A 223347-nucleotide genomic window follows, 5' to 3' on the forward strand; every position below is an offset into this window, starting at 1 on the left:
GGGGCGGCCGCAGGCCGCCCCGAACCTAAAAGATACAGCGGAAAGCCCGACGGCGGCGACGACCTGCTAATCTAACAGTAATTTTGAGCCGCCGGCACGCCCAATTGTTAATTATTATTTATTAGTTCTCAATAATCCCGCTGTTTGCTTAAATTTGCACCCACAATTGGGGTCGACTGGTTTTGACAGCAAGGCCAATTGATCGGTAAGCACGTCGTGAAGGCAGCAATTCACGTTAATCCCGAGCTGCAACACTTTTACACGGCGAGAATAACTACGCTTTGGCTGCTTAATCTGAATAAAGTAAGATTAATCCACGTCCCTACAAGGTAGGGAGGCTGAATTCTCCTGGAAAGCCCTGGTTTGTGGCGTTCCGTCAAGGAGAACCGTAAAAATAAACCTAGAGGATCTTTCGCTCCGCGGGATTCTCGAAACTTAAGGAGCTAAGTGTTTCGTGGCTGTTTCCTGGCCAAGCGCAACATCGAAAATCCAATCGGGAAATAAGCGTGTAGAAAGCCCGTTGATTGCTTGTTTGGACCCGGGTTCGATTCCCGGCGATTCCACTAAAAGGCGGAAGAGACAAATGTTTCTTCCGCTTTTTGTTTTCTAATCTTGTCCATCCGCTCCTAAAACTGGTAGGCTGTGAGGTTTTCTCAATCGCGTATTGTCTAATTTGCCTGCGTTCCTACAAATTGATGTTCAAAATCCCTGATTTAGATGATACACGCTACGTTGAAGAAGTTGCACGATATTAAATTCGGATGTTGCCTGGCTGTCGCGGCTTTGTTGACCTCGGCTTGTTCCGGATTGAAAAATGAATCGGTTTCTCCGAGACAGACAACCGTACTTGCCGAAGACTGGAAGTTCGCGCGGGAGGCGCCGAACGACTTTTATGCTCCCAATTTCGACGATTCCGGCTGGCAATCGGTCTCGGTTCCCCACGATTGGGCCATTACCGGGCCATTCGACAAAAAATGGGATTTGCAAACCGTTGCCATCGAACAAAACGGGGAAAAAGCAGCGAGTGAAAAAACAGGGAGAACAGGATCATTGCCTCACATCGGATCCGGTTGGTATCGCAAGGAGTTTTCGCTTCCTGAATTCGCTGAGGGAAAAAAGGCGTTGCTTCTCTTTGAAGGCGCCATGAGTGAGCCGCAAGTCTATCTCAACGGTAAGAAAATAGGGGAGTGGGGCTACGGTTACGGTTATTTTTATCTCGATATTTCCAAAGATATCGTCATAGGAGGGACAAATACGCTGGCCGTCAAATTGACAAACCAACCGTTCTCGTCGCGGTGGTATCCCGGAGCAGGACTTTATCGGAACGTAAGTGTCGTCGTGAAAAATGCTGAAAGTTTTGAGCAATGGGGCACGTTCATCACCACGCCTTCGATTACCGAAACTTCCGCGACGGTCAATGTCAAAGCAAGGGTGAGCGGCGTGAATACCAGGATGATTACCACAATCAAAGACGCAGACGGCACTATCGTTTCCGAAAGCATAAGCGATTCTAAGACGAACGGCCAGCACGAGCAGGACATCGCGGTTTCGAATCCCCGACTTTGGAGTCCGGAAACGCCTTATCTCTATACCGCGATAACCCAACTTTACGTTGGAGATGAACTCAAGGATCAGGAATCGACAAGGTTCGGCATACGCGAAATTAAATTCGAGCCGCACAAAGGCTTCAGCCTCAACGGCAAGATCACGAAATTCAAAGGCGTTTGCCTGCACCACGATCTCGGGCCGTTGGGAGCCGCGGTCAACAAATCCGCTTTGCGTCGCCAGTTGACGATTCTAAAAGACATGGGATGCAACGCGATCCGGAGTTCGCACAACATGCCATCGTTGGAGCAGCTCGAACTCGCCGATGAGATGGGTTTCATGTTCCTCGCTGAGAGTTTCGACGAATGGGCTAAGCCGAAGGTCGAAAACGGTTACCATCGCTTCTTTGCAGAATATGCCGAAAAAGACATCGTCAACCTGGTGCGTGCCACGCGAAACCATCCAAGCATCGTCATGTGGAGTTCGGGAAATGAAGTTCCGGATCAATACGGTGCCGATGGACTGAAGCACGCAAAATTCTTACAAGATGTGTTTCACCGCGAAGATCCGACGCGCCCCGTCACTGTCGGGATGGACCAGGTCAAGCAGACGATGGAGTCGGGATTCGGGTCGCTCTTGGACGTTCCCGGTTTGAACTACCGCGTACATTTGTACGAAGAAGCATACAAAAAATTTCCTCAGGGATTTATCCTGGGATCGGAAACGGCTTCTACGGTAAGCTCTCGCGGCATTTACAAGTTCCCGGTTGTACAAGCCAAGGAAAAGCAATACGACGATTTTCAAAGTTCTTCATACGATCTCGAAGCTTGCAGTTGGTCGAACGTTCCCGATGAAGATTTCGTGCTCCAGGACGACAAGCCCTGGGTAATCGGGGAATTCGTCTGGACGGGATTCGATTATTTGGGCGAGCCGACGCCTTATGACGAAAAATGGCCATCGCGCAGTTCGTATTTTGGGATTTCCGACCTTGCTGGCCTTCCGAAAGATCGCTTTTACCTTTACCGAAGCCGATGGAACACGTCCGATGAAACGCTTCACATCCTGCCGCACTGGAACTGGGAAGGGCGCGAAGGCCAAACCACGCCGGTTTTCGTCTACACGAATTACGACAGTGCCGAACTTTTCGTAAACGGAAAAAGTATGGGCGTCCAAAAAAAGCACGACGCTACGCCCCAAAACCGTTACCGCCTGATGTGGATGGACGTCAAATACGAACCGGGAATCGTAAAAGTGGTTGCGTTTGACAAGTCCGGAAAGGCCGTAGCCGAAAAAGAAATCAAGACTTCCGGCAAACCGAACCGCATCGTGCTTGATCCGGACGTTAGAACCATTCGGGCCAACGGAGAAGATTTGTCGTTTGTGACGGTGTCTGTCGTGGATGAAAAAGGCGTTCCTTGTCCAACGGCGACGAACCAGCTACAATTCAATGTCTCAGGCCAGGGAACGTTCAAAGCCGCTTGTAACGGCGATGCTACTTCGCTTGAAGTATTCCACGAAAAAACGATGAAATTGTTCAGCGGAAAACTTGTCGTGTTGGTTCAGTCCACAAAAAACGCAGGTGAGATTACCCTTGAGGTTTCAGGGGCCGGGCTTCAAACCGGGCGCGTCAACCTGGCATCCGAAACGCGATAATTAAATACCTAAATAAGAAAGGCACCTCGATGGGTGCCTTTTTTGTTTATCTGATGTCGAAACGGTCGGCGTTCATGACCTTGGCCCAAGCCAGCGCAAAATCGTCGGCGAATTTTTGACCGGCATCCGAACTGGCGTAGACTTCTGCGATCGCCCGTAGCTCGGAATTCGATCCAAAGACGAGATCAGCCCTCGTGGCAGTCCATCTTGACTGTCCTGATGAACGGTCGCGGCCTTCGTAAAGTTCCTTGTCCGAAGAAACCGCCTTCCACTGCGTGCGCATATCCAAAAGGTTCACGAAAAAATCGTTTGTCAACTGCCCGGGACGATCGGTAAAAATACCGTGTTCAGATGCGTCGTAATTGGCGTCGAGGGCGCGCATTCCGCCAATCAAAACGGTCAGTTCCGGTGCGGTCAATGTCAGCAGGTGCGCTTTATCGATGAGCAACGCCTCGGTCGACACCTCGACTCCGGATTTCCTGTAATTTCGGAAGCCGTCGGCAGCCGGCTCGAGAAACTGGAACGATTCCACATCGGTCTGTTCCTGTGAGGCATCCATTCGACCAGCCGTGAACGCAACTGAAATCTTGTATCCGGCATCTGACGCCGCCTTTTCCACTGCGGCATTTCCGCCAAGGACAATTAAATCGGCAAGCGAAACTTTTTTGCCGTTTTGCGAACCATTGAAGTCCTGTTGTATGCGTTCAAGCTGCGATAGCACTTTCTGCAAACGCTCCGGATTGTTGACCTTCCAATCCTTCTGAGGAGCGAGTCGTATGCGGGCGCCATTTGCACCGCCACGCTTGTCCGATCCACGAAATGTCGAGGCCGAAGCCCAGGCCGTCGTCACCAAATCTGAAACGCCCAGGCCAGATTCGAGGATCGTATTTTTTAACTTGCGGACATCATCCGCATCGATGATAACGTGGTTCGCCAACGGTATCGGATCCTGCCAAAGCAATTCTTCCTGAGGAATCTCAGGACCGAGATAACGCGAACGCGGACCCATGTCGCGATGGGTAAGTTTGAACCACGCACGGGCGAAAGCTGCTGCGAATTGGTCTGGATTTTCGAGAAAGCGACGCGAAATTTTTTCGTAATCCGGATCCATCCGAAGCGAAAGGTCGGTCGTGAGCATCGTCGGAAGGTGTTTTTTGTTCGCGTCGAACGCGTCCGGGATGATTGCTTCGGCATTTTTGGCAACCCATTGGTGAGCGCCGCCCGGGCTCTTTGTCAGTTCCCATTCAAACCCGAACAGAATTTCGAAAAAATCGTTGCTCCACCGTGTCGGCGTCTTGGTCCAGGTCACTTCAAGTCCGCTCGTTATGGTATCCGGGCCTTTTCCCGAGCGAAAATTGTTGTTCCATCCGAATCCCTGCAATTCCATATCTTCCGCCTCGGGTTCTTTTCCGACATGGTCCGACGAAGCCGCTCCGTGGGTTTTTCCGAACGTGTGCCCGCCGGCTATGAGTGCGACGGTCTCTTCGTCGTCCATCGCCATGCGCCCGAAGGTATCGCGAATGTCCTGCGCTGCCTTGACAGGATCGGGATTGCCGTCCGGACCTTCGGGATTTACGTAAATCAGGCCCATGTGTGCCGCGGCAAGCGGTTTTTCGAGGTCGCGTGAATGGGTTTTTCCGTCGGCGTCTTCATCTGAGGACAACACGCCTCGTTCGGGAACGCCTTTTACGCCACGACTATAACGTTCATCGTTGCCGAGCCAGGTCGTTTCCGATCCCCAATAAACGGATTCGTCGGCTTCCCAAACGTCCGCCCGTCCGCCCGCAAACCCGAACGTCTTGAAACCCATCGACTCAAGGGCCACGTTTCCGGCGAGGATCAGGAGGTCCGCCCACGAAATTTTACTGCCGTATTTTTGTTTGATCGGCCACAATAAACGCCTCGCCTTATCGAGACTTACATTGTCCGGCCAGCTATTCAGGGGCGCGAAACGCTGCAATCCCGCTCCGCCGCCGCCTCGTCCGTCGCCCACGCGATAGGTTCCGGCGCTGTGCCAGGCCATGCGTACGAAAAGGCCACCGTAATGACCGAAGTCGGCGGGCCACCAATCCTGGGAATCGGTCATCAGGTTAGTCAAATCGTTCTTTAAACCTTCATAATCGAGGCTGTTGAAAGCCGTCGCATAATCGAAAGCAGGTCCCATCGGATCTGATGCTTCCGAATTCTGCCTCAGGATGTTCAATTTCAGATGGTTCGGCCACCAATCGTGGTTTTTTGTACCGCCACCGCCTACGTTCTGCCGGTTGCTGTGGAACGGGCATTTGCTGATGTCGTTCGATTCGTTTTCCATATTAAATCGGATTTGTGGTTAAAAACTCCTTTGCTGGATTCTAAATTTAGGAGGTTTCATCCGAAAATCACAATCTTAAGATTCTATATCGAAATAGGCGCTCGCAATGTGCCAAAAAAAAACGACGTCTAAATAGAACGTCGCTTGTTTCATGTATTTATGAGTTGTCAACTCCAGGGATCGAGTACTACCTTCGTACAATTGTCCGTGCGTTTTTTGAAAATATCGTAACCGTGCGCAATTTCTGAAAGCGGAAGGCGGTGGGAAATGATGTCGTCGAGCTGCACGCGTCCTTCTAAGACGTATTGCATCAGTTCGTCAATATATTTCTGAGCCGGCGCCTGCCCGCCTTTGAGGATGATTCCTTTGTCGAAAAACTGGCCCACGGGGAAATTGTCATATGTCGCCGGATATACGCCGAGTACGGAAACCGTTCCGCCGCGACGCACCGCGCTCATACACGCCTCGAGCACTTTTACAGAGCCTTTTTCAAAGTTGATGACGGCTTTGGCACGATCGATCAGGTCGCGTTCGGGTTCGAATCCTACTGCGTCGACCACGACATCGGCTCCACGGCCATTTGTCATCGAGCGGATTTGTTCCACGACATCTTTCGGGCCGTCCGTCCATTGGATGGTCTCGGCTTGCGTCGTACGCCTGGCGGTCTCTAGGCGATATTCCAACGTATCCACTACAATTACACGTTTGGCCCCGCGCAGCCAGGCCGATTTCGCTGCCATCAATCCGACGGGTCCGGATCCGAAAATCGCGACCGTTTCGCCTCCGCTTACATTTCCCCAGTCGATGCCGGTGTAGCCCGTCGGGAAGATGTCGGTAAGGAAGAGCGCCTGCTCGTCGGTTAGGCTGTCTGGGACGACACGGGGCCCGAAGTTCGCATACGGAACCCGGACGTATTGCGCCTGTCCGCCGTCATAGCCTCCGTAAAGATCGGTATATCCGAAAAGAGCGCCACCTTTTTCGGTCAGGATGCCGCCTTCCGGCCCGTAATTGTCTGGATTGCTATGCTCGCAATGACCGGGCAGTTCGTGATTGCAGAAATAACAACTTCCGCACGCGATCGGAAACGGTACCACGACGCGGTCGCCGACTTTTAATTTGGTCACGCCTTTCCCGACTTCTTCGACGATCCCCATGAATTCGTGCCCAAGCACCATCGGTCGCGGTTGGGGAAATCCTCCAGAATAAATGTGAAGATCGGATCCGCAAATGGCGGTCGAGGTGACTTTCAGGATAATATCATCCTGCTCTTTGAGTTGAGGGTCGTCTACGGTATCGTACGATATGGAACCCGGCGCGTGAATTACTGCTGCTTTCATAAGTTTTGTATTTGTTGATCCCTAAGTTCGGACGAACATCAAACTAACGCGTTGCAGCATTTGTGTCAGAATGTGATACGATTATCGGGAAGCCTCGTCCTGGGAATCTTGATACGAAGTTTGCTTGCCTAATTTGCTGTTCTTTTTTCCGTAAAGGAAATAGATCGCAAAACCGATGGCCAACCAGACGAAGAGACGCAGCCATGTGTCCAGCGGAAGCGAGAACATCATCACGAGGCAGGTCAGGATTCCCAAAATCGGGACGAGCGGCACCCAAGGCGTCCTGAACGGTCGCTCGACATTGGGTTGTGTCTTGCGCAAGATCAGGATGCCGAGGCAAACCATCACAAAAGCCAAAAGGGTTCCGATGCTCGTCATTTCGCCCACGACGCTTATCGGGATGAATCCCGCAAATAAGCTGATGAACACGCAAAGCACGAGATTGGATTTGGACGGCGTCTGGAATTTAGGGTGAAGCCTCGAGAAAACCTGCGGCAACAAGCCGTCTTTGCTCATGGCGTAAAACACGCGGGATTGCCCCAAAAGATCTACGAGTATCACCGAAGTGTATCCGATAAGGATCGCCAGGATCACGGCGGTGGCCAACCAAGTGTAAGGCGTTTTGGCAATCGCGATCGCCACCGGGGCCGCACTGTCCTTGAATTCGGTGTAATTGGCAAGCCCGGTCATCACGTATCCGAAAAGGATGAACAAAACCGTACAAACCGCCAGCGACCCTAAAATCCCGATTGGCATGTTGCGCTGCGGATTCTTGGTTTCCTGGGCCATCGTCGCCACGATATCGAATCCGATGAAGACGAAGAAAACCACGCCGGCTCCCCTCAAGACGCCGCTCCAGCCGAATTCTCCGAAAGTTCCCGTGTTTTGCGGCATATACGGTTGATAATTCGCGGGATCGATATATTGCCATCCCAGGCCGATGAAGACCAACACCACGCCAACTTTGAGGGCCACGACGATCACATTGAAAAACGCGGAACTCTTGGTGCCCTTGATGATGACCGATGTAATCAGCGCAATGATCAACACCGCCGGAAGGTTAACGATCCCGTTTACGACCGATCCGTTCGCCATTACGACGGATTCGAACGGAGAGTGGACGATTTGGGGCGGAAGGTGAATGCCGAAGCCATCGAGGAATTTCACGAGATATTGCGACCAACTGATCCCGACGGTCGCAGCCCCGACGGAGTATTCGAGCACCAGATCCCAACCGATGATCCAGGCGAAAAGTTCGCCCAACGTAGCGTATGCGTAGGTGTAGGCGCTACCGGAAACGGGCACCATCGAGGCAAATTCGGCATAACAAAGTGCGCTGAAGGCACAACCGACGGCTGCAATGATGAATGACAACGTTACGGCCGGCCCGGCATTTTCTGCGGCGGCGATTCCGGTTAGCGAGAAGAGACCGGCCCCGATTATCACACCAACTCCGATAGCAATCAGATTTACAGGGCCAAGCGTGCGTTTAAGGGTATTGCTGCCGGTTTGGGCAGCTTCGGCTTTGAGAGCGTCTAGGGATTTTTTTAGCATGGAAGCAGTATTTTCGGAAAACAAAAAAGCCTTTCGTGAACGGAAAGGCGCTATACAATCAGGATTCGATAGTTTTTACAGTGCCAATACGGTATCGGTTTGCATACAAGTGCAACAAGCGTTCGATTTGGTGTGATGGCGATGGATAAACATGCGGCAAAGCTAGTGACTAATTCGCAAAAATGGCACGCAAGCCGCGGAAAGTGACGATAACGATTTCGAAAAATGAGTCGGCTTGTTGGTGTTTTCCTAAGAATGCGTTTCGCGCCATTCTCGGCGGGAACGTATGAATTTTTGGGACGCGTTTGATATTGGCGCGTTTTTTATTTGCGGAAAATAGTATCTTCGCGCCGCCAAAGGTTGCTGCACGAGTGCACGCATTAAAAGGGAATTTGGTGCAATACCAAAGCTGTTCCCGCAACTGTAAGCTATAAAGACCGTCGTTATTTCGCGCCACTGTTCTCACCGAATGGGAAGGCCAACGGCGGGACGCGAGCCAGGAGACCTGCCTTTACGCACAATCGATCGAAATCCTCGGGTAAAGGATTGGTTCGTATGCCCGGTCTTCTCGGACGTTCCGAAAGCCATGGCGATGCGTTTCCTTCTGAACCCGTTTTTATAAACGTCAAAATTTTTCAGAATGAACAACAACTACTTTTTCAAGGGCGTACTGATTCTTTCCGCACTTATCTTTCAAAATTTCACGGCCATTTCCCAAACATTCGAGAACGGTGTTTTTGTGCTCAACGAAGGCGGGGCAGGCAGCACGAATGCATCGGTATCGTTTATTCCGGATGGCGCGGCCGTGGTCAATGACATTTATTCGACTATCAATCCGAACCAAGGCCCACTTGGGGATACAGCCCAAAGCATGACCTTTGCCGGTAACAATGCGTATATCATTCTTAACATATCCAATACGATCAAGATCGTGAACCGCTATACCTTCGAGTATGTGGCGACGGTCAGCACCGGTCTCGAAAATCCTCGCTACATGGCCGTTGTCGGAAACAAAGCGTATGTAACCAATTGGGGCAGCGGAGGCGATCCTGACGACGACTACATCGCTGTCCTGAACGTCGAAACCAACGCGATAGAAGCGACAATCGAACTGGCGGAAGGCGTCGAACGCATCTTCAACATCAACGATATGCTTTACGTGCTCCACCAAGGCGGCTATAGCTTTGGCAAAACGGTGTCGGTGGTAAATCCGGTAACGCAAACCCTTGTCAATACGATAGAGGTGGGCGACGTTCCCAATTCGGCTTATGTGGAACAAGGATTTCTCTATGTGCTTTGCGGCGGGAAGCCGTCGTGGTCCGGAAGTGCGACACCCGGAGGCATGTACAGGATCGATCTTTCGAATAATCAGGTCGTGGAAAGTCACATCATGACCGGAATGAGTCCGGCGAATTTGCAGAGCTCCGGCAACGGAATGATCTATTTTACGTCAGATTTCGATGTGTACAGCGCGTCTTTGTCCACGCTGGGCGCCAATCCGCAACTCCTTTTTTCGACGGGCGACCAAGGCGTTTACGGCATTTACGGCATGAACCTTATAAACGATAAGTTGTACGTGGGCGATGCTGCGGGTTATATCGCACCGGGATCGGTTTTGGTGTACGACCTGTCCGGAAACGTACTCGGCACGCATGCGGTAGGATGGTTGCCGAACTCTTTCTACAAAGCGGAGCCCCAAATGGCGGTTCCGGACACCCAGATTTCTGCTATCGGCTTGTATCCGAATCCGGCCACGAGACACTTTTATTTATCGAATGTTTCCGATGCAAAGGTTTGCCTCTATGATTTTGCGGGCCGCCTCATCAAATTCCAGGACTACACGGCTTCCGGGATCAGCGTCAGCGATTTGCCGCGCGGCCTCTACGTCGTCCAGATTGCAAGCGATAACCAGTTGTCCACACAAAAACTGATCGTCAAATAATGAGGGCGACAGCTTTGGCGCTACTTATCTGTTCGGGAATCGGGCACGCACAATCGTATGCGCCGGCGGAAGGTCTTCCCGGGTCGACCGCCATTTCCCGGCAAAGCCCGTCGTTCACAGCATGGGCTTCCGGCATCGAGGTCACGAGAGGTTACGTCAATGCTTCAGATCCGGACCAAAGCGCTTCAGGAAGTAATCTCGTCACAGCCGGGCAACCCGAACATGCGATTGGTTTCCCAGACGGTAACACGGTAAGTCTTGGCGACGGCGGATTTGCGGTTTGCACGTTCGAGTCGCCTATCGCCGACGGAAGCGGCTATGATTTCGCCGTTTTCGAGAACGGTTCGACGGCTTATCTCGAGTTGGCGTTTGTTGAAGCAAGTTCGGACGGCGTGCATTTTTTTCGCTTCCCGAATCACAGCGAAACGCAAACGGCGACGCAATTGGGGACGTTCGGGACGCCGGTTGCGGGATTCTTGAACAACCTCGCCGGAAAATACGGTGCGCTGTACGGAACGCCTTTCGATCTTTCCGAACTTCCCGATGACGATTTGCTCGACAAGCATTCCGTTACCCATATCAAGGTAATCGACGTCATCGGATCGGTCGACCCTCAATTCGGGCAGGCGGACAGCTTCGGCAATCTCGTCAACGATTCGTTTCCCACGCCTTTTAATTCAGGCGGCTTCGATTTGCAGGCGGTAGGCGTTATCCATAGCCAATTGGGTTTGAATGAACCGGATTTGGATTCCGCCCGGTTGTACCCGAATCCCACCACGGGAATGTCCACGGTGGAAATTCACGGTGCTTTCGAGCTTGAAGTCGCCGACGCATCCGGGAAAGTAATTGCGCGCAAAAAAAGCGAAAACTTCGATCAAATCGATGCTTCGGCTTTTGCCGACGGGATGTATCTCGTCAGGATCCGTCAGGAAAATGCCGAAAAGATCATAAAATTGATAAAAATGTAAGGGCTAGAAACGCCCTTCGTCCTTGATAAGCTTGATCAACGACTGTAAATTTTCGTACTTTTCCTTGAACGCCACGGTGGTTTTGATCTGTCCCAAAGTGAATTCGACGATTTCCTGGCCTTCGAGTTTTTTCTCGAGTTCGGGCGTGATCAGGATGTTGGCGGAAACGTTGGGGCGACCCGGAGCTGACGCGGCATATTCGACCGGAATGTTGTCGTAAATGATGTTTTCGCCATTCGACAATCGAATGCGGACGCCTTTCCCACTAACCGAATTGAGGGTTGAGGTTTTGAGTACAAGGTGTTTGTCCTGTTCGGAATTGGATTTGTAAGTCGAGATAGCGATGGCGCTTCCGGGCTTGGTAAGGGCCATTTCGTAGTCGATTTGATTGACGGGATCGCGTTTTTCAGAAGTTTGGGCGAGCGCGGCCGTTCCGAGGAAAAGAAGGCTCAAAAGGAGAAGTTTTTTCATTGAAAAGGATATTGGTTAGGTAGTTATAACAACCGGAGCGAAATTTTATTGCTCATTCCAACGCGCCGGTTTCGAATTCCAGTTTCCGACCATTTATTTTTTCACTGCTCAAATTGCTATTCCACTTCAGTATGGTCGGTGATCTCAAGGTCCATTCCCATCGAGATCCTTAGCTTCGGAAAAACGGGCGAGATTGTTTTGATAGGTCCGAATAGTCCGCCTGACGGTAGATATGGTCCGGTTGCTATCGGATACTGATCGGCCGGAATCTTCGAACCAGAAATACGAATCATTGTTTGCGGCGGCTTTTGCGGTCGCTTTTAAAAGTTAGTCCAATTCGTCCTCTTTCTCTTTTTTAAACGGATAATCCCCGAACAGAGGCGCCAGTTTGCGCACCATGTACGGTTTTCGTGAAAACTTGTTCGAAAGCGCCACGATCATCACTTTTTCGTTTTTGAGATTGACATAAGAGGAAGTATTGCCGTGCCACCAGCCGTTGTGGAAATAAAAATGCTGGCCGGTGACCCATTCGATCATCCGGATCCCGAGGCCGTAATTCTTCTCGCCTTTGTGTTCGTAACTGTAACCGACGTACACCTGTTTGATGAGGTCCGGATTAAGGTAATCCGGGGCGTAGCGCGCCATGTCGAACTTCATGAGGTCGCGCGGTGTCGAGTAAATGTTTTTGTCGCCATAAACCGAATCAAGAAAATCCATGCCGATTTCAACACCATTTCCTTTGTAAGACGGAATGATGCGCTTGCGATCCTTTTCGTAATCCATCACAAACGTGTCTTTCATGCCCAACGGATCGAAAATCATCCGTTTCATCGCTTTCGGATAAGACAAACCCGTAATCTTTTCAATAATGAGCGCCAACATGGCATAGTTCGTATTGCAATAGGCAAAACTCCTGTCCGCCGGACGGTCGAGAGGCGTGTCGAATTTGATGAAAAGATCGAGAATGTCCCGGTTGGTCAACACTTGTTTCTTATCCCATATTTCCTTGCGGTCGGCGTAATACGCATAATTGGTAAGCCCGCTGCGGTGGTTGAGCAACATGCGCACGGTCACGTCGGGATAGGGGAAATCCTTGAGAATCGTATTGACTTTCTGGTCGAGCTCGATCTTCCCGGAATCGATGAGCAGCAAAACAGCGGTTGCGGTAATGACTTTGGAAACCGAGGCAATGTGGAGAGGCGTGTGCTCGTCCATGGTGATCTTGCGGTTTTTGTCGGCGACGCCCATGTAATTTTCGTACACGATCTGTCCGTTCTTGACCACGATCATGCTGAGGTTGTCCCGTTCCTCGTTCCAGTTTTTATCGACGAAGCGTTCTATCGCCTCGCGTTTTTTTCCTTTGTAGTCCAGGCCGAGCTTTGGTCCGGTAATCTTGAACGGCTCCATGTGAGCGAGCGTATCGACGGATTTTTCGGTTTCGGTCTTTCCTTCCACCGGAATCTCGTTTTTGCATCCGGACAACAGGAAAACCAACGTAACAGCGTATATGGAGTAGCGTTTTATCGCAAAAATCATTTCAGGAAAGTGTATAAAAGCAAATATAGAGAAACGCCAAACATTGAAACGACCGCATTTGTTAATGATTTTTTAAACTTATCGGATGAATGGCGATAATCAGTTGTGATTCAGCAAATAAAACCAATGTTTTTTGTGGATAAAAAAAGTTTTGACATCGTTTTCGTAAACCTTACTTTTGGCGGCATAATTAGCTGACACATGAAATTTGCCATTATAAGAGAGCGCAAAAACCCGCCGGACAGACGCGTCGTTTTTAGCCCCGATGCGCTCGTGGAGCTGCGTGAGACGTTTCCGCAAGCCGAAATAAAAGTCGAAAGTTCGCCCATTCGCGTCTTCACGGACGAGGAATATCGCGAAAAAGGTTTCGAGGTGACCGACGATGTTTCGGATTGCGACGTGTTCATCGGCGTGAAAGAAGTGCCTGTCGAAGCATTGGTAGCCAAAAAAACGTATTTCTTCTTTTCGCATACGATCAAAAAACAACCGCACAACCAAAAACTGATGCAGGCCATTCTCGAAAAGAAAATCGAGTTATACGACCACGAAACGATCGTCAATGAGAACCACGTCCGCCTTATCGGATTCGGGCGCTATGCCGGAATTGTCGGGGCTTACAACGGATTGCGCGCATTCGGCGTCAAATATGAATTGTTCGACCTCCCGAAAGCGGAAACCCTAAAAGGGCAGTCTGAAATGGAAGCTCGCGTGAAGCGCGTGATGTTGCCGCCAATCAAGATCGTGCTTACGGGATTCGGCAAAGTTGGCAAAGGAGCCAAGGACTTTTTGGACGCAATAAAGATCAAGGAGGTTCCGGTCGATGATTTCCTCAACAAACGCTTCTCTGACCCGGTTTACACCCATATCGACGTTTTGGATTACAACAAACGCAAGGACGGAAAGAAACTGGATAAACACGATTTTTACTCCAATCCCGACCAATATGAATCGGATTTTGAACGGTTTACCAAAGTTGCCGATGTCTTCATGGCCGGGCATTTTTACGGAAACGGCGCGCCTGTGATCCTTTCGCGCGAAATGCTGCGCAAGCCGGACAATAAGATTAAGGTCGTGGCCGACATTTCGTGCGATGTAGACGGTCCTGTCGCGACCACGATCCGCTCGTCTACGATTGCCGACCCGCTTTACGGATACCTGCCGTCTGAACATAAGGAAGCTGACGTGTTCCATCCGTCCGCGATCGTGGTGATGGCGGTAGACAATTTGCCGTGCGAACTTCCAAAAGACGCCAGCGAAGGCTTCGGGCGCATGTTCCTCGACCACGTGATCCCAGCGTTTTTCAATGAGGATAAAGACGGCGTGCTCGATCGGGCGCTGATCGCCAAAGATGGCCAACTGACGGAAAAGTTCCGCTACCTCGAAGATTATGCGCATCCCGTCGTCCACGGGAAATAGAATCGATACAAAGTGCTTCCCTGACCGGAAGCATTTTTTTTGATATTCCTATATTTGGACAAACGCATTTCAAGTGAGATTCCCGAGATTACTATTTGCCGTCGTGTACTGTTCCATGTTTGCCGTTTGTGCCCAGGACATTCCGGGCGCGAACCTGTTGCCTTTCGTGGAGAATTTTACGAAATCCGAATACAAAGGCGACAACCAGGTTTGGGACCTCGCCCAGGGAAAAGACAAAGCCATGTACTTTGCCAACAACCATTACTTTTTGCGCTACAACGGCGTGAAATGGGAGCGGTATTCGCTGCCGAACCGGAGTATCATCAGGTCATTGATGGCTGACGGCGACAGGATTTACACCGGTTCGTACAACGATTTCGGCTATTGGCAAAGGCGGGACGGGAAAATGATCTACACGTCTATCGCCCAAACAAAAAATTGCTTCGGACACGACGACAATGAAGAAATCTGGAAAATCTTTAAGTCAGGCGGCAAGATCTACTTCCAAAGTTTCAACGAAATTTTTATCCTGTCGAAAAACGGAACGGTGGAAAAAATTAAATTTCCCCATCAAATTTCCTACTGTTACCTCGTTGAGGGCACGATATACGCGGCAACCGTCCGCCAGGGCGTTTATGTGATGCAAGGCAATAAGTTCGTCAAAAAAGAAAAATGGACGCCGCTTTCGGGAGCCGTTATCCATCACATCGAGAAATACGACGGCCACATGTATGTCTTTACGAAGAATCACGGCGTATTTGTAGAGCTCGATGGTCAATTGGCCCCGTGGTCACATCCGTTCAACGCCCAACTCAAACAACACGTCATCCTTTCGGCCAAGTTCGTCAATGGCGGGAGATTGGTCATTGGTACCGGACTTCAGGGTTTATACCTCATGGATATTAAAAAAGGCAGCATCCGCCACCTTAGCCGCGAAAATTCCATAAAGAATAACGCCGTGTTAAGCCTGGCGGTCGACAGCGAAAACGACTTGTGGCTCGGGCTCGACAATGGTATTGCGCATATCGAAATCAATTCGCCGGTCGACGTGTTTTCGGACAGTTCCGGCGTGATGGGCTCCGTATACGCACTGAATCCGATGCCTGACGGATACGTATTGCTTACCAACAACGGCGTTTTTACCTACCGCAATTCGACGCTTGAGTCCGTTCCGGGATCACAGGGCCAGGTTTGGGACATTTACCGCAACGGAGATAAGTTCATAATCGGCCACAACGACGGCACCTTCGTATTCGACGGCAACCACTTGACCAAAGCCAATTCGGTAAACGGCGGTTGGGAATTCGTCCGGAGCCGGTTCGACGGCGTTTTTTTCCAGGCCACCTACGCCGGTGTGGTGCTTTATAGAAATGCGGATAACCTGTCCGATCCCGTTTTTTTAAAGGGTTTCGTAAAACCGATACGCAACATCGAGCAAAACAAACCGGGAGAAATCTGGGCGGCCGACAACTACAAAAGTCTTTACCGGGTCACGTTCGATCGGGATTTCAGGACAACGAAAGTGGAAAACATCAGCCAAATAAGCGGTCTCAACAACGATTTCGGCGTCAAGATATTCAGTTATAAAAACGAGTTGTTTTTTCTGGTGGACAAGTCATGGTTTACGTACAACGCCATTTCGGGCAAGCTTGAGAAGGATGTGTTGTTCAACAAGGCTTTTAAGGGAATTTCCGATATCATTCCGGTAGACGACGAGAGCTTCATCGTTGAAAAATCGGGGCTTTTGTACGTCATCCGCCAGAATCAAGGTCAATTCGATTGGGAACTTATCCCTGAAAAATATTATCAGGGCAAGGTGATTTTCGAAAATACCAAAGCGTATAAGATAGGCGAGCGCATTTTCATCAATCTCGACGATGGCTTTATTTCGTATCATCCGAAGGGAAAAACGACCGATCCCGGCAGCGTCAGGGTAGAAGGTTTTTACGAAGGCAACCTGATAGGGAAAGCGACTTCCATCAAGAACAGCCATCCGGTGGAATTGCACGTCATATCTCCGTATTTCGGTTATCATCGCCCGAATCTTTACTACAGGACTGGAGATTCGGGTGATTATTTTCCGATAAGCCAGGGACAAGTCGTACTTAACAATTTATCGGGTGGAAATCACGATATCGGCATTTATTCATTTGACGGCAATTCGTACAAAAAGCTCACGGCATATAGTTTTTATGTCAGGTTTCCGTGGTACATCTCGTTTTGGATGATTATCGTGTATGTATTGGTCATCGCGCTTATTTTCTTTGTCTATTATCGGTGGAATCATCTTCGCACGAAACAGAAATTGGAACTGCAGGAGGAAGAACTGCGTCACCAACGCAAGATAATGGAAATGGAGCTCAAGCGCGAAAACGAACTCAACATCCAGGAGTACGAAAAGCACATTCTCGAACTGGAAGTCCAGTCCAAATCGTCCCAAGTCGCGGGCAAGTCACTATCAATTGCAAAGCAATCCGAAATGATGGAAAACATCGCGAAAATCCTCGAATCGGAAAGCAATATTTCGCGCCTAAAGGCTGAAATCAAAAAAGTGATCAAGCATAACGCCGTCAACAGACATGAATGGGAATCGTTCGAATCCAATTTGAGCCAGGTGCACAACGACTTCGTAAAAAATCTCACGAAGCAGTATCCGACACTTACCTCCAAGGATATTCGCCTGAGCATTTACCTAAGGATGAATCTCTCTTCAAAAGAGATCGCGCCACTGATGAACATTTCGTTTCGCGGAGTGGAATTGCACCGCTATCGCTTGCGAAAAAAGTTAGGGCTTTCCAATGACGAGAACCTTTCCAAGTTTATGCTTGGGCTCTGACTATTTTTTTAACAATTGAGGCCAACTGGGTACTTATCGCAACTACATCATCGCTACATCATCGCAATTCGATTTTAGTAAAATATTATGATTATCAAGTAACTGGTTTCGAGATTATTAATGTCGTAAAAACGGTGTTTGATGTAGTTTTGTTGTATTGTTTAAAGTCGCAACTATAACGTTTGAAATACGTACATTGGTGTTGCTAACTTTTAACAAATAGATATGAGAAATTTTATTTTCTGCCTTTTGGCAATTCTCTCCCTGCCTTCCTGGGTGGCCGCACAAGGCATAACGGGAAAGGTGGTGGACGAGCAGCAGCTTCCGCTACCGGGAGTCAACGTCAATGTGGTGGGCAGTACCAATGCGACGGCAACTGACCTCGACGGTAACTTTACAATCAACGCCAATCCCGGCCAGCAACTTGAATTTACAATGATTGGTTTCGCCAATCAACGAGCGGTTGCAGCAAATGGGATGTCGATCGTTCTCAAGGTTTCCTCGACAGAACTCACCGAAGTCGTGGTCATAGGATACGGAACCGCGAGAAAACGAGACCTGACCGGCTCGATAGTAAAGGTGTCCGGCAGAGAGGTCGCAGACAAACCGAATGCCAATGCGGTAGCGTCGCTCCAGGGCAAGGTTGCAGGTCTCAACGTAGTCAACAGCGGCACGCCGGGGCAACAGCCGGACATCCGTATCCGAGGTACGATAAGTCGCTACAAAACGCAACCACTGTTTGTAATCGATGGAATTTTTAACGACAATATGGACTATGTCAATCCCAACGACATTGAGTCCATGGAAGTACTGAAAGACCCTTCATCATTGGCAATATTTGGTGTAAGAGGAGCCAACGGCGTGATCATCGTAACAACCAAGAAAGGTGTGTTGGGAAAAACGACCGTCAACTTTAACGTCTCAACCGGCGTCAAGACGATTACCGACCGGCCAAGCATGACTAATGGAACACAATTTCGACAACTCTATGATCAACAACGTCAAAATGAGGGATTGGCACCTTACGCTTACTATAACCTTTACAATGCCAATACCGATTGGGTAGACGAGATAAAGGCCGATTCACCGATGATCACGATTTATAACCTTTCGATCTCGAACGCCACGGAAAAAAATAAAATTTATTTTGGAGCGGGCTTCCACGAAGAAGATGGGCTTATCAAATACGAGAAATTCAAGAAATTCACGTTTAATATCAACGACGAGCTCACGATAAGCGACCGCTTTAAGGTCGGTGCCGGCATAAACGGATCCGACATGAGACTTCCGCAGATGCACAACTTCGTGTCTTCGTTGAACGCGACACCAATCGTCCAGCCTTTCAACGCGGCTCAAAACCTTTACAACCAGCTGCCGACCGATATGGGCGCTGCACAAATTGGTAATCCCGTGGGTAACCTCGAGGAAACGCGTTACACACAAATCGGTCGCAACACGCGGTTCGTCGGTAACGCTTTCGCGGAAGTGAAACTGCTCGACGGTCTTAAATTCAGGGCAGGATACCTGGCTGATCTGAGTTTCAACCAGTCTAGAGGATACACTCCGATTTTTGACGTTTACGCCGCCGAAACCGATGAAGTTACACCGTATGCGGGACGTCTGCTGACATCGGTCACCCAAGCTAAGAGTGACTATCAGCAACTTCAGCAGGAACTGTTGCTTACTTACGCAAAATCCTTTGGCAAACACGATTTCACGCTCCTTGGCGGATACACCAGGAACGAACTTCGCTTCAGCAGCGTTAATGGCTCGGTCAATCAGTTCGTGGGTGGGATCCCCATTCCTAATAACCCTCGCTTTTGGTATCTCGGAGTCTATCCATTCGGTGACCCTGATTCGCGAATCTCTAATTCAGAGGAGTACGACAGCGGAACCGCAAGTTACCTGGCGCGCGTTCTATACAACTACGACGGGAAGTATTTGCTGAATGCCTCGTTTAGAAGGGACGGTTCTTCCGATTTGCGAAAGTGGCAGAATTTCTGGTCGGTAGGTGCCGGTTGGGAAATCACGAAAGAAAGTTTCATGAGCAACCAAAAGGTATTCGATTATTTGAAGCTAAAAGGATCGGTCGGCGTTCTTGGAAATGCGTTTACACCAATAAGATATCCGACTTATCCTGGATACACCGAAGGAGCGACGGCTGTGGTAGGAAACGGCCCGGGCGATGAAAATCAGGCACTCGTTCCTTCCTTTGTTGCGGCATTCGAGAATAATCCGAACCTAAAATGGGAAACGGTCACGTCCTATGAGGCAGGCCTCGAGTTCGCGACCCTCAACAACCGATTGACGTTCGAAGGAGCCTACTATCACAAAAAAACAGAGGATCTTTTGAGTTATGTCAATCTCGGCGCTTTACCCTTCTTTGTGAATGCCGGTGAAGTGGAGAATAAAGGCTGGGAATTAGCGGCTACCTGGAAAGACAACATAGGTGATTTTACGTACTCGATTTCGGGCAATTTCACCACGATCAGCAACCGGGTGAATTCCGTGGTAGAAGATGGCTTCGAAATTTTTGAAAATCCTGCGATCCTTAAGGCGGGATACCCGATTGGAGCATTTTACGGATATCAAGTGGAAGGCATTTACCAATCTTATGCTGACATTCTATCTTCACCGCCAAGTTCGTTGGGATCGTACGACGTAGGGGATCTTAAATTCAGAGACAGAAACGGGGACGGCGTGTTGAATGCGGATGACAGGACGGTAATCGGAAACCCTACACCGGATTTTACCTATGGCGTCAACGTCAATCTTGGATACAAAGGCTTTTCGTTCAGCGCGGATCTGCAAGGCGTTTACGGAAACGAAATCTTCCGCGACTGGGGCAATGGATCTACTTTTACACAATTCAACTATCGTACTGACCGCCTCAACGCATGGAACGGCGCCGGAACTTCAAACTGGGAACCACGCCTCAACAGCGCATCAGGCTACAATACGAACAACGTATCTACTTATATGATAGAGGACGGAAGCTACGCCCGTCTGCGCAATCTGCAACTTGGCTACCAGTTCGAGACCAGAGTACTGCAAAAAGCATATATACAGGACTTAAGGATTTTCGTCAATGCACAAAATGCGGTGACCTGGAGCAAAACCTCGGGATTCACGCCAGACCTCGGTGGTACGCCAACGCGCTTTGGCGTTGATACGGGTGGATATCCGGTTCCGGCCGTTTACTCGCTTGGACTTAATGTGACATTCTAAAAAGAAAATTATGAAAAGAATAAAATATTTGAAATTGCCGGCCTTCGCATTGGCCTCCGTGGCCATAATGACCGGATGTAACGATGACGAATTCCTGGACAAGAAGCCGCAGGGATATGCCACTGTCGGCGAATACCCTGCCGGAGGATTGGAAGCACAGGCGTTCGGCCTTTACGGACGCCTTAGAACCGAAGCCGGCTTAACGGACTGGACACGATACTGGTTCCAGAGCATTCGTTCGGATGATGCCGCCAAAGGGAGCACGCAAACCGATGCCGCCAATTTTGGGACGATCTTCGATTCCTATCAGTATTCCGCAGCCGAGAATTTTGCCGCGGGCAACTGGAATTCCCATTATCGCCTTATTTATGATTGCAACGATATTATTGTTACGGTAGATGAAATGGAAGATCCGGATGACAACACCCTGGCAAATAAAGCGGAAGCGACCTGCATGCGGGCGTTTTCCTACTTTGACCTGAGGCGCGATTACGGGGAAGTTCCAATTGTTCTGAACCGGGTAACGACGCCGTCAGAAGGTATCGCGCCCAAAAGTACCGTGGCCGAGGTAGACGCTCAGATAATTGCCGACCTTCAGTTTGCGATCGAATACCTTCCGGTAAGCTGGCCCAACCAATTGGGGCGCGCAACAAAAGGATTCGCCCATACGCTTTTGGGAAAATTGTATCTCTATCAGCAAAATTACGCCCAGTCGCTGGAGCAATTACAGATCGTTATGGGGATGGGCTATAGTTTGTACCCAAGCTATGCGGATTTGTTCCTGGGTGCAGGCGATAATTCTGCCGAGTCGATTTTTGAAATCCAGTTCTACAGAAGCCCGACCAACCAGAACTATTCCAATAACTATTGGGAATCACAAGGTGTGCGCGGAGCGGGAAGCTGGGATTTGGGCTGGGGATTCAATGTTCCTACTCAAGTTCTAGTGGACGCTTACGAAGCAGGCGATCCGCGCCGGGCAGCGACTATTTTGTTCTCAGGACAGAGTGATAACATGGTGCCGGCTCTCGTCGTTCCGGAGTCTCCACCGTTGGCGCAACCTTACTGGAATCGCAAAGCCTATACAAAAGCCATCGAACGGTCGCAATTCGGTGAAAATAAAAACCATTGGGCCAATATCAAGCTTTTCCGATATGCGGATGTCTTGCTAATGGCCGCCGAGGCCGCAAACGAGCAGGGCCAGACGGGTGTGGCCGTGGGCTATATCAATGAAGTTCGCGCAAGGGCGAGAGGCGGAAACAACGCTGTATTGCCGGATATTATGTCATCAGACCAGTCGGTGGTTAGAACCGCAATCAAGCACGAACGCAGGATTGAATTCGCCATGGAGGGCGAACGTTTTTACGACCTGGTTCGTTGGGGAGATGCGCCTTCGGTTCTTGGAGGCTTGGGTTATCAGCCTAAAAACCGTTATTATCCGATCCCTCAAACGGCAATCGACCAATTTGGCGGCGTACTGGTACAAAATCCTGACTATTGATAACAATAAAATTCGCAATTATGAAAAATATGAGAATGTCAATCGCCCGTATGGGATTGATGATGGGAGCCTTCGCGGCTTTGGTGGGCTGTCAGGATATGGACAGGCCCGAACTCGGGAATTACCCTGTGGATGAAAATCCGGTGGGCGGCCCGTTAAAATTTTACGTGCCTTTTGATATGGATAGTGAAGATCCGCTGATGATTGCAGTAGATCAAATTCGCGCAAAATTCCCGACTGAGAACAATTTCACGACGACAGCAGGCGTGACCGAAAACGGCGTTCAGGGTGTCGCGGACGCCATGATCAATTATTCCAAACCCAATGATTGGGCTGCAACGGCAGATAGCTTTACCGTCGCATTTTGGGAAAAACACGACGGACAAACCAGAAACGGAGCCAATCCGGGAGCCGAGCACATCTTCAGTATTCCTTCCTCGAACGGCCACTGGTCCGGAGGGACGATGATGTTATTGTTCGACGCGTATGGCGGTTCGGCAACGGCCGCAGCGGTAAAGTTCGTGATGGTAGATGCCGATATGGCCGACACCTGGATGACGTGGGAAAATGCAGATTCTATCGAAGGGCTTTTGGATAATCAATGGCATCACTTTGCTTTTTCGTATGACGCGTCTACTTCGACGATGACGCTATATATCGACGGAGCTGTCCATGGAACCAAGACATGGGGAACTCACGGAGGCGTCAACCTCGACGATTCGAAAGTGACAGGCTTCCGCATCGGTCACGGCCCTCAGGCGCAAAATGGAGCGGGAGACAACTGGCTCTCTTCCAGTTGGAAAGGCTCGCTTGACCAATTCCGACTTTACAGCACGGCGCTCACCGCCGCCGAAGTTCAGGACTTGTTCGCCAACCAGCAATAATTCAGAGTAAATGCCTGTCACGACATTCGACGGTCGCGACAGGCATATTTTTAAAATCATGCCCATGAAACCCTACAAGAGCCTACTATTTTTATTGCCGCTGCTGTTCCTTTTGAATTGCAGCAACGAAAGTGATCCTGCCGAAGACCCAGGTTCTGGACTCACTGATGCCCAGTTGCTTGATAAAGTACAAAAAGACGCCATGTTCTATTTTTGGGACCTGGCACATCCGAACGCTAAATTGGCTCGCGAGCGCTATCACATAGACGATCCGTCGAATGACCAGCATATCGTCACTACGGGAGGTTCCGGATTTGGCCTTATGACACTTTTAGTAGGGATTGAAAGGGGATTTGTCCCGAGGACGGAAGCTGTAAATAGACTGTCCACTGCGTTAAACTTTCTCGAAAACGCCGATCGTTTCCACGGCGCCTGGCCACATTGGCTAAATGGAAACAGCGGGAATGTGATCCCATTTGGAACCGTCGACAATGGCGGTGATCTGGTCGAGACCGCATTTTTATGTCAAGGATTGATATGTATACGCGAATATTTTAAAGACGGCTCACAACAGGAACAGGCACTCGCCCAAAAAGCGGACGCGCTCTGGAAAGGTGTCGACTGGAATTGGTACACCAAAGGTGAAGACGCCCTTTATTGGCATTGGTCGCCAACTTACGGATGGCAGCTTAACTTTAAGCTCGAAGGCTACAATGAATGCCTGATAACCTACGTGATGGCAGCGGCGTCGCCAACGCATCCGATACCGTCGACGGCTTATCATACCGCATGGGCGCGAAACGGAAACATCGTTCATGGAGGAAGTCAATTCGGCATTCCGGTCATATTCAACCACAACGGCGCGACAGGCAATGTAGGCCCCTTGTTTTGGGCGCAATACTCCCATTTGGGACTGGATCCGGACGGGCTTACCGATCAATACGCCAACTATTGGGATCTGAACAAAAACCACGCGAAAATCGTGTATGAGCATTGCAGGCAGAACCCGAATAACTTCAATGGGTATTCCGATAAATGTTGGGGACTTACCGCAAGCTATTCGCGAAACAACGATGGCACGACCGGTTACTCCGCACACATGCCTACTAACGACAGAGGCGTGATATCGCCAACCGCCGCACTTTCATCATTTCCGTACACACCGGTTGAGTCGATGAAATTCCTGCGCTATCTCTACCAGGAAAAAGCCAGTACGCTCGTGGGACTTTGCGGGCCTTACGACGCTTTTTCCCCTCACCATAATTGGGTTACGCAACGGTATCTCGCCATAGACCAGGGAACCATTGTCCCAATGATCGAAAACCACCGCACCGGATTGCTGTGGAATCTTTTCATGAATGCACCTGAAATCAGACAGGGACTTCAAAACCTTGGGTTTCACTCCACCAAATACGGAATTTGATCATGAAATATCTCAGCCTGTTTCTTGTAGCGTTGTTGAGTTGTTGCTCGGGAAAATCCCAGACGGCGCAAATTGAGGAGTCGGACGGCAAAAGTGAAAAGCTTACCGATGCCCAGCTCGTCGACCTCGTTGAAAAGCAAACGTTCAACTACTTTTGGGAGTTTGCCGAACCCAATTCGGGACTTGCGCGCGAACGCTATTTTTCAGACGGTTATTATCCGGAAGATGACGCCCACGTAATCGCAACCGGCGGCTCCGGTTTTGGATTGATGGCTATCCTTGCCGGAATCAACCAAAACTATGTGACCCGTGAGGAAGCCGTAACCCGATTGGAGAAAATTGCCGATTTTCTCGCCAAAGCCGAACGTTTTCACGGTGCCTGGCCGCATTGGATCAACGGGAAAAACGGCAAGGTCGTTCCGTTTGGGCTCAAGGATAACGGAGGCGACCTCGTCGAAACGGCGTTTTTGTGTGAAGGCATCATTTGCGTCCGGGAATTTTTCAAATCAGGGACCGAGCGCGAAAAGGCGTTGGCGTCGAAATACGACGCGCTTTGGAAAGGCGTCGAGTGGAACTGGTACACGAACAACGAACAGAAACTCTATTGGCATTGGTCGCCCCAGTACAATTGGGAAATGAACTTTCCGCTGGAAGGCTATAACGAGACAATGATCACCTACGTCATGGCGGCCTCATCTCCCGACCACGCGATCGATCCGTCGGTTTATCACGACTGCTGGGCGCGCAAAGGTAAAATCACAAGCAAAAAAGAGAAATATGGATTGCCGTTGTTGTTGAAGCACAACGGAGCCGAGGCGTTTGGAGGGCCCTTGTTCTGGGCGCATTATTCCTTCGTCGGTCTCGATCCGAACCAACTTTCGGACAAATACGCCAACTATTGGGATCTCAATTACAACCAGACGAAGATCAATTACGAGTATTGTGTCCGGAATCCTAAAAAATACAAATGTTACGGCCCGGATTATTGGGGACTGACCGCTTCCTATTCGATCAATGCCGAGGGAACCATCGGATACGATTCCCAAAAACGCGTCGGCTACAACGCCCATATGCCAAGCAACGATCACGGCATCGTTTCGCCTACGGCTGCTGTGAGTTCGATCGTGTACATGCCGAAGGAATCGATTGCCGCCATGCGTAATTTCTATGAAAACCACAATGCGACCGCATGGGGCGATGCCGGCTTCTACGATGCGATCAGCTGCCAGTACAAAGCCTCATCCAGGCAATACCTGGCAATCGACCAAGGCCCGATGGTCGCCATGATAGAAAATTACCGTTCCGGCTTGCTTTGGAAGCTTTTTATGAATGCACCCGAAGTTCAAACGGGACTCAAAAAGCTCGGATTCCATTCGGGCAAATACAAATTTTAAAAGCCGACCCGAGCGAATCAACGACTGTTCGTGTAAAATGAATTTTCCATGAGCGAACGGATCGTCGCGCAGCAGAGGTAATGGCTTGGGTTAGTTACATTGATTTTACTGTTTCCCGGTTCTTCCCATTCGCGGGAGGAACCTCGGAAACGGTTTGCAATAACCCGGCTTTCCACATACTTTTACGCTTAAATCAAAAAAAGACAAACATGAAGAAACAACTGATCGCATTATCGCTTTTGGTCGCACTCGGCGGATATGCCCAGAAGAAGAAAGCGACGAAAACGACGTTGAAGCCCAAATCCGAATTCGTAACTGACCTCATGTCAAAAATGACGCTTGATGAAAAGATCGGACAACTGAATTTACCGACTTCCGGCGACATCACAACCGGCCAGTCCAGCAGTTGGGACATTGCGAAAAAAATCGAGGAAGGAAAGGTCGGCGGCCTGTTCAACATCAAGACCGTCGCCAAGATACGCGACGTCCAAAAGATCGCAGTCGAAAAAAGCCGCCTCAAAATTCCGATGATTTTCGGGATGGACGTCATCCACGGGTACGAAACCGTCTTTCCGATCCCGCTCGGGCTTTCGTGCAGCTGGGATTTGAAGGCCATCGAACAAAGCGCGAGAATTGCGGCTCAGGAAGCAACGGCCGACGGCATCAACTGGACGTTCTCGCCAATGGTCGACATCAGCCGCGATGCGCGTTGGGGCCGTTTTTCGGAAGGCTCTGGAGAGGATCCGTTTCTCGGAAGCCGCATAGCCGAAGCCATGGTGCGCGGTTACCAGGGCAAGGATTATTCGGGCAACAATAGCCTGATGGCCTGTGTAAAACATTTCGCTTTGTACGGAGCTGCCGAAGCCGGTCGCGACTACAACACGACCGATATGAGCCGCATCAGGATGTATAACGAATATTTTCCTCCGTATAAAGCCGCGGTTGACGCCGGCGCCGGTTCGGTAATGGTTTCGTTCAATGAAATCGACGGGATTCCCGCCACAGGGAACAAATGGTTGCTGACCGACGTATTGCGCAAACAATGGGGCTTCAAAGGTTTCGTCGTAACCGACTTTACCGGAATCCCCGAAATGATCGAACACGGAATGGGCGATTTGCAGACGGTTTCCGCATTGGCGCTCAAAGCCGGAGTCGAAATGGACATGGTGGGCGAAGGTTTCCTGGGAACATTGAAAAAGTCGCTGGACGAAGGAAAAGTCACAATGGCCGAGATCGACAACGCCTGCCGATTGATCCTCGAGGCAAAATACGATTTGGGACTGTTCCACGACCCATACAAATATTGCGACGTGAACCGCGCCAAAACCGAGATATTCACCAAAACCAACCGCGACATCGCACGCAGGATCGCCTCGGAATCTATGGTGTTGCTCAAAAACGACAAACAAACCTTGCCGTTGAAGAAATCGGGTACGATTGCCCTTATCGGTCCGTTGGCCGACGCCAAAGAAAACATGGGCGGCACCTGGAGTGTTGCGGGTCGTCTCGCCGACAATATTTCACTGCTCGCCGGAATGAAATCCGTGGCAGGCAATGGTGCTAAGATCGTGTACGCCAAAGGAAGCAACCTTGACTATGACGCAAAATTCGAGGAGAACGCGACGATGTTCGGCAAAACCTTGCACCGCGACAACCGTTCGCACGAGGAATTGCTCAAAGAAGCCCTTGCGGTCGCCAACCAGGCCGACGTCATCGTGGCGGCGATTGGGGAATCGGCTGAGTTGAGCGGTGAAAGTTCAAGCCGCACGAGCATCGAAATTCCGCAGGCGCAGAAAGACTTGCTCGAGGCGTTGGTAAAGACCGGCAAACCCGTAGTGGTCGTTTTGTTCAATGGCCGCCCGTTGGCGTTGGTCGATGAGGAAAAATCGGCGACGGCCATACTCGACGTATGGTTTTCAGGTTCGGAATCAGGTTACGCGATCGCCGACGTTTTGTTCGGAGCCGTGAATCCGTCAGGCAAACTGACTTCGACGTTCCCAAGGAGCATTGGTCAGATACCGATTTTCTACAACGCGAAAAACACAGGTCGTCCGATTGCCAACAAAGAAGGCAAGTTCGAGAAATTCCGGTCCAATTACATCGACGAACGCAACGAGCCGTTATTCCCATTCGGATTCGGTTTGAGCTACACGAAATTCGCTTACTCGAACCTGAAAATTTCATCTGCGAAAGCGGGGATGAACGACAAATTCAGCATTTCGGTCGAAGTTGCCAATACCGGCAGTTTCGACGGAGCCGAAGTCGTGCAGTTGTATATGCGTGACCTCGTCGGATCGGTGACGCGCCCGGTGCGCGAACTCAAAGGTTTCGAGAAAATTTTCCTCAAAAAAGGGGAGAAGAAGACTGTGACATTCAATCTGTCGGCCGAAGACCTGAAGTTTTATAATTCCGATTTGAACTTCGTGGCCGAGCCCGGAGCGTTCGAATTCTACGTCGGGACCAATTCCAATGCCGACATGAAAGTAAATTTCGAGCTGACGAAATAACATACACAAAAATTTAAATCCTAAGGGAGTTAAGAACGTCAAGAATTCTCGCGAACGGCTTGACTGGCTTAACTCCCTTATCTTTTAAAATTGCCATATGAAAATTTTGATTTTGCCAAAATGCCTTTGCTTTCTAGGTTTTTCTGGTAACCTGACCTGCCGTCATTTTCGTCGGAGGAAGTTTCACGGCCGATCTCAAAGCCGGTTTTGAAATGAGAAAGTGTTTCCCGTAGATTGCCCAGCCCCGATGGCAGCGGACAGCCTTTTGATAAAAAAGACCTGGTTTGCGGTTGAGGCGAGGCGACCACAGGAAGCCCGCGCCTCAGCCGTAGCAAACCGGGATTTTTTGAGGAAGCTGTGAGCGAACAGCGGGAAATAGCTGCAAACAACAAGCGAAATCGTTGTAAAACGCTTCCTGAAATCGATTTCGTTGATAACTTGACCTATCGTATATTGTGGGATAAGCATTTATAAAAGATATTTATAAAATTTTCGGCGCCAAATTGGGAAACCGTTAAAAAAGCGCCGGGAAATTTGCCAACAACAAACCATTAACCCTTAATCCAAATTGAATGGATACATCTACAAAAACCAACAATTCGGCGTTGTACACGCTGATTACCGTTTTCTTTTTTTGGGGATTCATCGGAGCTTCGAACGGCGTTTTCATCCCGTTTTGCAAAGCGAAGTTCGGCCTCGACCAATTCCAGAGCCAGTTGATCGATTTTGCGTTCTACGGAGCGTACTACATCGGGGCTTTGCTGCTGTTTATCTTCAGTAGCGTTGCCAAGCGCGACATCCTGAATTCGTGGGGATTCAAGAAAGGCATCATCAACGGTTTGTTGTTGAGCACTTTTGGTGCGGCTTTCATGATTTTTGCCGTGATCCAGGGAAGTTATGCCCTGATTCTCGCGGCTTTGTTCGTCGTGGCTTTGGGCTTTTCGCTTCAGCAGACGTCCGCACAGCCGTTCGCCGCCTCTCTGGGAGCGCCCCAGACCGCATCTAGCCGGTTGAATCTAGCCGGTGGCGTGAATTCGTTTGGGACGACCATCGGGCCGATCGTGGTTTCGATTGCGCTATTTGGCGTCATTTCGGGCGTCAACATTGACGAATTTGCCAAAAGGGCCGATTCACTTGACAAAATGGAAATCCTTTACGCTTGTGTAGGCGGACTTTTTCTTTTAGCGGCCGGGCTTTTTACGGTTTCAAAGAAATTGCCGTCGGGCAAAAGCGACGACTCGTTCGAGCCTGCAAACAAGGCCATGAAGACACTTATCGGGATCACATTGGCACTTGTGGCTATTTTCGCTTACATTTTTTCGCGATATGAGGATCCGGAATTTATTACCAGATTCGTTGAAAACAAAGAACAGGATTTCCTTGGATTGGGTCTTACCGTCGCATCGCTGTTAGTCGTCGTATTCGGTCTTTTGTTCGCCAATTCGACGGCAAAACGCAATCCTGCGGGTTGGGGCGCGATGAAATATCCTCAGCTTGTTTTGGGGATGTTGGGCATCTTTACCTACGTAGGCGTAGAGGTCACAATTCAGAGTAACCTTGGGGAATTGCTGAGTACGCCTGTCTTTGGAGGCATCGAAGGCGCGGCTTTGGCACCTTATATCTCGATGTATTGGGGAAGTTTGATGATCGGACGCTGGGCCGGAGCGATAACGGTATTCAACCCGTCCAACTCGATGCGAAAAATTCTTTTGATCGTCGTGCCGTATGTTGCGTTCGGCGTCGTGCTTTTCGTCAACCACGTATCAGGCCAGGACGTTGGCCCGCTTTACGCGTACGCGGCGGTTGTAGCCATACAGATTGCCGGATTCTTCATGGGTCAGGACAAACCTGCGCGCACGCTTATGATCTTCGGACTACTTGGCATGGCCGGTATGATCATCGGATTGATGAGCACGGGAACTATCGCGATTTACGCATTCATGAGCGGCGGTTTGTTCTGCAGCATCATGTGGCCGGCGATTTTTGCATTGGCCATCACGGGTCTTGGAAAATATACGTCTCAAGGATCGGCTTTCCTGGTCATGATGATTTTGGGTGGTGGTATCATTCCGCCGCTTCACGGTAAGATATCCGACGTAATCGGAATACACGAGTCGTATTTTATCCCGGTGATTTGTTTCGCTTATTTGGCGTTCTACGGATACGCGGTAAAAAATATTCTCAGGAAGCAGAATATCGACATCGACAATATCGAACTTGCCGGCGGACACTAAGTCTGTGACGTTTTAAAAAGCCAAAGGGTTTGCGCGTAATGTGCAAACCCTTTATTTTTAAACCCTACTAAAAGTTTATTGAATGGCCTTACTAAAATAGGGAAGCGGGCCGAGCCCGAAAAAGCCATTTGCGGATTTTCGATGAAGTACACGTTAAATTAACACTTTGTAAGGATTTACATAAGCGGGATTGCACTTTATCGGTTGATTTTCAACCAGATTATTTTTTGTTTTCTTTATAGCGGCGATCCGGTGTTCCGTCTTTTTTGACATGCACTTTTTGCTTGTAGCGTTTATCTGGCGTACCGTCTTTCTTGAGTACGACGCCTTCTTTTGTAACCGTCTTACTGTCGTTGGTATTGACGGTTGTCTTTTTCTCGACCGTGGTAGTGGTCGTTTTTTGGGCTTCTTTTGCCTTTTGGGGCGTCGTTTGGGCCTGGGCGCCAAATCCGAGGGCCAAAGCGATCATCAGGCTGAACAGTAGTTTTTTCATGATATGATAGTTTTGTTCCCAACAATTTACAATTATTTAAACCGAGGTGGCTTTTTCTTAACGTAATCTTTTGGATAATAGTTCGAGGTGGCGTATTTTGGACACAACTAAAAAATCCCCAATGAACACTGTAAGAACCAATATCCAGAACCTCGCGATGATGTCCGCCGTGATTGCTTTCGCGTCTTGCGAGTCGCATAAGAAAGTCGAAATAAAAGAGGACGGAACCGAAGTAGTCGAAGTGCGTACGCCTCACCAGGATACGGTAGATAAAGTTGCCGAACCGGCGATGGAAGAACGATCCGTACAAGGTTCCGTGAAGGAAATCAACCGTGGGAAAGACGGTTATACGGCCAAGATCGAAACGGCGAGCAACGAGATTTATTTCGTTACGGTAAGCCATTCCAACCTGAAAGACCACACTCAATATAAGGATGCCAAGATTGGCGACAACCTAAGTGTTACCGGCGATTTCTGGAAGAACGGTGAAGGCCAAAATCAGATAACCGTTCGGGTACTCAATTAAAAAAGACGTCCTGCCTGACGCCTGACGCTATAACCTGAAAATACCTCCGACTACAAGTGTTTTTTCCAGAAATCGAAAATGTTGGGATGCGCGGTCGGAGCCGTTGTACGTGGTTCGTATGTCCGGCATGTCGATATAACCTGCCTTTACTTCAGACTGTATAAAGAAGTATTTGAGAAACGTCAGGTTCAGGCCTGCTTTCAAATCAGCGCCCCATCCCGAAACGTGGAAATTGTCGTGTCGCTGCATGCCCATGAGCGTCGTATTGGTTTTCGGATACAGCACACCGCCTCCGACGCCTACCAAAGTATTGAGCTGGACAATATCGGTATTGACATGGAAGTGTTTGGTAATGTCGTCAACGCGCGTCAGCTCGGCGCTGATGAAATTTAGGCCGTCGGTATGCTCAAATTTTAAGAACTCTTCGGTAAGATACCTCGGCGTGTCGGTAAACGTTCCGTCGAACGGCACATGGCCTTCGATATGGCCATCCATGTTCACGAGCTGGTTTTGGGTCATCACGTATTTCATGTGATCGACGCCGAGTGAGACGTTCCACTTGTCGTGAACGTAATAGCCCAACCTAAAATTCGTTTGCGGGATCGTCATGCGCGTCGGGTTGATATAGTCGACGTGTATGCCTTTGGGCTTGTCGTGAGCCGTTACGTTCTCGAGCGTAAAATCGTAATTCCTGCCGTGAAAGCGAATATCGGACTTCGAATATTGATCGCGGTTTCCTCCCCAATAAACGAAAAATTTCCCTTTGTTGTGAGCTGTGTAATAATTTGACGCGCTGTCGTGCGATTGCGCGAAGTCGAACCCTGGGCACAGCAGAATCGCCAGCATCAGGAGAGATAATATCCTCAAAAAATGTTTGTTTGTTGCGTGTTCGCTTAGAAAGCGTTGACGGTTTGGCGAATGGCGACCAGTTTCCTCATCAGGTCTTCGAAATAGTTGAGATGCAGCATGTTCGCACCATCGCTTTTGGCGTTGGCCGGATCAAAATGCGTCTCAATGAAAATACCATCGACTCCTACCGCTATACCGGCTTTGGCGACTGTCTCTATCATGTCGGGGCGACCGCCTGTAACGCCCGCGGTCTGGTTGGGCTGCTGGAGTGAATGCGTCACGTCGAGCACCGTCGTGGCGAACTGCTGCATCGTAGGAATGCCGCGATAGTCGACGATCATGTCCTGATAGCCGAACATCGTGCCGCGATCTGTCGCCATCACGTTCGGGTTGTTGCAGTCCAAAACCTTCTGGACGGCGTGCTTCATGCTCTCCGGGCTCATGAACTGGCCCTTTTTCAAATTTATCGTTTTTCCGGTATTTGCGGCCGCCACAACCAAATCGGTTTGGCGAACCAGAAAGGCCGGGATTTGGAGCACGTCGACATATTCGGCAGCCATTGCAGCATCTTCATTGGTATGGATATCCGTAACGGTGGGAACGTTGAAAGTCTCGCTCACTTTCCTGAGAATCTTGAGCGCTTTTTCGTCACCTATGCCGGAAAAACTGTCGATGCGCGAACGGTTGGCTTTTTTGAACGATCCCTTGAAAACGTAAGGGATTTGAAGCTTATCGGTGATTCCTACAAGGGTTTCGGCAATCCTCAGCGCCATTTCCTCTCCTTCTATGGCGCAAGGTCCCGCGAGCACAAAGAAATTTCCGCTTTCCAAGTGCTTGATATTGGGTATATTCTGTAAGTTCATGCTGATTTTTAAAAAGTTGCACAAAGATAAGCACAAATAAGGCGCTCAACTTGGAGCGCCCGACTTTTTTTAACATTACTGTAACGAATGATAGTTACGATTTCACGCCGAATCCGACGGGTGCTTTTATCACGCCTTTCGCGTAAATATTGATGTACAGTAACACCTTTTTTTTCTGTCCGACCCATTTTACTTCATAGATGTCCACGAACCCGGCGCCCATGTCGCTCCTCGTCGAGGGAAACGGGCAACAGCTGTCGACTTTCCTGAAGAACAATTTTTCCCCGTTCGGACCCGTCAAGGCCCTGAGATAACGCTCTGCGTTGAGCGTTTCGTTATTGGACGTCTTGTAAAACACGTTGACCGGATAATCGGCATCGTACCCATATTTTGGGTCGGTGCTGATTTCGGTAACCACAAACCGATCGCCGAAAACCTTGGGATCGGGAGCGCTGTCGTCTATGTTTTTGATCGTATTTCTGGTGCTGATGCAACTTGTGAACAACAGCAACAGCAAGGGTAAAAAAGCCAGTTTTTTCATGTTTACGGATTGGTTTTGGTTCGGAAGACCATCGACAGAGCAGCCGAGGCGACGATGCCCGCGGACAGCACAAGTTGTATGCCATTGTATATTGCCGATGTGAGGTTCATGACTTCCTGTGCTTCCTCGCGCGAGCGTTTCCCGCCAGCGGTCATTTGAGCGATGGTATTCTCGAAAAGTTCAGGCGCAACGACCTGGTGGATGATGTTTTTTTGGATAGGAACCAGTAAAGCCACCACGGCAGTCATCATGATTCCCGCGAAAAAACCTTGTTTCCAGGTCATTCGGCCATTGAAAAAGTGTTGTCGTTTTTCGCGATAGAAAAGTATGTAGAACAGCAATCCGATAGGGGCGAAACACAACGTGGAAAGTAAATAATAGGAAAAATCCGGACTTTCGTAAAGCCCCATTTCCTTTTCGACGATGGCCGAAGCTACCAGCGCAAGGGTCAACAGGAATCCCCATTTTATCTCCAAAGCGAATTTCTTCATCAAAACTGTTTTCGCCAAAGTTAGGATTTATTTTAGATAGCGCCCGAATGTTTACCTTTGCCGCAAATCATTTTTATGGAAGCATTATATGAAACCTGGCCGTGGTACGTAAGCGGATTTTTGATAGCCGCCGTCATGCTGTGCCTGATCTGGTTCGGGAAAACCTTTGGAATGTCGTCTAACCTGCGATCGTTGTGCTCGATTGCGGGAGCCGGAAAGCTTGTGCCGTTCTTCGATTTCGACTGGAAATCACAGCGTTGGAATCTTGTCGTGATAGCCGGTGCGATGCTTGGAGGGTTCGTGGCCACGCATTATCTATCGTCCCCGACCAATGTCGATTTGAATCCGAGGACAATCGAGCAACTCGCCCAAATGGGAATTGACGCGCCTCAAGGCAAATTGTTGCCCGACGCCGTTTTTGGCGCCCAGGCCATGACCTCGCCCAAGATGATCGCCATTTTGGTCGTCGGCGGAATTTTGATCGGATTCGGGACGCGATACGCAGGCGGATGCACCTCAGGTCACGCCATCACAGGGTTGAGCAACCTTCAATTGCCGTCGCTCAAAGCCGTCATCGGGTTTTTCATCGGCGGGCTCATTATGGCGCATTTTCTACTTCCATTGATTTTCTAAAACCAACATCATGCTAAAAGCTTTAAAATATTTGATTGTCGGATTCGTGTTCGGGATCGTGCTCACGAAATCCGAAGCGGTTTCCTGGTACCGCATTTACGAAATGTTCCAGTTCCAGTCGTTCCACATGTATGGCATTATAGGTGTTGCCGTCGTCGTTGGCCTCATCGGCGTCCAGATCATAAAACGCACTAACGCCAAGGATATCAAAGGCGAACCCATCGTCATCGCCGACAAAGAGCCGGGTTCCGCACGCTATTGGATAGGCGGACTCATTTTCGGATTGGGATGGGCGCTTGCCGGTTCGTGTCCCGGCCCGATCTTCATCCTTATCGGAGCTGGTTTCTGGCCGCTGCTGTTGACGCTTGCCGGCGCGTTGATCGGAACTTTTTTGTACGGTGTAATCAAGGACAAATTGCCCCATTGACGCGTTGCGCTTTAGGCTTTAGGCTTTAGGCAGTAAACTTTAGGCCATTTCAGTTAATCAAAAATCCCGTTGACCAACGGGATTCTATATTTTCGCCAATCGCGTCATTCGTTAATTGCCTCATTCGCTAATTATCTAATTATCTCATTCGCTAATTGCCTAATTCGCTAATTCGCTAATTGTCCCATTCGCTAATTGTCTCTTTCGCTAATTATCTAATTATCTCATTCGCTAATTGCCTCATTCGCTAATTACCTCATTCGCTAATTCGCTAATTGTCCCATTCGCTAATTATCTAATTATCCAATTATCTAATCATCTCATTGATAAACCCTTACATAATCCACCACATATTCCTGGGGAAAAATTTTCTCGTCGACCTCCGGCCCGCCAAAGTTTCCGCCGACTGCGCAATTGATGATGAAGAAGAACGGTTGGTCGAACGGCCAGTTGTTCTCGGTTTTGTTCTCGGGTGAATAGGTGTAGACCGCTTTATCGTCTACAAAAAAGATGATGCGCTCCTTGGTCCAATCACAGGCAAAAGTGTGGTAGCCTTTTTCGATGTTCTTGAATTCGGTCTTCTTGGAACTTGCGTTCGCCCCATGCGTGTCCTGCGTATGTATCGTGGTATAGGCGATGTGCGGTTCGCGCCCGATGTATTCCATGATGTCGATTTCGCCACTTTTGGGCCAACCGGCTTCGGAAATATTAGAGCCCAACATCCAGAATGCCGGCCAGATTCCGTGTCCCGTCGGTAATTTGACACGCGTTTCCATGTAGCCATACTTGAACTCTTTTTTGCCTTTGGTGGTAATGCGCGTAGAAGTGTAGCCCTTGTCGTCTTTTTTTACGGTAATGGTAAGCTTGCCATTGGCCACGCTGTGGTTCTTATCGCCATAGTCCTGCCGTTCGTTGTTGCCCCAGCCGTTGGCGCCGTACTCGAAATTCCAGACATTGGTGTTGAGGGCTTTTCCATCAAAATTGTCTTCCCAAACCAATTTTTTTCCAGTCTTCTGGGCTATCAATCCTGAGGAGGCCAGCAATACGATCAGTAGTTTTTTCATGTATCCGAAGTTGATTTTTAGAGTGTCATCCAAAAATAAGAAAACCTTTGCGACAATAACCCTTAAATTCTGCGTTAATACTTATGCAAACTTCTTGTGCCGGATTGCCGATTTTCTATATTTTTGGCGCATTAAATGGATATACTATGAACAACTTAAAACTGAAATTCGCCTTGGCGATGGTTGCTTTGGCCGCTTTTACAACGTCCTGCGGAGATGACGATGGAGCCCGCGCCTCTATCGTAGGAAAATGGGATTACACGAGAACGATCACCGAAGTAGAAGGCCAGAACCCGGTTTCACAAAATTACGCGGGGCATGAGCCAGGATGCGAAAAAGATTACCAGGAATTCCTTGCGGACGGCAGCTACCGCGATGTGGCGTTGTTTCAGGACCAGAACGATCAATGTAATGAGTTCGCCGACGAGGGCAATTACGCGCAAAGCGGCGACCAGATCACGATCCAGGAAGACGGAGGAATCGCCCAGACCTATACGATTACCAAACTCACCGGAGGGGAATTGCGTTATTCATCCACAGCCCAAACGGGAGGTGTCGAAATTACGGTCACGCAAGTGTTCAGAAAAAAGTAAATAAAAAAAATCCTTAACGCGAGTTAAGGATTTTTCTTTTAGAATATTTCGGCGCTCAGGCCAGCTTCGAGCAATTGGATGCACTGAGGCTTGAGTTCGTCATAGGAACCCGTTTTTACGGTGCATTTCCCGTTGTAATGCACGATAAGCGAACATTGTTCAGCTTGTTCGGCGGTGTGGTTGCAAACGCGTATGAGCGTGTCGATCACGTGGTCGAAAGTGTTTACGTCATCATTGTACATCACGATCTCATTTTGGTTGTAAATCGCTTCCTCGACGGCGACCTCTTCCAATATCTTTTCCTTCGTACTCATTTTCGGTAATTTGGGTGGACTTGTTGACTATCTGTTAAACGAAAAACTAATTTACATATTTTAGGGAAACCCAATTGTTGCGCGAGAACTTTTTAACGTAGCTGAGGCCTCTTGCGGTGCAGCTTTCGTCGATGGCTTCAATGTCCTGCTCGTAAAATCCGCTGAGCAGCAAAATGGCACCTTTGTTTAGGCAATCCACATATTGTTGCATATCTGCCAGTAGAATATTGCGGTTGATGTTGGCGATGATCAAATCGTACGACTTCCCTTTGAGCAGTTCCGCGTCTCCCTCGTAAACCGAAATGTGTCGGCAACCGTTGCGTTGCGCATTCTCTATCGAATTGAGGTAACACCAGTTGTCGATGTCGATCGCGTCGATGGGTTTCGCGCCCTTCATTTCGGCCAGGATCGCCAGTATCGCCGTCCCGCAACCCATATCGAGCGCTTTCATCCCGGCCACGTCGGTTTCGAGCAAATGCTGGATCATCATGTGCGTCGTCTCGTGATGGCCCGTCCCGAAACTCATCTTTGGCTCGATGACGATGTCGAATTCAGCCGACGTCTTCTCGTGGAAAGGCGCGCGCACGTAGCAACGGCCGTCAACCTCAATGGGCTCGAAGTGTTTTTCCCATTCCTCGTTCCAGTTCACCTGGTCGATCTCCTCGATGTGGTATTCGATCTTAAATTCCGGGGATTGTAAAATGAACAGACCTTCGAGAATATCTTCTGACCACAAATCTTTCTTGACATAAGCGGTCAGGCCGTCTTCGTTTTCGACAAAACTCTCGAAAGGTGTTTCGCCCAGTTCGGCGAGAAGGATTTCAGTCCCGGGCTGGGCAGGCGCTACCGTGAAATGGTAACCGAGGTATACATTGGCCATTTTTTATTTTTTGCAAAGATAGTCGATGTTGTCGAATCGATGGCTGCGAATTGTTTATTTGGGCACATGTCTTTCGATGGAAATCTACCGGATTGTCGGAATTTCGCTGGAATTCAATCTTCAGGCATTTGTCCTATATTCGACTTTTGACGTTCGACATTTTACTTTCGACTAATTGAATTAGATTTGCACCAAATTCACAACTGGCCAATGAAGAAAATCGCACTGCTGTCCGCGCTTTTGATCGGATGGAACGCTTCCTCCCAAATTGTGGTCGGTCGCACCGACAACGACAACGACCTCAAACTGACCACGCTACCGTATTACAATTTTGGAAAAGGCGTCGGATTGACTTCACCCGACAGTCTCTTCCAGCTCAATATCCGCTTTCGCATCCAAAACCGCGTGACGTATTACAATAATGAAGACGAAGATCCGGCCTACGATGGGCAAATCCGTCGTTTGCGTCTGAGATTTGACGGATACGTCGGCAACCCGAAGTTTCTTTACGCCATCCAGTTGTCGTTCGCTCCTGGAGATACAGGCGAAATCCGCGAAGGCGAAAACCTCAATATCATCCGCGATGCGGTAATTTACTACCGTCCGAATTCAAGTTGGAATTTCAGTTTCGGACAGACCAAACTACCCGGAAACCGCCAGCGCGTAAATTCGTCCGGTGGTTTGCAATTGACCGACCGCACGATCAACAACGCCCGTTTCACGATCGATCGCGACTTTGGATTCCAGGTGCACCAGCTCAATGAATTCAAGGACAAATTTTCTTATAATTTCAAAGGAGCGGTTTCTACCGGGGAAGGCCGGAATGTGACGGGAAATGCCGACGACGGCGTGGCTTTGACAGGAAAAGCCGAGATTTTCCCTTTTGGCGCGTTCACTAAAGACGGTACTTATTTCGAGGGCGACCTCATGCGTGAGAAAACACCAAAGCTCATGTTGTCAGGCGGTTTCCAGCAGAACAATCTCGCAAGGCGCACCGGTGGCCAGTTAGGGGAGGAGCTGTTCAATCCGATGACGATGAAAAACGTGTTTGTCGATGCGATGCTCAAATACCAAGGCTGGTCGGCCATGGCGGCTTTTATGTCGAGAGCTACGGGCGAGGATCCTGTCACGGTAAATCCCGACGATCCTACGGACCTGCGCTATGTATACACCGGTCACGGTTTCGATTACCAGTTGAGCTACCTTTTCCCGACAAATTACGAACTCATCGGGCGCTATTCGATCCAGCAGCCAAATTTCGAGATCTTTTCGTTGACTCCAAAGCAAAAGCAGTTTTCGCTCGGCCTTACCAAATACATCTGGGAACATACGTTCAAACTCCAGGGCGAGGTTACGTACGACATGCTCGACTACATCGACGGCAGCCAGCGCAATAACTGGTATGTTCGCTTCCAGGTCGAGATGGGAATCTGATTATTCGGGAAAGTCAAGCTTAAAGACGAAAATTTTCATATAACGCTCATTGTTCGCTTCATACGAATACGTGAGCGTTCTCTTTTCGGCGTTGAGCACGATGCGGCTCTTGAGTATCTTGGATCGCAGCGACCAGATGCTTTCCCCGTTCTCAGACTGGTAAGCGGTGATATTGCCGTGAAACATTCGGGTTTTTCCGTCGTCGGTCATCGAAAGGACGGCATAACCGCTGGCTTTGTTGACTTGCTCGCGGATGTCGATCATCGAATGTTCTTCCTCGTTGTCCTTTAATTCATACGATTGTGTTTTGTCGTTCCACATAAAAAACTGTCGGGAACTCGAGGTGTAGCGCAATTGCGAATCGGTTTGGGCAAACGCGATTTGGCCGACTAAGAGTAGGATAAGGGCAATTAAGTGTTTCATTTTCAGGTTTTAGGGCGGCACTTAAACGCCAGAACTCGTGCAAAAGTATAAAAGAAAAAGTTAAACTTATTTATCCTTGCAATTTTTGAGCTCGTGCTCCAACACATAGATGCGTGACTTCAGGCTTTTGAAGTTATGAATCGCCGGCTGGGTATTTTTAAAGCTGATCTCAGCCGCTTTGCAATCTCCTTGTTTGATGAGCGCCTTTGTCATATTGTAATACGACATATAATACGATTTTTCATCGTCGGTTTGCGTCAGGGTGTATTTGGAAATGATGATGCATTTGTCGTATTCCCCGTTGAGGTAATAACTTCTGCCCAAATGGACGCCGGCATTGAGTTGGGTCGGATCAAAAATAATATGGGAACGGTTGTAATAATCGACGGCTTCGGCAAAATTGCCCGTCTCGTAGGCGACATGACCGAGGTTCGTAAGCACCACGGCATTCACCGGTTCGCGTTCGAGGGCACGCAACAAGTATTGCCTGGCATCGGCAAAATTTCCCTTTTCGAACAAGGCCAACCCTTTTTCACAAAGATTTTTGGCGTCCATGTCGGAAAATTTCATGCGTTGCTGGTAGTGATGAAGGCCGCTTCGTTTATCTTCTGCCGAAACCAAATGTTGCGTATCGTCCGCCTCGGCTCTGTTGCCGCCGCAGTCTAGATTTACGATCGCAAATAGCAGTAACGGGATAAATGAAACGACCTTCCTCATAAACTGCTAGATTAGATGGCAGATGCGATGGCGGCAAAATCATCGGCTTTGAGTGCTGCTCCACCGATAAGACCTCCGTCGACGTCTGGTTTTGAAAAAATTTCTTTTGCATTATCCGGCTTGACGCTCCCTCCGTAAAGAATGGACACATTTTCGGCAATTTCGCTTCCGAACTTTTTTTCAACGGTCTCTCGAATGAACGCGTGCATTTCCTGGGCTTGATCTGGAGAGGCCGTTTCACCGGTTCCTATCGCCCAAACCGGCTCATACGCCAGGATGATGCGCTCCCAGTTTTTGTCCTCGATATGAAAAAGCCCGTCCCTGAGCTGGGTTTCGACCACGTTGAAATGATTGTTGTCCTTGCGATCCTGGAGCTCTTCCCCGAAACAAAAAATCACGGTCATGTCGTGCTTTAGCGCCGCGTCGGTTTTTTTGGCGATGATGTCGTCGGTTTCGCCGAAATAGCTGCGTCTTTCGGAATGGCCAAGGATCACGGTTTCCACACCGATGCTTTTGAGCATGTCAGCCGAAATCTCGCCCGTGAAAGCGCCGTTCTCCGCCTGGTGCATGTTTTGGGCCGCCACTGCTATGTTGGTAAATTCAAGATGCTGCACCGCCGATGCGAGGTTCACGAAAGTAGGAGCCACCACGAACTGGGCTTCGACGTCAGCCGGAAGCTTGTCGATGAGTTCGTTGAGCAGGTCTTCGGTTTCTTCGGCGTTCTTGTTCATTTTCCAGTTGCCGGCCACTATTTTTTGTCTCATTATTTTTTTAGTTGGTTAAGGGTTTTGTCTATTTTGTCGAAGTCCGTCTCGATGGCGCGATAGGTTGCGATCTTGCCGGTTTTGTCCACGATGATATAACGTGGGATCCAATCGAGGTCGATCGCTTTGCCGAATTTGCCTTTCATACCGTCGGTGGCCCAATAATGGTCGCCTTTAAGTTCGTGTTTTGCAATTCCGGACTCCCATTTGTCTTTGGCCTTGTCCATCGAAATGAACACGTAATCGGCTTCCGGATGAGCCGCCTGGAGTGATTTAAGCTTCGGCATAGCCTTGACGCAATCGCCACACCAAGACGCCCAGACTTCTATCACAAGCGTTTTGCCTTTGTGCTTTTGCAGGATTTCCGACAGCGTGGCCGAACCGTCTTCGAGCGTGGTCAGCGGTTCGGAGAGCGCCTCTTTGGCGAATTCCGACTTTTGCGCTTGGGAACAAGAAAAGATACCGGCCAAAAGGACCGCTAAAGCTATTTTTTTCATGTCTGGTGCATTTTTGCGTTGAACACGCAAAGGTAACTTCGCTAAAGTAGAAAGTTTCCCAAATAAAACGTAATATTTTTTAAGGGAAAAACGGCCCGTATTATCCTACCGTGAAGCTATCGTTATCTTATCGATCAGCGAAGTGAATGCGGCAAAGTCAATGGTTGGATGCTTGCCGATGCGTCTGTTTTTGCTTTTCGTCGTCGAGGAAAACAACGGGCGAACCTGATTTTCTGCGTTTCTGTTTCTTGCGAAGTCGGTACAATTTCCGCAAAATTAGCCCGATACCGACCAACGCTGCGGCCATAAACAAATAGCCTGCGACGATGTGAAACGTATTGCCTAAAATCGGGTCTTCCTTGACCGAAACCCATTCCAAGAGGACGTATCCCAATACAAATAACGCCACACATAGTGCGATACCCTTATATAACCTGGCTCTTTCCTCTCTGAACATTAACTGGTTGGTTTGGTAGTTGCGAATTTAGTCGAGTTTTAGGTTGGCGCTGTCTCTCCAATGCAATTTTTGCCCTATCACGCCTTTTTTTACCACGACAAGGCTGGGATTGGCGCGCTCGATGGTCTTCAGTGTCGTGGCGTCGCAAAAATAGTAATCGAAACTGTGGGCATACTTTTTCTTCGCGGCGTCCACTTCTTCGGCCAGGCCGGCCGTCATCAGGATCACTTTATAACCTTTGGCACGGGCGCCTTTTGCAATCGATTCGAGTTTAGACATGCCTTCTTCGTTCGATTGTTTTAAGTCGTAGGCGACGAACATAAGCAGCTTCGGCTCTTTGAGCAAATCGTCTTTATAGTCGGATCCGTCAAGTTCCATCGTAAAATCGTGTATAGGCGGGACGTAACCCTGGGAAATAACCTTGTCGATGCGCTCGACGAACTTCGCATCTGCCGGAAGGTTCATCAAATCGTTCTCGCCGAATTCCTTTTTCACGCCTCCGACCTCGTATATGAAGACCATTTCGATCTTGGCGCGTTCGGCTCCTTCGGGAAACTCCATTCCTTTCTGGATGTCGGTTCCCACTTTATAGGCGCGAAAATCTTTTATAGGCAAGTGATTGAGCACCCAATAGGCCATGAATCCGCAAAGTAAAAAACTGGCCACGACGACTCCGTTCGTGAGATTTTTGGATAGGAACGGCCGGATCAGTTTCTGGTTGAAGAACAGGATCAGGATGAAAAACAACAGCACGATGTCTTTCGTGAACGACTCCCAAGGCGTAAGTTTCAAGGCATCGCCGAAGCATCCGCAGTCGGTAACCTTATTGAAATAAGCCGAGTAGAAGGTGAGAAACGTAAAGAAAACGATCATCAGCAACAAACTCCAAATCGTGAATTTAATCTTGAATCCGAACAGCAGCATAACGCCGAGCACGACCTCGAAGATCACGACGAATACCGCGATGGCCAATGCCAACGGCGTCAGGAAAGGCAGGTTGAGCACCGGTTCACTGAAGTATTCCTCGAGTTTGTATCCGAAGCCGACCGGGTCGTTCAACTTGATCAATCCCGAAATAATAAATAGAATTCCTACAAATATGCGTGAAAACTGGGTAATGACATTTCTCATCCTGATGGTGGCAAAAGCCTTTAATGTTCGTTTTTGTTAAGCGGTCTCGCCCATATGGATCAAGGCGAAAACGGAATAATTGATCATGTCCTGGTAATTCGCATCAATCCCTTCGGACACGAGCGTCTTTCCTTTGTTGTCCTCGATTTGCTTGACGCGCAGCACCTTTTGCAAAATCAGGTCGGTAAGCGAACTGATCCTCATATCGCGCCATGCTTCTCCATAATCGTGGTTCTTGGCTTCCATGAGTTGCTTGGTTTCCGATATTTTTGCGTCGTACAATCGCGTGGCTTTTGCCGTGTCGAGGTCGGGTTGTTCGGCCACACCAAGCTCGAGTTGGATCAGGGCCATTATCGAATAATTGATGATGCCCACAAATTCAGAAGCTTCGCCTTCGTTGACTTTGCGCACCTCGTTTTCCTGCAAGCTCCTGATTCGCTGGGCTTTGATGAAAATCTGGTCGGTAAGCGAAGGCAATCTCAGTATTCGCCATGCGCTTCCGTAATCGGTCATCTTGTTCACGAAAAGGGAGCGGCAGGCGGCGATCACGCCATCGTATTGCTGCGAGGTGTTGCGCATTAACTGTATATTTGTGTGCATGGTTCCAAAAATAGAAAAATATTTGAACGTAGGCCTGAAATCGCGTATAAACCCGATATCGATTTATCCTAAAAATTTCTAACTGAATGACAATCAATTGCAAAGGCACCCTTGTCGATCTGTCACATCCGAAAGTGATGGGAATCCTGAACATCACGCCCGATTCGTTTTTTGACGGCGGACAATACAAAAGCGACGGCCAGGTGCTTCGCCGTGCCGAAAAAATACTGTCGGACGGCGCTTCGTTTATCGACATAGGCGGCTATTCTTCAAGGCCCGGTGCCGATTTCGTGAGCGAAGAAGAAGAGATCGCACGTCTGTTGCCCGCCATCGAAATCGTCCTCAAGGAATTCCCCGAAGCATTGCTATCCATCGACACGTTCAGGTCTGCCGTTGCAACAGCCTGCATCAACCGTGGCGCGGCGATCGTAAATGACATTTCGGGCGGATGGCTCGACGATCGCATGCTCGAGACCGTCGCGGGTCTTCAGGTTCCGTATATCGCGATGCACATGAGAGGAACGCCGGCTACCATGCAGCAGTTCACGCAGTATGAGGATTTGGTCAGGGAAGTGATGCATTATTTTTCAGAACGCGTCTTCCAGGCGCGCCAACTGGGACTCAACGATATCATCATCGATCCTGGTTTCGGATTTTCCAAAACGCTTTCGCAGAATTACGAACTCCTGCACAAACTCGAAGCTTTCCAGTTTTTGGAATTGCCGGTTCTCGTTGGGATTTCCAGAAAGTCGATGATATACAAATTGCTGGAAACCAAAGCGGAAGAAGCGCTCAACGGAACGACCGTCTTAAATACGATCGCGCTTTCGAAAGGCGCCAGTATCCTAAGGGTACACGATGTAAAGGAAGCCGTGGAATGCGTGCGCATCGTGTCGCAATTCTCATGAGCAGCCGCTTAAGGATCGCATCGGGAGCCAAAAATACATGTGGCAAAACGCTTTGTCGTTACTGATGATGATACGGTTCGCCTTTGAGGATCGTAAAGGCGCGGTAGAGTTGTTCGATTATGAAAAGCCGCACCATCTGGTGGGAAAACGTCATCGCGGAAAGTGAAATCTTGCCGTTGGCCTTGGCGTAGACGGCGTCCGAAAAGCCGTAAGGCCCGCCGATGACAAAAACCAATGTCTTGATCCCGGAATTCATTTTCTTTTGCAATTCTTGGGAAAAACCGACGCTTGAGAACGATTTCCCGTTTTCGTCCAACAGGATCAGCTGGTCGGTGGGCGAAAGTTTGGACAGGATGAGATCGCCTTCTTTTTCCTTTTGCTGGCTTTCCGAAAAATTTTTCACGTTTTTGATATCGGGAATGATCTCGAGCTCAAATTTTATGTAGAACGACAGCCGCCTGGTATAGTCGTCCATGAGGTGCTGAAGCTCTTTATTGTCGGTTTTGCCGATGGCGAGAAGGCGGATGTTCATGCAACAAAAGTATGTTTTTTTGTATTTCCGATGGTTGTTTTTGCGAAATCGGCGCGCGGCATCTTATCGGAAAAAGCAAATAAAACCCTATTTTAGCGGCACAAAATCCGTATATGATTTCCGAATCCCAATTCCAGGCCGAACTCCAGATCATCATCAAAAATGCGTTGCGCGAAGACATAGGCGACGGCGACCACAGTTCGCTGGCCTGCATTCCGCCGGACGTCGTCGGGAAAGCGAAATTATTGGTAAAGGACAACGGCATCATCGCGGGCGTCGAGTTCGCCAAAATGATTTTCAACGAAGTCGATCCCGAAATGGTAGTGGAGACGTTGATCGCGGATGGGGCCCAAGTGAAATTCGGCGACGTCGTTTTTCGCGTAAAAGGACGTTCCCAATCGATACTGAAAGCCGAGCGTTTCGTCTTGAATTCGATGCAACGCATGTCGGCAATCGCTACGAAAACCAAACATTTCGTCGAGCTGCTCGAAGGCACTTCCACAAAAATCCTCGACACGCGCAAGACGACGCCAGGAATACGCGCCATTGAAAAATGGGCCGTCAAGATAGGAGGAGGGGAAAACCATCGCTTTGCGCTTTACGATATGGTGATGCTCAAGGACAACCACATCGATTTTGCCGGCGGTATCGGTTTGGCGATTGCAAAAACCAAACGCTATCTCTCCGAAAATAACCTGAATCTTAAAATTATCGTGGAAGCCCGTGACCTTCATGAAGTTTCCCAAATCCTCGAGGCCGGAGGCGTTTACCGAATTTTGCTTGACAATTTCGACTACGACATGACGCGTGAGGCCGTGAAGCTTATCGGGAACCAATCGCTGACCGAATCATCGGGCAACATCAACGAGAAAATGATACGGCATTATGCGGAATGCGGCGTAAATTATATTTCGTCCGGGGCGTTGACGCATTCGGTGTACAATATGGATTTGAGTTTGAAGGCGGAGTCAATTGGATAATTAGTCGATTAGATAATTAGATGATTAGTCGATTAGATAATTTGAAGAACGGATAATGGGAGAGGCGACGTATTATTCATTATCCATTATTAATTAAAAATGTCCCAGGAAATAGAGGCACGCATCGAAAAAATCCCTGTATTGCGCAATATTGCGCGGGCTTCCAAACGCGTAAAACTGCGTTGGCTCGAGGGTTTGACGCTTTACGACCTGATCGAGATCTATTTCGTCGGGATCGCCGAAGGGGCGCTTACGTATCGCGCGGCCGCGATTTCGTTCAGTTTTTTCATGGCGTTGTTCCCCTTTTCGCTGTTTATCCTCAATTGCATTCCGTACATTCCAATCGAGAATTTCCAGCAGGATTTTATGAACTTCGTGTCCGATAACGTTCCACCGAACACCTTCGAGGCCGTCTCCAAAATTCTCAACGACATCCTCAACAATTCCCACTCCGGATTGCTTTCCACGGGAGTCATCCTCTCGATCTTTCTCGCCGCCAACGGGCTCAACTCGATTTTGGGCGGTTTTGAAACATCGCATCACGTCATCGTCAAACGCGGGTTTTTGCGGCAATATATGGTCGCTTTGGGCATGTCGATCATCATGGTGGTCACGCTTTTGTTTACCGTGGCGACCATCGTGACCCTCGAAGTTTTTCTTCAGAAGATCAAGATCACCGACATTTTTAGCGACACCATCCCGATTCTCGTTGTTACGCGCTACGTGTTTTTACTGATGATGATTCTCTTCACCGTATCGCTTCTGTTCAAGTTCGGGACAAAGCGCACGGGCAAACGCGCCTTTATTTCGATAGGGTCGATTTTTACTACGATATTGGTAATCATCGCATCCTATTTCTTTGGAATATGGGTAGTTAAATTCTCGCGTTACAACGAATTGTACGGGTCCATAGGTACATTATTGGTACTAATGTTTTATATTTGGATCAACTGCATCGTGCTCCTGCTAGGTTTCGAGCTCAACGCAGCGGTCAACCGCGCCAAGCGCAAACATCTTTTTGAATCGTAACTTTTAGTAGCCATTTCCGGCTGTGCGCTATTAGTTTTGCGGGCCGCGCGCTTTTTTGCAACTCGTTTTTCGGGCTCCCTTCGGTCGCCCTCAAACTTCGGCAAAAAATGCACGCGGCCCCACAAAAGCTAGCCGCTTCCATCCGGGCTAAAAACAGTGCCATGAAAAAATTTTTCTCTTTTGCAGCTACCCTGTTGCTGATGTCGTTCGTCAACGTCCCGAACCACTCCGTCATAGGTAAATGGAAAACCATAGACGACGAATCCGGGAAACCGATCTCCATCGTCGAGATCTACGAACACTCCGGAAAGGTGTACGGCAAAGTAGTCGAAATCCTCGACCCAAAAGGCAAGGGGCGCGCCTGCGTAAACTGCTCGGGCCCGGACAAGAACAAGCCCATTCTCGGTCTTACGGTAATTAAAGGCCTCACAAAAGAAGGGAACGAATATACCAACGGAAAAATCCTCGACCCGAAAAGCGGCAAATTGTACAAATGCTACATTACCTGCGAATCTGCCGATAAACTCAAAGTGAGAGGTTATATTGGCGTATCGATGATCGGGCGGACGCAGTATTGGTATCGGGTTAAGTAATTAGATGATTAGATAATTAGATAATTAGATAATTAGATAATTGGGATAATTAGATAATTTTTAGTTTTGTCAAGTAAGGGATTTCCATAATGATGAAATAAAATGGTCAACATACATCACAGGATCGGGATTCAGGCGCCAATCGAAAAGGTGTACGAGGCGATTGCGACAACAAACGGGATTTCCGGTTGGTGGACAAAAGACACGGACGGAACTTCTGAAGTTGGCGGGACGATCATCACACGATTCGACACTTCCGATGGAAAAGAAGTCGGAAGCATGCAGTTTGAAATCGCAGCGCTTACGCCAAATAAACTCGTGCAATGGAAATTCCGTGAAGGCCCGCCTGAATGGATAGGCACCGAAGTGACGTTCGATTTAAAGCAAGAGGGCGATTTTGCGATTGTATTGTTCAGTCATCTCAACTGGGCTGAGGAAGTTGAATTCAAATCACATTGCAGCATGAAATGGGCAACGTTTTTACTGAGCTTAAGGCTTTTCGTCGAAACCGGCCGCGGAAATCCTTCTCCCGACGATTTCAAAATCGACAATTGGAATTAATTAGCGAATTAGCGAATTTCGCACTTATGCGACTTCCGATTTCCAAATTTCCAAATTTCCAAATTTCCAAATCTCCAAATTTCCAAATTGCCAAATTTCCAAATCTCCAAATCTCCAAATCTTCAAATTTCCAAATTTCCTTCGGCTGGTTCGGCTGCGCCCCGGGTCGCTAATTTCCACATTCGCTAATTTCCACATTCGCTAATTTCCAAATTTCCAAATTTCCAAATTCGCTAATTCGCTAATTTCCAAATTCGCTAATTAACTATCTTTACGCTTCAAATCTCCAAGCCGTAAATGCCATTTTTCGTCGAAGTCATTCTGCCGTTACCTCTTGTCAAGACCTTTACGTATAGCGTTTCCGAAATGGAATTCCATGCGATTCGTCCGGGAATGCGCATCGCTGTCCCGTTTGGCAAGAACAGGATCTACACGGGTTTGTCGGTAGAGCTGCACGAGAATCCGCCGCAGCTTTACGAAGCGCGCCCGATCCAGCAAATACTCGACGACCAACCGATTGTCACTCCACAACAACTGGCGCACTGGAACTGGATCGCATCGTATTATATGTGCGCGATCGGCGATGTTTACCGGAGCGCCATGCCGTCGGCGTTACTTCTTGAAAGCGAGACGGTCATACAGCAAAACACCTCGTTTTCAGTAGATGCCAGTGAATTGTCAGACGAAGAATTTCTTGTCTATCAGGCGCTTCAGCAGCAATCGTCTTTAACGGTCCAGGATATCATCGCGATCCTCGGCAAGAAAAATATCTTTCCGGTGCTGCGCAAAATGATGGTTCGCAACGTTATTTCGCTACAGGAGGAAATCTCAGAAAGTTACAAGCCTAAGTTGGTGCGTTATATCCGGCTTCACGAAGAGTTTGAGCGGGATGCAAAACTTCAGGATTTGCTGGAATTGCTTCGGAATGCGCGAAAACAGAAAGAATTGGTGTTACAGTATTTTCAACTGAAAGCGATCGACAAAAAGCCAGTTACCTTGAAAAAACTCGTTGAAACGGCCGATGTGTCGGCTGCCGCGGTCAAGGCGCTCGTCGATAAGGGCATTTTCGAGGAATACCAGCTGCAACACGATCGCATTGATTTTGAAGATCGGCTCGAGGAAAGGGAATTGACTTTGAGCTCGGCTCAACAAAAGGCATTCGACGAAATTCGTAATTCGTTCAAGGACAAGGATGTTACCTTGCTTCATGGCGTCACCTCAAGTGGTAAAACCGAGATTTACATCAAATTGATCGAAGATTTTCTCGCAATGGGAAAACAAGTGTTGTACTTGTTGCCCGAAATTGCGTTGACTACCCAGCTTGTCTCGCGTCTGACGGCTCATTTCGGGAATACAGTGGCAGTTTACCATTCCAAATATTCCAATAACGAACGCGTTGAAACCTGGAACCAGGTTCTCGACAATTCAGATAAGGCCCAGGTCATTATCGGGGCGCGTTCCGCTATGTTTTTGCCTTTTTTCGAACTCGGGTTGATCATCGTGGATGAAGAGCACGAACAAACGTTCAAGCAGGCCGATCCGGCGCCACGTTATCACGCCCGGGACGCGGCCATCGTACTGGCACACCAGTTCGGGGCGAAGGCGCTGTTGGGTTCGGCCACGCCTTCGATAGAGACGTTTTTCAACGCCCAAAGCCAGAAGTACGGCCACGTCGAACTCAGCGAGCGCTACGGCAACGTGATGCTTCCGGACATCGAGATCGTCGATTTGAAAGACAAGTATTTCCGAAAGAAAATGTCCGGCCATTTCAGCGATACGTTATGCGACTATATTGCCGAAGCGCTTTCACTTAGCGAACAAGTCATCCTGTTCCAGAACCGACGCGGATTCTCGCCCGTAGTGGAATGCCTGACGTGCGGCCACGTTCCCCAATGTTCCCAATGCGACGTGAGCATGACCTATCACAAAGGGAAGGAACAGTTGCGCTGCCATTATTGCGGCTCTTCGATGGCGTTTCCGCGCAATTGCCACGCCTGCCAGTCTACCGATCTGACTACGAAAGGCTTCGGTACGGAACAGATCCAGCATGAACTCCTCGACATTTTTCCCAATGCCAAGGTCGGACGCATGGATCAGGACACTACGCGCGGCAAATTCGGGTTCGAGAAAATCATCGACAGTTTCAGGGAAGGCGAGATCGACATTCTCGTCGGGACGCAAATGCTTGCAAAAGGGTTGGATTTTAACAACGTCAGTCTCGTCGGTATCATGAACGCCGACAATATGTTGTATCATCCTGACTTTCGCGCGTTCGAACGCAGCTACCAAATGATGACGCAGGTCGCCGGTAGGGCAGGTCGCTCGCAGAAAAGAGGAAAGGTGATCATCCAGACGTACAATCCGTATCATAATATCATACGACAGGTAACCGATGGCGACTATTTGGGAATGTTTTCTGAACAATTGTACGAACGCAAAATCTACAAATATCCGCCTTACTTTAAACTGATACGCCTTACGCTGAAACACCGCGATTTCGAAAAACTAAAGCAAGGTTCCCAATGGCTCGCGTCTGTTTTGCAGCAGCACCTCGACATGCCGGTTTTAGGTCCTGAAGAACCTCCGGTTTCCCGTATCCGAAATGAATACATCCGAACGATAATGGTCAAAATCCCGCAGGGCAGGCCGCTTTCGCGCACGAAAAAGACAATCCGAAAAATTCTGGACAGCTTTGAGTCCGTGTCTCAGTTTCGGCCGATCAAGGTTGTGGTGAATGTGGACTTTGTTAATTAGATAATTAGGCAATTAGATAATTAGGCAATTGGATAAGTTGTGACCCGGGCTCGACCGAACTGGCTGAGGGCAATTAACGATAGGAGGTGGAATCGTGAATTCGCGGCTAAAGATTGGAAGTTAACACAAACATCCATGAACTACAATTTGTGGTTTTGGAATTCGGCACAACGGCCTTTTTTAGGCTGTCTATACGCTGATTTACTAGAGACGCCGGGACGATGCTTCTGTTTGCAAATGTAGCCTCGATCTTAATTTTCAGCTTTTTTACATTTTTTCTGTATCCAGGGTTGCGGAGTTTCAGCGTATTTTTGATAGACCTAACAAATCTTGGAGATTTGTTAGGTCTGGGAAGACGCGGGTTCTCCAAGACCGGCCCACCGTTTTCCACGTCTCATTCTTGCGCCACAACTTAACCGCCAACTCCAGCAAGGCTTACAATCATCCACGCACAAAAAAAAGCCACAAATCGAAATCCGTGGCTTTGAAATTGTCATCCGACGCTTACGCGATCGCCAGCGCCCGGATCAAATCATCTTTCTTGTTTCGGCTCAACGGGATTTTTTAGGCTGTCTATACGCTGATTTACTAGAGACGCCCGGACGATTCTTCTGTTTGCAAATGTAGCCTCGATCTAAATTTTCAGCTTTTTTATATTTTTTCTGTATCCAGGGTTGCGGAGTTTCAGCGTATTTTTGATAGACCTAACAAATCTTGGAGATTTGTTAGGTCTGGGAAAACCGCGGGTTCTCCAAGACCGGCCCACCGTTTTCCACGTCTCATTCTTGCGCCACAACTTAACCGCCAACTCCAGCAAGGCTTACAATCATCCACGCACAAAAAAAAGCCACAAATCGAAATCCGTGGCTTTGAAATTGTCATCCGATGCTTACGCGATCGCCAGCGCCCGGATCAAATCATCTTTCTTATTTCGGCTCAACGGGATTTTTGTTACGCCGATTTCAGCGAACTTGCTGTTGAAGCGCTCTACTTTATCAATGTTGATGATATACGATTTGTGTACGCGGATGAACTTATCTTTCGACAAATCTTTCTCAAATGACTTCATCGTAGACAAAACGAGGTTGCTGTCTTCTTCGGTAACCACCTTTACGTAGTCGCCAAAAGCCTCGATCCACTTGATTTTGTTGGTGTACACTTTTAGTTTCTTAAGATTACTCTTAATAAAAATGTGTTCTCCTTCTTCTTCCTGGTTTTCGCGCTTGAGCATATGGAAATCCATGGCGCGCTTCACAGAGGCATTGAAACGGTCGACGGCTATCGGTTTCTGTAGGTAGTCCGTAGCATCGTAATCGAACGCTTTCATGGCATACTCGGCCTTTGACGTGATGAAAATGATTTGAGGTTTCACTTTCAATCCGTCCAAAAAGTCGAAGCCCGAAATAACCGGCATTTCGATATCAAGGAAGATCAGGTCGACCGTGTGTACCGACATGCAGTTTTTCGCCTCAATTGCATTGGAAAAATCACCTACCAAATGTAAATTCGGGTGATTATTCACTAACTTTGCGATGATCATTCTTTGGATCGAACTGTCATCTACAACGACACAATTTAGTTTCATAACTTTATTTATTATAGATTTGGTAAGGCGAAAATATATAGTTTTTTCGTATCAACCTAACACTTATCGGATTTTTTTGCATTTTACCGAATAAAGTCAAATTTCGCTTGCATATTAAAATCTAATCCTTACTTTTGCACTCATTTTTAATAAATCAAACTTTTTATTTATGAATCATTACGAAACTGTTTTCATTTTGAATCCCGTTTTATCTGATGTACAGGTAAAGGAAACAGTGAGCAAGTTCAAAGATTTCCTTACTACCAGAGGAGCTGAATTTGTTGCTGAAGAGGATTGGGGCCTTAAGAAATTGGCTTATGAAATCCAACACAAGAAAAGTGGCTTTTACCACTTGTTCGAATTCAAAGCTCCGGGAGAAGTCCTTTTGGCTTTCGAAACTGAGTTCCGTCGCGACGAGCGCGTTATGCGTTTCCTTACGGTCTCTCTTGACAAGCACGCGATTTCTTGGGCAGAAAGAAGAAGAGCAAAACAAAAAAATTCAGCAACTACAAACGCTTAATTAAATGGCTAATCTAGAGCAATCAGCAAAAGGAAAAAAAGACGGGGATATCAGATATCTTACGCCTTTGAACATCGAAACGAACAAGCAAAAGAAATATTGCCGTTTCAAAAAATCAGGTATTAAATATGTGGATTACAAAGACCCGGATTTCCTGTTGAAATTCGTGAACGAGCAAGGAAAGATCCTTCCGCGTCGTCTTACTGGAACTTCATTGAAATACCAAAGAAAAGTGTCGGTTGCCGTTAAGCGCGCACGTCACCTTGCTTTGATGCCATACGTGGCGGATTTGCTTAAGTAAAATGGCTTTAAGCTATAAGCTGTAAGCGAAAGTCGTAAACAACGGGCCTTAAGCCTAAAGTATAATATTAATCAGTTGTTGGTTTTCCATATCGGAACCTAACTTCTTTAACAAGGACATCAACATGGAATTGATCTTAAAACAAGACGTTCAAAATCTAGGATTCAAAGACGATATCGTAACGGTTAAACCCGGTTACGGACGCAACTTTTTGATCCCGCAAGGATTCGCTTCATTGGCAACTCCGTCAGCTAAAAAAGTTTTGGCTGAGAACTTGAAACAAAAAGCGCACAAAGAAGCTAAAGTGGTTGCAGATGCAAAATCGTTGGCAGAAACTTTGAAGGCACTCGAAATCAAGATCACTGCAAAAGCAGGTGGAGAAAAATTGTTTGGTTCGGTTACGAATTCAGACATCGTCGAGGCGCTTGAGAAGCAAGGTCAGCATATCGACCGCAAATACATCACTTCAGGTATTGTGAAAAGAACTGGTAAATATTCTGCCAGCATCCGTTTGCACCGCGATGTGATCGTAGATCTTCCTTACGAGATCGTTGCCGAAGCACAAGCTTGATCGCAATCCGATTGAAATAGGAACCTTCCCGGAAACGGGGAGGTTTTTTTTTGGAACAAAGTATCCGGTTGCGCAATTTTTTGTAAGTAGCTATTTCCGGCTTTCCATTTCAAGTCCTCGCAAAAAAAGTTATTTTTGTAATGGCCTCGCTGGCTTCCGCTGGTCGCCGCGAGCCCAGGACAAAAAGCGAAACTTTTTTGGCTGCGGGCTTTTCATTTCAATCCGGGCTATTCCGTTTAAAGAAGAAGGTTTTTTTCCAGTCGCCAAGCAGTTCAAAAAATTAAATGTCCCTCGCCAGGGCGATCTCCAAATCAATGCATCAACATCAGTAATGAAATACACCCGCCTCACTAAAGAACAGCTGGAAGAACTTCATCCGGAATTTGCGAATTTTCTCGCGACCCAATCTATCGATAAAAAAGAGTGGGACAAGATCAAAATCGAGCAGCCGCACATAGCCGAACAGGAGCTCGACGTATTTTCCGACCTGATCTGGGAAGGCGTGCTCACGCGGGCGGAATATCTCGAGAATTTTTCAAAATCCCATGGCTTCCTGTTCCAGTGCGGGGAAACCCATATTCATTCGATTGTGCTTCATGTCAAAGACGAATCGGTAGACTTGCTCTCCAATGAAGGGATGAAGTTTTTGGCAGAAAACATGTTCACCGACGCGATTGAGATTCGAACCGGAAAAAAGGAATATGCCCAAGACCGCAACCCGTCCATTTTTGCGTTGATACAACAAGGCGCTTTTTTGAGCGACGGCAGATTCTATAACGAGCTCGAGCGTATCATTAGTGGTTAATCGCCGCCGTTAACGTGGGTTGAGGCGTAGCTATTCTTCCGTCAGTTAGCTAGTAAACAAACACGTATTCCACTTTCGATCCGTGCTGTCGCACTTTTCCATTGCGAAATTATTGTTTTTAAAAATTGATCTGATACAGATATACTGTAGAAAATCTTAATTTTTTAGTGTGCTGTTGCACCCTCCCGTCGCAAATTTATGATTCTCCAATTTCCGTCAGGTACAGATTTACTGTAGAAAATCTAAATTTTTTTAGTGTGCTGTTGCACCCTCCCGTCGCAAATTTACGATTCTCCAATTTCGGGCAGGTACAGATTTACTATAAAAATCTAAATTTTTCCGCGTGCTGTTGCACCCTCCCGTCGCAAATTTATGATTCTCCAATTTCGGTCAGGTACAGATTTACTATAAAAAACTAAATTTTTTCCGCGTGCTGTTGCACCCTCCCGTCGCAAATCTACGCTTTCCCAATCTCCGCCAAATCCAGTTTTCCTGTAAAAAACCCTAAATCATCCAAACGATACCACCCGTTCCACTTTCGGCCTTCGACGTTCGACTTTCAACCCTCGACTTTCGACTAAATTAATTACTTTAGTCCTTTGATTGAACATCCCATTTATGACCGTCGCCGAACAAATCAAGACGTTGAGAGACGAGCTTGAGCATCACAACTATAACTATTACGTACTCGACAATCCTACGATCTCCGACTTTGAATTCGACCAAAAACTCAAGGAATTGCAGCAACTCGAGGAAAAACACCCGGAATTCTTCGACGAGAATTCGCCTACGCATCGCGTCGGTGGCGGATTGACGAAAAATTTTGAAACCGTCGTGCACGAACGGCGCATGTATTCCCTCGACAATTCCTACTCCAAAGAAGACGTTCTCGATTGGGAGGCACGAATCCGACGTGCACTTGGCGATATTCCGGTAGAGTATACGTGCGAGCTAAAGTTTGACGGCGCCTCGATAAGCATCACTTACCAAGACGGAAAGCTGAAGCAAGCCATTACGCGTGGAGACGGTTTCCAGGGCGACAACGTCACGACCAATATCAAAACGATACGGTCGGTGCCGTTGAAGCTCAAAGGCGATTATCCGGACAAGTTCGAAATTCGCGGGGAAATCATACTTCCGTTAGCCGGATTCGAGAAAATGAACAACGAGCTCGTCGAGCTCGGCATGGCACCTTACGCAAATCCGAGAAATACCGCTTCGGGAAGCCTGAAGTTACAGGACAGTTCCGAGGTTGCGAAACGTCCGCTCGACTGTCTTTTGTATTTTGTAGTCGCCGATCGAATGCCGTTCAAGACCCATTTCGAAAGCTTGGAAGCCGCGCGTCGATGGGGATTCAAGGTTCCCAAAGAAGCGATCCTGGCCAAAAACGTCGACGAGGTCTTTGAATTCCTCGACTATTGGGATACGCACCGCCACAACCTTCCGTACGAAACTGATGGCGTCGTGATCAAAGTCAATGACTTACATTTTCAGGAAGAACTCGGTTATACGGCGAAGGCGCCACGGTGGGCGATCGCTTATAAATTCAAGTCGGAACAGGTTTCCACCCGCCTCAATTCAATATCGTACCAAGTCGGGCGAACGGGTGCCATCACGCCCGTCGCGAACCTTCAGCCCGTACAGCTCGCCGGAACGGTCGTAAAGCGCGCCTCGCTGCACAATGCGGACCAGATTGAAAAACTCGATATCCGGATCGGGGACGAAGTATTTGTGGAAAAAGGAGGGGAGATCATTCCTAAAATCATTGCCGTGGATGTAAGCAAGCGTCCGTTGGATGCACAAAAAGTCGAATACCTGACGCATTGTCCGGAATGCAACTCGCCTTTGGTGCGCCTGGCTGGTGAAGCCCAACATTATTGCCCGAACTTTTACGGATGCCCGCCCCAAATCATCGGACGCATCCAGCACTATATTTCGCGCAAAGCGATGGATATCGAAGGCCTCGGAGGGGAGACCGTCGCGCTTTTGTTCCACAACGGCCTGGTCCGGAATTACGCCGATCTCTATGATTTGACCGTAGAACAGGTCATTCCGCTCGAGCGAATGGCAAAAAAATCGGCGGAAAACCTCGTCAATGGTATCGAAAAATCGAAGGAAATCCCATTTGAACGCGTGTTGTATGCGTTGGGAATCCGGTACGTAGGGGAAACCGTTGCGAAAAAGCTGGCCAAACACTACAAGTCGATCACCGCGTTGCGTCAGGCGTCCGTACTCGATTTGGTGCTTGTGGACGAAATCGGCGAACGGATTGCCCAAAGCGTAGTGTCGTTCTTTGAAAATGAAGATAACCTGGCCATCGTCGACCGGCTTCAAAATTATGGCGTGCAACTCGAAGTCGTGGAACGCGTGAATCCGAACGCCACCAATAAACTAGAAGGCAAGACCTTTGTCGTTTCCGGCGTTTTTGAGCATTTTTCGCGTGATGGTATCAAGATCGCCATCGAAGACAACGGAGGTAAGATCGGGAGTTCCATATCTGCCAAAACCCACTACGTCGTGGCGGGCGACAACATGGGGCCGGCAAAATTGGAAAAGGCCAACAAACTGGGCGTTGCGATATTGTCGGAAGCGGAATTCAGGAGCATGCTCGAATGAAAACGGAACGGCCAGCAATACTTTTGTACTTTGCCGCCTGCATTCTTGCGGTTCTTGCTACGGTCATTTCAAGCGAGACGTTGCTTATTTTTTCGAAGCCGATCGTCATTCCGGCGATTTTCTTCTACTATCTTTCGATAAAAACCGTAAAATTCAACATCTGGTATGCGGTTTTCCTGGCCCTGACCTTTATAGGCGATACGATCGTGCTGCTCGAATTGCGCAACGGCACGATGTACATTATGGTGCCGTATGTGTTGTCCTACGTTCTTTTGTTGCGTTTTATTTTGGCCGATACCGTTGCCTTGCGATTCAGCAGGAGCGGTTTTGCTGTGGGTATCTTCGTCTTCGCGATGATCGTGGGAACCGCTTTTACGCTTATCGGATTTTTTGACGAAAGCCAGAAGTCGCTCGAAATACCCATCCTGATCTACGGACTGATCCTAGCCCTACAGGCCGGACTTTCTGCCTATCACATCAACGTAAGCAATTCCAATGCTTCGTTCTTTATGGCAATGACGGCTTTGTTTAATTGCGTCTCCGATATTTTTTATGTGATTTTCATGCTCATTGTCCCAACGCCGGAGTTTCTTCCGCTGGACATCGCACTCCAATTGTTCTCCTATTATTTCGTCATAAAATATTTTGTTTATCGTAAAAATTAACATAATCTTTTATTTACATTTGAGTCAATCCCTGCTACCGTTTGAAATCCTGTAATGTCTGTGTTTAACTAAAGACATATGGAAAAGATAACCCGCTCAGCCGTGGTCAATTTTTTTGTCGTGGCATATGCGGTCGTATCCTCAATCGAGATTGCGGGAGAATATTTTTACGACCAACCGCTCATTTGGGCGAGCAAACCGTTTATGAACCCATTGCTGGCAATCATGTATTGGCTTTCTTCTAAAAAGGCGAATTTCGTTTTCCTGCTGGCGCTGGCCTTCAGCTGGATCGCCAACTTGTTTTTTATCAGCCGGTCGCTCGACAGCATCGCTTTGGGCGCCTATGTATTTCTGGCGTATCGCGTTTTGATCATATACGTCGTATTGCGGCTGATCGCGTTCCCGGGCTGGATTCCTGTCGTGTTGGGCAGCCTTCCGTTCGTGTTTATCTACATGTACGTGATCAACGTATCTCACGAAGAAATCGGGGACGGCCTTTATATGTTCATCATGCAGGGCTTGTTCATTTCGTTCCTCGGCGGGCTTTCGGTAGGGAATTACATTTTAAGATCGGACGGCGCCAGTACATTGCTGCTGATAAGCACCATGATGTTCGCCTTCACGCAATTCCTTTTCGTGATCAGGCTGTATTACCTGAACCTTAGCGTCTTCCAGTCGCTTGCCATGGCGCTTTTTGCACTCGGGCAATTCATACTTTGTAAATTTGTGGTAATGGCGGAAAGTGATAACAGCCATTCCCGTTCGATCGTTGTTGATTAATGCGTACGACTATGGTTTTCAGGCACGAGAATATTCGGGTTACGGCGCTGGCCACGGTTTACTTTGCGGTTGCGATCGCGGAGGTAATCTGCGAGCTGTATGCTTATAAACCACTGATCTATATTCTCAAGCCGATGATGCCGCTGATGCTGATGCTGCTGTATTACGCCTCGTCCTCGGTAAGAAGCCCGATGTTTTTTGTGATCATGAGCCTATCGCTTATTACCAACATCCTGTTCATCCCGGACTCCCAATCGTATTTGTTCTACGGTCTCGTCGTTTTCCTGGCGCATCGCATTTTGCTGCTATATTTCATCATCCGCCTTCTAAAAATTACCGATTTTATCCCCGCGGTAATCGCCACAGTTCCGTTTTTGCTGGTCTTTTTTTATTTGTTTATGATAACCAACGGCATCCCGGAAAACAGCTTCTTCGTGCTGATCATCCAAAACATCCTGATTTCGGTGATTTGCGGGATTTCCTTTTCGCATTATATGATGCAGGACAGCAAACGCAATTCCTGGCTGCTGCAATGTGGGATATTATTCGGATCGCTTCACTTTATCGTATTCATAGAAAAGTTCTACCTTACGGGATTCTCACCTGTGATTTTCCGTCCGATGGCAATGGGATTGAACGCCTTTGCCTTCTACGCCTTTTATGAATTCGTGATGTCTACAGAAAAATTAAACCGAAATGACGCGGGAAGTGTGGGTTGAGACACCACTTTCGAGGTAAAAATCAATGCGCCCCAAATTGATGCCGTAACAACCCGTTTGGTTGACCAGGACATCTTTACCGACCCGATTTTTTACGACTGTCGGCTTGTCCAGGAAAGTGTGGGTGTGGCCGCCTATGATCAGGTCGATGTCTTGGGTTTGGGAAGCCAGTTTGAGGTCGGAAATCTTGCCCGGGTCATTCTTGTAGTCGTATCCGATATGCGAAAGGCAAATTACCAGATCGCATTTTTCTTCCCGTTTGAGCCTGTCGACGATACCCTGTGTGATTTCCGTCGGATGCGTCCATTTCGTCTCTTTGTAGTTCCTGGGATCCACAAGCCCTGAGAGTTCGATACCGAGCCCGAAAACGCCGATCTTAATCCCATCTTTCACGAAAATTTTATATGGTTTGACCAATCCGTCAAGTATCGTATTCGAAAAATCGTAATTCGCCGAAACAAAACCGAACGTGGCGTGTGGTAATTGTTTGTAAAAACCGTCGATGCCGTTGTCGAAATCGTGGTTGCCGAGCGTCGCCAGGTCGTATCCCATCATGCTCATGAGTTTGATCTCGAGTTCGCCTCCGTAATAATTGAAATAAGGTGTCCCCTGGAAAATGTCGCCGGCATCGAGCAGCAACACATTCGGATTTTCCCTGCGGATGCTTTCGATGATTGCCGCTCGCCTTGCCACACCGCCTTTGTTCGGGTTCTTGGGATGCGTGGCTGAAAACGGATCGATGTAACTGTGTACATCATTGGTGTGCAAAACGGTCAGGTGTTTTTTTGCCGACGCAAAACTCTGCAGTGACAATCCGCCTAAAGCAGCGAAAGCGGTTCCGGCGACGCCTTTTTGTAAAAAATCCCTTCTTTCCATGTTATTCGACCGTTATGCGTGGATTCGTCGGCGCCACTACAGTATCGACCTGCTTGAAATAATCGATAAGGACGTTGCGCAATTTATAGTCAAGCGGATACGATTTCGGGCCCTTCGCAAAGAAAACCATGCTGTCGCCTCCGAGATAAAGATAATCGTTCGTGACGCAGTAATAGGTGCGGTTCGCTTCCAATGGCTTTCCGGCTATGACGATGTCGCTGGCGCGTCCGTCCTTTCCTATAGAAAATGAAATTCCCGAAAGCGGATGCGGCTTCTTTTCGCCGATGATGTAGGTAACCATCTCCTGGATTTGTTCGGGCTTCATTTCGGCGACGATGCACGAATTCTCGAACGGCATGATTTCATAGGCCGTGCGCATCGTGACGTCTCCCGCGGGAATTATCGACCGGACACCGCCCGAATTCAACATACAAAAATCGAGATGCCTGCCTTGGCGTTTCAAGAAGATTGAGTCGGTTTTTTGGAGTGTGGCATCCGCGAAAAGATTGCCGATAGGTGTTTGCCACTGTCCGGTCTTGTCGATGGCAACCGGCGCCACGGCCAGGACAGTGCTCATATCTGCTTCAATATGGTCGTGGTACGGCTTGATGAAGGCAGCGATTTTTGCGTCTTCGCCTTTTTCGGCCCCGACCGCGATCTCACGTCCTTCGATGCGCGTCACCGCCAGTTTTTTGGGCGCACAATTAACCGCGCCCGCAAATGTTAAGAATAAAACAAAACCCTTTAGGGCAACGTTATAGTTTTTTAGTTTTACCGACACCGGTTGGAACATTATTGACTAAATTTACAAGCGTGGTAAAAGTACTATGTTTTTGAGCTCGCTGAAGAACCTTTTCACGAAAAAAATCGTTAAAAATAGCCTGTCGAATGTTAAGCCGGATGAAGCCGGCCAGCGTGTCGCAACAGTCGGGATCATATTTGACGAAACCTATTTCTACGAAAAGGACGCGATAGTAAACGCTTTGGAATCCGAAGGTATCGACACCCAAAATATCGACGTTCTGGTATTCAAGAACCGCATCCGGAAACAGGAAGTTTTTGATTATCCCGTATTCAGCCACAAGGATCTGAGCTGGCAGGCCACGTTCCGCAGTTCTCACGTCAAAGATTTTATAGAAAAGCCGTTTGATCTGTTGATCAACTATTACGACATCGAGAAATCGGCGTTGATGGTCGTCACGAATTTGTCGAAAGCCAGGTTCAAGGTCGGGTTCGCATCCGTCAACAAAAAACTCAACCATTTCATGATAGACACCCAGGCCGAAAATCACGAGGTCTTCTTGTCTGAACTATTCAAATACCTCAAAATACTTAACAAGCTGTAACCATGCAATCACTTATCGGTACAGGCGTCGCGCTTGTCACTCCATTCAAGAAGGATTTTTCTGTTGACGTCGAGGCTCTCAAGCGCATCGTGTCGCATCAAATAGAAAACGGCATCGACTACCTCGTCGTGCTCGGAACTACAGGCGAAAGTGCCACGCTCACCAAGAAGGAAAAGGAACTCGTCATCACGACCGTGATCGAGGCAAATGCGTCGCGACTGCCGTTGGTTTTGGGCGTTGGCGGCTACAATACCGCGGAAGTTGTCGAAGAACTCAAAACGCGAGACTTGTCGAAATTCGAGGCCGTGCTTTCTGTTTCCCCATTCTACAACAAGCCTACCCAAGAAGGGATTTACCAGCATTTCAAGACGGTTGCCGAAGCTTCTCCGATTCCTGTGATCCTGTATAATGTTCCGGGGCGGACGGCGAGCAATATGTTGCCCGCGACGGTGCTGCGTCTCGCAAAGGATTTCGACAATGTCGTGGCCATTAAAGAGGCGGCCGGCGATATCGTACAGGCGATGCGCCTTATCCAGCACAAACCCGAGGGTTTCCTCGTAATTTCAGGCGACGATGCAATTACCCTTCCGATGGTTTTGGCTGGCGGAAGCGGCGTGATTTCGGTCATAGCCGAAGGTTTTCCAAGGCAATTTTCAGACATGGTGCGATTGGGGCTTGAACGCCGTGCGGACGAAGCCTACAAAATCCATTACGGACTTCTCGATGCGATCGACATGATCTTCGAGCAGGGCAATCCCGCAGGGATCAAAGCGGTGCTCAAAACGCTCGGCCTGTCTGAAAATACGGTGCGTTTACCGCTTGTAACGGCGACGGACGATCTGGCGTCCCGTTTGGAATCGTTTACGAAAAATGCGGGAATCCGCTCTGAAGCGAACGTCTGAAGCATGCAAAAATTAAATTTTGCCGTACTGATATATTGACTACATTTGCGGTTGGTTTTTAAATGGCGCCAACCGCCCTGAAATAAGAGTAAAACCTAGATTTTGATGAAGAGATTTTTCATTTTGATGCTGTCCGCCTCGCTTTTGGTTTCCTGCAGCGAATACCAAAAAGCGTTGAAAAGCGAAGACAGCGGATTGAAATACGCCCAGGCCGAAAAAAAATACAACGACGGAAAGTACAATAAAGCAATTCGTCTTTTTGAACAAATGGCCCCGAATTACAAAGGGAAACCACAGGCCGAAAAGATGTTTTACATGTTCGCCCAATCGTATTATAAAACGGAACAATACATTCTTGCGGGTTACCAGTTTGAGACATTCGCAGCAAGTTATCCCAGAAGTGAAAAGGCGGAAGAAGCGTTATATCTTTCGGCCAAGAGCTACGCTAATACATCGGCTCGTTACACACTTGACCAGGTCGATACCGACAAGGCCATCGACAAGCTCCAGGCATTCATCGATAAATATCCGGATTCCGAATATCTGAAGGAAGCCAATGAAACGATGAAGGTGTTGCGCGAAAAACTGGAGAAGAAAGCGTATGAAATTGCGTATGGTTACAACAAGATTTCCGATTATAAATCGGCTATCGTAGCCTTCGATAACTTCATTGCCGATTATCCGGGCACGCCGTTTCGCGAAAAAGCGCTTTATTACCGATTTGATTCCTCTTACCGATTGGCGGTAAACAGCGTCCCTTCGAAGATGGAGGAGCGTCTGAACCAGGCAAAGGGAGCATACAACAACCTGCTCAAGTTCTACCCGAACTCCGAATACAAAAAAGAAGCCGACGAAATGTTGGCCAAAATCGATACAGACTTAAAACAATTTGCTAAATAAGAAACCATGGATTTAAAGAAGACGAATGCTCCGGTAAATACGGTTACCTATAACAAGACTCAAATCGAGGAGGCTACCGGAAACATCTATGAAGCGATCACCATCATGGCCAAAAGGGCGAATCAGATCAATTCCGAAATCAAAAAAGAATTGACCGACAAACTCGAAGAATTCGCCACATATAATGACAGCCTTGAGGAAATCTTTGAAAACAAGGAGCAAATCGAGGTTTCCAAATTCTACGAAAAACTTCCGAAGCCGCATGCTTTGGCTGTTCAGGAGTGGATGGACGAGAAAATCTACTATCGCGACACTACAAAATAAGACCATGTCGGTATTAAGCGGTAAAAAAATCGTCCTGGGCATCTCCGGTGGGATTGCCGCTTACAAGACAGCCTCGCTTGTGCGACTCTTGGTCAAGGCTGGGGCCGAAGTCAGGGTAGTCATGACGCCATCCGCAAAGGATTTCGTCACGCCGTTGACGCTTTCGACGTTGTCCAAAAACCCGGTTTTTTCCTCGTTTTACAACGACGATGAAAAAGAGGCGGACTCGAGCCGCAATGGCGAACAGGCGCTTGCGCAATGGAACAATCATGTCGAACTTGGCCTTTGGGCCGACTTGATGCTTATCGCTCCGGCTACGGCTAATACCTTATCAAAAATGGCAACCGGGAATTCCGATAATTTCCTGGTTGCCGTTTATCTTTCCGCCAAATGCCCGGTTTACTTCGCACCGGCTATGGATCTCGACATGTATACACATCCGTCTACGCTCGGCAGTTTCCAAAGGTTGCAACAGTTCGGCAATGTCATGATCCCCGCCGAATCCGGAGAGCTCGCCAGCGGATTGATAGGGCAGGGCAGGATGGCCGAACCTGAAAATATAGTATCGTTCCTCGAATCGGATATCGCCTCCAAACTTCCGCTAAAGGGAAAAAAAATACTCGTTACCGCCGGTCCTACATACGAAGCGATCGATCCTGTGCGTTTCATAGGAAACCATTCGTCAGGAAAAATGGGTTACGACATCGCCAAAGAGGCTGCATCTGCCGGAGCTGAGGTCATTTTAGTTTCGGGTCCGACGCATCTCACGCTTCAAAAATCGGGTGTGGAAGTCATTCGTGTCACGTCTGCCCAACAAATGTACGAGGCTTGCCACGCGCATTTTGCCGATGTCGATGTAGCCGTTGCCGCGGCAGCCGTAGCCGATTATCGTCCGAAGAAAGCCGCCGACCAGAAAATCAAGAAGACAGCAGCCGAATTCGCTATCGAACTGGAAAAGACCCAAGACATCCTGGCGTCGCTTGGCCAGATCAAGCAGTCACAGTATCTCATTGGTTTTGCGCTTGAAACCGAAAATGAAATCGCAAATGCGGAGCAAAAAATCCGCAAAAAAAACTTAGATTTGATCGTGCTCAATTCGCTGCGCGACCAAGGCGCAGGTTTTGGTCACGAGACGAATAAAGTGACGTTCATCGATAAGGATTTCAATCGGGAAAGCCACGATCTCAAGAGCAAAGAAGCCGTCGCATCCGACATCATACACAAAATCATCGCCCATTATGCGTAAGATATTTTTTATAGTTTCCGTATTATCGACTATCGCCATGAGCGCCCAGGAACTCAATTGCCGCGTCACGGTCAACGCCGAGAAAGTGGGATCGACGAACAACCAGGTATTCAAAACCCTGGAAACGGCCCTTAACGATTTCGTGAACCGCACCGATTGGACGGGTCAGGGCTATCAGGCCAACGAGCGCATCAATTGTTCGATGTTCATCAACGTGACGGGATACAATTCGGGTGCGTTTGCCGCGAGCATCCAGGTGCAGTCGGCCCGTCCGATCTTCAATTCGAGTTATTCGTCTCCCGTCCTGAATTTCAACGACAGGGATTTTAATTTCGAATATGTCGAATTCCAGAATCTTACGTTCAATCCGAACAGCTACGATTCCAACCTGATTTCGACGATTGCATTTTATTGCTACATGATGATCGGAATGGATGCCGATACGTTCGCTCCAAGCGGAGGCACGTCTTATTTCGAGATTGCCCAGGATGTCGCGAGCATCGCCCAACAAGGAGGAGCCAAGGGTTGGAGCCAATCCGATGGTATGCAAAATCGCTTTTTTCTCATCAACGATATGATGTCGTCTACGTTTGAACCGTTCCGTCAGGCAATGTACGAATACCATTTTTTGGGCTTGGATAAGATGGCCACTGATACCAAGTCGGGAAAAGAAGGTGTGAAACAGGCGTTGGCGACGCTGAACGAAGTCTCCAAGGTGCGTCCGAATGCGTTTTTGACGCGCATCTTTTTCGACGCCAAGTCCGATGAATTGGTCGGGATATTTTCCGGCGGTCCCAACATTCCGATTTCCGATGTCGTGGAAAACCTGAACCGCCTCTCGCCGTTGAATGCGAGTAAGTGGGCGAATATTAAATTTTAATTTGAAAATTTAAAAATTAGCGAATTAGCGAATTAGCGAATTTGACGTTACCTTTAACACTCTTGTAATTATTTACAATCGCTAATTCATAAGTTCGCTAAATACGTAAATACGTAAATTTGCTATTACACATTCGCTAATTCGCTAATTCGCTAATTCAAATATTCGCTAATTCGCTAATTTACACATTTGCTAATTCGCTAATTCACACATTCGCTAATTCAAAGTTCGCTAAATACGTAAATTCGCTATTACATATTCGCTAATTCATAAGTTCGCTAAATACGTAACTTTGATATTACACATTCGCTAATTCGCTAATTTATACATTCGCTAATTCGCTAATTCGCTAATTTACACATTCGCTAATTCACTAATTCACACATTCGCTAATTCGCTAATTCACACATTCGCTAATTATCTAATTATCTAATTATCTAATTATCTAATTATCTAATTGCCCAATTACCAATTACCCAATTTTCAAATTAACCCTCTACGCCAAAATGATCCGTCACCTTACCATCGAAAACTTCGCCCTGATCGAAAAATTGTCCATTGATTTTTCAAGTGGATTTACGATAATTACCGGAGAAACCGGAGCGGGTAAGTCCATACTTCTAGGTGCTTTGGGATTAGTTTTGGGTAAGCGCGCCGATTTGTCCTCATTGAAAAACAAAGACGAAAAGTGCATTGTGGAAGCCCACTTTGAACTTCCGGCTTATGGGTTACGGCCGTTTTTTGAATCCAAGGATTTCGATTACGACGACCAGACGATCATACGACGAGAGATTCTCCCATCGGGAAAGTCGCGCGCATTTGTAAACGACAGCCCGGTAAACATCCAGGATTTACAGGAATTGGGCGCGTTTCTCATCGACATACATTCCCAACACCAAACGTTGTCGTTGTCTGAGGAAGAATTCCAGTTCAGGATTATCGACGCCATTGCCGCCAACGGACAAAACCTTTCGGATTACCAACACCATCTTAAGGTATACCGTCAGCACAGGTCGGAACTTACCGCTTTCCAGGAGAAATTACAGCAGTCGCTCAAAGAGCACGATTACAATGCGTTTCTTTTCGAGGAGTTGAGTGCCGCCAACCTCAAAGCCGGAGAGCAGGAGGAACTTGAAACCGCTTACGAGCAACTCAACAACGTCGAGTTCATACGCGAGACGCTGGAAAAGTCGATTGGCTTGGCTACAGACGAAACCTACGGAATTTTGTCCAATTTAAGGGAGATGCGGGCGGCGGTTCAAAAATTGTCAGGTTTTTCGGAAGATTTCCGCCTGTTGTCCGAACGTCTTGACAGCGCTTCGATTGAATTGGACGACATCGCCTCGGAACTCGACCGGGCATCCGAAAACCTCAATCAGGATCCCGAACAGCTAGAAATCGTCAACCAAAAATTACAGGCGATTTACAACCTCCAGAAAAAACACGGAGTATCAACCGTAACGGAATTGCTTGCGATACAGTCCGAACTCGAGAGCAAGACGGCATCGGCAGAGGAAATCGAAAACCGGATAGGGGAACTCCAACTGCTGATATCCGATTCCGAAAAACGACTCGATGTGATTGCCGAAGGCCTCAGTGCCAACCGTCAAAAGGCGATCCCGGAACTCAATTCGCAACTCGTGGCAATCCTGGCCCAGCTCGGCATGCCGGACGCCCGTTTCAAAATTGAGGTTACCAACGGACAGAATTATCTTTCAAACGGAAAAGACGAATTGCTGTTTCATTTCGCCGCAAACAAAGGCTCGAGTTTCGGGTCGCTTAAAAAAGTCGCATCCGGAGGTGAAATGTCGCGAATTATGCTCGCAGTGAAATCGGTGCTGGCGCAATATTCAAAGCTTCCGTCGATTATTTTTGACGAGATCGATACCGGTGTTTCGGGTGAGATTGCTCACAAAATGGCCGAGATCATGTTTTCGATGAGCCGCAATATGCAGGTTTTCTCGATTACGCATCTTCCGCAGATCGCTGCCAAAGGCGACCGTCATTTCAAAGTGTTCAAAAGATCGGACGCGCAAACCACCACATCCGAAATCAAATTGCTTGACAAAGAGGAAAGAGTGGTCGAAATTGCCCAAATGCTGTCCGGTTCGGTGGTTTCCGACTCGGCTATTAATCACGCGAAAGCTTTGTTGAACTAAAAAAACAAGCCTATATTTGTTATGGTAAAATTCTATTTTTTATGATCATACAACCCAGAATGCGGGGCTTTATTTGCCTGACCGCACATCCGGAAGGAGCTGAGAAGAACGTCAGGGAACAAATCGAATATATAAAAGGGAAAGGCGAAGTTGCCGGAGGTCCTAAAAAGGCGCTCATCATCGGCGCTTCTACAGGTTTCGGATTGGCCTCCCGCATTTCCGCAGCTTACGGCTCGGGCGCTTCGACGATAGGCGTCTTCTTTGAAAAAGAGCCGTCGGAAGGAAAGACTGCCTCGCCGGGCTGGTACAATTCCGCAGCGTTCGAAAAATTGGCGCAAGCCGACGGTTTGTATGCTAAAAGTATCAATGGAGACGCGTTTTCCGATGAAATCAAGCAGCAAACCATCGACCTGATCAAGAAAGATTTGGGACAGGTGGACCTCGTAATTTACAGTTTGGCGTCTCCGGTGCGCACCAATCCGAGAACAGGCGTTACGCATCGTTCGGTTTTGAAGCCGATCGGACAAACCTATACCAACAAAACCGTCGATTTCCATACAGGGAAAGTTTCAGAGGTTTCGATAACGCCCGCAAACGATGAGGACATTGCCAATACGGTGGCCGTCATGGGCGGGGAGGATTGGAAATGGTGGATTGAGGATTTGAAAAAAGCAGGCGTCTTGGCCGAAAACGTCTTGACGTTGGCTTATTCATATATTGGCCCGGAACTGACGGAAGCCGTTTATCGCAAAGGTACGATCGGACGCGCAAAGGACGATCTCGAAGCGACGGCATTCACGATTTCGGACCATCTTAAAGATCTCAACGGGAAAGCGTTTGTTTCTGTCAACAAAGCACTCGTGACACAGGCCAGTTCCGCTATTCCCGTAATTCCACTTTATATTTCGCTGTTGTTCCGTACGATGAAGGAAGCCGGCACGCACGAAGGAACGATCGAACAGATCGACCGTTTGTTCCGCGAACGATTGTATACGGAATCTGATGTTCCTGTCGATGAAAAAGGCAGGATACGCATAGACGATTGGGAAATGGACAAAGACATACAGGAAAAGGTGGCCGAACTCTGGAAGACCGCCGATACCGATACGCTGCCGGAGTTAGGCGATTTGAAAGGCTACAGCCATGAATTCCATAAACTTTTCGGGTTCGAGATGGACGGTGTCGACTATGATACCGATGCCGATGAGATGGTTTGGGTACAAAGTCTCAGATAATTTGTAACAATCGATATTTAAAAAAAAGCGCTTCCAGGTTTGGGAGCGTTTTTTTATTTCCTAAATTTAACGCTCACTAATTCACATAACCCATTATTTTATGAAAAAAATTACTTTTTTGTTTTCAATGCTGTTATTATTTGCATTGGAAGGGCGTGCGCAGTTCCCGGCTCCGTACTGCGGCCCCATCACATTTACCAACAATGAGGAGCCGATCACTTTGGTCCAGTTTGCTGGCATCAACAATTCTTCGCCTGCAGCCACAGGAGGAGAGGCGCACCAGAATTTTACCGCGATTTCCGGAACGGTCGCCCAGGGAATTTCCTATCCGATCGTGCTGAAAGGAAACACCGACGGTACGACCTTTACCACTTACCTCAGGGTATTTATCGATTGGAATCAGAACAACGTTTTCACGGACGCCGGGGAATCCTATGACATTGGGACGATTACCGGTTCTACAGGTGCCGATGCCGTCGTCCTCAACGGAACCATTGCCGTTCCGCCCGGAGCGACACTCGGAACGACGCGCATGCGGGTAATCAAGAAATTCGCCGGCTATTCCGATTCGTGCAATACGGTAGGATCGGGTTGGGGCGAAGCCGAAGATTACAGCCTGAACGTAGTGGTGCCTACATGCACACCTCCAACGGTAACATTCGCGGCAGCCAGTTTGTGCCCGGCGGCGTCCTTCAACGTGACGGTAAACGTTACCACGATGGGATCGGCGGCCTCTTATTCGGTTACGGACAACCAACAAAGTCCGACCCAAACGATTTCCGCTGCGGGAACGTTGACGTTCGGGCCTTATGCCAGCGGCACGGATGTGCAGATAACCGTTACGGATCAGAACGCCTCGATCTGCAACGTGACAAGTACTACTTTGACGGACATTTGTTTGCCAGGTTGCGCGGCAAATCCGAGCCCCGCCAATGGCGCTGTCGACGTGCCGTCGGGACCTATCACACTTGAATGGGACGTTCCTACCACAGGCGGAACACCGGTAGAATACGATGTGTATTCCGGCAACGCTCCCGGAGTGCTTGGCTACACAGGAACTTACACGACCAATACGACAGCAGATGATTTAACGATCAATGCCTATGGCGTCACGATTTACTGGCAGGTTATCGCTATCAATGCCGCAGGTGAAGCCGTCGGTTGTGCCGAATGGAGTTTTACCGTCGAGGATTCTCCTGGCTACTGCCTCACTGCGCCTGCCGGTTTGTATCCTGGAGCTACCTTTACGCCCGAAACCTGTGATGGCGTAACCGAGAACATCATCGCCAACAATGCCTATGCCGGTGAATATTCCAACGTGAACGTCACCAACGGACAAACCTATACGTTCAAAAGCGGCACGACCGATTTCATCACGATCGCCAACACAGATGGATCAGTCCCGGTCGTTTACGGTACGACTCCGCTTACATGGGTTTCCAACCAGACCGGTGTCGTGCGTTTTTACAGCCATGTCGATAGCCAGTGCGGCGCCCAGAACACGAACCGCACGCGCTCGATTATTTGTGGCGTTCCTGCCGCAGATGCTCCTGACTATGCGAACTTGCAATGGCCTCCAACACAAACCATCACTGAAGGAGGATCGTTTGACGTCTTCGGACAGGTCTATGAGCCAAACGTGACGGAACCGGCCGGACAAGGCGTGGGAATTACCGCCTGGATAGGGATCAGTGCCACAAACACCAATCCGAACACCTGGGACAACTGGACGGAAATGACATTCAATGCCGCGGCTACCAACGTAGGCAATAATGACGAATACACGGCCAACATCGGGGAAGACCTTGACCCGGGCACGTATTATTACGCTACGCGTTACCGCCTCAACCAAGGTGGATACGTATACGGCGGAATCGACGGGGAAAATGGAGGGAACTTCTGGAACGGAACACAATACGTCAGCGGCGTTTTGACCGTTACGCCTCCGCCGGCTCCAGCAAACGACGACTGCGCAGCTGCGACAGTACTTACGGTCGATGCCGCATTCTGTAATGGAAACACTACAAACGGAACTACATTTGGCGCTACCGATTCAGGTGTTGTGGCTCCCGAATGCTTTAACTACGGCGAAAATGACGTATGGTATTCGTTCGTCGCTCCTGATGATACGGCTACTGTAGATGTGTCAACCGACTTTTTGGGAGGAACTTTGTATGACACTGAAATCGCCTTGTACTCCGGAGTTTGCGGAACACTGGTCGAAATCGCCTGTAGCCAGGATGATGGAACCACAACGCTTCCTAACGGATCTTCCTGGAATTCCCTGATCACAGATGCAGAAGTAACGGCCGGAGCTACATATTACGTGCGCGTTTCGGGATATAGCGAAGATGCTGTTGGAACATTCTGCGTTGAAGTGTCGAGAAACCAGCTTTCGGTTTCGGATGCTTCACGGAACAAGTTTGCCGTCTCTCCAAACCCGGTAAGCGACGTATTGACGATTTCCGGCAGTCAGGAAACAACTTCGGCTACGGTACGCAATCTTTTGGGCCAACAGGTCATGTTCCAGAAATTGAACGGGGAACGACAAATCAACATGAGTGGTTTGCCGAGCGGCACCTATATGGTCGAACTCGCTTCCGAAAATGGAAACCAAACGGTAAAGGTCATCAAACAATAACCTTGCTGCCATAAATTCAAAAGCCACTCTTAACCGGGTGGCTTTTTTATTGTCGGACAAATCGTTACGCCCGAAAGCCGAATTGTTAAAAATGCAGCGGCCGGCGCAAGGCGATTTTCCTTTGAAAGGTTATCTTTGTCTCTATGAAGCCGATGTATTTCTCGATAATAGTTCCGGTCTACAACAGGCCCGAGGAAATGAGGGAATTTCTCGAAAGTCTCTCCCGATCTGACTACCAAACTCCTTTTGAAGTCGTCGTGGTCGAAGACGGTTCGGGCATCCCGTGCAGGGAAGTGGTCGAGCATTATTCCGCCAAACTGAATCTTTCGTATTATTTCAAGCCCAATTCCGGGCCCGGTGATTCGAGGAATTTCGGTATGGAAAAAGCCATAGGCGACTATTTCCTGATTTTTGATTCGGATTGCCTGATCCCGCCACATTACCTTTCGGTCGTCGATTCGGAATTGAAAAAAGATTATGTCGATTGCTTCGGCGGACCCGATGCGGCCCACGATTCGTTTTCGGACGTGCAAAAAGCGATCAATTTCGCCATGACGTCGATTATCACCACCGGAGGAATCCGGGGAGGATCGGAAACGGTCGACAAATTCCAACCGCGTAGCTTCAACATGGGACTTTCGAGAAAAGCGTTCGAGGCCTCGAAGGGCTTCGGCGACATTCATCCCGGAGAAGATCCCGATCTTTCGATCCGATTGTGGGAAATGGGATTTCGCACGCGTCTCTTCGCTAAAGCATTCGTATTCCACAAGCGGCGCATCGACTGGGGCAAATTCTACAAACAAGTCAATAAATTCGGCAAGGCGCGCCCGATACTCGACAGTTGGTACCCTAAATACGCCAAGCTGGCTTTTTTCGCACCTACCGTGTTTATCCTGGGAATTCCCATATCGTTGCTGCTGGCCGGTGTCGGCATATGGCATTTCGCCTTCGTTTATTTGCTGTATTTCGCATTTGCATTTCTCTTGTCGGCTTCCCAAAACAGTTTTAGGATCGGCCTTTATTCCGTCGTGGCCATCGCCATACAATTTTACGGATATGGAACCGGTTTCCTGAAATCATTTTACAACGTTCGATTGCTGAAACGCAGGCCAGAGTTGGTCTTTCCTGAATTATTCTTCAAAAGATGACACACGTAATCGGGCTTACCGGAGGAATCGGCAGCGGAAAGTCGACGATAGCGCGCATGTTTGCGGAATTGGGCGTCCCTGTCTATTATGCCGATGATGCCGGCAGGGAAGTGATGGCGTCTGCGGCCATGCTTGCTGAATTAAAAGCTGCGTTCGGCTCGGAAATCGTCGAAAATGAAACAGTCAATCGAAAAAAGCTAGCCGACATCGTTTTCTCTGACAAACGCAAATTGCAAATGTTAAACGACCTGGTGCATCCTCGCGTTAAAATTCATTTTCAGGAGTGGCTTTCACAACACGCTTTGGCTGATTTTGTGCTGCGCGAAGCAGCGATTCTGTTCGAAAGTGGAAGCTATAAGGATTGTAAGAAAATCATTACCGTGACCGCTCCCGTAGCGACTCGGATACAAAGGGTTATGGAAAGAGACGGCGTCGCCAAAGAACACGTCACTGCCCGTATGGAGAACCAGTGGACGGACGAGCGGAAGATGGCCTTAAGTGACTATGTGATAGTCAACGACGACCTCGGATCGACCCGCGAACAAGTAGTTAAAATCTTCAAAACTCTGAAAAAACTGTAATTTTTTGGGCGGATGTTAATGTTTGGTTAATCTATCAAACGTCTAAATGTTAAAATGTTAATTTTGTGAATGATGAATAAGTTGTTTTTCCGATTGCTCGTCGTTCTCATGAGTTTGTCCCTGATCGGAATAATCCTCGTTCAGGTTTATTGGTTTGATACGTCATTCAAAAACAATGACGAACAGTTTCGTTTTCACGTCAAGCAAATCATGAGCAACGTGGCCGAACAGCTGCAAAAAGAGGAGATGTACAGCTTCATAAGCCGGTACAACCGACTCAAGGACAGCACCGGGAAGGCGCCCGCGAAGAGCGATTTTCTCGAATTCGGTTACTATCAGCGCGACAAGCGGACCAATGAGACCATCGTATACTCGAACAGCATTTTCTCGGAAGATTACAATCTGTCCTCGTTCTTTGATAAATTGCCAGACAGCACGAAGATCAAAAGTTTTACGGCCAAACGAACCACTGAAATATACAGTCGCAACGGCCTTGACGTATCGGGAATGCCAGCCAAAACGACTCCCGACATCAAAATCGAGAGATCCGGCAGCGACGACATCCTGAACCAGGCGCAATTCGACATGTATTTCAAGGATATTGCCGCAGTACAACCGTTGCAGCAACGCGTCAGCAAAGAAAAGCTCCAGAAATTGCTCACCCGCGAACTGGATCAATTTGGCGTGAAGACCTCTTATGAATATGCGGTTTACAGCAACGGGTTGGCCACGAAAGTAAAGTCGGACCGGTTCGCGTATGATAAATATGCGACGTATTCCATCCCGATATTTACCAACGACGAGAGTTCGAACAGTTATCAGTTGCTCGTGAGCTTCCCTCAGAAAAAGAAATTTCTTTTCTCTGAATTGGTCGGGATCACGGTACTTTCGATCGTATTTACGCTCATTATTATCATTACCTATTCAAGTGCCTTGAACCAGTTGATCAAGCAGCGCCAGATTTCGGAAATCAAAACCGATTTCATCAACAACATGACGCACGAGTTCAAAACGCCGATCGCGACGATAAACTTGGCGCTTGATGCGATAAAGAATCCGAAAATCATCGACAACCAAGACGCGGTAAAACGCTATTTGCAGATGATACGCGACGAGAACAAACGCATGCACGCCCAGGTCGAGAACGTACTCAGGATATCGAAGCTCGAAAAGAAAGAGCTCGAAATCACCAAGGAATCCAATGACGTACACGAAATCCTCGAGGAAGCCATCGAACACGTAAGCCTGATTTTGGAAGATCGCCAGGGAACGATCACGACGCATTTCAATGCCAAGCGATCTACCGTTCTTTTGAACGACGTGCATTTCACCAACGTTCTGGTGAACATTCTGGACAATGCAATCAAATATACACCCGGAATCCCCGAGGTAGACGTGACGACAGAAAACGTAAAGGACTTTGTCATCATTCGCGTCAAAGACAACGGGATCGGGATGAGCAAAGCGGCACAAAAACGAATTTTTGAGAAATTCTACCGCGAGCACACGGGCGATATCCACAACGTTAAAGGCCACGGTTTAGGTCTTGCTTACGTGAAGCGGATCGTCGACGACCACAACGGTCAGGTTTTTGTCGAAAGTGAAAAAGGGAAGGGTAGCACCTTCATTATCAAGATACCACTAATTAACTAAGCGAACAGCTATGGAAACGGAAAATAAGAAGATCCTATTAGTAGAAGACGACCAGAATTTCGGGGCGATCCTAAAAGACTACCTCACCCTGAACGATTTTGACGTTACCCTCGCCAAAAACGGCATGGAAGGCTTCGAAAAATTCAAAAAAGATACATACGATCTCTGCATACTTGACGTCATGATGCCCTACAAGGACGGCTACACCCTGGCAAAGGAAATCAGGGAAAAGAACAAGGACGTCCCGATTATCTTCCTCACGGCGAAATCCATGAAAGAAGACGTGCTCAAAGGCTATAAAGTCGGTGCGGACGATTACCTGAACAAACCATTTGATTCCGAGGTGTTGCTGATGAAAATCAAAGCCATCATGCAGCGCAAGGCCGCCGATACCAAGAACGACAACGTTAAGTTTGAATTCAACATCGGCAATTTCCACCTCAATTCAAAATTGCGCTTTTTGACCTACAAAGACGAAGAGCCTATCAAATTGTCGCCAAAGGAGAATGAGTTGCTCAAGCTTCTCGTGTTGCATGAAAACGACCTTATGCCGCGCGAGTTGGCGCTGACCAAAATCTGGAGGGACGACAATTACTTTACCTCGCGAAGCATGGATGTCTACATCGCCAAGCTTAGAAAATACCTCAAGCGCGACGAGGACGTCGAAATCCTCAACATTCACGGAGAAGGTTTCAGGCTTGTCGTAAAGAATGGAGCTGAAAAATAAGAAGATCCTCGGTTAGCGCCGGGGATTTTTTGTTTAATGTTTGAAGTTTAAAGTTTGGAGCTGATCCCGCTGTACGCTATAGTTTTACAGTTGAAGCCGCTTTTTTGAACTCGTTTTTCGGGCTCCCTCCGGTCGCCCTCAAACATCGTCAAAAAAGGCGTCCCCAACTGCAAAAGCTGCCGCTTCCATCGGGGCTAGGCTTCGATCGTCAACAAGAAATCTTCAATCCGAAACACGCCTTGTCATCCTTGAGAATGCCAAATGTGCGCTGCTGCACATCAGCCTTTATTTCGACGACATCATCCAAGACCAACTCCTTCATAAAATTCATGTCGATCGATTGTATTCGGTTTGCCATCAGTACTTCCGGGTCAAATTGGTCGAGGCACCACTCGAGATATTTTACGTTATTGGCATGATTGACGATGTCGAGATCGGAAATCAGTACTTTGTGATCGGCCAGTTTGATATCCAAATCGTAAAGATCCACTTTTGAAGTGCGCTCGTTTGTCGAGAAGTCATCGGCAAATTTTTCGAAATGTTCGTGGGGCAACGCGAGTGCTTCAGGTCTTCGCGAGGCCGTGTTGAAAACAGCCCAAAACGTTTCGCATCCTACGATTTTCCTGTCGCCGGCATACATCTCCAGCGCACGGACAGATCGGGAATTCTCAAGGCTCACGATCCAAGTCTTTATAGTCACCTTGTCCTTCCACTTTGGCAATTCCAGGATTTCGACGCGCATCCGGCTCAACACCCATGCTTGTTGGTAAGCCTGCATATCGCTGAAGCTGATACCACCCATTTCGGCGTGGTCGCCAGCGGCCAATTGCAGCAAATTGCACAGATCGGTAAGCCGCAAATGCCCGTTTGGCAAGCATTGCGTAAAATCTATCGTTCGCTTGTGGGAATAAAAGGATGTGAAGTTTTCGGCTATCGGCATGCTATCGGCTTTTTTGTGACATCGTGTTTGCTATGTAAGCGTGTATGGAGAGGCGATCATCAAATGCAAACCAGGTCGTATCGTTATTTCTTCGGAACCACGTCAATTGCCGTTTGGCGAAACGTCTTGTATTCGTCTTGATCGCCTCGACAGCGGTTTCCAAATTGGTCTTGCCGTCAAAATAGTCGAACAATTCCCGATATCCTACGGTTTGCAAGGCGTTCAATTGTCGATACGGATATACGGCTTGTGCCTCCTCTACAAGCCCTTTTTCGAGCATGATGTCGACCCGTTTGTCAATGCGGTCGTAAATGATCCCGCGAGGCGCGTCAAGGCCAATCACGATGGGAGTGAATCGGCGTACCTTGGTTTCCCGTTTGCGGAAAGAGGAGTAAGGCTGGCCCGTCCCGATGCAAACTTCGAGCGCGCGCATCATCCGTTGCGGATTCTGTATATCAGCCTCGGCAAAATAGTACGGATCGTATTTTCGCACCTCCGATTGTAAGTGCGTCAACCCGTACTTGGCATAGTCAGCCGAGACCGCGGCACGCACTGCCGAATCAATCTCGGGAAATTCGTCAAATCCGTTGAGTACGGCATCGACATAGAGCCCAGAGCCGCCAACCATTACGGCAACGTCGCGGGTCTCGAACAACTCATCGAGTTTTGCAATGGCGTCGGTTTCAAAATCGCCTACGGTGTAGCGCTCAAAAATGGATTTATTGTGGATGAAGTGATGTGTTGCCGCCGCGAGCTCGTCTGCCTCGGGAACCGCGGTGCCAATAGCCATCTCCCGGTAAAACTGGCGCGAATCGCACGAAATGATCTCGCAATCGAACGCCTGCGCAAGTTCAATGCCCAGCGCGGTTTTTCCAATTGCCGTTGGCCCGACTATCGTGATGAGAAATTTGCTCATGAGTTCAGGATGTGCCCGCAGTTATAGCAGAATCTGGCGTCATCCCTGTGGTGATCGGCGTTGCAGCTCGGGCATTTTTGAGTGTTGAGATGGACTGCTTGCCCTCTCATGAGCTGAGCGCCCACCAATCCGGTAGGGACGGCGATGATACCATAACCCAGTATCATGATCAGGGACGAAATCAGTTGTCCGAGAGGCGTGGCCGGCGTAATGTCTCCAAAACCTACGGTCGTTAGGGTGACGATTGTCCAATAAACGCTCATCGGGATACTTGAAAAGCCGTGTTCCGGCCCTTCGACGATATACATGACCGTGCCTAACATCACGCAAAGCACGACAACCGTGAAAAGGAAAACGGCGATTTTGGTACGGCTTCGTTTGAGAGCGTCGGCCAATTGGTTGGCAGCGCCCACGAAGTGAACGAGTTTCAATATGCGGAATATGCGCAGCAGACGGAATGCGCGCAACGAGACCAAAAAGTGCAATCCGGGGAAAATCAGGTCGATGTAGGACGGCAGCAGCGAGAGCAGGTCGATCATCCCGTAAAGGCTGACGATGTACGCATATGGTTTTTTTACCGAAACGATCCGGCCTATATATTCGATAGTGAAAAATATCGTTATGACCCACTCCACGATGGCGAGTTCGCGACCGTAGACGATCTGCACCGATGCCACGCTTTCGAGCATAACGGCAGCGATACTTAAAATTATCAGGCCTAATAATATGAGGTCGAATACTTTACCTGCCGGAGTGTCCGCTTCATAAATGACGGTATGCAGTCTACTCCGGAACCTGTTTTTGGCGCTTTCTATCATCCCATCAAGTTACGCATTCGCGTTAAAGTGGACAACTTTGAGTTTAGGGTTTCTGCGCAAGTGCATCCGGATGATAGCCGTCGTGTCGCGATTGTGGCTCATGGGCACTAGAATTTTGTACAGTACCGACGGATTTCTCATCTGGTAGTTCAGGTCGAAAAATGCATAGCCCTTATAAATTCCGTTTTCTATCAGCACGGCGCTGCGTTCACTTACATTGCGGCCGCGATCCATGATGATCATATTTTCGGAAGTAAACGTATAATCGGACAGGAAAGCCTCGACCCGGGCGTTGTATTCTTCCAAACTGACTTTTCCGGCGCACGCCCCGTCGCAAATCTTGATCTCAAAAGAGCGACAGGCATTTTTGGCATCGTCGATTCCGGTAAGCTTTGGGCAGAGATTGTATTTCTGCGTGAGGCGGTGCATCGTGGTCTTAGCCTCGATGATCGAATGAAAGGCAGTGATTTCCTTGCGGTTCGCATCGAATTTTTCCAACACGAGATTCATGTAACCGCCTTCGTCCGTTTGCGTATAGAGCGCCCACTGTAAATTCGTCTTGGATTGCGACCGATTGTATTTCGGCTTGTTGATCTTTACCTCGTGGCTTTCCTTGAGCAGGGCGATAAGCTCGCTTCCGGTTTCCTCATAGGTCACGTCAAAAACGTCGAGCTGTATTTTTTTGGACTTGTTCGAAGTTCCCGTAAAATGCTGGTTGACGCGCTTTTTAATATTTTGGCTTTTCCCGATGTAGATGATTTTCCCATCTTCCCGATGAATATAGTAAACGCCGCATCGCGACGGCAATTTGTCGATGATATCGAGCAATTTCGGCGCAATCCCTTTCTCGACTTCGGTTTTGATGAAGGTTGAGATGATGGTTTTTTCGGCGTCTTTGTCGAGCAACATCTTGAACAGTTTTACAGTCGCCATCGCATCTCCGGAGGCGCGGTGCCGGTCGGCAACCGGGATACCGAGCGAGCGCGAGAGCTTCCCGAGGCTGTAAGATGGCATGTCAGGGATGAGTTTTTGTGCAAGTTCCACCGTATCGAGGGTCTGGGCCTTGAAATCATAACCCAAGCGCCGAAATTCCAGCCTCAGCACGCGGTAGTCGAAAACAGTATTATGCGCCACGATGATACAGCCTTCGGTAATTTCAATGATGCGCTTGGCAACCTCGAAGAATTTAGGCGCAGATTCCAGCATGGCGTTGCTGATCCCTGTGAGTTTCACTACAAACGGCTGAATTGGTATTTCCGGGTTCACCAGGCTGATGAACTGGTCGACGATCTCGTGCCCGTCGTAACGGTAAATCGCGATTTCGGTAATGCCTTCTTCGTTGAACTGGCCTCCGGTGGTTTCTATGTCGAGGATTGCGTACAAGATAATTAGCGAATTAGCAAATTTGAAAATTAGCGAATGAGGTTCGTGCTTGAAAAAACCGATATTCCGGCGAACGCGAACGTACCATTCGCTAATTCGCTAATTTATCGCATTCGCTAATTAACGCGTCCCAAATATACTGCTTCCAATCCGAACCATCGTACTTCCGCAGGCAATAGCTATCGAATAATCGCCGCTCATTCCCATCGAGAGGATTTCCGGGTTGAAGTTGTGTGTTTTCGGGAGTCGTTGCAGGTCGTCGAAAAGCGATTTGAGCTGTGAGAATTCGTTCTGGATTTGGCGCTTATCATCTGTAAAGGAAGCCATCCCCATCAAGCCTTTGATTTCGACGTTGGTCATTTTACGGAAGGTTTCCGAGCCGAGAAGCTCGTTCACTTCGCCTGCATCCAAACCGAATTTTGTCTCTTCATTGGCTATGTGAACCTGCAACAGGCAAGCAATGACGCGTTGGTGCTTAGCGGCCTGTTTGTCGATCTCCTGTAAAAGCTTGAGGGAGTCGACGCCGTGGACCAGCGCTACGTAAGGCGCCATGAATTTTATCTTGTTGGTCTGGACGTGGCCGATCATATGCCACTCGATATCCTGAGGCAGCGCTTGTTGTTTGGCGCTCATTTCCTGGATCTTGTTTTCTCCAAAAATACGCTGGCCGGCCTCATAAGCTTCCAAAATGTCTTCGTTCGGTTTCGTCTTTGAAACTGCCACAAGCGACACATTTTCAGGGATCGCCTCACGGATCTCCAGTAAATTATTGCGTATGGACATGATTGTCAAAAGCTTTGTCGATTTGCGCCAGGCAATCCTTCACAAGTTTTTCCAGTTCCGGCGAGGAGCCTGGGATGGGTGAAGTTTGGATCCCGTCCGTAAAGATGAACTCTTTCTTTTTCGTCGATACCGATGGTGTCGGATTCTGGATCACTAACGTCTCATTGTATTGCACGCCTGAAACCACGCCGTTCGCATAATGGAAGTCGGTAGCGATCGTCCTGATACCTTCGCCTGTCTGTGGGATTTCGTTTTTAGCGCACGCTTTCGCGATGTGTTTCCCTGGCGAACCGTCCGCTTTCACTGACGAAATTGTCCAGATCGAAATTTTGGTGCCGTCCGGAAGTCCGGTTTCGATTGTGGGCTTTGCGTCGCGCAACCTGCCTTCGAGAACTGCGGTTTTGTCTGACGAGGCTTCCTTCATGTCCTGCGCCAATAACGGGCAGCCGACCAATGCGAGCCAAATGAGCAATAGGTTTTTCATATTTCGTATATAACGAGTCCGCTTCTGATTTTAGGCTCAATATACGTACTTTTTGGCGGAAGGATCTCGCCTTTATCGGCCAATTCGCGTATTTGGCTGAACGCGATAGGAAACAAGGTAAACCCAACTTCGAATGCTTCGGTATCGACAAGTTCTACCATTTTGGTCAGCGGCTGGTTTCCAGGAATGTAATCGATGCGGCCGTCATTCCGCAAATCTCCAATCCCTAATATAGGATTAAGCAGCTCGTCATAAAGAAGTTGGGCGTCGATATCGGAAGTTTCGCTCAATGGTTCGAGCGCATAGAAATCGCCGTCGAAATACATGCCGAACTGTCCTTTCCTGATTGGTTTCCACAGTTCGTTTCCTCGATTGACAACCGTGAAAACCTTCTCGACCCGACTCAGGAATTCTGCTTTGGACAAATCGTTCAAATCGCTGATGACGCGGTTGTATTCGTTAATTTTTACTTCGTTCTCCGAAACGAGAAACGCCATAAAATGTCCAAGGTTGGAATTTCCCGAAGCGTTGTGGCGCTCATATAGCATGGCCGCCGAAGCAGATCGGTGATGGCCGTCGGCAATGTAAAGTGACGGGATTTTTTCAAACTCGGTGACAAGCCAGTCGATCTGTTGTTTATCGCGAATACGCCAAAGCGTGTGTTTATCGCGGTTCGGAGATGAAAAAAGGTAAAGCGGGCGCTTGCGTCTGGTGGTGTCGATCCAGTTTTGAAGCGACGGGTTTTCCGGATAGGCCACAAGAACCGGTTCCGTGTTGAAGCCCGTAATATGGAGGTATTCCTCGAATTGCTCCACGCGATATTCAAGGGTGTCTTCGTGTTTCTTGAGTTTGCCGTCCAAATAATCCTGAACCGAAATTGACGCGATTATCCCCGTGTAGCTGCGGCTTTTGGACTGGAGCTCGTAGAGATAGAAAATAGGTTCGGTTTCCTTTTTGAGTACGCCTTCATCCTTGAAATCCTGGTATTTCGCCTTGACCTGCCCGAATCGTTTGTTCGGATCGTTCTTTTGTACGTTCACGTAACCGGGATGCAGCACGTGTAAAAACGAGAACGGATTGAAGTCGAGCTGGGCGGCAAGTTCCGAAGCGGTATAATCGTCATAGGAACGCGAGGTCACCAACGGCGCCTTGTCGCGTGTCGGACGCACAGCAGGGAAAGGAGTGATTTTGGGCATTGTTAATTAGTCGATTAAATAATTAGTCAATTAGCGAATTAGTCAATTAGCGAATTAGCGAATTGTAGGTTGGGGTGGTAGCGAGATAGCAATTAATAAGTCGGAATAAGTGATTTACTGAGTTAGCAAACCGGTTCCGTCCATTCGCTAATTATCACCTCGCTAATTCGCTAATTCTCACATTCGCTAATTAAACTGTTTCGCAACTCTCTCCGCTTTTTTGCTCTCGCTGTAGTCGTAAAATCCTTCTCCTGATTTTACGCCGAGTTTTCCGGCCCTGACCATATTGACCAGCAGTGGGCAAGGCGCATATTTCGGGTTTTTGAACCCGTCGTACATTACATTGAGTATGGCAAGACAAACGTCCAGGCCGATAAAATCCGCGAGTTGCAAAGGTCCCATCGGATGCGCCATCCCGAGTTTCATGACCGTGTCGATTTCGTAAACGCCGGCCACGCCGTTGTAAAGCGTTTCTATCGATTCGTTGATCATCGGCATCAAAATGCGGTTGGCCACGAATCCCGGATAATCGTTGACCTCTACAGGAACTTTTCCGAGTTTTTCGGACATCTCCATGATGCTTTCGGTTACGTTGTCGGACGTGTTGTAACCGCGTATGATCTCCACCAATTTCATGATAGGCACAGGATTCATGAAGTGCATACCGATCACGCGCTCCGGATGCGTCACCACGGCGGCTATCTGGGTTATCGAAATCGAAGAAGTGTTCGTGGAAAGAATGGTTCCGTGCGAACAGTATTCGTTTAATTGGCGGAATATATTGAGCTTGAGATCAACGTTTTCGGTTGCGGCCTCAACCACGAGATCAACACCTGTCACGCCGTCTTTGAGATCAGTATAGGTAATGATGTTCCCGATGGTTTTCGCGCGGTCTTCTTCGGTTATCGACCCTTTTGCAACCATGCGGTCGAGGTTCGAGGCGATCGTGGTCATTCCTCTTTCGATATTCGCTTCGGAAACATCCACGAGTTTTACGGTAAATCCGCTTTGGGCGAACGTATGCGCGATTCCGTTACCCATGGTTCCGGCACCGATTACGGCAATATTTTTCATTCTGTAGTTGGTTTGGTTTGTATTTTAAATTAGGGTGAAGCGTTGCGCATCCAAAGATCTGACCGACGAATAGACGAGCCCGACAGATGCTAGCAAATAACCACTTAAGACGAGTAGTATTATCATCGAGGAAAGCAATTGGTCTTTTCCCCACGAAAAGCCTTGAAAGATGAACGCAGTAGTCAGTACAAGTGAAGCCATGAACGCGAATATTCCGTAAATCAACCGGAACACGCTAAAGGGCAACGCGACCGGCAATATCGTGGCGCCAAACAGGACAAGCCCGACGAGGATTGCCGAGCGCTGCGAACTGTACACCATCGTGAGGAATACGAGTCCGGAAAGGGCAAAGTAAGTTGATGAAAAAAACGTTATATTTTTGACAGACAGCCGTTTCATAGCACTCGCTTAAAGTTTTCGATTATGCGATAGGCGACCTTCAGGGCCTCGGTTCCGTCCTCAAGTGTCACGATAGGCGTGGCGTCATTCGTTATTGCGTCGGCAAAAGTTTCCAGTTCATCAAGGATGGCATTGTTGGCCAAAATTTCGGGATTTTTGAAGTAAATCTGTTTTTTTACGCCTTCCGCATTTTGAAGGATCATATCAAAATCTCCAGGATTTTCAGGTGCGTCTTTCATTTTGACGACCTCACACTTTTTCTCGAGGAAATCGACCGAAATGTAAGCGTCCTTTTGAAAGAAGCGCGACTTTCTCATGTTTTTTAGGGAAATGCGGCTCGCCGTGAGGTTCGCCACGCAACCATTTTCGAATTCGAGCCGGGCGTTCACGATGTCCGCCGTATCGGAAATCACAGAGACGCCACTCGCATGTACGTGTTTCACAGGCGATTTCACTACCGACAAAATCACGTCGATATCGTGTATCATCAAATCCAGGACAACGGGAACGTCCGTGCCCCGTGGATTGAATTCCGCAAGGCGATGCGTCTCGATGAACATAGGGTTTTCGATCATTTCGCGCGTTGCAATAAATGCGGGATTGTACCGTTCGACATGGCCAACCTGACCTTTTACGTCATATTCGTTTGCTAGAGCGATGATCTCCTCGGCTTCCTCTATCGTGTTTGCAATCGGTTTTTCGATAAAGACGTGCTTGCCTGATTTGATCGCCACACGCGCGCATTTGTAGTGCGAAAGCGTAGGCGTGACGATATCGATTACGTCCACGGCATGGATCAGCGTAGCGATGGTGTGGAAGCGCTTGTAGCCAAATTCGGACTCTATCTTATCGGCATAATCAGGATTTTCGTCATAAAACCCGACAAGCTCGTATTTTTCGGATTGCTGCAAAAGACGCAAGTGGATTTTTCCAAGATGGCCTGCGCCCAAAACTCCAACTTTAAGCATTTGGTTTGTGTTTTGAGCAAATGTAAGGATTAGTGCCGAAAGTCCCATCAACTTCAAAATTCCGTTGCTCGTTATTCGCCTGTCCGACATGCGCAAAATCTTTATCGCAAACGCGGCGGTGGCGGCAAACGGAAAATGCCATCAAAGGAATGTCGGTTGGCGGACGATGAATATTGAAGTTTTGAGTATTTTTACAATCCAAACCAACTTCCGAATTGAAAGACACAAATAAACATCAAGGCCTTAGAAATCAATTGGTTAATCAGCTTCGCGACAAAGGCATCACGGATGAGGCCGTGCTTGCGGCAATCGCAAAAATCCCGCGCCATCTGTTCCTGGATTCCTCGTTCGAAGATTTTGCCTACCAGGACAAGGCTTTTCCAATTGCCGCGGGCCAGACGATTTCACAGCCGTATACGGTGGCGTTCCAGTCACAACTGCTTAATGTAAAAAAAGACGATAAGATACTCGAGATCGGTACGGGATCGGGTTACCAAACGGCCGTTCTTTGCACTATGGGCGCCAAAGTCTACAGTGTGGAGCGACAAAACGAACTGTTCAAAATTACCTCGGTGTTGCTTCCGAAACTTGGCATAAGGCCCAAACACCTTTCGTTTGGCGACGGCTACAAAGGCTTGCCCAACTATGCGCCTTTCGATAGCATTATCGTGACCGCCGGAGCGCCCGTCATTCCGCCGGCGTTGATGTCGCAGCTTAAGATAGGAGGCAGGCTCGTGATCCCTTTCGGTGACAAGAATCAAATCATGACGATGCTGGTCCGCAAAGACGAGACGAAGTTCGAGAAACACGAATTCGGTGAGTTCCGTTTCGTGCCATTATTGGAAAACAAAAATTGATGTTCTGGGCTTAACTTTTCTTGTGATTACGCAATGGAGGAGCTACTCATCCTTATGTGCTTGAAAAGGTCACCAATGCGGAAATGATCTGGTTAGCCGGGGGCGATCAATCGAAATTTGCCGAAGGGCGTCTATTTCGTGAAAATGCGATTGGCGGAGGAAGGACCGCAACCCGAAAAATGATCAAACGTTAGTCTTTTTTTCCCAACATTCCCTTCAACGCATCCATCTCGCGGAGTAATTTCTGGAACTGGTCGTCCACTTCTTTATTCGGCTTCTCGCCAAGTGCGGTTTCGGCCGCTTTGAGCGCTTTGAGGCCAAGCGGCTCGTTTTGTATCTCTGCCAATATTTTTTCGGTAAGCCAACACAGCAGTATCTCGTCCTGATCGATTTCGAAAAGTTCGGAAAAAAGGACAACCTGGGTTCGCGTCGGACGTCTCAACCCGTTCTCGAATTTGCTGACGAGCGCCTGGTCGATTTTGAGCGCTTCCGAAACCTGCCTGGTTGTAAATCGCTTCGCAACGCGTCCGTTTTTGAGTAGATACTTGAGTTGCTGCATAGTCGAACCGTGTTACCTGTAGGCCTTTTTTATACGGTCGATGTCGCGTTTGGTATCTGATTCCTTGAGTGATTCGCGTTTGTCGTATGTCTTTTTACCGCGGCAAAGGGCGATGTCGAGTTTGGCGAGCCCTTTTTCGTTCGTGAACAATTTGAGCGGAATGATCGTCAATCCTTTTTGCTGCACGCTTTTTTCGAGACTTTTGAGTTCGCGCCGGTTGAGCAGTAATTTGCGTTCGCTTTTCGATTTGTGGTTGAAGGTATTTCCGAACGAATATTCTTCGATCGAAGTGTTGATAGCGAACAGTTCGTGCCTTTCGTTGAACTCGCAGAAACCTTCGGTGATCTGGGCCTTGCCGAGCCGGATCGATTTGATCTCGGTTCCTGTAAGTACGATCCCGGCAGTATAGGTTTCGATGATCTCGTAATCGAAACGCGCGCGCTTATTGAGTATGTTGACGGTTTTTTGCATCAGGGAAGCAAATGTACGCCAAAATGGTTGTCAGACAAAATGCAGGCTGTTCATAACTTTTGGGTTTTCAGCCGGACCCGCCCAGGATTTTTGTTATACATTGGTGATAACCAACAAAATAAGCAAAATCATGATGAAGAATTACGTGAAATTACTCTCGGTGTTTGCGGCATTTTCAATCGTTTCCTGCTCTCCGGAAGAGGCTGGAACTGAAGCGATAAGCCCGACAGAGCAAAAACAATTGGCTCCGCTTTCGACAGAGCAGATCAACGGCCAGATCGAAAACTCGCTAAGAGCTACGGGCGATTTCAACTGGAATCAATCCGATAATCACTTTGTATGGAGCGCGTTGCACCACAGCGAATTCATCGTTTCCATAGGTTTCGGATCTGCACCTCAGGACATCCAGCGTGCCAAATCGCCAAATGGTAAGAGGATGGAGATGCAATTGCTGGATATGATATCCGATCTCGAAGGCGTCAGTAAAAGGGAATTCCTGGTATTCAGCGATCCGGTGCTCAACACTATGGATGTCATAGTGAAAAAACAGTCGACACTTGCCGCATTGCGAAAGTCAAAAAATGTAAGATATGCCGAGCCTGGGAACTACCGCTTTTTAGGAACGCGCAACGGTGTGGAGCGACCGCGCGACCTTACCGAGACAAGTTCCGGCGTCAGTTCGGGATCGGGCTGCGGTTACGACGCTACGGCGTTGAGCCCTGCAGATTTCACGACGGTATCGCCAAACGCCAGAGTAGCCTGGACGCTCACGCACCACAATGTTCCCCAAGCCTGGAACCATGCCACTGGGGCAGGTGTGGGCATTGGTATTGTCGATACCGGCATTTCGCCTCAGCAAACGTTGCTCGGAGCGAGCTTCAACACGGGCGCCTCATCCGGGAGAAGCATTCAGAAATTTGGTGTTTATGTCGATTCAGCCTGGCCTTGGTCTACGGCAACAGACGGTTTCAACGACCTTTGCGGACACGGGACGAGTATGGCTTCGGCGGCCGCAGCCCCGCGCAACAACAGCGGATTGCCCGTCGGCGTCGCCTATAACGCCAATCTCATAAGCTATCGCGCAGCTTCGAATGTGGTACTCGAAGGGTATCACGAGCAGGAAGGCGTGAAAAAAGCGTTTACGGCCCTAGGCAACAATTCCGGTGTAAAAATCATCTCGATGTCGATGGGGCATGTATTTTCCGTAGGTAAAATCTCCGACGCGATCAAATTCGCCCACAGCAAAGGCAAATTGATCTTCTGCGCCGCCGGAACTTCCACAAGTTTTACGACTTTCGTGGGCGTCATTTTTCCTGCCAGCATGAATGAGGTCGTGGCCGTTACGGGAGTCAAAGAAGGCAGCTATGCCAAATGCGATGTTTGCCACACGGGCGGGAAAGTTGAATTTACCGTCGCCATGCAACGCGCTTCTTCAGGCAATACGGTTCCGGTGGCGAGCTATTACAACGACCAGTCCGATTACGTTGGTGGCTCGTCGGTCGCCACGGCCACGACAGCAGGAATGGCCGCGTTGGTTTGGTCGAAATATCCCACATGGACGCGCGACCAGGTACTAAACCGGCTACGGCAATCGGCACATTTTTATCCCAACAAAAATAGCCAGTTCGGTTATGGGAACATCAACGCGATGCTGGCGGTCCAGTAAGCGGCAATATTGTTTTAGGACTGTCCAATGGGCGGTTTTTTTTGATCGTCAATAATTTGGTAACAATTGAGGCAGTCTTTCGACCAATTCGCTAAATTCGACACCTAACAAAAATACTGACAATGAGATTATCCCTTGTTTTAGGGCTGTTCGCAGCGACATTTTTACATGCCCAGGAAAAAAGTACTACGTCGTCCTACGATTACAATGCGGCATTTGCGCCTGGATTTTACAATGTTACCGGAAATGAATACCGCAGCGCCAGCGGCCAGCCAGGCCCGAAATATTGGCAAAACAGAGCGGACTACAAATTGACCGCGTCGCTCAACGACCAGACCGGCGAAATCATCGGATCGGAAATTTTGACGTACTCCAACAACAGCCCAGACGCGCTTCCGTTTCTTTGGCTGCATATCGATCAAAACCTATTTGCAAAAGAGTCGCGCGGAAATGCCGTAATCCCTACGTCCGGCAGCCGGAATGGTGCGAGAGGCGAGGTGTTCGACGGAGGGCACAACATCAAGTCGGTAAAATTGATCGCGACCGCAAAAGGAGGGAAGACGACCGAAACGCCGCTTGCCTTCACGATTACCGACACCCGCATGCAAATCAAACTTCCGAGCCATCTCAAAACGGGAGGGAAAGTGTCGCTCAAAATCGATTTCTCATTTGTTTCTCCTGTTTACGGATCGGATCGGATGGGAATCCAACCGACCAAAAACGGCAAAATTTTCGAGGTTGCCCAGTGGTTTCCCAGAGTATGCGTTTACGACGACATCCGCGGCTGGAACACGACGCCTTATCTCGGCGCAGGTGAATTCTATCTTGAGTATGGCGATTTCGACATGAAAATAACCGCGCCTTCCAATCACATCGTAGTAGCTTCGGGTGAATTGCTCAATCCGTCGGAAGTATATACGGCAGAGCAATTACAGCGTTGGAAGCAAGCCGGCCAAAGCGACAAGACGGTAATGATACGTTCGGCTGCAGAGGTGACCGCTGCTGCTTCGCGTCCGTCGGGAAAACCGAGCCTGACCTGGCATTTCTCAATCAAGAATTCGCGAGACGTGGCTTGGGCGTCGTCGGCCTCTTTTATAGTTGACGCCGCACGCATCAATCTGCCAAGCGGGAAAAAATCGCTTGCTATTTCGGCATATCCTCAAGAAAGCGACGGCCAAAAAGCATGGGGACGTTCGACGGAGTATACCAAGGCCTGCATCGAGCACTATTCCCAAAAATGGTTTGAATATCCGTATCCGGCGGCGACGAACGTTGCGGGTGTCGTAGGCGGAATGGAATATCCGGGCATTGTTTTTTGCGAATACACTGCCAGGGAAGGCGGACTTTGGGGCGTCACCGACCACGAATTCGGACATACCTGGTTTCCTATGATCGTCGGTTCTAACGAGCGTGTTTTTGGCTGGATGGACGAAGGCTTCAACACCTTTATCAATGAGTTGAGCACCGATGCCTTCAACAATGGCGAGTACAAGCAACCCGCTGCGCCTATGTCGCAAATTGCTATGACGACGCAAAATATGGAGCCGGTGATGAGTGCTCCCGATAATATGAAAGAAGCCCATGTCGGTTGGCTCGTGTACGAAAAACCGGCAGCCGGGCTTAGAATGTTAAGAAATGAAGTGTTGGGACCGGAGCGATTCGATTACGCCTTCAAGACGTACATTGAGCGGTGGGCGTTCAAACATCCGCAACCTGAAGATTTTTTCCATACGATGGAAAACGTCGCCGGGGAAGACCTGGCCTGGTTCTGGCGTTCGTGGTATGTCAACAAATGGCCGATGGATCAGGCCATCACAAAAATCATGTACAAAAAGAACGATCCGTCGAAGGGAGTCTACATCACACTTGAGAATTTAGGAAAGATGCCGGCGCCTGTCGTTATGGATATCAAATACAAGGCAGGCAGCTCCGAACGCCTGAAACTCCCCGTGGAGATTTGGCAACGCAATGCCTCGTGGACCATCAGGCATGCGTCGACATCAGAAATCGAAAGCATCACGCTCAACCCTGCGGGTACGCTGCCGGACATCAATGCGGCGAACAACGTTTGGACCAGCGGTAAGGGCACACTCGAAACAGACATCGACTTGTCGCCTTATACCGGAACTTTCGGCAACAAACAGGTTCCGATCAAACTCGTATTTTCCGAAAAGGAAGACGGGCTCTACATCGGAATCGACAGCCAGGAATACAGGCTGGAGTACAAAGGAGGCAACACATTCGCCGTGCCTGGCGGACAAGGAACCCAATTCACTTTTGACGAATCCAGGAAAAGTCTGGAGTTGCTAGAAAGCGGTCAAAAAATCATCTTCAACCGGGAAAAATAAAAAAAACGAAAGCCGCTCTGATTGGGCGGCTTTTTTATTTGTTGACTATCGAGTAATGGACGGAGTCGATGAACTTGCCGTCGTAAAACTCGTTTTCCTTGAAGTGGCCTTCTTTTACGAAACCGTTTTTTTGCAGGACTTTTTCTGAAGCGACATTGTCAGGATCGATTACCGCTACGATGGAATGCAATCCCATTGTTGAAAACGCGTATTCCACAAGTTTTTTTATGGCTTCGCTGACGATTCCCTGTCCGTGGTAATCGGGATGGATCATGTATCCGATTTCAGAGCGGAAGTGTTCGAATTCCGTGCGGTAAAATCCCATTATGCCGACAAGTTTGTCGTTCCCTTTGAGTGTCACGGCCCAATTGATGCCTTGATTGGCCTCGATCTGGTCGTTTATCTTGGCGATGTGAGCCAATGCCTCGGTGTGATCTTGTATTAACGGACGCGGAATGAATTTCATGTTTGCGGGATCGGAACGCATCTCAAAAACCTCCACAACGTCGGATTCCGAAAGTTTCCTTAGGTAAAGTCGTTCGGTCTCGAGTATCGGGAAAAGGGAAAAGTCGTACGTTAGCATGTCGCTAATTTAAGAATTTTACCACTTCCTTGTTTACGATTTCCGGTTGGTCGGTGTTCATGAAATGCCCGGTATCGGGAACGCGGATTATCGATACGCCCGCTATGTTCTCCTTTGCCTTTTCGCATGATTTGTCGCCGTTCATGCAGTCGTTGTCGCCCGAGAGGAAAAGTACGGGCATCTTGAGTTTTTTGAGGTCGTCGTCCGAAAAAGGAATCATCTTGGTTACCTGGGGCCTGCTGTCGCCGTATTTGCTGGCAATGTAGAATTGTTCCCTGAAGTATGGATGTATTTTTTCAGGATGGTTCGCGAAAGCCGCCATTGTCTTGGCGAGACTTTTGCGCGACGGAAACATTTTGAACCACATGGCCGGGAAAATCTTGAAATCGACCCAACCGAAAACCTGGGCTGGGCTCAATAACACCAGGCGTCGGATGCGATTTTCGGGCTGTATCGCCAGGTGAGCGGCGATCCATCCGCCTCTTGAGGTGCCGATGAGGTCGACCGAGTTCAATTTGAGCTGGTCGAACACATCGTTGTAAAAGAGCACGATGTCCTGATTGTTCAACGGATCGGTCTTGAGTACTGACTTCCCGGCGTCCATAATATAATCGACGGCATAGACCCGATGCGTTTTGCTAAGGGCTTTTATATTCGGATACCACATCGTCGAGCTCGCATCCATGCCGTGGAGCAGTACAAGCGGTTGTCCGTTTTTGGGTCCCGATACGATGATGTGCGTAGGGCCGAACCGCGTCGGCACATCGATTTCCTCGTATTTGACGTCGAACAGCGAAAGCGTCCTGTCGTAAGCCTTGTAGTATTTTGCTTTTTGTTTTTTTGATTTGAACAGATATTCCGGTAGAAAATCGGGTCGGTTTTTTTGATGAGGCAAGATGATCGAACTGCAACCCGAGAGCGTGAAACTAACGATAACAGCAACGATCAAACCTTTTATCAGGGAAGATTTGTTGCGCATTGAGTGTGGTGTTTACTCAAATATACGCAATGGATTTGCGGCTCAGAATACCTCTATCGTGAAATTCGTGTTAAAAACAGCCTCGGATTCGAGCACCATCATGCTTTCCTTTTCACTGATATTGCCGCTAGCACCGGTCGTATCGGAATATCCGAACCATGGCTCTATGCACAAAAATGGTGCGCCGGGTTTCGTCCAAAGCCCCAAATGAGGAAAATCGTCATATCCGACGGTAACCACCCGTTTGTCGAGACGCAGTATCGAAACGGATTTGGCCGCAATATTTTTCAGGACGAGGGCGTCTTTTTCGAAAAGGGAATAGTCGAGCGCCAGGCGCCGGTTTTCGAGCGGAAGCGTCTCGATGGTGTCCGAAAGTAGATCGTTCTCAAGCAGATTGGCCCTCAGCGAAGCTCCTTTCTCAAACTTCAGCGAATAGTCGGTAAAGTTGCCGGCCAAGGCGAATGCAGGATGCGCCCCGAGTGAAAACGGCATTTTGCCCGTCCCTTCGTTGATTACGCTATAGCCGATCAGCAACTTGTTGTCCATCAATCGGTAATTGATTTGGAGCCAGAAGCGGAACGGGTACTTTTCGAGTGTTTCTGCCGAGAATTGCAACGAGAAAACCGCCTGGTTGTCAGAATGGTGGGTCAGGGAGAATTCCATATCGCGCGCAAAGCCATGTCTTCCCAATTGAAAGTGCGCTCCTTTGTATGTGAACCCGTTATTTTTCAACGTACCTACGATAGGGAACAGCACAGGGGAATGTTTGCCCCAAAACTGAGGGTCACCGTTCCAGATGTATTCCGTTCCGTCAGGAGATTTAAAGGAAACCAGCTCTGCTCCATGATAATCTATCGTTGCTGAGAATCCATTATGTGAAAGTGTCTTTTTCAAAGTATAATAAACTTTTTTAACAAAATTATTGTCTGCGAAATATATTTTTATATTTTTACCCTCACCTCAAACCTTACAAACTTAAACTTGACCTTATGATCCCTAGTTTTGAAACTATAGAAAAGGAGTCGATAGCTGAATTGAAATTCCCGCATTCAGACGTGCTGAAAGACAGGGAAGCCCAAAGTCTCAGGCAGTCCGAACTGCACCGGGCACTGTTGCTCGGCAATCTCGAACACTCAAAGATACGCATCTATTTCGAGGATATCGATTCTAAAAAAGTTGTTGAAACCACGGTCTGGGGATTGACCGATAATAGCGTCATTCTCAAGAAAGGCGTCGGGATCCCGATCAATAGAATCTACAAATCATTTTAAATCCGCCCTAAAGCGGATTTTTTTTTACAACGAAAAATTGATCGGATAATTGAACAGGCAACGCACCGGTTTTCCGTCCTTCAACGCCGGTTTCCACGTTTCTTTGAATTGGGACAGCACGCGCACCGATTCAACTTTCATCGTTTCCAGCTGCGCGAGTTCGTACTTTTTCTGATCCTCGGATACGGTTTTGGCTTTGGCTTCGTCAATATCCTTGGCGCTCATGTAAATGAACTTTACGTCAGAGATGCTTCCGTCGATCTCCACTACGAATCCAACAAAGATTTTCACCTTTTTATTGCGGACGTCGGGCATCCTGAGATTTTGGCTCGTGAACAGGGCCAATGTGTACATTCCATTCTTGAGTTCGGGTCTCACGTCGACCTCGGGCGTTCGGTAAATCTTCGCATCATCCGGCAGTGGCAAGCCGATTCCCGCCTCTACACTGGTCTGGGCAATTACCGGTGCGCTAAGCAGGAGAAAAAGTAGTGTTCTTCTCATTCAGGGTTAAGTTTGGTGTTTTAGTTTACCGCAATATAAGTTAAAAACGTACTATGTATGGAAACTTCCGGTTAAATAGTTTTTAAGATTTCGGTATTCCGGACAAACCGTTTTTCAAATTGAAAAAATGTTAAAAACTGTCGATGAACGACGTCCCAAAATGAAAAACCCGGCATTCTGAATACCGGGTTTTCGATGCATTAAGCGTTGGAATGTACGCCTTCCTTGATCTCTTCGATCATCTTTCGGTTAAAGGCGGGCAAATCTTCCGGAGTACGGCTCGTTACCAAACCATTGTCGACCACGACCTCCTGGTCGCTCCAGATGGCCCCGGCGTTGATAAGGTCTTTTGAAATTGCCTTTACGGATGTCATTTCTCGACCGTCCACGACCTCGGCGTTGATCAACACCTGAGGCCCGTGGCATATTGCGGCAACAGGTTTTTTATCGTTGAAAAAACCGTGGATAAAATTCAGTACGCCTTCTTTGGTGCGCAGCTTGTCCGGGTTGATGACGCCTCCGGGCAGGACCAAAGCATCATAGTCGCCGGAGTTGATTTCGTCAAGCGTGTAGTCCACTTGGTATTCGCTTCCCCAGTTTCCGTCGGCCCACGCCTTGATCGCGCCTTTTTCGAGACTGACGATATCGGCTTGCCAACCTTCGTTTTCCAATGCTTGTTTCGGAGATTTCAGTTCGCTTTCTTCAAATCCGTGCGTGGCCAGAATAGCTATTCTCTTTTTCATGGTAGTGTGTTTTAAAGTAGTTGCTTAAAGATAGCACGCCCGGTAAAGAATTTTTGCCAACGGAATCGTAAAATTGTGGTTAAATCGGGAAGTGGGACGCGTTACAGATCGAGAGGGAGGATTTGTGGTCACATTTAACATTTTTTGCGGATTTTCTGTAGTGGGTTTAAGCGATTATGGGTTAGTTTGCGCCTGGGTGGGTGCGGGCTGCGCGCTTATCCTAAACCGGCGGACAAAAAAAAACGCCGACCGTTTCCAGCCAGCGTTTTGATACTTAATTCCATCAATCAATTATTCGCCAATTCGGACTGGTTCCTGAAAACCAGCTCCCCGTCAAAACTGTCGAGTAAGATAATACTGTCGGTCTTGATTTGTCCGGAAAGGATTTCCTTCGATAATTTGTTGAGTACCTCCCGTTGGATCACCCGTTTAACAGGGCGTGCCCCAAACGTAGGATCATACCCTTTTTGCGACAGGTATCCAATTGCTTCAGGCGTCGCATCCAGCGTGATTTGCTGATGGGCGAGCATCCTGGTGACGCTTTTCAGCTGGAGGCCCACGATTTGCCTGATGTCGTCGCTCGTCAATGGCGTGAACATCACAATTTCATCGATGCGGTTGATGAATTCCGGCCGCACCGTTTGCTTGAGCAACCCGAGAACCTCTTCTTTGGCTGCAGCGGTGGCCGCTTCAACCGAACCTTTGAGGTTTTCGAATTTTTCCTGGATGATGCCGCTTCCCATATTCGAGGTCATGATGATGATCGTATTCTTGAAATCGGCAAGTCGGCCTTTATTGTCGGTCAAACGCCCTTCGTCGAGCACCTGGAGCAAGATGTTGAACGTGTCCGGATGCGCTTTTTCGATCTCGTCGAGCAGCACTACCGAATACGGTTTTCTCCTGACGGCCTCGGTCAATTGTCCGCCTTCGTCATAACCGACGTATCCCGGAGGCGCGCCCACCAAACGGCTCACGCTGTGACGTTCCTGATATTCGCTCATATCAATCCGGGTCAACGCATTTTCGTCATCAAATAGATATTCCGCAAGCGCCTTGGCCAATTCGGTCTTTCCGACGCCCGTCGTTCCAAGGAATAGAAACGAACCGATCGGCTTCTTGACGTCCTGCAATCCCGCCCGGCTTCTCCTTACCGCATCCGAAATGGCCTCGATCGCCTCGACCTGTCCGACGACGCGACGGTGTAGTTCCTCTTCGAGATGCAGCAGTTTCTCTCGTTCGCCCTGCATCATTTTCATGACCGGAACGCCCGTCCATTTGGCCACGACTTCGGCAATGTCTTCCCTGGTCACTTCCTCTTTTATCAGGGAAGTGCCGCGTTGGTTCTCGGCCAGCTGCAATTGCAACTGCTCCAATTGCGCCTGTGCATCTTTTATTTTTCCGTATCGCAGCTCGGCGACTTTTCCGTAATCTCCATCGCGTTCGGCACGTTCCGCTTCCGACTTGAAATTCTCGATATCGGTTTTGACGTTCTGTATGTTGTCCACGACGTCTTTTTCAGACTTCCATTTGGCAAAAATCTCATTGCGTTCTTCCTTGAGATTGGCCAGGTCCATTCCCAAAATCTTGAGTTTGTTCTCGTCCTGTTCCCGTTTGATCGCCTCGATTTCGATTTCCAACTGCATGATTTTGCGATCAAGCACATCGAGCTCCTCGGGTTTGGAGTTGATTTCCATTCTCAGCTTCGACGCGGCTTCGTCCATTAAGTCAATGGCTTTGTCCGGTAAAAATCGGTTGGTGATGTAACGCTGGGACAATTCGACGGCGCCTATGATCGCGTCGTCCTTAATGCGAACTTTGTGATGGGTTTCGTATTTTTCCTTGATACCGCGCAGTATCGAGATCGCGCTTTCGGTATCGGGTTCGTCCACCAAAACCTTTTGGAAACGTCTTTCGAGGGCTTTGTCCTTTTCGAAATACTTTTGGTATTCGTCAAGCGTAGTGGCTCCGATGGCCCGCAATTCCCCGCGAGCCAATGCGGGCTTGAGAATGTTTGCCGCATCCATCGCGCCTTCGCCACCGCCGGCTCCAACCAACGTATGGATCTCGTCGATGAACAACACGATGTCGCCTTCTGAAGTCGTGACTTCCTTTACTACCGATTTTAGTCGTTCCTCAAACTCCCCTTTGTACTTGGCTCCGGCAATCAGCGCGCCCATATCGAGAGAGTAAATGACCTTGTCTTTGAGGTTTTCGGGTACGTCTCCGTCGACGATGCGGTGCGCCAATCCTTCCGCAATCGCGGTTTTCCCGACGCCGGGTTCGCCCACGAGCATTGGGTTGTTCTTCGTGCGACGCGTCAGGATCTGCAAAACGCGCCGAATTTCCTCATCGCGCCCAATGACAGGGTCGAGTTTGCCGTTGCGCGCCAGTTCGTTGAGATTCTTGGCGTACTTGTTCAGCGAATTATACGTTTCTTCGGCAGACGCGGAAGTCACGCGTTCTCCTTTGCGAAGTTCGTCGATTGCGGCTTTCAGGCCTTTCTCGGTCACGCCCTGGTCTTTGAGGATCTGGGCGACTTTGCTCGACGATTTGAAGATGGCCAGGATCAAATGCTCGATCGATACGAACTCATCGCTATTGTTCCTGGCAATGATTTCCGCTTCGTTCAATGTCTTGGACGCTTCGCGGGAAAATTGAAGGTCACCTCCGGAGACTTTCGGGAAATTGTTTAGTGTGGAATCGAGTATTTGCCGGAACAACGGCACGTTCACGTTGAGTTTCTTCAGGAGAAAAGGCGCGACGTTCTCGTCCACTTCAAAAATTCCCTTAAGGATGTGTTCGTTCTCGATCTGTTGTTGTCCGAGGCTTTGTGCAATCTGTTGGGATTGCTGTAGCGCCTCTTGTGATTTGATTGTAAATTTATTGATGTTCATATTCTATTTTCCTTAACGGGTTGTCGTGTTGAAAATGGTTATTTTTACTTCGGACGTCGGATAGTCAAAACACATTCCGATGCAAATTTTCTGACAAAAATTCAGTAGAGTGTGCATTTTAAATGCCATTCTGACCTAAATCAAGACAAAATGAGCCTTTTCAATTCTCTTTTCGGAGGTGATTCTCCCAATAAAGATAACAACCAATCCACATTCGGTTGGAACGATTTAACAGATTTAAAGCAGTTGGACGAGATCGTTTCGGAATCTGCCGAGCGCCCCGTGATCATCTTCAAGCACAGCACCCGTTGCGGCATTTCGCGTATGGCGATAAAAGGATTTGAAAAGGAATACGACATCGCGCCGGACCGAGCCAAACCTTATTATCTCGACCTGCTCAATCATCGGGAGATATCGAGCGCGATAGCAGATAAGTTCGGCGTCTATCACGAATCACCGCAACTGCTGCTGATCAAGGACGGAAAGGCAGTTTACCACGAATCCCATGGCAGTATTTCCGCGGCTGCGTTGACCGGCAAGATCTAGATCACAAAATTAGATCGAGAGGCCGTCCCAGGCGCAGACGCGATGGATGTCGCTCCGCTTTAGGATCGGATCTTATTGCGAACGATAACGTTTTTCAACTTTCCTTTGAGATCTTCCCCTGTATCAAAGACCATTTGTTCGTTCGTCGGGAACGGCAACGGCCGCTGATTGAACATCGGCAGGTAATCATTCCCGATGGCCCGCTTGTCGCCACGGTAAGTCGCGTAAACATTCTGGAAGATGAATTCGCTTGAAATAGGGAAGGTCTGCAAAAGTTGGTTGTTCCCAAAATCGATGTAATCGACCTTGGCCGAAACCTGGGCCGCCTTATACTGCGTAAATTCGCGCACCCGGCATTTGACGATCTTGAAAACGTCTTCATAAACCTGGCGGCCTAAGCTATCGAGCACGGGATAACGGCCGCGCATCTTCTTTTTGCGCCCCACCTTGATTTCCTTTTCCTTCACGAATTCGCGCTCGCGCACCTGCTCGGGCGATATGTTGATTTGGCGGAAATGCAGCACGACTCCAAAATCATACTTGAAATTAGGCTGTTTGTTGCTGTGGTAAACCGTCCATTGATCGTTGAGCCCGTAAGTGCTGAAATCGAGCAGGTCGGTTTCCAGGCGTTTCGGGATGATCACATTCGACTCGTTTTTAGCCAACACGTTCACATAGTCCGAACCTTTTTCCTTGGCCGACCGCATCAAATCCGGGACGTCCTTAAAATTGGGCGCGATCTGGTTGAGGTAGTTCAGGTCGTCATAAGCGCGCCGGTAGCTCATTTTGTCTTTGGTAGCCAACAATGCCTTCGTGTTGTCATACAGGTATTTGGCCAATGCGTTCTTGCTGCTCACGATCTCGTCGGAATAATCGCGAAACTCAAATTTTGCTTCCGATTTTTCCGTCATTTTGCGCAACGGCAGCAACGGCCGCACTTTCTCCTGCCGGTTGTTGAGTTGCACGTAAGTATTGAAGATGCTTTCGAGATTTCTCGGGCTCGCATCTTTCATCATCGCGTCGATTTCGCGCAGGTCGCGTTCCACAGCTTTTGCATACGCTTCCTCAAGCATGTAGACAAAATCCTGGTTGCCCTTTTTCTCTTTGTTGTTGCGCAAGGCGTAAACCGCATTGTCTATGGCGCTGTCGTAATCGCCCGATGCGACCATTTCCCGTGTCTGTTTCATCGCGCAAGACGAAATCAGGATGAAAGCCAATAAAAGTGTAAAGTTCCTCATGAGTTTGGTTTGGAGCCGTAAAAGTAAAAAAACCGTCTTACCCAAGACGAATCGATGCGCAAATTGGTTGCATGATAAGGCGCCTTTTCCGGCTGTCCGCTTCCAGCTTTTTCCAGGTCCGCTATTTCGCAGCTTTTGCGAAGCGCTTCCTCTGGTCGCGTCCGCCAAAGCGCAAAATCACGCGGCCTTGTTCAAAAGGCTGACCGCTTCCATCCGGGGCGGGGCCGCCTGGTAAAACTACCTGGAATTGCAAGTTCGATCAGGATTCGCCACAACAATCTACTGATTCCAAAAGTGTCACGGTTGAGATTCGGTATTGTCGCCACGCGTCTCTCACGAAACCGTCGAATCGGACGGCTAAAAGATTTTTGATTTAGCTCGTGAGCCCGCAAATAAAGCCGATCGGTCTAAGGCTTCCGAACTATCGTAGCATCTGTGATATCCGCACAATTTTAAGAGAATGTATTGCGTTTCAACAAAAATACATCCCTATGCAAACGAACCCTCTTTTTCGGCTTACTACGCAGCACGACCTGACCAAAGTAATCGGTTCCTGTTATTTCATTGTGTTGGCCTTGGCGAATGCGCTTGGCATGTTGCTCAACGGAAGATTTGGCCTGTTCGATTTTTTGCTGCTCGTTGCCGTGGCCATGCCGTTGGCGATCAACCGTCATTGGTTTTACCAGTTTTTCGGTTTTACGAACGTTTTGCTGTGGCTCGTCATCTTGTTGGTGATCGTCGCAAACATACGCGTCATGGAAACGGTAGATTTTCTCATCGGTTCCGGCCTTGCGCTGTCGGCAATCGCGTTCGGGTTGTTGCTTATCTACGCAGGGCTATATCCCAAATCCCAAAACGGATAAGCTTCGGCAACGTCCGAAAACAAAAAACCGCCCCGGGAATTCGGGACGGTTTGTATTTTGAAGGATTTTGGAATCAACCTTTGGTCATATTCTTCATTTCCTTTTCGATCATATCGTAGAACTGGTCGATCTTAGGCATGATCACAATCCTGGTACGGCGATTTGTCGCGCGGTTATCCGCAGAGTTGTTGTCTACAAGCGGAATGTATTCGCTACGTCCGGCGGCGATCAATTGTTTTGCAGGAACGCCAAGATCTTTCGTCAACACGCGAATGATCGAAGTCGAACGCTTCACGCTGAGATCCCAGTTGTCGAGCAGGACACCGTTCGAAATGTAAGGAACATTGTCCGTGTGGCCTTCCACCATGCACTCGAAATCCGGCTTGCTGTTGATTACCTTGGCCACTTTAGCCAATACGGCTTTGGCTCCATCGCTCACGTTATAACTGCCTGACTTGAAGAGCAATTTATCCGAAATCGAAATGAAAACGACTCCTTTTTCCACATTCACCTGAATGTCCGGATCGTTGATGCCCACTTCGCGCTTAAGGCTCGTAACCAATGCCAGGGTGACACTGTCTTTACGAGTCAACGCATCTTGCAAACGCGTGATCTTCAAATCCTTTTCTTTCATGCTCTCAAGCGATTTCTCGAGATTCTCGGCACCTTTGGACGAAAGCGTGGTGATGTTGCCCATGTTGTTGATGAGATCAGAGTTGTTCTTTTTAAGGAACTCGATCTGGGAACTCATCGACTCTTTCTCAGAAAGGCATGTGTTGAGTTTTACGGTTGCCGTGTTGAGCAAATCCTGAATCTCTTTATTCTTGGCTTCGCACTCAGCCAGTTTTTTCTTGGTACCGCAAGAAGTCATCAGGACACCGACGACGGATAATGCGAGGAGGGCTTTTTTCATAAGATTTCTATTTTTTGACTTTTTACAAATTTAGCCCTTTAACATTTTTGCCCGCTTCCAATCGGGCATAAACTATTGTTAAAATAACTCGGAATAGCGCTTTTTGCCCTCGATGAAATACGCGTAAATGACGTTTTTTAACTTAAAATAATTAGCTTTCGGCAGTGATTGTCGCTTCAGGTAATTTATCCTCAACATTTTATAAAATCCGAAATGCGCTTTCGCAACCGCCCAGCAATGTGCGGGCTTACCCTGTAAAAGGAAACGTATCCCGGCAACACCGTCGAGGCAAAGCCGGATAAAAATCGTGGTTGCCAGTTTGTGCTGCGGTAGGTTTTTGAGTAACATCGCCAACGAATTCCTGAAGTTGAGCTCGGTCTTTCTCGGGCTTCCTTCGTTGAGCGTGGCGCCTCCGACATGGAACACCGTCGAGGCCGCGACATATTTGGTTACGTGTCCGGCGTTAAATGCCCGCCAGCACAAATCGATTTCTTCCTGATGGGCGAAAAAATCGGCATCGAAGCCGCCAAGTTCGTCAAACACCGCCTTGCGGATGAAAAAACAGGCGCCCGAAGCCCACAATATCGTGCAATCGTCGTCGTATTGTCCCTGGTCTTGCTCCAAGGTATCGAACAAACGCCCACGACAAAACGGATACCCGTAACTATCGATAAACCCGCCGGCCGCTCCCGCATATTCAAAATATCCTTTCCGTTTGAAATCCCGTATCTTAGGCTGCAGGATTGCCGTTTGCGGTTCGTTCCTGAAAACGGAAAGGATAGGGGAAAGCCAGTTTTCGGTTACTTCTATATCCGAATTCACCAAAGCGTAGACATCGGCGTCGACGCTTTTCAGCGCCTCGTTGTAGCCGCCCGCGTAGCCAAGGTTCACTTTATTTGTTACGATCTTGACATTTGGAAAGGCAGATTGCACGAACGCTATCGAATCGTCGGTAGAGGCGTTGTCGGCGAGCCAGATTTCGGCTCCCTCGGAATGTCGGACCACCGACGGCAGAAATTGTTCGAGCAACGCTTTCCCGTTCCAGTTGAGGATGACGATCGCGATTTTCATGGTTTGTACAGGTGTAATTCGGTTTTGGCCTTTTTCGCGTCGGACATATGGCGTGTGAGCGAATCCTTTAGCGATGCATAAACCCTTTCTTGTGGATAAATCATTATTTTTTTCGCGTGCCCCGCCCATTCCGAAAGTTGTATATAATGTCTGCCTTCGAAGTGGCGAACGAATGGCCTGGCCGCTTCGGGCACGGTTTGGGAAGTTGCTTCGTCAGGAAAATAGACGGTGGCATATTCCGGTTTTCCGGACATGATGCTGAAAGACGGAAAATGATCGTAATATCCGAATAAATTCAGCACCGGAAGCAGCCAGACCACTAAGGTAAGAAATGCTGCTTTTTTATCGAACGAGGCCACGACATGGGTGTCCGATGCAAAAATCACCAATAGGAGCGTCAGGATCATCACCAAATTGAGCGGGATTACGTTGACGCCTCCGTGTTCGCGAACCAGTGTCGCAATGATCAGCAAATGCATCAGCACCAGCGTTGCCGCACCGATTTTCCTCAGGCGCAAATGCAACAGCATCAGCCCGGCGAGCGCTTCGATGGCGGGAACGGCATACGTAAAGGCGACACGGGCAAAAGCGGGCGCGAACGGAATGCGTTTGTCCATACCGAGCAGCCACTTTTCAAGGAAATAAGAATTGAATTTATGGACGCCGCTCCAAAAATAAATCCCGGAAAACAAGAGGATAAGCAACAAAGCACGTCGTTTTGGGAACGCGTGGCAACACAAGATCAGCACGAAAATGTAGTACGTGGGCTGCAGGCGATTGATGTCCGCCTGGACCAATATCGCAAAAGCGGCAAGCATCGGCAGCAAAACCCATCGATTGGCGGTAATCCCGAATACGAACGCACAGGCCAGCATCATATAGACACAAGCGTTCCCAACGTCATCTGAAACAACTCCGAATTTCTCGAAAGCCGGTATCATCGGGAAGCTGGAATTGGCGAACCATAACGCACGCGAGATAAAAATGGTAGACAACAGGCTCAGGACGGCTATCCATCTGCCAAGGTCGCATCGTAGTTTTTCGGTCATCTCGCTGGGATTTCTTTGAGAAAAATATACTTTTTTGCGTCGTAGTCCATTTTGCAAAAATAATGTGCCAGGCCGTTGGTCACCATCAGGTATTGCGCCTTCATCTCAAGGTTGTAACGCGCGATCTGGTCGAAGACGTTTTGGGTAATGGGGACTTCCGGAGCTTTGCATTCCACGAGCAGGAAAATGGAGCCGTCGGGATTGAATACCACGGCGTCGTATCGTTTGGAAAGCCCGTTGACTTTGAGCACCTTTTCTACATTGACGAGCGATCCCGGATATTTTTTGTCGCGCAACAAATATTGTACGACATGTTGGCGTACCCATTCCTCGGGCGTAAGGACAACGAACTTTTTACGCGTGTCGCAAAAGATGTGCACCCGTTCCTGAGTGTTCCTGAAGCGGAAGGCGTAAGCATTGAAGTTGAGGGCAAGCATCGCACAAAGAAACGAAATTGACGCGATATCGCGAAACCGGTCGTGTCGCTAAAAATACCTATCGCTGGTTATTGTGGCATTGAAGCCATACCGTTATTTTTCCGCCGCGTCAGTAATTGTGTGGTATCTTTTGCCGTCGCGAACAGCTCCCTGGTTCGCCGGGGAGTTTTGGTTTGTTCCCCATTGGATTGCCCGAAACCGCAATTGGTATATTTAATTCGTATTTTTAAGCGGAACAGTATTAGGTTTACGGCTCTCGGAATTCCCATGAACGGTCCAGTCACAAAGTATTTTATAAAGGCGGTTATGCTGGTTTGGCTCTGGTCTGCAGATGCCCAACGGGTTTGGCACGACGAGTCGGTGCGTTCCTATCAGGGACTTCCTTCGGACATCGTGCTCCGCACCCAAACCGATTCCAAAGGATTTTTGTACGTGGCCACTTCCAACGGGCTTTCGCGTTATGACGGTTACCGCTTTGTGAAAAATCCGAAGATCAAAGGCGGCATTACCGAACTATATGCAAAAGAGGACGCGGTATATTTTCACAATTCGGCATTCGGGTTGGCGCGTACCGTTGATATCTACGCGTCTCCGGTAAGCATCCGAAAGAACAATTACCAGGACGAAAGCCCGGACAACGATCATTTCGACAATCTTTTCATCGACAGCCGCGGCCGGATCTGGTGCAGCGATTTCTCCAACATCAAATACTTCGACAGCCAAAGCAGACGCTTCTTCCACTTTCCGCTTGACGGCGGTAAGCGAACAGAGGGGCGAAGCATACAGTTTTTCGAACCCGAAAAAGGAACGGTTTGGGCATTGACTTCGTCCGGGATTTTCATTTGGCGGGAGCAATCGGGAAAGTTGCAACGGCATCCTGATCCGAAACTGGGGCGTTTGAGCTGCCGGGCGGTACTGCCGATTTCAAAATCGCGCATACTTGTCTCCGGTCCGGATCGGGCGGTTCGCGAGATCGATCCCCAAACCAATTCGCTGAAAACCGTTTGTGCGACCGAGGAAGCCATTGTCGGAATCGTCAAACTTCCGGGGCGCGACCCAATCCTTTATTCGCGCGACAAGGTGTACAGTTTGATTTCGCGCCAGCCGGTCGTCATTTACACCGCCCAAAAAAGCCAGATCAACCACGTCCTGGCCGATCAGGTCTCGGGAATTTTGTGGTTGTCCACCAACAAAGGTTTGGTCAAATTGACGCCCGTCGATGCCGTTTCAAATTTCAAGCTTCCGACATCGGACATGGCCAACCGCGTCATCACCTCGATTGCGCGCGACCATCAAAAAACCTTGTGGCTTACCGACAACAGAGGTGTTTTGTGGTCACACGACACTTCCGGTAACTGGGATTCGCACAACCTTGGTCAGGCAAGCGCCACCGCGGTTTTTGCATATGGCAATACAACATTTTGCTGCTCGGACAAAGGCGTCTTTAGGATCAATCGTGGAAGAATCGAAAAGCTTTCATTGGGAATCGACGCTGTTCCGGCAAAAAAGATCTTGCTTACGTCAAAGTCGGAATTGTGGCTGTTGAACGCCTCGGGCCCCGTGATGCGATTTCGTTACCCATCGCTCGAGCCCATGCCTTCGCTTGCCAACGCAGCGGAGTTTTGGTCAGAAAATACATGGAATGACATTTTTGAGGACGACAAAGGAGGAATATGGCTCGGCGGATGGGCGCCCAAGGCTTACGGGATAGACATTTTCCAACCTGAAAAGAATTGTTTTACCGAAGTTTCCACGATGGCTTTCAACCGAAACTGGGACAAGTTCTTCGGGGATTATGTCAACCGCATTTCCCAAAATTCGGACGGTAATCTATTGTTTTCCGGCTATGGCGGATTTTGCATCGTGGGCCGGGACGGCAATGTGTTACAAAAAATCGACGTCAATTCGTATCCTATTTCGGACGGCCACATTGAAGGGATCGCCCCCGACGGAAACGGCAACATCGTCTTCGCAACCGGCGACGGGCTGCACCTTTACAACCAGAAGCGCGACGAGGTCCTGCGGCTCTCCCAGCTCAACGGTTTGCCGTCAGACGATCTCATCTATGGGTTTCTCAAAAGCCCCGACGGGAAGTTTGTGCTCGGCACTGAAAATGGATATACCGTCCTCGACCTCAAAAAAATGCTCGAGCCTGCAAATGGGCGCGTTTTGCGGCTAAGCGGCGTGATCGTCGACGGGAAAATGCGCGAGAAGATTTCCGGCGCCATCGAATTATCCAAAGACGAAAGTGACGTGACGATCGCGTTTTCAGACCTGTCGTATTCCGACCGCAACAAAGTGTTTTACCGCTACCGTTTCGCCGACGAAAAACGCTGGAACGATCTTGGGAATTCTCCCGAAATCATCCTCAATCACATCTCGCCCGGGACCTACGAACTGGAAATCGAGAGGCGAAACGCCTGGGGAAAATGGGAAAGCGACGGTTTGGAAATCGTGTTGATCGCCCATCCGCCGTTTTATCGTTCCCCGGTGTTTTACGTGTTTTGCTTTTTGCTCGTGCTGTTGTCGATCACGGCGATTTATTCTTACCTGTTGCGCCGACAGCGCCGGGAAGCGGCCTACCGCCAAAAAATCAGGGAAGCTGAAATGACGACGCTGCGCACCCAAATGAACCCGCATTTCATGTTCAACACGCTCAATTCGATCAACAGTTATATCATACAAAACCAGACCGAAGCCGCCAGCGATTACCTCACGACGTTCTCCAAGTTGATGCGCAACATTCTCGAATATTCCAAAGAGGAGCTGATCCCGCTGGAGAACGAGCTACAGGCGCTCAAATTTTATATGGAGCTGGAATCGATGCGGCTCGAGCAGTCTTTCGATTATACGATCAAAGTCGACAAGCGGCTCAAGAACGACCCTTTGGTCAAGATTCCGCCGTTGGTCATCCAGCCGTTTGTCGAAAACGCGATTTGGCACGGATTGCTGCACAAAGCCGAGGCAGGAAGCTTGTTGGTAGCAGCCGAAATCGTGGACGAAGATTTTTACCGCATCCGGATCGAGGACGACGGCATCGGACGCGAAATGGCCGGAAAACTAAAAAAACAACAGACGAACCACAAATCGTATGGGATGGACATTACCAAACAGCGACTGTTGATGCTGCATCCTGAAAATTCCATAGAAATAATCGATCTCAAAGACACATCGGGCAATCCGAAAGGAACCGCCGTTTTACTAACGATAAAAATGTAAGCCATGATAAAAGTAATCTTGATTGACGACGAGAAGCACGCCATTGTGACGCTTCAGCACATGATAGAAAAATTTGCCGACGTCGAGGTCCTGGCCACGACCCAAAAAAGTACCGAAGCGAAGGAACTCATCGAAAAACACAAGCCCGACCTGGTTTTCCTCGATATCGAAATGCCGTTCCTGAACGGTTTCGAAGTGCTGGAACAGTTTGCCGAAATTCCCTGTAAAGTGGTTTTCACGACGGCTTACAACCAATATGCGATAAAGGCCCTGCGCATGAACGCCTTGGACTACCTGATGAAGCCTATCGACAAGGACGAATTGCGGGAGGCGCTCGACAAATATGTCAATAACGAATTGATCACGACGTCCGAACAAGTCCAGCAGGTAAGCCAGTTCTCGTCCGGAAAGATTCCGGATACGTTGGCGCTTTCGACCCAGGAAGGGTTGCACTTCGTCAAGGTGGACGACATCATGTACCTCGAAGCCAGCGGATGCTACACGTATATTTTCATGCACGACAATACCAAACACCTCGTGAGTAAGAACCTTGCGATTTTCGAGGACGTGTTAAAGGAAAATCCGTTGTTTTTCAGGCCGCACAAATCGCATGTGGCCAATTTGAAATTCATCCGCAATTATATTCGAGGGGAAGGAGGAGAGCTCATCATGGCCAACGGGTCGAGCATTACCTTGAGCCGCAACAAGAAGCAGGAGTTCCTGGGGCTTTTCCACAAGGTTTGATTTTGGGTTTTTTTACAGATTTTCGACAACCGGACTTCTGCCCCGACCGCTATCTTTCGATGGGAGAGGGTGAGGGCCTATCATTTCGAGCCCGAAGAAAAAAGCCGTAAAAATTAGGTATCGCGACGGGAAAACCCGGTCCAAATATAATCCGATCGCATTTCGTTTAGCAAATAAGACCGTTCGTATAAAGTGATGCGACCGGTCTTTTTTTTGCCTTTAATATTGCTTCAACAAAACCGAAAACCATGAAAAAAATACTTCTTTGTCTTGCGGCCGCTTTGAGCCTGATCTCGTGTTCGGGAGACGACGCTGCCGGATGTGACGCTGCGAATGCCTCCGAAAAAGCAGCGACGCCATTCGCCAACGGCTGTGGAATGGCCGTTTCCAGAACGGGCCGTATCGCCATTACTGTCTATAACGGTGGCTACGGTCAGGCAGGTACGGTGCAGGTTTTCAAGAATCTCGCGGCCTTGAAAGCGAACGATCCGCAGACCACATTGATGGTGACGGCCCCCGAAGCCGTTGCATTCGATTCCGATGAGAATCTTTATGTAGCCGAAACCGAAGCGGTAGCCGGAGTCAAGGTGTACCAATCGAACGACTATTATTTCATCCTGAACCGGACCATACAGGTCGGATTCGTAAATCCTCGCGGATTGGCCGTCGACAGCCAGGATCGATTGTATGTATGCGACGACGGGAACGGTCGCGTGGTGCGGTTCAACAATCCGCTGGAAAGCAACGATTTCGTAGAACTCGACGGAATGGGCGCGGGCGTAAAAGGAATTGCGATAAACAAGGACAAGCTCTACGTGACCAATTATAACCTGAACCGCGTCACCCAGCTTGAGATTGGCCCGGGAGCGGAAATGGCCGCAGTCGTGACAGGCGAGGCCGAGATAGAGAAAGCGACCGACGTGACCACAAAAGGAAACAAGGTCGTCGTGACTTCGTTCGATTCCGGTAAAATGACGGTGCTTTCCAACTGCGATTTCTCGGATGAAATAAAAAAAGAATTCTCCTTCGGCGGATGCTTCGGAACGGCTTTTCTCAGCGGCGGAAAACTGCTCGGGGCGTTTTATGCGGAAGACGCCGTCAAGGAAATCTCGGTAAACTGATTGGAAAGGCTCCATTCAACTCGAAAATCATCCGCAACAGAAAAATGACAACACGATCCATAAACTACAACACATGAAAAAAATCCTTATCGTAGCATTGGCCCTTCTTGCGATGCCGGCCATTGCCCAAAAGAAAAAAGACCAGAAAGCCAAAGCTGCCAAGACCGACGCGTCAAACTTTTACGGAACGCCTTATGCTTCGCGCAACATTGGCAGTTTCGACAAATCGACGCATCTCGTGAGCCTGACGTATGGTTTTCCGAATACGCTCGATTACGACGGCTATGTTCTCAATGACGACAACAAAATGGGGATCGGGCCGGTAAACCTTCGATACGAATTTGCCGTGCGGGACGAAGTCAGCGTCGGGATTGCCGTTGGAGGCGCGACCAAAAAGTGGGATTACGCCGATGAAACCGCGAGAATCACGGGAGTTTCGGTATCTCCGTTAGGGTTCTACCACTTCAACAAACTCATTCCGGTAAAGCAACTTGACGTCTTCGCGGGAGTAGGTGCGAATGTCAATTACATCATGTACCGCTACACGGACGATCTTATCGAGGACGACAATGAAGTTGAAGTATATCCAACGGCACTCGTCGGGGCGCGCTACTACTTTACCGACAATTTCAGCGGGATTCTCGAGGTAGGTGGCAGTTCCTTTTCGATCGTGAAGATTGGCGCGAGTTTCAGGTTGTAATTCAATTCGGGAATCATGAAAAACATAATTGGACTACTCGCATTGATATTGCTGTTCTCTTGCTCGGACGAAAAATCGGGAGACTCGGCAAAATTTCGCCCTGTTTCCGTAGATTTAGACGAAGGCCAAGGTCAGATACTGATCACCTACGACGACGAAGATCGCGTCAAATCGATAGAAGAACCAGGAAGCACAAAGTATATTTTCAGCTATGAGGCAAACAAGGTGAGCAGGATCGTCAAGGTCGGAGGCGACCGCCCCGGTTATTACAACTTTTACTATGAAGGCAATAAGATTACGCATTACACATTTGAAGGCGACACATTTCCGACGATCTATGACGAACCTCAAAATATTCTCAGCAACGGCGTGAATCTCTATCCGAACGGCGAAATCAAAAACTGCGTGAGCCCACAGGGTCAAATCATTACCTTGACGTATGATACGTCGAATAAAGGAGCAATGTATCGCGCCAATCACGTTATTTTGCCTATGTTGCTCATCGAACGCGACGCCAGTTTTTTCGCCTTTCACCTTACCAAACACCAGTTGGCCGGTTATGGACTCGACGGCGACACGTTTGACGTCGGGCATGACCTGGATCAGTACGATTTTCCGCAACAGTCCCATTTTCAATATGATGGCGGCACTTTTTCTACGTTTTACCAATATGAACCTTTTTGATGATGAAAACGATACTTACCTCCATTTTGTTTGTCGGAAGCCTGGCTTTTGCCCAGCAAACCACGCTTGAAGTCAACGGCAAAATCCTCACGACGGTTTCGGGACAGGAACTTACCCTTCGCGGACTCAATTACCCTATCATCGACGACGGCACCATCTCTCTTGCCAACGCCACACAATACCAGCACAAGATCGATCAGGCGGCGCTCACAGGGGCGAACGCAATCCGGATCCCGTGGTATACGAACGGCACGCATTGGCGCGATGTCCAGACGGCCGGCACGATCTCCGGTTATGTGAACAACGGGCATCTGAGCAACGTCTTGGCGTATTGCCACACCAAAGGCATGATTCCGATATTGGAAATACACAATGCGACCTGCTCGAACGACTGGAACTATTTCAACAATACGGTCATGCCGTTCTGGACCAATCCGACGATATTGAGCCTGATCGAGACGCATAAGCAATACCTGGTCATCAACCTCGCCAACGAGTTCGGCTACGTCAGGTGGGCCGGAAACCAAGCCGCAGCGATGACGACGTTCACGACGAATTACAACGCCGCGATAGCGAACCTGCGCAATTTGGGTGTTGCCGTGCCAATCATGGTCGACGCTCCCGATTGCGGACAATCTTCAACGGAATTGTTGGCCGTTGCCGAAGCCATGGTCAACGCCGACCCTGGCCACAACCTGATCTTTTCGTCCCACGCCTATTGGTTCGGCTATGCGAATTCCGCGGCCCTGGTCGAACAGAAACTCAACGAAGCTGACAATACGGAGGTGTGTTTTATTTTGGGTGAAGTTGCCAACACACAGGACGGTGATGCTTGCGGAAGCATTTCGCTGGCCACTTTGTATCCGACGATCCTGACCGAGGCCTGCGAGCGCAACATAGGATGGCTTGCCTGGACGTTCGACCAGGATTGTTCGGCTCCTCGCGAGATGACCACGAACGGGGAATTCAACACGCTTACGGCTTGGGGAAATGATCTGGTGTACAACACCGGATACGGTTTGCTTTCGGATTCGCCTTGCGCGGCTGCCCAGTTGTCGGTCGACAAAGCGGTAAAAAATCGCCTGGCGCTATTTCCCAATCCCGCAACGTCAAGTTTCGGGTTTTCGGATGCGGAAAACATCGTGTCGGCTGAAATTTTCGATTTGTCGGGACGTTTGGTACGCGAGGTTACGTCGGGTTTTGAATCCATTGCGATATCCGATATGCAATCGGGGAATTACATCGTTAAAATTGCAACAGGCAATAGCACACGGACGTTCCGTCTGATAAAAATCTGAGGCACACTTCATTTACCGTTTCCTGCAGTTGGTTTGACCGCGCTTCTCCATGACAGACACAGGGCGTATCATTGTACGACAATCCAAATGAAACGTCATGAAACGATTTGCATTTTTACTTATAGCGTGTATCGCTGCCTCTTCGTGTTCCGGAGATGACTCGGGAAGCACGGCCAAAAAGCCGTCGGCGATTGAAATTTTCAGGGACGGGAATTCCGTAAACCGCAGCTTCACGTACGATTCAAAAAACCGGCTCAAGACGCTCACATTGAACAATGTGGGGAGCACGTTGGAATACGACAGCAAAAATCGCGTCACGAGGATAAGGAACAGCGACAATACCGGCTTTGACTTTTTTTACGAGTCCGGAAAGCTGCATCACGTCATCCCGACGCACGAGCCCGAAACTTCGTTGCCCGTTGCGTACCAGGACAACGAAAGGTTCGTGTTCGATGAGCGTACGTTCGAGACAACTGATGCGGGCGATCTCGCATTTTTCAACGGGCTGGTTTTCGAATATTCCAACGACAAAGGCCCGTTTGCCGGAGTCCGTCACCTGGATCGCGTGGCGCTTTATCTCATTGACTACGACGCTCATTTCTACGCGAGCCGATATAAGATAAACGAAGTGGCCCTCGGCGGATCGACCTACCCGTTCACACACGTTTTCTCCAATCAGGGACTGTTCCAGTCTACGACGTTCCAGATGGTTTCCATAGGTTATTATTGGTAAGGCGAATCCGTATACCGCAATTGGTATATCGTTTCCCGCAGTTGGCTTAACGCGGTTCGTAATCGTGCCAAAACCAGCGTATTCTTGTACGTGCAACCAACAATTCCGTTTACAATGAAAAAACTTGCTTTTTTATTTTTGGCCTGCCTTGCCCTTGTTTCCTGCGGGGACGATGATTCCGGATCCGGAAGCGGCCCAAAACCCACGTTGCTTACCCTGACTGATGGCGGCGCTACCGAAACGCGCACCTTTACCTACGACTCCAAAAACCGGATTTCGACTATGGCCAAGCCAGGAGTGACCTACACGTTCACCTATGACGAAAACGGAAAACTCCATCGCATGGCCAACGCGAACGGCCACTACGAATTTCATTATGCGGCCAATAATCTCGTGAGTGTTTCAAATTCCGAGGGACAGGACTGGGATGTGAACCAAAATGGCGACAATTATGAGCTTGACGGCTTTACATATTCGCTTAACGATGCCGGCGATTTCACTGCGCTATCTGACGTTGCGATTACCTATGGATCAGGACGCGGCATTTTCGCCAATGTGAGAGCCATGAACCCGCTGGCGATGTTTCTCGCCGACCAGATCAGTTTTCTCTACATGTCCAAAGTGCGGCCACAGGAGATTTTAAATCCGGACAGTCATCCGTATATGGTTGGATCCGAGGAAAACGGAATGCCGACACTTGTAAACGCGCTCGATATCGAAATAGCCGTGCAATACGATTGATTATTAAATACCAGAATACCATGAAAAAAATCATCTGTTTTGCAGCGATTGCGTTAACTTTTTTCGGATGCGCCGACGACGACACGGCAGCAACCGCTTCGGAACCCAAACCTATTTCGGTGACGACCCATATCGAGAATGGCCTGAGCCAGACGCGAAGCTTCACTTATGATGCAAAAGGCAGGCTGGCGACGCTTTCCAAGTCCGGAGAGACCGTGACGTTTTCTTATGATGAAAATAATTTGGTCAGGCGCGTCAAATCGTCGTCAAAAAATTATTACCTGAACTATGACGCCAACGGCAAATTCACGGAGTTCTTCAACGCCACCGATAATGAGGTCGTGGAATTCTACCATCAGGGTGACAATAATTATCTCACCGATGGTATTTTTCTCGCCTTCCATACAAACGGCGACTGGCGCGTATTCGACTATCGCGATTTTACCTATTCGGAAGGCAAAGGCCCGTTTGCCAACGTAAAACATCTCAACATGCTGGCTGTGACATTGGCCGATGAAGGCGCCCTGCGATATTGCGCGATAAAACGCAGGCAAACCTTTGCGATGGACGGCGTTTCGATCGCCTACGAATGCGCAGAGGCTCCTGCTGATTTGCCGACGTCGGAAAGGCTGGGCGAAACCAGGTATTCTTACCAATACGAATAGCGGCCAATACTGTCAGCCTAATTTAATTCCACGAAACCCAAACATCCAATGAAAAAACTAATTCTGATTTTTACTTTCGCCACACTCCTCGCTTCGTGTGCAGATGATGATTCCAAAGCTGGATCGAAGGCCAAGCCCATCACCGTGATTATCGGCGGCAACACTCCGGTCACATTTGCCTATGACGACAAGGATCGGCTGCAATCGATCACGCAGGACGGTACGGTCACGACCATTACCTATAACGCCAAAAACCTTGCGGAACGCATTACCACCGGTGACAATTACTATGAGTTCACCTATAACAACAGCGGAAAATTCCTGAGTTATAAGGATCAGGCAGGCAACGTCTCTCAGATGCTGTACATTTCCGATAATCAATACACCATTAACGGGATCCCTCTAAATCTCGACCCTGACAACGAAGTCTTGAAATATTCCTACGCCAGCTTCGAATACAACAACTTAAAAGGCGCTTTTGCGAACGTAAAACACCTGAACGGGTTTGTCCTGGCCATCGCCAATTCATCCGCTATGTATTACGGTTCCAGAAAACGGCGCAACAGTCTTTCCAATGTAGGAGGAACGTCGGCCTATACGTATGTCGAAGGCGACAACGGGCTTCCGGCTTCGCAAACTTTACAAGGCACTACCACAGTATTCCAGTATTCGGAATGATCTACGTTTCATTTAAAAAATGAAAAATCAAATGAAAAAACTATTTCTTATCGCAACTTTCGGGCTGCTTGCCGCTTCTTGTGGCGATGACGATTCAGGAGCATCCGGAAAAGTCCCGACGCAAATCGTGATGACGGGAGACGATCCCCAATTCAACAATGTCTACACCTTCGCCTACGAAAACCGGCGTCTGAAGCAAATCACGCGCACCGGCGCCCAGGATGTGACCTATGTGTTGAACTACGGCAACTCCAAAAAGCCGCAATCCGTTGCGGTCACGGGAGATCTGGAAGCAACCGTGCTGTTTACCTATGACGACCGGAACCGTTTGATCCGATCGGTAGTTGGCGGCAATTCTATCGACATACTGTATCTCGAAGGCAATGCGTTTGTGATAAGCAATGTTACTGAGGGAAGCCTGACCGACGATGGCGACCTGGGCACGCTCGGCGTTACGCAATTTACGTACGAAAACTCTAAAAAAGGTGCGTTTGCCAACGTAAAAGGAGCCGATGCGCTGATGTTGGCCGTCATCGAAACCAACATGCCGTATTACGCATCCAAAAAGCCGGTAACGGGCGTGATCAATACGGAAGACGAGGACCTCTCGAGACATGTGGCCCAAACTTATGACGACGACGGTTATCCCATTGTGTCCGAAATTTCCGGCAACGCCGAATTCACGATGTCCTTCACTTACGACTAAAGCGCATTGGGTTGGTTCCTATTGTGGCTCCGGCATCCCGAACGGTTTCGAAGCCCGCATTTCGATCAGTCGCCTCCGCAGTTCGTTTATTGGCGTATCGAATCAAACAGCGGCTTATTTAGCTTTGAAAAAACAAACGGCATGCGCAGCCTTCGACTGATTTACATTTCCGATTATCGCGCCCATTGGGCACAAACAGCCAAGAATTATAGCCTACGCGATCATTGATGGCGCAGGCAAAGCCCTGATAGCGTGGTGGCAAGTCAGGGCTTTTTTACAACAAAATCAGGGACGATGGCGTCGTTCGTATAGTAATTCCGTCGTTCGTATATTGTTCCTCCATCACGAGCATCATTCAATTAAATTTGCAAACCATTAATCAAAAGGGTTACGCCCTTTAAAACAATTCAACATGAAAAAACTGGTATTTTTACTTATGACGAGCCTCGCACTGATCTCTTGTGGGGACGATGATTCCAATTCGGGCTCCGGCCTTAAACCTGCTACGGTTACAATTTCCGGAGGCGGAACTCCTACGATCTATACGTTGTCTTACGATTCCAAAAACCGCATCCAGAGCGTGAATGAAGGCGGAAACAATTCGGTATTTTCTTATACTGAAGACAACAAAGTTGACAGGATTACCACAGGAGCTGATTATATCCAATTCACTTATGCCGCTAACGGAAATCTTGTTTCCGTCATAACCGATGACGGACAGGATTACAATGTGAGCCAAACCGGAGACGACACTTTTGATTTCGGCGGAACTCCGATAACTCTCAACAACGCCGGTGACTGGGCGTCAGTTGGCACGGTGAGTCTCACGTACTCGTCTGCAAAAGGATCGTTCGCAAACGTAAAGCACCTTGACAACATCGCGCTTCAATTTGTCATGTCGTCCTCTTATTTCTATGCGCACAAAAAACGCGTTACGTCCGTGGCATCAGGCGGAACGGATATTCCAATCGTTTCAGCACAAGGCGAAAAAGGCCTTCCGGCATCTTACACGATCGAATCCTCGATTGTCAGCTTTACCTACAACTGATAGTACCTGGAAAAACAGGTATCGACAAGACCGCATTTTAAAGTTGGGGTTAGTTTTTTAAAGAGAACTCCGGATGGGAACGTCCGGAGTTTTTGGTTTTAAAAACCTCGAATGCAGCGTTCGTTTTAAAACGGAATATGCCTATTTTTGGCCTATGGAAGAAGCCGTAAAAATCGTCAACGACATCAAGGCCGGGAAGATCGCACCGTTGTATTTCCTGATGGGAGAAGAGCCGTATTACATCGACAGGATTTCGGATTATATCGAAGACAACGTGCTCTCCGAAGACGAAAAAGGGTTCAACCAGACCGTTTTATACGGTCGCGATGTCTCGATCGAAGATATCGTGTCATCGGCAAAGCGTTACCCGATGATGGCCGAAAGGCAGGTGCTGATCGTAAAGGAGGCCCAGGATCTTGCCAAGACGATCGAGCGTTTCGATTCCTATGCCGAAAATCCGACGCCGACGACCGTCATGGTGATGTGTTACAAGTACAAAACCATCGACAAGCGCAAGTCGGTTTATAAAAACCTGAAGAAAAACGCGGTCGTTTTTGAAAGCAGCAAACTCAAGGACTACCAGATTCCTTCCTGGATCGAGCGCGTCCTCAAAGGCAAAGGCTACGGCATCGAACCCAAGGCATCGGCCATGCTGTCGGAATTTTTGGGCACAGATCTCGGAAAAATTTCGAACGAGCTCGACAAACTCGCCATCATCCTTCCGAAAGGCACGACGATCAACACCAAGCACATCGAGGACAACATCGGGTTCAGCAAAGACTTTAACGTGTTCGAACTTCGCAAGGCAATAGGCGAGGGCAACAAACTCAAGGCATTCCAGATCGCGCGGTATTTCGCGGACAATCCCAGAGACAACCCGATGGTCGTGACCACAAGCCTGGTGTTTCAGTTTTTCTCCCAGCTTTTGCAATACCATGGGCTCAAAGACAAAAAGACCGCGGCCACGGCACTTAAGATCAATCCGTATTTCGTAAAAGATTATGAGGCGGCGGCCCGCAATTATCCGATGCGGAAAGTCAGCAACATCGTAAACGTGTTGCGCGAGGTCGACGTAAAAAGCAAAGGTGTAGGCGCCAGTTTAGGAACCGACGACCTGCTCAAGGAAATGCTCGTTCGTATTTTTGACTGACTCCCCGATTATTTTCGAATCGCGATAACGCCTCCGCCAATGGCAAGAGCCGCGCCGAGCAATGCCGTGAACATGCCGGTCGTATCTTCTTTCCCGAAAAAGTCCTTGATCTCGGATTCGGTGGAATTCATGTGGTTGACGCCATAAATGATAAGTCCGATACCGACGAACAACACGATCAGTCCAATTACTTTTGAAGTTTTCATAATGTTAGGGTTTTTTCAAAGATGCGCAAACCGACTCAGTAATAACTTATAAGGATTCGAGATATGTTTGTAAGATTCCGGATGGCCGCGAGCCGTAACTTCCCGATTGTGAAACGCTATAATGCAAACAACCGAAATTCAGGTGTCGTGGCTTACGAATTTGGGCCCGATTACATACGGTTGTTATTCCGCGACAGCGCTGAGGTCTATACTTACAGCCATCGTTCGGCAGGTAAATCCAATGTCGAGCAAATGAAACGGCTCGCGGCCGAAGGTCACGGACTGACCACATTCGTGACACGCAACGTACGCCATCTTTTCGAACGATAGCAGACCATAAATTAGTACATTTAACCCAGATTAAAGGCCGATTAATTGAATCCTGACCCAATAGATTACCGACGCGTTTTCAACTCCATGCCCGGAGCGAGTGGCCTGTTGCTGCCCAATGCCCCAGAATTTACTATCGTGGCCTCGACACAGGAATTCGCCGAGTTTGCCGGAGCGGATCGGCAGGAGCTCATAGGAAGCAGCCTGTTCCAATTTTTTCCGGACAATCCCGATGCGCCGATTGCCTCTTCGGACATTCGCGAATCGCTTGCCAAATGCCTGGAGACCAAGCGCAAGAACGAACTGCCGGTCCAGCGATACGACCTTGTGCTGGCCGATGGCGCGTTCCACGAAATGTATTGGACCGTCATCCACACGCCTATACTCGACGAGGACGGAAACGTCAGGTTCATCATCCACACGGCGGTAAACAAAAGCGATGCGATCCTGGCCCAAAAGCAGGACGAGACGCTAAAGACGATCGCACCAGCCTACAATTTGTTCAAGCAGTCGAACATGGCCATCCATATTTTTATGGGAGAGGACATGAGGGTAACCTTTGCCAACGACCGCACGCTTGAATTCTGGAAGCGGGACGAATCGGTAATTGGAAAACCATTGCTCGAGATATTCCCGGAACTTGCCGAACAGGATTACCCGAATGTGATACGCAGCGTCCGCGAAACCGGGATCACCAAAATCTACAACGACAAACCGGCGGTGCTCTCGCTCGACGGCGTCGACACGACGGTTTATGTAGACGTGATCTTCCAGGCGTTTTATGAAGAACCGGGGAAAAAACCCGTTGGCGTCGTGGCTATGGTAGCCGATGTGACCCAGGCCCACAACAGTAAACTCGAACTTGCCGAAAAAGAACGCACGCTGGAGCTCGCCGTCGAAATTGGCGACCTCGGTGTGTTCAACATCAATCCTCAAACCAAGGAAATCAATTATTCGCCTCAGATAATGGAGTGGTTCGGCGTTGACCGATCCAACCTTTCACTGGCGGATCTGCTCAAAAAAATCCATCCCGAAGACGTTCCCATAGTTGGCGAAACCTTGAGACAGGTCGTCAGCGACAACAACCCGAGGCACGACATTACGTTCCGGGTGCCCGATATTGCGACAGGTAAAGTACGGTATCTGCGTTCCATCGGCCAACTCCAGATCGAGGAAGGGAATGCCGTTGCGCTTTCCGGCATCATCCAGGACGTTTCGAATATTATCCGGTCGCGCCACGAGATCGAACAGAGCGAGCAGCGTCTCAGAAGCGTGATAGCGGCCGCACCGTTTCCCATAGGCATCTACATCGGCCGCGAAATGCGCGTTGCAGTGGCCAACAAAGCCTTGACGGATGTTTGGGGAAAAGGCCCCGACGTCGTCGGAAAAACGTATTACGAATGCCTCCCGGAACTTGCCGACACCGGCGTGTACGAAAACCTGGACGCGGTTTACATGAGCGGGAAGCCTTACGACGCTTACAACCAATTGGTGCAACTTGTCGTAAACGGCCAACTTCAGTCTTTTTATTTTAATTACAGTTTCACGCCTTTGTTCGACGCACAGGAAAACGTCTATGGCGTGCTCAACACGGCTGCGGACGTCACCGATCTCTTCCTGGCTAAAGCCGAAGTGGAACAGAGCGAGGACCGTTACCGGACGCTGATCGAAAAATCATCTGTTGCAGCAGCTTTGTACTTGGGGCGCGACCTGAAAATCCAATACGCAAATGGTCTAATGCTCGATTATTGGGGAAAAGACGCCTCCGCAATCGGGAAAGTGCTCGAAGAGGCGGTTCCCGAACTCCAGGACCAGCCTTTCATTGGATTTCTAAGGGAGGTTTTCGACTCCGGAAAGGAATATTCCGGGGAACAGGAAGTTGCCGTCCTCGATGTAGGCAACGGGCCCGAGGAATTTTATTTCAATTACACTTACAAACCGTTGCGCGACGCCGACGGTACGATCTACGGCATCCACCACATGGCGATCGACGTGACTACCGTGGTCGTGAGCCAGAAGCGCGTAGAGGAAAGCGAGCGCAATTTCCGGAACATGATCCTGCAGGCACCGGTAGCCATTTGCATTTTGCGCGGTCCTGACCATGTTTTTGACAATGTCAATCATATGATGGAAGAATTGACGGGCCGTAAAGCCTCGGAAATGGAAGGAAAATCTATTTTTGAAGGTCTTCCCGAAATCGCCGGAAACGGTCTTGAGCCGATCCTCAACGACGTTTACCACAACAAGGTGTCGTTTCTCAGCGACGAGCAGGAATTCCAACTGCTCCACGATGGGAAGCTCGAGCCCTCGTTCATCCGATATATTTACGAACCCATGCTCGACACCATGGGCAATACCGAAGGCATCATGGTCGTCGCCTCGGACGTGACCCACCAGGTTCGCGCCCGCCGCAAGATCGAGGAAATCGTTGCCCAGCGCACCCAGGAGCTCGAACTGGCCAACCAGGCGTTGCAAAAGTCGAATGCGGAACTCGAACAGTTTGCCTACATCGCTTCCCACGATTTGCAGGAACCGTTGCGCAAGATCAGCCTGTTTACCCAAATGCTCGAAAGCAGTCTTGGCGAACTCAACGACAGGGCGCGTTTCCAGATGGATCGCATCAACAATTCCGTTGGTCGGATGACGGCGCTGATACGCGACATATTAGGGTTTTCCCAACTCTCGCGCAGCCACGATCCCTTTGTCAGGACGGACCTGAACGGCGTTTTTGAGGAAGCTATGGCCGATTTTGACATCATCCTTCAGGAAAAATCCGGTCAGGTGATCAACAATGGGCTTTGCACGCTTGAGGCCATTCCGTTGCAGATGACCCAGCTGTTTCACAACCTGATTTCCAATTCGCTGAAATATTCAAGAGCCGATGTCCCGCCTGTCATAACGATTTCGACAGCTATGGCCGACGTTGCTGAAATCGCCCGCCACAAGCTGCCGGAGAACGATTCGGGTTATTGCAAGTTGTCGTTTCGCGACAATGGCATCGGTTTCCGTCAGGAGTATGCCGAGCGGATCTTCCAGATATTTCAACGCCTCCACGGCAAAACGCAATTCGAGGGAACGGGCATCGGATTGGCGATGTGCAAAAAGATAGCCGAGAATCACAAAGGCATTATTTACGCGGTAGGGCACGAAGGGGAAGGGGCAGAATTTGTCGTATTGCTTCCTATCGAACAACCTGAAATCCATTGAAATGCAGGCTAAAGCCAACAACGTCGACGACTATATCGCCCGGTTTCCACCGGCTGTTCGTAAGCGACTCGACGACATACGGGCCACGATCAAAGCGATCGTCCCTCAGGCCGAAGAACGCATCAGCTATGGAATGCCAGGCTACTACCTCAATGGGCAACTCGTCTTTTTCGCCGCGTTTGCCAAGCACATAGGGTTTTATGCGCTACCTCAGGGCAACGAGGCTTTCCGCTCGGAGATCGCACGCTACAAAACCGGTAAGGGATCGATACAGTTTCCTTTAGACGAGGCGCTTCCGCTTGCACTTATCAGCAATATCGTTTCGATGCGCGTCTCGGAAAATCTCGCCAAAACGCCTCCGAAAAAAAAGTGATCAATTCCTGAAATCCCTTTCGGACAGACCGATGTCGGCTATTTTAGCGTCATTCTGGTCAAAATATTCAAACCGGATCACCGCGACGCCGAATTTCTTGAACGTGCCAAACACATTGCGGACGTTCGGGTCGAGCAAAAGGCTTTCTTTAAGTAACGCCCTGTCGGATTCGTTGGTAAGCATCGACTTGAGCGCATCGGTAACTTTTATCGTGTAAACCAATTCGTTTTTGGAGTTGACGTCGATTCGTTCAACGCTTGTACCTTCCTCTTCATTAACTACGGGCAGGCTTCTGTTGAGCATTTGCAGGCTTGTTTTGAGCTGTGGAGGCAGTCCTGATTCGGTGGCCACGTCTTCCGATCCTCTTTGTTGACCTTTCTGCTCAAGGGCTTTTAGTTTGGCATGCGTCACATGAACAGAATCGATGAAGGTGCCGTTGGCTTCTTTGAACACGAGGTTGAATATGACGCCTTCCTCCAACAAAGCCTGTCCTCCCGGCGTTTGCTCGATCAAATTGCCGAAAACACTGGTGCCAAAAAGGCTCAACGCTTCTTTTTGCTCGGTGGGGACGTTGCTTTCAACCCTCATTTCAATATCGATTTTGCGTTTGCCTGTGATTTTGGCGCTCATCGATTTGAGCATTTTGTTTTGGATCGTCTTTCCCGCATCGTTGTAATGGGCCACGATGTCTTGCATACGGGCGTCGGTATCTTTGCAGGCAATTACAAACAGGCACATCAAAAATGTACCGATAATGCGTTTGAGCGTGATCATCATTGAGATTTTCGCGCAAAATACGCAACTCGGCCTGCGGGACAAAAAAATATAGGGATTTTATCCGGGTGGGCGCGAATAATCCGTTTGTCGACGTTGAATTTTTCCGATATTTGCCGTTCTGATTTTACTTATGAAAACAAACAAAAATACAATCCTCGGCTGGGCGGCATTTATCATGGTGTTGATGGGATTGCTGCTCATCGGTCTCGGAATATTCAGGTACGACGATGTCGCAGGATGGGGCTTCGGCGCCGTCGGATTGGGTTTCCTGGCAAATGCCTGGGTCTTTAGTTCACTTAAGGGCCGCCTCTGATTTTGAAAACGCCCTGGCGAAAATCTGGGACACCACTTTTTCGGGCTGCAGCCATTCGTTGAAATAGGCCAGTCCGTTTTGCTCGATTTTACGTCTCAACGCCGGGTCGGAACGCAATAATTCGACTTTCTGGGCAATGTCCGCTTCCGAACCGTCCGTGTACACGATATGGACGCCGTCCAGCAACGGACTCGGCAACTCGCGCATCAGTGGTGTGGAGAGGATCGCTTTGCGCATGGCCAAAAATTCCCCTATTTTCCAACCGTGGCATTTTCCAACGGCCGGCGTACTAAAGGTCGTCAGCGACGATTTCGTAAGCTCGAGATATTCGTCGAAATCAATCCTCTTTTCAATCGTAAGCGATTCGAAACCCGGGACGTCGTTGTGCTTTCTAGGGGAAAAACCGCCCGTAAAGTGAATTCCCTTGAGTTTTTTACAGGCATTGATGAAGTTCGCGCGAAAACGGTTGGTTTCCGGTTCGAGCTTCCATAGTGACGAGGCGAAAAATACGTTGCTGTCGTCTGATGGTTTGTCGTTGTGATAAGCCGAAAGGTCGTGGCGGTTCATCTGTGCCCGGTATTCCCCAAAAAAATAACGCGCACGCTGGATGCGTTTTCTGCCTTTGTAAAAGTTGGACAGCACGAGCAATACCGTTTCCAATTTGGAAAACACCCGAATGGCGAAACTCGGGCCTATCGAAAACAATTTTTCAGGATGTGCGCATTCGATCTCGCTGTTGATGTTGACCTTTGCATAATGGTCGCACCATGCGATACCGTGGGTGTCGATGTAATCCACGTCGCCAAAATCGATCACGACCCTCGAAAGTTCATTGCCGCGTGCGATGACAATTGGGACGATACGGCCATTGTGCTTGAACTTGTCAAAATAGGCAGATGTGAATTTTATCGAGTTCTTTCCGTAAAGCTTCCGGATTCCGTAAAGGTAGAAGGAGGCGTACAGTACGTTACAGCACGGGTCTACGTAAATCGTGAGCTTCTCGGTTTGTTTCATCGCATCAGACGGAATTGCTTGGTCGATGCAAAAATAACCAATTGTGGATAATTATCGGTTCGGCCCCTGGGAATTTTGCGTGTTCGTGGGTTATTTTTGAATAAAGATTATCTTTGTCATCCGCAAATTAAAATTTTACAAAATACGATATCATGTCAGACGATAAGAAAGTCATATTCTCAATGTCGAAGGTTTCCAAGACCTATTCGGCAAACAACAAGCAAGTACTCAAAGACATCTACCTGAGCTTTTTCTACGGAGCGAAAATCGGTATTCTCGGTCTCAACGGTTCCGGGAAATCCTCTTTGCTGAAGATCATCGCCGGCGTCGACAAGAATTACCAGGGCGATGTCGTGTTTTCTCCTGGTTACACCGTAGGCTATCTCGAACAGGAGCCTCAGCTCGACGAGAACAAGACGGTGATCGAGATCGTGCGCGAAGGCGTTGCCGAAACCATGGCCGTGCTTGAGGAGTTCAACAAGATCAACGACCAGTTCGGTTTGCCGGAAGTGTATGAAGATGCCGATAAAATGCAGAAACTCATGGACCGCCAGGCTGAGCTCCAGGACAAGATCGACGCACTCGGCGCCTGGGAAATCGACAATAAGCTAGAGGTTGCCATGGACGCCTTGCGCACGCCGGATCCCGACACGCCGATCAAAGTGCTTTCGGGCGGTGAAAAGCGTCGCGTGGCGTTGTGCCGACTGTTGTTGCAGCAACCGGACGTCTTGCTTCTCGATGAGCCGACGAACCACCTCGACGCCGAATCGGTATTGTGGCTCGAACAACATTTACAGCAATATCCGGGAACGATCATCGCCGTGACCCACGACCGATACTTCCTTGACAATGTCGCCGGATGGATCCTCGAACTCGACAGGGGCGAAGGCATTCCGTGGAAAGGAAATTACTCGTCATGGCTCGACCAGAAATCCAAGCGATTGGAACAGGAAGAAAAGACAGCTTCCAAGCGCCGAAAAACGCTCGAGCGCGAGCTTGACTGGGTACGCCAGGGAGCGAAAGGCCGACAGACGAAGCAAAAGGCGCGTCTTCAGAACTATGACCGATTGTTGAATGAAGACCAGAAAGAACTAGAGGAAAAACTTGAATTATATATCCCGAACGGGCCGCGTTTGGGAACCAATGTGATCAATGCCGAAAAGGTCGCCAAAGCTTTCGGGGAAAAACTGCTGTACGACAACCTGAATTTCGTTTTGCCTCAAGCCGGAATCGTCGGGATCATCGGACCCAACGGAGCCGGAAAAACGACGATTTTCAAAATGATCATGGACGAGCTCCAGCCTGACGGAGGCGAATTCAAGGTAGGCGAAACCGTTAAGATCGCTTACGTAGATCAGGCGCATTCGAACATCGACCCTGAAAAATCGATCTGGGAAAATTTCGCCGACGGACAGGAACTCATCATGATGGGCGGCAAATCCGTGAATTCACGCGCTTATCTGAGTCGCTTTAACTTCGGTGGATCCGACCAGAATAAAAAAGTCGCGACGCTTTCCGGAGGCGAACGCAACCGCCTGCACCTGGCCATGACGCTCAAGGAAGAAGGAAATGTATTGCTTCTCGATGAGCCTACGAACGATTTGGACATCAACACCTTGCGCGCACTCGAGGAAGGGCTCGAGAATTTTGCGGGTTGCGCCGTCGTCATCTCCCACGACCGTTGGTTCCTGGATCGCGTCTGCACGCATATCCTGGCGTTCGAAGGAAATTCCGAAGTCTACTTTTTTGAAGGAAGTTTCTCAGATTATGAAGAGAATAAGAAGAAACGACTCGGCGTCGATCTGACACCTAAGCGAATCAAATACAGGAAACTGATCCGAAATTAGTAAAAGAAAAGCCCCGATTTTAACAGTCGGGGTTTTTATATTAGGTCAATCCTTTTATATTTACGCACCAAATCTATCGCATTGCCTGTATCACGCAATATTTTCCTACTGCCGCTGCTTTTAATGGCACTGGGTTTTCACGCCCAGACGTCGCCGTATACGGCACAAGGGATCGACAAGCTCAACGACAAGGCAGACAAGTTTCTTACGGATCTCAACTTTCGACAATCACTGCGATACTCACGCGAGGCGCTCAAGCAAGCGATATCGTTGAAGGACAACTTCCGTATCGCATACGCCTACAATACCATTGCAGGCAATTACGACGAACTTTCCGAAAACGACAAAGCCATTTATTACTACAACAAAGGTTTATCGTACGCAAATAAGACGGAGAACGACACGCTCAAGAACTGGCTCAACAACAATCTCGGGAACATGCATTTCTTCGAGAAAAAAAATTACGAGAAAGGCATTGCGTATTATCAGGCGGCGATCCACCATGGCGAAAAGATACGCGACACGTCTGAAATCCTGTTCACCAAACTCAACCTTGCCTGGGCTCATTTCGACATCGGATTGTACGATCAGGGCCAGCCATACCTGGAATATGTGAACGAGCATTTTGAGAAGTTCGGGCGCAAGAATCTCAAGGCCGCGCGTTTGTTGCTCAACGGAATGCTCGAGAGCGAACGTGGGCGCAACAAATCGGCCGATGCTTACTTCAGGCTGGCGATGGATATGGCGATCGCAACCGACGAAAAGCTCGATCTTTCGTATTCGTACGAGGAATATTCGAAATTTCTGGCCAAGACCGGCGACCACAAAAATGCGTATCGCTATTTGCAGATGTTCGGCAAAATCAAAGATGAGGTCTACGACGCCGAAAAGCTCAAACGCGCGGCAACCGAAGGCCTCAACCTCGAACTCGACGAATACAAGCGGGCCGTCGACCGCATCGCCGCAGAAAATGAGATCCAGGCGTTGAGCCTCCGGAAATCACAAATTATCGTGATCTTGTTCATCGTCTGCTTTTTGGCCCTGACGTTGTTGCTTTACATGCTCAACAAAAACATCAACTTTCGTAAAAAAGTGAATGCGGAACTGCTCCAAACCAATGCCGAGCTCCATCTCGCCAAGGAAAAAGCGGAAGAAGCCGCACGACTGAAGACCCAATTCGTCTCGACGATCAGCCACGAGCTGCGCACGCCTTTGTACGGCGTCGTCGGCATTACGGATATGATTGCCGACGAGCACAAAGAATTGGTGAGAAGCCCGCATTTGAACTCGCTTCGGTTTTCAGCCAAATACCTGTTGTCGCTCGTGAACGATATCCTTCAGATCAACAAAATAGAGGAAAAGCGCGTGGTGCTCGAAAGCCATGTGTTCAACGTTTACGACGAAATCAAAACCATCAAGGATTCGCTAAAATTCATCGCCAACCGCAACCGAAACGAAATCAAAATCGATATCGATCCCGAGATTCCGGAGCTGTTGATCGGCGACAAGCTCAGGCTTTCCCAGATTTTCATGAACCTTGTGAGCAACGCCTTGAAGTTCACCGTTGACGGGCGCGTTGTTATCAAGGCCGAACTGCTCAAGAACATAGGGGAGAAGTTCTTCATCAAATTTGCCGTGAAAGACAACGGAATCGGGATTGCTTTGGAAGACCAGGAAAAGATTTTCGAGAAATTCGTACAAATCGAACGCAAGGAAAACGACTATCAGGGAACCGGACTCGGCCTGTCGATCGTCAAGCGGCTCATCGAGTTGTTCGACAGCGAGATCCATTTGAGCAGTATGCCTGAAAAAGGCACCGAATTCGATTTTACGATCGCCTTCGAGTTCAATCCGCAAAAGACAAACGAGATCATCAACAATATAGAGGTAGACCTTTCTACGGCAGCTTCCCACGAGGTTTTAGTCGTGGAAGACAACAAGATCAACCAGATGGTCACGCGTAAAATTTTACAGAACAACGGCTATCGTTGCAAAGTGGTCGACGACGGGCTATCGGCTATCGAATTATTGCGCAAGACCAAATTCGACATCGTCCTGATGGATATCAACATGCCGATCATCAACGGATTCGAAACCACAAGACGCATCCGACAATTCGACCGCGAGACGCCTGTCGTCGCCCTGACGGCCTTCGACAAAGAAGAAATTACCGAGGAAGCCCTTTCTTCGGGTATGAACGACATCATCATCAAGCCTTTTGAACCGATAAAGTTGTTCCAGATCATCAATTCGCAAATAGGGAAGCGGATGACGGAGTGAAAGGGGAGGTTCGTTTAGGGTTTGAAGTTTAAGGTTTGAAGTTTAAAGTTTAAGGTTTAAAGTTTAAAGTTTGGGACGGTTCGAAATTGGAACTTTGCTCGTAGAACTAATGTTATCGTCCAGGGCGTCCAAAAACTATTAATACCATCTCCGCTTGTTCTTTTTCGATCCTTCGGATTTTCGGGATTGGCCGTGCGATTTACCGCTGCGGTTGTTTTTAGGTTGCTCAACCGGAGTTGCGATCGTCCCCGGCGCCTCGCCTTCCTTCCACGGATAAGGATGATCCTCGACAATCTTAACGTCTACTTTGATAAGTTTCTGGATGTCTTTCCAATACGGCGCCTCGTCAAGTCCGCAAAGTGAAATGGCGACGCCACCGTTTCCGGCGCGTCCCGTACGTCCGATGCGATGAACATAGGTTTCGGGAACGTTGGGCAGGTCGAAATTGATGACGAACGGCAATTGCTCGATGTCGATTCCGCGCGCGGCGATGTCGGTCGCGACCAAAACGCCGACTTCGTTGTTCTTGAACGCTTCCAAAACACGCTGGCGCGCAGATTGGGACTTGTCGCCGTGAATGGCTTCGGCCGCCACGCCTTTCTTGCGCAACGAACGCACGACATTGTCCGCTCCGTGTTTGGTACGCGTAAAAACCAGTACGTTATCGAGTTTTTCGTTTCTGATAAGATGGTACAACATATTGCGCTTGTCCGACTTGTCGACGAAATAAATGCGTTGTTCGACCCTCTCGGCCGTTGACGAAACCGGTGCAACCTGGACGTTTGTAGGATCGGTAAGGAACATTTCGGCCAATTCGCGTATCTGCATCGGCATCGTGGCCGAGAATAGCAAGGTCTGACGGTTGTCCGGAGTGAGTTTTACGATCTTTTTTACGTCGTTTACAAAACCCATGTCGAGCATTTGGTCGGCTTCGTCCAAAACCAATGTGTGCAAATGGTCGAGGTCGATGAAACCTTGTTTGTGCAAGTCGAGCAGGCGGCCCGGAGTGGCAATCAACACGTCGACTCCGCGTTTTAACTGGTCGACTTGAGGAACCTGGGAAACGCCTCCGAAGACGGTGAGTTGGCGCAGATTCGTGTAGCGTCCATAGGTTTCAAAACTTTCCCCGATTTGGAGCGCCAGTTCGCGCGTTGGCGTAACGACAAGGGCGCGTATGACTTTGTGGCGTTTTGAAGTGCCGATGTTGCGATGCAGATTGTGTATGATCGGGATGGCGAAAGCCGCGGTTTTACCGGTTCCCGTCTGTGCGCATCCCACGATGTCGCGTCCTTCAAGGATGACCGGGATAGACTGCTGTTGGATGGGAGTAGGCGTGGTATATCCTTCTTCGGATACCGCCGTCAATATGGATTTGGATAATTGTAGATCTTCGAATTTCATAAGTGTGCCATTTTGGGCAGGCGGCAAAGATAGGCTTTTGGCCGCTTAATTGTTCATTTTATTCCGCGGCACTGCATACGGTCCGGCTGCGGCGCGGGAGTTTGTTTGATCATTTGTTGGTTTGGGATCGTCGGAAAATACGTCGTCGTAATGCCCGATGTCAGCCAATGATTCAGGCATGCTCACGCGCCTTGACGAAATCCGTAAGCAGATAGCCGATCAATTTCCCGATCAGGTGTTTGTTTTTCTCATCCCCGAGATCCGGAGCGCCTTCGCAAATGTGCAGGTAGGCCGCATTTTTGTGACGTGCAAAAAAGTGAACGAATTTTCGCGCCTTCGCCACCGAGAAGCCGCTATAGGTCATCGTACTGCTGGCCACATCCGGAATCGCGTCGAGATCGATCTCTATGCCGAATGCCTCCGATGAGACGAATTGAAGGGCATTTTGCATTTCGGAATCGAAGTCCTTCTCGCTCCGTATGGAAATCTCGTCGTAAGTCGTGTATTGCACGCGGTTTTCGAGCTTTTTTATGTTTTGGAGCACGTTTTTGGACACATAATTTTCGTGGAGTCCGAAGATGAAGTATTTTTTGAGGAAACCTTCTTCGAACGCATAGTGGAAGGCATTGCCATTGTGTCTTCCTTCGAGTATCCTGAAATCTGACTGTGAGTCGAAATTGATGGCGTTGACGGGTTTTCCTTTTGCAAGCGCCGTCCCTTTTATGTTACCGTAGGCGTTATTTTGTCCGCCTCCGATAATGATTGGGATTTTTCCTGCTTTTACGATCGAGAAAACCAGGTGGGACACTTCTTTGTCGATCGATTGCACCAACTTGCTTATGGCGAGCCGGTCGTGTGTGTCGGAGAAGTCAAAACTTTCGGCTGCCCGCATCTCGGCCGCGACATCGAGATGGCCCAATGCCAATATATCGCTGCCTTTGCAAAAACGGTTGTGTTGCAGATTGGCGATGCTTTCCAGCGCATTCTCCCATGCCGAAGCGGCGCCCGGCCGACCGGAGTTGGCACGTATACCAATGTCTTCAGGAATTCCGAACAGCACAAAACGCGCCTCGCAACCGGCCATGAAAGCAAGCGGGTCGGCAGATTTGGGCGTGGTAAGCATCTTTTCTCCAAAACGGATCTCACCGCTCCTGTGCCGCGTCAGCTTAGCGAGATCGCTCGGTTTGAGCACAACCAGTTTTTCCATTTATTCGCAATTTGAGCCAAAAATACGCAATTATATAAACTTTCGTTAATAAGGTTGTAAGACCCTTTTAAAAATTTAAATTTGTTAAAATTTAACATTTCAACCAACTTAAACCCAACACACTATGGAAAATCAGAACAGCAATTCTAAATTAAAAGCGATTGTGGTAATCCTCGCGCTTTTACTTGCTGGAAGCCTGGCGTATATGTACAAAATGAGCAGCGACGCCAAATCGACACAAACCGTTCTGGTAAAGGAAAAAGATGATGTCATGAAAGACCTTCAGGCACTTAAGGCGACATATGACACGGCGATAGCGGAAAATACTTCGATGTCCGACGAGCTAATAGCCGAAAGGGAAAAAGTCGTCAAATTGATGTCCGACCTTGAAAAATCAAAGAATGACGTTGCCGGCCTGTCCAAATATCGCGACCAGTATCGCGCGCTTCAAGGCCGTATGAAAACGATGATGGCCGAGGTAGAAAACCTTAAAAAGGAAAATGCAGGACTAGTCGTACAACGCGACAGCGTCCAGAAAGCCTATGGCGAACAAAAACGTTTCAACGACACGTTGGTCGTACAAAACGAGAACCTGGCCAAAACGGTGGAAAAAGGATCGAAGCTCGTCGTAATGAACCTGCGCACCCAAGCTCTTAAACAAAGGAGTTCCGGCAAGCAAATCGAAACCGACAAAGCCAGCCGTGCCGACAAACTGAAGGTTTGCTTCAGCATTGCCGAAAACAAGATCGCCAATTCAGGAGAAAAAACTTATTATGTGCAAATCATCGACTCCAAGAACAATGTTTTGGGCGACAAGCTTACCGAAACGTTCGGGTCGGATACGTTGACGTACAGTTTCACCACCACGGTAGCTTACCAAAACGCATCGGTGGACGTTTGTGAATTCCTTGACGGAAAAGGAAAGGACTTCGAGAAAGGGACTTACTTTGTGAACATTTTCGACAAAGGAGAACTGGTTTCAAAAACGAGTTTCAACCTGAGATAAAATCTAAGAAAAAAACTAAAAAGCCCGTTAACAGCGGGCTTTTTTTATTTAAAAACTTTTCCGTTTAACATAACCGTTTCGATGAGGTCGCTTCCGAAACGGTAGGGAATCTCATAAAACGAACTAATCGGTTTCGTAATGATGAGATTCGCCTTTTTTCCGACGGTAATGCTTCCGTGCGTCGCCGATAGTCCCATCGCGTAAGCCCCGTTTAGCGTGGCGGAGTTGATGGCTTCTTCGGGTGTCATCTTCATTTTGATGCAGGCCGTCGCCACTACGAAATTCATGTTGCCCGACGGCGTGGTGCCGGGATTGAAATCGGATGCCAATGCGAGCGGAAGTCCCGCGTTGAGCATCTGTCGGGCGGGCGTATACGGAATGCTGATAAAATACGAACACGACGGCAAGGCGACCGGCATGGTCTGGGTGTTTTTAAGAACTTCGATGTCTCCTTCGGTAACGATTTCAAGATGGTCGACCGACAGCGCGTTGAATTTTACACAGGCCTCGATGCCGCTTATCGCCGTAAATTGGTTCACATGCACTTTGGCCTGTAGGCCGAATTCAAGTCCGGCCTGCATGATGCGTTCGGTCTCGGCAACCGAGAAATAACCGGTTTCGCAAAACGCGTCTATGTAATCGGCGAGATTTTCGCGCGCAATCGTCGGAAGCATTTTCTTTACGATCAGGTCGATATAACCGTCGTGGTCGCTCTTAAATTCCGATGGAAAAGCATGGGCTCCCAAAAATGTCGCCTTGACGGCCGCCGGATGATTCTCTTTCAATCGTTTGATGACGCGCAGCATTTTGAGTTCGCCTTCGACAGTCAGCCCATAGCCCGACTTAATTTCTACAGCGCCCGAACCTTGTCTCATGACTTCCTCCAGTCGCACTTTGGATTGCTCGTAGAGTTCGTCTTCGGAAGTTTCGTTGAGTTTTTTCGCGGAGTTGAGAATACCGCCTCCGCGATTGGCAATCTCCTCATAGCTGAGCCCGTTTATGCGATCTACGAATTCCTGGGTGCGGTTCCCAGCGTACACGATGTGCGTATGGCTGTCGCACCAGGCGGGAAGCACCACTTTGCCTGAAGCGTCGACGGTTTCGGCACCATCGATTTCTGGTAAGTCGTCCATCGATCCGAAGCCGGCGATTTCCTCATTGTCGATGAGCAGCCAGGCATTTTCTATAAGCGGAAGTTCGGCCATGGCGAGCCCTGAGATCTTTGCAATCGAAATGTCGCGAATCTGTAAGAGTTGCCTGATATTGGTAATGAGTGTCTGCATCCGGATGAGTCGTTAAGAAACCCAAAAGTACTAATACTAAAATTTCCGAAGTCGCATCTGACGAAAAATCAAATCGCTTATCTTTAATCAAAATAATAGCACAGGTGAGGCGCATCAGATACAAAAAAGGGCGAAAGGTCCAACCTAACTTTTTCGAATACACGGGGCTTTTCAAAAGCGATCCCGTGGAAATGCAGCTTTTCGTTTACAATTCAGAAGGTTACGAAGAATACCAGTCGTGTTCGCTCGACCGGATGGAAAAGGAATTGCGCGATCCGTCCCAGACACATGACGTCAAATGGCTCAACATCCACGGGCTTCACGAATCCGTGCTGATCCAGAAAATCGGGGAGTTTCTCGATATCGAGCCCATCATTATCGGCGATATCCTCAACGTCAACCGACGGGCGCGTATGGAAGAGGCGGACAACAAGTTGTTTTTCAGTATAAAATCCATCCTGGCGGAAGACAAGGACGATTTCAAAAACCTTCGCGTGGAGCAAATCAGCTTCTTGATGCTTGATAATTTACTGGTTTCGTTCCAGGAGAAAAAAAGCGATTTTTTCACCCATTTGCGCGAGCGGATCCGAACCGGAAGCGGGATTGTCAGAAAGCGTGGGAACGATTACCTGTTGTACCTGTTGCTCGATGCGGTAATGGAAAACTTTTTCATCACGCTTGAACGTTTTGAAGAGGAGATTGAAAAATTGCTGACCGACGCCAAAAATGCCGATAGTCCCGTCGTGCTCGAGCGCATCGAAAAAAGCCGGGACGCGTTGAACTTCCTCAAACGTGCCGTCGTGCCGCTGAGAGATGCGCTTTACAATCTAAAAAGCATAAAGGAAGACGATGATTTTGACGGAATCGAACGCTCGAACTACACATTCTTTGCGCGTCTGCACCAAAAGTGCCTGGAAATCCTCGATCAGATCGAATACGACACCAACACCCTCGAAAGTGCGTCGAACATATTTTTTTCGTCCCAAAACCAGCGCATGAACCAAATCATGAAAACGCTGACGGTGTTCTCAGTGATTTTTATGCCGCTGACGTTCATCGTAGGCGTATACGGCATGAACTTCGAAAACATGCCCGAGCTCAGAACCCAAAACGGCTATTACTCCATTTGGATCATCATGATCGTCGTGGCATTGGGAATGGCGGTTTATTTCAAACGCAAAAAATGGTTTTAGTAATTGCAAATTGATAATTGACAGTTGAATGCGCTCGAATTACACCAATATCAATTATTTGATAGGGTCATATTTTTCTACCCAATCGGTACTTTTTATCGCGGTGACTTTGTTTTCCTTATTCATGATCACACGCAGCTCTTTGTTGGCGATTTTCTTGGAATAATCGGCTTTGTAGCGGTAAACATTAGTGTCGTCCTTTTTGTTGTGAACGATTTCGACAAGTGTCAGGTCTTTGAAATCCCCATACTTGAGGCGAAACTTGTGGCAGGTTTTAGTGATTTTCGATTCCGTTGTATTAGCGATCACGTTGGGCGTGGCTTCGCTTGAGTTGAACGGGCGAAAACGGGAAGTATTGCAGGCGTTGAGCACGCGCTTACCGAAGTCATAGGCGCGCTTTTTCTGTTCGGAATCGGCTTCGTCGATCGGGATCCGGTCATTTGTCGCAATTTCGTTTTTTGGCTTTGAAGGAGTCTTGGACGCCGATTTTTGCTTCGACTTACACGAAGCCAGAAAGGCAACGACAGCTAAAATCAGGATTACTTTTTTCATGTTGTGTGTTTTATTTTAAGCAAAATGTTTGGGTCGGGGCAGTTGTTTCGGTAATGTTCGAGGTCGTCCTGGGAACAGACGCCGGGATAATCGCCAAAATTACCTTCCAAATCAATGACGATCTGGAAATGCAGGTGAGGCGGATAGTCGCCGTTGACGGACGCTTCTCCTAACGTCCCGATCTGTTGTCCTTTCCCGACATCATCTCCGATTTCTATCGTTTCTATGCTTTCGGCAGACAAATGTCCGTAAAGCGTAAAAAACGAAACTCCATCGAATTCGTGTTCAAGGATAATCGTGGGGCCGTAGTTTCCTTTTCCCGCATTGAAGTCAAAACTGTGGACTTTTCCTTCAAGCGCGGCCAGTACGGGCGTTTCGGCTTCTGCCCAAATGTCGAGCCCGATATGGATATCTCGTTCTTGTTCGGTTTCATCCTGAAAAAGCTCGCTGCGTTTGTAAAGGGTTCGTTTTTCCAGATATCCTCCAAACGCTGCCAACCCGTTCCGATCGTCAATAAACTGATCGATATATGCCGAAAAACCGTCCGAATCGGAAACCAGTTCCACTGTTACATCAGGATTATCCGAAGACAGATCAATACTGCGGAAGCGGTCGTATCGAATCGTGGCATCGAGCACATGGACGTCTTGTTGTTTCAGTAGAAAATCGTGCAGATCCATTTAAAAAATTTCGTTTACGAGTTCGTGGTTGATGCAAATGCCGGCAGTATTTCCGGATGCGATCGCCCTCGCCAGGGAACGCATCGCCATCGTGTTGTCGCCACATGCAAAAAGTCCCGGGACGTTGGTGCGCTGGGATTCATCGACAATGACAAAGCCATGGTTGTCTAGATCGCAGCCCATCGCGATCGGGATTTGCGTGCTTTGGCGAACGCCTGCCCTTGCATAAATGGCGTCGAAGGCTTCGGAAGTTCCGTCGTCAAATACGACGCTGGTCACATTACCGTCCGAATGCAGGATTTCGGATATGACTTTCGGATGCACCGGAATTTCCTTTTCCTTTAAAACACCAAGCGCCTCGAACGAAAAAGGCTCGTTCCCATTGGTGAGCAACGAAATATCGCGACTCCACTGCCTCATGAGTTTCGCCATTTCAAAACCCGCCTGGCCGTGCGCGAGAATTCCGATTTTTTTATGCGCAATCTCAAATGCGTGGCAATACGGGCAATGGATGGCGGTTTTTCCCCAACAAGCTGAAAAACCCGGAATTTCGGGTAAGATATCGGTCACACCCGTTGCGAGCAATACTTTTTGCGCCAGGAAAGATATACCGGTTTCCGTCGTGACCTCAAATTCGCAGTCGCGTCCGGAAATGGCTTTAGCCCTTCCGCTAAAAAACGTCACGCTATGGTATTTGAGCACTTGTTCTTTCGCCTTGGCCGCGATCACTTCCGGAGCTTCGTTGTCGAAACCGACGAGATTGTGGGCGCTCGGGGAATTTCGGTTACAGGCTGAGTTGCTGTCGATAACCAGAACGTTTCTCAGCGATCGGCCGAGCGTCATAGCTGCGGACAATCCGGCGTAACTGCCTCCGATAATGATCACTTCGTAAACCGGAAGCTCTTCCATAATCTTGATTCGATAAGAATGTAATGTTTGTTGGATTATTTCACTTTGATTCTTGGCGGTGGAGGCGGAGGCGGCGGAAGCTGTCCCGGTTTTGGTGGCGGAGGCGGGGCCGGAACAGTAACTTCCACTTTGCCATCCGGCGACTTTACTTCGACTTCGCGAGGTTTTGGAGCATCTGCTTCTTGTACAGGAGGCGCGTCCGGAGGAACGACCGTTATTGTATCGTTCAACGGTTCCCCGGGAGCGGCTGGATCGTTTCGATCCTTACACGATGCAAGTGCAAGAAACACACAGGCCAATAAAATAGATCTGACTTTCATGCCGAAGCTTATTTAACTTCGACTTTGGTCTTCCCGTCTTTTACCTCTACGTCAGTGTTGTCGCCGTCTACGTTAACGCCCTCTTTGCCCACTTCAACGGATGTTCCGGACGTGTCCTGTGGAGTTTCGACGGCTGGAGGCGGAGGCGTCACTACCACGGTAGTATCCCTGCTTTCGATTGTCGTTTCTGTTTTTTTCTCGCAAGAAGCGACTGTTGCCAATGCGATCGCACCGAGCATAAGAATTGAATTTTTCATGACATTGTTATTTTGGTTAATGGCTTGAAGTTCGGCAGATATTCCCAAACCGCAATGGACTTCTTAAAACCATGTAACATTTAAGCGTAAAATAAAAAATCCGGCGATGAACCGGATTAATTTGTTTTAGTAAAGCGAAGGGTATCGTTTCCCGTCCAATTCGTTGAAGATCGCATAGACCTTTTCGTATATGTCTTCGGCCGACGGCTTCGAAAAATAATCTCCATCGGTACCATATGCGGGGCGATGCGCCTTTGCGGACATGGTTTGCGGCTTGCTGTCGAGAAATTGGTAGGCGCCCTGTTCGTCTACGATCTGTTGCAACAGATACGCGGAGGCACCTCCAGGAACATCCTCGTCGACTACGAGAAGTCGATTGGTTTTTGACACGCTTTTCGCAATGTCATGGTTTAAGTCGAACGGCAAAAGTGACTGGCAGTCAATAATTTCGCAATTAATGTTTACTTCCATCAATTCTTTGGCGGCCTGTTCGACGATCCTCAACGTAGATCCATACGATACGATCGTGATGTCCGAACCTTCACGAACTGTTTCCACGACGCCAATCGGTGTTTTGAATTCGCCAAGATTGTCTGGCATTTTCTCCTTCAGGCGATAGCCGTTAAGGCATTCGATGATGAGCGCAGGTTCGTCGCACTCCATCAACGTGTTATAAAATCCGGCCGCTTTTGTCATGTTTCTCGGAACCAGGATGTGGATTCCTCTCAACGCATTGATGATCATGCCCATAGGAGATCCGGAATGCCAGATGCCTTCGAGCCTATGGCCGCGCGTGCGCACGATCAACGGGGCTTTTTGGCGCCCTTTGGTGCGGTATTGCAACGTAGCCAGATCGTCGCTCATGATTTGGATGGCATACAAAAGGTAATCAAGGTATTGGATTTCCGCAATCGGACGCAAACCTCTCATAGCCATGCCGATTCCCTGTCCGAGTATGGTCGCCTCGCGTATTCCCGCATCGGCCACGCGCAAGTCTCCGTATTTTTCCTGCATGCCTTCCAAACCTTGGTTGACATCGCCTATATTTCCCGAATCTTCACCGAATACCAACGCGTTCGGATACTTTTGGAAAAGGGCGTCAAAGTTGTCGCGCAGTACGAGCCTTGCGTCGGCATCTTCGGCATCTTCGGCGTAGTGGGGCAAAACTTCCTGAACCGATGTGACATTTTGGGCCGATTCCGAAAACAGGTGGGAACTGAAATTGGGCTGTATTTTCCTAATATACGATTCGATCCAGCCGGCGAGTTGCAAGCGCAACGCGTCTTCAGGCAACAGCATTCGCAGGACTTTGCGGGCCGTGACAAGCAGGTCTTTTCGAATGGGTTCCTTTATCGACGCGGTTTCCGAAGCGAATTTCTCGATGAAAACGCGGTTGGCGCTTTGTCCGGCTATGTTTTGAAGCAGTCCGACAAGTTCCGTCTGCTCTTGTTTTATAGGGTCGAGATACGCACTCCAGGCGGCCTTTTTGGCCTCAAGCACCTCTTTTTTCGCTTCCGATTCCATTTCGTCGAGCAGGCCTTCCGCACAAAGGTCGTTGCGCAGCATCCATTCCCGCATCTGCTTGATGCAGTCGAAATCCGATTCCCATTGAAGGCGATCGGCATTTTTGTAACGCTCATGCGAGCCGGAGGTAGAGTGGCCTTGTGGCTGTGTGACTTCGGTTACGTGGATCAGGATCGGGATGTGTTCTTCCCTGGCGATCTTGGAGGCCTTGTCGTAAGTTGCCACCAACTCGGCATAGTCCCAACCTTTGCAGCGAAAAACCTCATAACCTTTGACGTTCTCGTCCCGTTGCAGGCCTTTGAGTATTTCGGAGATGTTTTCCTTTGTCGTCTGGTGCCTGGCGTGTACCGAAATTCCGTATTCGTCGTCCCAGACCGAGATGACCATCGGGACCTGTAAAACTCCGGCGGCATTGATCGTCTCGAAAAACAAGCCTTCGGACGTGCTCGCGTTTCCGATGGTTCCCCAGGCGATTTCATTTCCGAGTATCGAAAAGTTCGTGCTTCCCGGAATATGCGGTGCGTTCCTGTAAATTTTGGAAGCCTGAGCCAAACCCAGCAATCGCGGCATTTGTCCCGCCGTGGGCGAAATGTCCGAAGAGGAATTTTTTTGTACGGTGAGGTTTTTCCACGAACCGTCGGCATTGAGGCTGTGTGTGGCAAAGTGGCCGCCCATTTGGCGTCCGGCACTCATAGGCTCGTTTTCGAGGTCGGCGTGACCGTACAATCCGGCAAAGAATTGCTGGACCGTCAATTGGCCGATCGCCATCATGAACGTCTGGTCGCGATAATAGCCCGAGCGGAAATCACCGTTTTTGAACGCCTTTGCCATCGCGAGTTGCGGCACTTCTTTCCCATCGCCGAAAATACCGAACTTGGCTTTTCCGGTCAGGACTTCGCGTCGGCCCAAAAGGCTGCATTCGCGGCTGACCAGGGCGATTTTGTAATCGGTGAGGACTTCTTTCTTGAAATCCTCGAAAGTTAGGGTAGGAGCGGTCTCGGCTTGGTTCATGTGATCGTGGTTAGGAAACAAATGTAATGAAATTGTGTCGGAGTTGTTCCGTTCAATTCCACTTTTCGCATCAAATGACGATAATGCTTGGTATTTTTTACATTATGTGGATTTTTTGACGTCTAAACGGCGCATTTGTTTAGAATCTGCAAATCAAAATCCCGAATCTGCGAATTACCTGCCGTAAACGTCTCGAAATACGTCGTCATGCGAATTAAAACCATTTGCGCGTGAAGAGGTTGATCAGCGTCTTTGGATCGATCGTGACGATAAATCGGATCTTTTCATTGTAGCTTGGTTGTGCGATTTCCCATCCGTTGTTTGAATAGACAGGGAAATACAATTCAAAATAATCGGTGACGAGATTGAGCCTGACGCCGCTGTCGTAGACGAAATGCGGGTCGAGATAGCGACTCTTTACAAATCCGGCATCCCCATAAAGCTCGATCCAGTTCCACACGTTGAAACTCGCATTTACGGTCGTCATCCATTGGTTGGCGAACGGCTGGTCGAGCCTTGATTTGAACCCGCCTTCCGACAATATGAGTTGCTGGCTGAAAAGCCCGCTGCTTTCCGAACGTCCGTAATAATTGTAGTCAAAAAGATAATCGGTCGGGCGATCGAGTGCAAAACTGAAAAAGTCGTTCGAGGTTTTGTTGTACAAAAATACGCCTCCGTAAAAGCGAAGGTTGATCTGTCGGTTGTTTTCGAACAATTTTCTATACTCGAGCTCCACTGCGGTCTTCCCGAATTTGTTGGCCACTTGTACATCGGTGTTGAAAAACAGCGAATTCGTCACTTCCTGGCGATTGTTCGAATAGCGAAGGTTGAAAACCGAATAGTTCTCGTTCTCGTTGGGATTGTCCACAACAAAATCCGTCTTTTCGCGATAGACGATCACGTTGCGCACCATGATTTGCTCTTTGCGGTTGTCGCGGAAATTATCCTTGTTGCGAAACGTCAGGCGCACCATCGGGTTCAGTTTCAAATAAGACGCCTCGGGAGCATAGTGGAAATGATTGCCGCTGATCGAATAGCGGGCGTTGTAGAGTTTGGTCTCGCGGAAATTCTGGTTGACCGAGACGGCGTAGCTTCCCGTGAGCGATCGCGTTTTGGGCGAATAGATAGGGTTGATGTCGAACGTGAACGGCTTGTCGAGGATGGTTTTGTTGTGAAAGCGCAGCCCGGGCGAGATTCCGTCGTACAAATTGTAGCTCACCGATGGAACGTACAGTATTTGGTTGTAATACGGGTCTTCGAGGTCTTTCATGAAGTTGAATTTAATCGGACGGTTTCCCACCGAAAAACCCTTAAGCGACTTCCAGTTGTTGCGCAGGTTGTATTCCGGAACCTCGTTGTTGTAATTGATCACGATCTTGTCCGCTTCATTTCGTTCGAACGTAAACGTGCTGTCCGATGCTACGTCCTCGAGCCAATGCTTCCACACGACCTGTCCTTTCCTTACGCCATAAACCGGGACGGGAACCGTCGTGCCCGTCCTGTTGCGCAAGGTGACCGTAACCGAGTCTTTGGTTTTCTCGAGATCCGTGAACTTATAGTCGATGATGTCGCGCGAATTGATCACGGTTTCCAGGAACCAGTCGATGTTTTTGTATGCTTTCGTCTTGAGCAAAAATTCGAAATCCTTTCCGTCGGTTTGGTATTTGGTCGCAAAATCGTAAAACGCTTTGATCGTTTGTGGAACAACATCTCGCTCGAGGAAGTTGTCGAGGTAGCGAAAACTCAATCCGGCGCGGTATTTACCGGCGATCTGTTCGTTGAATTTGATGAGTTTGTTTTTCGAGAACCCGATTGGCTGGTCGAGGTTCTTGCGCGCCATCAGCATGTAAAAATAGCTGTACTGTTCGTTGAAGTCAAGATTGATAAGATGGTAACCCTTAAGTAGTTTCAATCCGGAAATTCCGCCCATCATTTTAGCTTTCGGATAATATTCGTCTATGTACTTCATCATCACATAGATCTGGATGCCGTCGTAAATCCAATTGTCGCGGCGGGCGTCGAGTTTAAGGCCGGTCTGCATATAGTTGCGCAGATAGGTCTTGAGGAATTTGATCTCGTACAGGAACGAATCGGGAAACGGGCTGATGAAACTCGGGAGTTGATTCAGCCCGTAAAACGGATTGCGCGCATAATCGGCTTCGGAAACGGTGATTTTCTCGAATGGATACGCCCCAATGTGCTCGTTTACATAATTTACGATCTTGTCTACGATGACCGCTTTCTGGTAATCGGTAACCTTGCTGCCTTCAATCCCGTTGATGACTTCCACGACGTCATTTTTGAAGCTGTGGAATGCGGAATTTTTCCCAATGTAGAGATTGAAGCTGTTGCGGTTCTTGCCCGAAAATCTCATTTTCGTCAAGTTCGCATCGGCATACGAATAAGAAGCGTCGAGATCGCTGTCGATTTCTACTTTCTTCAAAATGTTGATCTCCACGTCGTAGTCCGAAATGCCGTTTGCGATGTCGTCTATCCCGACGTTGCTGTAACGGACGAACTCGTGCCCGTCGTAACGTGCGGGCGTAAGAAACCAGTCTTTTAGGTAGTAGCTTCCGTCGTTGGAATAGCCGAATTTCGTGAATTTAGCAGACGGGATCTTGCTCACATATCGGAGCTCGATGATGGTTTTCTCGCCGGGAGCCAGTTTTTCACGCAAGTACACTTCGACCAGATCGGGATGTTTTTCCGGTCGGACGAATTCGAGTGTCCCGCCTTGTCCATCCGATATCAAAAGGGATCTGGTGCTGCCACGTTCGCCACTTTTGGCCAGATGGAAACCGCGCACGAACTCGTCCGAAAAGCGCTTGGCCAAAGGTGTGGACTTGCCCGAATAGGCGTGGTTCCAATCGTTGAGTACGACGGTGGTCAGCGTATCCGAAGTCTGGTTGAAAAGCGTAAGTTGCTGGAAAACCGTAATCTCCTTTTTCTCGTCGTCGAGATGGGCGATGATCCGCGAGTGATGTTGCGCCAGAGCCGCAAAAGGCAGGCAGGCGAACAGGAAAAGGAGCGAACGCGAAAAGATCAATCGAGGCAATGTTTTGGCTGGTTATAACGCTAAGGCAAGATACATATTGCGTTACAAAGTTGCGTGCGATGACAGAATTGTTTTACCGCTTAAAGTTCAAGGTCGGATTCCGTTCGCAAACCGAGCCTGGCTTGGAACCTCAAACCTAAACTTTAAACTTTAAACCTTAAACGCTAAACTTAAACCTTAAAAATTCGGGCTCAGCGTATATTTTTTGTAGAAATTGTCGAGGACCTGGACGACTTCATCAGCCGTGTCGACAATCTTCACCAAATCGAGGTCGCCAGGGGAGACGTTGGCGTATTTTTCGACGAGAACGTCTTTTACCCAAATCCAAAGTCCTTCCCAGAAATCGCGCCCGACAAGGATGATCGGAAACTTTGCGATCTTTTTGGTCTGTATCAACGTGATGGCTTCGAACATTTCGTCGAGCGTTCCGAACCCGCCGGGCATTACGACAAATCCCTGGGAATATTTGACGAACATCACCTTTCGGACAAAAAAGTAATCGAAATTAAGGTTTTTGTCGCGATCGATATAAGGATTGAAATGTTGTTCGAACGGCAGCTCGATGTTGAGACCGACCGACGTTCCGCCTCCCAAGTGCGCACCTTTGTTACCGGCTTCCATGATGCCGGGCCCGCCTCCGGTAATGACGCCATAACCGGCTTTGGAAATCTTGAAGGCGATCTGCTCGGTCAAGGTATAGAAATGATGGTCGGGTTTTGTCCGGGCCGATCCGAAAATCGAGACGCAGGGCCCGATTCGCCCCATGGTCTCATATCCGTTGACGAATTCGCTCATGATCTTGAAGATCGCCCACGAATCGTTACTGCGGATCTCACTCCACGTTTTTTGTTTCAATCGGTCGCTTATGATGCGGTCGTCCTCGTTTTCAAAGTCTTCTAAACGCATTTGTTTCTTTATGAGGTGCTGATGCGCTAAGCGACCGATCCGTCGGGAACGAAGCCGGAGTTTAGGCTGTCAGCAGTTAATAGTTGATCTAATTGCTGTAATTTCAAAATTTGGGTTCAGGCGATGCTCAGGCGCTTTGTCACTTTACATCCAAACCCGGCTAAAGTAACCTTAAATTCCCGAATTCCAAATCGATTTCTCAAAATCCTGTAACGCCTTCCGTTACGGGAAAGCTATCTTTGTGAAAATTAGAAGTTATGGCAGCGAAGTACGGACGGTTCAAACAGTGGACAAAAAACATTTTGGGATTTACGATGGTCATGGCCGGTGCGGCCCATTTGACGTTTGCGCGCCTCGAGTTCCAGGCCCAGGTTCCCAATTGGGTGCCTATGGACAAAGATCTTGTGGTCGTACTTTCCGGAATCGTGGAAGCGGCCTTTGGGCTTGCATTGGTTTTCTGGGATAAGTACCGACGCGAGATAGGCCTGTCGCTCGCCATTTTTTTCGTGCTTGTTTTTCCCGGAAACATCGCCCAGTATATGAACCGATACGATGCGTTCGGGCTTGATTCGGATGCGTTGCGACTCGCGCGGCTTTTCTTCCAGCCGGTCCTGGTCATTTGGGCGTTGTGGAGTACAAATGCGCTGCGTTTGTTTACTAAGTCCGGTAAACGCTAGCCTCCCGAGAATTTACTCCCAAACCTAACTGTCGCGTCGAATCTGAAGTCTGCAGTAACGCATCAGTACAATCTTCATCCGAACCTGCTCAAACCACCAAAAGTTCCTTAGCCAAAAATCTCGCCGTGTGGCTCTTTTTTACTTTCGCCACTTGCTCCGGAGTTCCCGTCGCCACAACGCTTCCGCCACCTTGGCCACCTTCGGGCCCGATGTCGATGATGTGGTCGGCGAGTTTAATGACGTCCATATTGTGTTCGATGATCAGCACGGAATTGCCTTTGTCGACAAGCTTTTTGATGACGTCCATCAATACCCGGATGTCTTCAAAATGCAAGCCTGTGGTAGGTTCATCCATGATGTAGAACGTGTTGCCGGTATCTTTTTTGGATAGTTCGGTCGCAAGTTTGATGCGTTGGGCTTCCCCACCTGAAAGCGTCGTCGATTGCTGGCCAAGCGTGATGTAGCCAAGCCCGACGTCCTGTATCGTCTTTACTTTTCTATAGATTTTGGGAATGTTCTCAAAAAATTCCACCGCTTCGTCCACCGTCATGTTGAGCACGTCCGAAATCGATTTGCCTTTGTACCGGATCTCCAGCGTCTCGCGATTGAACCGTTTGCCCTGGCACGTTTCGCATTCCACGTAAACATCGGGAAGAAAGTTCATTTCGATCGTCCGCACGCCCGAACCTTCACAGGTCTCGCAACGACCGCCTTTCACATTGAAGCTGAAGCGCCCGGCCTTGTAACCGCGAATCTGCGCCTCGGACGTCAGGGTAAACAAATTCCTGACTTCGGAAAAAACATCGGTGTAGGTGGCCGGATTCGATCTCGGCGTGCGTCCGATAGGACTTTGGTCGATGTCGATCACCTTGTCGATATGCTCCAGGCCTTCGATCGACTTGTACGGTTGCGGTTTCTTGACGCCGTTGAAATAATGGGCGTTCAAAATCGGATACAGCGTTTCGTTTATCAACGTCGATTTTCCGCTGCCCGAAACTCCGGTTACCACGATCAGTTTTCCCAACGGAATTTCAATCGAGACGTTTTTGAGGTTGTTTCCGGTCGCGCCTTTGAGTTTGATCACATTTCCGTTGCCCTCGCGTCGCTTTTTTGGGACTTCTATGCTTTTTTCGCCGCTCATGTACTGAGCCGTCAATGTGTGTTGGGCCAGCATTTCCTCAGGCGTTCCCGCCGATATGATTTCGCCACCGTATTTCCCTGCTTTCGGCCCGATGTCGATCACGTAGTCCGCTCGCTCGATCATGTCCTTGTCGTGTTCGACCACGATGATCGAATTGCCGATATCGCGCAGGGATTCGAGAGAGTGTATCAGTTTTTCGTTGTCGCGCTGGTGCAATCCGATGCTCGGTTCGTCGAGGATATACAGCACGCCCACGAGTTGGGATCCGATTTGGGTCGCCAGGCGTATGCGTTGCGCCTCACCGCCGGAAAGTGTTCTCGAGCCTCGGCTGAGCGAAAGGTATTCGAGCCCGACGTTGACCAAAAAGTGCAGCCGGTCGCGGATTTCCTTGATGATCTCGACGGCGATAATTTTTTGCTTATCGGATAATTTGTCCTCGATGCCGTCGAACCATTTCGTCAAATCTGAAATGTCCATGTTCGACAACTCGGCAATATTTTTTTCGTTTACACGGAAGTACAACGCTTCTTTTTTAAGGCGCGTTCCTTCGCAGACCGGGCATTTTACCTCGTCCATGAACTCTTTCGCCCAGCGTTTGATCGATGTGGATTCGGTTTCCTCAAACTGGTTTTTGATGAAGTTCGAAATGCCTTCAAAGTCGATCTTGTATTCTTTGGTTACGCCGGCTGTCCTGGATTTGACCTCGAATTTTTCCTTTCCGCCGTAGAGCATCACTTCCATGGCTTCACTGGAAATCTTGTCGATGGCGTCGGTCATTTTAAACCCGAATTTCTCGCCTATGGTTTCCAGCTGCTTGAAAATCCAACTCGATTTGTACTCGCCAAGAGGAGCAAAACCACCTTGCTTGATCGACAATTTTGGATTCGGGATGATTTTCTTTATGTTGATCTCGTTGACCGTTCCCAAACCTTTGCAATTCGGGCAGGCGCCTTTCGGAGAGTTGAACGAGAAAAGATTGGGCTCCGGGTTAGGGTATGAGATGCCTGTTGTCGGATCCATCAAAGTGCGGCTGAAAAAACGCACCGCCGCGGTATCGTGGTCCATGACCATCAAAACGTCCTCACCGTGATACATAGCGGTCTTGATGCTTTCGGTAAGGCGTTTTTCGGTATCGTCAGATTCGTCTATCGCCATGCGGTCGATGACGATCTCGATGTCGTGCGTCTTGTATCGGTCGAGCTTCATGCCCGGCGTAATTTCGGTCACCTCGCCATTGATGCGAACGCGCAGGAAGCCCTGTTTGGCAATCTGTTGGAACAATTCGGCGTAATGTCCCTTTCTGGCGCGAATAACCGGAGCCAATATGTTGACGCGTTTGCCGTCGAAGTCTTTCCGGATAAGCTCTTTGATCTGGTCATCGGAATAACTTACCATTTTTTCGCCTGTGTTGTACGAATAGGCTTCCGATCCACGGGCATATAAAAGGCGCAAAAAATCGTAAATCTCGGTAATCGTTCCCACGGTAGAGCGCGGGCTGCGGCTTGTGGTTTTTTGCTCGATGGCGATTACGGGCGACAATCCGTCGATTTTGTCAACATCCGGACGCTCCAAACCGCCTAGGAATTGCCTGGCATAAGCCGAAAACGTCTCGATATAGCGGCGCTGTCCCTCGGCGTAAATCGTGTCGAAGGCAAGCGATGATTTCCCTGATCCCGACAAGCCAGTAATGACCACGAGTTGTTCGCGGGGGATGGAAACGTCTATATTTTTGAGGTTGTGCACGCGGGCACCCAGTACTTCAATGGTTTCGTCTGTCTTCTGCATAAAATCTTGAGGCGGAAATAAGGTGCAAAAGTACGTATTTTGCGCTGATTTTCAGGTAGACGTTCGGTAAGTTTGTGTTAAAGAGAATTAGACAATTAGCGAATTAGCGAATTAGCGAATTAGCAAATAGCTTGGATTAATTAATGATTGGGAATGTTTTTTTTATGATTGTCAGAAAAAAGGATATTTAAGAATTTGGAATTCAATACCGCAACTTAAATTGATCAGACAACTTCGCTATTTGCCTAATTTGCCTTTTGACAATTCGCTAAAGCGCTAATTGACAAATTCGCTAATTACTCAATCACCATCTCCTTCAATTGCTCACGATATGCCTCGAGCACGGTAACTTCGGACAACAGCCCGAAATACTTCCCGTTTTTGACCACGGCAAGCGTCTTCATGCCCGATTCCTCGAACTTGCTCATCGCGTTGGCAATGCCGTCCTCAAGCGAAATTACCTCGAAAACGGGCTGTATGATTTCTTTGAGGGCCGTAAACTTTACGCGGTACGAATTGAAAATGATCGGACGGATCTGGTCGAGGCACACGATTCCCACCAAATTGAATTTCTCGTCGATGACCGGGAAAATCTCCTGTTTGGTTTCCGATAGATAACCGACGAGCGTTTCCATCGAATCGTCCGGCCTGAGCCATTTGGCGTCGTGTTGCACGAGTTTGAGGATGTCGATGCTGAGCAGGATATTTTTGTCCTTATCGGATGTGAACACCTCGTCTTTATCGGCTAGATGTTTTACATCCATCGAGTGTTTCTCAAATTGCTTGGAAACCGCATAACTGATCGAGGAAACGATCATCAGCGGCACCATGAGTCCGTATCCGCCGGTGATTTCCCCAATGAGGAAGATGGCGGTCAGCGGAGCGTGGAATAGTCCCGACAGTATACCGGCCATTCCCACGACAGTAAAGTTCCCGACGGGAAGCTGGTGCGCCATCAATCCGGTCAAATTGACGAATTTCGACACGAAGAAGCCAAGATAGGAACCCACGAACAGAGAAGGGGCGAAGTTGCCGCCGTTTCCGCCGCTGCCCAAGGTAAGGCCCGTCGCAAAGGCTTTTAGCATCATCGTGATCCCGATGAAAATGAGCAGCACCCATTCGTTGTCCTTGAATTTTTCCAACAGCGTGTTGTCGAGCAAAACGCGAGGATTGTCGTTCGAGAGCGTCTTTATGCTTTCATAACCTTCCCCGAAAAGTTGCGGGAAAAAGAAAATCAGCACACCTAAAATCGTGGCTCCGAACAACGCGCGCTTGTAGGCTTTGTTCTTCATCCGGGAAAAAAACCGCTCGACGCGCTGGAAATTGCGGGCGTGGTAAAGCGAGACGAATCCGGCAAGGATACCGAGCAAAACGTAAAAAGGCACGTTCTGGTAATCGAAAGTGTTCATGCGCTTGAACGACAAAAGCACTTCTTCATTGACAAAAATGGTAGAGACCAATGCGCCGGTCGCAGCCGAAATGATGATCGGGACAAAAGCGGAAATCGTCACGTCCGTAAGTACGACCTCGATGGCGAATAAAACGCCGGCGATAGGAGCATTGAACGCCGCCCCGATTCCGGCTGCCACGCCGCACGCCAGCAACAAAAGCCGGTCTTTTTGCGACAGCCTGTATTTTTGGGCGAAGTTCGATCCGATAGCTGCGCCGGTAATCGTGATCGGGCTTTCGAGTCCCGCCGAACCGCCGAGACCTACCGTCAGTGAGCTTGTCACGATTTGCGCATACATTTGTTTTCGCGGCATGATGCCACCTTTTTTGGCAATGGCGAACAAGATGCGCGAACTTCCTTTTTCCAAGCTTCCGTCGAGGAAATTGCGGATCACGAATACGGTAAGCAAAATCCCGATTATCGGAAATATCGAATTGACGTAGGGCAATTTAAGCCACGAATTGATTTGGTTCGCATACACGAAAACCGCGTGGGCAAAGCTCTTGAGTACAATTACCGCTATGGCGCACGACAAGGCGACGACGATACAGGAAAGGTAAATGAAATGCCTCTCGGAAAGCAATGTCTTGGCAATGAAAAAAAGCCGCTCGAACTGTCGGGCGATTTTCCTTGTCAGAAGTAGTAAAGCAGAAACTTTGCGTGCAGGCATGATTGGGCGAAAGATTCGCTAAAGTACGCCATCGGGCATAAAGCTACAAGTTTTTGGCTGCTTCTCGCGCTATTCTTGTCTTCAGATGTCGCCATTAGCGAAATCACGGCTTTGGTGGACTACAGGATTCGCGTTTGTCAGCAACACCCGTCTCCGCATCCGATGCCGATGACTTTAAAATCCCGCCGCCGCATCGTTCCCGCGTTTGTCTGCTCCGGCTTCTTTCGTGCCGTCCGGCCGTATCAGTATCGCGTCCACTTTCCCGATGATCGAAAACGTCCTTTCGTCTATTTTGTATCCTTTGGCGGTCAGCGATTTCACCTGTTCGACCGTGAGTGCACCCGGCTCCGAAAGCACGATGTCCGGCAGCCATTGGTGATGGAGGCGTTTGGCGTCGACGGCTTGTTGCATCCCCATTCCAAATTCCGAAACATTGAGGATCGTCTGTAAAACCGACGTGATGATCGTCGATCCGCCAGGCGTGCCCAAAACCATATACAATTGTTTGTCCTTTTCAACAATGGTAGGCGTCATCGAACTCAACATGCGTTTTCCGGGAGCGATCGCATTGGCCTTTGAACCCGTCAGGCCGAAATAATTCGGGACGCCGGATTTGGCCGAAAAATCGTCCATTTCGTTGTTGAGGAAGAAGCCGAGTTCGTCGCAGTAGATTTTGGAGCCGTATGCGCCGTTAAGCGTCGTCGTCACCGAAACCGCATTCCCGAATTGGTCGACGATCGAATAGTGCGTCGTTTCGTCGCTTTCGGAAAACGCTATGTTTCCGTGTGAGACTTCGGACGAGGCGGTCGCTTTATCGAACGAAAAAGAACGCATTCGTTGCTTGAGGTATTCGCCCTCAGTAATTTGTTTTACAGGCACGTGTGTGAAATCGGGATCTCCAAGGAAATGATTGCGGTCGGCATAGGAACGTCGCTCGGCTTCAGTGAGAAGCTGGACATATTTTTCGGAATTGTGTCCCAAATCCCGGAGGTCATATGGGGAAATCATAGCGAAAATCTGCGCCAGGCAAACGCCGCCGCTGCTAGGTGGGCCCATCGTAACGATTCGCAAATCCTTATAGTCGAACACTATCGGATCCCGCCATTTCGTTTTGTAATGCTTGAGGTCGGACACCGTCATGACGCCGCCTTTCCGATTGAGGAACGCGATGAGCTTTTTCGCCGTTTCCCCTTCGTAAAATTCGCTGCGCCCGTATTTGGCGATGCGCTCGAGCGTTTTGGCCAGCGCATGGAATTTGACTACATCGCCGGTTTGGTAACCTTGGGCATACAATGTTTTGTCGCCGTTGAGGCGAATGATATCAGCTTGGTTTTGCCGGATGTGTTCGATGTCCTTTTCGGAAAGCACGATGCCGTTGCGCGCCAGCAAAATCGCGGGTCCGAACAATTTCTTGATCGGGATTGTACCGAACGCCGCGTGAACGTCGAAAATCGCCGCCACAGATCCGGGAACACCAACTGACAAAGCGGTTTCGGTGCTCTTTCCTTGTATTACATTGCCGTTTGTGTCGAGAAACATATCGCGATGTGCCGCCTTTGGGGCCGTCTCCCGGAAGTCCAGCGTTCCCGTTTGTCCGTTTGCCAGTCGGTAAACCATGAATCCGCCACCGGAAATGTTGCCCGCATAAGGGTAAGCCACGGCCAGGGCCAATTGGGTCGCGATCATGGCATCGAAAGCATTCCCTCCGTCTTTCATGACCTGGGCGCCAATGTCGGAAGCTTCTTTTTTTGCCGAAACGACCATGGCGTTGCGGGTCGTCTGTGCGGAACAGCAACAGCAAACGATCAGCGACCAGGCGAGCAGGTGCGATTTCATAAGGAGCTTAGCTTTTGGGCTGCGTTCGTGCGGAGGTCTTCGAAAAATTCCGTGAATTCGGCTTCAAAATCCGGATAAAATTCCCGAAGTTCCTCGACCGCGAACTGCATTTTGGAGTTGTTGCGCGTGCGTTGGTCCATTTGGTAGAGGATGCGCGCGATACCGTCCACGAACTGGTAATTCCAAAGCCAGTTGCTCCGGATCATGTACGGCATCATCGCGCGTGTCTTCTCGTTGAGCAAATCCTGATTTTCCTCAAGCGAAGTATAAAACCGATTGACGAAACTATCGAGTTTTTCATCCGAATAGCGCGCCCAGTTCTTCGCCAGGAAATGGTCGTAAACCACATCGACGATTACGCCGGCGTAGTGATGGTATCGTTCGTGCAGCCGTTTGGTGCTTTTCCTGAAAATGGGATGGGAATCGGTGTAAGTGTCGATGAAACGGTGCAGGAGCACGCCTTTTTGGATTTGAGGATGCAGGCTTTCGTATTCTTTTCCCCTTATGCCGTCGGCCATGAAGTTGCCGATCTTGATCAGGTCGTCATCTGCCGATAGATAAATGTGGGCCAGGAAATTCATGACTTAAATATAGGGAAAAGTTGCGATATCGACAGCGTTTGCCATCAAAGCGATTTGATGCGGCTCCAAAGCGCGAGCTTTTCTTCAAATTTCATCGTGAAGGCCGGGCTCGTGGAGGGCATGACGAGTTGCGGTTTGTCGATTTCGCTTCCGAACGTCCTGGTAAAAAGGCGATGGCTTTCTTTTCCGTTGAAGACGATCGCACGGATTTTTTGATGGGATTCCAGAAGCTCGGGAATGCGGTTCGGAATCCCGTTCCTGATTTTGGAATCCAGGCTGCCTTGTCGCTCACAGCTTTCGAGCACGTCCCAAAGCGCGAGCCTGTTTTCGATCAGGAGGCTTTTTCGGGATTCGAAGTGATCGGGAACCGGCAATTCGGCAAAAAGCGAGAACAGGATCTTCCAAAAGGCATTTTGCGGATGCCCGTAATATTGCTGTTTATCAAGCGATTGTACGCCGGGCATCGTGCCGAGTATCAGGATTTCGGAATCGGCGGTTGCCAAAGGAGGGAACGAGCAGATCATGGTTTTGCGGCGACGATCGCGTAGACCATCGGGATTTTGTTTCCAAATCGCGCAATCCGGAATTTACCCGGTTCGAACTCCTCGGTATGCCGGAAACAATTGTAAGGCGAATAATCGTATTCGTCGAATTTTTGTATGGTCAGTCCGTTGTCGATGAGGCTTTTGACCACTTCCGACACGCCGTGATTCCAGGAAACCGTTCGGTTTTGAATATCGGAATCGGTTTGCGCATACGTTCCGGTCGTGTCTTCGATTATCGGGTCGGATTTAAAATAATCGTAAGTAACTTTGGTAAAATCGTCGTCGAACATCCAGATCACCGGATGGAATTCAACGAACACGAATTTTCCGCCGGGTTTTAGGAAATGGCTGATGACTTTCGCCCATTGTTCAAGGTCCGGCAGCCAGCCGATCGTACCGTAAGACGTGAAAACAATGTCGAATTCCTGGTACATGCGGTTCGGCAAATCGTAAATGTCGCTGCAAATAAACGTCGCATCAGCCTTCAGCGTTTTGGCCAAGTCACCCGCAACCTCGATGGCTTTGTCGGAAAAGTCGACGCCAACCGTGGTCGCGCCCATCCTGGCAAGGGAAATCGTGTCTTGTCCGAAATGGCATTGCAAATGAAGGATGCGTTTATCCGCAACATCTCCGAGCAGTTCGATTTCAATGGCCTGCAAGCTGTTTTTTCCGTTGAGGAAATCCTGTTGGCCGTAAAATTCGGAATTCACATGTACGGCAACTTTGTCGTTCCAGGTTTTGCGGTTTAAGTCGAGATAGTCGTGTTCAGGGTTCATGGTGTCGATTTAGTTACAAGTTACGAACAATCTAGGATTCGGCAAGTTTTGGCTGATTTGGTAAAGGCACGGGGATGATATTCGGGTGTTTTGAAAATTTGCGCATTCATGATTAAGAGCCGAGGTAGTTTTTTGCTGCTGATTGCGCGAATTCGCTCGTCTGTGGCTTGCAAAGAATTTTTGCCGCGAATACGCGGATTGCACGAATTGCGGAAAAGGATTTTGAATGCGGTTGGTGGGGAGCGGCGCAGCGCAACGGAGCCGCCGAACGTCCCCAAGAAAAAATTCACGAAAATCTCCCACAAAAAAAGGAACCCTTCCGGATTCCCTTTTTTTCTATTTTTCATCTTCTTCGTCTTCATCGTCGTCGTCGGAGAAGTCTTTGTCATCGTCGAAATCATCATCATCGTCGTCGTCGTCATCTTCGCCATCTTCTCCACGGCTGCGTTTCGGTTCATCTGCATCGTCATCGTCTTCCTCTTCTTCATCTGCCGAGGGAGCGTCCTCATCGTCAATGTCGAGTTTCATCGAATCGATTGGTTCGGCAATGTCGTCAAGTTCGTTGTCATCGTCGAATTTTTCGAGGCGGCTCGCCAGTTTGGTGCTTACTTTTACCAGATAGATCGTGTCCTCCGTACGCACTTCAACTGCTTCCACAAGCTCGTTCTGGGCATTGCGGAAACGCACGATGTGGGAATCATCGTAGCCGTCGGGGAACCGCTCCAAAAGCAGCGTCAGGATTTCGTTGGTTAGTTTGTTGTAGTCTACAATAATTCTTTTCATAGGGCAATGGTTACATATCTAAAAGGTAAGCGAAAATAAGCGGAGCCACAATAGTTGCGTCCGATTCTATGATAAATTTAGGAGTATTGATGTCGAGTTTGCCCCAGGTGATCTTTTCATTGGGAACTGCTCCGGAGTAGGAACCATAACTTGTAGTCGAATCCGAAATCTGGCAGAAATAGCTCCAGAACGGTACATCGTGCATTTCCATGTCCTGGTACAACATCGGAACCACGCAGATAGGGAAATCGCCCGCAATTCCGCCGCCGATCTGGAAAAATCCAATTCCATTCTGGGAATTCTTGGTGTAATAATCGGCGAGATATCCCATGTATTCGATACCGGATTTCATCGTCGTGGCCTTCAGTTCGCCTTTGATCACATACGAAGCGAAAATGTTGCCCATCGTGGAATCTTCCCAACCCGGAACGACGATCGGGAGGTTTTTCTCCGCGGCAGCGTACATCCAGGAATCCTTGAGGTCGATTTCGTAATATTCCTCCAGGACGCCGGAGAGCAACATCTTGTACATGAACTCATGCGGGAAATAGCGCTCGCCTTTGTCGTCGGCGTCTTTCCAGATCTTGTGGATGTGCTTTTGAAGGCGACGGAAGGCTTCGTGCTCCGGAATGCAAGTGTCGGTAACGCGGTTCAATCCGCGCTCGAGCAAATCCCATTCCTGTTGAGGCGTAAGATCGCGATAGTTGGGAACTCTTTCGTAATGGGAGTGGGCCACGAGGTTCATGATGTCTTCCTCGAGATTGGCTCCCGTGCACGAGATGATCTGGACTTTATCCTGTCGGATCATTTCGGCGAAAATCTTGCCTAGTTCAGCCGTACTCATCGCGCCTGCCAGTGTCACCATCATTTTTGCGCCCGACTTCAACTGGTCTTCATAGGCTTTCGCCGCATCGACCAAAGCTGCCGAGTTAAAATGCAGGTAATACTTTTCGATAAACTGGCTAATTGGTCCTTTACTCATTGTAATTGTTTTTAGTAGAAAGACGAAAGTCGGAAGCGGTCGTTCGACTTCAGGCTTTCGACATTCGACAGATTCAAAAATAAATTATTTTTCGTCGTAACCTAGAATTTTAAGTACGTCTTCGGATTTCTGCTCGGGAGAAAAAACTTCGGTTCCCAATATCCCGTTTTCATCGCGGTCGATCAGGATGTGCTTCGGCTGAGGGATCAAACAGTGGTGCAAACCGCCGAAACCGCCAATGGTTTCCTGGTAAGCGCCGGTGTTGAAAAAGCCGATATAAAGCGGTTTCTCCTTGTTGTATTTCGGAAGGTAGACCGCGTTCATGTGTTGCTCGGAATTGTAGTAATCGTCTGAATCACAAGTGAGTCCGCCTAGTAGAACACGTTCGTATGTATCGTTCCAGCGGTTGACGGCCATCATCACGAAACGCTTTGAAATCGCCCAGGAATCAGGCAAGGTCGTGATGAAAGACGAATCGATCATATTCCACTTTTCACGGTCGTTTTGTTGCTTCTGGTAAATCACTTCGTAGATCGCACCTCCGGATTCGCCCACGGTAAACGATCCAAATTCGGTAAAGATATTCGGAACCGGGACCTCCGCATCATCGCATGCCGTCTTGATCTGGTTGATGATCTCGTCTACCATATATTGATAGTCGTATTCGAACGCAAGGGAATTCTTTATCGGGAAACCGCCGCCAATGTTGAGGCTGTCGAGCGTCGGACATTCTTTCTTAAGGTTGATGTACACCTTGAGACATTTCACCAATTCGTTCCAGTAATACGCCGTATCGCGAATCCCGGTGTTGATGAAAAAGTGCAGCATTTTGAGCTCGACCTGTTTGTTTTCGGCGATCTCGCGCTTGTAGAACGGCACGATGTTCTTGTATCCGATGCCAAGTCGGGAGGTGTAAAATTCGAATTTAGGTTCTTCTTCGGCCGCAATCCGGATCCCGACTTTGAACTTCTTCTTGGTCTTTTCCAGAATCATGTTCAATTCCTCATAATTGTCGATCACGGGAATCGTTTTGTTGTAACCGTTGTTGATCAGGCGTGCGATGTTATCGATGTAAGCCTCGCGTTTAAAGCCATTGCAGACGATATACGTATTCTTGTTGATCTTGCCCGTCTTGAGCAAATTCTCGACGATGTTGATATCGAACGCCGACGAGGTCTCAATATGGATGTTGTTCTTGAAGGCTTCGTTCATCACGAACTCAAAGTGGGAACTTTTCGTACAATAGCAATAATAGTATTTGCCTTCGTACCCGTTCTTTTCCATAGCCTTGCGGAACCAGCCTTTGGCCTTGTTGATATTGTTCGAGATGGCCGGAAGATAGGTAAACTTCAAAGGCGTGCCATACTGTTCCACGAGCTTCATTAGGTCGATGTTATGGAACAACAGCGTGTCTTTGTTGAGCCTGAATTCTTCCTGTGGGAAGTAGAACGTTTGGTTGATGAGGTCCGAATATTTAGTGTTCATTTAGTACCGAATTGAAAATTGAAAAAAGGTTTGAAACAATCTGAAAATCGACTGTCCTCAAACCCGTATATTGGCAAAAATGATAGGAAGTTTGACACTGCGGTAAACCGGGCCGGGCTCCAGGCGGAACCACGCTTCAACGATGCGGAAAACACACATCCCTTTGCGGAAAACCTGCTTGACATTTAATGTCGAAGTGTTGTTTTTACTAGTGTTTTTCGCTTTGTTCATTAGGGCAAATGTAAAAAATAAAGTTGCCTGTAAACAAGGCTTTTTATTAAAAATATATTAAGATTTATAAGCGTCGAACGCTTTCAGTATCAGGGTGTTTTGCACTTGTTGGTCGATTTTGGCAGAGCCGATGCCGTCGATCAGGGCGAACAGGATGTTCCCGTATTCGTTTTTCTTGTCGTGTTTGAGCAGTTCGAGTATGGCGTCGAGATCGTCGGGTTCGAATTCCACGAGCCCGAAAACATCGGATATCGCTGTTTTGATTTCCACGTATTCCGATTCGGACAGCAATCCGGTCTCCATAGAAAGAAACGCCTCCAGTATCATACCGGCGCTGATCGCCTCCCCGTGCAAAAGCGTCGTTTTGTGCTCGCTCTCAAGGAAGTGGCTTTCGATGGCGTGGCCGAGCGTATGCCCGAAGTTGAGCGCTTTTCGCATGCCTTTTTCGGTGGGATCCCGGGTGACGATCTCGTTCTTGATTTCGATAGAGCGGTAAACGAGCGCATCGAAATCCGCAAAATCGATTTGGGAAAGGTCGAGGAATTTCTCCCAATACGGTTTGTCGTAGATCAGTCCGTGCTTGAGCATTTCAGCCAATCCGGAACGCATTTGGTTTTGGGGCAAAGTCGACAGGAAATGAGTGTCGACGAGCAACAGCCTGGGCGTCGTAATGGTTCCGACCTGGTTTTTGAGGCTGCCGAGGTCCACGCCATTCTTTCCGCCCACGGAGGCATCCACCATGGCAAGCAACGTCGTGGGAACGTGTATGAAATCGACACCTCTTTTATAAGTAGCGGCAACGAATCCGCCAAGGTCGGTAATGACGCCTCCACCAAGATTGATGATCACGCATTTGCGATCGGCCCCGTATTCGGTCAGCACATTCCAAAGCGAGACACAGGTGGCAATCGATTTGTGCGCTTCCCCGGGTTCGATTTCGAGGATTTCCAATTCCGATTGGGTTTCGAGCCTGCCCAGGAAGTGCGGAAGGCAAGACGCATTGGAATTGGTGTCGGTCAATATGAAGATCTTGGAATAGCGGTTTTGGGCCAGGACATTCGACAAAGCCGAATATCCTTCCTCACTGAACACTATTTGGTAGCCGTTGGCCGGGATTGCTTGCATCGTTCTGGATTGGAACGGCAAAAATAAGGGAATTTACAGATAACCGTCGGTCTTTTCTTCAATCCCGATCGAGAGGCCTTCCATGAACGCAAACAGGCTTACCCATTCGGTCGGGTCGTATTTTTCGACACCGCTCATGTACCACTTCCCGATGACCTTGATTTGGAATTCGTTGAAGCCGTCCAGGTCGATGCTCATGCCGAGCATGCCCGAGAGCATAAAATCTTCAAGGATCTCGTTGGTCACGATCTTGCGAGGAATCCCGTTGTGCACCGGCCCGTTCTTGCTTTCGTAGTTGAAGCGTCCCGAGTAAAATCCGGAGGAGAAGGCTTCCCCGCAGATGCTCAGGTCGCCTTCGATGAAAGGATTGGAACCGAAGACGTATCCGTCCATATATTCTTTCCTGTAAACGGGATCAAAAATTTTGTCCATTGGTGATGTGGTATCAAAGTAATTTCAGGTCAAACTTATCAACATTGCAACTCATGGCATCCTAAAGTCGTTGAACGGTAAAAAAACTCTTTCAACCACAATTGCCGATTCGTTCATCGATGAAATTAAAATCGTTCATCGACGAAATGAAGTGTGAAATGCCCACGTATTTTTCGATTCCGATAGGCCCAGGATTGATGCGGCCCGACGGCGATGGGCTATACGTCGATTCCGAAAACGTTTTCGGCTAGGTCTAGTTTCGCTCCAGACGTTCGACATTCTCATTTTTCGTGTTTATATTTGCACGATCTTCAAAAATCCTATGGAAAAGATATTCGACAACACACAAACTGCCTTTGCGCTCAAAAGCGATACGGAACTCGATCGCGCTTACTTCCTGTTCAAACTTATCGACAATGAACCGCTGGTCAGGATCGGTACGGCCGTGACGAATTTCGCGATCAAGGCACATCTTCCCGTCGAAGGCCTGATCCGTGCGACCGTTTTCGATCACTTTTGCGGAGGCGTGAACGAGCAGGATTGCCTGCCGGTCGTGGACAAAATGTACAGCAAAGGAGGCGTTTCGTCCGTGTTGGATTATTCAGTTGAAGGAAAAGAAGAAGAGAGCCAATTCGATGCGGCGCTCAAAATGACGCTCAAAACCATTGAATTTGCCGAAGAAAAACAGGCCATCCCATTCGCCGTGTTCAAACCGACAGGCTTCGGACGCCTCGACCTTTACGAAAAAATAGGAGCGAAGCAGGAACTGACGCCCCAGGAAAAAGCCGAGTGGAATCGCGTGCTGGAACGATTTGACATTGTCTGTAAGGCGGCACACGACAAAGATGTTGCTTTGCTGATCGATGCCGAAGAAAGCTGGATGCAGGACGCGGCCGATGATGTCGTCGAAGATATGATGCGCAAATACAATAAGCAAAAGGTGATCGTCTACAACACCTTGCAACTTTATCGACACGATAGGTTGCCGTATCTGCAACGGCTGCACGAGCGCGCAAAAGCCGACGGGTTTTACATCGGGATGAAGCTTGTGCGCGGCGCCTATATGGAAAAAGAGCACAAACGGGCCGAGGAAAAAGGCTATCCGACTCCGATCTGTTCCACCAAAGAAGCGACCGACCTGAACTACGACGCCGGCGTGGCTTATATGGTCGACCACATCGATTCCATGGCCGTTTTCGCCGGGACACATAACGAAGACAGTTCCTACAAACTGATGCAATTGATGCAGGACCGCGGGATTGACAAAAATGACGGGCGCGTTTGGTTCGGACAGTTGTACGGAATGAGCGACAATATCAGTTATAATCTCGCCGCGGAAGGCTACAACGTGGCCAAATACCTTCCGTTCGGGCCGGTGCGCGACGTGATGCCGTACCTGATCAGGCGGGCCGAAGAAAATACTTCCGTGGCCGGACAGACGAGCCGCGAACTCACGTTGATCAAAAGAGAGCGCGACCGGAGAAAAGGGAAATAATCGGAATTACTTCCAAACGATTGGCGGACGTAGCTTATTTATCTTTGATTTTATGATCAAGCTCGATCCAGACCGGTGCGTGGTCGCTTGATTTTTCCCAACCGCGGACGTGTTTGTCTACCTGGGCGTCTTTGAGTTTGTCGACAAGTTCTTCGCTGAGCAGGAAATGATCGATTCGAAGCCCGGCATTGCGTCCGTAAGCATCGCGAAAATAATCCCAAAACGTATAAATGACGTCCTCCGGATACAAATGCCGTATGGCGTCCGTCCAGCCTTGGGAAAGGAGTTTGTGGAATGCCTCCCGCGTTTCCGGGCGAAACAGCGCGTCTTTTACCCATCGCTCAGGTTTGTAAACATCCAGTTCGGTCGGCATGACGTTAAAGTCGCCCAAAAGGATAACGGGCGTCTTAAAATCCAGCAATACCTTCGCGCGCTTTGCCAGTCGGTCGAACCATTTGAGCTTGTAGTCGAATTTTGGTCCAGGTGACGGATTCCCGTTTGGCAGATAAAGACAACAAATCAAAATGCCGCCAACCAACGCTTCGAGATAACGGCTCTGTACGTCTTCGGGATCTCCGGGCAGAGCGCGTCCCACTTCTTTGATTTCGAGTCCGCGCGTGAGGATCGCCACGCCGTTCCAGCTTTTCTGCCCGTGCCAGATTGCGTTGTAACCGGCGGCTAGTATCGCCTCCTCGGGGAATTTTTCCTGGGGCGCTTTTAGTTCCTGAAGACACACGATATCTGGCTTTGCCTCGTCGAGCCATCTCAAAAGGACTGGCAAACGGCCGTTGACGCCGTTCACATTATAAGTTGCAATTTTCATCGGATCGATTTTGATTAAAGTTACACCTTTCAATTGAGAAAAAATGTTGGATGTGGCGCCAAAGCCAAAATCAGAAAACTGCAAACTGACAATTATCGAAAAAACATGTAAATCGTGTAACAAACCATCCGATTTTAATAACAAAATTTGTGGATTCGGGCTCCCCGCAACCAAACAACAAACACAAATTGCCAGTTTTTATGCCTAAATTTCCAATTGCTGCCGTGTATCCGATCAGCCAAATACCCATGGTTTTATGATCCTGATCGTAGACGACAAGAAGGAAAACATACTTCCGTTAAAAAAAATCCTTGAGGTTCACGGGCTCGGGTCGGATTCGGCTGAGTCCGGAGAAGAAGCCCTCCTGAAAATACTCAAACGCGATTATTCGCTGATCATAATGGACGTACAAATGCCGGGAATGGACGGTTTCGAGGTAGTTGAAACGCTGTCGGGAAGCAGTCGGACCAAAGATATTCCGGTGATTTTCCTCTCGGCGATCAACAAAGAGAAAAAGTACATCGCAAAAGGGTACGAATCCGGGGCTGTCGACTATATCACAAAGCCTGTCGATCCGGATTTACTCATCCTGAAAGTCAAGACCTTCCTTAAACTATACGAGCAACACAAGGAACTCAAAGACATGCGCGATTTGCTTTCCAAAGAGATCGAGATCCGGAAAGAAACCCAGCAAGAGCTGATGCTCGCCAACGAAAACCTCGAATACAAAGTTGCCGAGCGCACCCTCGAACTCACCAAAAACAACGAAGTGCTGGAATTGCGCAACCACGAACTCCAGCAGTTTGCCTGGGTGGTTTCCCACGATTTGAAAGAGCCGTTGCGCAAGATCGAAACGTTTGTGAAATTGCTGCGCGACCGCTATCTGGTTCCCGAGGAAAAGGCAGTCGATTATGCCAACCGTACCGTCGGATCGGCCTCGAGGATGACGAACCTGATCAACGACCTGCTCGATTATTCGCGCCTGTCGGCCTCCGTGTTGCCAGAAGAAGTCTACCTCGACGATGTCGTCAATGAGGTTCTCGCCGATCTGGAGCATCAGATAAGTGCCAAAAAAGCGGTTATACATGCCAGCAACCTGCCCAAGATCGAAGGAATTCCAGGGCAGCTTCGGCAACTTTTCCAAAATATAATAGGGAATGCGCTCAAATTCTCCAACGAAGGCGTCGCGCCCCTGATAAAGGTAGACTGTGAACGGGTGTCCGACAAGGATTTTGAGGCGGCCTTATCGGATGACGGCGCTTATTGGCGCATTACCATCAGCGACAACGGCATCGGCTTCGATGAAATGTACCTCGATCGGATTTTCGTGATTTTCCAAAGCTTACACGATCGCCAGAGTTTCGAAGGAACCGGGATCGGACTTGCCATCGCAAAAAAAATTGTCGAGCGCCACAATGGCCTGATCACCGCCAAAAGCGTACCCGGCCAAGGCGCTACTTTTATGATTGTTTTACCCGCTATACCAAACATCCGATAAATGAATACTACCTTTAAAAGAAACCTCATTGTTAGTTTTGGCGTTTCGATTTTGCTGCTGCTTGTGAGCTCCGGTGCGGCTTACCTGAGTATCCGAAGCTTGTTGGGCAGCACGGAACTCGTCGACCACACCAATGAGGTGATCTACAACCTGAACCGCGGCCAGCAAGTGATCGTGGACGCCCAGACATCCATGAGAGGTTTTATCATTACGGGCAAGGACGATTATCTCGCCGACTACAACGGAGCCGAGGTCAGGGCCGATGCCTACTTCAACAAACTCAAGGAACTTACCAGCGACAATCCCGTACAACAAAACAATCTGCGCGAACTCGTGCCGTTGCGACTAAAATTTTTCCTGTATTTGAGGGCGAGGGTCGAGGAAAAGAAACGAGGCGAATTCGTTACCTCCGAACTGGGAGCCGGCAAGGATATCATGAATGAGATGCGCAAGATCATAAGGCGCATGGAGAGCCAAGAAACCCAGTTGCTCGACGCGCGTACGCAGGAATCGACACGCTATTCGAATTACAGTGTGATGCTGATCGTGGGCGCCGCTTTGATTTCGATAGCGCTCAGCATATTGTTCTTTGCCAGGATCCTCAACGATTACAACGAACGCAGCCGACTCAACAGGGAATTGCTCGAAAAGGAAGCCGAAATTGCCGAACGCATCCGCATTATCAGCGGGATCGCGGTTCAGATCACACAGGGCAATTTCAAGGTTCGGGTCAAGGATTCGACTTCAGATTCCTTGGGAAGCGTTGGCGAGTCGCTCAACAATATGGCCATGGAACTCGACCGTTCGTTCCAATCCTTATCGGACAAAGAATGGCTGCAAACCGGAGTAGCCGGACTTTCGGACGTGATGATAGGCGATAAGCCGCTCCGGCAACTGGCCAAGGACGTCATTACCTATGTTGCGGAATACACCTCGAGCCAGGCCGCGGTCCTTTACGTGCAGGATGGCGACGAGCTGTCGGCGGTTTCCGGTTTCAGCTACGTCCCGAACGCCAAGCGCGAAAAAATCCAGATCGGGCAAGGTTTGGTAGGGCAGGCGGTAGAGTCTGACAAATTGCTCGAGATCAAGACGGATGCCGTCGAAAACATTGCGATCTCCTACGCTTTGGGAGAAATGAAACCCAAGCACATCGTGGCGGTCCCGCTTAGGGAAACCAATGTGGAAGGCGCATTGGAACTCGCCACTTCCAATCATTTCACGCCTTTGCAGATCGAATTTCTCGATACGGTTTCAGACAATATTGCCGTGGCGCTCAAATCGGCCCAAAACCGGGCGAAAGTCCAGGAGCTCCTCGAGGAAACCCAGGCTCAGGCCGAAGAACTCAAAGCCCAGCACACCGAACTCGAAAGCATGAATGCCGAACTCGAAGCACAGACCGAGAAACTGCAGGCATCGGAAGAAGAACTCAAAGTGCAGCAGGAAGAACTGCAGCAAACCAATGAAGAACTGGCCGAACGCAGCGTGTTGCTCGAAGAGCGGAACACTGAAATCCAGAAGAAATCGGAAGATCTCGAGCGCACGACGCGTTACAAATCGGAATTTTTGGCCAATATGTCACACGAGTTGCGCACGCCGTTGAACTCAATTTTGCTGCTGAGCCGATTGTTGTCTGAAAACAACGACCGGAACATGAACGACGAACAGGTTGAATTCTCGAGGGTCATCAACAGCTCCGGAAATGGCTTGTTGGGCCTTATCGATGAGATCCTGGATTTGTCCAAGATCGAGGCGGGCAAAATGGATCTCGAATTCGCCGAAGTCTCCGTACAGGAGATCACAGGTTCGATGAACAGCCTGTTTTCCGAAGTGGCAAAAGAAAAAGGCATTGCGTTCCATCTCGAAGTAAAGGAAGCTCCCGTGGTCATCCGGACCGATAAAATGCGTCTGGAACAAATCCTTAAAAACCTGATTTCAAACGCGATAAAATTTACCGAGAAAGGTTCGGTCACGCTCGGGATCGTGAAAACGACGGACAAAAAGGTGGTATTTTCTGTAAAAGATACCGGAATCGGCATACCGCGCGAAAAGCAAATGCTGATTTTCGAAGCCTTCCAGCAAGCTGACGGTTCCACAAAGCGAAAGTACGGCGGAACGGGCCTCGGCCTGTCCATCAGCCGGGAACTCGCCAAACTGCTCAGAGGCGAACTCAAATTGGAAAGTAAACCCGGAGCGGGAAGCGAGTTCACGCTTACTATCCCATTGGCGGCCTCATCTGCTGCCATTACGTCATTTTCTGACAATATCGAGACGGAAACTGCCGAGGTTGTCGAGGAAAATCCAACCCAGAAATCCGTGGAATACCTGAGCGATTCTATTCCGGACGATATTCCGGACGACCGCGATTCGATCGAGCAAGGGGAGAAATCGATCCTGATCGTAGAAGATGACACGAATTTCGCCATGTCGCTGCTCGAATTTACCCGCAAACGTGGCTATAAAGGGATTGTGGCCGTTCGCGGCGACCATGCCCTGAACCTGGCCCTGGCGTATAAACCGGTTGGCGTGTTGCTCGACATACAGCTTCCGATAAAAAGCGGATGGGAAGTCATGGAAGAACTCAAGGCAAATGGCCAAACCCGACACATTCCCGTGCATATCATGTCGTCCCATAAATTGCGGCAGGAGAGCCTGCTCAAGGGCGCGATCAACTTTTTGGACAAACCGGTCGCTTATGAACAGATTCCGGATGTCTTCCGACGCATCGAACAAATCGTGAACCGCGATTCCCAAAAGGTGCTCATTATCGAGGACAATCCGAAGCATGCCAAGGCCCTGGCGTATTTCCTGGAAACGCACAATATCAATTCCGAGGTCAAAAGCGATATTTCCGAAAGCGTAAGTGCGTTGGAAAAGTCGGATGTGCATTGCGTAATCCTCGACATGGGTATTCCAGACAAACAATCGTATGAAATCCTCGAAAACATCAAGAAAAACAAAGGGTTTGAGAATTTGCCGGTCATCGTTTTCACCGGAAAGAGCCTTTCGCTGAAGGAAGAGGTCAAGATCAAGCATTACGCCGATTCCATCATTGTCAAGACGGCGCATTCCTACCAACGTATGCTCGATGAGGTTTCCCTTTTCCTGCATCTGATGGAGGAACAGAAAAAATCAGGATCGAAAGCCCCGAAGGCCAATATGCTCAACAATGTGCTCAGCGGCAAATCGGTGCTTGTCGTAGACGATGACGTGCGCAACATCTACTCCCTGACAAAGGCGCTGGAAACGGTAAACATGAAAGTCATCACGGCAATCGATGGCAAGGAGGCGCTGAAGGCACTCGAGGCCCATCCCGAGACCGACGTGGTGCTGCTCGACATGATGATGCCCAACATGGACGGATATGAAACGGCAACGCGCATACGCGAAAACAAGAAATTCAGGAACCTTCCTGTGATTGCCGTCACCGCCAAGGCCATGACAGGGGATCGCGAAAAATGCATCAACGCCGGGGCATCCGATTACATCACCAAGCCGGTCGATGTCGATCAATTGATGTCGCTGCTTCGCGTTTGGCTTTACGAAAAGAATTGATATGGAAGCAAAAAAAATACTGATTGTCGACGACGACAGCCGCAATATTTTCGCACTTTCGGCGGTCTTACGATCACGCGGTTTCGATTGTCCCTCATGCGCAAGTGCCTCTGACGCTATCGCGTTGCTCAAGACAGACGCTCCCGTCGATCTTTTACTGCTCGACATGATGATGCCGGACCTCGATGGTTACGAGGCCATTCCGCTGATCAGGGCCATTGCGCATCGCTCCGGTTTGCCGATTATCGCCGTTACGGCACAGGCGATGCTGGGCGATCGCGAAAAATGCCTAAACGCCGGTGCGGACGATTACATATCGAAGCCTGTGGACGTGGATAAACTTTTTGACGTCATTTCACGCCGGGTATGATTGAAGATCGCGAAATAGACTGGCTCATCAACGAGGTGCACGAATACTACGGCTACGATTTCAGCGGTTATTCGCGCGCGTCTTTCCGGCGTCGGGTGGATCGCCTGATGGAAGTGGACGGCTTCAAGGAATTTGGGGCGTTTCTTTCGAAGATCAGGTCGGAACCCGATTATTTCCGACGCATGGTCGAAGAAATTACCGTGAACGTGACTGAGATGTTCCGCGACCCGGCATTCTACAAAACATTGCGCACCAAAATCCTCCCCGAATTAGGGACAAAACCGTTTGTGAGGATTTGGCACGCCGGATGTTCGACGGGAGAAGAAGTCTACTCTATGGCCATTTTGCTCGAAGAATCGAAGTTGCTGCACAAATCGCTGCTCTACGCCACAGACATCAACCCTCAGGTACTTGAGACGGCCAGGAAAGGCATTTTCCCTTTGCGGATGATGAAGGATTATTCCGAAAACTATGTCGCCTCGGGCGGTCACCAGGATTTTTCAGGTTATTACACGGCCAATTACGGCTACGCCAAGTTCAGCGAAAGGTTCAGCAAAAAAATGGTGTTTTCCCAGCACAATCTCGTCTCCGACCGCTCGTTCAACGAGTTTGATCTCATATTGTGCCGCAACGTGCTGATCTACTTTGACAAGGAGCTCCAGGACCACGCCCTGCAACTCTTCGACGACAGTCTTTCCCTTCTCGGTCACCTGGCGTTGGGTACCAAGGAAAGCATTAAATTTTCCGGCATCCAAAAGAAATACCAACAGCTCGACAAAGAAAAAATATGGAAAAAGGTCAAGTGAAGAAGCTCGTGCTCATCGGCGGATCGGCCGGAAGCATTGAAGTGCTGATGGCCGTTTTGCCGAGGCTGCCCATTGGTATGGATTTTCCGATCGTCGTAGTGTTGCATCGCAAAAGCTCCGATGACAATACCCTTGAAGAGCTTTTTGCGATGAAAACCCATGTTCCTGTAAGGGAAATTGAAGACAAAACGCGAATCGAGAACGGCTCGCTTTATGTCGTGCCTGCCGATTATCACCTGCTTTTTGAATCAAATGGCACGGTGTCGCTTGACGTGTCCGAAAAAGTGCATTATTCCCGGCCTAGCATCGACGTTGTTTTCGAGTCGGCTGCCGCGACATACAAAGAAGGTGTCGTGGCCATCCTGCTTTCCGGTTCCAATGCGGACGGGGCGCTTGGCTGTGTTCGCGTCCAGGAAAATGGAGGAACGGTTGTGGTACAGAATCCGGCGGAAGCGGAAATGCCGTTTATGCCCAACAGTGCGATCCAACTTCTGAAACCAGATTTCATCGCTTCTACGGATGATATCGCGTCACTGATCGGGCGCATCTGAGTTGTATTCCAATCTAATTCTCAACAAATCCCGATTATTGCGGGCATTGCCATGCTTTGCCGACTGATGTTTTCAACCAAGTCGAGCGCGGCGGCAATCCCCGGCCCCACCCGTGGTAAAGCTAACGATATTCCCAACCCGACACTTACAGAAAAACTACCGGAATTGTTAACGCCAAACCACCCGCCAATACGATCATCCAAATAGTCGATTTACTGGACTCACTTAATCAACCGCACAAACACACAATTCCAAAATCCAAAAAAAAATATAACGATTTCGCTTTTGCTGATTGCGTCCTGAACCGCTACCTTTGCGCCACATTGTAATCCGCACGCAATGAGACACGACAAACTTTACGCTATGATCGCTCAAACCGACCTCGGGACATCCTTAGAACAGTATTTCAGCAAGTTTCGCGAGAATATCATCGGGATTTCGCAGGATTTCGAATCACCGTTCGGAAGGAAAAAGATAATCTACACCGACTGGACCGCCAGCGGCAGGTTGTACCGTCCGATAGAGGAAATGCTCATGAACCAGTTTGGTCCGTTCGTGGCCAATACCCATACCGAAACCACGGTTTCCGGAACGGCGATGACCATGGCGTATCACGAGGCGCGACATATCATAAAAAAGCACGTCAACGCAGGCCCGGATGATATTTTGATCACGGATGGCAGCGGAATGACCGGCGTCGTCAATAAATTCCAACGTATTCTCGGGCTAAAGCTGCCGGAAAATTTGCGGCCGTACACGAACATCCCGCCTGAAAAACGACCGTTGGTTTTCGTTTCCCACATGGAGCATCACTCCAACCAGACGTCCTGGCTCGAAACCATAGCCGAAGTCGTCGTGGTGCCCGCTTGCCCGAAAGGCCTGTTCTGTCTCGATACGTTCGCAAAACTGCTGGACCAATACAAGGAGCGCGCTTTCAAGATCGCATCGGTAACTTCGTGCTCGAACGTTACGGGAATCAAGACGCCTTATTATGAAATCGCAAGACTGATGCATCGCAACAACGGGCTTTGCTTTGTTGATTTTGCATGTTCGGGGCCTTATGTAGACATCGACATGCATCCCGAAGACGAGGAATGCCAACTCGACGCCATCTTTTTCTCGCCTCACAAATTCCTTGGCGGACCGGGAACCTCGGGCGTTTTGCTGTTCAACAAAAAGCTGTACAAAAACATGGTTCCCGATCATCCGGGAGGTGGAACCGTCAGCTGGACCAATCCGTGGGGCGAGCACAAATACATCGACAATATCGAAGAAAGGGAAGACGGTGGAACGCCGGGATTTCTCCAAACCATAAAAACCGCGCTTGCCATAAGGCTTAAAGAAGAAATGGGTGTGGAGAACATTCTCGAACGGGAACATGAAATCGTCGAATATGTGTTTGCTGAACTCGAAAACACTCCGAATCTCAACCTGTTGGCGGGCCAGCACAAGGATAGGCTCGGCGTGATCTCTTTCTATATCGACGGATTGCACTTCAACCTCGGCGTCAAATTGCTCAACGACCGGTTCGGGATACAGACGAGAGGCGGATGCAGTTGCGCCGGAACCTACGGACATTATCTGTTGCACGTCGACAAAGACCAATCGAATTACCTTACCGACAGGATTTCGTGCGGGGAATTGCATGAAAAGCCGGGATGGATACGCATGTCGATACATCCGACGACGACGAACGAAGAGATTGCATTCGTTTGCAAAAGCATCCGCGAACTTGCGCAGCATCACAAGGAATGGGAAGCGGACTATACGTACAACTCCAAATCAAACGAATTCGTTCACCGAAACGCCCAGAATTTCGAAGCGGAATTGGTCAGCAAATGGTTTTCGCTTTAGAATCGTGATTTGATCAACGCGAACTTAAAGGCGCAACCTTAACGCAAAATCCGCCAGGAGAGGAACATCTTCATTGATTGTCATTCGCATCGACGTCAACGAATTTTCAGATGAAGCTCAAATCCGGAAAACAAAAACGGATGTTATAGCGTTTTGGGCGCCGCTGTTAGTATCGACACGCTATTTAAAGTTTTCCCGCCTGTGTTTCCAGCGCTTGTGCGTCCACAGGTAAAGTTCCGGCGCTTTGCGGATTTGCTTTTCAAGCCGGTTCATAAAGTCTTCCGAAATCTGGAAATTGGGTACATCCCTTGGATTTTCAGCCAACACCTCATACGTGCATTCGTAATAGCCGCGTTTTACCGATTCGACCCTGAGGTTCATGGCGATCATGTCGTAGCGTTTGGCCAACAATTCGGCCCCGATATGGACAGGTGTCTCGATTCCCATGAACGTCGTCCAATGCTGGATGCTCGATGCTTTCGGCGATTGGTCGGATACCAGTCCGTAAACAGTGGAAATCCCCGCGGCCCGGTTGTGTATGATCGTCGGGACGGTTTCCTTCGTCGTGATCAGATGCGCCTTGAAGCGGCTCCTTATCTTGCGCACCAACTTGTCGAAATGCACGTTGCGGATGCGTTTGTAAACCGCGAATCCAGGATTGTCCGTGTGATAATTTACCGAGATGATCCATTCATACGTGCCGTAATGCGAGGCGTACATCATGATGCTTTTTCCTTTGGCCTGCATTTCGAGGAACAATTCGGGATTGGTAAACCTGAAATGCTTTTCCATTTCGGCGTGCGACATCGACATCGTCTTGATCATCTCGAGGAACATGTCGCACAAATGATGGTAAAACTTAATCTCAATCGCCTTTCTTTCCTTGTCGGATAAGTTCGGAAACGCCATTTTGAGGTTGCGCCTGACCGTTTTTTTGCGATAGCCCGCAATTCGGTATACGAGGAAGTAAACGCCGTCCGAGAGTGCGAACAGCAATCGGAATGGAAGTATCGAAATGAGGAGCAACGCCGGATAAACCAGCCAAAACAGCAATAACTGCATCCGAATGAATTTGTGCAAATATACGTTTAATGCACACAAGCGTCAATTGCGATAGGCAAAACCCTACAAGATTCGTATTTTTGGGGCGCTAATTCTTATCTATGGATAATCTCCTGCTGGCCATCATCGGCATCACGGCGCTCATCAGCTACAAAGGTTTCAACGATTTGTATTTTTTCCGAAAGTACGATTTCCATATCGGGAGTATCCGCTCCGGCGAGCACATCCGCATGATCTCGTCCGGATTCCTGCACGCGGACTGGGCTCACCTTATTTTCAACATGCTCACGCTCTATTTTTTCGGCCCGGTCGTGATCGATTTCCTTGGCGGATTTTCGTTTATCCTGGTCTATCTCGTAAGCCTCGTAGCGGGCAGCTTGCTTACGCTGGTCATGCACAAGGACGATTATTCCTACCGCGCCATCGGAGCCTCGGGAGCGGTCACGGGCGTGCTTTTCGCGGCGATTTTGCTCAATTCGAATATGAGCGTCGGCATGCTTTTTATCCCGAAGCAATACGGCATTCCGGGCTGGCTTTTCGGCATTTTGTATCTGCTGTATTCGATTTACGGCATGCGTGCAAAATCAGATAATATTGGGCACACCGCACATTTTGGAGGCGCAATCGGCGGTTACGCCATCACCTTGATGTACAGGCCTGATATCTTTGCTTCGGACACGTTCACCGTCGTGGCACTGGCCGTTCCCATCGTCATACTGTTCATCATGGAACGCACGGGCCGCCTCTAATGGCACAATAATTGAAAACGCAACGACAAACAATAACCATTATGAAAAAGATTCTATTTTTCGCGGCAGCATTGGCTTCAATGACCGCATCAGCCCAAATCCAGGTCGTCGACCAAAAGCCCCAAATCAGCGTTTCCGGAGAAGGAAAAGTAAAAGCAGTTCCAGATCAGGCCAAAATCTCGATCGCGATCGAAAACCGCGGTTCCAACGCCAACGACATCAAAAAACAAAACGACGTTGTCACAGAGAAAGTCGTCGCTTTCCTCAAGAAATTCAATCTTCCTAAAGGCGACGTGCAAACCCAGAAAGTGTCGCTGACGCCACAATACGACTACGACAAGAAAAAGTACAGCCACATCGCCAACCAAACCATCGTGATCTCGCTTAAAAATCTCGATAAGTACGACGAATTGATGTCAGGCCTTGTCGAGACAGGCATCACGAGAGTGAATTACATCAATTTCGAATCGTCCAAAGAAGAGCAATACAAGTCCGAAGCGCGCAAACTCGCCATGCAGGACGCCAAACGAAAAGCCGACGACTACGTTTCGGCCCTCGGCGGCCAAAAAGTTTCAAAGGCGCTGAACATTAACGACAATACCCAGATCGTGTATCCGCAAGCCGAACGGTTCATGGCCATGAAAGCCGATATGGCGGCGGGCGGCGCACCTGAAACCCTGATCCTGGGCGAGATCGAAATTACCGCCAATGTCAGCGTAAGTTTTTTGCTCGATTAAGCCAGCGTCATATAAATTCAAGAATCCCGGTTTGCAGCCGGGATTTTTTTATGGCGTTGCGCCAGATCGGCTCCTGATGACGTTCGGCTTCGGTGACGGCGCCGGGCTTTCCGCTCCAATCTTTTGGGCGTTGCTGCCGCCGCCCAAAAGGATTTTCGCTTCAATCCCTAACGCAAATATCCCTAAGATCTTGCGGGCGCATTCCTAAATACGTAACTTGAACAAAAACAGCGAATGAGAAAACTGATCCTCGGCGAATGGCTGTCGCTTGACGGTTTCGCCAGTGACATTTACGGGAGTACCAAGTTTTTCGAAGACCCTAAGTTCGGCTCGGGTTCTGACGAAGAGATGCTCGATTTTATGGAGTCGATAGATACGATCCTCCTCGGCAGGAAAACCTACGAAATGTTCGTCGAATATTGGCCGCAAGAAGCCTCCGAAGGCGAAATCATGGCCGACAGGCTCAATGCGACGCCCAAGGTTGTCGTCTCGTCCACGATAAAAAAGGCGCCTTGGGGAAACTGGCCCGACGCGCTTGTCCTCTCGGGCGATCCCGTTGAGGAAATCGCAAAGCTGAAATCCCAGCAAGGAAAAGACATCGTCGTCTGGGGAAGCCTAAGCCTGGCGCGCACGCTGATACGATCGGGCCTCGTCGACGAATACCAGATTCGTGTGGTTCCGGTAATTTTAGGGCGAGGCATACCGCTTTTCGAAAAATCCGACCCGATAGCGCTCAAACTCGTCAAGACACAATCGTACAAATCCGGGATTGCCTATTTGCGTTATGTTCCGGCTTAGGAATTTTTGAACGAAATTGTTATTTTGCTCCGAACTCCGCCTAAATTGTTGCTCATGAAACAAAAGATTCTGATGTTCATCCTGGCGATCGCTGCCTTGTCCGGAAGTTGCTTGTCCAAACGGCATACGCCTGGTTTCGAGAAGATCGTTTTTCACACTACCGGCTGTTTTGGCTTTTGCCCGACCTACCATCTCGAAGTCGGGGCCGAACGACAGCTGCGGTTGCACGTCGAGTCCGCCTATCGACCGCAATCGTCGGAGGTTGATTCGGCAAGGATCGGTTTTTACGAAGGAACGCTTGACGAGGCGATGTTCGCAAGGCTGATGACCGAACTGAAAAAAGTAAAATTCGCCAAACTCCAATTGCAAAATACCAATTGCTGCGATGGCGTACTCAAGACCATAATCATCTATCGGGAGGGCAGGAGAGAAGTCATTCGCGAAATGTTCCCGCCAAAGGAACTGGAAGCACTCATCAAAGTGCTTTACGAGATCTGCGAGGTTGGCAACCTCAAAAGAGTAGCGCCTTTCCAACTTGAAAATGTTCCCAATCCACACGGGTAAGTCAAACGATGATAGGAATTCTGGTCATACTCTTATTTTCCAGTTTGTTGCTTTGGTTGTCGGCCAGGCGAACGATTTCCGTGCTTGGGCTGCGTCCTGAAAAATCGCGCGTGATCCAGTTCGTTGTCGGTTTCTTGTTGGCTGGGACCATCTGTGCTGGTTATAACTTGCTGACGACCGCTTTTGTCGAAAACGACTGGCGATGGAATGCAGATTTTACGACGTTGGCACTGGCATCCGGTATGTGGTGGGTTTTCAAGTCCGTGATTTTCGAGGAGTTGTTGTTCCGGGGAGCGTTGCTTTATCTATTGAACCTTCGATATGGCCCAAAAACGGCTTGTGCGATTTCCGGAAGCTGTTTTGGGATTTACCATTGGTTTTCGTACGGTTCTTTCGGAAATCCGGTGCAAATGGCCATTATATTTGCAATGACCGGTTTCGTCGGGTTTGCGCTCGCATGGTCATTCGTCAAAACAAGATCGCTTTATTTGCCCGTAGCGCTTCATATCGGATGGAATCTTATCAACATTGTTGTGTTCTCGAACGGGCCGCTCGGCACGCAAATGCTGTTCAAGGCAAACCAGCTTAAACCCGACGGCTTGTTGTCGTTGTCGATTTTCCTTTTTCAGGTTTTCGCGTTTCCGGTAGTGGCTATGCTTTACGTGCGATGGATTGTTGGTGGGATTAGAAAAGACTAATGATAGTTCTTGTATCTTGGGCAAGGTCGCTGATTTCGCTTGGTTGCTCGTTTCACTCGCAATAGTTAGATTGCTCGTTTTAGTCGCAACAGCGCACGATCGAGCCGTTTGGAGTATGTTATCTTGTTTGGAATTTGCCCGTTTTACTCGCGATGGGACGCGTTTAAAGGTGGACTTCGAATCAACTATCGTGTATATCGGTTTCCCACAGGATTACGCGCTGCGCGCGTGATCCGTAAGGGTGAACCCTTACTAATAAAACAAGACCGGAAAATTTTCAATCGAGCGAAACTCGTTGAAATTTTCCGGTCTTGTTTTATTGTGGGAAGAGCAGGATTCGAACCTGCGAAGGTTTCCCAACGGATTTACAGTCCGTCCTCGTTGGCCGCTTGAGTATCTTCCCGTGGCGTTAACGGGTGCAAATATAACCCGCTTTTCGATGTTTGCAAGTATATCGCAAAGATATTTGGCAAGTATTTTTTAAGTTTTTGGAATCCAATGCTATAAAAAAAACCTCCGTTTGGAGGTTCTCTATTATTTTGGCACGTCCGGTTTGGCAAGCCATTCTTCAATCTTTTTCTTTAGTTCGGCACCGTGCAGATCCTTGGCCACCACAACACCGTATTGGTTGACTACGAAGCTGCTTGGAATGGCCTGTACACCATAGCGCTGTGCGATAGGATCTTCCCATTCCTTGAGATTGGAAACCTGCGTCCAGGTCAAGCCATCCTTCGCGATTGCTTCTTTCCATCTGTCGGCCTGGCCGGGTTTGTCAAGCGAAACACCGATTATATTAAGTCCTTTCGGATGCAACTCTTTGTACAAAGCGACCAATTCGGGATTTGCTTTTCGGCAAGGGCCACACCACGATGCCCAAAAATCGATCAGCGTGACTTTTCCGCGGGCTTCTTTTAACGAAACCTGTTTGCCATCGGGAGAAGGAGCTGAGAATTCAGGTGCGCGGCGCCCGATTTCGACGACTTTAAATTTTTTGATCTGCTCGGCAAGTTTTTTCCCTGCCTTGGTTTTCTTCAAATCCGCATCAAGGTTGTTGTACATGCTCTCAATTTCCTCGATTTTGGGTTCGAACGCCCGGAACCCGTTTCCGATAAGGAAAATAGAAACATACGCCTTCGGATTCTTTTTCGCCCATTCCATCATGTCGACGTTCATCTTTTTCTGGAGATTGTCCATCTGCATGCGAATCGCGTTGATCTTAGCGGTGTCGCCCTGGGTTTGGGCCTTCATGTATTCGGGCTGGATTTTTTTCCATTGGTTGCCAAGTTCGGTGCTCAATTTGGTGCTCACCTCGCCGTACTCCGAAAATTTGTCGTTATTGAATGTCCCGGACACTTTGTTTTTGAAAATACTGTCTTTATTGATCTCCATTGCGATTTCTCCCTCTTCGGCAATGAAAGGCGAAACGTTCTGGGCATTTTCGATTTGTACGCCATACATTTCAGGTTCCATGGCTTTCCCTTTGAACTCGAACTTGCCTTCTTCGATTTTGACCGTATCGACATTGATCGGGCCCAGGGAATCGTCCTGCCTTTTGAGGATGATGTTCTGGCCATCGGCCCCTTTAACCGTTCCTTTGAGAACAAATTCACCATCGCCTCCTGCGCAACTCATCAAGAGTGCCGGAACAGCCAGTGCCAAAAAAGCTTTTTTCATGAAGTTGGTTTTTTTCCGCAGCGCTCAAACCATCTGGCGTCGCCCCGGGTGTTTTTCGTGTGCAAATGTATCTAAAAATAAAAGCCGCACACGAACAGGACGGCTTAAATTTTTCTTATAATCGGTCTATCATTTTTGGCCTGACGGACACGTAAAATTCGTCAGTGGCACCGCTGTCTTTCGAATGCCCGCGATTCCTTTCTCTACATTCGTAAAATTGTGGATGCCGCGCGATTTGAGGATGGATCCCATTATTACAGAGCGATATCCGCCGGCGCAGTGCAGGTAAAATTCTTCTTTCGGAAGGCCGGTAAAATTCTCGTTGACCGTGTCGAGCGGGAAATTAAGCGCCCCGTCGACGTGCTCGGAGCCGAACTCTCCCGGTTTCCTGGCATCGATGACCGGGCTTTTTCCGGAAATATCCGAAGCGAAAGTCTCCGGAGAAACCGATTTCATCGTGTCGAGCTCAAAACCGGCATTTTCCCAGGCGTCGATCCCACCTTCGAGATAACCCAGGACGTGATCGAACCCAACGCGCGAAAGCCTTGTGATCGCTTCTTCTTCTTTGCCTTCGGGCGTGACCAGCAGCAACGGTTGGTCCACATTCATCAGCAGTGCCCCGACCCAGGGAGCGAATCCTCCGTGAAGCCCTATGAAAATCGAATTCGGGATATGCCGTTTTACAAAGTCGTCTTCGTGCCGGACGTCGAGCACGATAGCGTCGGTTTCGTTTGCGGCCGCTTCGAATGCCTTGGCCGACAGCGCTTTTTTACTGTTGATAAGCACCGTGTCTAAGCTATCGTATCCTTTGATGTTGAGTTTTACGTTTTGAGGAAAATAAGCCGGCGGAGCACCGAGGCCGTCGAGCAGTTCCGCTGTGAATTCCTCTTTGGTCATATCGGCGCGCAAAGCGTAATTTGTCTTTTTCTGGTTGCCTAGCGTGTCGGTGGTCTCTTTGCTCATGTTTTTTCCGCAAGCGCTACCGGCTCCGTGGCTAGGGAAAACGATAAGATCGTCTGGAAGCGGCATGATTTTGTTTCTCAGGGAATCGAAAAGATGCCCCGCGAGCTTTTCCTGGGTAAGTTCGGAAGCCATTTCCTGAGCTAGATCGGGACGACCGACATCACCGATAAAAAGCGTATCTCCGGTGATGATGCCGTATGGCTTTCCATTTTCGTCCGAAAGCAGGTAGCACGTACTTTCGAGCGTGTGGCCAGGAGTATGGATGGCTTTGACGGAGTAGTTTCCGACCTTGAACACTTCGTCGTCCGAGGCGATATGGGCGTCAAATTCCGGCTTGGCTGTTGGGCCATAGACGATTGTTGCCCCTGTCTTTTTGGCCAGGTCCAAATGTCCGGAAACGAAATCAGCGTGGAAATGCGTCTCGAAAATGTATTTTATTCTAGCGCCGTCATGGTGCGCCTTGTCAATATACGGCTGGACTTCGCGAAGCGGGTCAAATATGGCGGCCTCGCCTTCGCTTTCCAAATAGTAAGCGGCCTGGGCGATGCATCCTGTGTAGATTTGTTCGATTTTCATGATGTTCATCTGGCTTTTTTGCCGCTCTAAAAGTACGATTTTTATCGTTTTCGGACGGGATTGATTTAACGAAACATTAGTATTGGCTTGGGATTCGGAAGTTTTAAATTGCCGTAATTTTAGCGCTATGGACAAGAATCTCAGAAAGGGCTTTTACTTCCACTCGTACCAAGCGCCCGAATTGTCTCCTTTCGACCGTCTTTTCGACATTTTCAAGGAACTGATCACGCATACGTCGGGCGATCTCGACGAAGCACTCGATTGGCTCCGCGAACTCGATTCGGAGTACAATCTTACGACCGACGATTATTCTCTCGACGACTTCGTGGAGGACCTCAAGCGCAAAGGTTACATACGGGAGGAATTCGAAGACGACGGTACGCCCGGAATGGCCATCACCGCAAAAACCGAGCGTGCCATCCGCAAACAGGCGCTCGAGCAAATTTTCGGCAATCTCCAGAAAAGCGGGTCGGGCAACCACAAGACCAAGTTTGCCGGAAGGGGAGACGAGCATACAGGCGAATTTCGCGAGTACCAGTTCGGCGACAGCCTTGAGCGCATTTCCCTTACCGAAAGTCTCAGGAATGCTCAGGTAAACAATGGTGTGGATGAGTTCCGCCTTACCGAAAACGACCTGATCGTCGAAGAGGCGCGTTACAAATCCCAAATGAGTACCGTGCTCATGATCGACATCAGCCACAGCATGATCTTGTATGGGGAAGATCGCATAACGCCTGCCAAGAAGGTGGCCATGGCGCTTGCCGAACTTATCACGACGCGTTATCCGAAAGACACGCTTGACATCATCGTTTTCGGAAACGATTCCTGGGCCATCGCCATCAAAGATCTACCGTATTTAAAAGTTGGGCCTTACCATACGAATACGGTCGCGGGGCTCGAGCTTGCGATGGATATGCTCAGGCGCAAGCGAAACACCAACAAACAGATTTTTATGATCACCGACGGGAAGCCGAGCTGCGTGCGCGAACGCGATGGGTCATACTACATGAACAGCAACGGTCTCGACCAGTATATCGTTGACAAATGCCTCACGCAAGCCGCCCAGGCAAGGCGATTGCACATTCCGATCACGACTTTTATGATCGCAGACGATCCCTATCTTCAACATTTCGTGAGCCTTTTTACCGAAGCCAACCAGGGCAAGGCGTTTTACACAGGTCTGAAAGGCCTCGGAGAAATGATATTCGAGGATTACGAGGCCAACAGGCGAAAGAGGATAAGAGGTTAAGAATAAGATAGATTTAAGACAGATATGAAAAGACAAGACATAAAAACATTAGGCGAGCTCAGGAAATCGGGCTACGAGCCGAAAGCCATAAAAGAAGAGCTAAGGGATAACCTTCGCGAAAAGATCAGGCAAGGTATTGCTGCGTTCGAAGGGATTCACGGATTTGAAAATTCAGTTATACCGGAACTTGAACGTGCCATACTTTCGCGACACAATATCAATTTGTTAGGTTTGAGGGGTCAGGCTAAAACCCGTCTTGCGCGACTGATGGTCAATTTGCTCGACGAGTACATTCCCATCGTCGAAGGCTCTGAAATCAATGACGATCCGCTCCAGCCGATTTCGCGGTTCGCATCCGATATGATCAGGGAAAAAGGGGACGAGACGCCAATAGCGTGGCTGCACCGCAACGACCGTTTCTTTGAAAAACTTGCGACTCCGGACGTTACCGTAGCAGATTTGATCGGAGATGTCGATCCTATAAAAGCGGCCAATCTCAAACTTTCGTATGCCGACGACCGCGTGATCCATTTCGGGATGATCCCAAGGGCGAACCGTTCGATATTCGTGATAAACGAACTACCAGATCTTCAAGCAAGGATTCAGGTTGCGCTCTTCAACATTCTACAGGAAGGGGACATACAAATCCGGGGATTTAAGGTCAGGATGCCGCTCGACATGCAGTTCGTCTTTACTGCCAATCCTGAAGATTACACCAATCGCGGCAGTATCGTGACGCCGTTGAAAGATCGTATCGGTTCCCAAATCCTGACCCATTATCCGGAAACGGTAGCGATCGCGCGCGCCATAACGGAGCAGGAAGCCCGACTCGACACCCGTCAGCAGGAAAGTGTTTATGTGCCTTCGCTGGCGAAAAACCTGTTGGAGCAAATAGGATTCGAAGCCCGGGAGAGCGAATTCGTCGACAACAAAAGTGGCGTTAGTGCCCGTATGAGCATTACTGCGTATGAAAACCTGCTTAGCACGGCCGAGCGCAGGGCGCTGAAATCAGGTGAGGAAAAGACTTCGGTGCGGCTTTCCGACTTTTTGGGGATTATCCCTGCAATTACCGGAAAAGTAGAACTCGTTTACGAAGGAGAGCAGGAAGGCGCGGCGTTCGTCGCCCAAAAGCTGTTGTCTGAAGCGGTCAAAAGTGTGTTTACGTCGTTGTTTCCGAAAATAGAAAAACTCGAAAAAGCCGGGCAGGAAAATGCTTACAAAGAAATTGTCGATTGGTTTTTTGCCGAAACCGGTTTTGAGCTTGCCGACGAATCGTCTGACGCTGAATATCGCAAATTGCTCGATTCTATTGGGCCTTTGGAAGACTTCATTAAAAAATACCAATCCGAGACCCTTAAAGAAGACCGGTATTTTCTCAAGGAACTGGTGCTTTGGGGATTGGTTGAATACAACAAGCTTAGCAAGGATAGGGTGGAAGAAGGTTTCCAGTTCAAAGATCCTTACGGAAGCTATATCAGCAAATTATAAAACCGATTTCCTAAGCACGGTAGTTTTCCTGCTGCTGCGGCATAACTCGAGCTCCGATTGGGCGTGCTCGAGTTCGTTCATGGTAATTTTCATGTCGAGGCTGAGTTGCTTAAGCTCGCGTCGATAAACGGCATCTTCAGGATTTTTATCGAGATTGTGGCGCACTTTGTACAGCCTTTCTTCAAGCGTTTTTACGGCGTCCTGAGCTCTTTCTATCTGTAATTCATATTCTTTGCAAGACATGCTCATAGTGGTGGTGATTGGGTTTTAGCAAATACTAAGATACTTACTATTACAGTTTAGGCAATGCCCGAATTGTGGTATTTGCATTATATCCCTAAAAACAGGGAGGGGCATAACATCTGGAAATTTGGCTTTTTTGGCTGAAATCAAAGCGGCAGATACGATAATCCGCTATCTTTAGCCCAGACTAAAATTTCCCGCAAATGAAAAGAATTACCTTAGGACTGTTGGCCTTGCTGTGCCATTTTTCTGGTTTTTCCCAAGTGTTCATCAATGAATTGGATTGCGACACACCTAGTGTGGACGACAAGGAATTCGTAGAACTCAAGTCGAATGTTCCCAATTTTCCGCTTGACGGATATGTGCTCGTGTTCTTCAACGGCTCCGCGTCGTCAAGTACGGGGCTCAGAAGTTATTACGCCATCGATCTCGACGGGCTTTCAACAGATATCAACGGAATCGTCGTCATCGGCAACGAGCTGGTTTCGCCGGTCCCGGCAAGGGTTTTTTCGAATAACATCGTGCAGAACGGTCCGGACGCCGTGGCGATCTACCTCGGCAATGCTTCGGATTTTCCAGACCAGACATTGGCCACGACCGATAACCTCATAAGCGCACTTGCTTACGGTACCAGCGATCCCGATGCGACGGAACTCATGGACTTGCTTGGGCTTTCCGTCCAATACGATGAAAATGCGAACAACCAGGTCGCTACCGAGTCAGTTCAGCGCAAAGCCGACGGCACATATGAAACCAAGGCGCCCACGCCGGGAATGAACAACGACGGAAGCGGAACGGCTCTCGTTTCGGTCCAAATGACGCCAGGTTTCACTTACGAAGTCTCCGAAGGCGCGTCATTCGGCATAACTTTCACGACGTCCTTGCCGGTTAGTTCACCCTTTACTTTCAGCTTCAGCCTGGTTGGGGCGGGCATCACGCCAGCCGATTACTCCGGCGTCGTTTCCCTAACCATACCGTCAGGAAGTACTACTGTGTCGACCACGATCGCGATTCTCGACGACAGTCTAGACGAGGGAGACGAAACTTTCCGGATTCGGTTCGGTGCGCTTTCCACGGGATATATCAGGGCCAATGACAATGTCTCGGGCATCATCATCGACAACGACTGGACGGCAGCCGCTTATGGCACGCCTCTGGATCCGACATATGGGATGGTCACGGCCAATATCCCGGCAGGGTATTACGATTCGCTCGAAGGCAAATCCGGCGGCGAGCTTCGCCAGGCCATCCAGGACATCATTTCAAACCCTGCTGTTGTGCGCGCCCAGAATTACGGCGACATCCAATATATGCTGCAGCAAGCCGACCAAAACCCGGCCAATAGCAACCAGGTTTGGCTTATGTATGTGGAGCAGGGAAGGGGAAAGTACAAATTCCAGTCGACGGCGAGCAATACAGGTTCGTGGAACCGCGAGCACGTTTTCCCGGTTTCCCGTGGCGGATATACCGACGGGACGAGCAGCCAGGCCGACGGCATCGACAATTGGCTTCCTACGGGTCCGGACGATATTTCCGCGGCACATGCAGACGGCCACCACATACGGTCTGAAGACGGACCCGAGAATTCTTCGCGCAACAACCGCGACTACGGGCTCGATTACAACGGGCCATCGGGCAACCAGGGCAGCTGGAAAGGGGACGTTGCCCGTGCTTTGTTTTACATGGGCGTGCGCTATAACGGTCTCAATCTCGTAAACGGAAATCCAAGCGATACGTCAGGGAATAAGGTAATGGGCGACCTGGCGTCTTTGCTGAGCTGGAACACCACTGATCCTGCCGACGATTTCGAGATGCAACACAACAACGTCGTCCACCAATGGCAGTCGAACCGCAATCCTTTTGTAGATTATCCGCTGTTGGCAGAATATGTTTACGGAAGTCACCAAGGAGATGCGTGGTTTGCCAACCTTTCCAATCCAGACAGCGCCTCGCAACGCGTTTCGCTTTATCCTAATCCGGCCGGCAATGAATTCTGGGTAAGTGGGATAGTGTCCGGGAACGTGGAAATCTTTAGCCTAAGCGGTGTGAAAGTCGCAAAAGCGGAAGTTTCGCAATCGCGGCCAGTGCGCTTGGACTTGCCGACGGGAATGTACATCGCCCGCATTTCATCCGATGCGAAAACCCAATCCGTAAAGCTTATCGTGCGCTGATCATTTGAAGCGTATCGTGAATTTCGTGCCCTGACCCGGCTCGCTTTCGACCTCGATGGTGCCGCCCATGGCCTCGATCTGGTTCTTGGTTATGAACAGGCCGATTCCTTTTGATTCCGGGTTGTTGCTGAAGGTTTGGTACATCCCGAAGATTTTCTCGGCATTTTTGACCAGGTCGATGCCGATTCCATTGTCGCTTACCGACAGCGTTTTTCCAGCATCGGACTCGCTCCAGATTACGTGTATTTCGGGTGCGGATTCGGTTCCGCTGTAACGGATCGCGTTCGAGATCAAATTCAGCATCACGCTTTCAAAATAGGCCGGATTGAAAAGTATCTCGGCAGATCGCGGTACGTCGATGCGGATGTCGGCCGATTTTATGGCGATTTGTTCTGAAAGTATCGACAGGGCCATCTCCACGTAATGCCTCACGTTAAGTTTTTCCGCAACCAGGCTGATGTTGTTCTGGATATTCACCACTTCATTGAGGTTGGTCATCGTTTCATTCAGCGAAGCCGATACGGTGCGCAACATTCCGATCATTTGTCTCTTCTCTTCAGGGGAATCGGCTGCATCCATCAGCGATGCGATCGACTGGATATTGCTCGTATGCGACCTCAGGTTGTGGGAAACGATATAGGAAAAGTTCTGCAAGCGCTTGTTCTGCTCGATGACCAGTTTGAGGGATTCGTTGAGTTTGCGATCTGCTTCCATCGATTTTGTACGATCCATCATGATGCCACGCACATACATGGGGCGTCCACTTTCAGTGATCACGTTGACGTAATCTTTTATCCAAACGGTTCGCCCGTCTTTTTTGATGAAGCGGTACTCGATCTCGAACTGTACGGCCCTTGTTACGTTGTGATGGTAGGTCCTCAGCGTTTTTTCACGATCGTCCGGATGGATGTGATTGGTCCAGAAGTTGGGTTCCGAAAGCCACTGATCGATTGGGTAACCAGTGATTTCTTCGGCTTTGGCATTCACGAACGAAATGTTGTCGTTGGCAAAATCACTTTCCCAGACGATGCCGTCTATGGTGTCGATCAAGCCTTCTATGCGGTGTTGGGATTCGGATACCAGGCGTTGAGCTTCTTTTCGTTCGGTAATGTCTTCGGTTGCGACGATCACGCGTCCCAATGATTCTTCATATCCGGCCATGACCGTCCATTGCAGGAATATCTCGCGATGCCCGCCTTTTCCGTCAGACATGCGCGTGTCCATGTTTATCTTGGGCAAACCCATGGCGACAGCATTAAGCTGGTTGACGAAGTCTTCGTTGGTCTGGCTTCCCATGATGGACGTCAGGCTTTTGCTCATCAGTTCTTCCCTCGTTTTCGGGTAGTGAAGCTTCAGGCATTCGTTGTTGACGTTGATGATGGTCACTAACGACAGGCATTTTTCGACTTCATCGGGATTTTCGCCCAGAAATTTTTCGATGTAATCCGGCCGCTGCCCGATCAATCCGATTTGCTGCAGATACTCCTTGACAAGCGAGAAATCTTCTTCCCAAAGCGCGACCGGAGAGTTGTTGAACAGACTTTCAAACCGTTCTTCGCTCTGGCGGGCGGCTTCGGCCGGGCGCGACAGCAGCATATTGATCAAAAAACCCAGTATGATCGACAAACCGATTCCGAAGAGCACGACCGGAACGACGGCCCAGATCGCCGCATGGGACTCCCGCGCGGCCAGGATGAGCTCCCATCCGCCGTCGGGGATCATTTTGGTGACGTGATACTTGTTTTTATATTGGTCGTCTCCTTCGAAGAAATATTTTTTTTGACCAGGTTGGGATTGCGTTTTCCGAAGCTGGAAAAAATACCTGCTCTCGTCTATCGAGGTGAGTCCTGTTGTGCGATAAAGCGTCTCGGGATGTATGAGCACGGCGGTAAATCCCCAGAATTGGCGATTTTGGTAAACGGGCATCCGTCCCACGATTCCCGATCCGCCCTGCTGGAGTTCGAGCGGTCCGGCAAAGTACATTTTCCCGCTTTTGAGCGAACGCAACGCCTCAGGACGCAACTGTTCAGACTCAAGTATGTTGAACCCGATGGCGCCTTCGTTTCCGATTGTCGGGTATACCTGCGTGATGACGCCTCCCGGAACCATTTCCACGGCATTTATCACGGGATTGGACTGCAGCAACTTCGGGGCGATTTCATCGAAATGTTCCGGGATGCCCTGATCGTTTATCGTCATGGCAAGCGTAATGGAAGTCGCATAACAATTTTTGAGCGCTTGTTCGAGATTGTTGTGGGTGGCGTCTAGAATCTGGTACATTTCGCGTTGCTCGTCGGCTCGTGCCATCTGATACCGCTGAATGGCGATTACCGTAAGGACGATCAACGACAGGGCCGATACCAGGCCGCCCGAAGTACGTGGCCGTTTCGCGAACCAGTCAAAAGCATTTCGTCGATTTTTACGCATCATACGCAAATTAGATCGGATTGGTTGAACACTTGTCAAAGTTAGGTATTCACTTTTAATTAACACTCGGAACTGTAATATTTGAATGTCGTTGCATCGCAATTTGAGATATCAATTTGGAAATTCGGATAGGCATATGTGCGTTAGCGCTTAATCGCTAATGACGCAATCAAAAGTTTTTATAAACTTGGGTGACGAGTCGACCGCCCCGGGCGTAACTTTGCAATCCGAACAAATGCTTGATATGAATTTCGATCTGCAACCTACCTTACAAAACGACGATGCCATCCTGATCCCGCTGCAGGTTGGCGATTTTGAAACTTTGTTTGCCTTGGCGTCCGATGCGGCGATCTGGGCGCAACACCCGAATCGCGACCGTTACAAAAAGGAAGTATTCCGCACTTTTTTTGAAGGCGCCATACAAAGCCGCGGCGCCTTTTTAATCGTAGACAAACACTCAGGGAAAGCCGTCGGCAGCACAAGGTTCTATGACTTCGATGGCGAGTCTGGAAGCATCTTCATCGGCTATACGTTTTACGCCAGGTCGCATTGGGGAACCGGGCTGAACGCATCGGTAAAACGGCTGATGCTCGACTACGCTTTCCGATCGGTTTCAAAAGTATTCTTCCACATCGGTTCAGAAAACACGCGTTCCCAAATTGCGATAAGCCGGATTGGCGCCCAAAAGGTAGCCGAACAAGAAGTGGTGTATTTTGGCGAGCCGACGCGCCTCAATTTTGTATACCAGATCGACAGACGCAATTGGCCGGCCCTATCCATCAAAACCAAAACGACATGAACCTTCACGATCTTCTCATACACGACAAGGAAATTGTCCGTCTCGACGATGTTTTCCTGCTGTCCGACAAACGCATGGCAATCGTCCAATTGATAAAAGAACATCGATACGGCCCGGAATTGCGCAAATTCGGTCTTCCCGTAAGCCACAAGATTCTCTTGCACGGCAGTTCGGGTTGTGGCAAAACGATGACGGCAAAAGCAATTGCGAATTCGCTCGGAAAACAGCTGTTTGTGCTCAACCTTAGCAATGTGGTCAATTCGCGTATAGGCGAAACGTCCCAGAACATAAAAGGCGTGTTTGAAAAAGCGGCGCGAGAGAAAGCCGTGCTGTTCCTCGATGAATTCGATCAGATAGGTAAATCCCGGGGAAACGATGACAAGGATGTGGGCGAGATGAGGCGCTTGGTTAACACCTTGATCCAATTGATCGATCATCTTCCTGAGGAAACGCTTTTGCTTTGCGCCACCAATCACGTCGCGATACTCGACGATGCGTTGCTAAGGCGTTTTCAGGTGAAGATCATTTACGGCCTTCCTTCGGACAAGGATCTCGATCATTATTACGAGGCGCTGCTCGAACGGTTTCCGTCTCATTTGCGCGATATCGATCGGAAGTACAATGTGTCGTATGCCGAAGCAAAAGATCACGCGTTTTCGATTGTCAAGTCCAGGCTTATCGCTCAGTTCGAATCAGCCGATCAATTCGTTTCACCATGAAAAGCGACATAACGCACAATATCGGGATTATCCTCGAGCGCATCCGAAAAGCCAGCGAGGCCAGCGGTCGGGATCCGAAAGATGTCCGCTTGCTGCTCGCCACCAAAACCGTTGCCGCCGATCGGATAAAAGAGGCGTTCCACGCGGGACAAACCCTGATTGCCGAAAACAAGGTACAGGAGCTCCGAGACAAATTCGAAGCCCTGAAAGACGTTCGCCATACCAGCCATTTTATCGGCCACCTGCAAACCAACAAGATCAACGACGTGCTCAAATATGGCGTGAGTTGCATACAGTCGGTTGATCGGGTCGATCTCGCCGAGAAATTGCACAAGCGGTTGTCGTATGAAAATCGGACGATTGAAGTGTTGATCCAGGTCAATACCTCGAATGAAGAAAGCAAGTTCGGCGTGCATCCCGACCAAGCGATAGAGCTCGTACGACAGGTCGCACAATTCAAGACTTTAAAAATAAAAGGGCTTATGACCATCGGGCTCTTTAAAGGCCAGCCGCATGAGTTGCGCGCCTGCTTTTCGCTTTTGCGGAAGTTGCGCGACCAGATTTCGGATTTGGCTATTCCGGGAGTCGAAATGGACGAGCTTTCCATGGGGATGAGCGGCGATCTCGAAATGGCCGTTGAGGAAGGTGCGACGATTGTGAGAGTCGGGACGGCCATTTTCGGGCAACGGGTTACGCCCGATAGTTACTATTGGAACGAGCAATAACTGCCATCGCAAACGCGGATTGACGTAATTCCACACTGATTGCTCGCGAAGTCCGTACGTCCAAAGATTGAGATTCATTCGGCCGTGTTCCCGACCATGCTAAAAATAGCTTTTGTATGGGCTTTGTGCTCCGTTAAACTATGGGCTTTGCCTACGTCCGACGAAGGCAGCACGTAAACGAATTGAGCTATCATCTCAATTTTTCAGCAGCGGCACTATTTCCCTGTAGGTTGGCGTGATCTAAAGCCGATAATCCGCGCGAATCCAACAACTCTTTATTGGCGCCGCTATCCAGTAACAGCTTGATAATGTCAACGCGCTGGAACATGGCGGCAAACATGAGGGCGGTCCCGCCGTTTCCGTTGCGTGAGTCCAATGCAACTCCGCGTTTCACCAAAAGCCCGGCCACTTCGGTATGACCCTTGAAACAGGCACCCATCAGGGCGGTGTTGCCATGGGCGTCCGCAGCGTCTATGTCTGCCCCGGCGTCTAGCAATGCCCCGGCAGCTTCGATCTGGTTGTTGTACACTGCAAGGATCAGGGGAGTGTAGCCTTTTTCGTCTCGAACATCCAATTCCCTCGTCAGTTCGAATATTTCGTTGAGAACGGGTACGTTTCCTTGGCGGGAAGCGGCAAATAATGCCTGGGTTATTTGATCCATCGCAATCTGTTTAGGGTTGTATCCGATGACGGCTCCGGCGATGGCGCCGGAAAGGTGCGGTAAGGAATTGTCGACGGCAAATTCATATCTGTGACAACTTTTTCGGATCCATCGCCTCAGCGAGACTCTTTCCATCGTTCCCACTTTCTTTTGACTTATCGATGCGGGGCCTTTTGTCTCGCTTTTCGTCTTTTGACGTTTCTGGTTTTTTCTTCTCCATGGATTATTTTTTTTTATTATTGGTCAGAAAGTCGGTCAGAATTCTTCGATCGTTCGAACCTGGGGCCGAAATTGCGTCCTTGGCTTCTTCTTCGGTAACACCTAATTTCTCCTTAAAATCTTGATTTCGTAATCTTCAGAACCACTGACCTTGTTGCGGTCGGCCTGGCCCTTTTTTGATTTGTTGTCTGACAGGAATTTACGATTTATTTTTTTGGTATCGGTATGAAGCGTGCGTGTTGCAGCGCGAATTTTTGGGATGGCACCGACGTGCTGTCGACCAATTCGGAAAAGTTCGCATTCATGATCCAAACTTTGTCGCCTGCCTTTGTCGCGGTAGACGGATACGTAAAACGGTCTGCCGCCAATGTCGTTGCCGAAAGTTTCGCGCTCATCCAATTGTCGTCCGATGAAAGGGCATAGATTTTATCGCTTCCGCCGTTTTGGACGACCACAAGTTTTTCTCCGTCGAGCAGCAAACCGTCGCCGTTGATAAAAAATTGCTCGGTTTTGACTTTTTGCACATTTTTGGGATTTGCCATCTCGACCTTATAAATCGCTCCGGTGCCGCTGCTTATCGCCAGGAGATACCCTGAGGGATGGAACACGATGCCGTTCAGTCCGATACCTTTGGTCTTGAACATCGGGCTGTCTGAAAAGACCGACACTTTTCCTTCTGCCGTGACTTTGTAAATCACGTTGGCAAAACTATCGGTCACATAGGCATTTCCGTTTTTGTCGAACGCTAGGTCATTCGGGAAATGTTCGCCGGGCGTCGCCTGCGACAGGTCGATGTCGTCAGTGATATTTCCGGACTTGATATCGATTACGATCAGCCGCGCCATTTTTTTCCGTGTATCGGGCGAGGTGAACTTGCTGTAATTCGCGTCGCCTGCACATACAAACAACCGCTTGCCGTCGGGACTTATTTTTACACCATAGGTCGACTTGAGGCTGCCGTCGGAGTACAATTTGGAATAGACACCCGCGGGCGTGACCTTGCCAATGGTTCCAAGCCTTGCCGAAGAAACGTAATAGACGTTCGCGACGCTGTCGAATGCAATGCCTTCGGGATAGGAATCGGGCGCCGTGAATTCAATTCGCGCGGTCGGCTGGTCGGGGATTGCCGCCGAACATCCGGCGAGCAGAAAGCACCATAATAGATTTTTCATGTTTTTATTTTTGTTTGATACAGTAAAGGACTCCGTTGACATCATCTGAAACGTATACGACACCTTGAGGAGTAATCGTCAGGCCTGCCGGGCGCCCGAATCGTGTCTTTCCGACGAGGAAACCTTCGAGGAAATCGTCTGCTGAAATCGCACGGCCGTTCTGGAACTTGATGCGCTGTACTTTGAACCCAACCGGCTTGCTTCGGTTCCACGACCCGTGCCAACAGACCAGGCCGTCACCGGAGTAACCAGATGGAACGCTGGTGGAGGCAGGGAAGAACTGAAAGGCGATCGGAGCCATGTGCGCCTGAAGTTCAAGTACGGAAGGCTCGGTGTTCTTGACCCATTCTTCCTTGGAGTTTCCGGCGGGATCTTCGCGCGATTCGTCTACTTCTCGTTTGCCGTATGCGAAAGGGAATCCGTAGTTTTTGCCTTGTTGGATATGGTTGACTTCTTCAGGCGGCCAGTCGTTTCCTTTGGTGTCGCCTCCGTTGTCGATTCCCCATAATTCCTGAGTTTGGGGATGCCAGTCGAAACCAATCGTGTTCCTGAGTCCGGACGCGTAAATCGAACGCTTCCAGGTGTCAGGGTCGACCTGCAGCATCGATGCCGCTTCCTTATCGGATTCTTTACAGTCGTTACACAGAGTCCCAACCGATATGTACAATTTGCCATCGGGCCCGAAATCCATTGTGCGGTTCGGATGCTGACCTGCAGACGGCATGTCTTTAAACAGCATTTGTTTTTCACCAACCGTTCCATCCGGATTGAGCTTGTATCTCCTTAGCTCGTTGTTGTTGCACAAATAAAGGAAGCCGTCTTTCATGGTAATCCCGTGTACGCCTTTGAACTCGGCCACGATCGTTTTGGTATCGTCGAAGACATTGTCCCCATCGGTATCTTTGAGCATCAGTACATCGCCGGCATCGCGTCTGGTGATATACATTTCCCCGTTCGGCCCGTTGTAGAGCATCCGCGGTTTGCCTAGTCCGGAAGCGGCCACCTTGACCGTCCAGCCTTCGGGTACTTTGAGCAGTTTTACCATTTCCGGCAAAAAGTCGAGGTGCTCGGGATATTTCGTTACGCTTTTCGAGGAGGTGACCTCTTTGGGCGGAAAGCCCCTCTGTGCGTTCACGCCCTGGAATGCAAAGCAGGTGAAGAGCAACGATAGGATTATAATTTTTTTCATCTGGATGATTTATCAAAGGTGTTAGCGCAAAAATGGCCGCCAAAAGAGGCAGCCATTTTCAATTATTCTTCTTCGTTTTCGGCTTGGTCGGCTGCATCGAAATTGATGCTGTTGTAAGCAGATTCGGTCAGGATGACATCAGCTTCTTTTTCTTCGGCCAACGTTTCGCTTAGCAATTGCGCTGCTTCCTCTTCCCCAAGCGTTTGGGCGAAGGCTACCAGCGTTCCGTAGGTCGCAATTTCGTAATGCTCGATTTTTTGTGAGGCGGCAATGATGCCGGCATCGCGTACCGGCCCGATCTGCGTTTCTTCCATAATACCCTCGCCTTCTTTGATAAGTCCTTCGATCGCATCGCATTTTTTGCCGCGATTGGATTCACCCAAAATTTCAAAGACGCGGTCAAGCCTCGCGACCTGCCCTTCGGTAACGGCCACGTGTTCCTCGATTGCCTGTACCAATTTTGGTTCGGTGGCGTTCTTGGCCATTTTCGGCAGTGATTTGAGCAAAGCCCGTTCAGCATAAATAATATCTTTAAGGCTGTCCACGAATAGTTCACGAAGACCTTCGGCGGCAGACGATTTTGGCTCGACCTTTCGGTTTGACGAGGATTTTGTTCCGGAAGATGGTTTTGGAGATTTCATATCTTTTATTTGTGTTTATAATCGACAAAGGAACGCCTAGAGATCGCGGCATGCGTTACACGATTGCGGCAGGAGGAGGCATCATTTTTTATACGTCCTTGCCAAACCCAAGCTCGATAAGCGGTGGTCGCGTGGTTTGTGACCTAGGCAGGTCCTATGCCCGCCGATGAGGTAACCGCAGTGGGCTTTCGCTTTTTCCAAATTTGCAAGTGGAAGCAGGTCAAATGCGCTGGACGTTATGCCTGTAACCATCTGGAAATGGCAAAAACGATCATGTCGTAAGGAGTGAACCATTGAGTCCCGACAATCAAGGCTGCGGAAATTCCGAGAGGTCGGATAGGCGTTTACACAATTTTCTGGTTGCGAGGTTTTATTTTCACAAATGTGACCGCCGGGTGCAAAGTGCGAATTTCCGGGCCTAATTTTCGCTACTTTTACCGCACCGAACCCGGATCTACATTTTTTTTATTGCCGACTCACACTGCTCACGAGTTTGTGGCTCCATTTGGGTGACTCCTTTTTCATTTTACATCTTACGGATTTCCAGTTCCTGAATCGGCACAATCATTTAACAGCCGACCATATGCCATCAAAATCAACCTACAGCGGTATAACTGTACTGGGAGACGTGAAATGGGGATCCCATTTTTCCACATTTTACCAGAGTGAAGAAGAATTGCTTAAAATCATGATTTCCTACTTTACGGCAGGACTTCGCAACAATGAATATTGCGTGTGGATTTTTGCCGAGCCACTTACATTGCACACGGCGATGAAGGCTTTCGCGGACTCTTTTCCGCACACCGAGATGTATCTCGGAAAAGAGCAACTCAACGTGATGAAATACGACGAATTTTATTTCACGAACGGACAATTCGACGCTGAGGACGTTCTCGCTAAATTTGCGTTGCTATACGAAATCGCGATAGCGAAAGGCTTTACGGGAGTCCGTGTCAACGGCATCGAAAGCTGGGTCGGGGAGGACATTTGGCCAGACTTTATGGAATATGAGAAAAAACTCGACACTCTCGTGTCAGATAAAAACGTCATTGTTCACTGCAGCTATCCGTTAAGACAAAATGACACGGCCGCCATGATCGACGTGTTGCAGGTCCATGGGACGGCTATTACGAGCCAGGCGGGCCAACTGCTGATCCTCGACAATAAGGAAACCCGAAAAACCAAAGCGCAACTTGTCGAAACCAACGAGAAATTGGAGGCACTTGTCAGGGAACGCACAAAAAACCTGGAACAAATCATCGTTCAAATGGAAACCGAGGCCGCTGCACGATTGCTTGCCGAGAAAAAGCTGGTTAAAATCGCACGCGATCTCGAGAAACGGAATGCAGATTTGCAACAGTTCGGCTATATCGTATCCCATAACCTGCGCGGACCCATCACCAACATCAGCTGTATCGCCATGCTGTTGGACGAGATGCCGGACGAGCGCGTGAGTTTACAGAAGGGGATGTTGGACGCCATCGGTCAACTCGAGGCCATTATCGTGGACCTTAACCTGATATTGCGCGTAAAGTTTGAGTTGTCCGAGGCCAAGGAAGAGATTTCCTTCAGCAATTTGGCGGATGCCCTGCGTTCGGGTATGGCGCAACAGTTAGAAAGGACAGGGGCCGTGATCCGGACGGATTTTACGGAAGTGGACCGCCTTGTGACGACCCGGGCCTATCTCTACAGCATCTTTCTCAACCTGGTGGATAATAGCATCAAGTACCGCAGTTCGGAAAGAACTCCTGTGATCGACATCAGGAGCGAGCTAAGACCGCACCTCGTGAAAATCATTTTTACGGATAACGGCATCGGCATCGACATGCAGCTGCACAGCGAACGGGTGTTCGGACTTTACCAACGTTTTATGACCGGGATAGACGGCCGCGGCATGGGACTGTTTATGGTCCGGGCGCAGGCGGAAAGCCTAGGCGGTACAATATCGTTGACAAGCGTGCCCGGGGAAGGCTCGCGATTCGTGTTGGAATTGCCTGTCGTGGAGAATACTTGTTAGTTTCTTCTTACAAAACGCAACGTCGGATTTATTTGGATCGCGGCATCCCGCCGAGTATTGGACGTCCGGTAAAATCGCCAAATCGCCCGTCGACATATTTCGATTTTAAAGCTGTTTCCGTTTTTAAAAAGCGTAGCTTGCATACCGGACGGTTGCATGCATTCGCCTAGGGTATCAAAGCATTTCCCAATTATACATTCCGGAGTCAGGGTTCTTGGATATAGTTGTCATGCAGTTATATATCGCGGGTTCCCGAGCCCGACTTACAAATTATGATATGACGCAGCACAAGGACATATCAAATCACCAGAACGACACCGATTACAAGGCAAAGGCCAATCTTGCGGAGCGCATCGCCAATGCCAGCATCGATAGCCTGGTAGCTCTGGACCGGGACTTGAAAATCCGCTCGTGGAATGCCATCACCGAGATTTGGAGCGGCTTCGGCAACGAGGCCGTGATCGGAAAATATTTTTTCGATGTATTTCCGGCGGCCAGGCAAACGCCAAATCTACAGTATGCGTTGCAGGAGGCGTTAAGCGGAAGAAAGACGTTCCTTCCTTGCGGACCTGGATTTTATCTACCGGGCCATTTCGAAGCCCATTTCGTACCGTTGATGAGTGAGAACGGGGAGGTGACAGGAGTTCTCCAGATCATTCACGACGTGGCCCACCGCGTCAAAGCCGAAAACGAATTGCGCGAACTCAATCAACGCCTTCATGCCCAATATACGACGCTCCAGCACGCCAATGAGGAAACGGCTACATTCGCTAAAATCGCGGCCCACGATTTAAAAGAACCGCTGCGTAAAATTTACACGTTTGTAGAATATATCAAAGTCAACGAGGCCAATCAACTTACCAACAGCGGGCGCGGCTACTTCAGGCGCATACAGGAAAGTGTCCAGCGGATGAGCCTGCTTACCGACGACGTATCGAACTATTTATCGCTGAGCGCAGGCGAGACATTGCAGCGGGTCGATTTGTCCGCAATCCTGTCGGAAATGACAGGGCATTTCAAATCCCTGATCGACCAGACCAATGCCCAACTCTACCTGGCGAACTTACCTGTGATTCTTGGGTATCCGAAGGCAATGTGGCAATTGTTCCGACATGTGTTGGGCAACTCGCTCAAATTTGTCCGGCCCGATGTGGCTCCTGAAATTCACATCAGCTGTGAAAAAATCCCGGGAAATGAGATCCCGTACGAGGAGGCGTTACGGGATGAGGAATATTATGTACTGACCTTCAAAGACAACGGAATCGGATTCGAACAAGAATACAGCACGCGCATTTTCGGGCTTTTCGAAAGATTGCACCCGCAGGGTTCGTATCGCGGCAGCGGTATGGGGCTGGCCCTTGCACTAAAGGCCGCGCGGTTGCACCAGGGCTTTATGAAAGCCGACAGCAGCCCCGAATCGGGAAGTATGTTCTATTGTTACCTGCCCGTTTCCACAGCATTTTAAGAATACTTATATGAACAGACGAAATATCATTGTCATTGGCGCTTCAGCTGGCGGATTCGATTCGCTGAAACTGCTCGTCTCCAGATTTACGGAGGCGCATGATCTCAGCGTCTTCATCGTTTGGCATATTTCGCCGGAAGTAAGCGACTTCCTGCCCGAGGTACTGGACGGTTGTGGGGCGTTGCAAGCCGCTCATGCGGTAGACGGCGAACGGATCGAGCGATCGCGGATCTACGTCGCGCCTCCGGATCATCATATGATCATAGACAACGACATCGTCCGCGTGACGCACGGGCCGAAAGAAAATCTGTTTCGCCCGGCCGTAGATCCGCTCTTTCGGTCTGCAGCTTACAGTTTTGGCAATCGGGTCATCGGCATCATTCTTTCGGGTGCGCTTGACGATGGCGTCGCGGGGCTTTGGACGATAAAAAGCCGTGGAGGAACGGTGATCGTGCAGGATCCGGCCGAAGCCGAGGTTCGGTCTATGCCCGAGAGCGCCATTCGCGAGGTCGAGGTCGACTACATATTGCCGGTTTCGGAAATGGTCGATCTCATTGCGGAATTAGGCCTTGAAGCGATTCCCGAAGCGACGACAGGGGAGGCGGGCGACATCGTTATCTCAAAAGAAATCGACACGGCCGAGGGCGCCAGTGCGTTCCGGTCCGGACTGTACGAGATGGGCGAACTTTCCCCGTTCACGTGTCCGGAGTGTCACGGCGTCCTATCGAAAATTACCGAGGGCGGACGTGCACGATTCCGATGCCACACCGGTCACGCGTTCTCCGCGGAATCCCTGCTGTCGGCTTTGGCCGAAAATATAGAAGACAGCCTTTATGGCGCCATCCGTGGGATAGAAGAAAAAATAATGCTGCTGAACCAAGTTGGCGACCATTTCGCCGAAATGAACGATCCGACCGCCGCTGCCGCCTATTTCAACGGGGCAAATGATTCGTTGAGCCGAATGGATGCCATACGCGAAGTGGCATTTATAAAAAAGAGTACGCGGATACTGTCTTAACGTAGCCGGTCATCCGTACTTTTTCCCAAATAATTCCAACACATTGAAAAAAACTTCAGACATAGACACGCACGAGGTAGAACTGAAAAATGAAACTCCCAATTTCCTGGTTACAGGGATTGGTGCATCTGCGGGAGGCGTGGAGGCACTGCAGTCGTTTTTTGAGAATGTTCCTATCGATTCCGATATAGCGTATGTCGCAATACTTCACCTGCCACCTGAATACGACAGCCAGCTTGCCGATGTCCTGGGTCAGGTGGCGTTGATTCCCGTGGTCCAGGTAAGAGAGAAAGTCAAGGTCAGGCCGAACCATATCTATGTGGTTTCTCCAGAGATGCATCTTGAAATGCTAGACGGACATATCACGGTGTCGCCCAACCTTACCGCCCAGGACCGTCGTGCGCCCATCGATATTTTCTTTCGGACCTTGGCGGAATCCCACGGCCCAAAAGCGATTGGCGTAATATTATCCGGGACCGGCGCCAATGGGTCGATGGGCATCAAACGCATCAAGGAAAACGGTGGCGCCGCTTTCGTTCAAAATCCGCGCGAAGCCAGCTATAACGACATGCCGCGCAATGCCATTGCCACCGGTCTCATAGACGATATCGTTTCGGTGGCGAAACTTCCTTCGGTCATTCTAGGCTACAAGAACAGCCTGGGCACCGTTTCCATTCCCGAAAAACTCGAAGAAAGGCAAGAAGATCTGGCCGATTCCCTGCGCACCGTATTTGTCCAGCTTCGACTGCAGACCGGTCACGACTTTTCCAATTATAAAAAACCGACGTTGTTGCGCCGTATCGAGCGCCGGATAAATATCAGGAACTTATCGGGCTTGTCCGCTTACGCCGATTTTTTGATCAAGCATCCCGAGGAAACACAGAGCTTGTTGAAAGACCTACTGATTTCAGTGACCAACTTTTTCAGGGACAAAAAGGCTTTTGAAACTCTGGAACAAGATATCATCCCGCGCCTGTTCCAGGAAAAGAAAGGAATGGACCAGGTGCGCATTTGGGTGGCGGGCTGCGCCACGGGAGAAGAAGCCTATTCGTTGGCGATGCTTTGCGCCGAACGCCTGGCCATAATGATCGATCCGCCCAAAGTCCAGATTTTCGCTACGGATATCGATGAGGCCGCCATCGGTACCGCGCGCGCCGGCCTGTATACGATCAACGACGCCGCCGACGTTTCCCCGGCCCGGCTGCAACGGTTTTTCACGCTCGAAGGCCAGCAGTACCTCGTGAAAAGGGAAATCCGTGAAATGGTCATCTTCGTGACGCACAACATCCTCAAGGATCCTCCTTTTTCGAACCTCGATATGGCGAGTTGCCGCAATATGCTCATCTACCTGAATACGACGGCTCAGGAACGGGTGATCGAAACGCTTCATTTTGCGTTGAAGCCAGGGTATTTTTTATTTCTAGGGACATCGGAGTCCATTGACGGTAGCGGGAACCTTTTTACCTTGCTCAACAGGGAAGATCGGCTCTACCAGAGCCAGGCCATCGGCAAGCGCTCGATACCGGTGAGTGAACCGGTTTTTGCCCATATTCCACAGATAAACCTGCGTTCCTCGGTCAAAAGCGAAAAGGACAAAAAAGCTCAGGAACGGATCACTTATGGCGAGTTGCATCAACAATTGCTGGAGCAGTACGCGCCTCCGTCGATCGTGGTAAATACCGAATTCGACATCGTCCATCTCACCGACCGCGCGGGACGCTACCTGCAAGTGGGCGGAGGCGAGCTTTCGAAAAACCTGTTGAAATTGGTCAGGCCGGAACTCAGGCTCGAGCTCAGGACCGCATTCTATCAGGCCATCCAGAGGAACATGCCTACCGAGGCACGAAATCTCAAAGTATCCATACACGACAGGATAGAAACCATCACGATACAAATACGGCCAGTCCTGAATGAAACCGATGCCGCCAATGGATTCCTGCTCATCCTGTTCGAGCAAAGCAATGACGACGATTCCCAGGCGCGCATCTACTCCAGTGACGAACCGCTGGCGAGCCAATTGGAGGAAGAGCTCATCCGGGTCAAGGCACAGCTTCGCGCTTCCAGCGACCAATATGAAGTCCAGACAGAAGAGTTGAAGGCCACAAACGAGGAACTTCAGGCGATGAACGAAGAATTGCGTTCCTCTACGGAAGAACTCGAGACGAGCAAAGAAGAACTCCAAAGTATCAATGAAGAGCTGCGCACGGTAAACCAGGAATTGAAAGTCAGGGTCGAAGAGGTTTCGCATTTCAGCAACAACATGCAAAACTTGATGAATTCGGCCAATATCGGTACGATTTTCCTCGACAAAAATTTCCACGTGGTGTTGTATACGCCGCCTACGCTCGAGATTTTCAATTTCATCCCGTCGGACCAAAGTCGTGCGTTGGCCGATATAACCAACCGGTTGAAAAACGATAATCTGTTGGAAAATGCACAGGTCGTCCTCGACAAGTTACTGATAGTGGAACAGGAAATGACGCTCACGGACGGCCGGGTCTTTTTTGTGCGATTTTCACCGTATCGCACAGAAGACGATAGGATACAAGGCGTGGTAGTGACTTTTTTGGACATCAGCGCGCGAAAGGAAACCGAAAAATCGCTGGATATCGCACACCAGCGCATGCGCCAGGCGATGGATACGGGCAAAATATTCGCATGGGAAATGAATTCCAGGACAAAGTTGTTCGAATGGTCCGAGAATATGGAAGCGGTAGTGGGTTATCCGCTGCCCGCCAACGTCAAAAACATATTGGAACTCATCCATCCGGATGATGCAGATGCGACGTTGAACGCAATAAACACCTCGTTGGAAAACGGAGTTCCCTATTCGTCCGAATTCCGGATCATCAACCCGGCTACCGGAGAAGAAGCTTGGTTCAGCAGCAGCGGAGTTGTGATGCCTGCCGACCCCGAAAGCAACCAGGCACGCCTTGTGGGCATCACCCAGGATATTTCCGAACGCAAGCAGGCACAACAGGCGCAACGCGAGAGCGAGGCCCGCTTCAGGACGTTGACCGACGCGGTCCCTCAAATAATATGGACGAACAACACCAAAGGAACGGCCAATTATTTCAATGAACGTTGGTACACCTATAGTGGGCTGAACTACGAGCAATCCGCGGGATTGGGATGGGAAGCGATCGTGCACCCGGAAGACGCGCCGGAATCTACCGTACGTTGGCAACAGTCGTTGGATGCCGGGAAAACATTCGATACGGAATACAGATTGCGCGACAAGGATGGCAATTACAACTGGTTCATCGGCAGGAACGTGCCGTTGCACAACGAGTCTGGTGAAATTATCGGATGGTTCGGTTCGGCTACGGATATCGAGAATCTGAAACAAGCGGAATACGCCTTGCACGAAAGTCGGGAACGGTTGCGGGTCACCGTGGAAAGCGCAACCGATTTTGCCATCATGACCTACAACACTGAAGAAAAGACCGAGGGCTGGAATAGTGGGGCATCAAGAATCTTCGGCTATCCCGAGGAAGAAATATTGGGCAAGTCCGCCCACATCATCTTCACTCTGGAAGATCGCGCCGACGGAATACCGGAACTCGAATTCAGGAACGCAGGGAAAAAGGAAGGGCCGAAGACGAGCGCTGGCATTTGAGGCGCAATGGCGAACGTTTCTACGCAAGCGGTGTAATGGCGCCTATATACGACAATGACGTCCTTACCGGTTACGTGAAAATTGCGAGGGACATGACCCAGCAAAAGCAGGCTGAGGAAGCGCTTGCCATTTCTGAAGAGCGCAACCGCGTGGCCCTTCAAAGCGCCAATATGGGCGCCTGGGACTGGAATATTGTTGATGACGTCGTGCAATGGAACGACCAGCACTTTCAACTGGTAGGGCTGAGTCCCGGAAATCAGTCGCTCGATTCTGCGTTTTTCGCGAAATTCGTCCATCCCGAAGATATGGAAATGGTCATGGGCGAATTGGCCAAAGCCGTCGTCGGTGGACTGTTTCAGATGGACGCTTTCCGTATCGTGCAGGCGGACGCGACGATAAGATGGATGAGTGGATACGGCAGGGTAGTGGAAAGCGTAGACGGCGTGGCCAAACGGATGGTAGGCGTGATGTACGACATAACCGATCGCATCGCCGCAGAAAAGGGATTGCGCGACAAGCAAATACAATTGGAGATTTCCCAACGCGCCGCCAGGGTAGGCGTTTGGGGATTTGACCTGGTAAACATGAAGGGAATCGCCACTCCGGAACTGCTTGAACTCACCGGATACCTCGATCCCGGCGATGAATGGCGACTCGACATATTTCTCGAGATGGTACATGCCGATGACCGCCAATATGTGCATCGGGCCGTGAGAAAGGCCGCCGCAGATCACTCGGGCATTGAACTGGAATTCAGGATGGAGCATCCCGAGAAAGGCATACAATGGATGCTGATGCGCGGGCAATTCATTCCGCCTTACGATACCGTCAACGCCTCGTTAATGGGCAGCCTGATCGATATCACGGACAGACGGATTTTTGAGGAGCAGAAAGACGCGTTCATAGGCATTGCGAGCCATGAATTGCGAACGCCTATAACGAGTATCAAGGCCTACGCAGAAATCCTCGAAGAAATGTTTGCCGAAGCGGGCGACCTGAATTCTTCCGGGTTGATGCACAAACTCGACGGCCAGGTGGACCGCCTTACCGAACTGATTCATGCGTTGCTCGATACCACGAGCATCGTCAACGGCAAGATGAAGCTTTTCCCGACAAAATTCGACGTGAACCAATTGATTTATGAGGTGGCCGACTCGATGTCCGCGGCGAGCAGCCATCAGTTCGAGATCCAGGTTTCCGATGAAGCATTCGTGTTCGCCGACCGTGCCCGCATCCGCCAGGTACTGACGAACCTAATCGGCAACGCTGTCAAGTATTCCCCAAAATCCGACAAGGTCATCATCGACGCCGTTACCAAGGACAATCAGGTCATCGTGTGCGTGAAAGATTTTGGAATCGGTATAGACGAAGAAATCCAATCGATGATTTTCGACCGGTTTTATCGTTCCAGCGATGCGCAGGCCAGCACGTTCTCAGGCCTCGGGCTTGGCTTATTCATATCCTCGAGCATTGTGCTCAATCACGAAGGAACCATGAGTGTGACGAGCGTAAAAGGGGAGGGCTCGACATTTTGCTTCACACTGCCGCAACTGACCTGATACACTCTAAACCTTTTGCCGATGACTGCTAAGAAAAAAATAATCCTGACGGACGACGATCCCGGAATCCAGGATGCAGTGCGTCTTATCTTCGAAAGGATCAATTACGAGGTGATTGTTTTTACCAATGGGGAACCGTTGCTCAACGATGCCTTCGAGACGCCGGACTTGTTCATTCTTGACAAACAACTCTCGGGCGTGGACGGTTTGGATATCTGCCGTTACCTCAAAGGCCGGCCTCAGACCGCTCATGTTCCGATCCTGATCATATCGGCGAGCATGCACATTGCAAAACTGGCTAGACTCGCGGGTGCAGAGGCATTTGTCGAAAAACCGTTCAAGATGCGCGCGATAAGGGCAGTAGTGGAACGATTGCTGCAGACATCCGAGTCAAAAAAGGAGTAAATCCTATTGGTTATGCCGCTAGAAAAAGTGGGATATTAACCCAAGAAGATTTACAGCCTGACGACTCTATTTCGTTTATAATCGATTATACGTCGGAAGGAAGTGACCGAAAGACCGGTCGTTTTCTTGAATTGCTTGCACATGTGACCGGCGCTGCTGTAATTCATGAGCATGCTTATTTCCTTAATTGTCAGTTCGCCCTCCACGATGAGTCGCTTGGCCCGCTCGACCTTGATCATGATGAGGTATTTTTCGATCGTGTAGGAAGTGCTGCGCTCGAAACTTCCGGCGAGGTAGGCATAACTGAAGCCCATGTGGTCGGCAAGGTGGCACGACGACGTCTTTTTGAGGCGCTTGTCATCATATGCGATCTCTGCCAGGACGTCCTTGATTCGCTGCGCCAGGAAAACTTTTTCGTCTCGGATGATTTCAATACCGTAATGGATGAAAAAATGTTCCATTTCCGATATTTTCTGTTCGCAAAGCGATGTTTGCAATTCAATTTCGCCTCGCGTTCCGTATTGGAACTCGATATTGTTACTGTCCAGGTAATCCATCACGATTCGCTGAGGCAGCACGGGCACCTGATAAGAGATGGTATATTTCATAGCGTGATTTTTAGAAAACAAAAAAAGGTAGAAAGCGCCCAAAAGCACTTTCTACCTTTTTATGTAAGGGCCACCGTTTATCGGAAGCCGTAATACCAAATTACGCAATAGTATTGAGGCCGCAATGGATTTTCCGGGTTTTTATACTTAAAATTTGTGCGGGCATGTGCAAAATGTCACTTTTGTCAAAAATAAATATTCGCAAATCCCGATGTTTCAATTATTTTAGTAACTTTGGTTATCTCGTAAAGGGTATACATCGCCGATTTCCTACACTTTGGTTTGTTATACCTATTTCTTTTCTATTTTTTTCCCACACTGCTGGTGTAAGATCGGCGCTCACGTCAGGATCTTGCTACGGAACATTTTATTTTTCGCTTTATTCCGGTCCTATGCAGTTTTGACGTAGAAGTTGATGAAGTCGCCAAATGCGATTTCTTTTTTTACATCACTAAATTCAATTTTTATGGCATTGGAACCCGCAACACCTCATGTCCTGGAAGGTAAGAAAAAAAAGTACGATTGTCTTGAAGTACGCTACAGGAATCTGGGTTTATGCCATGGAGAGTTTTTTCTCTGCATTGCTTGTTATGTCACGCTACCCAGGCAATATAAATTATTGTATGCTGGGTTTCATGAAAACCTGGACGACTTCAAGAAGTTGTATTTTGACCATCCCATTTACAGCTACCTCTTTATACCGGTGGACAACGCCGTTGAAGCCGCTAAGATAATCAGCGACCTCACCCTTGTGCAAGGTCCGTCGCTTGTAGCACGGCAAAGTAATGCCTGACCACTATTTACGCCAAATCCCTCCAAATACCTGGAACGAGTTACATGTTCGTTTACACAGTACCAAACCGGCTCTTTCGCTACCTTGCGCCAATCGTTGAAGGAAGTCTTGGAGATCGACTGGAACGCTGAGCTTCCTGACGGCGATCGCTAAATGGTATACCGTACTCTTTGAACGGATGTTTGCCTTGCTCTGCCCGTAAAACAGCGACGCCCGATACCAAAGTTTCGGGCGCGCCATTACGGAATATTTCCGGAGTTTCTGTTTTAAGCGTGTTCTTTTCAGGATGCGTTGTCTCGTCCGGCAACCAAATTTTGTCCGAGGTTCGGTCCGCTGAGGTGTTCGTCAGGACTTTTTAGGCACCCATGACCTTCAGAGTTGCTCGGTGATGCGACTGCCATCCCGGTCGTCATCATCTGAGTCGAAGTCATCGCCGTAGCGGGCATCACCGGCCTCCTCGTTTTCGGTTGAACCGAGATCTGGATTTTCTTTAATGAGGTCGTCGTCGAACTGTTCGTCTTCGGTCGCGAACCCGTCGCTGTCATCCTCAAGGGGATCTTTGTTTATTTCATCGAAGTCCGACTCTCTTTCGATCGGCTCCGGCGCGTTGTGGATTTCCTCTTGGTCTTGGTTGAGAAAGGTGTTGGGATTGTCTGCGTTCATAGTTTAATTTTTAATTGTTTCGATTCATCTTTGCCTTCTGGCCAACTTTCAGGAGATGCCAAAAGAAGCGCTCCAGGGCTTTTGGTAAAAGTAGAACACGGGAATCACGAGGTTTTACACAATAGAATCATTTTGAGGTACTATGTAGCTACCGGCCAGGATCGTACTTGTAACGAACACCCGCGAACGGGAGAAATTGTACAGTCTTCATCCGCTTTGAGGTCCGATACAGGCTTTCCTTATTATACCCTTCCACGTCGCAATCGTATAAAAGGTTCGGCGCGCCACCGCCATACTTTTGAGCTATGGAAAACGAATTTATCCGGCCTAAAGCAAAACTTATCATCATCGGTGGTGCGGAAGACCGTGGAGAACACGAGAATACCAGTTTTCGGGATGACGGTATATTGCGGCGCGTCGTATCTGAATCCAAAAAAGGAATCCGGTCCCGTATCGAGATTATCACCGCTGCTTCTGCATTACCCGATGAGCTGGGGCGCGTGTACCAAAACGCTTTCCAAATTCTTGGTGCATCTGACATTGGAACGCTGTCGATTACCTCTCGAGAGGCGGCCTTCGACGTTGAGTTGATTGAGCGTCTGCAAAATACAGACGTCGCGTTTTTTACCGGAGGAGATCAGTTGCGACTGACGACAGTGTTAGGCGATACTCCATTCCTGAAAACGCTTGTTTCGCGCTTGCAGGAAGACGATTTTCTTTACGCGGGAACTTCTGCCGGGGCAGCCGCTGTGGCAAGCGTCATGATTGTCGGAGGGCGCGGTCAGTCGTCGGTTTTGAAAGGAAATGTGAAAACAGCAAAAGGTTTTGGCCTGATCGATTCGATGACGTTCGATACCCATTTTATGAGACGCGGCCGTATTGGGCGACTCGTCCAGGTCATTGCCGCCAATTCGTCTGTGCTGGGCATCGGCCTTTCGGAAAACACCGGAATATTGCTATGGGGCGATGACTGCCTGGAAGTCGTAGGGGAAGGTTCTGTGATGATCGTCGACGGGCGGTCCATCGGGAACACCAATGTCTCCGAAGTCCAGGAAGGATTTCCCGTTTCGGTGCGCAACCTGTCGTTGCATGTATTGGCGAAAGGCGATAAATACGATCCTAACGAAACCAAACGCGCCGTCGAATGAGCCCTAATTTTACCTGCTTAACTTTATAAACTGTAACCCGTTTTTAAATTTCGGGAGGATCTTTGGGATGCATAATTAAATCCGATAAAAAATGAAAATCATTACCACTAAAATGCACGGCATCCTGGATTATCTGGTAGCCGGCCTTTTCATCGCCCTGCCGTTTTTAGGCGGGTGGGATACGACTGCAGTATATTCACGTATATTTTTCGTTCTCGCGGCGATTACCATTGTTTACAGTCTGGTGACCAAATACGAGACTTCACTTGTTAAGCTCATCCCGTTTCGCATACATCTTGCCATCGATTTCATCAGCGGTATTTTGCTGATATCGTCTCCCTGGTTGTTGGGTTTTGCCGATGAGATGTATTTGCCGCACGTTGTATTGGGCGTCGTTGAAATTCTCGTTGTGGTGATGACCGTCGCCAAGGCCGAAGAGCCGGAAACCCATACCAGCCCGCTTTAGCCTAACAAATACGGACTCGTCAGCAACGCATTTGCCAAAAAAAAAGCCCCGGCATTGGGGCTTTCTTGTTATCTCGCTGGTTGGGTGCCGCCAGGTGATTGACCACCTGGAGAAGTTGGGGATCCGTTATTTCCCGGAGTTGTCCCGGTTCCGTTTGGAGAAGTGGTCCCGCCATTGGTATTTGGCGTCCCGTTTCCATTTGATCCTGTTCCGCCAGGATTGTCATTGCGGTTTCCCGAAGTTCCGGTTCCGTTTACGTCGGGATTGCCGCTGTTGTTTTTCCGATTGATCGAATTGCCGTCGGTCATCGAATCAGAAGGCGAGTTTACCGTGTTCGTCCTTTCGGATTTTGCTTTCGATTTCGTGGCTTTCTGTTCCGTTTTCGATTTTTTCGTGGAACGGGTATCCGTCTGGGCTGAGGCTACGCCAAAAAATAGGATGGCTCCCAGCAATAAAAGTGCTTTTTTCATAGTGAAGTTGTTGCGATAATTCCGGATGGGATCCTTACGGAATCATTTCGGAATGTATCAGATGTAAGTAAAAATTGTTGTTTCGGCTCAAAGGAATATTTGGAAGTAACCGTAACGATCTTACGGATTCGGAGCGCCTGACCCGGAACCTCCGCTGCCGGAACCCGAACCATTGTTACCGTCGGCACCATCAGGCGAGCTGCCATCGTTGGAACCGTTGTTTCCGGACGAACCATCTGTGGTGCGTTGTTGGCCGCTGGGCACTTGTTGTTCCATTTCGGCAGCCGTAGTATCGGTGGGAACTTCCATATTTTGGTCACCGGATGAGATTTCGGTAGCATCCGCACCTTCGGCACCATCCATGTTCGTTTCGTCAGACTGTTGTTTACAGCCCATGACGAGCATGGCGCCGATCGCCAAAATGGAAAGTTTGTTTTTCAATAATATTTTCATAAGAGTATAATTTCGATTTAAAAAAAAGGCAATGACGCTCGAGGGTGCATTGATGATGACTATTAGGCCACCAAAACTGGACAGCGTTTAGCGGTGTCCGATATACGGAGCATTTTCAAGAGAAGAGTAAAATTTGAGAAGACATTCGCGCTAGGGCATATAAATTACGTCGCGCTCGAGCAGCCGCCTGAACTCCCCTTTATTCTTCGTTGCGGTCGTTGCGGTCATGCCCTTCGAGCTTTACCAGTTTATTGTAGACGCCCAAAAGCAAAAACGGAGCTGCCCATTGGCCTACGAATAGTGCGGTGTGGCTTTTTCCAATGCATTTGAGCGTTGCCGATGTCGCCATGGCACCGAGTGCGGCCCAAAGAAAAAGATCGGACGGTAGTTTGGCGGTTTGGTTTTCGATTTTTTCGGCGAGTTCGCCTTCGGAGTGATTGTTTTCTAATACTGACATGTGTGTTGCTTTTAAGTTATAAGTCAAAAGTAGGGCACGCATGCAGTGTTTACCTTACACTATTCGGGATATCGCAGGCACGATTGTGGCCCAAATTGTATCGGAATCTCACCTAAGATTTGTTCGAGGTAATTCTGGCCAACGCATTTGAACCAATATCCGACGATATTCATGAGGATGTTTACAGGCTGGAATTTGATAAAAATTTTTGTGCAGATTTGGACTGGCCGATCACCTCGCGCCTTGTCAATTGCCAGGAGATCGTGTGGCGGTCGATATTTGCGATGTTTACGTAATTATTTCCCGATGCAGAAATTCGCGAAAATATTCCCCAACAGCTCGTCATTGGTCACTTGGCCCGTGATCATGCCAAAGTGGTAAAGCGCCTCCCTGATATCGATCGCCATTAAATCGGACGACAATCCGGACTGCAACCCAAACCTCACTTTCTGGATTTCCTCAAGCGCCTTCAACAGCGAGTCATAATGGCGCGCGTTGGTAACAATCGTCTCGTTATTGCGCAGCGCTCCGGTGTTCACGAACGAAATCAGCTGTTTTTTGAGATCGTCGATCCCGATATTGTTTTTGGCCGAAATCAAATGTAATCCCTGGATTTCCGATGTCAATAGTTTTTGGCGATCCACATCAAGCATGTCCGCCTTGTTGCCGATTACAAGCAGCGGTTTGAGCGGGTGCTGGTTCCGGATTTTCTCGATTTCGGTACTGACCTCCGCAACCGACGCCAGGTCAAAAAGCCGACTGCCATCCACAAGCAACATCACCACCTGGGCGGCCGCCATCTTTTCAAACGTTTTCTGGATGCCGATGCTTTCAACGACATCCCTGGTTTCGCGAATTCCCGCAGTATCGATGAATCGGAATGAAATTCCTTCGATGATGAGTTCGTCCTCGATCGCATCCCGCGTCGTGCCTGCAATTTCCGAAACAATCGCGCGCTCTTCATTCAAAAGTGCGTTGAGCAGCGTTGATTTTCCGACGTTTGGCTCGCCGACGATCGCCACCGGAATACCGGTTTTTATCACATTTCCGACAGCAAACGAATCGATGAGCCGCTTGAGCACGCGTTCGATCTTCTCCAGCAATTGGCGAAACTGTGTGCGGTCGGCAAATTCGACATCTTCTTCCGAAAAGTCAAGCTCAAGTTCGATCAACGACGCAAAATTCAGCAGTTCCTGACGGAGCTGAGCGATTTCGTTCGAGAAACCACCGCGCATTTGCTGCATCGCAATCTGGTGGGCGGCTTCGTTGTCAGAATTGATCAGGTCAGCCACCGCCTCAGCCTGTGAAAGATCGAGTTTGCCGTTCAGGAACGCGCGCAGCGTAAATTCTCCGGGATTCGCCATGCGGCAGCCTTTCCTCAGCAACAATTGGATGATTTGCTGTTGGATGTAAGTCGAACCGTGGCACGAAATCTCTATCGTATTTTCGCCCGTGTACGAATTGGGCCCCTTGAATACCGACACCAGGACTTCGTCTAGTATTTTCGCTTCGTCCTTTATATGGCCCAAATGCAACGTATGCGATTTCTGTTTGCTGAGATCCTTGCCGCGCACCGATTGGAATACCGATGCACCTATCGAAATGGCATTCACACCCGAAACCCTGATGATGGCTATTGCCCCGGCCCCGGACGGAGTAGCGAGGGCAACGATATTGTCGTGGTAAATCATTCCGCAAAGGTAGAAAAGTAAAATCTCAAATAAATCCTAACGTCGCCTCAACTGTTGGGCGCATTGCGTAATTTTAAGAGGAGAATACTTTCGACGTTTCCAACCCGCAACCAATACCATTTCGACGTGAGCAAAAAAATCCTTTTTCCAACCGATTTTTCAAAAACTTCCCATAACGCATTCGTATACGCGCTCAAACTGGCCAAACAACTCGATGCCAGGATCGTCACGCTTCACGTTTATGAAATTCCGATGGTCGATTATATCGATGTTCCGGCCTATCTCATGGAAGTGTACGACACGGTCGAGTTGGCGAATTTCGAAAACTACAAAAGCGAAATTCCGGTGCTCAGGAAAATCGCGATTGAAAATGATTGTGGCGATGTCCCGATAGACAACGTCCTGCTCGACGGGGATCTCGTGAACACCATCCTCGAGCATGTCAAAACAGACCACATCGATTTCGTGGTGATGGGAACCAAAGGCGCAACCGGGGCTGCCGCTGCTTTTTTAGGGACGACCACGGCCAGCGTCATGACACGTACCGACGCTTTCGTTCTGGGTGTTCCCGAGGACGCAACCTACAAACCCATCGAGAAAATCGCCTTTACAACGCGTTTTGCCGAACAGGATCTTCCCGCACTGAAAAAGTTGTTGCCCATCGCTGCTGCTTTTGGGGCGTCTGTCGATTGTTTGCACGTCAAAAGCGCGCAATCCGATGTGAAGGAAGTGGTCGTAGCCGACTGGAAGCTGCTCATGAAAAACGAAAACGTCCGGTTTCACATCGTCGAAAGCGATGAGGTCGAACAAAGCATTCTTGAATTTATCGAAAAGCACGACACCCATTTGCTCGCATTGCTGAACCACAAACGAGGATTTTTTGAAAGCCTGTTCCACACGAGCATGACCAAAAAGCTCGCGTTTCACTCGAAAGTTCCGATTCTTGCCCTGCACGATAACCAGGGCGTTGCGCTGGCTCGAAATTATTGAGCCGACAGACTCCTGAGAAGCCAGCGCCGCGCTTTCGGCACTCGCTTTTTGGAAACCTCAAAGGTCTTCAAAACCATTGAGGTTTGTCCAAAAGAGCTCAAACAAAGCCTCAATCGCTAACGCAATCACACCACGACACAACTCCAACGAAATAACACCATGCCGATACAAACCATCAATCCCTATAACAACCAGCTGCTTAAACAATACGACGAATTGACCCAGGAACAATTGGACGCCAAACTCCAAATTGCCCACAACGCCTATCGTTTCTGGAAACAATCCGATATCAAAATCCGCAAAGACCTGTTGCTCAAAGTAGCCTCGCTCTTCCGGGAACGAAAGCAGGAACTCGCCAAACTCATCACCATAGAGATGGGAAAACTCATCGCCCAAAGTGAGAGTGAAGTAGAAATGGTCGCTTCGGTTTATGAGTACTACGCCAAAAACGCCGCGGAGTTTCTCAAGGACCGTCCGATGGAAATCGAGGATGGAAAAGCGTTCGTCCGCCTTTCCCCAATCGGGATCATATTGGGCGTCGAACCCTGGAATTATCCGTTCAATCAAGTCGCGAGACTGGCCGCCCCAAATATCATGGCTGGAAATGTCGTGGCCATAAAACATGCATCGAATGTGCCTCAATGCGCCGAAATGATAGAGAATATCTTCCGCGAAGCCGGCGCTCCACACGGTGTTTACACGAATCTTTTCTTATCCGGCAAAAGAATTTCAAAGCTCGGGGAAGACTCGAGGATCGCCGGAATGTCATTGACGGGAAGCGAGGCAGCCGGGTCGAGTTTGGGTGAATCAGCGGGGCGTAACCTCAAAAAATCGGTTCTTGAACTCGGTGGAAGTGACGCCTTCATCGTGCTCGACGATGCCGACATCGACCTTGCCGTAGAAAAGGCATATCTCGGCCGTTTCGCCAACATGGGCCAGGCATGCACATCGGCAAAGCGCTTCATCGTCATGGATGCCGTCGCAGATGAGTTTCTCTCAAAACTTCAACAAAAGATTGCCAATCTCAAAGTAGGCGATCCGCTTGATCCGGAAACTCAGGTTGGGCCCTTGTCTACGCAAGACGCCGTCGATAAACTTCATCAACAGGTACAGGAAACCGTGGCCGCTGGTGCGACAATTTTAGCTGGCGGCAAGCCCATCGACAGGGAAGGCGCATTTTATGAGTTGACTATCCTGGCGGACATTAAACCGGGAATGGTCGCTTATCATCAAGAATTGTTCGGTCCCGTCGCGTCATTTTATAGGGTGAGGACAGAAAAAGAAGCCGTTGAGCTGGCCAATGATACGAATTTTGGTTTGGGTGGCGTGGTTTTCAGCCAAGATGTCGATCGCGCGGTCAACGTGGCTTCCCAAATGGAAACGGGCATGGTGTTTATCAACGAAAATTTGGCGTCCCGCCCGGATTTGCCGTTTGGCGGCGTGAAGCGCTCGGGTTACGGTCGCGAATTGTCGCCTTTGGGAATTGAGGAATTCGTGAACAAAAAACTCATCCGTATCGCATAAATCCTTTGCCAACCTTGATAACCTGGAACGTTTCTGAATGAAAATCAGACGAGTATCGGAAATTGAAAAAGCCGCAATCTTTTGGATCACGGCTTCGTCAATAGAAAAAATTGGTTGGTAGCTTAATTGTTCAGCATGACCGGCATGACAAGCATGGTCACGCTTTCGCCTTCGTCCAGTCCGTCGACGGGAGTAAGGATTCCGGCACGGTTGGGCAACGACATTTCCAAAAGGATGGAATCGCTTTGGAGGTTCGTCAGCATTTCGGTAAGGAAACGCGAATTGAACCCGATCTGGATATCGTCTCCCTGATAATCGCACGTCAATCTTTCTTCGGCTTTGTTCGAATAATCGATGTCTTCGGCCGAAATATTCAATTCCGTTCCGGCGATCTTGAGTCTGATCTGGTGGGTCGTCTTGTTCGAAAAAATCGCAACGCGACGAACCGAACTCAAAAATTGTCCGCGATCGATTTGCAATTTGTTAGGGTTCTCTTTCGGGATAACCGCTTCGTAATTCGGATATTTCCCATCGATCAGGCGGCACGTCAGGACATAATTGTCGAACGAGAACGTGGCATTTGAATCGTTGTATTCGATCTTCACGTCGGCATCGGATGCACCCAAAATGCTTTTGAGGATGTTCAACGGCTTTTTGGGCATGATAAAGTTGGCTTCCTGTGACGCTTTCACATCGGCACGCGCATATTTCACAAGCTTGTGTGCATCTGTGGCAACGAACGTCAAGCCTTCTGTAGAAAACTGGAAGAAAACGCCGGACATTACCGGACGCAAATCATCGTTTCCGGCGGCGAAAATCGTCTTGCTCACAGCAGTGGCAAGGATCTCGGCAGGAACCACGGTAGATGACGGATCGTCAAGACTGACCGAACGCGGGAATTCCTCGCCCGGGGCATAAGCCAACGCGTATTTACCCGAATTCGAACTGATTTCTATCGTGCTGTTTTCCTCTACCGTAAACGTGAGCGGTTGCTCCGGGAACGTTTTGAGGATTTCAAGCAACAATTTCGCAGGAACGGCAACGCTTCCCTTGGATGTCGAATCGATTTCCAAAGTGGCGCTCATCGTCGTCTCGAGATCCGAAGCCGATACGGTAAGGGTGTTGCTGTCCAGGTCGAAAAGGAAATTGTCCAGGATAGGCAAGGTGTTGCTGCTGTTGATAACACTTCCCAACACCTGGAGTTGTTTGAGTAGATACGAACTCGATACGATGAATTTCATCTGCAAATTTTATTTTTAGGTCGGGTTTATCCGAATCACAAATATATTTTAATCCGTCTAACGAAGAAATTAAATTTATTAACACTATCGCGAGTAGCGACGCTTGCGGATCATCGTAAAGACAATACCGAACAACACCAGCAGGACGATTGGAACTGCGACGGTTACGCCTTGGATCGCACTGTAATTTTGGTATACTTTTTCCTGGTCGAGGATAGGAAGTTTGACTTCTTTGTTGCGGATGTTGATAAGTCCCGTATCGTCGAGCAGGTAATTCACGCAATTGTTGAGGAATTCCTTGTTGCCGTATAGTTTGTTGGTCCATTTATCGTAGCCGAGTTCGAGCGGACGAAATTCTTTGTCGAGTTGGTTGCGCACGATGTCGCCATCCGAGATCACGATCATTTTCCCGGCTTTGCCTTCGGTCCTGAAACTGTCGTCGTTGAATGCCAGCACGCGGTTTTCGAAAACCGAGCGGAACTTTCCTTCGAGCAGCACCGCCATCGGAATGTTTCCTCCACCTTTGAATTCGGTAGGCTCCGGACGTTCCTGAACCATGTCGAGACGCACCTCCACTGGGGCGCCAACCATATTCGAATACTGGGAGGAATGCAAAAGCACGGTTTTTTTGATGCCGTTCTTCAGCGTGTCGATGCTGTTCGCAAAATCAAATTTGACCGGGTCGAGGTTATCGACGATCGGATGCTTGGAATCGGCATACACCAAAGGAGCATAAAACCATGGATATTGGGAATATTGGGTTGCGCTTCCCTGCTCGCCCGTCGCCAGCGCGATAGGGGCGCAATTGAGATCTTTGACGAGATTGGGATTGATGCGGAACCCATATTTGAAGAACATGTCGTTAAGGTTCAAATCGACAGGGAAAGCAAGCGCCGCACCTTGTGAATTGTACAAACTGTCCATTTCGATTTTGACCTGGTCGACGAGCCAAAGCGTTTTTCCGCCGCCTACGACATATTGGTCGAGTACTTGTTTTTCCGCATCCGAAAAGGTCTCGGTAGGTTTAGCGATCACGAGCATGTCGTATTTTTTGAGGAATTTCAACGTTTCGACTGGCTGGCTTTCAACCGAATCGAGCGTGAAGGTTCCGATGAAATAGTTTTGCTTGGTCTGCTTGATGAAATCCGCCATAAGCAAATCGTGTAGCTCGCCATTTCCTTTTACGACGGCCACTTTTTTATTCTTGCTTTTGGAAACGGTGTTAAATGCATTGGCGAACGCATATTCGAGATGTTGTACAGATCCGACTACTTTCTCAGCCGTCGAAGCGCCCATCGCGTTCTTTAACAACGGAATTTTGACGCTGCGGCCCTGGTAAGTCGCGATCGCCCACGGAAAGACGACGGCCTCGGTTTGCTTGCCGCGGTCGTTCATCGTAACGCGTGCCGGCGTCATTCCGGTGCCGAGAAACGAATCGAGAACGGCTTTGTCGAGATCCGGAATTTGTTGCAGGCTGGTTTGGATTTCTTTTTGCTCTTTTGGTGAGACGGCCGGATTGTCCATCTTGAAAATAGAGTAGATGATTTCGCGTTTATCGCCATCGCTATTCTCAGATCCGTCAAGCGGATTGACGAAACGGAACCGAATATTGGAATTGTAAGCCTTGAATTCTTCGAGCAACTGTCGCGTCTCTGACTGTAATTTCCTGAACTCTCCCGGAAAATCTCCGTCGAGATAAACCTCTACGAGCAACGGTTCGCGCACTTCTTCGATGATGCTGAATGACGTTTGCGACAATGTGTACCGATTGTCCTGGGTGAGGTCGAATCGCTGGAAAATCTTGATTCCGGCGAGGTTTACCACAATCAGTATCCCGACGGTGATCAACAGGCTTTTAAGGTTTTTCTTTTTGGCGTCCGTCATGATTTCAGCGATTTGAGTTTGAAGACGGTGAACGACAGGAACAGGATCGTCACGGTCAGGAAATACATGACGTCACGCGTATCGATCACGCCCCGTCCCATACTTTCAAAATGGCTGTCCATTCCCATAGCCGAGACGAAATCGCGTCCGTTGCCTGCAAATCCTGCGATTCCTTCAAATCCGTAATACAAAACGAAGCTCAGGAAAACCGAGGTGATGAACGAAACGATCTGGTTGTCGGAAAGCGAGGACGTGAAAACACCGATGGCTGTGTAAGCTGCGATCAGGAACAACAATCCGAAATAGGAACCCATTGTGCTGCCCATGTCTATGTTGCCTTCGGACATGCCGAGTCTCGAAACGACATAAACATAAATAAGCGTAGGAACGATCGCAATGGTGATAAGCACTACCGATCCCAAAAATTTTCCGTTGACGATTTGCCACACGCTCAGCGGTTTAGTGAGCAGCAATTCAAGTGTTCCTTGCTTTTTTTCTTCCGAGAAACTCTTCATCGTCACGGCCGGGATCAGGAATAGCAGGATCCAAGGCGCGATCGTAAAAAACGGCGTCAAATCTGCAAAGCCGCTTTGGGCAATGTTGTATTCCCCATCAAAAACCCAAAGAAAGAGCCCGTTGAGCAACAGGAAAATGGCAATGACGAGATAACCTACGGGCGAACCGAAGAACGACTTTATCTCTCGTAATAGAATTGCTTTCATTTTTTTATCCTTTTGTTTAAAGTTTGAGGTTTAAAGTTGGTCTCCGAAACAAAACTCAGCCCCATAAGCCTTAAACATCAAACTTTAAACTTTAAACTTTAAACTTTAAACCTTAAACTTTAAACTATCCCAAACTAACCAACCTATCAACGCTCCACGCCTCCGGTTTGTCATTGAACAATTTTTTCGTGAACGCCCAAACGTCGTAAAAAAGTTCGGACTGTCTGTAATTTTCGAGATCCTGTTCGGTTTCCCAATAACTATAGGTAAAAAAGACGCCCGGGTTTTGTTTGTCGCGATACAGTTCCAATAAACGATTTCCCGGAGCGTTTCGTATTTGCTGCTTCATGAGCTCGAAATTTTCGAGAAAGGCAGGGACGTTTTCGATATGGAAACTGAGTTTTACGATTCGGATGAACATGTTACGAAAAATTAATGGTTACGGCATCGCGATAGCCGAGACCAAGTAGGGAAGAAGCCCCTCCGGTCGTAGCGGGATTGCTGCGGAACAAAGCGATCTCGAGATTGCCCGCCGCGTTGAAAAGCGCCAGGCGTTGGCCTTCGTAAAATTTTGGCGGATACGTGTCCGATGTCACGACGTCGGCATATTTTGAGAAAATCGTCCGGATGTTGTGCTGGCCTGTTCGGAACGTGACTTCGTAGTTCCGGCCTTTTCCCGTTTCGGTGAACATTTTTTTGGTGATGTTGGTTACCACGTTGCCGAAATGGTCGATGTAGACGACATATCCTTTTATAGACGAGCCATCGGAAGCGATGACCGGTTTGAGTTCGGTTTGTTCCATGACCGATTCGATTTCGCGTCCGATCACATTCAACGTGCCGCCTTTGGCCAAATGACAGGCAACCTTTGCGAATACGTCGAGATCGGTGGCGTCTTCGGGCAATCGGTCGTGAATGTTGATGGCGACGATTTTTTCCGCAACGAATTTTTGCGTCAGAAAACCCAGCGTGCCATTGTCAGCACAAATGAAAAAATGGCCGTTCCACTGCATGGCGACATGGCGCGTGTTGCGACCGAGTTCGATATCGACGCCAATCAGGTGCACGCTTCCCTTCGGAAAACTCGAATAGGCCGCCTCGACGATGTAACTCGCCTCTGCCGTATTGAAATGATCGATTTCGTGGGAAATGTCAATGATGTTGGCTTCCGGATATTCCGAAAGGAGCTTACCTTTCAACGCTCCGACGAAATGATCGCGAAGGCCATAATCGGTGGTAAGCGTAATTATTGACATAAAATTGTTTATAAAATCTGGGCAGGCCACCCGTTAAATCGTTATATTTGAGAGAACCTAAACGCCGTTGAAATGGCGTCGGAATTCATGCAAAGCTACTTAAAAAAGCTATTATTCCTAATTTAAAAAAGAAGGCCTTTGAACGAGAGAGTCATCGAACTTGGGGACATTGCCCCAAAAGATTTCTGGGGGGCGCAAGACGCACACCTGGAAACGATCAAGAAATATTATCCCAAACTCAAAATAGTGGCCAGGGGAACGACGATTAAGGCGTTCGGCGAAAAAGAGGTGCTCGACGAGTTCGAAAACCGCTTCCACAGGCTGATGGCACATTTTACACGTTACAATAATATCGACGACAACGTCATCGACCGCGTCATCCAAAGCAATACACAGGACGAAACGCGCATGCCGGACCACGACAGGATCCTGGTTCACGGCCTCGGCGGGAAGCTGATCAAGGCCATGACGCCCAATCAACAGATTCTCGTCGATTCGGTTTTCAAGAACGATATGGTATTTGCGGTGGGGCCAGCGGGAACGGGAAAGACGTATACCGGTGTCGCCCTGGCTGTCAAAGCGCTCAAGGAAAAGCAGGTCAAGCGCATCATATTGACACGTCCGGCGGTAGAGGCAGGCGAGAATTTGGGTTTTCTTCCGGGAGACATGAAGGAAAAACTCGATCCTTACATGCAGCCGTTGTATGACGCCTTGCGCGACATGTTGCCTCCGACGACTCTTGAAGATTATCTTCTGAAGGGAATCATACAGATCGCGCCTTTGGCTTTCATGCGCGGACGCACGCTCGACAACGCTTTCGTCATCCTCGACGAGGCCCAGAATACGACACATTCCCAAATGAAAATGTTCCTGACGCGAATGGGAAAAAACGCCAAATTCATCATTACCGGGGATCCCGGCCAGGTAGATTTGCCGCGTTCGACGATGTCCGGGCTTAAAGAGGCGCTATTAATTTTGAAAGACACCGACGGGATCGGCATCATTTATCTCGACGACAAAGATATCGTCCGTCACCGATTGGTCAAAAAGGTGATCGAAGCCTATAAAAAAATCGAGAATCAGGGTTGATTTGATGAAAAGGATAACAAAAAGCGTGGGACCGACCTGCGCTTTTTCTTTTTGTGAAACCCGTTAAAATAACTTGGGCAAAGTTCCAATAAACCTTATTTTTGCGCCGACGCTAAAAAGGCGAACGCAACACAAGTTAAAACTGCCATAATGAACAACACCATCACCACCACTAATTTTAATTTTCCCGGACAGAAGTCGGTTTATCGCGGCAAGGTTAGGGAAGTGTATAACATCAACGATGAACTTTTGGTCATGGTTGCCACCGACAGGCTTTCGGCTTTCGATGTTGTTCTTCCAAAAGGGATTCCGTATAAAGGCCAAATCCTGAACCAGATCGCGACGCGTTTTATGGATCTTACAAAAGATATCGTCCCGAATTGGCTCATCGCCACGCCCGATCCAAACGTAGCAGTCGGACATTTGTGCACGCCTTTTAAAGTGGAAATGGTGATCCGCGGCTATTTGTCTGGCCACGCCGCACGCGAATATGCATCGGGAAAACGCAGCCTTTGCGGTGTCCACCTTCCGGAAGGTTTGAAGGAAAACGACAAATTTCCGCAACCTATCATAACTCCGACGACCAAAGCCGATAATGGCGAACACGATATGGATATTTCGCGAGAGGAGATCCTGTTGAAAGGAATCGTGTCGGAAGCGGACTATCTTGTGCTCGAAAATTATACGCACGCGCTTTTTCAACGAGGCACCAACATTGCCGCCGACCGCGGATTGATCCTCGTGGATACGAAGTATGAATTCGGGAAGACAAAAGATGGGAAAATCGTTTTGATCGACGAAATCCATACTCCGGATTCGTCCCGCTACTTTTACGCCGATGGCTACCAGGAACGACAGGCGAAAGGAGAAAATCAAAAGCAACTCTCGAAGGAATTCGTCCGCCAGTGGCTGATCGCCAATGATTTTCAGGGAAAGGACGGGCAAATCATCCCGGATATGACCGAGGCTTATATCGAATCGGTTTCGGACCGCTACATCGAATTGTTCGAAAACATTTTGGGCGAACCGTTCGTAAAAGCAGATATTTCGGACATAGATGCGCGCATCGAACGCAACGTCATCGATTTTCTTAAATAAGATAATTTACACATAACAATTTCAAAACGCCTTTATTCAGGGCGTTTTTTAATTTTGGTAATGTTCAATAAGGTTAAAAAAAAGTTAATGTCAATTTTAAGAGTAACGTTTGAACGAAACGTCGCGTCTATTAACAAAAATCACAATCAATTAAAATCAATCATCATGAAAAAATCAATCATCTTCGGTCTCGCTCTAGCATCGTTTGCAAATGTCGCTATGGCTAATGAAATCACAACTTCCGTAAATCCAATCACTACATCGGAAGTCAAACTTGTAGGCGGAACACCACTTTGTAACGCTATCAGCAAAGGCGAACTGGACTTCGTAAAGAAAATGGTAGAATACGGAGCCGACGTCAACGAAAAATCCAACGGAATGACACCACTTATGGTAGCCGCCCGTTACAATCAAATCGAAATTGCGAAATTCCTGCTTTCTAAAGGAGCCAGCACGAGAGACAAAAGCGAGAACGGTTTTACCGCCCAAAAATGGGCAGAGGCGACCGGTAACAAAGAAGTCGCTGACCTGATCGCCAAAGCGTAATCACTTCCGGTAAAAATCATCAATCAAATCAATCAATCCCAACGCGCCACACTTGTGGAGCCGAGGACATCAATCAATCACATGAAATCAATCATCACTTTCAGTTTGGCCTTATTGGCCGCCTTTGCAGGCAATGCCGCAACATACCAAGGTCTTAGCGAAATGGACACGGAAACCGTTTTTGGAGGCGGAGTTCCATTTCACACTAAATTCGTCAACGAGGAATTCGTAGCCCATCCGTCAACTTTCATCAGCTCGAATTATGCTAAAACCGCTGAAGAAACGGCGTCCGACAGCAAGCAGATAATTGAGGCCATCGAAGAGGAGGCACTGCCGTTGTACTTCGAGACGTCAATTGCTGAAATCAACGAGAGCAATGCTCTAATCGAGGCCAAGCTTCCCGCATACGCACCGCTGGATTTCAATTATATCAACAAAGGGCAAAAGAAATTGAGCCTTCCGTCCGCTCTTCCAAAATTGTAATATTGGGTTTATAAAGGTTAGTTATAAAGGAAAAAGCATCCCGTAACAGGATGCTTTTTTATTTGTCTTACTTGAAATAGCTGAAGGTTTCGCCATTTTCGATCGTCAGCAAGGATTCGTAGATCAATCGGATCACGTTCTCGACGTCGTCCTTGTGAACCATTTCCACGGTGGTGTGCATGTAACGAAGCGGTAGCGATATCAGTGCAGAAGCGACGCCACCGTTGCTGTACGCGAACGCGTCCGTATCGGTTCCCGTCACTCTCGAAGAAGCGAGTCGTTGAAAGGGGATTTTGTTCTTTTCGGCTGTGTCGAGTATGTGTTCGCGCAAATTGTTTTGCACCGCCGGAGCGTAGGTAATGACCGGGCCTTTTCCTATCTGTACTTCCCCTTCGATGCGTTTGTTGATCATCGGAGTCGTCGTGTCGTGGCAGACGTCGGTGACGATAGCGACGTTGGGGCGTATGGTTTGGGTGATCATTTCGGCTCCTCTCAGTCCTACTTCTTCCTGTACGGAATTGGTAATGTATAAACCAAAAGGCAATTTCTTTTTGTTTTCAGATAACAAACGTGCGACTTCCGCGATCATGAATCCGCCCATCCGGTTATCGATAGCGCGACAGACCAGTTTGTTTTCGTTGAGGATGATGAATTCGTCCGGGTAGGTAATGACGCACCCGACGTGTATGCCCATTTCCTCGACCTGGGCCTTGGTGTCGCAGCCGACGTCGATGTGGAGATTGTCGATCTTGGGATGCTCCTCCTTATCGCGGTTCCTGGTATGTATGGCGGGCCATCCGAAAACACCTTTTACGATTCCCTTTTTGGTGTGGATATTGACGCGTTTCGACGGCGCGATCACATGGTCGGAGCCTCCGTTCCGGATCACGTATATAAGACCGTTGTCCGTAATGTAATTGACATACCATGAAATTTCATCGGAATGTCCTTCGATGACTACTTTGAACTCCGCATCGGGATTGATGACGCCAACGGCCGTTCCGTATGTATCGGTAATGAATGTATCGACATACGGCCGCACGTAATCCATCCACAGTTTTTGCCCATCGGATTCATATCCTGTAGGCGATGCATTATTAAGGTAGCGTTCCATAAACGCCATCGATGATTTCTTTAAAATTGATTTTGCACTCATTCGGATTATTTTCCGCTAAATTAAATATTTGGCACTACAGTTGCCAACGGATTGCATATTTTTGAAACCTAAACAATCAATATGAGATTTATAAGCGCGCTTTTATTTCTTACGACTTGCAGTCTTGGAGCGTTTGCCCAGATCACGCCCCAGGACAGTATCGCCGATCTCAACAAGGCAGAACAGGATTCGATCATGGAAATCATGCTCGAGGACGTATATATAGGTAAACAACCATTGAACTATGCCGGTAAAAAGGAATTCCTGATTTTGCAAAGCCGGGTTTATAAGGTCTATCCGTACGCGCGTATGGCGGCCGAGCGTCTCAATATGCTCGATCGCAACATGGCAAAGCTTAAAACCGCCAAAGAGAAAAAGAAATACTATAAAATTGTCGAAGACTATATAGAGAATGAATTTTCAGAAAAGCTGAAGAAACTCTCCCGTAAACAAGGCCAAATCTTGATTAAGCTTGTGTACAGGCAAACCGGCCGCACGACATTTTCGATTATCAAGGATTACAAGAGTGCCTGGAAAGCATTTTGGTCGAGTAATACCGCTAAGGTTTTCGACCTTGACCTTAAGCGAGGATACAACCCTTATGCCGTGAACGAAGATTATCTTATCGAAACCATATTGGTGCGTGCCTTCGAGAGCGGTCGCCTTCAAAAACAGGAAGCGGCCAAACCTGTCAACATAAATGACCTCGACAAATATTGGACAGGAAAGGCGGTCGAACAGGCAAACGAAAAATCCAAGACAAATTAAGACGGCCCGGGCTGTCTTTTTTTATGCTTTCTCCGTTCTTACCGTTTTTGTGCGATGCAGGCGTTTCACCAATCTAACTTCCGATGTTGCGATATTCGATAATCCACGGCCTTCCTTATATACAATACGAGTTGTGGCAGGATTCAAGGACGAACCGGCTGCATTGTTTGATTTCGGAAGCCGGAATGCCGAGGCACATCTTACGATAATGGAATTTTACATGGATGAAGCCGATTCTCCAAAACTAATATTTTACATGGATGGGTTTGACGATATTGAGGCGGTCTTCGATCGTTTCGATACGTTCCCTGCCCAAGTCGGAAAAGCGAATGGAACCATTTATCTGGCTACGAGCCCAGGTAAGGAAATTTGAGGCGTCGGATGAAAGATTTCTTGATCGGATTTCCGATAAGGGCAAGAAGCGTGGTCAAATTTGCAGAAATTCCCCATATAACGATCGGGAAAATGTTATCGAATGAGCAAATTTCCGACGCTGTTCAACTTTTCAACCATAGATAGCCGTCTCTCGAGATAAATTTCACGCTGGCTTTGCGGGTAAGGGATGAAGATTTTCGCCAACAATTCAGGTTTATCCGATGAATTCGCTTTTCAGGGAACAGTCTGGAATCGGGTCGAATCGCAAACGCGTCTGGATTTATAAAAAAAATCTTCGGGCACAATCGACGTGGTTCCAGCAAGTTACATCGAGAGCCGAAAAAACTTGCAAAATTTCCACATTTAAAACTTGTAAATGCGAAAAAAGCAGCTACTTTTGCACCCGCATTGACAGCGAAGTTCATCGACATACTGAGGTAATAAGGGGCAAAAAAAAGTGAAAAAAAGTTTTGTCGGAGACGAAAAGACTTTTTATCTTTGCCGTCCGGTTTGAAAGGGCCGGATGTGTTTAAAGTTCCTTTATTATTGATGTGCCGGGCGGCAGGAAAAAAGATCAAAATATTTTTCTCAAAAAGCTTGGCAGTTTAAAAACAAGTTGTACTTTTGCACCCGCTTTGAGACACAAGCGAAAGAAAAGAGATTGACAAGTTCATAGACATATTGGATTGACAGCACTTCAGAAGTGATTCTGAAGTAAGCAGAGAGTAAGGAGAAACAATAGCGTGTTTCTTTTGAATTATACTGAGTAAGGCTTGAAATCGTAAGTTATTAAAATATACGATGAAGAGTTTGATCCTGGCTCAGGATGAACGCTAGCGGCAGGCTTAACACATGCAAGTCGAGGGGTAGATGTCTTCGGACATTGAGACCGGCGCACGGGTGCGTAACGCGTATGCAATCTGCCTCTCACTGGGGAATAGCCCGGAGAAATCCGGATTAATGCCCCATGGTATTTTAGGGTGGCATCACCTTATTATTAAAGATTTATCGGTGAGAGATGAGCATGCGTCCCATTAGTTAGTTGGTGTGGTAACGGCACACCAAGACGATGATGGGTAGGGGTCCTGAGAGGGAGATCCCCCACACTGGTACTGAGACACGGACCAGACTCCTACGGGAGGCAGCAGTGAGGAATATTGGTCAATGGACGCAAGTCTGAACCAGCCATGCCGCGTGCAGGACGACGGCCCTATGGGTTGTAAACTGCTTTTGTACGGGAAGAAACCGTTCTACGTGTAGAACTTTGACGGTACCGTAAGAATAAGGATCGGCTAACTCCGTGCCAGCAGCCGCGGTAATACGGAGGATCCAAGCGTTATCCGGAATCATTGGGTTTAAAGGGTCCGTAGGCGGCCCTGTAAGTCAGTGGTGAAATCTTTCGGCTCAACCGGAAAATTGCCATTGATACTGCAGGGCTTGAATTATTGGGAAGTAACTAGAATATGTAGTGTAGCGGTGAAATGCTTAGAGATTACATGGAATACCGATTGCGAAGGCAGGTTACTACCAATCAATTGACGCTGATGGACGAAAGCGTGGGGAGCGAACAGGATTAGATACCCTGGTAGTCCACGCCGTAAACGATGGATACTAGCTGTTCGGTAGCAATACTGAGTGGCTAAGCGAAAGTGATAAGTATCCCACCTGGGGAGTACGAACGCAAGTTTGAAACTCAAAGGAATTGACGGGGGCCCGCACAAGCGGTGGAGCATGTGGTTTAATTCGATGATACGCGAGGAACCTTACCAAGGCTTAAATGGGAGACGACAGTTGTGGAAACATGACTTTCTTCGGACGTCTTTCAAGGTGCTGCATGGTTGTCGTCAGCTCGTGCCGTGAGGTGTCAGGTTAAGTCCTATAACGAGCGCAACCCCTGTCGTTAGTTGCCAGCGAGTCATGTCGGGAACTCTAGCGAGACTGCCAGTGCAAACTGTGAGGAAGGTGGGGATGACGTCAAATCATCACGGCCCTTACGCCTTGGGCTACACACGTGCTACAATGGACGGTACAGAGAGCAGCCACTGGGTGACCAGGAGCGAATCTATAAAACCGTTCTCAGTTCGGATCGGAGTCTGCAACCCGACTCCGTGAAGCTGGAATCGCTAGTAATCGGATATCAGCCATGATCCGGTGAATACGTTCCCGGGCCTTGTACACACCGCCCGTCAAGCCATGGAAGCTGGGGGTGCCTGAAGTCGGTGACCGCAAGGAGCTGCCTAGGGTAAAACTGGTAACTAGGGCTAAGTCGTAACAAGGTAGCCGTACCGGAAGGTGCGGCTGGAACACCTCCTTTCTAGAGAAAGTGACGACAAGCAGAAAAGTTACATATTA

At 49.0% G+C, this 223347-nt stretch carries 204 protein-coding genes, 1 tRNA gene, 1 rRNA gene, 1 other RNA gene and 1 riboswitch; of the genes, 111 read left to right on the forward strand and 96 right to left on the reverse strand.

Annotated features, from left to right (window positions below; genetic code table 11):
• The first annotated feature begins 168 nt into the window (after positions 1-168).
• Together ssrA and HC229_RS10275 are read left to right on the forward strand one after the other, a co-directional pair.
• Positions 169-566, forward strand: a transfer-messenger RNA (tmRNA) gene (gene ssrA, locus HC229_RS10270).
• 151 nt (positions 567-717) lie between these two features.
• Positions 718-3198: a DUF4982 domain-containing protein gene (locus tag HC229_RS10275; RefSeq protein ID WP_191020399.1), complete on the forward strand. Its 2481-nt coding sequence runs from the start codon at positions 718-720 to the stop codon at positions 3196-3198.
• 46 nt (positions 3199-3244) lie between these two features.
• Here HC229_RS10275 and katG read toward each other — a convergent pair whose 3' ends face one another.
• The 3 genes from katG to HC229_RS10290 form a co-directional block, all read right to left on the reverse strand.
• Positions 3245-5509 carry a catalase/peroxidase HPI gene (gene katG, locus HC229_RS10280; RefSeq protein WP_191020400.1) on the reverse strand — a complete coding sequence of 755 codons (2265 nt, stop codon included), beginning with the start codon at positions 5507-5509 and terminating at the stop codon, positions 3245-3247.
• 167 nt (positions 5510-5676) lie between these two features.
• Positions 5677-6846 (reverse strand): zinc-dependent alcohol dehydrogenase, encoded by a 1170-nt coding sequence (locus HC229_RS10285; RefSeq protein WP_191020401.1) that lies wholly within the window; start codon positions 6844-6846, stop codon positions 5677-5679.
• Positions 6847-6927: 81 nt separating this feature from the next.
• Positions 6928-8400, reverse strand: coding sequence for an amino acid permease (locus tag HC229_RS10290; RefSeq protein ID WP_191020402.1), 1473 nt, complete (start codon positions 8398-8400; stop codon positions 6928-6930).
• Positions 8401-8740: 340 nt separating this feature from the next.
• Positions 8741-8927: riboswitch (cobalamin riboswitch) on the forward strand.
• Between the two features lie 113 nt (positions 8928-9040).
• Between HC229_RS10290 and HC229_RS10295 the strand changes: the two genes are divergently transcribed.
• Together HC229_RS10295 and HC229_RS10300 are read left to right on the forward strand one after the other, a co-directional pair.
• Positions 9041-10342, forward strand: coding sequence for a DUF5074 domain-containing protein (locus HC229_RS10295; protein ID WP_191020403.1), 1302 nt, complete (start codon positions 9041-9043; stop codon positions 10340-10342).
• Complete coding sequence (locus HC229_RS10300; RefSeq protein WP_191020404.1) at positions 10342-11310, forward strand: T9SS type A sorting domain-containing protein; 969 nt, start codon at positions 10342-10344, stop codon at positions 11308-11310. Before HC229_RS10295 ends, HC229_RS10300 begins: the two co-directional genes overlap by 1 nt.
• 3 nt (positions 11311-11313) lie before the next feature.
• Here HC229_RS10300 and HC229_RS10305 read toward each other — a convergent pair whose 3' ends face one another.
• From HC229_RS10305 to HC229_RS10315, 3 genes are all read right to left on the reverse strand, one after another.
• Positions 11314-11781, reverse strand: coding sequence for a hypothetical protein (locus HC229_RS10305; protein WP_191020405.1), 468 nt, complete (start codon positions 11779-11781; stop codon positions 11314-11316).
• A gap of 116 nt (positions 11782-11897) precedes the next feature.
• Positions 11898-12074, reverse strand: a complete 177-nt coding sequence (locus tag HC229_RS10310; RefSeq protein WP_191020406.1) for a hypothetical protein — start codon at positions 12072-12074, stop codon at positions 11898-11900.
• Between the two features lie 34 nt (positions 12075-12108).
• Positions 12109-13317 carry a serine hydrolase domain-containing protein gene (locus HC229_RS10315; RefSeq protein WP_191020407.1) on the reverse strand — a complete coding sequence of 403 codons (1209 nt, stop codon included), beginning with the start codon at positions 13315-13317 and terminating at the stop codon, positions 12109-12111.
• 201 nt (positions 13318-13518) lie between these two features.
• Between HC229_RS10315 and HC229_RS10320 the strand changes: the two genes are divergently transcribed.
• The 9 genes from HC229_RS10320 to HC229_RS10360 all read left to right on the forward strand — a co-directional run bounded on the left by HC229_RS10320 (position 13519) and on the right by HC229_RS10360 (position 30737).
• Positions 13519-14733: an NAD(P)-dependent oxidoreductase gene (locus HC229_RS10320; protein ID WP_191020408.1), complete on the forward strand. Its 1215-nt coding sequence runs from the start codon at positions 13519-13521 to the stop codon at positions 14731-14733.
• Positions 14734-14806: 73 nt separating this feature from the next.
• Entirely contained in the window at positions 14807-17569 is a 2763-nt protein-coding gene (locus HC229_RS10325) for a histidine kinase (protein WP_191020409.1), read from the forward strand.
• Between the two features lie 225 nt (positions 17570-17794).
• Complete coding sequence (locus HC229_RS10330; protein WP_191020410.1) at positions 17795-20797, forward strand: SusC/RagA family TonB-linked outer membrane protein; 3003 nt, start codon at positions 17795-17797, stop codon at positions 20795-20797.
• A 10-nt stretch (positions 20798-20807) separates the two neighbouring features.
• Positions 20808-22295, forward strand: coding sequence for a RagB/SusD family nutrient uptake outer membrane protein (locus HC229_RS10335; protein WP_191020411.1), 1488 nt, complete (start codon positions 20808-20810; stop codon positions 22293-22295).
• Positions 22296-22315: 20 nt separating this feature from the next.
• Positions 22316-23179 carry a LamG domain-containing protein gene (locus HC229_RS10340; protein ID WP_191020412.1) on the forward strand — a complete coding sequence of 288 codons (864 nt, stop codon included), beginning with the start codon at positions 22316-22318 and terminating at the stop codon, positions 23177-23179.
• Between the two features lie 64 nt (positions 23180-23243).
• Positions 23244-24602, forward strand: a complete 1359-nt coding sequence (locus HC229_RS10345) for a glucoamylase family protein (protein WP_191020592.1) — start codon at positions 23244-23246, stop codon at positions 24600-24602.
• Positions 24603-24604: 2 nt separating this feature from the next.
• Positions 24605-25996: a glucoamylase family protein gene (locus HC229_RS10350; RefSeq protein WP_191020413.1), complete on the forward strand. Its 1392-nt coding sequence runs from the start codon at positions 24605-24607 to the stop codon at positions 25994-25996.
• 209 nt (positions 25997-26205) lie between these two features.
• Positions 26206-28503, forward strand: a complete 2298-nt coding sequence (bglX, locus tag HC229_RS10355) for a beta-glucosidase BglX (RefSeq protein WP_191020414.1) — start codon at positions 26206-26208, stop codon at positions 28501-28503.
• Between the two features lie 572 nt (positions 28504-29075).
• Positions 29076-30737 carry an MFS transporter gene (locus tag HC229_RS10360; protein ID WP_191020415.1) on the forward strand — a complete coding sequence of 554 codons (1662 nt, stop codon included), beginning with the start codon at positions 29076-29078 and terminating at the stop codon, positions 30735-30737.
• 220 nt (positions 30738-30957) lie between these two features.
• On the opposite strand, the gene HC229_RS10365 is transcribed toward HC229_RS10360, so the two are convergent.
• A complete protein-coding gene (locus HC229_RS10365; RefSeq protein WP_191020416.1) occupies positions 30958-31230 on the reverse strand; it encodes a hypothetical protein in 273 nt (90 codons plus the stop codon).
• Between the two features lie 121 nt (positions 31231-31351).
• On the opposite strand from HC229_RS10365, the gene HC229_RS10370 reads away from it, so the two are divergent.
• Positions 31352-31756, forward strand: coding sequence for a hypothetical protein (locus HC229_RS10370; RefSeq protein ID WP_191020417.1), 405 nt, complete (start codon positions 31352-31354; stop codon positions 31754-31756).
• Between the two features lie 27 nt (positions 31757-31783).
• On the opposite strand, the gene HC229_RS10375 is transcribed toward HC229_RS10370, so the two are convergent.
• The 4 genes from HC229_RS10375 to HC229_RS10390 form a co-directional block, all read right to left on the reverse strand.
• A complete protein-coding gene (locus HC229_RS10375) occupies positions 31784-32602 on the reverse strand; it encodes a hypothetical protein (RefSeq protein ID WP_191020593.1) in 819 nt (272 codons plus the stop codon).
• Between the two features lie 47 nt (positions 32603-32649).
• Positions 32650-33468: a 3-deoxy-8-phosphooctulonate synthase gene (kdsA, locus tag HC229_RS10380; RefSeq protein WP_191020418.1), complete on the reverse strand. Its 819-nt coding sequence runs from the start codon at positions 33466-33468 to the stop codon at positions 32650-32652.
• A gap of 94 nt (positions 33469-33562) precedes the next feature.
• The gene (locus tag HC229_RS10385; protein ID WP_191020419.1) at positions 33563-34009 is read right to left on the reverse strand and encodes a 2-dehydro-3-deoxyphosphooctonate aldolase; all 447 of its coding nucleotides are present in this window, start codon (positions 34007-34009) and stop codon (positions 33563-33565) included.
• Positions 34010-34011: 2 nt separating this feature from the next.
• Positions 34012-34500: a DUF4199 domain-containing protein gene (locus HC229_RS10390; RefSeq protein ID WP_191020420.1), complete on the reverse strand. Its 489-nt coding sequence runs from the start codon at positions 34498-34500 to the stop codon at positions 34012-34014.
• Positions 34501-34575: 75 nt separating this feature from the next.
• Here HC229_RS10390 and HC229_RS10395 point away from each other — a divergent pair, with 75 nt between their 5' ends.
• Both HC229_RS10395 and HC229_RS10400 read left to right on the forward strand, forming a co-directional pair.
• Positions 34576-35133, forward strand: coding sequence for a YeeE/YedE family protein (locus HC229_RS10395; RefSeq protein ID WP_191020421.1), 558 nt, complete (start codon positions 34576-34578; stop codon positions 35131-35133).
• A 10-nt stretch (positions 35134-35143) separates the two neighbouring features.
• Positions 35144-35560: a YeeE/YedE family protein gene (locus tag HC229_RS10400; RefSeq protein ID WP_191020422.1), complete on the forward strand. Its 417-nt coding sequence runs from the start codon at positions 35144-35146 to the stop codon at positions 35558-35560.
• Between the two features lie 320 nt (positions 35561-35880).
• Here the strand turns inward: HC229_RS10400 and HC229_RS10405 are convergent, their stop codons facing one another.
• On the reverse strand, positions 35881-36624 hold the full coding sequence (locus HC229_RS10405; RefSeq protein WP_191020423.1) for a glycoside hydrolase family 16 protein: 744 nt from the start codon (positions 36622-36624) through the stop codon (positions 35881-35883).
• 146 nt (positions 36625-36770) lie between these two features.
• Here HC229_RS10405 and HC229_RS10410 point away from each other — a divergent pair, with 146 nt between their 5' ends.
• A complete protein-coding gene (locus HC229_RS10410) occupies positions 36771-37217 on the forward strand; it encodes a lipocalin-like domain-containing protein (protein WP_191020424.1) in 447 nt (148 codons plus the stop codon).
• Positions 37218-37255: 38 nt separating this feature from the next.
• Here HC229_RS10410 and HC229_RS10415 read toward each other — a convergent pair whose 3' ends face one another.
• Positions 37256-37531 (reverse strand): ATP-dependent Clp protease adaptor ClpS, encoded by a 276-nt coding sequence (locus HC229_RS10415; RefSeq protein ID WP_191020425.1) that lies wholly within the window; start codon positions 37529-37531, stop codon positions 37256-37258.
• Between the two features lie 46 nt (positions 37532-37577).
• Positions 37578-38411 carry a 50S ribosomal protein L11 methyltransferase gene (gene prmA, locus HC229_RS10420; RefSeq protein ID WP_191020426.1) on the reverse strand — a complete coding sequence of 278 codons (834 nt, stop codon included), beginning with the start codon at positions 38409-38411 and terminating at the stop codon, positions 37578-37580.
• A 210-nt stretch (positions 38412-38621) separates the two neighbouring features.
• On the opposite strand from prmA, the gene HC229_RS10425 reads away from it, so the two are divergent.
• Positions 38622-39845, forward strand: a complete 1224-nt coding sequence (locus tag HC229_RS10425; RefSeq protein ID WP_191020427.1) for a porin — start codon at positions 38622-38624, stop codon at positions 39843-39845.
• On the opposite strand, the gene HC229_RS10430 is transcribed toward HC229_RS10425, so the two are convergent.
• The 7 genes from HC229_RS10430 to HC229_RS10460 form a co-directional block, all read right to left on the reverse strand.
• Positions 39846-40268: a hypothetical protein gene (locus tag HC229_RS10430; protein WP_191020428.1), complete on the reverse strand. Its 423-nt coding sequence runs from the start codon at positions 40266-40268 to the stop codon at positions 39846-39848. It lies immediately after the preceding gene.
• A gap of 66 nt (positions 40269-40334) precedes the next feature.
• Positions 40335-40985 (reverse strand): tetratricopeptide repeat protein, encoded by a 651-nt coding sequence (locus tag HC229_RS10435; RefSeq protein ID WP_191020429.1) that lies wholly within the window; start codon positions 40983-40985, stop codon positions 40335-40337.
• Between the two features lie 11 nt (positions 40986-40996).
• Positions 40997-41749 (reverse strand): triose-phosphate isomerase, encoded by a 753-nt coding sequence (tpiA, locus tag HC229_RS10440; protein ID WP_191020430.1) that lies wholly within the window; start codon positions 41747-41749, stop codon positions 40997-40999.
• Complete coding sequence (locus HC229_RS10445; protein WP_191020431.1) at positions 41749-42246, reverse strand: TlpA family protein disulfide reductase; 498 nt, start codon at positions 42244-42246, stop codon at positions 41749-41751. Before HC229_RS10445 ends, tpiA begins: the two co-directional genes overlap by 1 nt.
• 157 nt (positions 42247-42403) lie before the next feature.
• Positions 42404-42703 (reverse strand): hypothetical protein, encoded by a 300-nt coding sequence (locus tag HC229_RS10450; protein ID WP_191020432.1) that lies wholly within the window; start codon positions 42701-42703, stop codon positions 42404-42406.
• A 27-nt stretch (positions 42704-42730) separates the two neighbouring features.
• Positions 42731-43834: a BT_3928 family protein gene (locus HC229_RS10455; RefSeq protein ID WP_191020433.1), complete on the reverse strand. Its 1104-nt coding sequence runs from the start codon at positions 43832-43834 to the stop codon at positions 42731-42733.
• A gap of 36 nt (positions 43835-43870) precedes the next feature.
• Positions 43871-44413 carry a DUF1599 domain-containing protein gene (locus HC229_RS10460; protein ID WP_191020434.1) on the reverse strand — a complete coding sequence of 181 codons (543 nt, stop codon included), beginning with the start codon at positions 44411-44413 and terminating at the stop codon, positions 43871-43873.
• A gap of 107 nt (positions 44414-44520) precedes the next feature.
• Here HC229_RS10460 and folP point away from each other — a divergent pair, with 107 nt between their 5' ends.
• The gene (gene folP / locus HC229_RS10465) at positions 44521-45342 is read left to right on the forward strand and encodes a dihydropteroate synthase (RefSeq protein WP_191020435.1); all 822 of its coding nucleotides are present in this window, start codon (positions 44521-44523) and stop codon (positions 45340-45342) included.
• 58 nt (positions 45343-45400) lie between these two features.
• Here folP and rlmH read toward each other — a convergent pair whose 3' ends face one another.
• Entirely contained in the window at positions 45401-45874 is a 474-nt protein-coding gene (gene rlmH / locus HC229_RS10470; RefSeq protein WP_191020436.1) for a 23S rRNA (pseudouridine(1915)-N(3))-methyltransferase RlmH, read from the reverse strand.
• A 113-nt stretch (positions 45875-45987) separates the two neighbouring features.
• Here rlmH and nadC point away from each other — a divergent pair, with 113 nt between their 5' ends.
• From nadC to priA, 5 genes are all read left to right on the forward strand, one after another.
• Positions 45988-46854: a carboxylating nicotinate-nucleotide diphosphorylase gene (gene nadC / locus HC229_RS10475; protein ID WP_191020437.1), complete on the forward strand. Its 867-nt coding sequence runs from the start codon at positions 45988-45990 to the stop codon at positions 46852-46854.
• A 99-nt stretch (positions 46855-46953) separates the two neighbouring features.
• Positions 46954-47883 (forward strand): YihY/virulence factor BrkB family protein, encoded by a 930-nt coding sequence (locus tag HC229_RS10480; protein WP_191020438.1) that lies wholly within the window; start codon positions 46954-46956, stop codon positions 47881-47883.
• 161 nt (positions 47884-48044) lie between these two features.
• Positions 48045-48476, forward strand: coding sequence for a DUF2147 domain-containing protein (locus HC229_RS10485; RefSeq protein WP_191020439.1), 432 nt, complete (start codon positions 48045-48047; stop codon positions 48474-48476).
• Between the two features lie 102 nt (positions 48477-48578).
• Positions 48579-49037: an SRPBCC family protein gene (locus HC229_RS10490; protein ID WP_191020440.1), complete on the forward strand. Its 459-nt coding sequence runs from the start codon at positions 48579-48581 to the stop codon at positions 49035-49037.
• A 297-nt stretch (positions 49038-49334) separates the two neighbouring features.
• Complete coding sequence (gene priA / locus HC229_RS10495) at positions 49335-51791, forward strand: replication restart helicase PriA (RefSeq protein WP_191020441.1); 2457 nt, start codon at positions 49335-49337, stop codon at positions 51789-51791.
• A gap of 889 nt (positions 51792-52680) precedes the next feature.
• On the opposite strand, the gene HC229_RS10500 is transcribed toward priA, so the two are convergent.
• On the reverse strand, positions 52681-53376 hold the full coding sequence (locus tag HC229_RS10500) for a LytR/AlgR family response regulator transcription factor (protein ID WP_191020442.1): 696 nt from the start codon (positions 53374-53376) through the stop codon (positions 52681-52683).
• Positions 53377-53545: 169 nt separating this feature from the next.
• Here HC229_RS10500 and rpsF point away from each other — a divergent pair, with 169 nt between their 5' ends.
• From rpsF to HC229_RS10540, 8 genes are all read left to right on the forward strand, one after another.
• Entirely contained in the window at positions 53546-53896 is a 351-nt protein-coding gene (gene rpsF, locus HC229_RS10505) for a 30S ribosomal protein S6 (RefSeq protein WP_191020443.1), read from the forward strand.
• 4 nt (positions 53897-53900) lie between these two features.
• Positions 53901-54197: a 30S ribosomal protein S18 gene (gene rpsR, locus HC229_RS10510; protein WP_191020444.1), complete on the forward strand. Its 297-nt coding sequence runs from the start codon at positions 53901-53903 to the stop codon at positions 54195-54197.
• Between the two features lie 124 nt (positions 54198-54321).
• Positions 54322-54768: a 50S ribosomal protein L9 gene (rplI, locus tag HC229_RS10515; RefSeq protein WP_191020445.1), complete on the forward strand. Its 447-nt coding sequence runs from the start codon at positions 54322-54324 to the stop codon at positions 54766-54768.
• 331 nt (positions 54769-55099) lie between these two features.
• Positions 55100-55573: a DUF6495 family protein gene (locus HC229_RS10520; RefSeq protein ID WP_191020446.1), complete on the forward strand. Its 474-nt coding sequence runs from the start codon at positions 55100-55102 to the stop codon at positions 55571-55573.
• A 618-nt stretch (positions 55574-56191) separates the two neighbouring features.
• On the forward strand, positions 56192-58189 hold the full coding sequence (gene ligA, locus HC229_RS10525) for an NAD-dependent DNA ligase LigA (RefSeq protein WP_191020447.1): 1998 nt from the start codon (positions 56192-56194) through the stop codon (positions 58187-58189).
• Complete coding sequence (locus HC229_RS10530; RefSeq protein WP_191020448.1) at positions 58186-58854, forward strand: lysoplasmalogenase family protein; 669 nt, start codon at positions 58186-58188, stop codon at positions 58852-58854. Before ligA ends, HC229_RS10530 begins: the two co-directional genes overlap by 4 nt.
• A 78-nt stretch (positions 58855-58932) precedes the next feature.
• On the forward strand, positions 58933-59634 hold the full coding sequence (locus HC229_RS10535; protein ID WP_191020449.1) for a lysoplasmalogenase family protein: 702 nt from the start codon (positions 58933-58935) through the stop codon (positions 59632-59634).
• On the forward strand, positions 59634-60353 hold the full coding sequence (locus tag HC229_RS10540; protein ID WP_191020450.1) for a hypothetical protein: 720 nt from the start codon (positions 59634-59636) through the stop codon (positions 60351-60353). Before HC229_RS10535 ends, HC229_RS10540 begins: the two co-directional genes overlap by 1 nt.
• On the opposite strand, the gene HC229_RS10545 is transcribed toward HC229_RS10540, so the two are convergent.
• Both HC229_RS10545 and HC229_RS10550 read right to left on the reverse strand, forming a co-directional pair.
• The gene (locus HC229_RS10545; RefSeq protein WP_191020451.1) at positions 60321-61229 is read right to left on the reverse strand and encodes a bifunctional metallophosphatase/5'-nucleotidase; all 909 of its coding nucleotides are present in this window, start codon (positions 61227-61229) and stop codon (positions 60321-60323) included. The two genes, HC229_RS10540 and HC229_RS10545, sit on opposite strands and share 33 nt — an antisense overlap.
• A gap of 1 nt (position 61230) precedes the next feature.
• On the reverse strand, positions 61231-61911 hold the full coding sequence (locus tag HC229_RS10550) for a 5'-nucleotidase (protein WP_332871643.1): 681 nt from the start codon (positions 61909-61911) through the stop codon (positions 61231-61233).
• 145 nt (positions 61912-62056) lie between these two features.
• Between HC229_RS10550 and HC229_RS10555 the strand changes: the two genes are divergently transcribed.
• The 13 genes from HC229_RS10555 to HC229_RS10615 all read left to right on the forward strand — a co-directional run bounded on the left by HC229_RS10555 (position 62057) and on the right by HC229_RS10615 (position 76971).
• Positions 62057-62575, forward strand: coding sequence for a DUF6913 domain-containing protein (locus HC229_RS10555; protein WP_191020453.1), 519 nt, complete (start codon positions 62057-62059; stop codon positions 62573-62575).
• Positions 62576-62577: 2 nt separating this feature from the next.
• Positions 62578-63477 (forward strand): 4-hydroxy-tetrahydrodipicolinate synthase, encoded by a 900-nt coding sequence (gene dapA / locus HC229_RS10560; RefSeq protein WP_191020454.1) that lies wholly within the window; start codon positions 62578-62580, stop codon positions 63475-63477.
• Positions 63478-63582: 105 nt separating this feature from the next.
• Positions 63583-64377, forward strand: coding sequence for an outer membrane protein assembly factor BamD (locus HC229_RS10565; protein WP_191020455.1), 795 nt, complete (start codon positions 63583-63585; stop codon positions 64375-64377).
• Positions 64378-64383: 6 nt separating this feature from the next.
• Positions 64384-64701, forward strand: coding sequence for a DNA-directed RNA polymerase subunit omega (locus HC229_RS10570; RefSeq protein WP_176007092.1), 318 nt, complete (start codon positions 64384-64386; stop codon positions 64699-64701).
• A gap of 4 nt (positions 64702-64705) precedes the next feature.
• Positions 64706-65947: a bifunctional phosphopantothenoylcysteine decarboxylase/phosphopantothenate--cysteine ligase CoaBC gene (gene coaBC / locus HC229_RS10575; RefSeq protein ID WP_191020456.1), complete on the forward strand. Its 1242-nt coding sequence runs from the start codon at positions 64706-64708 to the stop codon at positions 65945-65947.
• Positions 65940-66827: a type IX secretion system protein PorD gene (gene porD / locus HC229_RS10580; protein ID WP_191020457.1), complete on the forward strand. Its 888-nt coding sequence runs from the start codon at positions 65940-65942 to the stop codon at positions 66825-66827. The genes coaBC and porD overlap by 8 nt, the downstream gene beginning before the upstream one ends.
• Before the next feature lie 506 nt (positions 66828-67333).
• Positions 67334-68986, forward strand: a complete 1653-nt coding sequence (gene recN / locus HC229_RS10585; RefSeq protein ID WP_191020458.1) for a DNA repair protein RecN — start codon at positions 67334-67336, stop codon at positions 68984-68986.
• 41 nt (positions 68987-69027) lie between these two features.
• On the forward strand, positions 69028-70221 hold the full coding sequence (gene fabV, locus HC229_RS10590; RefSeq protein WP_191020459.1) for an enoyl-ACP reductase FabV: 1194 nt from the start codon (positions 69028-69030) through the stop codon (positions 70219-70221).
• A 100-nt stretch (positions 70222-70321) separates the two neighbouring features.
• Positions 70322-72862: a T9SS type A sorting domain-containing protein gene (locus HC229_RS10595; protein WP_191020460.1), complete on the forward strand. Its 2541-nt coding sequence runs from the start codon at positions 70322-70324 to the stop codon at positions 72860-72862.
• A 152-nt stretch (positions 72863-73014) separates the two neighbouring features.
• On the forward strand, positions 73015-74010 hold the full coding sequence (locus HC229_RS10600) for a glycosyltransferase (RefSeq protein WP_191020594.1): 996 nt from the start codon (positions 73015-73017) through the stop codon (positions 74008-74010).
• Positions 74007-74591 (forward strand): dephospho-CoA kinase, encoded by a 585-nt coding sequence (gene coaE, locus HC229_RS10605; RefSeq protein WP_191020461.1) that lies wholly within the window; start codon positions 74007-74009, stop codon positions 74589-74591. Before HC229_RS10600 ends, coaE begins: the two co-directional genes overlap by 4 nt.
• A gap of 72 nt (positions 74592-74663) precedes the next feature.
• Positions 74664-76244, forward strand: a complete 1581-nt coding sequence (locus HC229_RS10610; protein WP_191020462.1) for a sensor histidine kinase — start codon at positions 74664-74666, stop codon at positions 76242-76244.
• Between the two features lie 10 nt (positions 76245-76254).
• Entirely contained in the window at positions 76255-76971 is a 717-nt protein-coding gene (locus HC229_RS10615; protein ID WP_191020463.1) for a response regulator transcription factor, read from the forward strand.
• 208 nt (positions 76972-77179) lie between these two features.
• On the opposite strand, the gene HC229_RS10620 is transcribed toward HC229_RS10615, so the two are convergent.
• The 10 genes from HC229_RS10620 to HC229_RS10665 all read right to left on the reverse strand — a co-directional run bounded on the left by HC229_RS10620 (position 77180) and on the right by HC229_RS10665 (position 85932).
• Positions 77180-77911 carry an acyl-[acyl-carrier-protein] thioesterase gene (locus tag HC229_RS10620; RefSeq protein WP_191020464.1) on the reverse strand — a complete coding sequence of 244 codons (732 nt, stop codon included), beginning with the start codon at positions 77909-77911 and terminating at the stop codon, positions 77180-77182.
• A gap of 1 nt (position 77912) precedes the next feature.
• A complete protein-coding gene (gene miaA, locus HC229_RS10625) occupies positions 77913-78827 on the reverse strand; it encodes a tRNA (adenosine(37)-N6)-dimethylallyltransferase MiaA (RefSeq protein ID WP_191020465.1) in 915 nt (304 codons plus the stop codon).
• Positions 78824-79645, reverse strand: coding sequence for an ion transporter (locus HC229_RS10630; protein WP_191020466.1), 822 nt, complete (start codon positions 79643-79645; stop codon positions 78824-78826). The genes miaA and HC229_RS10630 overlap by 4 nt, the downstream gene beginning before the upstream one ends.
• A 9-nt stretch (positions 79646-79654) precedes the next feature.
• Positions 79655-81028, reverse strand: coding sequence for an exonuclease domain-containing protein (locus HC229_RS10635; RefSeq protein WP_191020467.1), 1374 nt, complete (start codon positions 81026-81028; stop codon positions 79655-79657).
• A gap of 120 nt (positions 81029-81148) precedes the next feature.
• Positions 81149-81811 (reverse strand): YggS family pyridoxal phosphate-dependent enzyme, encoded by a 663-nt coding sequence (locus tag HC229_RS10640; RefSeq protein WP_191020468.1) that lies wholly within the window; start codon positions 81809-81811, stop codon positions 81149-81151.
• Positions 81795-82295 (reverse strand): hypothetical protein, encoded by a 501-nt coding sequence (locus tag HC229_RS10645; RefSeq protein WP_191020469.1) that lies wholly within the window; start codon positions 82293-82295, stop codon positions 81795-81797. The genes HC229_RS10640 and HC229_RS10645 overlap by 17 nt, the downstream gene beginning before the upstream one ends.
• A complete protein-coding gene (locus tag HC229_RS10650; RefSeq protein WP_191020470.1) occupies positions 82292-83491 on the reverse strand; it encodes a DUF1015 domain-containing protein in 1200 nt (399 codons plus the stop codon). Before HC229_RS10650 ends, HC229_RS10645 begins: the two co-directional genes overlap by 4 nt.
• A 186-nt stretch (positions 83492-83677) precedes the next feature.
• Entirely contained in the window at positions 83678-84565 is an 888-nt protein-coding gene (locus HC229_RS10655) for a 3-hydroxyacyl-CoA dehydrogenase family protein (RefSeq protein WP_191020471.1), read from the reverse strand.
• A gap of 24 nt (positions 84566-84589) precedes the next feature.
• Positions 84590-84964, reverse strand: a complete 375-nt coding sequence (locus tag HC229_RS10660) for a hypothetical protein (protein WP_191020472.1) — start codon at positions 84962-84964, stop codon at positions 84590-84592.
• On the reverse strand, positions 84961-85932 hold the full coding sequence (locus HC229_RS10665; RefSeq protein ID WP_191020473.1) for a Gfo/Idh/MocA family protein: 972 nt from the start codon (positions 85930-85932) through the stop codon (positions 84961-84963). Before HC229_RS10665 ends, HC229_RS10660 begins: the two co-directional genes overlap by 4 nt.
• Positions 85933-86147: 215 nt before the next feature.
• Between HC229_RS10665 and HC229_RS10670 the strand changes: the two genes are divergently transcribed.
• On the forward strand, positions 86148-86789 hold the full coding sequence (locus HC229_RS10670) for a protein-L-isoaspartate(D-aspartate) O-methyltransferase (RefSeq protein ID WP_191020474.1): 642 nt from the start codon (positions 86148-86150) through the stop codon (positions 86787-86789).
• Positions 86790-86979: 190 nt separating this feature from the next.
• Here the strand turns inward: HC229_RS10670 and HC229_RS10675 are convergent, their stop codons facing one another.
• Both HC229_RS10675 and smpB read right to left on the reverse strand, forming a co-directional pair.
• A complete protein-coding gene (locus HC229_RS10675) occupies positions 86980-87348 on the reverse strand; it encodes a helix-turn-helix domain-containing protein (protein WP_191020475.1) in 369 nt (122 codons plus the stop codon).
• A gap of 12 nt (positions 87349-87360) precedes the next feature.
• Entirely contained in the window at positions 87361-87819 is a 459-nt protein-coding gene (gene smpB, locus HC229_RS10680) for an SsrA-binding protein SmpB (RefSeq protein WP_191020476.1), read from the reverse strand.
• Between the two features lie 130 nt (positions 87820-87949).
• Here smpB and HC229_RS10685 point away from each other — a divergent pair, with 130 nt between their 5' ends.
• Together HC229_RS10685 and HC229_RS10690 are read left to right on the forward strand one after the other, a co-directional pair.
• The gene (locus tag HC229_RS10685; RefSeq protein ID WP_191020477.1) at positions 87950-89485 is read left to right on the forward strand and encodes a S8 family peptidase; all 1536 of its coding nucleotides are present in this window, start codon (positions 87950-87952) and stop codon (positions 89483-89485) included.
• A gap of 122 nt (positions 89486-89607) precedes the next feature.
• Positions 89608-91833, forward strand: a complete 2226-nt coding sequence (locus HC229_RS10690) for a M1 family metallopeptidase (protein WP_191020478.1) — start codon at positions 89608-89610, stop codon at positions 91831-91833.
• 34 nt (positions 91834-91867) lie between these two features.
• On the opposite strand, the gene HC229_RS10695 is transcribed toward HC229_RS10690, so the two are convergent.
• From HC229_RS10695 to HC229_RS10705, 3 genes are read right to left on the reverse strand one after another with little or no spacing between them, the layout of a single operon-like run.
• Positions 91868-92416: a GNAT family N-acetyltransferase gene (locus tag HC229_RS10695; RefSeq protein WP_191020479.1), complete on the reverse strand. Its 549-nt coding sequence runs from the start codon at positions 92414-92416 to the stop codon at positions 91868-91870.
• 4 nt (positions 92417-92420) lie between these two features.
• Positions 92421-93395 carry an alpha/beta fold hydrolase gene (locus HC229_RS10700; RefSeq protein WP_191020480.1) on the reverse strand — a complete coding sequence of 325 codons (975 nt, stop codon included), beginning with the start codon at positions 93393-93395 and terminating at the stop codon, positions 92421-92423.
• 42 nt (positions 93396-93437) lie between these two features.
• Positions 93438-94289, reverse strand: coding sequence for an aldose 1-epimerase family protein (locus HC229_RS10705; RefSeq protein ID WP_191020481.1), 852 nt, complete (start codon positions 94287-94289; stop codon positions 93438-93440).
• A gap of 95 nt (positions 94290-94384) precedes the next feature.
• Between HC229_RS10705 and HC229_RS10710 the strand changes: the two genes are divergently transcribed.
• On the forward strand, positions 94385-94666 hold the full coding sequence (locus HC229_RS10710) for a hypothetical protein (RefSeq protein WP_191020482.1): 282 nt from the start codon (positions 94385-94387) through the stop codon (positions 94664-94666).
• A gap of 24 nt (positions 94667-94690) precedes the next feature.
• Here the strand turns inward: HC229_RS10710 and HC229_RS10715 are convergent, their stop codons facing one another.
• The 3 genes from HC229_RS10715 to clpB all read right to left on the reverse strand — a co-directional run bounded on the left by HC229_RS10715 (position 94691) and on the right by clpB (position 98804).
• The gene (locus HC229_RS10715; RefSeq protein WP_191020483.1) at positions 94691-95167 is read right to left on the reverse strand and encodes an energy transducer TonB; all 477 of its coding nucleotides are present in this window, start codon (positions 95165-95167) and stop codon (positions 94691-94693) included.
• Between the two features lie 200 nt (positions 95168-95367).
• Positions 95368-95910 (reverse strand): type 1 glutamine amidotransferase domain-containing protein, encoded by a 543-nt coding sequence (locus tag HC229_RS10720; RefSeq protein WP_191020484.1) that lies wholly within the window; start codon positions 95908-95910, stop codon positions 95368-95370.
• Positions 95911-96197: 287 nt separating this feature from the next.
• On the reverse strand, positions 96198-98804 hold the full coding sequence (gene clpB / locus HC229_RS10725; protein ID WP_191020485.1) for an ATP-dependent chaperone ClpB: 2607 nt from the start codon (positions 98802-98804) through the stop codon (positions 96198-96200).
• 150 nt (positions 98805-98954) lie between these two features.
• Between clpB and ytxJ the strand changes: the two genes are divergently transcribed.
• A complete protein-coding gene (ytxJ, locus tag HC229_RS10730; protein ID WP_191020486.1) occupies positions 98955-99350 on the forward strand; it encodes a bacillithiol system redox-active protein YtxJ in 396 nt (131 codons plus the stop codon).
• Positions 99351-99409: 59 nt separating this feature from the next.
• Here the strand turns inward: ytxJ and HC229_RS10735 are convergent, their stop codons facing one another.
• Positions 99410-100588 carry a hypothetical protein gene (locus HC229_RS10735; protein WP_191020487.1) on the reverse strand — a complete coding sequence of 393 codons (1179 nt, stop codon included), beginning with the start codon at positions 100586-100588 and terminating at the stop codon, positions 99410-99412.
• A gap of 491 nt (positions 100589-101079) precedes the next feature.
• Between HC229_RS10735 and HC229_RS10740 the strand changes: the two genes are divergently transcribed.
• Complete coding sequence (locus HC229_RS10740; RefSeq protein ID WP_191020488.1) at positions 101080-101451, forward strand: hypothetical protein; 372 nt, start codon at positions 101080-101082, stop codon at positions 101449-101451.
• 73 nt (positions 101452-101524) lie between these two features.
• On the opposite strand, the gene HC229_RS10745 is transcribed toward HC229_RS10740, so the two are convergent.
• The 4 genes from HC229_RS10745 to HC229_RS10760 form a co-directional block, all read right to left on the reverse strand.
• The gene (locus tag HC229_RS10745; protein WP_191020489.1) at positions 101525-102364 is read right to left on the reverse strand and encodes an OmpA/MotB family protein; all 840 of its coding nucleotides are present in this window, start codon (positions 102362-102364) and stop codon (positions 101525-101527) included.
• A gap of 78 nt (positions 102365-102442) precedes the next feature.
• Positions 102443-103435, reverse strand: a complete 993-nt coding sequence (locus tag HC229_RS10750) for a glycosyltransferase family 2 protein (protein ID WP_191020490.1) — start codon at positions 103433-103435, stop codon at positions 102443-102445.
• Entirely contained in the window at positions 103432-104484 is a 1053-nt protein-coding gene (locus HC229_RS10755; RefSeq protein ID WP_191020491.1) for a hypothetical protein, read from the reverse strand. Before HC229_RS10755 ends, HC229_RS10750 begins: the two co-directional genes overlap by 4 nt.
• Entirely contained in the window at positions 104481-104921 is a 441-nt protein-coding gene (locus tag HC229_RS10760; RefSeq protein ID WP_191020492.1) for a type I restriction enzyme HsdR N-terminal domain-containing protein, read from the reverse strand. The genes HC229_RS10755 and HC229_RS10760 overlap by 4 nt, the downstream gene beginning before the upstream one ends.
• Before the next feature lie 306 nt (positions 104922-105227).
• Between HC229_RS10760 and HC229_RS10765 the strand changes: the two genes are divergently transcribed.
• The 13 genes from HC229_RS10765 to holA all read left to right on the forward strand — a co-directional run bounded on the left by HC229_RS10765 (position 105228) and on the right by holA (position 118408).
• Complete coding sequence (locus HC229_RS10765) at positions 105228-108140, forward strand: sensor histidine kinase (RefSeq protein WP_191020493.1); 2913 nt, start codon at positions 105228-105230, stop codon at positions 108138-108140.
• Positions 108141-108143: 3 nt separating this feature from the next.
• Positions 108144-108884 (forward strand): LytR/AlgR family response regulator transcription factor, encoded by a 741-nt coding sequence (locus tag HC229_RS10770; RefSeq protein ID WP_191020494.1) that lies wholly within the window; start codon positions 108144-108146, stop codon positions 108882-108884.
• Between the two features lie 248 nt (positions 108885-109132).
• Positions 109133-110005 (forward strand): NHL repeat-containing protein, encoded by an 873-nt coding sequence (locus tag HC229_RS10775; RefSeq protein ID WP_191020495.1) that lies wholly within the window; start codon positions 109133-109135, stop codon positions 110003-110005.
• A gap of 73 nt (positions 110006-110078) precedes the next feature.
• Positions 110079-110705, forward strand: a complete 627-nt coding sequence (locus tag HC229_RS10780) for a hypothetical protein (RefSeq protein ID WP_191020496.1) — start codon at positions 110079-110081, stop codon at positions 110703-110705.
• Positions 110706-110720: 15 nt separating this feature from the next.
• On the forward strand, positions 110721-111389 hold the full coding sequence (locus tag HC229_RS10785; RefSeq protein WP_191020497.1) for a hypothetical protein: 669 nt from the start codon (positions 110721-110723) through the stop codon (positions 111387-111389).
• Positions 111389-112687, forward strand: coding sequence for a T9SS type A sorting domain-containing protein (locus HC229_RS10790; protein ID WP_191020498.1), 1299 nt, complete (start codon positions 111389-111391; stop codon positions 112685-112687). The genes HC229_RS10785 and HC229_RS10790 overlap by 1 nt, the downstream gene beginning before the upstream one ends.
• 97 nt (positions 112688-112784) lie before the next feature.
• Positions 112785-113420, forward strand: a complete 636-nt coding sequence (locus HC229_RS10795) for a hypothetical protein (protein ID WP_191020499.1) — start codon at positions 112785-112787, stop codon at positions 113418-113420.
• Positions 113421-113534: 114 nt separating this feature from the next.
• Positions 113535-114161 (forward strand): hypothetical protein, encoded by a 627-nt coding sequence (locus tag HC229_RS10800; protein ID WP_191020500.1) that lies wholly within the window; start codon positions 113535-113537, stop codon positions 114159-114161.
• A gap of 20 nt (positions 114162-114181) precedes the next feature.
• Positions 114182-114826, forward strand: coding sequence for a hypothetical protein (locus tag HC229_RS10805; RefSeq protein ID WP_191020501.1), 645 nt, complete (start codon positions 114182-114184; stop codon positions 114824-114826).
• A 48-nt stretch (positions 114827-114874) separates the two neighbouring features.
• On the forward strand, positions 114875-115504 hold the full coding sequence (locus HC229_RS10810) for a hypothetical protein (RefSeq protein WP_191020502.1): 630 nt from the start codon (positions 114875-114877) through the stop codon (positions 115502-115504).
• A gap of 31 nt (positions 115505-115535) precedes the next feature.
• Positions 115536-116210 (forward strand): hypothetical protein, encoded by a 675-nt coding sequence (locus HC229_RS10815; RefSeq protein WP_191020503.1) that lies wholly within the window; start codon positions 115536-115538, stop codon positions 116208-116210.
• Between the two features lie 412 nt (positions 116211-116622).
• Positions 116623-117258 (forward strand): hypothetical protein, encoded by a 636-nt coding sequence (locus HC229_RS10820; protein ID WP_191020504.1) that lies wholly within the window; start codon positions 116623-116625, stop codon positions 117256-117258.
• Positions 117259-117412: 154 nt separating this feature from the next.
• Complete coding sequence (gene holA, locus HC229_RS10825) at positions 117413-118408, forward strand: DNA polymerase III subunit delta (RefSeq protein ID WP_191020505.1); 996 nt, start codon at positions 117413-117415, stop codon at positions 118406-118408.
• Between the two features lie 8 nt (positions 118409-118416).
• On the opposite strand, the gene HC229_RS10830 is transcribed toward holA, so the two are convergent.
• A complete protein-coding gene (locus HC229_RS10830) occupies positions 118417-118614 on the reverse strand; it encodes a DUF3185 family protein (protein WP_191020506.1) in 198 nt (65 codons plus the stop codon).
• A gap of 108 nt (positions 118615-118722) precedes the next feature.
• On the opposite strand from HC229_RS10830, the gene HC229_RS10835 reads away from it, so the two are divergent.
• The 3 genes from HC229_RS10835 to HC229_RS10845 are packed head-to-tail and all read left to right on the forward strand — an operon-like array spanning position 118723 to position 122524.
• Positions 118723-118944, forward strand: a complete 222-nt coding sequence (locus HC229_RS10835; protein ID WP_223845585.1) for a hypothetical protein — start codon at positions 118723-118725, stop codon at positions 118942-118944.
• 45 nt (positions 118945-118989) lie between these two features.
• Entirely contained in the window at positions 118990-122151 is a 3162-nt protein-coding gene (locus tag HC229_RS10840; protein WP_191020507.1) for a PAS domain-containing protein, read from the forward strand.
• Between the two features lies 1 nt (position 122152).
• Entirely contained in the window at positions 122153-122524 is a 372-nt protein-coding gene (locus tag HC229_RS10845) for an iron chaperone (RefSeq protein WP_191020508.1), read from the forward strand.
• Here HC229_RS10845 and HC229_RS10850 read toward each other — a convergent pair whose 3' ends face one another.
• Positions 122525-123301 (reverse strand): hypothetical protein, encoded by a 777-nt coding sequence (locus HC229_RS10850; RefSeq protein ID WP_191020509.1) that lies wholly within the window; start codon positions 123299-123301, stop codon positions 122525-122527.
• Positions 123302-123431: 130 nt separating this feature from the next.
• Here HC229_RS10850 and HC229_RS10855 point away from each other — a divergent pair, with 130 nt between their 5' ends.
• Positions 123432-123614, forward strand: a complete 183-nt coding sequence (locus HC229_RS10855) for a CAL67264 family membrane protein (protein WP_191020510.1) — start codon at positions 123432-123434, stop codon at positions 123612-123614.
• On the opposite strand, the gene HC229_RS10860 is transcribed toward HC229_RS10855, so the two are convergent.
• The gene (locus HC229_RS10860) at positions 123594-124628 is read right to left on the reverse strand and encodes a hypothetical protein (RefSeq protein ID WP_191020511.1); all 1035 of its coding nucleotides are present in this window, start codon (positions 124626-124628) and stop codon (positions 123594-123596) included. The two genes, HC229_RS10855 and HC229_RS10860, sit on opposite strands and share 21 nt — an antisense overlap.
• Before the next feature lie 152 nt (positions 124629-124780).
• On the opposite strand from HC229_RS10860, the gene ettA reads away from it, so the two are divergent.
• Both ettA and HC229_RS10870 read left to right on the forward strand, forming a co-directional pair.
• Complete coding sequence (ettA, locus tag HC229_RS10865) at positions 124781-126475, forward strand: energy-dependent translational throttle protein EttA (protein WP_191020512.1); 1695 nt, start codon at positions 124781-124783, stop codon at positions 126473-126475.
• Positions 126476-126556: 81 nt separating this feature from the next.
• A complete protein-coding gene (locus HC229_RS10870; RefSeq protein ID WP_191020513.1) occupies positions 126557-128755 on the forward strand; it encodes a tetratricopeptide repeat-containing hybrid sensor histidine kinase/response regulator in 2199 nt (732 codons plus the stop codon).
• Between the two features lie 138 nt (positions 128756-128893).
• Here the strand turns inward: HC229_RS10870 and HC229_RS10875 are convergent, their stop codons facing one another.
• Complete coding sequence (locus HC229_RS10875; RefSeq protein WP_191020514.1) at positions 128894-130156, reverse strand: DEAD/DEAH box helicase; 1263 nt, start codon at positions 130154-130156, stop codon at positions 128894-128896.
• A gap of 172 nt (positions 130157-130328) precedes the next feature.
• Complete coding sequence (locus tag HC229_RS10880; RefSeq protein ID WP_191020515.1) at positions 130329-131363, reverse strand: arginase family protein; 1035 nt, start codon at positions 131361-131363, stop codon at positions 130329-130331.
• 124 nt (positions 131364-131487) lie between these two features.
• Between HC229_RS10880 and HC229_RS10885 the strand changes: the two genes are divergently transcribed.
• Entirely contained in the window at positions 131488-132369 is an 882-nt protein-coding gene (locus tag HC229_RS10885; RefSeq protein ID WP_191020516.1) for a hypothetical protein, read from the forward strand.
• 44 nt (positions 132370-132413) lie between these two features.
• On the opposite strand, the gene hutI is transcribed toward HC229_RS10885, so the two are convergent.
• Complete coding sequence (gene hutI, locus HC229_RS10890) at positions 132414-133652, reverse strand: imidazolonepropionase (RefSeq protein WP_191020517.1); 1239 nt, start codon at positions 133650-133652, stop codon at positions 132414-132416.
• 104 nt (positions 133653-133756) lie between these two features.
• On the opposite strand from hutI, the gene corA reads away from it, so the two are divergent.
• Positions 133757-134845, forward strand: coding sequence for a magnesium/cobalt transporter CorA (gene corA, locus HC229_RS10895; protein ID WP_191020518.1), 1089 nt, complete (start codon positions 133757-133759; stop codon positions 134843-134845).
• Positions 134846-134899: 54 nt separating this feature from the next.
• Here corA and HC229_RS10900 read toward each other — a convergent pair whose 3' ends face one another.
• The 3 genes from HC229_RS10900 to HC229_RS10910 are packed head-to-tail and all read right to left on the reverse strand — an operon-like array spanning position 134900 to position 136986.
• Entirely contained in the window at positions 134900-135397 is a 498-nt protein-coding gene (locus HC229_RS10900; RefSeq protein ID WP_191020519.1) for a hypothetical protein, read from the reverse strand.
• The gene (locus HC229_RS10905) at positions 135394-136077 is read right to left on the reverse strand and encodes a peptidoglycan DD-metalloendopeptidase family protein (RefSeq protein ID WP_191020520.1); all 684 of its coding nucleotides are present in this window, start codon (positions 136075-136077) and stop codon (positions 135394-135396) included. Before HC229_RS10905 ends, HC229_RS10900 begins: the two co-directional genes overlap by 4 nt.
• Complete coding sequence (locus HC229_RS10910) at positions 136078-136986, reverse strand: NAD(P)/FAD-dependent oxidoreductase (protein ID WP_191020521.1); 909 nt, start codon at positions 136984-136986, stop codon at positions 136078-136080. It abuts the gene before it with no gap.
• A 30-nt stretch (positions 136987-137016) separates the two neighbouring features.
• On the opposite strand from HC229_RS10910, the gene HC229_RS10915 reads away from it, so the two are divergent.
• Positions 137017-137322, forward strand: a complete 306-nt coding sequence (locus HC229_RS10915) for a hypothetical protein (RefSeq protein ID WP_191020522.1) — start codon at positions 137017-137019, stop codon at positions 137320-137322.
• Here the strand turns inward: HC229_RS10915 and HC229_RS10920 are convergent.
• From HC229_RS10920 to HC229_RS10935, 4 genes are all read right to left on the reverse strand, one after another.
• On the reverse strand, positions 137315-137563 hold the full coding sequence (locus HC229_RS10920) for a hypothetical protein (RefSeq protein ID WP_191020523.1): 249 nt from the start codon (positions 137561-137563) through the stop codon (positions 137315-137317). The two genes, HC229_RS10915 and HC229_RS10920, sit on opposite strands and share 8 nt — an antisense overlap.
• A 126-nt stretch (positions 137564-137689) precedes the next feature.
• Positions 137690-140098 carry an alpha-ketoacid dehydrogenase subunit alpha/beta gene (locus HC229_RS10925; RefSeq protein ID WP_191020524.1) on the reverse strand — a complete coding sequence of 803 codons (2409 nt, stop codon included), beginning with the start codon at positions 140096-140098 and terminating at the stop codon, positions 137690-137692.
• A 214-nt stretch (positions 140099-140312) separates the two neighbouring features.
• Positions 140313-143144 (reverse strand): gluzincin family metallopeptidase, encoded by a 2832-nt coding sequence (locus HC229_RS10930; protein WP_223845586.1) that lies wholly within the window; start codon positions 143142-143144, stop codon positions 140313-140315.
• A 186-nt stretch (positions 143145-143330) separates the two neighbouring features.
• Positions 143331-144059: a TIGR00730 family Rossman fold protein gene (locus tag HC229_RS10935; protein WP_191020525.1), complete on the reverse strand. Its 729-nt coding sequence runs from the start codon at positions 144057-144059 to the stop codon at positions 143331-143333.
• Between the two features lie 257 nt (positions 144060-144316).
• On the opposite strand from HC229_RS10935, the gene HC229_RS10940 reads away from it, so the two are divergent.
• On the forward strand, positions 144317-144736 hold the full coding sequence (locus HC229_RS10940) for a DoxX family protein (protein ID WP_191020526.1): 420 nt from the start codon (positions 144317-144319) through the stop codon (positions 144734-144736).
• Positions 144737-144824: 88 nt separating this feature from the next.
• Here the strand turns inward: HC229_RS10940 and uvrA are convergent, their stop codons facing one another.
• The 12 genes from uvrA to HC229_RS11000 all read right to left on the reverse strand — a co-directional run bounded on the left by uvrA (position 144825) and on the right by HC229_RS11000 (position 158558).
• Positions 144825-147662: an excinuclease ABC subunit UvrA gene (gene uvrA, locus HC229_RS10945; protein WP_191020527.1), complete on the reverse strand. Its 2838-nt coding sequence runs from the start codon at positions 147660-147662 to the stop codon at positions 144825-144827.
• 296 nt (positions 147663-147958) lie between these two features.
• The gene (locus HC229_RS10950) at positions 147959-149782 is read right to left on the reverse strand and encodes a chloride channel protein (protein WP_191020528.1); all 1824 of its coding nucleotides are present in this window, start codon (positions 149780-149782) and stop codon (positions 147959-147961) included.
• 174 nt (positions 149783-149956) lie between these two features.
• Positions 149957-151618 (reverse strand): gamma-glutamyltransferase, encoded by a 1662-nt coding sequence (gene ggt, locus HC229_RS10955; RefSeq protein WP_191020529.1) that lies wholly within the window; start codon positions 151616-151618, stop codon positions 149957-149959.
• On the reverse strand, positions 151615-152199 hold the full coding sequence (locus HC229_RS10960; RefSeq protein ID WP_191020530.1) for an acyl carrier protein phosphodiesterase: 585 nt from the start codon (positions 152197-152199) through the stop codon (positions 151615-151617). Before HC229_RS10960 ends, ggt begins: the two co-directional genes overlap by 4 nt.
• Before the next feature lie 44 nt (positions 152200-152243).
• Positions 152244-152723 carry a DNA-deoxyinosine glycosylase gene (locus HC229_RS10965; RefSeq protein WP_191020531.1) on the reverse strand — a complete coding sequence of 160 codons (480 nt, stop codon included), beginning with the start codon at positions 152721-152723 and terminating at the stop codon, positions 152244-152246.
• Positions 152720-153520: a class I SAM-dependent methyltransferase gene (locus HC229_RS10970; RefSeq protein ID WP_191020532.1), complete on the reverse strand. Its 801-nt coding sequence runs from the start codon at positions 153518-153520 to the stop codon at positions 152720-152722. Before HC229_RS10970 ends, HC229_RS10965 begins: the two co-directional genes overlap by 4 nt.
• Before the next feature lie 20 nt (positions 153521-153540).
• A complete protein-coding gene (locus HC229_RS10975) occupies positions 153541-153867 on the reverse strand; it encodes a hypothetical protein (protein ID WP_191020533.1) in 327 nt (108 codons plus the stop codon).
• Positions 153857-154303, reverse strand: a complete 447-nt coding sequence (locus HC229_RS10980; RefSeq protein ID WP_191020534.1) for a DNA primase — start codon at positions 154301-154303, stop codon at positions 153857-153859. The genes HC229_RS10975 and HC229_RS10980 overlap by 11 nt, the downstream gene beginning before the upstream one ends.
• A 10-nt stretch (positions 154304-154313) precedes the next feature.
• Positions 154314-155285, reverse strand: coding sequence for a deoxyhypusine synthase family protein (locus HC229_RS10985; protein ID WP_191020535.1), 972 nt, complete (start codon positions 155283-155285; stop codon positions 154314-154316).
• A gap of 84 nt (positions 155286-155369) precedes the next feature.
• Positions 155370-156770: an arginine decarboxylase gene (locus HC229_RS10990; RefSeq protein WP_191020536.1), complete on the reverse strand. Its 1401-nt coding sequence runs from the start codon at positions 156768-156770 to the stop codon at positions 155370-155372.
• Between the two features lie 288 nt (positions 156771-157058).
• Positions 157059-158126, reverse strand: coding sequence for a 3-dehydroquinate synthase (aroB, locus tag HC229_RS10995; protein ID WP_191020537.1), 1068 nt, complete (start codon positions 158124-158126; stop codon positions 157059-157061).
• 33 nt (positions 158127-158159) lie between these two features.
• Complete coding sequence (locus HC229_RS11000; protein WP_191020538.1) at positions 158160-158558, reverse strand: hypothetical protein; 399 nt, start codon at positions 158556-158558, stop codon at positions 158160-158162.
• 119 nt (positions 158559-158677) lie between these two features.
• Between HC229_RS11000 and HC229_RS16660 the strand changes: the two genes are divergently transcribed.
• Positions 158678-158809, forward strand: coding sequence for a hypothetical protein (locus HC229_RS16660; RefSeq protein ID WP_255508180.1), 132 nt, complete (start codon positions 158678-158680; stop codon positions 158807-158809).
• A 71-nt stretch (positions 158810-158880) separates the two neighbouring features.
• On the forward strand, positions 158881-160053 hold the full coding sequence (locus tag HC229_RS11005; RefSeq protein WP_191020539.1) for a proline dehydrogenase family protein: 1173 nt from the start codon (positions 158881-158883) through the stop codon (positions 160051-160053).
• Between the two features lie 34 nt (positions 160054-160087).
• Here HC229_RS11005 and xth read toward each other — a convergent pair whose 3' ends face one another.
• The gene (xth, locus tag HC229_RS11010) at positions 160088-160876 is read right to left on the reverse strand and encodes an exodeoxyribonuclease III (RefSeq protein WP_191020540.1); all 789 of its coding nucleotides are present in this window, start codon (positions 160874-160876) and stop codon (positions 160088-160090) included.
• Positions 160877-161132: 256 nt separating this feature from the next.
• Here xth and HC229_RS11015 point away from each other — a divergent pair, with 256 nt between their 5' ends.
• The 6 genes from HC229_RS11015 (at position 161133) to HC229_RS11040 (ending at position 169507) form a co-directional block, all read left to right on the forward strand.
• Positions 161133-162374: a hybrid sensor histidine kinase/response regulator gene (locus tag HC229_RS11015; RefSeq protein ID WP_191020541.1), complete on the forward strand. Its 1242-nt coding sequence runs from the start codon at positions 161133-161135 to the stop codon at positions 162372-162374.
• On the forward strand, positions 162375-165926 hold the full coding sequence (locus HC229_RS11020; protein WP_191020542.1) for a response regulator: 3552 nt from the start codon (positions 162375-162377) through the stop codon (positions 165924-165926).
• A gap of 1 nt (position 165927) precedes the next feature.
• Positions 165928-166296 (forward strand): response regulator, encoded by a 369-nt coding sequence (locus tag HC229_RS11025; RefSeq protein ID WP_191020543.1) that lies wholly within the window; start codon positions 165928-165930, stop codon positions 166294-166296.
• The gene (locus tag HC229_RS11030) at positions 166293-167102 is read left to right on the forward strand and encodes a CheR family methyltransferase (RefSeq protein ID WP_191020544.1); all 810 of its coding nucleotides are present in this window, start codon (positions 166293-166295) and stop codon (positions 167100-167102) included. Before HC229_RS11025 ends, HC229_RS11030 begins: the two co-directional genes overlap by 4 nt.
• A complete protein-coding gene (locus HC229_RS11035; RefSeq protein ID WP_191020545.1) occupies positions 167084-167653 on the forward strand; it encodes a chemotaxis protein CheB in 570 nt (189 codons plus the stop codon). Before HC229_RS11030 ends, HC229_RS11035 begins: the two co-directional genes overlap by 19 nt.
• A 339-nt stretch (positions 167654-167992) precedes the next feature.
• Positions 167993-169507, forward strand: coding sequence for an aminotransferase class V-fold PLP-dependent enzyme (locus tag HC229_RS11040; RefSeq protein ID WP_408610269.1), 1515 nt, complete (start codon positions 167993-167995; stop codon positions 169505-169507).
• 180 nt (positions 169508-169687) lie between these two features.
• On the opposite strand, the gene HC229_RS11045 is transcribed toward HC229_RS11040, so the two are convergent.
• Entirely contained in the window at positions 169688-170569 is an 882-nt protein-coding gene (locus HC229_RS11045) for a lysophospholipid acyltransferase family protein (RefSeq protein ID WP_191020546.1), read from the reverse strand.
• A 101-nt stretch (positions 170570-170670) separates the two neighbouring features.
• Between HC229_RS11045 and HC229_RS11050 the strand changes: the two genes are divergently transcribed.
• From HC229_RS11050 to HC229_RS11070, 5 genes are all read left to right on the forward strand, one after another.
• Positions 170671-171318 (forward strand): rhomboid family intramembrane serine protease, encoded by a 648-nt coding sequence (locus tag HC229_RS11050; RefSeq protein ID WP_191020547.1) that lies wholly within the window; start codon positions 170671-170673, stop codon positions 171316-171318.
• Between the two features lie 41 nt (positions 171319-171359).
• Complete coding sequence (locus tag HC229_RS11055) at positions 171360-172055, forward strand: SIMPL domain-containing protein (RefSeq protein ID WP_191020548.1); 696 nt, start codon at positions 171360-171362, stop codon at positions 172053-172055.
• 234 nt (positions 172056-172289) lie between these two features.
• Positions 172290-172853 (forward strand): dihydrofolate reductase family protein, encoded by a 564-nt coding sequence (locus HC229_RS11060; protein WP_191020549.1) that lies wholly within the window; start codon positions 172290-172292, stop codon positions 172851-172853.
• Positions 172854-172907: 54 nt separating this feature from the next.
• The gene (locus HC229_RS11065) at positions 172908-173417 is read left to right on the forward strand and encodes a DUF6438 domain-containing protein (protein ID WP_191020550.1); all 510 of its coding nucleotides are present in this window, start codon (positions 172908-172910) and stop codon (positions 173415-173417) included.
• A gap of 8 nt (positions 173418-173425) precedes the next feature.
• On the forward strand, positions 173426-174115 hold the full coding sequence (locus tag HC229_RS11070; protein ID WP_191020551.1) for a CPBP family intramembrane glutamic endopeptidase: 690 nt from the start codon (positions 173426-173428) through the stop codon (positions 174113-174115).
• Positions 174116-174437: 322 nt separating this feature from the next.
• Here HC229_RS11070 and HC229_RS11075 read toward each other — a convergent pair.
• From HC229_RS11075 to HC229_RS11085, 3 genes are all read right to left on the reverse strand, one after another.
• Positions 174438-174518: transfer RNA gene (locus tag HC229_RS11075), tRNA-Tyr, on the reverse strand.
• A 131-nt stretch (positions 174519-174649) separates the two neighbouring features.
• Positions 174650-175789, reverse strand: coding sequence for a TlpA disulfide reductase family protein (locus HC229_RS11080; protein WP_191020552.1), 1140 nt, complete (start codon positions 175787-175789; stop codon positions 174650-174652).
• 129 nt (positions 175790-175918) lie between these two features.
• Positions 175919-177328, reverse strand: a complete 1410-nt coding sequence (locus HC229_RS11085) for an MBL fold metallo-hydrolase (RefSeq protein ID WP_191020598.1) — start codon at positions 177326-177328, stop codon at positions 175919-175921.
• A 127-nt stretch (positions 177329-177455) separates the two neighbouring features.
• On the opposite strand from HC229_RS11085, the gene HC229_RS11090 reads away from it, so the two are divergent.
• On the forward strand, positions 177456-178577 hold the full coding sequence (locus tag HC229_RS11090; RefSeq protein WP_191020553.1) for a vWA domain-containing protein: 1122 nt from the start codon (positions 177456-177458) through the stop codon (positions 178575-178577).
• A gap of 24 nt (positions 178578-178601) precedes the next feature.
• On the forward strand, positions 178602-180065 hold the full coding sequence (locus tag HC229_RS11095; protein WP_191020554.1) for an AAA family ATPase: 1464 nt from the start codon (positions 178602-178604) through the stop codon (positions 180063-180065).
• Here the strand turns inward: HC229_RS11095 and HC229_RS11100 are convergent.
• Entirely contained in the window at positions 180060-180308 is a 249-nt protein-coding gene (locus tag HC229_RS11100; protein ID WP_191020555.1) for a hypothetical protein, read from the reverse strand. The two genes, HC229_RS11095 and HC229_RS11100, sit on opposite strands and share 6 nt — an antisense overlap.
• A gap of 203 nt (positions 180309-180511) precedes the next feature.
• Here HC229_RS11100 and HC229_RS11105 point away from each other — a divergent pair, with 203 nt between their 5' ends.
• The gene (locus HC229_RS11105; protein WP_191020556.1) at positions 180512-182479 is read left to right on the forward strand and encodes an endonuclease; all 1968 of its coding nucleotides are present in this window, start codon (positions 180512-180514) and stop codon (positions 182477-182479) included.
• Here HC229_RS11105 and HC229_RS11110 read toward each other — a convergent pair whose 3' ends face one another.
• Positions 182480-184906, reverse strand: coding sequence for an ATP-binding protein (locus HC229_RS11110; protein ID WP_191020557.1), 2427 nt, complete (start codon positions 184904-184906; stop codon positions 182480-182482).
• A gap of 244 nt (positions 184907-185150) precedes the next feature.
• Here HC229_RS11110 and HC229_RS11115 point away from each other — a divergent pair, with 244 nt between their 5' ends.
• Genes HC229_RS11115 through HC229_RS11125 form a run of 3 tightly spaced genes read left to right on the forward strand, consistent with a single transcriptional unit; the run spans position 185151 to position 187149 of the window.
• Entirely contained in the window at positions 185151-185705 is a 555-nt protein-coding gene (locus tag HC229_RS11115; RefSeq protein WP_191020558.1) for a GNAT family N-acetyltransferase, read from the forward strand.
• Entirely contained in the window at positions 185702-186424 is a 723-nt protein-coding gene (locus HC229_RS11120) for an AAA family ATPase (RefSeq protein ID WP_191020559.1), read from the forward strand. The genes HC229_RS11115 and HC229_RS11120 overlap by 4 nt, the downstream gene beginning before the upstream one ends.
• Positions 186421-187149 carry a YggS family pyridoxal phosphate-dependent enzyme gene (locus HC229_RS11125; RefSeq protein ID WP_191020560.1) on the forward strand — a complete coding sequence of 243 codons (729 nt, stop codon included), beginning with the start codon at positions 186421-186423 and terminating at the stop codon, positions 187147-187149. Before HC229_RS11120 ends, HC229_RS11125 begins: the two co-directional genes overlap by 4 nt.
• A 190-nt stretch (positions 187150-187339) precedes the next feature.
• Here the strand turns inward: HC229_RS11125 and HC229_RS11130 are convergent, their stop codons facing one another.
• The 4 genes from HC229_RS11130 to HC229_RS11145 all read right to left on the reverse strand — a co-directional run bounded on the left by HC229_RS11130 (position 187340) and on the right by HC229_RS11145 (position 191031).
• Entirely contained in the window at positions 187340-187945 is a 606-nt protein-coding gene (locus tag HC229_RS11130) for an ankyrin repeat domain-containing protein (RefSeq protein WP_223845587.1), read from the reverse strand.
• A gap of 290 nt (positions 187946-188235) precedes the next feature.
• Positions 188236-189201 (reverse strand): gluconolaconase, encoded by a 966-nt coding sequence (locus HC229_RS11135; protein ID WP_191020561.1) that lies wholly within the window; start codon positions 189199-189201, stop codon positions 188236-188238.
• Positions 189202-189205: 4 nt separating this feature from the next.
• The gene (locus HC229_RS11140) at positions 189206-190390 is read right to left on the reverse strand and encodes a PQQ-dependent sugar dehydrogenase (protein WP_191020562.1); all 1185 of its coding nucleotides are present in this window, start codon (positions 190388-190390) and stop codon (positions 189206-189208) included.
• A gap of 62 nt (positions 190391-190452) precedes the next feature.
• Positions 190453-191031: a YciE/YciF ferroxidase family protein gene (locus tag HC229_RS11145; protein WP_191020563.1), complete on the reverse strand. Its 579-nt coding sequence runs from the start codon at positions 191029-191031 to the stop codon at positions 190453-190455.
• Between the two features lie 583 nt (positions 191032-191614).
• Here HC229_RS11145 and HC229_RS11150 point away from each other — a divergent pair.
• The 6 genes from HC229_RS11150 to HC229_RS11175 all read left to right on the forward strand — a co-directional run bounded on the left by HC229_RS11150 (position 191615) and on the right by HC229_RS11175 (position 201114).
• Positions 191615-193048 carry an MEDS domain-containing protein gene (locus HC229_RS11150; RefSeq protein ID WP_191020564.1) on the forward strand — a complete coding sequence of 478 codons (1434 nt, stop codon included), beginning with the start codon at positions 191615-191617 and terminating at the stop codon, positions 193046-193048.
• Between the two features lie 277 nt (positions 193049-193325).
• Complete coding sequence (locus tag HC229_RS11155) at positions 193326-194513, forward strand: sensor histidine kinase (RefSeq protein ID WP_191020565.1); 1188 nt, start codon at positions 193326-193328, stop codon at positions 194511-194513.
• Between the two features lie 10 nt (positions 194514-194523).
• Positions 194524-195531, forward strand: coding sequence for a chemotaxis protein CheB (locus HC229_RS11160; RefSeq protein ID WP_191020566.1), 1008 nt, complete (start codon positions 194524-194526; stop codon positions 195529-195531).
• A 43-nt stretch (positions 195532-195574) separates the two neighbouring features.
• The gene (locus HC229_RS11165) at positions 195575-199150 is read left to right on the forward strand and encodes a CheR family methyltransferase (RefSeq protein WP_191020567.1); all 3576 of its coding nucleotides are present in this window, start codon (positions 195575-195577) and stop codon (positions 199148-199150) included.
• On the forward strand, positions 199147-200709 hold the full coding sequence (locus HC229_RS16665; RefSeq protein ID WP_255508181.1) for a PAS domain-containing sensor histidine kinase: 1563 nt from the start codon (positions 199147-199149) through the stop codon (positions 200707-200709). The genes HC229_RS11165 and HC229_RS16665 overlap by 4 nt, the downstream gene beginning before the upstream one ends.
• A 21-nt stretch (positions 200710-200730) precedes the next feature.
• The gene (locus HC229_RS11175; RefSeq protein ID WP_191020569.1) at positions 200731-201114 is read left to right on the forward strand and encodes a response regulator; all 384 of its coding nucleotides are present in this window, start codon (positions 200731-200733) and stop codon (positions 201112-201114) included.
• A 50-nt stretch (positions 201115-201164) separates the two neighbouring features.
• Here HC229_RS11175 and HC229_RS11180 read toward each other — a convergent pair whose 3' ends face one another.
• Positions 201165-201722: a helix-turn-helix domain-containing protein gene (locus tag HC229_RS11180; RefSeq protein ID WP_191020570.1), complete on the reverse strand. Its 558-nt coding sequence runs from the start codon at positions 201720-201722 to the stop codon at positions 201165-201167.
• 466 nt (positions 201723-202188) lie between these two features.
• On the opposite strand from HC229_RS11180, the gene HC229_RS11185 reads away from it, so the two are divergent.
• A complete protein-coding gene (locus tag HC229_RS11185) occupies positions 202189-202515 on the forward strand; it encodes a hypothetical protein (RefSeq protein ID WP_191020571.1) in 327 nt (108 codons plus the stop codon).
• Between the two features lie 372 nt (positions 202516-202887).
• Here the strand turns inward: HC229_RS11185 and HC229_RS11190 are convergent, their stop codons facing one another.
• Positions 202888-203178, reverse strand: coding sequence for a hypothetical protein (locus tag HC229_RS11190; protein ID WP_191020572.1), 291 nt, complete (start codon positions 203176-203178; stop codon positions 202888-202890).
• Positions 203179-203483: 305 nt separating this feature from the next.
• Between HC229_RS11190 and HC229_RS11195 the strand changes: the two genes are divergently transcribed.
• Both HC229_RS11195 and HC229_RS11200 read left to right on the forward strand, forming a co-directional pair.
• Positions 203484-204326, forward strand: a complete 843-nt coding sequence (locus tag HC229_RS11195) for a cyanophycinase (RefSeq protein WP_191020573.1) — start codon at positions 203484-203486, stop codon at positions 204324-204326.
• Positions 204327-204417: 91 nt separating this feature from the next.
• Positions 204418-204792, forward strand: coding sequence for an SPW repeat domain-containing protein (locus HC229_RS11200; RefSeq protein ID WP_223845588.1), 375 nt, complete (start codon positions 204418-204420; stop codon positions 204790-204792).
• Between the two features lie 68 nt (positions 204793-204860).
• Here the strand turns inward: HC229_RS11200 and HC229_RS11205 are convergent, their stop codons facing one another.
• The 4 genes from HC229_RS11205 to mnmE form a co-directional block, all read right to left on the reverse strand.
• Positions 204861-205262, reverse strand: coding sequence for a hypothetical protein (locus tag HC229_RS11205; protein WP_191020574.1), 402 nt, complete (start codon positions 205260-205262; stop codon positions 204861-204863).
• 120 nt (positions 205263-205382) lie between these two features.
• Positions 205383-205715 (reverse strand): hypothetical protein, encoded by a 333-nt coding sequence (locus tag HC229_RS11210; protein WP_191020575.1) that lies wholly within the window; start codon positions 205713-205715, stop codon positions 205383-205385.
• A gap of 199 nt (positions 205716-205914) precedes the next feature.
• Positions 205915-206172, reverse strand: a complete 258-nt coding sequence (locus HC229_RS11215; protein WP_191020576.1) for a hypothetical protein — start codon at positions 206170-206172, stop codon at positions 205915-205917.
• 296 nt (positions 206173-206468) lie between these two features.
• Positions 206469-207863: a tRNA uridine-5-carboxymethylaminomethyl(34) synthesis GTPase MnmE gene (mnmE, locus tag HC229_RS11220; RefSeq protein ID WP_191020577.1), complete on the reverse strand. Its 1395-nt coding sequence runs from the start codon at positions 207861-207863 to the stop codon at positions 206469-206471.
• Between the two features lie 126 nt (positions 207864-207989).
• On the opposite strand from mnmE, the gene HC229_RS11225 reads away from it, so the two are divergent.
• Both HC229_RS11225 and HC229_RS11230 read left to right on the forward strand, forming a co-directional pair.
• On the forward strand, positions 207990-208853 hold the full coding sequence (locus HC229_RS11225) for a universal stress protein (RefSeq protein WP_191020578.1): 864 nt from the start codon (positions 207990-207992) through the stop codon (positions 208851-208853).
• A gap of 159 nt (positions 208854-209012) precedes the next feature.
• Positions 209013-210377, forward strand: a complete 1365-nt coding sequence (locus tag HC229_RS11230; protein ID WP_191020579.1) for an NAD-dependent succinate-semialdehyde dehydrogenase — start codon at positions 209013-209015, stop codon at positions 210375-210377.
• Between the two features lie 122 nt (positions 210378-210499).
• Here HC229_RS11230 and dnaN read toward each other — a convergent pair whose 3' ends face one another.
• The 5 genes from dnaN to HC229_RS11255 all read right to left on the reverse strand — a co-directional run bounded on the left by dnaN (position 210500) and on the right by HC229_RS11255 (position 215480).
• Positions 210500-211618 carry a DNA polymerase III subunit beta gene (dnaN, locus tag HC229_RS11235; RefSeq protein ID WP_191020580.1) on the reverse strand — a complete coding sequence of 373 codons (1119 nt, stop codon included), beginning with the start codon at positions 211616-211618 and terminating at the stop codon, positions 210500-210502.
• Between the two features lie 84 nt (positions 211619-211702).
• Complete coding sequence (gene gldG, locus HC229_RS11240; RefSeq protein ID WP_191020581.1) at positions 211703-213502, reverse strand: gliding motility-associated ABC transporter substrate-binding protein GldG; 1800 nt, start codon at positions 213500-213502, stop codon at positions 211703-211705.
• Positions 213499-214224 carry a gliding motility-associated ABC transporter permease subunit GldF gene (gldF, locus tag HC229_RS11245; protein WP_191020582.1) on the reverse strand — a complete coding sequence of 242 codons (726 nt, stop codon included), beginning with the start codon at positions 214222-214224 and terminating at the stop codon, positions 213499-213501. Before gldF ends, gldG begins: the two co-directional genes overlap by 4 nt.
• A 124-nt stretch (positions 214225-214348) precedes the next feature.
• Positions 214349-214645: a putative quinol monooxygenase gene (locus tag HC229_RS11250; RefSeq protein WP_191020583.1), complete on the reverse strand. Its 297-nt coding sequence runs from the start codon at positions 214643-214645 to the stop codon at positions 214349-214351.
• Position 214646: 1 nt separating this feature from the next.
• Positions 214647-215480 carry an SAM hydrolase/SAM-dependent halogenase family protein gene (locus HC229_RS11255; protein ID WP_191020584.1) on the reverse strand — a complete coding sequence of 278 codons (834 nt, stop codon included), beginning with the start codon at positions 215478-215480 and terminating at the stop codon, positions 214647-214649.
• Between the two features lie 138 nt (positions 215481-215618).
• On the opposite strand from HC229_RS11255, the gene HC229_RS11260 reads away from it, so the two are divergent.
• The 4 genes from HC229_RS11260 to HC229_RS11275 all read left to right on the forward strand — a co-directional run bounded on the left by HC229_RS11260 (position 215619) and on the right by HC229_RS11275 (position 218696).
• Positions 215619-216569 (forward strand): PhoH family protein, encoded by a 951-nt coding sequence (locus tag HC229_RS11260; protein ID WP_191020585.1) that lies wholly within the window; start codon positions 215619-215621, stop codon positions 216567-216569.
• A 150-nt stretch (positions 216570-216719) separates the two neighbouring features.
• Complete coding sequence (locus tag HC229_RS11265) at positions 216720-217667, forward strand: phosphoribosylaminoimidazolesuccinocarboxamide synthase (RefSeq protein WP_191020586.1); 948 nt, start codon at positions 216720-216722, stop codon at positions 217665-217667.
• Positions 217668-217832: 165 nt separating this feature from the next.
• Complete coding sequence (locus HC229_RS11270) at positions 217833-218213, forward strand: ankyrin repeat domain-containing protein (RefSeq protein WP_191020587.1); 381 nt, start codon at positions 217833-217835, stop codon at positions 218211-218213.
• 81 nt (positions 218214-218294) lie between these two features.
• The gene (locus HC229_RS11275) at positions 218295-218696 is read left to right on the forward strand and encodes a hypothetical protein (protein ID WP_191020588.1); all 402 of its coding nucleotides are present in this window, start codon (positions 218295-218297) and stop codon (positions 218694-218696) included.
• A 67-nt stretch (positions 218697-218763) separates the two neighbouring features.
• Here the strand turns inward: HC229_RS11275 and HC229_RS11280 are convergent, their stop codons facing one another.
• A complete protein-coding gene (locus HC229_RS11280) occupies positions 218764-219852 on the reverse strand; it encodes a M42 family metallopeptidase (protein ID WP_191020589.1) in 1089 nt (362 codons plus the stop codon).
• An 81-nt stretch (positions 219853-219933) separates the two neighbouring features.
• On the opposite strand from HC229_RS11280, the gene HC229_RS11285 reads away from it, so the two are divergent.
• The 3 genes from HC229_RS11285 to HC229_RS11295 all read left to right on the forward strand — a co-directional run bounded on the left by HC229_RS11285 (position 219934) and on the right by HC229_RS11295 (position 223309).
• Positions 219934-220620 (forward strand): DUF4294 domain-containing protein, encoded by a 687-nt coding sequence (locus HC229_RS11285; RefSeq protein WP_191020590.1) that lies wholly within the window; start codon positions 219934-219936, stop codon positions 220618-220620.
• 133 nt (positions 220621-220753) lie between these two features.
• Complete coding sequence (locus HC229_RS11290; RefSeq protein WP_191020591.1) at positions 220754-220993, forward strand: hypothetical protein; 240 nt, start codon at positions 220754-220756, stop codon at positions 220991-220993.
• Positions 220994-221793: 800 nt separating this feature from the next.
• Positions 221794-223309 (forward strand): 16S ribosomal RNA (locus HC229_RS11295).
• Positions 223310-223347: the final 38 nt, after the last annotated feature.

It is taken from the genome of Flavobacterium selenitireducens, from assembly GCF_014748335.1.
In the GTDB taxonomy this organism is placed as follows: Bacteria; Bacteroidota; Bacteroidia; order Flavobacteriales; family Flavobacteriaceae; genus Flavobacterium; species Flavobacterium selenitireducens.

Bases quoted from the DNA above. Each gene is read 5' to 3' on its own strand.
- HC229_RS10275 (WP_191020399.1), top strand. From the start codon at position 718: ATGATACACGCTACGTTGAAGAAGTTGCACGATATTAAATTCGGATGT.
- katG (WP_191020400.1), bottom strand. From the start codon at position 5,509: ATGGAAAACGAATCGAACGACATCAGCAAATGCCCGTTCCACAGCAAC.
- HC229_RS10285 (WP_191020401.1), bottom strand. From the start codon at position 6,846: ATGAAAGCAGCAGTAATTCACGCGCCGGGTTCCATATCGTACGATACC.
- HC229_RS10290 (WP_191020402.1), bottom strand. From the start codon at position 8,400: ATGCTAAAAAAATCCCTAGACGCTCTCAAAGCCGAAGCTGCCCAAACC.
- HC229_RS10295 (WP_191020403.1), top strand. From the start codon at position 9,041: ATGAACAACAACTACTTTTTCAAGGGCGTACTGATTCTTTCCGCACTT.
- HC229_RS10300 (WP_191020404.1), top strand. From the start codon at position 10,342: ATGAGGGCGACAGCTTTGGCGCTACTTATCTGTTCGGGAATCGGGCAC.
- HC229_RS10305 (WP_191020405.1), bottom strand. From the start codon at position 11,781: ATGAAAAAACTTCTCCTTTTGAGCCTTCTTTTCCTCGGAACGGCCGCG.
- HC229_RS10310 (WP_191020406.1), bottom strand. From the start codon at position 12,074: ATGATTCGTATTTCTGGTTCGAAGATTCCGGCCGATCAGTATCCGATA.
- HC229_RS10315 (WP_191020407.1), bottom strand. From the start codon at position 13,317: ATGATTTTTGCGATAAAACGCTACTCCATATACGCTGTTACGTTGGTT.
- HC229_RS10320 (WP_191020408.1), top strand. From the start codon at position 13,519: ATGAAATTTGCCATTATAAGAGAGCGCAAAAACCCGCCGGACAGACGC.
- HC229_RS10330 (WP_191020410.1), top strand. From the start codon at position 17,795: ATGAGAAATTTTATTTTCTGCCTTTTGGCAATTCTCTCCCTGCCTTCC.
- HC229_RS10335 (WP_191020411.1), top strand. From the start codon at position 20,808: ATGAAAAGAATAAAATATTTGAAATTGCCGGCCTTCGCATTGGCCTCC.
- HC229_RS10340 (WP_191020412.1), top strand. From the start codon at position 22,316: ATGAAAAATATGAGAATGTCAATCGCCCGTATGGGATTGATGATGGGA.
- HC229_RS10345 (WP_191020592.1), top strand. From the start codon at position 23,244: ATGAAACCCTACAAGAGCCTACTATTTTTATTGCCGCTGCTGTTCCTT.
- HC229_RS10350 (WP_191020413.1), top strand. From the start codon at position 24,605: ATGAAATATCTCAGCCTGTTTCTTGTAGCGTTGTTGAGTTGTTGCTCG.
- bglX (WP_191020414.1), top strand. From the start codon at position 26,206: ATGAAGAAACAACTGATCGCATTATCGCTTTTGGTCGCACTCGGCGGA.
- HC229_RS10360 (WP_191020415.1), top strand. From the start codon at position 29,076: ATGGATACATCTACAAAAACCAACAATTCGGCGTTGTACACGCTGATT.
- HC229_RS10365 (WP_191020416.1), bottom strand. From the start codon at position 31,230: ATGAAAAAACTACTGTTCAGCCTGATGATCGCTTTGGCCCTCGGATTT.
- HC229_RS10370 (WP_191020417.1), top strand. From the start codon at position 31,352: ATGAACACTGTAAGAACCAATATCCAGAACCTCGCGATGATGTCCGCC.
- HC229_RS10375 (WP_191020593.1), bottom strand. From the start codon at position 32,602: ATGCTGGCGATTCTGCTGTGCCCAGGGTTCGACTTCGCGCAATCGCAC.
- kdsA (WP_191020418.1), bottom strand. From the start codon at position 33,468: ATGAACTTACAGAATATACCCAATATCAAGCACTTGGAAAGCGGAAAT.
- HC229_RS10385 (WP_191020419.1), bottom strand. From the start codon at position 34,009: ATGAAAAAACTGGCTTTTTTACCCTTGCTGTTGCTGTTGTTCACAAGT.
- HC229_RS10390 (WP_191020420.1), bottom strand. From the start codon at position 34,500: ATGAAGAAATTCGCTTTGGAGATAAAATGGGGATTCCTGTTGACCCTT.
- HC229_RS10395 (WP_191020421.1), top strand. From the start codon at position 34,576: ATGGAAGCATTATATGAAACCTGGCCGTGGTACGTAAGCGGATTTTTG.
- HC229_RS10400 (WP_191020422.1), top strand. From the start codon at position 35,144: ATGCTAAAAGCTTTAAAATATTTGATTGTCGGATTCGTGTTCGGGATC.
- HC229_RS10405 (WP_191020423.1), bottom strand. From the start codon at position 36,624: ATGAAAAAACTACTGATCGTATTGCTGGCCTCCTCAGGATTGATAGCC.
- HC229_RS10410 (WP_191020424.1), top strand. From the start codon at position 36,771: ATGAACAACTTAAAACTGAAATTCGCCTTGGCGATGGTTGCTTTGGCC.
- HC229_RS10415 (WP_191020425.1), bottom strand. From the start codon at position 37,531: ATGAGTACGAAGGAAAAGATATTGGAAGAGGTCGCCGTCGAGGAAGCG.
- prmA (WP_191020426.1), bottom strand. From the start codon at position 38,411: ATGGCCAATGTATACCTCGGTTACCATTTCACGGTAGCGCCTGCCCAG.
- HC229_RS10425 (WP_191020427.1), top strand. From the start codon at position 38,622: ATGAAGAAAATCGCACTGCTGTCCGCGCTTTTGATCGGATGGAACGCT.
- HC229_RS10430 (WP_191020428.1), bottom strand. From the start codon at position 40,268: ATGAAACACTTAATTGCCCTTATCCTACTCTTAGTCGGCCAAATCGCG.
- HC229_RS10435 (WP_191020429.1), bottom strand. From the start codon at position 40,985: ATGAGGAAGGTCGTTTCATTTATCCCGTTACTGCTATTTGCGATCGTA.
- tpiA (WP_191020430.1), bottom strand. From the start codon at position 41,749: ATGAGACAAAAAATAGTGGCCGGCAACTGGAAAATGAACAAGAACGCC.
- HC229_RS10445 (WP_191020431.1), bottom strand. From the start codon at position 42,246: ATGAAAAAAATAGCTTTAGCGGTCCTTTTGGCCGGTATCTTTTCTTGT.
- HC229_RS10450 (WP_191020432.1), bottom strand. From the start codon at position 42,703: ATGTTCAGAGAGGAAAGAGCCAGGTTATATAAGGGTATCGCACTATGT.
- HC229_RS10455 (WP_191020433.1), bottom strand. From the start codon at position 43,834: ATGAGAAATGTCATTACCCAGTTTTCACGCATATTTGTAGGAATTCTA.
- HC229_RS10460 (WP_191020434.1), bottom strand. From the start codon at position 44,413: ATGCGCAACACCTCGCAGCAATACGATGGCGTGATCGCCGCCTGCCGC.
- folP (WP_191020435.1), top strand. From the start codon at position 44,521: ATGACAATCAATTGCAAAGGCACCCTTGTCGATCTGTCACATCCGAAA.
- rlmH (WP_191020436.1), bottom strand. From the start codon at position 45,874: ATGAACATCCGCCTTCTCGCCATCGGCAAAACCGACAATAAAGAGCTT.
- nadC (WP_191020437.1), top strand. From the start codon at position 45,988: ATGATTTCCGAATCCCAATTCCAGGCCGAACTCCAGATCATCATCAAA.
- HC229_RS10480 (WP_191020438.1), top strand. From the start codon at position 46,954: ATGTCCCAGGAAATAGAGGCACGCATCGAAAAAATCCCTGTATTGCGC.
- HC229_RS10485 (WP_191020439.1), top strand. From the start codon at position 48,045: ATGAAAAAATTTTTCTCTTTTGCAGCTACCCTGTTGCTGATGTCGTTC.
- HC229_RS10490 (WP_191020440.1), top strand. From the start codon at position 48,579: ATGGTCAACATACATCACAGGATCGGGATTCAGGCGCCAATCGAAAAG.
- priA (WP_191020441.1), top strand. From the start codon at position 49,335: ATGCCATTTTTCGTCGAAGTCATTCTGCCGTTACCTCTTGTCAAGACC.
- HC229_RS10500 (WP_191020442.1), bottom strand. From the start codon at position 53,376: ATGAAACTAAATTGTGTCGTTGTAGATGACAGTTCGATCCAAAGAATG.
- rpsF (WP_191020443.1), top strand. From the start codon at position 53,546: ATGAATCATTACGAAACTGTTTTCATTTTGAATCCCGTTTTATCTGAT.
- rpsR (WP_191020444.1), top strand. From the start codon at position 53,901: ATGGCTAATCTAGAGCAATCAGCAAAAGGAAAAAAAGACGGGGATATC.
- rplI (WP_191020445.1), top strand. From the start codon at position 54,322: ATGGAATTGATCTTAAAACAAGACGTTCAAAATCTAGGATTCAAAGAC.
- HC229_RS10520 (WP_191020446.1), top strand. From the start codon at position 55,100: ATGAAATACACCCGCCTCACTAAAGAACAGCTGGAAGAACTTCATCCG.
- ligA (WP_191020447.1), top strand. From the start codon at position 56,192: ATGACCGTCGCCGAACAAATCAAGACGTTGAGAGACGAGCTTGAGCAT.
- HC229_RS10530 (WP_191020448.1), top strand. From the start codon at position 58,186: ATGAAAACGGAACGGCCAGCAATACTTTTGTACTTTGCCGCCTGCATT.
- HC229_RS10535 (WP_191020449.1), top strand. From the start codon at position 58,933: ATGGAAAAGATAACCCGCTCAGCCGTGGTCAATTTTTTTGTCGTGGCA.
- HC229_RS10540 (WP_191020450.1), top strand. From the start codon at position 59,634: ATGCGTACGACTATGGTTTTCAGGCACGAGAATATTCGGGTTACGGCG.
- HC229_RS10545 (WP_191020451.1), bottom strand. From the start codon at position 61,229: ATGGAAAGAAGGGATTTTTTACAAAAAGGCGTCGCCGGAACCGCTTTC.
- HC229_RS10555 (WP_191020453.1), top strand. From the start codon at position 62,057: ATGTTTTTGAGCTCGCTGAAGAACCTTTTCACGAAAAAAATCGTTAAA.
- dapA (WP_191020454.1), top strand. From the start codon at position 62,578: ATGCAATCACTTATCGGTACAGGCGTCGCGCTTGTCACTCCATTCAAG.
- HC229_RS10565 (WP_191020455.1), top strand. From the start codon at position 63,583: ATGAAGAGATTTTTCATTTTGATGCTGTCCGCCTCGCTTTTGGTTTCC.
- HC229_RS10570 (WP_176007092.1), top strand. From the start codon at position 64,384: ATGGATTTAAAGAAGACGAATGCTCCGGTAAATACGGTTACCTATAAC.
- coaBC (WP_191020456.1), top strand. From the start codon at position 64,706: ATGTCGGTATTAAGCGGTAAAAAAATCGTCCTGGGCATCTCCGGTGGG.
- porD (WP_191020457.1), top strand. From the start codon at position 65,940: ATGCGTAAGATATTTTTTATAGTTTCCGTATTATCGACTATCGCCATG.
- recN (WP_191020458.1), top strand. From the start codon at position 67,334: ATGATCCGTCACCTTACCATCGAAAACTTCGCCCTGATCGAAAAATTG.
- fabV (WP_191020459.1), top strand. From the start codon at position 69,028: ATGATCATACAACCCAGAATGCGGGGCTTTATTTGCCTGACCGCACAT.
- HC229_RS10595 (WP_191020460.1), top strand. From the start codon at position 70,322: ATGAAAAAAATTACTTTTTTGTTTTCAATGCTGTTATTATTTGCATTG.
- HC229_RS10600 (WP_191020594.1), top strand. From the start codon at position 73,015: ATGTATTTCTCGATAATAGTTCCGGTCTACAACAGGCCCGAGGAAATG.
- coaE (WP_191020461.1), top strand. From the start codon at position 74,007: ATGACACACGTAATCGGGCTTACCGGAGGAATCGGCAGCGGAAAGTCG.
- HC229_RS10610 (WP_191020462.1), top strand. From the start codon at position 74,664: ATGAATAAGTTGTTTTTCCGATTGCTCGTCGTTCTCATGAGTTTGTCC.
- HC229_RS10615 (WP_191020463.1), top strand. From the start codon at position 76,255: ATGGAAACGGAAAATAAGAAGATCCTATTAGTAGAAGACGACCAGAAT.
- HC229_RS10620 (WP_191020464.1), bottom strand. From the start codon at position 77,911: ATGCCGATAGCCGAAAACTTCACATCCTTTTATTCCCACAAGCGAACG.
- miaA (WP_191020465.1), bottom strand. From the start codon at position 78,827: ATGAGCAAATTTCTCATCACGATAGTCGGGCCAACGGCAATTGGAAAA.
- HC229_RS10630 (WP_191020466.1), bottom strand. From the start codon at position 79,645: ATGATAGAAAGCGCCAAAAACAGGTTCCGGAGTAGACTGCATACCGTC.
- HC229_RS10640 (WP_191020468.1), bottom strand. From the start codon at position 81,811: ATGTCCATACGCAATAATTTACTGGAGATCCGTGAGGCGATCCCTGAA.
- HC229_RS10645 (WP_191020469.1), bottom strand. From the start codon at position 82,295: ATGAAAAACCTATTGCTCATTTGGCTCGCATTGGTCGGCTGCCCGTTA.
- HC229_RS10650 (WP_191020470.1), bottom strand. From the start codon at position 83,491: ATGCCCAAAATCACTCCTTTCCCTGCTGTGCGTCCGACACGCGACAAG.
- HC229_RS10655 (WP_191020471.1), bottom strand. From the start codon at position 84,565: ATGAAAAATATTGCCGTAATCGGTGCCGGAACCATGGGTAACGGAATC.
- HC229_RS10660 (WP_191020472.1), bottom strand. From the start codon at position 84,964: ATGAAACGGCTGTCTGTCAAAAATATAACGTTTTTTTCATCAACTTAC.
- HC229_RS10665 (WP_191020473.1), bottom strand. From the start codon at position 85,932: ATGCTTAAAGTTGGAGTTTTGGGCGCAGGCCATCTTGGAAAAATCCAC.
- HC229_RS10675 (WP_191020475.1), bottom strand. From the start codon at position 87,348: ATGCAGCAACTCAAGTATCTACTCAAAAACGGACGCGTTGCGAAGCGA.
- smpB (WP_191020476.1), bottom strand. From the start codon at position 87,819: ATGCAAAAAACCGTCAACATACTCAATAAGCGCGCGCGTTTCGATTAC.
- HC229_RS10685 (WP_191020477.1), top strand. From the start codon at position 87,950: ATGATGAAGAATTACGTGAAATTACTCTCGGTGTTTGCGGCATTTTCA.
- HC229_RS10690 (WP_191020478.1), top strand. From the start codon at position 89,608: ATGAGATTATCCCTTGTTTTAGGGCTGTTCGCAGCGACATTTTTACAT.
- HC229_RS10695 (WP_191020479.1), bottom strand. From the start codon at position 92,416: ATGCTAACGTACGACTTTTCCCTTTTCCCGATACTCGAGACCGAACGA.
- HC229_RS10700 (WP_191020480.1), bottom strand. From the start codon at position 93,395: ATGCGCAACAAATCTTCCCTGATAAAAGGTTTGATCGTTGCTGTTATC.
- HC229_RS10710 (WP_191020482.1), top strand. From the start codon at position 94,385: ATGATCCCTAGTTTTGAAACTATAGAAAAGGAGTCGATAGCTGAATTG.
- HC229_RS10715 (WP_191020483.1), bottom strand. From the start codon at position 95,167: ATGAGAAGAACACTACTTTTTCTCCTGCTTAGCGCACCGGTAATTGCC.
- HC229_RS10720 (WP_191020484.1), bottom strand. From the start codon at position 95,910: ATGAAAAAGAGAATAGCTATTCTGGCCACGCACGGATTTGAAGAAAGC.
- clpB (WP_191020485.1), bottom strand. From the start codon at position 98,804: ATGAACATCAATAAATTTACAATCAAATCACAAGAGGCGCTACAGCAA.
- ytxJ (WP_191020486.1), top strand. From the start codon at position 98,955: ATGAGCCTTTTCAATTCTCTTTTCGGAGGTGATTCTCCCAATAAAGAT.
- HC229_RS10735 (WP_191020487.1), bottom strand. From the start codon at position 100,588: ATGAGGAACTTTACACTTTTATTGGCTTTCATCCTGATTTCGTCTTGC.
- HC229_RS10740 (WP_191020488.1), top strand. From the start codon at position 101,080: ATGCAAACGAACCCTCTTTTTCGGCTTACTACGCAGCACGACCTGACC.
- HC229_RS10745 (WP_191020489.1), bottom strand. From the start codon at position 102,364: ATGAAAAAAGCCCTCCTCGCATTATCCGTCGTCGGTGTCCTGATGACT.
- HC229_RS10750 (WP_191020490.1), bottom strand. From the start codon at position 103,435: ATGAAAATCGCGATCGTCATCCTCAACTGGAACGGGAAAGCGTTGCTC.
- HC229_RS10755 (WP_191020491.1), bottom strand. From the start codon at position 104,484: ATGACCGAAAAACTACGATGCGACCTTGGCAGATGGATAGCCGTCCTG.
- HC229_RS10760 (WP_191020492.1), bottom strand. From the start codon at position 104,921: ATGCTTGCCCTCAACTTCAATGCTTACGCCTTCCGCTTCAGGAACACT.
- HC229_RS10765 (WP_191020493.1), top strand. From the start codon at position 105,228: ATGCTGGTTTGGCTCTGGTCTGCAGATGCCCAACGGGTTTGGCACGAC.
- HC229_RS10770 (WP_191020494.1), top strand. From the start codon at position 108,144: ATGATAAAAGTAATCTTGATTGACGACGAGAAGCACGCCATTGTGACG.
- HC229_RS10775 (WP_191020495.1), top strand. From the start codon at position 109,133: ATGAAAAAAATACTTCTTTGTCTTGCGGCCGCTTTGAGCCTGATCTCG.
- HC229_RS10780 (WP_191020496.1), top strand. From the start codon at position 110,079: ATGAAAAAAATCCTTATCGTAGCATTGGCCCTTCTTGCGATGCCGGCC.
- HC229_RS10785 (WP_191020497.1), top strand. From the start codon at position 110,721: ATGAAAAACATAATTGGACTACTCGCATTGATATTGCTGTTCTCTTGC.
- HC229_RS10790 (WP_191020498.1), top strand. From the start codon at position 111,389: ATGATGAAAACGATACTTACCTCCATTTTGTTTGTCGGAAGCCTGGCT.
- HC229_RS10795 (WP_191020499.1), top strand. From the start codon at position 112,785: ATGAAACGATTTGCATTTTTACTTATAGCGTGTATCGCTGCCTCTTCG.
- HC229_RS10800 (WP_191020500.1), top strand. From the start codon at position 113,535: ATGAAAAAACTTGCTTTTTTATTTTTGGCCTGCCTTGCCCTTGTTTCC.
- HC229_RS10805 (WP_191020501.1), top strand. From the start codon at position 114,182: ATGAAAAAAATCATCTGTTTTGCAGCGATTGCGTTAACTTTTTTCGGA.
- HC229_RS10810 (WP_191020502.1), top strand. From the start codon at position 114,875: ATGAAAAAACTAATTCTGATTTTTACTTTCGCCACACTCCTCGCTTCG.
- HC229_RS10815 (WP_191020503.1), top strand. From the start codon at position 115,536: ATGAAAAAACTATTTCTTATCGCAACTTTCGGGCTGCTTGCCGCTTCT.
- HC229_RS10820 (WP_191020504.1), top strand. From the start codon at position 116,623: ATGAAAAAACTGGTATTTTTACTTATGACGAGCCTCGCACTGATCTCT.
- holA (WP_191020505.1), top strand. From the start codon at position 117,413: ATGGAAGAAGCCGTAAAAATCGTCAACGACATCAAGGCCGGGAAGATC.
- HC229_RS10830 (WP_191020506.1), bottom strand. From the start codon at position 118,614: ATGAAAACTTCAAAAGTAATTGGACTGATCGTGTTGTTCGTCGGTATC.
- HC229_RS10845 (WP_191020508.1), top strand. From the start codon at position 122,153: ATGCAGGCTAAAGCCAACAACGTCGACGACTATATCGCCCGGTTTCCA.
- HC229_RS10850 (WP_191020509.1), bottom strand. From the start codon at position 123,301: ATGATGATCACGCTCAAACGCATTATCGGTACATTTTTGATGTGCCTG.
- HC229_RS10855 (WP_191020510.1), top strand. From the start codon at position 123,432: ATGAAAACAAACAAAAATACAATCCTCGGCTGGGCGGCATTTATCATG.
- HC229_RS10860 (WP_191020511.1), bottom strand. From the start codon at position 124,628: ATGAAACAAACCGAGAAGCTCACGATTTACGTAGACCCGTGCTGTAAC.
- ettA (WP_191020512.1), top strand. From the start codon at position 124,781: ATGTCAGACGATAAGAAAGTCATATTCTCAATGTCGAAGGTTTCCAAG.
- HC229_RS10875 (WP_191020514.1), bottom strand. From the start codon at position 130,156: ATGAAATTCGAAGATCTACAATTATCCAAATCCATATTGACGGCGGTA.
- HC229_RS10880 (WP_191020515.1), bottom strand. From the start codon at position 131,363: ATGGAAAAACTGGTTGTGCTCAAACCGAGCGATCTCGCTAAGCTGACG.
- HC229_RS10885 (WP_191020516.1), top strand. From the start codon at position 131,488: ATGGAAAATCAGAACAGCAATTCTAAATTAAAAGCGATTGTGGTAATC.
- hutI (WP_191020517.1), bottom strand. From the start codon at position 133,652: ATGCAGACACTCATTACCAATATCAGGCAACTCTTACAGATTCGCGAC.
- HC229_RS10900 (WP_191020519.1), bottom strand. From the start codon at position 135,397: ATGAAAAAAGTAATCCTGATTTTAGCTGTCGTTGCCTTTCTGGCTTCG.
- HC229_RS10905 (WP_191020520.1), bottom strand. From the start codon at position 136,077: ATGGATCTGCACGATTTTCTACTGAAACAACAAGACGTCCATGTGCTC.
- HC229_RS10910 (WP_191020521.1), bottom strand. From the start codon at position 136,986: ATGGAAGAGCTTCCGGTTTACGAAGTGATCATTATCGGAGGCAGTTAC.
- HC229_RS10920 (WP_191020523.1), bottom strand. From the start codon at position 137,563: ATGAAAAATTCAATTCTTATGCTCGGTGCGATCGCATTGGCAACAGTC.
- HC229_RS10925 (WP_191020524.1), bottom strand. From the start codon at position 140,098: ATGAACCAAGCCGAGACCGCTCCTACCCTAACTTTCGAGGATTTCAAG.
- HC229_RS10935 (WP_191020525.1), bottom strand. From the start codon at position 144,059: ATGCGTTTAGAAGACTTTGAAAACGAGGACGACCGCATCATAAGCGAC.
- HC229_RS10940 (WP_191020526.1), top strand. From the start codon at position 144,317: ATGGCAGCGAAGTACGGACGGTTCAAACAGTGGACAAAAAACATTTTG.
- uvrA (WP_191020527.1), bottom strand. From the start codon at position 147,662: ATGCAGAAGACAGACGAAACCATTGAAGTACTGGGTGCCCGCGTGCAC.
- HC229_RS10950 (WP_191020528.1), bottom strand. From the start codon at position 149,782: ATGCCTGCACGCAAAGTTTCTGCTTTACTACTTCTGACAAGGAAAATC.
- ggt (WP_191020529.1), bottom strand. From the start codon at position 151,618: ATGAAATCGCACCTGCTCGCCTGGTCGCTGATCGTTTGCTGTTGCTGT.
- HC229_RS10960 (WP_191020530.1), bottom strand. From the start codon at position 152,199: ATGAATTTCCTGGCCCACATTTATCTATCGGCAGATGACGACCTGATC.
- HC229_RS10965 (WP_191020531.1), bottom strand. From the start codon at position 152,723: ATGATCTGCTCGTTCCCTCCTTTGGCAACCGCCGATTCCGAAATCCTG.
- HC229_RS10970 (WP_191020532.1), bottom strand. From the start codon at position 153,520: ATGAACCCTGAACACGACTATCTCGACTTAAACCGCAAAACCTGGAAC.
- HC229_RS10975 (WP_191020533.1), bottom strand. From the start codon at position 153,867: ATGAAAAATAGAAAAAAAGGGAATCCGGAAGGGTTCCTTTTTTTGTGG.
- HC229_RS10980 (WP_191020534.1), bottom strand. From the start codon at position 154,303: ATGAAAAGAATTATTGTAGACTACAACAAACTAACCAACGAAATCCTG.
- HC229_RS10985 (WP_191020535.1), bottom strand. From the start codon at position 155,285: ATGAGTAAAGGACCAATTAGCCAGTTTATCGAAAAGTATTACCTGCAT.
- HC229_RS10990 (WP_191020536.1), bottom strand. From the start codon at position 156,770: ATGAACACTAAATATTCGGACCTCATCAACCAAACGTTCTACTTCCCA.
- aroB (WP_191020537.1), bottom strand. From the start codon at position 158,126: ATGCAAGCAATCCCGGCCAACGGCTACCAAATAGTGTTCAGTGAGGAA.
- HC229_RS11000 (WP_191020538.1), bottom strand. From the start codon at position 158,558: ATGGACAAAATTTTTGATCCCGTTTACAGGAAAGAATATATGGACGGA.
- HC229_RS16660 (WP_255508180.1), top strand. From the start codon at position 158,678: ATGAAATTAAAATCGTTCATCGACGAAATGAAGTGTGAAATGCCCACG.
- HC229_RS11005 (WP_191020539.1), top strand. From the start codon at position 158,881: ATGGAAAAGATATTCGACAACACACAAACTGCCTTTGCGCTCAAAAGC.
- xth (WP_191020540.1), bottom strand. From the start codon at position 160,876: ATGAAAATTGCAACTTATAATGTGAACGGCGTCAACGGCCGTTTGCCA.
- HC229_RS11015 (WP_191020541.1), top strand. From the start codon at position 161,133: ATGATCCTGATCGTAGACGACAAGAAGGAAAACATACTTCCGTTAAAA.
- HC229_RS11020 (WP_191020542.1), top strand. From the start codon at position 162,375: ATGAATACTACCTTTAAAAGAAACCTCATTGTTAGTTTTGGCGTTTCG.
- HC229_RS11025 (WP_191020543.1), top strand. From the start codon at position 165,928: ATGGAAGCAAAAAAAATACTGATTGTCGACGACGACAGCCGCAATATT.
- HC229_RS11030 (WP_191020544.1), top strand. From the start codon at position 166,293: ATGATTGAAGATCGCGAAATAGACTGGCTCATCAACGAGGTGCACGAA.
- HC229_RS11035 (WP_191020545.1), top strand. From the start codon at position 167,084: ATGGAAAAAGGTCAAGTGAAGAAGCTCGTGCTCATCGGCGGATCGGCC.
- HC229_RS11040 (WP_408610269.1), top strand. From the start codon at position 167,993: ATGAGACACGACAAACTTTACGCTATGATCGCTCAAACCGACCTCGGG.
- HC229_RS11045 (WP_191020546.1), bottom strand. From the start codon at position 170,569: ATGCAGTTATTGCTGTTTTGGCTGGTTTATCCGGCGTTGCTCCTCATT.
- HC229_RS11050 (WP_191020547.1), top strand. From the start codon at position 170,671: ATGGATAATCTCCTGCTGGCCATCATCGGCATCACGGCGCTCATCAGC.
- HC229_RS11055 (WP_191020548.1), top strand. From the start codon at position 171,360: ATGAAAAAGATTCTATTTTTCGCGGCAGCATTGGCTTCAATGACCGCA.
- HC229_RS11060 (WP_191020549.1), top strand. From the start codon at position 172,290: ATGAGAAAACTGATCCTCGGCGAATGGCTGTCGCTTGACGGTTTCGCC.
- HC229_RS11065 (WP_191020550.1), top strand. From the start codon at position 172,908: ATGAAACAAAAGATTCTGATGTTCATCCTGGCGATCGCTGCCTTGTCC.
- HC229_RS11070 (WP_191020551.1), top strand. From the start codon at position 173,426: ATGATAGGAATTCTGGTCATACTCTTATTTTCCAGTTTGTTGCTTTGG.
- HC229_RS11080 (WP_191020552.1), bottom strand. From the start codon at position 175,789: ATGAAAAAAGCTTTTTTGGCACTGGCTGTTCCGGCACTCTTGATGAGT.
- HC229_RS11085 (WP_191020598.1), bottom strand. From the start codon at position 177,328: ATGAAAATCGAACAAATCTACACAGGATGCATCGCCCAGGCCGCTTAC.
- HC229_RS11090 (WP_191020553.1), top strand. From the start codon at position 177,456: ATGGACAAGAATCTCAGAAAGGGCTTTTACTTCCACTCGTACCAAGCG.
- HC229_RS11095 (WP_191020554.1), top strand. From the start codon at position 178,602: ATGAAAAGACAAGACATAAAAACATTAGGCGAGCTCAGGAAATCGGGC.
- HC229_RS11100 (WP_191020555.1), bottom strand. From the start codon at position 180,308: ATGTCTTGCAAAGAATATGAATTACAGATAGAAAGAGCTCAGGACGCC.
- HC229_RS11105 (WP_191020556.1), top strand. From the start codon at position 180,512: ATGAAAAGAATTACCTTAGGACTGTTGGCCTTGCTGTGCCATTTTTCT.
- HC229_RS11110 (WP_191020557.1), bottom strand. From the start codon at position 184,906: ATGCGTAAAAATCGACGAAATGCTTTTGACTGGTTCGCGAAACGGCCA.
- HC229_RS11115 (WP_191020558.1), top strand. From the start codon at position 185,151: ATGAATTTCGATCTGCAACCTACCTTACAAAACGACGATGCCATCCTG.
- HC229_RS11120 (WP_191020559.1), top strand. From the start codon at position 185,702: ATGAACCTTCACGATCTTCTCATACACGACAAGGAAATTGTCCGTCTC.
- HC229_RS11125 (WP_191020560.1), top strand. From the start codon at position 186,421: ATGAAAAGCGACATAACGCACAATATCGGGATTATCCTCGAGCGCATC.
- HC229_RS11130 (WP_223845587.1), bottom strand. From the start codon at position 187,945: ATGGAAAGAGTCTCGCTGAGGCGATGGATCCGAAAAAGTTGTCACAGA.
- HC229_RS11135 (WP_191020561.1), bottom strand. From the start codon at position 189,201: ATGAAAAATCTATTATGGTGCTTTCTGCTCGCCGGATGTTCGGCGGCA.
- HC229_RS11140 (WP_191020562.1), bottom strand. From the start codon at position 190,390: ATGAAAAAAATTATAATCCTATCGTTGCTCTTCACCTGCTTTGCATTC.
- HC229_RS11145 (WP_191020563.1), bottom strand. From the start codon at position 191,031: ATGAAATCTCCAAAACCATCTTCCGGAACAAAATCCTCGTCAAACCGA.
- HC229_RS11150 (WP_191020564.1), top strand. From the start codon at position 191,615: ATGCCATCAAAATCAACCTACAGCGGTATAACTGTACTGGGAGACGTG.
- HC229_RS11155 (WP_191020565.1), top strand. From the start codon at position 193,326: ATGACGCAGCACAAGGACATATCAAATCACCAGAACGACACCGATTAC.
- HC229_RS11160 (WP_191020566.1), top strand. From the start codon at position 194,524: ATGAACAGACGAAATATCATTGTCATTGGCGCTTCAGCTGGCGGATTC.
- HC229_RS11175 (WP_191020569.1), top strand. From the start codon at position 200,731: ATGACTGCTAAGAAAAAAATAATCCTGACGGACGACGATCCCGGAATC.
- HC229_RS11180 (WP_191020570.1), bottom strand. From the start codon at position 201,722: ATGAAATATACCATCTCTTATCAGGTGCCCGTGCTGCCTCAGCGAATC.
- HC229_RS11185 (WP_191020571.1), top strand. From the start codon at position 202,189: ATGGCATTGGAACCCGCAACACCTCATGTCCTGGAAGGTAAGAAAAAA.
- HC229_RS11190 (WP_191020572.1), bottom strand. From the start codon at position 203,178: ATGAACGCAGACAATCCCAACACCTTTCTCAACCAAGACCAAGAGGAA.
- HC229_RS11195 (WP_191020573.1), top strand. From the start codon at position 203,484: ATGGAAAACGAATTTATCCGGCCTAAAGCAAAACTTATCATCATCGGT.
- HC229_RS11200 (WP_223845588.1), top strand. From the start codon at position 204,418: ATGAAAATCATTACCACTAAAATGCACGGCATCCTGGATTATCTGGTA.
- HC229_RS11205 (WP_191020574.1), bottom strand. From the start codon at position 205,262: ATGAAAAAAGCACTTTTATTGCTGGGAGCCATCCTATTTTTTGGCGTA.
- HC229_RS11210 (WP_191020575.1), bottom strand. From the start codon at position 205,715: ATGAAAATATTATTGAAAAACAAACTTTCCATTTTGGCGATCGGCGCC.
- HC229_RS11215 (WP_191020576.1), bottom strand. From the start codon at position 206,172: ATGTCAGTATTAGAAAACAATCACTCCGAAGGCGAACTCGCCGAAAAA.
- mnmE (WP_191020577.1), bottom strand. From the start codon at position 207,863: ATGATTTACCACGACAATATCGTTGCCCTCGCTACTCCGTCCGGGGCC.
- HC229_RS11230 (WP_191020579.1), top strand. From the start codon at position 209,013: ATGCCGATACAAACCATCAATCCCTATAACAACCAGCTGCTTAAACAA.
- dnaN (WP_191020580.1), bottom strand. From the start codon at position 211,618: ATGAAATTCATCGTATCGAGTTCGTATCTACTCAAACAACTCCAGGTG.
- gldG (WP_191020581.1), bottom strand. From the start codon at position 213,502: ATGACGGACGCCAAAAAGAAAAACCTTAAAAGCCTGTTGATCACCGTC.
- gldF (WP_191020582.1), bottom strand. From the start codon at position 214,224: ATGAAAGCAATTCTATTACGAGAGATAAAGTCGTTCTTCGGTTCGCCC.
- HC229_RS11250 (WP_191020583.1), bottom strand. From the start codon at position 214,645: ATGTTCATCCGAATCGTAAAACTCAGTTTCCATATCGAAAACGTCCCT.
- HC229_RS11255 (WP_191020584.1), bottom strand. From the start codon at position 215,480: ATGTCAATAATTACGCTTACCACCGATTATGGCCTTCGCGATCATTTC.
- HC229_RS11265 (WP_191020586.1), top strand. From the start codon at position 216,720: ATGAACAACACCATCACCACCACTAATTTTAATTTTCCCGGACAGAAG.
- HC229_RS11270 (WP_191020587.1), top strand. From the start codon at position 217,833: ATGAAAAAATCAATCATCTTCGGTCTCGCTCTAGCATCGTTTGCAAAT.
- HC229_RS11275 (WP_191020588.1), top strand. From the start codon at position 218,295: ATGAAATCAATCATCACTTTCAGTTTGGCCTTATTGGCCGCCTTTGCA.
- HC229_RS11280 (WP_191020589.1), bottom strand. From the start codon at position 219,852: ATGAGTGCAAAATCAATTTTAAAGAAATCATCGATGGCGTTTATGGAA.
- HC229_RS11285 (WP_191020590.1), top strand. From the start codon at position 219,934: ATGAGATTTATAAGCGCGCTTTTATTTCTTACGACTTGCAGTCTTGGA.